Origin of the sequence: Stenotrophomonas chelatiphaga, assembly GCF_032054965.1 — a bacterium.
GTDB classification, from domain to species: Bacteria; Pseudomonadota; Gammaproteobacteria; order Xanthomonadales; family Xanthomonadaceae; genus Stenotrophomonas; species Stenotrophomonas chelatiphaga.
In genome coordinates, this window is the sequence record NZ_DAMBRS010000006.1 from 1 (window position 1) to 198,772 (window position 198,772).

Below are 198,772 nucleotides of genomic sequence, written 5' to 3' on the forward strand. Positions count from 1 at the left end.
CTTTTTCAGTCCGTCAACACCTTCGTTCGAATAAATCGTTCGGCGGTGGTGGCGTGCTGTTTCCGCTGATTTCCGTAGAAATCGTTGCGTTGCAGCGAGGGAGCGAATTGTAGAGATCCTGCAGGATTCGTCAACACCTTTTTTCACTTTGATGACAGCGCGTGTGCTGCACATGCTTTTACCTGCATCGCGCATGCAGCGCTGCAAGGGGGTCGGCTTCGGCGCTGCGCTGCCGTGCGCGCGTTGCGCACACGGCAGCGCAGCAGGTATCAATGCACGGTACCCGTCCGGAGCAACACGACAATGGAAGTAGTCCCCGCACGCGCATGGTGGCGCGACCTCTCCCTGCCCGCCGTGGTCGCCGGCTTCATTACCGTGCTGGTGGGTTTCGCCAGTTCCGCCGTCATCGTGTTCCAGGCCGCGCAGGCCGTCGATGCGGACCAGCAGGAGATCGCCTCGTGGATGTGGGCATTGGGACTGGGCATGGGCGTGACCTGCATCGGTCTGTCGCTGCGTTACCGGATCCCGGTCGTGACCGCATGGTCGACCCCGGGTGCGGCGATGCTGGTGGTGGGTGCGGGCGGGGTCAGCCTGCCCGAGGCGATCGGTGCCTTCCTGCTGGCGGCCGTGCTGGGTGCGGTGCTCGGGTTCTCCGGGGTGTTCGCCAGGCTGATGCAGCGTGTCCCGATGGCATTGGCCGCCGGCATGCTGGCGGGCGTGCTGCTGCGCTTCGGCCTGGAGGTCTTCGTGTCCATGCAGACACAGCTGCTGATGGCACTGGCGATGTTCGGCAGCTGGTTGCTGGCACGGCGCCTGCTGCCGCGCTATGCGGTGATCGCCACCCTGTTGGTGGGCATCGCGGTGGCGCTTGGCAGCGGACAGCTGCACCTGCAGGGCATCGAGCTGCAGCTGGCCCTGCCCGTGTGGACCACGCCACGGCTGAGCTGGGCGGCGGTGGCCAGCGTTGCCCTGCCCTTGTTCGTAGTGACGATGGCCTCGCAGAACATTCCCGGGGTGGCGGTGATCCGCGCATCTGGTTACCAGGCACCGGTGTCGCCGTTGATCGGCTGGATCGGGGTGGTCAACACGGTACTGGCGCCGTTCGGTGCCTTCGCGCTGAACCTCGCGGCGATCACCGCCGCCATCTGCATGGGCCGCGAGGCACACGAGGATCCGGCCCGCCGCTACACCGCCGCCATGGCCGCGGGCGCGTTCTACATCGTGGTCGGGGTGTTCGGCGCCACGGTCGCGGCGCTGTTCGCTGCGTTCCCCAGGGAGCTGATCGCCTGCGTGGCCGGCATCGCGTTGTTCGGCACCATCGGCAACAGCCTGGCCACGGCGCTGGCGGTGGAGCGTGACCGCGAGGCCGCGCTGGTGACTTTCCTGGTTACGGCGTCCGGCATGTCGCTGTGGGGTATCGGTTCGGCGTTCTGGGGACTGGTGGCCGGCGGGGTGACCTTGCTGGTGCTGCGGCCGCGGGCAGTGGCATAGGCCGGGCTGCCAACCATGACGGCGGTAGCGGGACGGCGCTGCGCGGATGACCGCGCAGGCCTGTTACAGCGGCTGCACCGACAGGGTCTGCTGCAATACGTGGCGGCCGCCGGCCGGGATGGTCACCACGTCCGGCCCCGCGTTGGCCGCCTCCAGGCAGACGTAGTCGCGCCAGCCATCGCCGACGTCGGCCATTTTCGCTGCTGCCTCGGCGCCCGGGTTCCAGGCCACCAGTGAACGGCTGCCCTGGGTTTCCAGGGTGATGCGGCGCTTCAACACCGGGTCGTGCAGCACATAGCGGCCCCCGGCCTGCGTATAGATGCGGTCACTGCGGCCGGGATCGCGCGGATCGCGCAGGTTCCATGGCCCCTGCTGGCGGCGCGCCTGGGCGTAGTTCTCGTACTTGTCCAGGTAGTCCAGCCCATCCACCCCCTCCACGGCCACGCGGCCGGCATCACCGACGTGGAAATAGTTGTGCAGCGCCTGGCTGATCGTCGCCGGCGCGGTGCCGGCGTTGTCGGTGATGAGCCGCTGGGTCAGGGTCGCCCCGACCACCACCACCATCTGCAGCCGCAGCGACAGGTTGTCCAGCACCGGCGGCGCCAGGGTGAGCTCGATGCTGCCGTCGGCCAGCGCGCGCGCCTGCTTCAACTCCCACGGCAGGGTGCGAACGAAGCCGTGCGCGGGCACGTCATTGGACTGCCCTTGGCGGCCGAAGTACGGCCAGCACACCGGGCTGCCACCCCGGATCGGTGTCGGCAGCTCGGCGCGCCGGGGCGACAACCACATCACGTCCTTGCCGCCCTTGGGCACGAAGGACAGCAGCTGGCCGCCGAACACACTGATCGCAGCGCTGCCCTGCGGGGTCTGGATGAGCCACGCATCGAGCCCCTGGAACTGGCCACTGGTCACGCCCTGGATCTGTTGCACCTTGGAAGCACTCCGCACCGCTGGCGACTGCACCAGCGTGTTGTAGTTGTAAGGAAGGGTGAAGCGGCTGGCGGCCGGCGCTGCAGCCGTGGGGGGTTCGGCCTGCAGCGCCTGCAGGATGCGGCGACCGGCGCGCCCGTCCAGCGGCGTCCAGCCCAGCCGCTGCTGCTCGGCCTGGATGGCGCGGCGGCTGGCGGTGCCGATCATGCCGTCGACCTGGCCGATGTCATGCCCGCGCGCGGCCAGCAGCGCCTGCAGCTGGCGGCGCTCGCGGCGACCCAGGCCCGGATCATCGGTGGGCCATGCCATTGCCAGCCCGGCACCGCCGCGCAGCCGGTCGGCCAGCGTGGCGATGGCCAGCGCGTAGCTTTCTGCCGCGTTGTAGCTGTAGATCGCGTCGTAGTTGCGGAACACCAGCAACGCCGGCCCGGTGTTCCCGGCCGGCAGCAGCAGCGCCGCGCGCGCATCGGCAGGCAACCCGGGCACGGCGATCGCGTCGCCCTGCAGGGAGGTCACGCCCAGCGCTCTCCAGTCCGCCAGCGCGCGGCGCTGGGTGCGCCCGGCCTGTGCGGCGGCGAAGCCGGCGGGGACACGGACTTCCATGCCCCACGGCTCGCCGCTGCGCCAGCCGGCACGCTTGAGGTAGTTGGCGGTGGACGCCAGCGCGTCCGGGATGCTGCCCACCAGGTCGCGGCGGCCGTCGCCATCGCCATCCACGGCAATGCGTGCATAGGTGCTCGGCATGAACTGGGTATGCCCGAACGCACCGGCCCAGGACCCCACCAGCCCCTCGCCGCGCAGGTCGCCCTGGTCCACCAGCTTCAACAGGGACAGCAGTTCACCGCGGAAGAACGACTGCCGGCGGCCCGCGCAGGACAGCGTGGACAGCGACTGCAGCAGCGGGCGCTTGCCGAACACGCGCCCATAATCACTTTCAACGCCCCACACCGCCACGATGGTGGCCGGGTCCACGCCGTATTCGGCGGACACCTGCTGCAGCAGGGCGCGGTGCTGGGCCAGCATGGCGCGACCATCGTCCACGCGCTGTTCGTCGACCAGCGCGGCCAGGTAATCCCAGATCGGCGTGCTGAACTCCGGCTGGGCATCCAGCAGCTCCAGCACGGACGGGTCAGGCTGCGCGCCGGCCATCAGGGCGCTGAAGCGCTCGGCCGGGATTCCCTGCCTGGCCGCACTGGCCTGCAGCGTCGACAGGCAGGACGCGAAGGCCGGATCGACCTGCTGCGCGGACGCCAGCGGGCTGGCCATCAGGGTGGCCAGCAACATCAGGGAGCGCGTGGTCATGGTCATCCTCCGTGCCGCCATGGCCCCTGCATCATAGCGGCAGCGGGGCGATCAACGGCGGCGCAGCAGGCGCAGGCCGAAGCCGGGTTGCGGCGCGGCCGTGTCCCAGCGCCCGATGATCTGCAGCCCCGAGGCATCCAGCAGCTGCTGGAAGCTGGCTTCGGTGTACTTGTGGCTGTACTCCACCTGGATCGCATCGCCTGCGGCGAAGTGGAAGCGATGGCCGCCGACGGTGACGTCCTGGTCGCGGTCACTGACCAGCTGGGTTTCGATGCGCAGGCGCGGCACGCTGTAGCGCGCACGATGGTGGAAGGCCTGCAGGTCGAAATCGCTGCCGACCTGCTGGTTGAGGCGCTTGAGCAGGTTGAGGGTGAACGCGGCGGTGACTCCGGCGGCATCGTTGTAGGCCGCTTCCAGCGTCGCGGTGTCCTTGTGCAGGTCCACGCCGATCAGCGCCAGTCCGTCTTCGCCCATGGTCTGGCGCATCGCACGCAGCAGCGCTACCGCCTCGTCATGTTCGAAATTGCCCAAGGTGGAGCCGGGGAAGAACAGAAGACGACGTGCAGCCTGTTCCTCCGGCTCAGGCACCTGCACCGGCTGGGTGAAGTCGGCGCAGACCGGCAGCATTTCAATGTCCGGCTGGGCCGGCGCCAGATGGTCGATGCTCGACAGCAGGGCCGCGCGCGAGATCTCGATCGGGGTATAGGCCACCGGCGCATCGAGCGCCTCCAGCAGCAGCGCGGTCTTGCGCCCGCTGCCGCTACCCAGTTCGACCACGTGCACGCGCGGCCCGACGCGTTCGGCGATATCCGGCAGCGACTGTTCCAGCAGGGCCAGCTCGGTCCGGGTCGGGTAGTACTCGGGGGTGCGGGTGATCTGCTCGAACAGGGCCGACCCGGCGGCGTCGTAGAAATATTTGGAAGGCAGCCGCGGCGGCGTGGCGGACAAGCCGGCGATGGCGTCGGACAGCACCCGTTCGCGGCTGGGGGTCAGGTCGGTCAGCGCCTGCCGCGCCGCGTGTACGGTACTCATGGGACGATGCTCATCGGAACGCCTTTGCCAGGCGCACGCCGGAGAACTGCCAGCGTGCGGAGGGGTCGAAGAAATTGCGGTAGCTGGCACGCGCGTGGCCGCGCGGAGTGGCGCAGCTGCCGCCGCGCAGGATCCACTGGCCACACATGAACTTGCCGTTGTATTCGCCGAGACTGCCCGGGAAGGTGCTGAAGCCGGGATAGGGGCCGTAGGCGCTGCTGGTCCATTCCCAGACATCGCCGTGCAGCTGCTGCAGGCCATCCGCTGCGCGCGGCGCGGACGGGTGCAGGCGATCATCGTCGACGAAATGGCCGTCAGCGGCGTGCTGGCTGGCGGCCGCTTCCCACTCGAATTCGGTCGGCAGGCGTGCACCGGCCCAGCGGGCGTAGGCGTCGGCTTCGTAATAACTGATATGGCAGACCGGCGCGTGCGGATCCAGCGCACGCCAGCCGCCGAGGGTGTATTCGCGCTCCAGCGCGTCATCCCAGTACAACGGATGCCGCCACTGCTGGGCCTGGTTCAATGACCAGCCCTCGCTCATCCACAGCTGCACCTGCTGGTAGCCGCCATCGGCGATGAAGGCGGCGAACTCGGCATTGCTGGCCGGACGGCTGGCCAGTGCGTGGGCGGGCACCAGCACGCGATGGCGCGGGGATTCGTTGTCGTAGGCGAACTCGGCATCGGCAGGCCACGCCGGGGCACCGATCCACGCGATGCGCTCCGGGCTGTCGATCCACTGCAGCGGCGTGGCGGCGCCGGCCTGCGTGGCCAGGTCATCGCGGTAGGCTGGCTGCAGCGGGTTGCTCCACAGCGCATGCTTGATGTCGGTCAGCAGCAGTTCCTGGTGCTGTTGTTCGTGCTGCAGGCCGAGTTGCAGGTGGTCCAGCGTTTCATCGGTCAGCGCGCGGTCCTGCAACAGGCGCAGCACCTGCCCGTCGATACGTTCGCGGTAGTCGTACACCTGTTCCAGGCTGGGCCGGGACAGCAGGCCACGCTGCGGCCGCGCGTGCGCCGGGCCGATGGTTTCGTAGTAGCTGTTGAACAGGAAATTCCAGTCCGGCTGCAGTGGCTGGTGACCCGGCTGCGCGCCCAGCACGAAGCGTTCGAAGAACCACGTGGTGTGCGCCAGGTGCCACTTGGCGGGGCTGGCGTCGGCCATGCTCTGCACCATGGCGTCTTCGGCGCTGAGCGGGGCGGCAAGCGCCACGCTGCGTTGGCGCACGTGGACATAGAAGTCGGCCAGGGCAGCGTGGCGAGACGGGATCAGGGGAGCGGAGGCGAGCAGGCTGTTCACGACAGGAAGCTTGGGTCAGCTGCGGTGAGGACCACGTCATCGGCCCGCCATGGTGCCGTGTTCGCCGGCCCCCGCCCGGCTACAGCGCGTCGAGGTAGAACCAGTTCCCGCCGATGCGCTGGAAGCGGCTGTGCTCGGTCATCCTGACCGCACTGCCGCCGCCGATGCGATAACGCGCGGTGAAGCGCACCTGCGCGCGGTCGCCGTCCTGCTGGTGCTCCTGCACGGTCAGGCCCAGCCATTGGGTGCGCTGGCCGGGGGCATCGTCCAGGGACAGCTCCGCTGGGCGGGTATCGGGGTGCCAGCTGGACAGCAGGTAGTCGGCACGCTGCAGCACATAGGCGCTGTAGCGCGAGCGCATCAGCTGTGCGGCATCGGCCGCCGGTTCGCCGGCATGGCAGCGGCCGCAGCAATCGGCGTAGGGCTTGCCGAGGTCGCAGGGGCAGGTATCGGGGACGGTCTGGCTCATGCCCGCTATTTTTGCATGGCCGGCGCGCCGCGCAACGGCGGGTCGCGGCGGCGTGGGCGTATCCTGTCGGCCCCCCATTGCAGGCCTGATCCGTGCTGGACATGATCCCCCCCGAACTCTGGTGGCTGGTGGCCATCGCCTTCATTGCCGGCCTGGTCGATGCGGCGGTCGGCGGCGGCGGACTGGTACAGCTGCCGGGCCTGTTCACGGTGCTGCCGCAGCACTCCCCTGCCCTGCTGTTCGGCACCAACAAGTTCAGTTCGGCCTTCGGGACCGGGGCGGCGGCCTGGCGTTATGCGCGCAACGTGCGCTTCCCGTGGCGACCGGTGCTGTTCGCGGCCGCCACCGCGTTCGTGTTTTCATTCCTGGGCGCGACCGCGGTCAGCCTGCTGCCCAAGGATGCAGTGCGTCCGCTGGTGCTGGTGCTGCTGGTGGCGATGCTGGGCTACACGCTGTGGAAGAAGGACTTCGGCGCGCTGCACCGGCCGCGCGAGGTGGGCCGCCGCGAGCTGCTGATCGCGCTGGCGATCGGTGCGGCGATCGGCTTCTACGACGGCTTCTTCGGGCCGGGCACGGGCAGCTTCCTGATCTTCCTGTTCGTGCGCTTTTTCGGGCTGGATTTCCTGCGCGCCTCGGCGGCGTCGAAGGTGGTCAACCTGTCGACCAATTTCGCTGCGCTGTCGTTTTTCGTGCCGACCGGCAACGTGCTGCTGCTGTTCGCCGTGCCGATGGCGGTGGCCAACATCGTGGGCTCGGTGGTCGGCACGCGGCTGGCGTTGCGCGGCGGCACGCCGTTGATCCGCAAGCTGTTCGTGGGCCTGGTGGTGGTGCTGATCGCGCGGATGGGCTGGGATACCTTCGCCTGATGCTTCGCGCATGGCGCGATGTTGTCTGCTGTCATGCGGGGCGGGCGGTGCCCTGCACAGCGCCCCACCCGCCGCGCCCCCCGGTACCGCGCGCACGCATCCCGGGGAGAGCGGGGGCCGCCCCGGCCATCAGGCGTCCGCGGGCTCGGGTTCGTTGGCCTGCTGGCGGCTGCGTTCGGGCAGCTTGAGACGCTTGCCTTCCTCGTCGTATTCGATCAGCAGGACGCCGGAATCGTGGCGGCCGCTGATTTCCACGAAGCAGGCGCCGCCGATGAACGGCTCCAGCGTCATCACCGATTTCAACGGGGTGGCGACCACCATCTGGAAACCGAAGTTGTCGAAGATGTTCATCGCCAGCGCGGTGAACTCGTTGTCGGCCTTGTCGAAGGCTTCGTCGAGGACCACCGCGGCGTAGCTGGGCAGCTGGCCATCGGCGCCACCGAGCTGGTAACGCAGGGCGGCGGCCAGGCAGGTGGTGGCCAGCTTCTGCCGCTGGCCACCGGACTTGCCGGCACCGCTGCGGTAGATCTCCACCTGCTGGCGGGTGGCGGCATCCAGTTCCACGCCGATGAACTCCACGTGCATGCGCACGTCCAGCACCAGCTCACGCCAGCGCTTGTCCTCGCCTTCGGACGAGCCCAGCCGGGTGACCAGCTGGCGCAGCACGGCGAACTGCGCTTCGGCCAGTTCGCGCTGTTCGGTCTGCTGCTGGGACAGCACGTCGCGCAGGTGCTGGTGGAACTCCAGCACTTCCGGCAGGCGGCGGTCGCTGAGCTCGATGGTCAGCAGGGTGCCGCGGTTGAACGGCACCTGTTCCAGGCTGGCGTTGACTTCGTCCAGGCGCTGGCCGATCGACTTGCGCGCTTCGGCGCTGTGCCGCTGCAGGGCCAGCAGGTTGTTCTTGCTCTGGTTCTGCAGCAGGTCGAAGAAGCGCTCTTCATGCTGCGGCAGGCCGTCGCGTTCCAGGCGTTCCAGCCGGGCCAGGAAATCATCGGCCGAGGCCACCGATACGGTGAAGTCGCCGGACTCTTCCGGCCAGCCCTGCACGAAGCGGCGGAAGCAGCCCAGCAGCTGGTTCTCGACCCGGTTGACGTCCTGCTGCGAGGACGACAGGGATTCGTTCAGCGCGTTGCTGACCTGGCGCATGTGCGCTTCCAGGGTTTCCAGGCTGAGCGCGCCGAACGCTTCCAGGCGTTCCTGCAGGCCGGCCTCCTGGGTGCTGCCCAGGGTCGGCAGCACCAGCGCACGGCTCTGCTGGCGGGCACGGTCCAGGCGGTCACGTTCCTTGACCAGCTGGCCACGCTCCACGCGGGTGTCTTCGTAGGTGCGTCGTGCCTGCTCGATGTCCGAGCGCGCCGCGTCGATCTGGCGGGCCAGTTTTTCCAGGTCCGCATTGCCTTCGCGCAGGTCGAGCAGGGTCGCTTCGATGTCGGCCAGGCGCTGCTGCGGGGTGGCGATGTCGATCTCGTCCCAGCTGATGCCGGCCAACTGGTGGCACGCCAGCCGGCGCTCGTTGTCGAGGTCGCGCTGGGCACGCAGGCGCGCGACGTCTTCGTCGCAGCCGGCGATCCGCTTCGCCAGCTCCTGCGCTTCTTTCTCGTACACGGCCAGCTTGTCGCGGTTGTTGAAGCCCAGCAGCCAGCGGCGGCGGTCGGTCACCGCGCTGCGGTCATCCTTCTCGAAGCGGTCGCCGGGATGCTTGACCTGGCCTTCGCGGGTGATGCCACGGTCGACGTTGCGCAGCTGGCGCGCGTCCACGCACTCGTAGTCGAAGCGCTTGCCCAGCTCGCGCCGCAGCCAGCCTTCGAACACGTGGTCGCGCAGTTCCAGCTTGTGCAGCAGCGAACGCGGCGACGGGTCACGCGCGAACGCTTCGTCGTTGCGACGCACGCGATAGTAGGTGAAGCGCATGCCGAGGTGGGTGCGGTTCACCCAGTCAGCGACCTCGTTGTAGTGCTTGTCGTCGACCAGCAGCGATTGCGCGAAACCTAACAGCACGCGTTCGATCGCGCCCTGCCACGGCAGGTCATCCTCGCGTACCTGGATCAGCTCGCCGACGAACGGCAGCGCCGCTTCGGGCAGGCCGGTTTCTTCCACCAGCCGCGCGCGCAGCTTCTGCAACGGCGCGGGGATGCTGGAGGTGTTGCGCTGCATGGCGTCCAGCTCGGCACGCACGTCGCCGAAGCGGCGCTCGTCATCGCGCCGGCCACCCAGCCGCTCGCTGATCGCATCATCCAGCGCCGACGAAGCGCGCTTGCGGTCCAGCAGTTCAGTCGACGCCTGTTCCACCAGTGCGGCGAAGCCGTGTGCATCCTCGGGCAGCGCCAGCTGCAGCTGTGCGGCGGCATCGCGGGCCTGCGCCTGCTTGGCCTGGCGACGGTCGCGCTCGGCTTCGGCGCGGCCCTGTTCGCGTTCCAGTTCCTCGATCCGCTCACCGCCCTGCTGGCGCCGCTGCAGCTCCAGTTCGCCCAGCTTGGCGGTGTGGTTGTCGAGCGCGGCGCGGCGCTGGGATTCCTCGCCCAGCAGGCCACGGTCGCGGGTGTCGAGTTCGCGCAGGCGCGCATCGATCAACTGCTGGCGGCGCGACTCGCGGAAACTGTCGATGCCCAGTTTCAGCACTTCATCGTCGCTGCGACGGCGCTTGATCTGCTTCAGTTCGGTGTAGTGCTCGCGCGCCGGTAGCAGGGTTTCCACCTGGCGGCGTGCGGTGACCACCGCCTGGTGCGCACCATCCAGTTCGGCGAAGTCGTTGACCAGCCGCTCGGCGGCATCGAAGGTCTTCGGCGTATCCAGCATGAAGTCGCGCAGGAAGACATTCAGGTCGCCCAGGTTCTTGGCCGACTGGGTCTTGTGCAGCAGGCGCAGCGCCATCTCGTTGTCGATGCCGAGCAGGTGGCGGAAGCGCTCGGCGTAGCCGGCGAAGCTGTCGAAGTGGTGCACGTCGGCCAGCTTCTGCTTCAGCTTGCGCAGGTCCAGGTCGAAGCCGCCGAGGTCCCGGGCGATGTCGAACGGGCGTTCGGCCACCATGTAATGCTTGCGCACGTCACCGGCAGTGGCGCCGTTGCCGGCGATCCAGAACAGCCGCACCAGGCTGACCACGCGGCCATCGCCGGCGCGGTATTCCAGCACCAGCGCGGTCCAGGTGGCGCCCTTGCGCAGGTACTGGGTGGCGATCTCGCCGGTGCCGCGATCTTGCTGGTCGGCCCAGGCACCGCGCACGTAGGACACCAGGTTGCGGTCGCGGCCACTGCGCTCGGCTTCGCGCGCAGCGGCGTTGAAGTCGACGATGGCCGGCGGCACCAGCAGCGCGGACATCGCATCGAGCAGGGTCGACTTGCCCGAACCGGAGCGGCCCACGAACAGGAAGCCGCGCTCGGCGATCGGCACTTCGGTCAGGCCGTTGAAGGTGCCCCAGTTGTGTACCTGCAGGCGGCGCATGCGGAACTGCTGCGTGCGCGGGTCGGGCAGGCCTTCGGTGAACAGGGCGGGAGTGTGCTTGGAAATGGCCATGGCGTGCTCGCTGGGATCAGGCTTCGGCAGCCGGGGTTTCGCGCAGCTGGCGGTACACCGCCGACAGCGCGGAGACATCTTCGGCAGAGAACAGCAGCTTCAATGCGGGAGAGACTTCGTGGCGGTCTTCCTGGCCCGCCAGGCGGGTCAGGATGTGGTTGTCCTTCATCTTCTGCACGGCACTGGCCACGCGGCGGTTGAAGCCGGCACGGTCGGTGGACAGGTTCTTCTCGTACACCGCCAGCGCTTCGGCCATCTCGGCATCGGCGACCACCGCGCGGTTGCCGCGCGCATCGGCTTCGCCCAGCTGCTGGCGCAGGTACAGCAGCAGCACCGAGTCGATGAAGGTCAGCGGCGAGGTCCGCAGCAGCACCGGCGAATCCAGGTCTTCGGTATCGGCCTGGCGGGTGAAGGCCACGCCGCTCTCGCGGTCCAGCACCAGTTCCAGGAACAGGTCGGACAGGGAGGTGCGGATGGCGGCTTCGTTGCGCAGCAGCGCCGGCCACAGCTTGGCGTGGCGCTGCTGGTCGATGCTCGGCCCGATCAGCAGCTGGCACAGCGCGCGGCGCGCGTCCTGCGGCAGCCGGCCGGTATCGCCCAGGTACAGCACGTCGTTGTTGCGGCGGGGCAACGGGGTGACCACCACCGGCTCGGCGTCGAAGGCATCCTCGCCCTCGCCCAGGCGGGAGGATTCGATCGGATCTTCATTCCAGCTCATGGCGTTTCTCCTGGGTGAACCAAACCAGCGGGATGCGGGCGCGCCGCCATTGGCCATCGCCACCGCGCCAGTGGGCCAGCTCCTGCTCGCCCTCCACCACGGTGCCGAAGCGCGTGCCCAGCGACAGGTAGCCGATCACGCTGCCCAGGCCCTGCGGCGCTTCGCGCTGCGACAAGGCCTGGGAAATGCTCAGCTTCGGCTGCATGCCGAGCAGGTCATGCAGATCGCGGCGCAGGGTACGGAAATCGATTTCGGACGATGCCACCAGGTCGCCGACGCTTTCCAGGCTGATCGCGGCGGCATCGTTGCGCTGCACGCTGCCATCGACCTGCGCGCTGCGCGGATCGTGCAGCTTCCACTGCGACCACGAGCGCAGCCGGCTGGTGGTCAGCTGCAGGTCGCGTCCGATCGAACGCTGGGCCGGGAAGTCGTCGCGCAGGGCCAGTGCCTCGCCCTGCGCCTGCTTCAGCAGCTGGTTGAGGCGGCGTTGTTCCAGGTAGCCGCGGCTCTGCACGAAACCGCGCAGGCTGCGGGCGAAGTGCTGCAGCACATCGTGGACCTGGCCGCCGCGTTCCAGCATGGTGCCGGTGAAGCCGCGCAGGAATGCCCGTTCGTTGCGGTCCAGGCGCCGCGCGAAGCCACGCGCCAGCACCGATTCCAGCGCGGCGTCCAGCTGCGCACTCTGTTCGGCGTCGTTGAGCAGCCGCCAGAACGCCTGGAAGCTGCGGCCGGCGTCGCTCTCGCCGATCACGTCCACGCCTTCGAACAACTTGGACAGCACGTCGCCGCGCTCACCTTCATCGTCGATGATGCGTTCGCGGAATTCGCGGTTCAGGCGTTCGAAGTCGTCGCGCACGCGGCGGAAATCTTCGGTCAGTTCGTCGGCCAGGCCGATGATCTGGCGGGCGCGTTCCAGCGCGCGCTTGCCATCCAGCGCGGCCACGCGGCCTTCGCCGACGCGGGCGATTTCCGCATCGATGCGGTCACGCTCGTCGCGCAGCGCGGACAGCCGCGCATCCGGGTCCGCTTCGGTCTGCGCCGCCAGCTGGGACAGCTGGTTGATGACCAGCGCCAGGCGGCTTTCGGTGGCGGCGACGCGGCTCTGTTCCAGGCTGTCGGCAAAGCGGATCGCCTGCAATGCCTGGGTGGACAGTTCGTATTGTTCCTGGTCGGCGCCTTCGGGCAGGCGTCGTTCCAGCCAGCCCTGGGCCAGCCAATGCGCCACGTAGGCCTGCGCGGTGCGCGGCAGCTCACGCGACAGCTCTTCGCCGTTGAGCTGGTCCAGCGCGCGCTGCAGGCGCTCGTGCAGCACCGGCGCGGCCAGCGTGCGTTCGCCGTCCATCAGCAGGCCCTGCAGCAGGCCGATGATCTCCGGCGCATGGTCGGCGGCGAGCAGCTTCCATTGCGGTTGTTCCCGCAGATGGCGGTAACGGATGATGCGTTCGCGATGCTTCATGCAGCGAGGGAATCCGGATAGGCGGGCAGCGGCGGACGGGCGCGCAGCGGGAACGGCACCGGCCACGCAGGCCGGCGCCGCACAGGCAACGCGATCAGCGCTTGCCGCCGACTTCGATGAAACGCAGGAATTCGGCGCGGGTGCGGGCATCTTCGCGGAAGCTGCCCAGCATCTTCGAGGTGACCATGCTGACGCCGCGCTTGTGGATGCCGCGGGTGGTCATGCATTCGTGGGCACCTTCGACCACCACGCCCACGCCGATCGGCTGCAGCACGTCCTGGATGCACTGGGCGATCTGCGCGGTCATCTTTTCCTGCACCTGGAAGCGGCGCGCATAGGCTTCCACCACGCGGGCCAGCTTGCTGATGCCCACCACCTTGCCAGCCGGCAGGTAGCCGACGTGCACGCGGCCGATGATCGGCGCCATGTGGTGTTCGCAGTGGCTTTCGTATTCGATGTCGCGCAGCACGATCAGCTCGTCATAGCCGGCGACCTCTTCGAAGGTGCGCTCCATGTAGGCGCGCGGGTCATCGCGGTAGCCGCTGAACCAGTCGCCATAGGCCTCGGCGACCCGGCGCGGGGTATCCAGCAGGCCTTCGCGGGTCGGGTCTTCACCGGCCCAGCGCAGCAGGGTGCGCACGGCCTCTTCGGCCTGCGTCTGGGAAACATCGCCCTGCGGCGCCTTGGAATTGTTGTCGTTGCTCATTGCGAACTGCATCCCGGAGGGGTCGAGCATGGTAGCCGACCAAGGGGGGAGTCGTCCCCTGCCCGTGCCCGGGTTCGCCGGCCGCCTGCTGGCGCCGGATGAGACGGGTTCCTGGGTTGGCGTCGCCCCTGACAGCTCCTGGTGGCCGCCCGTCCGGCAGGAAACTCACCAGGGTCGGACGCTGAACCATGCGGCGCGAGGGGTATTGATAGGAATGAAATTAGTAGTATCCTATCTATCTGCCATGAACACTTCCCTAGACGAACGTACCCGGCTGCAGATGCAGCTCAGCTCCGGCCTGCTCCATTCAGGGCGGCAGTGGCAGCGCCTGGCCGATAGCGCGCTGGGCAGCTATGGCATTTCCACTGCCTGCACCATGCCGCTGCTGATGATCGGCCGCTCCGGCGGGGGCATCCGCCAGGTCACCCTGGCCCAGCAGCTGGGGCTGGAAGGCCCTTCGCTGGTGCGCCTGCTGGACAAGCTGTCAGCCAGCGGGCTGGTGCGCCGCGAATGCGATGCCAGCGACCGCCGCGCCAACCTGTTGTGGCTGACCGATGAAGGCCAGGCACTGGTCAGCGAGCTGGAACAGCAGCTGATCGGCCTGCGCGAAGAAGTCTTCGGCGAGCTGTCCATGGACGAGCTGCGCGCGGTGCTGAAGGTGTGGCAGCTGCTGTCCGCCGCGGTCGATCGCATTACCTGAGCGTTGTTGTCCCGGGGGATACCGCTGCCGTGCAGACGCCAGCGGCGTTCGCCCGTTGCTGTTGCTGTTGCGGTTCCCTCCCCCGTTCCGAAGCCAGATCCCTGCCGATGCCCGGTGAATTCAGTCTCCATGGTGTGTTCGTCCCGACCCTGCTCGGGCTGATGCTGCTCGCCTATGTGCTCAACAGCGGCCTGCGCGTGCTGCTGCAGCGCAGTGGCGCCTATCGGCTGGTCTGGCACCCCGCCCTCTTCAACCTGGCCCTGTACGGCATCGTGCTCGGTGGGTTGTTCCACCTCCTGCGTTGGATGCAATCGTGAAAAAGATCGTCAACAAAGCCCTTCCGCCGGTGCTGACCGTGCTGGCGGTGATCGTCGCCCTGCTGGTGCTGCGCCAGCTGTGGGTCTATTACATGGACGAGCCCTGGACCCGCGATGCGCACATCGGCGCCGACGTGGTGCAGGTCGCGCCCGATGTTTCCGGACTGGTCGAGGCGGTGGACGTGGGCGACAACCAGGCGGTGAAGAAGGGCGCGCTGCTGTTCGTGGTCGACCGCGCGCGCTACCGGATCGCGCTGGAGCTGGCACGCGCGTCGTTGGCCGAACGGCAGGCGACGGTGGCCCAGCTGCGCCGTGAGATCGCCCGCGATCGCAGCCTGCAGGACCTGGTGGCCGGCGAGGATGCGGAAGTGCGGCGGGCCAAGCTGCAGGCCGCGCAGGCAGCCCAGGCCACCGCGCAGGCGGCGGTCGACCTGGCGGTACTGAACCTGGCACGGACCGAGGTGCGCGCCCCGGCCGATGGGCAGATCAACGACCGCACCGTCCGCGTGGGTGACTACGTGACCGCCGGCAAGCCGGTGCTGGCCCTGCTGGATACCACCTCGTTCCGCGTGGACGGCTACTTCGAGGAAACCCGCCTGCGCGGCGTGGCTCCCGGGCAGCCGGTGGACATCCGCCTGATGGGCGAGGACGTGGCGCTGCAGGGCCACGTGGAAAGCATCGCCGCCGGCATCGAAGACCGTTACCGCACCGATGGCAGCAGCCTGCTGCCCAACGTCACCCCGGCCTTCGACTGGGTGCGGCTGGCGCAGCGGATCCCGGTGCGCATCCGCATCGACCAGGTACCCGCTGGCGTGCAGCTGATCTCCGGCCGTACCGCCACGGTGACCGTGGACATCCACGGCACCGCCGCGCACAAGGCCGGTGTCACGCCGGCACGGGCGGGCCTGTGAACCTGCGCACGCCCCTGCACGGCCTGCCCAGGCTGGCGCTGGTGGTCACCCTGGCCGGGCTGGCCGCCTGCCGCACCGTCGGCCCGGACTACGCCGTGCCGGAAGGGTCCGCGTTCAATCGCCCTGCGGCGAACAGTGCCTTCATCGACACCGGCAACGCGCAGGTCGCGGCCAGTGCCGAACTGCCCGCCCGCTGGTGGTCGCTGTACCAGGATCCGGTGCTGGATGGCCTGGTTGAACACGCGCTGCGCGACAACCTGGAATTGAAGGCAGCCGATGCCCACCTGCGCCGCGCCGCGGCCATGTACGAACAGGCGCTGGACGCCGGTGGCTTCGACTACGAGGCCGAGGCCGGGGTCAGCCGGGCGCAGCTTTCGGCCGAATCGTTCCTGCTGGAGCACGAACTGCCGCCGATCAACTTGGCCGACGGCAAGTTCGCGGTGAGTTATCAGTTCGACCTGTTCGGCAAGCTCAAGCGGGGCGCCGAAGCGGCGCATGCCGATGAGCAGTCGGTGGCCGCAGCGCGCGATATCGCGCGCATCAGCGTCGTTGCCGAGGTGGCCGACAACTATCTGGAAATCTGCCACGCCAACCACGAGCTGCACGTCGCCAGCCATTCGCTGCAGCTGCAGCAGCGTGGCCGCGAGGTGACCCAGCGGTTGATCGCCGCCGGTCGCGGCACCGCGCCGGAACTGGCGCGCGCCAACGCCCAGGTGGCGATGCTGGAAGCCGCGCTGCCGCCGCTGCAGGCCAAGCGCCAGGCCGCTGCCTATTCGCTCGCCGCGCTGCTCGGGCAGACCCCCGGCCAGCTGCCGATCGGCGATGGCCGCGCGCTGCTGGCGCGTAGACCGGACGTGCGCCAGGCCGAACGCAGGCTGGCTGCGGCCACCGCACGCATCGGCGTGGCCACCGCGGAACTGTATCCGGACATCCGGCTGGGGGCCTCGGTCGGGGCGGCCGGCCTGCTGGCCGACTTCGGTGAGCCGTTGACCCAGCAGTGGTCGTTCGGCCCGCTGATCTCCTGGACGCTGCCCTCGTCGGGCACCCGTTCGCGCATCCGCGCCACCGAAGCCGGTGCCGATGCAGCACTGGCCGAATTCGACCAGACCGTGCTGCAGGCGCTGCGCGAGACCCAGACCGCGCTGGACCGGTATGCGCAGGACCTGCGCCGCCTGCAGTCGCTGCAGGTGTCCCAGCAGCAGGCCACGCTGGCGGCCGAACAGAACCGCCGCCTGTACCAGGGCGGCCGCACGCCGTACCTGTCCAGCCTGGATGCCGACCGCAGCCTGGCCACCGCCGACGCCACCCTGGCCGATGCGCAGGCGCAGGTGTCGCGTGACCAGATCCATCTGTTCCTGGCGCTGGGGGGTGGCTGGGATGCTCCGGCCGCTGCCGCTGCCGTTCCCGCGGCGGCGAGGTAAGCGCGATGCACGTGCTGCTGGACCGGCAAGGCTGGATGTTCTCGATCAAGACCTATCTGGCCTCGATCACCGCGCTGTACATCGGCCTGGCCGGGAATCTGTCGCGGCCGTACTGGGCGATGGCCACGGTCTACATCGTCAGCCAGCCACTGCTCGGCCCGACCCGGGCCAAGGGCGTGTACCGCATCCTCGGCACGTTGCTGGCCGGTGCGGCTACCCTGCTGATGCTGCCGCACCTGGTGGAAACGCCGCTGCTGCTCAGCGCGGCGATGTCGCTGTGGCTGGCCGGCTGCCTGTTCATGGCCCTGCTCAACCGCGGCCCGCGGGGCTATGCGTTCCTGCTGGCCGGCTACACCACCGCCTTCATCGGCTTCCCGGCGGTGACCTCGCCGGAGCTGATCTTCGATACTGTGGTGGCCCGCAGCGAGGAGATCATCCTCGGCACGGTGGTGGCGGTGCTGTTCGCCGCGCTGGTGTTCCCGGCATCGGTGCGGCCGATGCTGACCGGCCGCATCGGCAACTGGATGGATGATGCGGCGCACTGGTGCCGGCAGATCCTGGAAGGCGGCCGCGCGCATGCACCGCGCAACCGGCTGGCCGCCGACCTGGTGCAGTTCGAGGCGCTGATCGAGTTCCTGCGTCGCGACGATCCGCGCCATGCCGGCGCGGCGGTGTCGATGCAGCAGCTGCGCGAACGCATGCTGTTGCTGCTGCCGGTACTGTCCTCCATCGCCGACCGCCTGGGCGCGCTGCGCCGCCACGGCGACGGCCTGCCCGACGGCCTGGAATCCCTGGTGGAGGACATCCGCCACTGGCTGGAAGCCCCCACCGAAAGCCCCTCGCATGACCGGCTGCGCGCCCGCATCAGCGCGTTGAAGCCGCAGGTGGACGGTGACCTGCAGCACCTGCAGCTGGCCTCGCTGCTGCTGCGGCTGGAAGAACTGGTGGACCTGTGGGCGGACTGCCGCGCGCTGCACCAGGCCATCGAGCAGGGCAGCGCACCGCAGGACGCCAGCCACTACCGCATCAGCACCGGCAGCGTTGCCGAAAGCCGCCACGTGGATTACGGCATGGCGCTGTTCTCCGCGCTCAGCGCAGGCATCGCCCTGATGAGCTACTGCGTGCTGTGGATCGGGCTGGGCTGGGAAGGCGGCGGCAACGGCGCGATGATGGCCGCGGTCGCAGCGGCGTTCTTCGCCGCGCAGGACGATCCGGCCCCGAGCATGATGTCGTTCCTGGTGTGGGCGGTGGTGGCCAGCGTGGTCGCCGGCATCTACCTGTTCGGCATTTTCCCGGCCGTGCATGACTTCGGCCTGCTGGTGCTGCTGCTGGCAGTGGTGTTCCTGCCGCTGGGCGTGCTGCTGCACCACCCGAAGACGATGCTGTTCGCGCTGCCGTTGACGGTGAACCTGGTGGCGCTGCTGAGCGTGCAGAACACCTACAGCGCCAACATCCAGAGCTTCGTCAATTCAGCGGTGGCGATGTTCATCGGCATTGGTTTTGCCGTGGTGATGACCCGCCTGTTCCGTTCGGTGGGGGCCGAATGGACCGCGCGGCGACTGGTGCGGCAGGGCTGGACCACGCTGGCCGAAGCGGCCGAAGGGCGTGGCCAGCAGGATCGCGAGCGCTTCGCCGCGCGCATGCTGGACCTGCTGGGACTGCTGGCGCCGCGCCTGGCGGCGACCCCGGAGGGCAGCGACATCGCGTCGGTGGACATGCTGACCGAAGCCCGCGTGGGACTGAACATCCTGCAGCTGCGGCGCGCCCGGCTGGAACTGCCCGAACGCAGCCGCGAAGCGGTGGAACGGATCCTGGCCGAGATCGCCGCGCATTACCGCCGCCAGGTGGCCGCGCGACGCCCCCTGCCCGGTGACGGGGCGCTGCGCGGGCGTCTGGATGCCTCGCTGTCGCGGGTGGGGGGCGTTGCCGCCTGCAAGGCGCGCGACGAGGCGCTGATGGGCCTGGTGGGCCTGCGCTTCGCGCTGTTCCCGGACGCGGAAGGCTGACATTCGCTGCTGTTGGCCGTTTCCGCGTCCAATGACCGGCCGTTTCCCCACCCGATGTCCGCCCGCCGCCCGGCCAGTCATCCCGCCGCAAGCGGCGGCGCGCTACCCTGCGCGTCCGCGCTTGCTGCGCACCTTCAACAGGAACATCCCGATGAGCTACGACATGATGGTCTTCGATGCCAGCGTGGCGCCGCGCGAAGCGACCGCCTTCATTGCCTGGTACGAGAAGCAGACCGACTGGAACGAGGATCATGACCATGATGATCCGAAGGTCGCCGCGCCGGCCCTGCAGGCCTGGTTCGCCGAGATCGCCGAACACTTCCCGCCGATGAACGGCCCGCTGTCCGACGATGAAGACGACCGCGACGAAGTGACCGACTACAGCATCGCCGCCCATGTCATCTACGGTTCGTTCGCCGATGACGTGGCCGAGCGTGCGCATGAGATGGTGCAGGTGCTGGCCTTCCAGCATGGCCTGGGCTTCTTCGATGCCAGCAGCGATGAAGCCGCCATCGTGTACCCGGACGGCACCGTGCTGGTGCTGGAATAAGCGATGCCTGATGTAGCGCCGGGCCATGCCCGGCATGCATCAGGGCGTTACAGCAACAGTTCGCCCTGCACTGCCTCGGCGCCCAGCCGCCATGCCAGCCCGGACAACCGGCTGGCGTGGCGCTGCAGGGCCTTCTCCAGCACCTCCGCCGACCCCGCCAGGTGCAACCGCGTCCGCGCCCGGGTCAGCCCGGTGTATACCAGTTCGCGCGACAACACCCGGCTGTCATGACGCGGCAACTGCAGCCACACTTCGTCGAATTCCGACCCCTGGGCCTTGTGCACGGTCATCGCGAACGCGCTTTCGTGGGCCGGCAGGGCCGCCGGATGGAACGCACGGGGATGGGCCATGTCATCACCCGGGAACCACGCCGCGATGCCGCCGCCGGCATCGCGCAGGCAGATGCCCACGTCGCCGTTGAACAGGCGGTGGCGATAGCTGTTTTCGGTCACCAGCAGCAGCCTGCCGTGGAAGTAACCGGCGTTTGCACCGGCCAACAGGGTTTCGATGCGATGGTTCAGCCCGCGCGCGCCCTGCGGCCCTTCGCGCAGCGCGGTCAGCACCCGCAGGCGGCCAGCCTGGGCCAGCGCGGTGGCCGGATCGCCACTGTCGGCAAGCGCGCGCCACTGCGCCAGCAGGTGCTCACGCTGCTCCTGCAGCGGATCCAGCAGGCCTTCGTGGAAGCTGACGCCGGCCAGCGTGCCTTGCCGCAGCAGCGTCAGCGCCGCAGCACTGTCACCCTGGCGTACGGCCGTGGCCAAGGGGGCGAGGTCCAGCGCATCGCTTTGTCGATAGCCGCGCTGCAACTGCACCCGGCGGCCGGCAAACGGGCTGGGCGGTGCTTCCGGCCGCAGCGTGGCCGCGGCCAGCAACGGCTGCAGCGCGCGTGCATCGTCATGGCGGGTGCCCTCGCCATCGCCGCTGGCGCGCAGGATGGCGCTGAGCACATCGCCTGCCTCCACCGACGGCAACTGGTCCGGATCGCCCAGCAGGATCAGCCGGGTGCCGGAGGCGATGGCCTCCACCAGCTTGGCCATCAGCGGCAGGTCGATCATCGACGCTTCGTCGACCACCACCACATCGAACGGCAGCGGGTTCTCGGCATGGTGGCGGAAGCGCGGGGAATCCGGGATCACGCCGAGCAGCCGGTGCAGGGTGGTGCCACTGCTGGGCAGGGCCGCGCACAGCTCAGGCGCCAGGCCTTCGGCCTGCAGTCGCTGCAGCGCCAGGCGCAGGCTTTCGGCCATGCGTTCGGCGGCGCGCCCGGTCGGTGCGGCCAGCGCCACGCGCGGCGCCGGTTGGCCCGCCTGCACGGCCTGCGCGACCAGCAGCAGCAACAGCCGCGCGATGGTGGTGGTCTTGCCGGTACCCGGTCCGCCGGTCACCAGGGCCAACGGGTGGCGCAGGCTCACCGCCGCGGCGCGCGCCTGGTGGTCGACACGCCCGGCCGCCTGCGGGAACAGGTCCGCGAACAGCGGCGCGATCGCCTCCAGCGCCACGCTCGGCAACGGGTGCCGGCCGATGCGCTGCAACCCTTCGGCCAGCTGCCGTTCGTATTCGCGGTAGCGGCGCAGATAGACCAGACCGTTTTCCAGCACCAGCGGCGCATCAACGCTGACCGCATCGGCCTGCTCCGGGCGTGCCACCCACGGCGAGTCGTGCAGTTGCTGCAGCCACTGGCCCGGGCTCGGCCAGCTGAAGCTGCCTTCCACCAGCCGCTGCGGCTGCCCCGGATCGAAGCCGGCGTGCCCCTGCGACACCGCCAGCGAGGCCAGTGCGGCAGCGACCAGGATCGAAGGCGGGGTTTCCGGCCGCAGCCGCCCGAGGCTGAGCGCCAGCGCATGGTCCAGCGTGCGCAGCTGGCCGGCGGCTTTCAGTTCCACCAGCAGGCTCATGCCACGCCCCCCACCACGCGGGCGACCAGCGCCGCCTGGGCAGCGTCACCGCCGGCGAACAGGGCGTCCAGCGCATCCACCAGTGCGGGCTCGAAACGCGCTGCATGCACGCCTTCGCCGTCCACGCCCAGCCCGCGGCAGAACAGGTAACGGATGCCGCCCATGTCGCGCGCGTAGTCGTAGCGGCTGCCCAGCCGGAAACGAAGCCAACGGTGCAGGGCGACGGTGTAGATCAAGGCCTGCAGGTCGTATTCGCTGTGGCGCATGGCCGCGCGCAGCAGGTCCGCGGTGTAGCCTGGCAAGCGGTTGGATTTGTAATCGAGCACGTACCAGCGGCCCTCGCGCACGTAGGTCAGGTCGATCTTGCCGGTCATCAGCCCTTCCAGCTGGCGGCGAAGGCCGAAGCCGCGGCGCGCCGGCACGATGCCGAAACGATGCAGCAGCTGCAGCAGCGCCGGCACCGCGGTGGGCTGCATGGCGAAGTGGAACTCGATTTCCGCGCGGCGCTGGGCCGCGGGCAGCTCGTGCAGGGCCCCGCCCTCCGGCAGCGGCACGGTCAGCGTGTGGCCGACCAACGGCACCAGGACCTCGACGCCTTCGTCCAGGTCGGCATCGGCGTAGCCTTCCTCGCGCAGCGCCTTGCGCAGCACCGCGGCCTGGCCTTCCGGTGCCTGCTCGCCCGGTTGCCAGTCGCCCCAGGCGGCGAAGTCGGTGTTCTCCAGCGCGTCGTGCAGCACGTTGCCGAAGCGACTGCCCATGAAGCGCGGATCCACCGCGACGCTGTCCGCTTCACTGCCGGCCGGCAGCGCCGGTTCCAGCGGCAGGTCGGCACCGGCGGGTTCGTCGGCGGCGGGCGCGGGCACTTCGGTGGCGGCGGCATCGATGTCCTGGCCGGCATCGGCGTTGGCCAGCTGGGTGAAGCTGTACACCCACCAGTCGTGTGGCACCCGCCGTTCGATCAACCGCACCGGCGGCAGCTCGCCTTCGTCTTCCAGCGCCAGCTGCGCAGGGCGTGGCGCCAGCGGGCGCGCATCGACGCGGATATCGGCATGCGCCGCCAACGCCGTCAGCTCGCCCAGCATCGGCGCCAGCCGGGTCTTCGCCAGTCCGGCGAGGTCGCCGACGGCGATCCACAGCGCGTGCTCGGCGCGGGTCAGGCCCACGTACAGCAGGCGCGCATCTTCGGCGCGCTGCTCCTGGTCGCGCAGTGCGGTGGCCGCGTCCCAGGCTGCGTCCTTGTCCAGCTTCCAGTGCAGTTCGCGGCGATCCTGCGCATGCACGGTGCAGTTGCTGGCGGTGTTCGGCGCACCGCCGTCGATACCGACGAACGGCAGGTAGACCAGCGGGTATTCCAGGCCCTTGCTCTTGTGCAGGGTGATGATCTGTACCCGGCGCGCGTCCGATTCCAGCCGCAGCAGCTGCTGTTCGTCGTTCTGGTCGGCATGCGCCATCTGGCCCTGCAGCCAGTCAAGCAGGCCGTGCATGCCCAGCGCCTGGGCCGAAGCCTCCTGCAGCAGCTCGCCCAACTGCAGGTAGTTGGTCAACCGGCGTTCGCCGTCCAGCAGCGCCAGCAGGCGTTCAGCCTGGCCGGCGCAGGCATCGGCGATCACCGCGAACGGCCCGCCGCGGGTCCAGCGTTCGCGCCACTGCAGCAGCTGCGCCTGGTAGCCGCGCTGCACATCGCCGTCGCGTTCCATGCCGGCGATCGCCGCTGCGTCCTGACCCAGCAGCACCGTCGCCAGTGCCGCGCGCAGGCGTCCTTCATCGGCCGGTTGCAGCAGGGCCATCAGCAGCGCGCGCAGGTCCTGCGCTTCGCTGGTGGCGAACAGGCTCTGCTTGCCCGCGGCAACGGCGGGAATACCCGCTGCGGCCAGCCCGCGCTGCACCAGCGTGGCTTCGCGGTGCGAACGCACCAGCACCGCGATGTCGCCCGGCTGTACCGGGCGACCGCGCAGTTCGGCACGGCCGGCACGTGCGTCCACCAGCACCTGGTGGATGTCGGCCACGCAGGCGGCGCAGGCCACCTCGCGCGAGGGATCGGCGTTGAACGGACGCCCGCCTTCATTGCGCAGTACGCGCAGGGTCAGGCCTGGCGCCGGCTGGCCATCGCGCAGGTAGTCCGCGTCGCCGCGCACGCCACCGGCGGCCACCGGTTCGAAGGGAATGCCCTCGTCCAGGAAGGCGGTGGGACCGGCGTTGTCGTACAGCGACTGCAACGCACGCAGCACGCCCGGGCGCGAGCGGAAATTGCGGTCCAGCGCCGGTGCGACCTGCGCCCCGCGCTTGGCCTTGAGGTAGGTATGGATGTCACCACCGCGGAACCCGTAGATCGCCTGCTTCGGATCGCCGATCAGGAACAGCGCCGGCGCCAGCCCGGCCTCGCGCGTTGCTTCGCTGTCGCCGAACACCGTATGGAAGATCCCCCACTGGCGATCATCGGTGTCCTGGAATTCGTCGACCAGCGCGATGCGGTACTGGCTGCGCAGCTGCCGCACCAGGGTGTCGCGGTGCGGACCGGCGAGCGCGTTGGCCACCCCGTCGATCAGGTCGTCATAGGTCTGCACGCGACGCACGCGCTTGAGCGCATCCAGCCGCTGGCGGGCTTCGGCACGCAGGTCGTGCAGGAAATTGACCGCTCGGCCACGCAGCCAGTCCAGCCGCGCCTGCCGGGCCTGCAGGTAGTCCTGCAGTGCCGGCTGCAGCGGCGACCCCGGCGTGCGGCCGGCATGCGCCTTGTTGGTCTTGCCTTCCAGAGCGGCTGGCAGCAGCGCAGGCAGGCGCTCGCTGTCGAGCACCGTGGCCGGCCCGTCATGCAGCGCCCAATCGCGCAGCTGCGAACACAGCGGCTGCAGCCAGCCCAGTTTGTAGGAGGCGCCGTTGAGCCACTTGGCGTCCACCGCTTCACACAGTGCGCCGAAGAAGGCATCACCGTGATCGCGGATGGCCTGGCCCAGCGCATCGGCGGCGTGTTGCAGCCGCAGTGTCGGATCCTCACCGACCACGCCTGCCGGGGGCAGCAACGGCAACGGCTTCAACAGGTCAGGCAGGTCACCGGCCAGGGCCTCGGGGGTCTTCCACAGCCAGGTCAGCGCATCGATCGCGGTCGCATCACTGGCATGCACGCGCCACAGGTCGGCGGCCAGTTCTTCCAGCAGCGCACGGTCACTGGCCAGCAGCTCCGGCGGATCGAAGGTATGTCCGCTTTCCAGCGCATGTTCGCGCAGCACGCGGGTGCAGAAGCCGTGGATGGTGAAGATCGCGGCGAGGTCGATCTCATCGGCGGCGACCTGCAGCCGGCGCTGCAGCGCAGCGGCGCTTTCCGTGCCGGTCTGCAGGTGCCGCTGCAGCACCCACCGGGTCAGCAGCACGTCGGGGGTATCGCCATCGGCCGGCGCGCGATCCACCAGCTGCGCAGCCAGCGCCAGGCGCTCGCGGATGCGCTTGCGCAGCTCCTGGGTAGCCGCGTCGGTGAAGGTCACCGCCAGCACCTGGCCGATGCGCAGGCCCTGCTCCACCACCAGCCGGGTGAACAGCGTGGCCAGGGTGAACGTCTTGCCGGTGCCGGCGCTGGCTTCGATCAGCTGCACCCCGTGCAACGGCAGCGCCAGGTACGGATCAGCCTGCAGCGTGTCCCTGTCGTTGCTCATTGCCCGCCCTCCTCGCGCAGCGCGCGGCCTTCGCGCACCGCGCTGAACACCACGCGGCTGATGTGCAGCAGGTCGGCGAAGCTGGCGTCGTCCTTGAACGGATCCTGCCCGCGCAGCGCAAGCTGGATCGCCTCGCCCTGCGCTTCGCCCCAGCTGCGGTCAGAACCGTGCCAGCGCTTGGCGGCTTCATTGAACTGCTTTTCCGCAGGCGTCGTATGCAGGGTCCAGCCGGTATAGGGACCGAACGGCAGCGGCTCACGCAGGCCGCGCGCGCGCAGCTGCAGCAGGCTGCGCAGGGCATCGCGGGCCTGCGTGGGTGGCAACGCGGGCAGCAGGTGCGGACCCACGCCGTTCTCGCCTTCATCGTGGAACTGCACCAGCGGCAGTGCATCGCCGGCGGCATTGGCCAGCAGCCAGTCCAGCCCATGCCGGATCGCCGCATTACCGTTCAGGCTGCCGGTGCGCAGGCGCACCAGGCCCGCCGGGTGGCGGTCAGCGACCCGGCCATGCAGGCGCACGCCGTCGATGTCCACTTCATAGCGGCGGCTTTCCAGCGGTGTATCGCCCAACCACTCGCGCAGGGCCAGCGCATACGGACGCGACTGTGCCTGCAGCGCATCGAAACCGCGTTCGCCCAGGGCACCGGACGGCAGCAGCGCGCGTGCGCGCAGCCGCGGGTACAACGGCGCGTCATCCTCGCGCAGCGTGGCCTGCACCACGGCCAGCTGCACGCTGCGCGCCTCAGCGCTGCGTTCGGACAACACCAGCGGCTCCACGTCGTCGGTTTCCTGCATCTCCCCGGGCAGGCGCAGGCCCAGCGACAGCGACAGGAACTGGCCCGCAGGATCGACCAGGAAGCGGCGCAGTTCATCCAGCGACAGCCGCGATTCCACCGCTTCGGGGTCCGCAGTCGGCGCGGGCAGCGGCGCGCTGATCCAGGCCGGCAGCTGGCCACGGGCACCGCCCACGGTGGCTGCGGCGGGATGCCATTGGCGGCGATAGCTGAAACGCCGTGGGTCGCCGCCACCGAATGCCGCCGGCGAGAACGGCTGCAAGGCATGCCGCACCACGAACTGCTTGGCCGCTTCACGTGGATCGACGTGGTACTGCATCGCCGCGTCGATCAGTTCGCTGACCAGCACCGAGGGCTCGCGCACGCTGCCATCGCGTGGGTCCGCGCCGAGGTAGCTCAGGTAGAACGCATCCTGCGCGGCGGCGAACAGCTGCAGGAACAGGAAGCGATCATCCTCGCGCAGCGAACGGTCACCCGGGCGACGGCGCGCGCTGTCCAGTTCGGCGGTGAGCTGGTTGAGCCCGGCCGCCGGGTCACGGCGTGGGAAGTCGCCATCGTTGAGGCCCAGCACGCAGATCACCCGGAACGGCAGCAGGCGCATCGGCACCATGCGACCGAAGCTGATGCCACCGGTCAGCAGGGGCGCGCGCGTATCGGCCTCGGCCAGCGCGCCGGCGAAATGCGCGCGGATCACCTCGGCCGGGACACGGCCGTCGAATCCGGCCTTGTCCGCGTCTTCGGCGAACTGGTTGATCAGCCGCCGCAGGCGCTCCAGCGCGCGCTGGCTGTTCGGTGACGACGGCGGAGTCGGCAGCAGCGCGTCGAGCAGTGCCAGCAGGCGTTGCCGCCATTGTGCCGGGGTCAACGTTTCACCCAGCCGCTGCTGGTACACCGCCAGCACCCGCAACAGGCGCAGCAGGCGGTCCAACGCATCCAGCGCACTGCCTTCCAGTTCCGGCCACGGGGCCACGCCGGCGATGTCACCCTCGCTGCCACTGGCATGGCCGAGCAGCAGCCGGTCCAGCGCGAACTGCCAGGTGAAGGCATCGTCGGCCGGCGCCTGGTGCTGGCGACGGTGGTCGGCGCTGAGCCCCCAGCGCGCGCCCGCCGCCTGCAGCCAGTCGTGCAGGCGATCAAAGGCGGCCGCATCCAGTCCGGCGGCTTCGGCCAGCGGCGCACTGGCCAGCAGGTCCAGCACTTCATTCAAGCCGAAGCGCGACACCGGCAGGCCCAGCAGGTGCACGAACACATCGGCCAGCGGCTCGCCGGCCAGCGGGCTGGTATCGGCCAGCGCGTAGGGAATGTGGTCCTCGCCGCCGCTGCGCCCGCCGAACACCGCCTCCAGGTACGGCACGTAGGGATCGATGTCCGGTGCCAGCACGGCGATGTCGCGCGCCTGCAGCGGCGGGTCGAAGCGCGGATCCTGCAGCAGGCCGCGCAGCTGGTCGTGCAGCACCTGCAGTTCGCGCAGGCGGGTATGGCAGGCATGTACCTGCAGGCTGGGATCGTCCAGCCGCAGCGCCGGCAACGGCGGGCCCGACGGCAGGCCGCGGCGGTGGAACAGGTCGCGCTGCAGCCGGTGCAGCAGGCTGTCGGACAGGCCGCCCTGCTCCATCGGCGGGCGCACGTCGTCCTCGGGATCGTCGTAGGCGCCGATCTCGCCGGACGGATGCACCACTTCGTAGCTGCCCAGCACCGCCATGAAATCACGGCCGGCCGCGCCCCAGGCCTCCAGCAGGCGGTTCTCGCCGGCCGCTTCGCCGAACGGATCCGGCGCGCCACTGCGCAGCTTCTCGCCCAGCGTCTGCAGGTCGCCCCAGTACGCCTGCACCGGCGTGGGCAGGTAGAAATGCAGTTCGCCCACGCGCGCCTGGGTGGCCATCACCCGCAGCACGTCGGGCGAGATGTTCAGCGTGGCGAAGGCGGACAGGCGCAGTGGCAGGCCCTGCGGCAACGGTTTGCCGGCGCCTTCGAACTGTTCCAGATAGGCCTGGATGCGGCGCGCGCGGTAGCCGCGTCCCTGCGCGATGGCGCGCCACAGGATCGCCTGCGGATCCTGCGGATCGGCCCCGGCGTCCCAGCGCAGCAGCCAGTCGCGGCGCCAGGCCTGGTATTTCTCGAACACGCTGGCCAGCTCGCCGGCCAGCGCCCAGGGCTTCAGCGGGTCGCCGCCGGACAGGTAGCTGTGCAGCGCGCGCATCGGCGGCTGCGCCATCAACTGCTCGTCGCCCAGTGCGGCATACAGGCGCCAATGCAGGGCCGCTGCGTCCAGGTCCTCGGCTTCGCCGGGGACGTTGGCGTTCAACGCACGCGCCACGAACTCACCCGGGGTCAGGAACTCCAGGTTGGCCGCGACGCCGTATTCGGCCGCCAGGGTGGACTGCAGCCAGCGCCGCATCGCTACCTGCGGGATCAGCACCACTTCCGGGTCCAGCAGCGGCTGGCCGGGCAGCGGCGCGCGCACGTGCCGGGCCAGCAACGCGGCCAGCACGTCCAGCGAGTTGGAATGGTAAAGACGGAAATCGCTGGAGGGGTCGCTCATTGCGTACAGTTTGCCGCAGCGGCGTGGTAAATGAATGCTGGACGCATGTGGCCTGCCGATCACTGCCCGTGGATTGTTCCGCCAGGCCGCTTCGACTGTCCCGGAGCGGCTACGCGCGTGCCACAACCACGCATGCGACAATACTGGACGGTCCAGTACGCTTATGTTCAGCGCCGCGCCCTGATCCTTCAACGTTGGAAAATTGTTAAATGGTGCCCATGCAGGCTTCCACGACTCCTCTGGTGCAGTTGACCAACGTCCGCATCGAGCGCGGCGGACGCACGATCCTGCGCGATGTGTCGCTGCAGGTACCGCAGGGCAGCATCACCGCCGTGCTCGGTCCGTCCGGCAGCGGCAAGTCGACCCTGCTGGCCGCGCTGACCGGTGAACTGCGTCCGGTGCAGGGCGAAGTGACCCTGTTCGGCAAGCCGATCCCGACCGGCAACCGCGAGCTGCTGGAAATGCGCAAGAGCGTCGGCGTGCTGCTGCAGGGCAATGGCCTGTTGACCGACCTCACCGTCGGCGAGAACGTGGCGTTGCCGCTGCGCGCGCATACCCGGCTGCCGGTGGCCGTGCGCGAGCGCCTGGTGCAGATGAAGCTGCACGCGGTGGGCCTGCTGTCGGCCGGTGATGCCTGGCCGCGTGAACTGTCCGGCGGCATGGCACGCCGCGTCGCGCTGGCCCGCGCGCTGGCACTGGATCCGCCGCTGATGATCTACGACGAGCCGCTGACCGGACTGGACCCGATCGCCTCCGGGGTCATCATGAGCCTGATCCAGCGCCTCAACCACAGCCTGGGCCTGACCAGCATCATCGTCAGCCACCACGTGCACGAGACCCTGCCGATCTGCGACCAGGTGATTGCCATCGCCAACGGTGGCGTGGTGTTCCAGGGCAGCCCCGCCGCGCTGGAAGCCAGCCAGGATCCGTTGCTGCAGCAGTTCCTGCACGGCCGCCCGGATGGCCCGATCCCGTTCGACGCCGCGCCCCGTGCGAGGACTGCCTGATGCCCTTCGTTGCCGCCACCCGCTCACTGGGACGCGCCGGTCTGTTTTCGCTGACCGTGCTGCGCGGTTCGCTGCCGACCGCTGATTTCCTGGCCGAGCTGACCCGCGAGATCTACAAGATCGGCGCGCGTTCGCTGCCGATCATCGCCGTCGGCGGGGCTTTCGTCGGCCTGGTGCTGACCCTGCAGGGCTACCGCACGCTGACCACCTTCGGCGCCGCCGATGCGCTGTCCACGTTGCTGGGCCTGTCGCTGTACCGCGAGCTGGCGCCGGTGCTGACCGCACTGCTGTTCATCGGTCGCGCCGGCAGTTCGATCGCCGCCGAACTGGGCCTGATGCGCGCCACCGACCAGATCAAGGCGCTGGAGCTGATGGCCATCGACCCGATCGCCAAGGCGGTGGCCCCGCGCTTCTGGGCGGCGGTGCTGACCGTGCCGCTGCTCACCGGGGTGTTCTGCTCGCTGGCGATCTCGGCCAGTTATTTCGAAGCGGTGCACCTGCTGGGCCTGGACAACGGCGTGTTCTGGTCGGCGCTGCGCAACAGCGTGGACTTCTGGAACGACTTCGGCGTGGCGATGCTGAAATCGGCCATCTTCGGCGGCACCGCGGCGCTGGTGGCCTCCTACGTGGGCTTCCACGCCGAGCCGACCATCGAAGGCACCTCCGTCGCCACCACCCGCGCGGTGGTCAATGCGTCGCTGCTGGTGCTGATGTTCAACTTCGTGCTGTCGGCCATGCTGTTCCAGTAACTGTATTCCTTCCTGGTTCCGGCGCCTGGCAGCGCGGGAACGACCTGAACCTCCCGCCCTGTCTATGCCGGGGCACCTGTCAAAAATGGTGAAATGAACATGGCCATCCGCGGTCCCAGACTGGAATTTTCCGTCGGCGCCTTCCTGCTGCTGGCACTGGCCTCGCTGTTGGTACTGGCGGTCGCTTCGACCAACCAGCGCTGGGGCCTGGGCGGTGGCGGCTACGAGCTGAAAGCCCGTTTCTCGCAGATCGGCCAGCTGCGCAAGCAGGCACCGGTGAAGATCGGCGGGGTCAACGTCGGCCAGGTGGCGGCCATCGACCTGGATCCGGTCAAGTTCGACTCCATCGTCACCATCAAGATGGACGGCAAGTTCAAGGACCTGCCGGCCGACACCTCCGCCGGCATCTTCACCAGCGGTTTGCTCGGCGAGAGCTATATCGGCCTGCAACCGGGCGGCGATCCGGACGTGCTGAAGGCCGGTGATGAAATCGTGTTCACCCAGCCAGCGGTAGACCTTATCCAGCTGGTCGGCAAATACATGTTCAGTGGTGGCGGCGCCGGTGGCGACGCAGCACCGTCCAACGAATCCCACGACGGCGCGCCCGCGCCCGCTACGGAAACCCAACCATGAAAATGAAACTGCTCCCGCTCTTCCTCGCTTCGGCCCTGCTGGCCACCACCCCGCTGCTGGCAACGGCGCAGGCACCTGCCGCCACCGCCGCCACCCAGGGCCAGGCCGGCAAGACCGTGATTGATGCCAGCACGCGCATCATGACCACCCTGCAGCAGCGCAAGGCCGAGTTCAGCAAGGACCCGACCGCGCTGCGCAACTTCATCAACAGCGAGCTCAACCGCACCTTCGACCGCGATTACGCGGCACGCCTGGTGCTGGGCGCGCATTCGCGCGGTGCGTCCGATGCCGACATCAAGCTGTTCGCCGATGCAATGGCCGACAACCTGATGCAGCGCTACGGTTCGGCCCTGCTGAACATCCAGGGCAGGCCGAGCTTCCGCCTGAAGGGCGAGAGCGCGCTGCCGGGCAACCGCGGCGTGCGCGTGGCCACCGAACTGGTGCGCTCGGGCGACCAGCCGACCCCGGTCGAGTACCTGATGCGCAACACCGACGGCCAGTGGAAGATCTTCGACGTCAACATCGAAGGCATCTCCTACGTGCAGACCTTCCGCAACCAGTTCGACGCCCCGTTGCGCCAGAAGGGCATCAAGCAGGTCGCCACCGAGCTGCGCAGTGGCAGCATGCAGGCCGGAACCCCGGGCAATGGCAAGTAACAGCGCCCAGGCCCGGCTGGACCAGGGCACCCTGCACCTGTCCGGCGTGCTGGACCGCAGCGCGGTGATCGCGCTGTGGCCGCAGCTGCAGGCGCTGGGCAACGGCGCGCAGGCGCTGGACCTGAGCGGGGTGCCGCGCGTGGACAGCGCCGGCGTCGCCCTGCTGGCCGAACTGGCCGCGCGTGCGCGGCAGCAGGGACGGACGCTGGCCATCACTGGCACGCCGGACGGCCTGACCGAACTGGAGGCCGCCTACCGGCTGTCTGCAGACCTTGATTTCAATGCCCCTTCTGCCGCGAGCTGACATGAACGTCGTACGCATACTCCCCCTGTTCGTCCTGGCCGCCACGCTCAGCGCGTGTGCTGCCAAACCGGCCCGTGACAGCGCGCCCAGCGCCGGCACCGTGGTGCCTGCAACGGAAGCACCGGTCGCCGACGCGCCGCTGGCCGCCACCGCGGCGGACGATGCGGTCGTCACCTCCGACGCCGCTCCGGTGGCCGCGCCGGCAACGCCAACGCCCGCAGCGCCGGCCGCCGTGGATGCCGATGGTGATGGCACGCCCGATGCCACCGAGGACGACTTCGCCGCGCTGTACGGCAGCGATGGGGTCAGCGGCGGATCCACGGCCGTCTACGATCCGTGGGAACCGCTCAACCGCCGCGTGCATCGCTTCAACGTGGTGGTGGACAACGCCGTCGCGCGTCCGCTGGCCACGGCCTACACCAACGTGGTGCCGCGCTTTGCCCGCACCGGCGTGAGCAATTTCTTCAGCAACATCCGCTCGCCGGTCACCATCGTCAACCAGTTCCTGCAGGGCCGTCCGGACGATGCCTGGGACACCATGGGCCGCTTCCTGATGAACAGCACGCTGGGTATCGGCGGCCTGTTCGATCCGGCCAGCAAGGCGATGATCGCCAACCGCAAGGAAGACTTCGGCCAGACGCTTGGTGCGTGGGGCTGGCGTCCGTCGCGCTACGTCGAACTGCCGTTCTTCGGCCCGCGTACGGTGCGCGATGTGTTTGGCCTGGCCGGTGACATCCCGCTGTCGCCGATCCGCCAGATCGAAGAAGACAAGGTGCGCATCGGCCTGCAGGGCCTGCAGCTGGTGGACGCCCGTTCGCAGCTGCTGGCCGCCGATGACATCCGTTCCAGCGCGGTGGACGAATACGCCCTGGTGCGTGATGCGTGGCTGCAGCGCCGCAACTACCAGATCGAGAACGACCTGCGTGGCAAGCATGCGCGCGGCAAGGACGACCTGGATTCGCCGATTCCGGTGGATGCGATGCCGATGCCGCAGTGGGGCAACTGATTACAGCGAACGGCTGAGCCCCTCGTGGTGGGGGGATCGGTTGTACGGGTGTTGGGCCGGACGATGGGGCTGGTCGGGGGACGGCAGAAGCTGCGTCCTGCGGGCCTCGTGTCGCGCCATCCATGGCGCTCCACGCCCCCGCCCAACCCCACCGCCCGGCTCTGTGACATAGCGCGCGCGCCGCCACGTAAAAAATAAAATAAAAGCGGAATGTTTCCGGAACGGGGTCAGAGTCCTTTCGCTGCGCGAAAGGACTCTGACCCCTTCTTTTTTTCTCTCTTCTACGTGGCGGGACGCGCGCGCGGTCTGTCAGGGCCGGGCGGGAGGGGTTGGTGGGGGCGTGGAGCGCCATGGATGGCGCGACACGAGGCCCGCATGGATGCAGTTTTTGCCGTCCCCCACCAGCCCCTCCCGCCCGGCCCACCCCAGTGACCCGGCTGTAGTGCGACCCACCACGAGGGGCTCCGCCGTTCGCCGGATCAGGCCGCCAGTGCGGCGTCCACGGCTTCGCGCACGCGGGCGTCGTCCGCTGCTACGTCCGGGGCGAAACGGGCGATGACCTGGCCGTCGCGGCCGATCAGGAACTTCTCGAAATTCCACAGGATGCCCGGTGCCGGCTGCGCCAGGTCCTTGGCCGCCAGGCGCTCGCGCATCGGGCCTTCGCCGATGGCCTGCGGCTGCGCGGCGATCAGTTGCTGGTACAGCGGATGCACCTCATCGCCGGCCACGCTGATCTTGGCGAACATCGGGAAGCTGACGTCGTAGGTCAGCTGGCAGAACTGCTGGATGTCCGCTTCGCTGCCCGGCTCCTGGCCGAGGAAGTTGTTGGCCGGGAAGCCGAGGACCTCCAGGCCCTGCGCCTGCTTTTCCACGTACAGCTTCTGCAGGCCTTCGTACTGCGGGGTCAGCCCGCACTTGGAAGCGACGTTGACCACCAGCAGCACCTTGCCGCGGTAATCGGCCAGCGAGGCCGGCTGGCCTTCGATGGTGGTGACGGGAATTTCCTGGATCGACTGGGTCACGGCGGACTCCTGGTTACAAGGGTGAAAGGGAGGCATCCCGCAGGGGACGCGCAGCAGCGCGCGTTCAATCCACGCAGAGCGTGCCTTGGGCAACACCGCCATCGATGCGCTGGCGGCAACCGAAGTTTTCGCTGGCATCGCGCTGGCACACACCGGAGGCCGGCGAACCGGCAACCACTTCGCCGATCGCCAGGCACTGGCCACTGCAGTCGGCCTTGGCACTGCAGGTCTTGCCGGCGTCGGCATACGGCACCACGCACTGCACGCGCTGCAGGCGGCCCAGCGGGCGCAGCTCACCGCCCTTGGCAGTGCAGGCGGCGGCATCCAGCGCGGCCACGGCCGGCACCGTGTCGGCAGCCGACGAGGCGGTGTCCGGGCGACTACCGCCGAAGGCACAGCCGGCAAGGGAGGTCACCAGCAACAGGCTGGTCAGCAGGGAAAGGCGCATCGGCGGTATCCATCAGGGTGCGGGTCGGTCACCGAGGATACCGAAGCGATGTGTCTACTCTTCGTCAGGCCCTGCCAGTTGCTGCACGGTATCGGGCTGCAGTTCAGGCGGCAGCGCTTTCTTGGCCTTGCTGCCCAGCTCGGCCAACCTTCGCGCGCGGCTGATCGCCGAGTTTCGCGAATCCTGCAGCCGGTTGCGGGCATTGGAGAACGCGGTTGTGGCGTCTTCGAGCTTCTTGCCGACGTTGTTGAAATCGGTCAGGAAGGCCATCAGCGCGTCCAGCACCAGGCCACCGGCATCGCTGATCTGCAACGCCTGCTTCTGCACCTTGTCGCGCGTCCACAACCGTTCGGCCACGCGCAGCAGCGCCATCAGCGTATTGGGCGAAGCGAACACCACCTTGTTGTCGAAGGCATAGGTCTGCAGCGAAGGATCGGCCGACAGCGCGGCCGACAACGCGCCTTCGATCGGCACGAAGGCGATGGTCACATCCAGCGTCTGCTCTTCGCCCATCGCCTTGGGATAGTTGCGCACGCCAAGGTCGCGCACGTGTGCGCGCAGCGCGGTGGCATGCCGCAGCAGGGCCTCGCCGCTGGCGTCGGGGGTCACCGCGTTCATGGCTTCCTGCCACGCCACCAGGTTGACCTTGCTGTCGACCACGATGCTGCGCTGGTCCGGGAAGTTCACCACCACGTCCGGGCGCAGGCGTTCGCCTTCGTCATCCACCACGTGCTGCTGGCGCTTGTAGTGCACGCCTTCTTCCAGCCCGGAGCCGCGCAGCACGGTTTCCAGCATCAGCTCGCCCCAGTCGCCGCGCACCTTCGCATTGCCCTTCAGGGCATTGGTGAGTGCCGCCGCCTGCGAGGCCATGTCCTGGTTGAGCGTCTTCAGCTCACCCACCGCGCCGAGCAGGCTGGCCCGTTCGCGGGCTTCTTCGGCATACAGCACGTCGACCCGGCCGCGGAACTCCTGCAGGCGTTCGGTGAAGGGTTTCAGCAGGTTCTCGATGTCCTGCCGCGATTGCCCGGTGGCATGGCGCACGTTCTTCTCGAACTGCTGGCCGCGTTCTTCGAAGACCTTGCCGGCCAGTTCAGCGAAGGCGCCGCTCAGCTTCTCCTTGGCACTGTCCAGGTAGGCGCGCAGTTCGTCGCTGGCCTGCTGGGAGTGCTGCAGGTTGGCCTGCATGCGGGTGTGCTCGCCATGCAGCTGCTGGTAGGTCTCGCGCTGGGCGTGCAGCTGCTGCTGCGCATCGGCCAGCTGCGCCTGCAACTGCTGCAGTGCGTTGCCGCGTTCGACCAGGCGGGTGTGACGCTCGCTGGCCAGTGCGGCGTCGCGTTCGATGCGTGCCTGTGCTGCGCTGAGCGCCTGCTGCGCTTCCAGTCCACGCCGGCGTTCGCCTTCGATGTCTTCCTGCAGCGACTGCAGGCGTCCACGCAGCTGGCCGGCGTCGACCTGCGCGGCCAGGCTGCGGTCGCGTTCGTCGGCCAGCGCCTGGCGCAGTGCGTCCAGCTCGTGGGTGTCGGTGCCGCCACCGGAGCGGCGCAGCACCACCACCAGCAGGACAAGGATGACGGCCAGCAACAGCACGGCCAGTAGAGCAAGCGTCTGGGTTTCCATGCCGCTAGTTTAGGCGGCTGCCGTCTCATGCGCTGCGCCGGGGGTGGTTGGTCGAGCGGGTGGAACCCCCTCGCGGCTGTCAGGCTTCCAGCAGGGCTGGGTGTCGGGTGGGGCGGGGAGGTTATGCGGGGCACGCGCAAGTACGTCCATGTAGCTCTTCGCGGCTCCTGCCGCTCAAGGCCCCGCATAACCTCCCCGCCCCACCCGCTGACCGTTTTTCGCGTGCTGTCAGCCGCGTTGAAAGAAATGAGAGAGGGGTCAGCGTCCTTTTGCGCGCAAAAGGACGCTGACCCCGGTGCCCGTGACCCCGGTTGCGACCCCGATGCCTGGGAGGCTTACCAGCCTTCCAGCACGATTTTGCCCTTGGCTTTCTGGCTTTCGATCAGTGCGTGCGCGCGGCGCAGGTTGGCGGCGTTGATGCGGCCCAGGTTTTCGCCCAGCGTGGTGCGCAGTACGCCGGCGTCGATCAGGCCGGCGACGCGGTTGAGCAGGACGTGCTGCTGTTGCATGTCGGCGGTCTGGTGCAGCGGCCGGGCGAACATGAACTCCCAGTGCAGCGAGGCGGATTTGCGCTTCAGCGCCATCACGTCCAACTGGCCCGGGTCGTCGATCAGGCCGAGCTGGCCCTGCGGTGCCAGTACTTCGATGATCTGTGCGTAATGCTGGTCGGTGTGGGTCAGGCTGGCGACGTGTTCGACATGCGCGATGCCAAGCCGTGCCAGGCCTTCGGACAGCGGCTGGCTGTGGTCGATGACATGGTGCGCGCCCAGTGCGTACACCCAGTCCTGGGTTTCCGGGCGCGAGGCGGTGCCGACCACGGTCAGCTTGGTCAGCTGGCGGGCCAGCTGCACCAGGATCGAACCGACGCCACCGGCCGCGCCGATCACCAGCAGGGTCTGCCCTTCGCCCTTGCCCTCGGCGATGCGCAGGCGATCGAACAACAGTTCCCATGCGGTGATCGCGGTCAGCGGCAGTGCCGCGGCACTGGCGTCGTCCAGGCTGGACGGCTTGCGGCCGACAATGCGTTCGTCCACCAGCTGGTACTCGGCATTGCTGCCGGCACGGTCGATGGCGCCCGCGTAGTAGACCTCGTCGCCGGGCTGGAACAGGGTGACCTCGCTGCCCACCGCATCCACCACGCCCACCGCATCGAAGCCGAGCACGCGCGGGGTTTCAGTGGCAGCGTTGCGGCGCACCTTGGCGTCGACCGGGTTCACCGCCACGGCCTTGACCGCCACGCGCAGGTCGCGCGGGCCCGGGGTGGGGATGTCCAGATCGATATCGACCAGGGAGGTGGCGTCGTCCGGCGACAGGCCGGCATGGGTATAGGCAACAGCGCGCATGGGGTGACTCCGCAGCGGGGGGATGCGCTCAGGATGGACGCTGCAGGTGACGCTGAAAAGGCGCAGAATCGTTCATCACTTTCTCTTCTGTGGTGAAAATGGTCCGGTTCGATGACCTGCAGCTGTTCGTGCGTACCGCGGCGCTGGGCAGTTTCAGCCGTGCAGCGCGCGAGGTGGACCTGCTGCCCGGGCAGGTGGCCGCGGCGATCGCACGGCTGGAGCGCGAGCTCGACCTGCGCCTGTTCGTGCGCACCACCCGCAGCCTGCGCCTGACGGCCGAAGGCGCGCAGTACCTGCCTTATGCACAGGAAGGCCTGGCAACGCTGCGCGAGGGTCAAGCGCGGGTGCAGGGCGAGGCCGCCGAACTGGCCGGCACCCTGCAGGTGGCGGCGCCGTCCGATCTCGGCCGCAACGTGCTGCTGCCCTGGCTGACCGCGTTCCGGCGTGCGCATCCGCGGCTGCAGCTGCACCTGCAGCTGTCCGACCAGGTGGCCGATGTGTTCCGCGATCCGGTCGATATCGCCTTCCGTCTGGGCCGTTTCGACAACGCCAGCTATGTCGCCCTGCCGCTGCTGGCGGGCAACCGCCGCGTGCTGGTGGCGTCTCCCGCCTACCTGCAGGCGCACCCGGCACCGGACAGCCTGGATGCGCTGAAAGACCATGCCTGCCTGCTGTACCAGCTGGGTGGCCGCACCCACGACCGCTGGAGTTTCGAACAGGACGGCCGCCGCAGCGTGGTGGCGGTGCGTGGTGCGCTGCTGTGCGACGACGCCGACGTGGTGCGGCGCTGGGCGGTAGCTGGCGAGGGCATCGCCTACAAATCGTGGCTGGATGTCGGTGATGACGTGCGCGCCGGGCGCCTGCAGGTGCTGCTCGACGGCCAGGGCGAGAGCCTGCCGTTGAACCTGGTCTGCCCGCACCGCAAGCAGTTTTCGCCGGCGGTGCGGCAGCTGCATGGGTTCCTGGGCGAGCGGCTGACGCCGTTGCTGCAGGGCTTGCCCAGCGCCCGGTAGTGACGGCCGCTGGCCGTCACTACAATGAAGCCCCCTGCGTTGAACGAGTAAGCCGCCATGCCGTGGATGGGCATCCAGGACCTGTGGACCTTCCTGGTCGCCGTGCTGGTGTTCCTGGCCCTGCCGGGTCCGGGCACCTTCACCCTGCTCACCGCCACCGGCCGCGGTGGCGTGCGCGGTGGCTACACGGCGCTGGCCGGCCTGCTGGTGGGCGACCAGATCCTGATGTGGCTGGCGCTGGCCGGCGTGGCCGCGCTGCTGAAAGCCAACCCGACCGTGTTCCATGCCGTGCAGTACGTGGGCGCGGCCTACCTGGTGTGGGTGGGCATCAGCCTGCTGCGTACGCCGAAGGCCGACGGCGGCGACCTGCCGGGCAGCGTGCGGCTGGCGCCGGGCCACTACTTCCGCCAGGCGATCCTGGTCAGCCTGCTCAACCCCAAGGCGATCCTGTTCTACATGGCGTTCCTGCCGCTGTTCATCGACCCGCGCCAGCACCAGGGCGTGGCCACCTTCGTCGCGCTGGCCGGGATCATCTTCGTGGTCAGCGTGGCGTACTGCTCGCTGCTGATCGGCGCGGGCAACCTGGCCCGTCGGCGGCTGATCCAGCATCCACGCGTCAGTGACCTGCTGCGGCGCGTGGCCGGCGTATTCCTGCTGGGCTTCGGCATCCGGCTCGGGTTGAATGGCTGAGCCGTTGTGCCGATTCCGGCAGGATATGCCTGATGCAACGCATGGCGGTTTGTCAATGAGCGTCCGTCAGTAGTAATGCGGCGCCGCGTTCGGTCACACTCGGGCACTTGTCGTTCCCAGTCACCACGAGGCCCGCATGTCATTGCTCCGGCGCAAATCCCTGGATACCGTCACCGTCCATGAAGCCGGAAGGCAGCTGGTCCGTACGCTGAGTTGGCCGCACCTGATCGCGCTGGGCATCGGCGCCATCGTCGGTACCGGCATCTACACGCTGATCGGCGTGGGTGCCAACCTGGCCGGTCCGGCGGTGCTGATCTCCTTCGCCATCGCCGGTGCGGTCTGCGCCTGCGCCGCGCTGTCGTATGCCGAACTGGCGACGATGATGCCGGCCTCCGGCAGTGCCTATACCTACAGTTACACCGCGCTCGGCGAGATCTTCGCCTGGGTGGTCGGCTGGAGCCTGATCCTGGAGTACTCGCTGGTGGTGAGTACCGTGGCCGTCGGCTGGTCGGGCTACTTCGTCGGCTTCCTGGAATGGGTGAACAGCCAGATGGGCATCGACATCCGCCTGCCGCTGGCGCTGTCGGCCGGCCCGCACGTGGAAGGCGGTGTGTTCAATCTGCCGGCCGTGCTGATCACCTGGCTGGTGGCCGGTGGCCTGATGCTGGGCACCAAGGAAAGCGCCACGCTGAATGCCGTACTGGTGGTGCTCAAGCTGATCGCGCTGGGGGTGTTCATCGCCGTGGCCCTGCCGGCGTTCGACAGCACCAACCTGCAGCCGTTCATGCCGTATGGCTTCGCCAAATCGCTGGGCCCGGACGGGTTGGAGCGCGGCGTCATGGCGGCTGCGGCGATCATCTTCTTCGCCTTCTACGGCTTCGATGCGATCGCCACCGCCGCCGAAGAAACCAAGAACCCGGGCCGCGACCTGTCGATCGGCATCATCGGTTCGATGGTCGGCTGCACCATCGTCTACATGCTGGTCGCGCTGGCTGCGGTCGGTGCGATGAGCTATGCGGTGTTCGGCAGCAGCGCCGAGCCGCTGGCGCTGATCATGCGCCAGCTGGGCCACCCGACCGCCGCGCTGATCATCGGCGTCGTGGCCATCGTGGCGCTGCCCACCGTGCTGCTGGCTTTCATGTTCGGCCAGAGCCGGGTGTTCTTCGTCATGGGCCGCGACGGCATGCTGCCGCGCCGCCTGTCCAATGTCAGCAAGCGCACCGGCACGCCGGTGGCGACCACGCTGTTCAGTGCGCTGCTGGTGTCGGCGCTGGCCGGCGTGGCGCGGCTGGATGAAATCGCTGCACTGGCCAATGCCGGTACGCTGGCCGCCTTCACCGCGGTGGGCGTGTGCCTGGTGGTGATGCGCCGCCGTGAACCGGATCGCGCGCGCACCTTCCGCACGCCGCTGGCCTGGATCGTCGGTCCGGCCGCCGCGCTGGGCTGTGTGTATCTGTTCTTCAGCCTGCCGCACAGCACCCAGCTGTATTTCCTGATCTGGAACGTGATCGGGCTGGCGGTGTACTTCCTGTACAGCCGCCGCAATGCGGTGCTGGGCCGGTAGGTGGTGACGGCCGCTGGCCGTCGAACGCGGTGATATCGGGCTGACGGCCAGCGGCCGTCACTACCGGCCGGTCAGGGTCGGGCGTGGTCCTGCGCCTGCTGCATCACCCGCAGCAGGTTGCCGCCCCAGATGCCGGCGATCTGCTTTTCGTCGTAGCCGCGCCGCAGCAGCCAGGCGGTGATCTTCGGCAGCTGGCTGACATCGCGCAGGTCGGTCAGCCCGCCGCCGCCATCCCAGTCCAGGCCGATGCCCACGTGCTCCGGGCCGACCACATCAAGGATGTGGCCCATGTGCGCGAAGAAGTCATCCAGGCTGGCGTGGCGCACCGGGTATTGCCGGTCCAGCGCGTCTTCCGCGCGCTGCAGTTCCTCGCCCTGCGCGATGCTCATGCTGTCCCAGCCGCCCAGCCGCTTGCTCAGCGCGTCTTCGGCTTCCTTGCGCGCAGGGCTCTTGCCGGGGTCCACCAGGTAGCCGCCGTAGGCATTCACCTGGATCACCCCGCCGGCCTTGGCCAGCTGGCGCAGGCGCGCATCGTCGAGATTGCGCGGGTGGTCATGGATCGCCTTGGCCGAACTGTGCGACAGCACGAACGGGACCGGCATCATGGCGATGAGCTGGTCGAACACCGCATCGGAGGCATGCGACTGGTCGATGACGATGCCCCGTTTCACCGCCTCGTTGACCAGCGCGCGGCCGGCCGGGCTCAGCCCGTTCCACTCCGGCCCCTTCGGGTTGGTGGCCGAATCGGCGAACTCGTTGGTGGCGAAGTGCACGGTGCTCAGCATGCGCAGCCCGGCCTGGTGATAAAAGCCCAGCAGGCTGGGGTCGGCCACCAGCGGACTGGCGTTTTCCATGCTGATGAACACCACGCGCTTGCCGTCGGCCTTGATCCGCAGCGCGTCGGCCGGGGTCAGCGCCAGCGCGAAGCGATCGCTGTTGGCGGCCAGCATGGTGCGGATGTCGAGCAGCCGCTGCAGGCCGGCATCACGTTCGCGCAGATGGGCGGCGGCACTGCGGTCACCCTGGCCGGTGTAGATCGCCCAGAAGCCACCGTCCAGCGCCCCTTCCACCATGCGCGGGTAATCCACCTGGGACAGCGCGTTGTGGTCATGGCGGTTGCCGATGTCGAAGCCATCGCGGGCGAAGTTGGCCGGCGTATCCAGATGGCTGTCCAGGGTCAGCAGGCGCTGCTGAAGGGACGTGGCGCGCTGCAGTTCGGCGGCGCTGAAATCGATGGCATGGACGGACAGCGGCGTGCTGAGCGCCAGGGCGAGCAGCAGCGGCAGGCGACGCAGGATCATGCAGGTCTCACCGGGAACGGGGAGACCTGACCATAGCCTGCGCGCCTTGGCGGGTCCATGTGGCGACCCACGGTCGCCACCCACCGGGTTGCGGTTACAGCACGCGGCAGAACACGGCCTTGAGGTAACGCGATTCCTGCACGTGGGCCATGAACGGGTGGTCGGGACCGGCGCCGGACACCTTCAGGATCTGGATGGTGCGGCCGGAATAGAACGCCGCACGCCGCAGCATGTCCAGGAACTGGTCTTCGGCCACCAGGCCGGTGCACGAGAAGGTGGCGAACAGGCCACCCGGCTTGACCACGCCGAGCGCCAGCTTGTTCATGTCCAGGTACTTCTTCAGCGCGCTGATGACCTGGTCGCGGTCGCGGGTCATCTTCGCCGGGTCCAGGATCACCACGTCGTACTGCTCGCCGCGGTTGGCGGCATCGCGCAGCCACGGGAAGATGTCGGACTGCACGAACTTCGGCCGCACGTTGTTGAGCTTGGCGTTGCCCTTGGCGATCTGGATCACGTCCTCGTCGATGTCGATGCCGATGACTTCACTGGCACCGCGCGCGGCGGCGTACACCGCGAAACCGCCAGTGTTGCAGCACAGGTCGAGCACGGTCTTGCCTTCTACCTGCTGGCTCAACCATTCGCGGTTGTCGCGCTGGTCGGCGAAGAAGCCGGTCTTGTGCGCGCCGGCCGGGTCGGCGCGGAACTTCACGCCGTACTCGGTGATCACCGAGGCTTCGGTGGTGGTGTTGCCATGGAAGTCGAAGCTTTCCTGCTTCTGCACGTGTTCATCGGCGAAGCTGTGGAAACGGCAGCCCGGGAACTGTTCGCTCAGGGCTTCGTAGATCCACTCGCGGTGGCGGAACATGCCGGCGGCAAAGAACTCCACCACCACCAGGTCGCCGTAGCGGTCCACCACCAGCCCGGACAGGCCGTCGCCTTCGCTGTGCACCACGCGCCAGGCATCACTGACCGCATCCAGCTTCAGCGTGTCGCGACGCAGCTCCACCGCCTGGGCGATCTTGCGCGAGAACCAGCCGGCGTCGACCGGCACGCGCTCGTCGGTTTCCAGGATGCGCACGGCAATGCGCGAATGCCCGTTGTAGAAGCCACGCCCGATGAAGTCCCCTTCCACGCCGAAGACATCGACGATGGTGCCGGGCTTGGGCCGGACGGCCGGTTTTTCGACCAGTTTCTGGAAGATCCACGGGTGGCTGGAACGCCAGGCATTCTTGAGACGGACTGAGGGGGCAGAGGTATTCATCGGCCTATTGTAATCGCTGCGGTAGGGAGGGCCGCAGTCCGCGGTGGTAACGGCGCTGGCCCCTGTAGTGACGGCCGTTGGCCGTCAATCGCGCGATTCCTTCTTGACGGCCAGCGGCCGTCACTATCGGCTGAAGCGGCCGTCACGAGCCGGCGATTGACGCGGCGCCGGGATGCCCGCAGAATCGGCGCCAGAAGGGGAGTAGCTCCCAACGTTGTCGCCGTCAATTCGAGCCCGCAGGCTCCGGTGCAACGGCAGTCCCACTACATCGGGGCTGCGAGCGAGACCTTCGCCGTACCGGCGAAGCTCTGTCCCTGGATCCCCCTCCCGATCCTCCGTTGCAGATCCTCGCCGTCCGGCTTGCGGCTTTTTTCTCTTTCCCAACGGACAAACCCATGCAGACGATCGGTAATTTGTGGTTATGGCTCGGCTTCGGCGCGGTGGTGATCATCGCGCTGCTGGTCGACTTGGTATTGATGCGCCACGGCGGCCCGCACAAGGTCACCTTCAAGGAGGCCCTGTGGTGGTCGATCGGCTGGGTGCTGCTCGCCCTGGCCTTCAATGGTGGCCTCTGGTACTACCTGAACGAGACTGCCGGGCAGGTGGTGGCGAACAAGGTCGGCCTGGAGTTCCTGACCGGCTATCTGGTCGAAAAGGCCCTGGCCGTCGACAACATCTTCGTCTTCCTGATGATCATGGGCTACTTCGCGGTACCCGAAGAACAGCGGCAGAAGGTGCTGATCATCGGCATCCTCGGCGCGATCGTGCTGCGTACGATCATGATCTTCGCCGGCAGCGTGCTGATCACCAAGTTCCACTGGCTGCTGTACGTGTTCGGCGCCTTCCTGCTGTTCACCGGCTGGAAGATGTGGTTCTCGGCCGGCCAGGAGCCGGACCTTGAAACCAACCCGGCGCTGCGCTGGATGCGCAAGCACCTGCGCCTGCTGCCGGAGTACGCCGGTAATGCGATGAGCGTCATGCGCGACGGCAAGCGCTGGTACACCCCGCTGTTCGCCGTGCTGATCCTGATCGCGGTGACCGACGTGATCTTCGCGGTGGACAGCATCCCGGCCATCTTCGCCATCACCACCGACCCGTTCATCGTGCTGACCTCGAACGTGTTCGCGGTGCTGGGCCTGCGCGCGATGTTCTTCCTGCTGGCCGGCATGGCCGATCGCTTTCACCTGCTGCCCTACGGTCTGGCGCTGGTGCTGGGCTTCATCGGCATCAAGATGATGATCATCGACCTGTTCAAGATCCCGACCCCGATCTCGCTGGGCGTGGTCGCGCTGATCATCGCCGTCACCGTGATGCTGAGCCTGAAGATCCCGCCCAAGCACGACAAGGCCTGATCGATCGCGTTACCGGTCCTGCTGGGCCGGCAGCGCGCGCTGCAACGACGGGCCGGCCGGGATTATCCCGCCGGCCCGTTTTACTTTCCCACCCCGCCGGGGTTGGTTTCGCCCCGGCCACCGCCATTGCTTGGATATGAACGCCAACGCACCCGTGCCCGCCGGCGACAACCCGGCCCCGCCTACCGATCGCCTGCGCATCCTGCGCGCCTTCAACCTGAGCCTTGGCGCCGTGGTGCTGCTGGTGGCCGTGTTCGCGCTGCAGGACTACGTGGACTGGCGGCCGTGGGCGGTGGCGCCGTTGGAGATGGCTGGCCTGCTGGGCCTGCTCGGTGCGCCGCTGCTGCACGGGTCGGTGGAACACATCGCCGCCAACAGCGTGGCCCTGCTGATCCTCGGCACGCTGGCCGGCAGCGTCTATCCAAAGGCCACCCTGCGCGCGCTGCCGCTGCTGTGGATCGGCTCCGGCATCGGCGCCTGGCTGCTGGGGGATCCGGGCAGCCGGCACCTGGGTGCCAGTGGCGTCACCCATGGCCTGATGTTCCTGCTGGCCAGCCTGGGCCTGCTGCGCCGCGACCGCGCCGCCATCGCCACCGGGCTGATCGGCATGCTGTTCTATGGCGGCATGTTGATGACCGTGCTGCCGCATACGCCGGGCGTGTCCTGGCAGTCGCACATGGGTGGGGCGTTCGCGGGCATCATCGCCGCGCTGCTGTTCCGCAACAGCGACCCGATGGCCGCCCGCCCACGCTACAGCTGGGAAGACGAAGAGGATTCCATCGAAGCCCTGCCCGACGACGAGCTGGAGCCGCCCTCCCCGCGCCAGGTGCCGGTGCTGTGGCAGCCACGCGAAGGGCAGGACTACGTGGTGCTGCCGTTCCGCCGCCCGGGCCAGGACGACGCACCACGCTGATCGCCCGCCGGTTGGGTCTGGAGGGCGACGATCGTTCTGGAGGGCGACGATCGTTCTGGAGGGCGACGATCGTTCTGGAGGGCGACGATCGTTCTGGTGGGTGACGATCGTTCTGGTGGGTGACGACCGGTGGTCGTCACGCGCTCTCGTCTTTCAAATTTCCGTCATAGACGCGGCTCGGCCGCCTTGTCCAAGATGTACCGGCTGGAGCCCACAGGCCCAGCCGGGTGTGGCGTCCCGTTTGACCCGCTGCAAGGAAAAACCGCATGGGAGTCTTCCCGTCCCCTGGCGCATCGATCGACAACATGGTGCTGTATCTGGTGATCGGCGGCCTGCTGCTGGTCGTAAGCCTGCTGGTGTTGCATATCGCGTCGCGCGATCCCGTGGCCCGTCGCTGCTGCCGATGTGGCGATCCGCGTCGCTGTCCTTTGCGCCGCGGCCGCGGCTCGAGCCTGTCTGCCGGCAAGTAGCGGCTCAGCGACCGTCGACGGCCTTGCGCCCCAGTGCCGGGTCATCGGTGAAGAAGGCATCGATGCCCGTGTCGAGGTAGGCGCGCATTTCGGCGATGGAGCCCTCCGGGTTGCGGGCATTGGCGTCACCGCGGCGCAGGTTCGCGGCGATGAAAAGATTCTCCGGACGGAAGGTGTACGGAACCACCATCAATCCCGCCGCATGCGCATCGCGCACCAGCGAAGTCGGCGTACCCAGCGCGCCATTGGCGTCCAGCGGAATGATCGAACGCAGCTCCGGTCCGATGCCGTCAGCGTAGGTCGCCATCTCCTTGAGCCCAGCAGGCGTCAGCATCTGCGCATAGGTCAGCGCACCGCCCGCCTTGGCCACGTCGGCCGGCTTGGCGTCGCCCTTCCAGGTCAACTGCAGCAGGCGGATGTTGCTGCCGCGGCCGATCTTGCCGCGCAGGTAGCGCAGGTTGGCAGTCTCGAACGACTGCAGTGTCACCGGACCGACCTTGGTATACGGGTTGGCCTGCAGCGCAGCGAGCACCTTGTCTTCCATCGGCAGGCCGATGGACTGGAAGTAGCTGGGATGCTTGATCTCCGGTACCAGCCCGATGCCGCGGTTGGCGCGTCCGGCCTGCTGCACCAGGAAAGCCAGGATTTCATCGAAGCTGGCAATGCGGAACTGGCCGTCGAAGGCGGTGCTGCGCTGCTGTGGCAGGCGCTCGCGGGCGTACAGCGTCTTCAGCTCGGCCAGGGTGAAGTCTTCGGTGAACCAGCCCTCGACCTTTTCACCGTCGATGGTCTTGGTGGTGCGGCGGTCGGCGAATTCTTCGCGCGATGCGACGTCGGTGGTCCCGCTGATCTCGTTCTCGTGGCGGGCCACCAGCGCGCCGTCCTTGGTCATCACCAGATCCGGTTCGATGTAGTCGGCGCCGTCGGTGATGGCCTGTGCATAGGCGGCCAGGGTGTGTTCGGGCAGCAGGGCGCTGGCCCCGCGGTGGGCATAGACCGAGGCCTTGCCCGGTGCGGCTGATGAAGATTCGGCGCTCATGGCCAACGATGGTGCCACGGCCAGCGACAACAGCAATGCACAACCCCACGACTTCACGGACTATCCCCTTGGATGACGAATGCGGCGAGTATGCGTCTGCAATATGACAGGGGGAGGTAGGCAGGTCACCCGGCCAGGGTCGGGCCGTCTGGTAGAACAGTAGATCGATGAAGAATTCTTCCCCCGCCACTTCGATGAGCACCTGCCTGCCTGCGAATGCGAAACCGGCACCCGGCTCAAGGAGAAAATCAGTGCCTGCCGCACCAGGCCGTCTTCCAGTTCGCACTCGCTGGCCTCGCGTCCTACCGCAAGAAAGTCGAATCGATAGGGATCTTTGAGTGTTTCGCGGGCGAGGACAGAATGTGCCTTGGGCAGCCGCAACTCGACGTTGGTGACGGCGCTACCGGCGCGCTCCAGCAGCATGAGTTGGTGGCCCCACGGTAATTGTGCAAGCACCTCTTGCACAAACGCCGGGTCCGGCCAGGCGTCGGCAAAGGCACGCATGTACGTGAGGTTTCGCGGTGGAAGGCCGCAGGCCGAGGTCGGCGCTACCAAGCGGACCCAGCGCTACTTGCCGATGCAGAAGCTGGAGAAGATCCTGCCGAGCAGGTCATCGGCGCTCATCGCGCCGGTGATTTCGCCCAGCGCCTCGTGCGCCAGCCGCAGTTCTTCAGCAGCCAGTTCCAGATGCTCGTGTGCCAGCTCGCCATCGGCCTGCAGTGCATGGTCCTGCGCGCGCTCGATGGCGTCGACATGGCGGGTGCGCGCGGAGAACTCGCCGTCCACCTGTTCGCCGGCACCGGCGCTGGCGATCATGCGCAGCCGCGCATGCAGGTCGTCCAGCCCGGCGCCGGTGGCGGCCGACACGAACACCCGGTCCGGGTCGTCGCCGCCCTGCCCCGTGCCCGCCGGCAGCAGGTCGGATTTGTTGTGGATGTAGACCTTGTGCGGCACGTCCAGCAGCGATGCGCCGATCGCCGCTTCACCCGCGCCGGGATCGCGCGCGTCCAGCACGATCAACGCAAGATCGGTGCGTTCGATCTCCGCCCGCGCACGACGCATGCCTTCGCGTTCGATCGCATCGCCGCCATCGCGCAGGCCGGCGGTATCCACCAGGGTCAGCTCCAGGCCGTCCAGCCGGATGGTCTCGCGCAGGGTGTCGCGGGTGGTGCCGGCGATGTCGGTGACGATCGCCCGTTCGCTGCCGGCCAGCGCGTTGAGCAACGAACTCTTGCCGGCATTGGGCGGGCCGATCAGCACGGCATGCAGGCCATCGCGCAGGCGGCGGCCTCGTTCGGCATCGCGGCGCAGCAGCGCCAGCGTTTCACGTGCCTGCAGCAGGCCGCGCCGCACCTGCTCCCCCCCCAACGTATCCAGCGGTTCGTCGGCGAAATCGATGGCCGCTTCGACGTGGATGCGCAACCTGACCAGCTGTTCGGCCACCTCGTCCACGCGGCGCGAGAACACCCCGTCCAGTGAACGGCGTGCCGCGCGTGCGGCGCGGTGGTCACCGGCCGCGATCAGGTCGGCGATGGCCTCGGCCTGGGCCAGATCCAGCTTTCCATTGAGGAATGCGCGTTCACTGAACTCACCCGGCCGCGCCTGGCGCGCACCGAGTGCGATGCAGCGGGCGACGAGCTGCTGCAGCACGACCGGGCTGCCGTGGCCCTGCAGTTCCACCACTTCTTCGCCGGTGAAGCTGTTCGGGGCCGGGAACCACAGCACGATGCCATCGTCGATCACCTCATTGTCGGCATCGCGCAGCCTGGCGTAGTGCGCGTGGCGTGGGCGCAGCACGGGTGCCCCAAGCAGGTGGGCGATGGTCGCCGCGCGCGGTCCGGAAAGGCGCAGCATGCCCACCCCGCCGGCGCCGGCGGCAGTGGCGATGGCAACGATGGTGTCGGTAGCGGTGGTATCCATGACGATCATTGTGCGGCGTTGGTCTGCAGACGGCCAGAAGCAGGAAACCCGCCTTGCGGCGGGTTCCTGTGTGGCTTACTTCTTGGTGGCGATGGCCGGGACCGGATCGCCGCCATGGCGCTTGGTCATCCACCACTGCTGCAGCAGGCCCAGGCCGCCGTTGACCACCCAGTACAGGACCAGGCCGGACGGCATGAAGGCCATCATGACGCCGAACACGATCGGCATCATCTGCATCATCTTCTGCTGCATCGGGTCCATGCCCGGTGCCGGGGTCAGCTTCTGCGTGGCCCACATCACCGCCACGTTGATCACCGGCAGGATGAAGTACGGATCACGCGCGGTCAGGTCCTGGATCCAGCCCAGCCACGGCGCCTGGCGCAGTTCGACCGACTCCACCAGCACCCAGTACAGGGCGAAGAAGATCGGCATCTGGATGAGGATCGGCAGGCAGCCGCCCATCGGATTGATCTTTTCCTTCTTGTACAGCTCCATCATCGCAGTCTGGAACTTCTGGCGGTCATCGCCGTAGCGTTCCTTCAGCTGCGCGATGCGCGGCTGGAAGCGGCGCATCTTCGCACCGCTCTTGTACTGCACCGCCGACAGCGGATACAGCACCAGCTTCAGCAGCACCACCAGGCCGACGATCGCCCAGCCCCAGTTGTTGACCAGCTTGTGCACCTGGTTCAACACCCAGAACAGACCCTGGCCGATCACCGCCATCAGCGAGAAGCGGCTGTAGTCGACCACGCGGTCAAGGCCCTTCACGTCTTCCTTGGCGATCTGGTTGACCAGCTTCGGGCCGACCCACAGGCGGGCTTCGCTGCTGACCTGCTGGCCCGGGGCGACGTTGAACGCCGGTCCGCGCGCTTCGATCTGGTCACGGCCGTTGTTCTGCGACAGCACGTAGTGCGCGACCTGGTCGGACTGCGGGATCCACGCGGTGAAGAAGTGATGCTGCAGCATCGCCAGCCAACCGCCGGTGATGTTCTTGTTCAGTGCGCCGTCGTCCAGGTAATCAGCAAAGGCACGGCGCTCGTAGCCGCCTTCGGTGCTGAACCAGGTGGCGCCGTTGAAGCTGAAGGAATCCGGGTTGGTCATGCTGCGCGACAGGATGGTCGGGCTGCGGTCCAGCGTGCGGTAGACGAAGCCGTTCCACGGGGCCGTGCCCTGGTTGCGGACCACGTCCTTGACCTTGATCGCGTACTCGTTGCGCGACAGGGTCAGGGTGCGGTCGATCACCACGCCGTTCAGACCGTTCCACACGAACGGGATCTGCAGTTCCTTCTGGCCGTCGGCCAGCACGAACTCACGCTGGTCACCGACCAGCTTGAAGCCATCGGCGCCCGGAACCGGCACGCTCTTGTCTTCGCTGGCCCAGCCGCTGATCGCGCTGTACGGATGCGCGGCGTCTTCGGTCAGCAGGCGCACCGGCGGGCTGTTGTCGGCCTTGGTCTGCGGGAACTGCAGCAGCTCGGCGTCCAGCACGCGGCCACCATCGAGCACCAGGCGCAGCACGTCGGTGGTGACGGTCACCCGCTGGGTGGCCGGCGTGGCCGTTGCCTGTGCGGTGGTCGCCGCAGCATCGGCACCGGGAACCTGCGCACCGGGCACGCCGCCGGGCGTGGCGCCGGGGACGGTCTGGTTGGCAGCGGCGACGGCGGTGGTGGTCTGCGTGACCGGCGGTGCGGCCTTTTCGCGGCCCCACTCCATCCACAACAGCACGGCCACCATCAGCCAGGCAAAGATAAGGAAAATACGGGTCTGGTTCATCAGCGGACAGGCTCTGCGGTGCCGGGGCGTGGTGCCGGCTCGTTCGAAGAAGGCGATGCGACGCCGTCGGAAGGCGGCATTGTGCCGTCCACGACCGGGGCGGGCAATGCACCAAGGCGTCGCAACAGGCGCAGGAAGGCCTGGCGGATCTCATCGTTGCTGGCGGCACGCGCAGCACTACGTGCCACGACGACGATGTCGCCCGGCAGCAGGTCAGCGCGGCAATGTCGCAAGGCGTCGCGCAGGACGCGCTTGATCCGGTTACGCCCTACGGCGTGCGGATCCACCTTGCGTGAAACGGCCAGACCCATCCTGGCCGGCCGGTCTTCTGGCAGCCAGTGAAGGGTCATCAGCGGTTCGGACACCCGGCGGGCGCCGTTGAAGACCGTAGAATATTCGGCACGCGTGCGAACCCGCGCAGAGCGAGGGAATCGCTTGCGCGGGTCAGCAGTACTCACTGTCGGAAGGATTGCGTCTGCCGCGGACAGCGGCATGGCAATCAGGCGCTCAGGACTTTGCGGCCCTTGGCGCGGCGACGCGACAGGATCTTGCGGCCGTCAGCGGTCTTCATACGGGCACGGAAACCGTGGTCGCGCTTACGCTTGAGGTTGCTGGGCTGGAAAGTGCGCTTGGTGGCCATGTTGGGCCTCTCGTATGAAATGGACGGAAAGAACCGGAAATTCTAGAGGTACTTACCCCCTCGCGTCAAGCCCTTGTGACTACGCGATTTCATGGGGCTGTGCAATAGCTGTGGATGATTTTGTGAATAACTGTGGGACAAGCATTCCAGAGGCCGCCCGGCGATGGTAGTCTGAGTCATCCTTTTCCCCCTTTCCGGCCTGTCGGGACGGTGCTTTCAAGCGCCTGACCACCGGCCCAAGATGATTATTGCCGATGGATGCCTGGTCCCGTTGTCTGGAACGCCTTGAAGCGGAGTTCCCGCCTGAAGACGTTCACACCTGGCTGAAGCCGCTGCAGGCTGATCTGCGCGCTGACGCCTTGATCCTCTTCGCCCCCAATGCCTTCATCGTCGACCAGGTGCGCTCGCTGTACCTGCCGAGGATCCGCGAACTGCTGACCCACTTCGCTGGTTTTGGCGACGTTTTTCTTGAAATCGGCTCGCGTCCCCGCCCCATGGAGACGCAGATCGCGCCGAATCCGGGCCTGTTCACCGGGGGGGCCTCGCCGGCGCTGCCGCCTGCAGCCAGTGCGCCGGTGGTGCCGTTCGCCGGCAACATGGATTCGCATTACACCTTCGCCAACTTCGTCGAAGGCCGCAGCAACCAGCTGGGTCTGGCGGCGGCGTTCCAGGCGGCGCAGCGTCCGGGTGACCGCGCGCACAATCCGCTGCTGCTGTACGGCGGCACCGGGCTGGGCAAGACCCACCTGATGTTCGCGGCGGGCAACGCGATGCGCGAAGCCAACCCGCACGCCAAGGTGCTCTACCTGCGTTCGGAACAGTTCTTCAGCGCGATGATCCGGGCCCTGCAGGAAAAGACCATGGATCAGTTCAAGCGCCAGTTCCAGCAGGTGGACGCGCTGCTGATCGATGACATCCAGTTCTTCGCCGGCAAGGACCGCACCCAGGAAGAATTCTTCCACACCTTCAACGCGCTGTTCGACGGCAAGCAGCAGATCATCCTGACCTGCGACCGGTATCCGCGCGAAGTCGAAGGCCTGGAAGCGCGCCTGAAGTCGCGACTTGCCTGGGGCCTGTCGGTGGCCATCGAGCCACCGGACTTCGAGACCCGCGCCGCCATCGTGCTGGCCAAGGCTCGCGAACGTGGCGCTGAGATTCCCGACGATGTGGCGTTCCTGATAGCCAAGAAGATGCGCTCCAACGTGCGCGACCTCGAGGGCGCGCTGAATACCCTGACCGCGCGGGCCAATTTCACTGGCCGTGCGATCACCACGGAGTTCGCCCAGGAAACCCTGCGCGATCTGCTTCGGGCCCAGCAGCAGGCCATCAGCATTCCCAACATCCAGAAAACCGTCGCCGACTACTACGGCCTGCAGATCAAGGATCTGCTGTCCAAGCGTCGGACCCGGTCGCTGGCCCGTCCGCGCCAGGTCGCGATGGCCCTGACCAAGGAACTCACCGAGCACAGCCTGCCCGAGATCGGCGACGCCTTCGCAGGGCGGGACCACACCACGGTGCTGCACGGCTGCCGCCAGATCCGGACGTTGATGGAAACCGACGGCAAGCTGCGGGAAGACTGGGACAAGCTCATCCGCAAGCTGAGCGAATGATGCACGTACGCCGGTAAGGCGTCATCGCACAAAACGGTGCAGAATCCGGGGGCAAGCACGGGGCATGTTGTGGATAAAAAAGGCGTTCCAGATCCAGGGAATTCCATCCACAGCTTTCCCCCCCCTTTGAAGGGCGGTATTCCATAGGGTTTCGATGCACTAAAACCCTTTGTATTCAGATACTTGAGTGTGTTTTCCCTGAATTCTGGCTCTACCATCACCACCAAGCTTTTGATTTATTCCATATTTTTTAAAGCATAGGGGCACGGAACCACATGCGTTTCACACTGCAGCGCGAAGCCTTTCTCAAGCCGTTGGCGCAAGTCGTCAATGTGGTCGAACGCCGCCAGACCTTGCCGGTTCTGGCCAACTTCCTCGTACAGGTGCAGGACGGGCAGCTTTCGCTGACCGGTACTGACCTGGAAGTGGAAATGGTGTCGCGGATCGCAGTTGAAGACGCCGAGAACGGCGAAACCACCATTCCCGCCCGCAAGCTCTTCGAGATCATCCGCGCCCTGCCCGATGGCAGCCGGATCACCGTCTCGCAGACCGGTGACAAGATCACCGTGCAGGCCGGGCGTAGCCGTTTCACCCTGGCAACCCTGCCGGCCAACGACTTCCCGTCGGTGGACGAAGTGGAAGCCACCGAGCGCGTCGCCATTGGCGAAGCCACCCTGAAGGAGCTGATCGAACGCACCGCGTTCGCGATGGCCCAGCAGGACGTGCGCTACTACCTCAACGGCCTGCTGTTCGACCTGCGCGGCGATACGTTGCGTACCGTTGCCACCGACGGGCACCGCCTGGCGCTGTGCGAAACGGACCTGGCCAAGCCCAGCGGTTCCAAGCGCCAGATCATCGTGCCGCGCAAGGGCGTAACCGAGCTGCAGCGTCTGCTGGAGAGCGGCGACCGTGAGATCGAGCTGGAAGTCGGTCGAAGCCACGTGCGGGTCAAGCGCGACGATGTGACCTTTACCTCGAAGTTGATCGACGGTCGTTTCCCCGACTACGAGGCGGTGATTCCGATCGGTGCGGATCGCGAGGTCAAGGTTGATCGTGAAGCACTGCGTGCCTCGCTGCAGCGTGCCGCGATCCTGTCGAACGAGAAGTACCGCGGCATTCGCGTGGAAGTCTCGCCGGGCAACCTGAAGATCAGCGCGCACAACCCGGAGCAGGAAGAAGCCCAGGAAGAGATCGAGGCCGAGACCACGGTCAGCGATCTCGCGATCGGCTTCAACGTGAACTACGTGCTGGATGCCCTGTCCGCGCTGCGCGATGAGTACGTCATCGTGCAGCTGCGTGATTCGAACTCCTCTGCGCTGGTTCGTGAAGCGAGCAGCGAGAAGTCGCGTCATGTGGTGATGCCGCTGCGTCTCTGACGTTCGGTTCCACGTGGAACAGGAAACGCCCGACTGGTTCGGGCGTTTTTTTTTGTTCCACGTGGAGCATTGCCACTGTGGGACGTACGGACCTTCGGATGATGGGCTTTGCCGTCCCCTAGTTCGACGAGAGTGTCCACCGAGTGCTGATCTGCAATCGGGAAGTCAATCTAGTTTGCAAGTGAATCAGCTGCGTCATTGCCCGTTGCTCTGCCCTGCCGCGCAGACGGCTATCCACACCCCTGCCGCGTGCTGATCGGAGGGTCTGCCAAGCTTTAAATCTGGGTATAAATCTAAAGCATGGTGGTGATGGTAGGGCCAGATTTCATGTATAACTAGCTTATGTATATGATTTAAAAGGCTTTGTCGGCCTCGAAACCCCCCTTCTAAGTGGGGGTCGGGCTGGGGGAATACCTGTGGATAGATTTTGAAGGCTCGTGAACTCGACTTTTTATCCACAGATTGCCCAGTGCTTGTGTATAAGTCATCCAGAGGTTTTCCCGATCGGTTTCGAAGATGCCGTGAATTCTTTGAAATCTGATGCGGCCCGTGGGCTGGGGCCCAGCAGAATTCAAGGATTTCGCTGGGATCACGTTGAACCCTTGCCAGTGACGGGCATGGAGTTCTTGAAATCTGGTGCGTGGAACGGACTCAGACCCGTAGAACGCAGGTTATTTCGGCCGCGGTAGGGTGCGCATCGGCCGCACTCCGCAGCCGACAGGCGCACTTGACCGATGCAGTAAGCTGGTAGATCGCTCAACTTCCCGCACCGCCGGTGCCGACCGTCCCCCTCCATGCAGATCCGCCGTCTTTCCCTCCACCAGCTCCGTCGATTCGACGCGGCAGAACTGTTGCCGCAGCCCGGCATCAACCTGCTGACGGGCGACAATGGCGCCGGCAAGACCAGCGTCCTGGAAGCCCTGCACCTGATGGCCTATGGGCGGAGCTTCCGTGGCCGCGTCCGCGACGGCTTGATCCGTCAGGGACAGGAATCCTTGGAGATTTTCGTGGAATGGGACGAATCGAACGCCGAAGGCAGCGAAATCCGCCGGCGCGCGGGTCTTCGCCACTCGGGACAGGACTGGAAGGGCCGTCTGGACGGCGAGGATGTAGCGCAACTGGGAAACCTGTGCGCTGCGTTGGCCGTGGTGACCTTCGAACCGGGCAGCCATGCGCTGGTCAGCGGTGGCGGCGAGCCCCGTCGCCGTTTCCTGGATTGGGGCTTGTTCCACGTGGAACCCGACTTCCTCTCCTTGTGGCGCCGCTACTCGCGCGCCCTCAAGCAGCGCAACGCCCTGTTGAAGCAGGGCGGATCGCCGCGGATGCTGGATACCTGGGATCATGAACTTGCCGAGGCCGGTGAGCCGCTTACCAGCCGCCGTCTTCATTACCTGGAACGCCTACAGGGCCGGGCCGTGGAACTCGCCGCGAATCTGGCGCCGCAGCTGGACCTGCAGTCGCTGACGCTCAGCCCGGGTTGGCGCCGGCACGAAATTTCACTGGCCGATGCGCTGCTGCTGGCACGTGAGCGTGATCGCCAGGCCGGCTATACCTCGGTCGGACCGCACCGCGCTGACTGGAGCGTCGGCTTTGGCAGCATTCCGGGCCGTGATGCCTTGTCCCGCGGGCAGGCGAAGCTGACTGCCCTCACCTGCCTGTTGGCGCAGGCGGAAGACTATGCGGTGGAGCGCGGGCACTGGCCGGTGATTGCGCTGGATGACCTGGGTTCGGAACTGGATCGTAACCATCAGGGCCGGGTATTGGACCGCCTGCTGGCCGGCCCGGCGCAGATATTCATCACCGCAACCGAGACCCCTGCACCGCTGCAGGATCGCACCGACATCGCCCGGTTCCACGTGGAACATGGCCACGTCACGGGTGTGCCATAGTGGCCCACGGGGTAGACCTGCCCGGCTGGTATAATTCAGGTTGCACCACCCCCTCTTTCTCGGCGCGCCATTCGTTGGCGCCCGACCTGCGGAGCCTACGGCGAGCGCAATGACTGACGAACAGAACACCCCTGCAAACACTGGCACCTACGACGCCAACAGCATCACGGCGCTGGAAGGCCTGGAGGCCGTCCGCAAGCGCCCCGGCATGTACATCGGCGATGTCCATGACGGCACCGGCCTGCACCACATGGTGTTCGAAGTCGTCGACAACTCGATCGATGAAGCGCTCGCGGGCCACGCCGACCACGTGTCGGTGACGATCCATTCCGATGGTTCCGTAGGCGTATCGGACAACGGACGCGGCATCCCGACCGGCAAGCATGAGCAGATGAGCAGGAAGCTGGATCGCGAGGTCTCGGCGGCCGAGGTCGTCATGACGGTCCTGCATGCCGGCGGCAAGTTCGACGACAACAGCTACAAAGTGTCCGGCGGCCTGCACGGCGTGGGCGTCAGCGTGGTCAATGCGCTGTCGCAGAAGCTGACCCTGGACATCTACCAGGGCGGTTTCCACTACCACCAGGAATATGCCGACGGCGCCGCGGTGATGCCGCTGCAGCAGGTTGAAGCCAGCACCAAGCGCGGTACGACCCTGCGCTTCTGGCCGTCGACCACGGCATTCCACGACAACGTCGAATTCCACTACGACATCCTGGCCCGCCGTCTGCGCGAACTGTCGTTCCTCAACTCCGGCGTCAAGATCGTGCTGATCGACCAGCGCGGAGAAGGTCGTCGCGATGATTTCCACTACGAAGGCGGCATCGCCAGCTTCGTGGAGCATCTTGCCCAGCTGAAGACCCCGCTGCATCCGAACGTGATCTCGGTGGTGGGCGAGCACAGCGGCATTACCGTGGAAGTGGCGCTGCAGTGGACCGATTCCTACCAGGAAACGATGTACTGCTTCACCAACAATATTCCGCAGAAGGACGGCGGCACCCATCTGGCCGGTTTCCGCGGCGCGCTGACGCGCGTGCTCAACAACTACATCGAACAGAACGGCATCGCCAAGCAGGCCAAGATCAACCTGACCGGCGATGACATGCGCGAAGGCATGATCGCGGTGCTGTCGGTGAAGGTGCCCGATCCCAGCTTCTCCAGCCAGACCAAGGAAAAGCTGGTGAGCTCGGATGTCCGTCCGGCGGTGGAAAACGCGTTCGGCCAGCGCCTGGAATCCTTCCTGCAGGAAAACCCGAACGAAGCCAAGGCCATCGCCGGCAAGATCGTCGATGCCGCGCGTGCGCGCGAAGCGGCCCGCAAAGCCCGCGACCTGACCCGCCGCAAGGGCGCGTTGGATATCGCCGGCCTGCCGGGCAAGCTGGCCGACTGCCAGGAAAAGGATCCGGCACTGTCCGAACTGTTCATCGTCGAGGGTGACTCGGCAGGTGGTTCGGCCAAGCAGGGCCGCAACCGCAAAAACCAGGCCGTGCTGCCGCTGCGCGGCAAGATCCTCAACGTGGAACGCGCACGTTTCGACCGCATGCTGGCGTCCGACCAGGTCGGCACGCTGATCACCGCGCTGGGCACCGGCATCGGCCGGGACGAGTACAATCCGGACAAGCTGCGTTACCACAAGATCATCATCATGACCGACGCCGACGTCGACGGTGCGCACATCCGTACGCTGCTGTTGACGTTCTTCTACCGTCAGATGCCTGAGCTGATCGAGCGCGGCTATGTCTATATCGGCCTGCCGCCGCTGTACAAGATCAAACAGGGCAAGACCGAGCTGTACCTGAAAGACGATCCGGCACTGGACAGTTACCTGGCCAGCAGCGCGGTGGAAAATGCGGCGCTGGTACCCGCGGCCGGCGAACCGCCGATCGACGGCGTCAACCTGGAAAAACTGCTGCTGAGCTATGCCGGCGCACTCGAAGCGATTGCGCGCAATGCGCACCGCTACGATCGCCAGCTGCTGGAATCGCTTGTCGATTTCATTCCGATGGACCTGGAGCACCTGCGCAATGCACCGGCCGGTGAAGGCCTGGATGCACTGGCTGCCCGCCTCAACCAGGGCAGCCTGGGCTCGGCGCGCTTCAGCCTGGAACTGCAGGAACCGAACGACCAGCGTCCGGCTGCCGTGCTGGTGACCCGTCGCCACATGGGCGAAGAGCATATCCAGGTGCTGCCGCTTGCGGCCTTCGACGGCGGCGAACTGCGTGCGCTCTATCAGGCCGCCAACCTGCTGCACGGCCTGGTCCGCGAAGGCGCCACCATCAATCGCGGTGCCAAATCCATCGAAGTGACCAGCTTTGCCCAGGCCCAGGCGTGGTTGCTCGAAGAGGCCAAGCGCGGTCGCCAGATCCAGCGATTCAAGGGTCTGGGCGAAATGAATCCGGAGCAGCTGTGGGACACCACGGTCAACCCGGATACCCGTCGCCTGCTGCAGGTGCGCATCGAAGACGCGGTCGCTGCGGACCAGATCTTCAGCACCCTGATGGGGGACGTGGTTGAACCGCGTCGTGACTTCATCGAAGACAACGCGCTGAAAGTCGCCAATCTGGATATCTGACACAATCGAAGGTTGCCGGCGCCCGGATCAATCCGGCGCCGGCGTTTCTCCTTCTGCTGCAGGATGCGCATGTCAACAACCACCCCGGTTCCACCGCCGCCGCTTCCCGGCGCCTCTGCGCCTAAACCGCGTGCTGCCGGCTCACCGGTGGCCGGTTTCCTGATCGACCTGGGACTGGCCGCGCTCATCCTGTTCGGGCTGAGCCTGCTGGCCGGACTGTTGTGGGGCGCGGTGCAGGGCATGCGGGTCGGTGCAGAACTGGTCGCCAACGGTGCGCCAGCGCCGAGTCCGGATTCGATCGCCACCCAGCTTGGCCAGCCCGGCGCGCTGGCACAGATCCTGATGGCCCTGTTCGCCACCGGCGGCGCAGCGCTGATCCTGTATTTCTGGCGTCGCCGCGCCACGCCCGCCGAACGTGAAACCTCCATGCGCGCCCTGGGCCGGCCGGCCACCTGGGGCTGGACCCTGTGGGTGGGCACGCTGGTCATCATCGGCAGCAACGGCATCGGCTTTCTCGCCAAGCGGGCCGGTATCGAGCCGGTACCGACCAACCTTGAGCTGATGAGCAGCGCTGCCGCGCAATTCCCCGTTTTCCTGGCGCTGTTCGCCGTGGTGCTGGCGCCAGCCTACGAGGAACTGTTGTTCCGCCGGGTGCTGTTCGGGCGTCTATGGAATGCCGGAAAACCGTGGCTCGGCGTGCTGTTGAGCAGCCTTGCATTCGCACTGGTTCATGAGATTCCGGGCACCAGCGGCAACGGGCCGGCGGAAATCGCCCAACTGTGGCTGATCTACGGTGGCATGGGCGCCGCGTTCTGCTGGCTGTACCAACGCACGGGCACGCTATGGGCACCGATAGGTGCGCATGCGTTGAACAACGCGGTCGCGATGACGTTGTTGATGGTGTTTGGCGCGACTTGAAAACGTGCCGCAATCCGCAGCGCATGCGTGACATGGGTTGACTGGATTGACGAAAAATTAAGCCGCCGAAGTGGACACTCGTTGCATGAACACGGGGATCCGATCCATGAAACGACTGCTGCTGGCTTTTACGATTACCGCGTTGTTGAGCGCGTGCGCCACCACCACCTCCCCCACCGGGCGCAGGCAGGTCGTTGGCGGTGTTTCGCAGGCGCAGTTGGACCAGCTGGGCGCACAGGCGTTTGCTGAAACCAAGCAGAAGGAAAAGATCAGCACTGACGCCAGGCAGATCGCCTACGTGCAGTGCGTGGTCAATGCGTTGGTGGCCCAGCTGCCGTCGCAGTACCGGGGCGTGCGCTGGGAAACGGCGGTCTTCGCCGACAGCGAACCCAACGCCTTCGCCCTGCCCGGTGGCAAGGTCGGGGTGAACTCCGGCATCTTCACCGTGGCCAAGAACCAGGACCAGCTGGCGGCGGTGATCGGGCATGAGATCGGCCATGTCATCGCGCGCCACCACGAGGAACGCATCACCCGCCAGATGGGCGCGCAGACCGGGTTGTCGGTGGTCGGTGCACTGGCCGGCGCAGCCTATGGCGAAACCGCCGCCAGCGCGGTGAACCAGTTCGGCGGCATGGGCGCGCAGACCCTGTTCCTGCTGCCCGGTTCACGCACCCAGGAGAGCGAAGCCGACGTGGTCGGACAGAAGCTGATGGCGGAGGCAGGTTTCGACCCGGCGCAGGCGGTGAACCTGTGGCAGAACATGATGGCCGCCAGCGGTGGCCGCAGTCCGCAGTGGCTGTCGACCCATCCCGATCCGGCCAATCGCATCCGCGAACTGCAGCGCGATGCACCCGCCCTGCAAGGCGTGTTCCAACAGGCACAGGCGGCGGGACGCAAACCACGCTGTAGCTGAATATGCGTGAATTTGCTGTGATGCAGCACAGGAAACGATTTCTCACGTCGCTTAATTCTGATACGTTTGGCGGCTCAGATTTTTCTGACGTCCGTCATTGCTGCCGCTACGCGGTCCGAACGAGGTGAAAGATGATGCTCCGTAACCACAAGCAAGCCCTGCTGACCATGCTGATCGCGACTGCTGTCAGTGGCGCCGTGATCACCGATGTCGCCGCGCAGACACGTTCGGCCGATCGCTCCGACCAGCGTGAGCGTCGTGGCAGCAGCAAGGCCGCTGCGGCCGAAGTGCTGTACCCGAACGCGACCCGCAAAGAGCCGGGCATGAAGTCCTCGGCCAAGCTGGGCAAGCAGCTGCAGAAGCTGGTAGACAGCTACAACGAGCAGAAGTTCCCGGAGACGCTGACCGAAGCCACCGCGATCCTGGGTAACAGCGCCGCCAACGAATACGACAAGGCGCTTGCCGCCCAGCTCGCTTCGCAGGCCGCCTACCAGCAGGACGACGTTGCCGGTGCGAAGCGTTACCTGCAGCAGGTGCTCGACGCCAACGCGCTGGACAACAACAGCCACTTCCAGTCGATGCTGATGCTGGCCCAGCTGCAGCTGCAGGATGACGACAAGGCGGTGCAGGCGCAGGGCCTGACCCTGATCGACAAGTACTTCGCTGAAAGCGGTTCGAAGAAGGCCGAGGAACTGGTTTCCAAGGGCCAGGCGCTGTACCAGCTGGAGCGCTACCAGGAAGCGATCCCGGTGCTGAAGGAAGCGATCGCTGCCTCGCCCGAGCCGAAGGACCAGTGGAACCAGCTGCTGATGGCCGCCTACGCCGAAGCCGGCCAGACCGGTGAGGCCGTGAGTGCCGCCGAGGCCGTCGCCGCCAAGAACCCGAACGACAAGAAGGCGCAGCTCAACCTGGCCAACATGTACATGCAGGCCGACCAGATGGACAAGGCCGCCGGTGTCATGGACAAGCTGCGTGCGTCGGGCCAGTTGACCGACGAGCGCGAATACAAGCAGTTGTATTCGATCTACGCCAATACCGAGAACAAGGAAAAGGAAGTAATCTCGGTGATCAACGAAGGTCTCGAGAAGGGCATACTGAAGCCGGACCATCAGGTTTACCTGGCACTGGCCCAGTCCTACTACTACTCAGAACCGCAGCAGGTGGACAAGGCGATCGAGGCGTGGCAGAAGGCCGCTCCGCTGTCGCCCACCGGCGAAACCTACCTGAATCTGGCACGTGTCCTGCACAGTGAGGGCAAGATTCCCCAGGCCAAGGAAGCAGCGCGTCAGGCCAAGGCCAAGGGTGGCCTGAAGAACGCCGCGGATGCGGACAAAATCATCAACCTGAAGTAAGTAGGAATAACGCCTGAATGCCTGCGCGAAGCGTGCGCAGGCACTCAGGATTGGTATAAGCTTGGAGGTTCCTGCGGTGTCATGCACCGCTGATCAGGGATCCCGCCCCCCGGGTATCCCGGCCCCACAATCGAGCTCTTGGCGCATGACGGAACAACTAGTCTTTCACCGCTACGAAGAAACTGAAGAGAAGGGCCTGAGCTGGCCCCGCATCTTCGGCATCGCGTTTGTTATCGCACTGCATCTGGCTGCCTTCATGATGCTCCTCATTCCTGCCGTCGCCCCCAAGGCGGCTGCAGAGAAGGAGCGCAACGTGATGGTGACCATCGTCGATGCACCGCCGCCGCCGCCTCCGCCGCCGCCGCCGCCGCCGCCGGATGAGACGCCGCCGCCGCCGGTGAAGAACCTGTCGCCGCCGAAGCCGTCGCCGGTTCCGCCGCCGCCGCAGGCGCCGATCGTCGACGTGCCGGAACCGCGCCCGAACGATATCGTCACCCCGCCGTCGCCGCCCGCGCCGCCGGCACCGCCGACCTCCATCGAGGCCAGCGTCGATATCTCGTCCAAGAACATGAATCCCCCGCGTTACCCGCCGGCTGCATTCCGCGCTGGTATCCAGGGTGAAGTGATCCTGATCATCGATGTCGATGCCCAAGGCAACGTCACCAATGTCACGGTCGAGAAATCCAGCCGTAACCGCGACCTGGATCGCGCTGCAATGGAAGCTGCACGCAAGTGGCGCTTCAACGCAGCCGAGTCGGGCGGCAAGAAAGCCGCGGGCCGCGTACGCGTACCGGTCAATTTTGCTCTGAGCTGATGCATCGGGTGGCCGCAGGGCCACCCCGCTGATGGCTCTTATGATTAGCTACACCCTTCAACACCACACACAACAAAGGTAAGCGTCATGCTGCAGGAAATTTTCATCGCCGCTGCTGCCGGGGGCAACTCCAACGCCCTGTCGCAGATGGGCTTCGAGCACCTCATCCATGAAATGACCAGCCAGCCGGGCGACTTCGCAGTCTCCTGGGTGGTTCTGATCACCCTGATCGTGATGTCGGCCATGTCCTGGTACTGGACCGTCATCAACATCTTCCGCGCTACCCGCCTGAAGGCTGCTGCCGACAAGGTCACCAGCCTGTTCTGGGATACCCCGAACGCGCAGGACGCCATCCGTGCGATGGAAGAACAGCCGGCTTCGGAGCCCTTCTCGAAGATCGCCCTGGACGCCGCACAGGCTGCCGCCCACCACCAGCGTGCCGAAGGTGGCGCAACCGGTGGCCTGGGTGAAACCCTGAGCCGTTCGGAGTTCGTCGACCGCGCCCTGCGCCAGGCCGTGACCCGCGAAAGCAACAAGCTGCAGTCGGGCATGACCCTGCTGGCCACCGTCGGTGCAACCGCTCCGTTCGTCGGTCTGCTGGGTACCGTGTGGGGCATCTACGGCGCGCTGATCAAGATCGGTGCAACCGGTTCGGCCTCCATCGACGCCGTTGCCGGCCCGGTGGGTGAAGCGCTGATCATGACCGCGATCGGCCTGTTCGTGGCTATCCCGGCCGTGTTCGCGTTCAACTTCTTCAGCAAGATCAACAGCGCGACCATCAGCCGTTTCGATACCTTCGCGCACGACCTGCACGACTTCTTCGCTACCGGTTCGCGCGTCCGCTAAGGACGCGCTGTACCCGGCACGAAGGTAGTTCACACCGATCTAGACGGAGCCCGTTATGGCTTTCAGTAGTGGTAACAGCGGCGGCCCCATGGCCGACATCAACGTTACGCCCCTCGTGGACGTGATGCTGGTGCTGCTGATCATCTTCATCATCACGGCGCCTCTGATGTCCCACAAGGTCAAGGTCGAGCTGCCCGAAGCCAACCTGATCCAGAACCCGGACGATGCCAATGATCGTAAGGGTCCGATCACGCTGGCGGTCAAGGAAGACGGTTCGGTTTACTGGAACGACGAGGAAATCGATCGTGGGACGCTTGAGTCCCGCCTTTCCACCGCCGCCCAGCAGACGCCGCAGCCGCCGTTGAACCTGCGTGGTGACCGCACGACCAAGATGCGCGTCATCAATGAGCTGACCAAGGTCGCGCAGGAACAGGGCATGCTGGACGTCGGCTTCGTTGCGACCAAAGAGAAGGGGCAGTAAGCCATGGCATTCAGTTCTGGTGGTGGCAAAGGCCCCATGGCGGACATCAACGTCACGCCCCTCGTGGACGTGATGCTGGTGCTGCTGATCATCTTCATCGTGACCGCACCGATCATGACCTACCCCATCGCCGTGGATCTGCCGCAGCGCGTGCTCAACCCGCCCCCGGTGACGGTTGAACCGCCGCCGCCGGTCGAGTTGCGCGTCGATGCGAGCAACCAGGTGTTCTGGAACAACAGCCCGGTCGCCGTGGGCGAACTGCAGCAGCGGATGGAACAGGAGGTCCAGCGTGACCCGACGAACCAGCCGGAACTGCGGATCGACGCGAGCCCGGACTCGGAGTACGACGTGATGGCCAAGATCCTGGCCGCCTCGAAGAACGCCCAGATGAAGAAGATCGGTTTCGTACAGCAGTAAACGCTACACGCAGTCCGCACTCATGACGCGACTGGAAAACGCCCTCGGAAACGGGGGCGTTTTTTTATGTCCGCTGCCGAAGGGGTCAGACTCCTTTTCCGCAGGAAAAGGACTCTGACCCCGTCCGGCCCAGCCCGCGCCCGCGTATCATCCGGCGATGATTGCCTTCTTCGATGCGCTGCGACACTGGCTTGATGCCATTCCCCACCTCGGCACGTCGCTGGCGATTGCCTATGTGCTGTACCTGCTCGGGCTGATCGGCTGGATCATGCTGCAGAAACGCGAGCCGGTCGCCACGCTCAGCTGGATTCTTTCGCTGGCCGCGCTGCCGTACATCGGCCTCTTCATTTACTACCTGCTGGGTCCGCAGAAAGTAAAACGGCAACGCCTGCGCCGCGGCCGTTCGCGTACCGGCATGGAGCACTACAGCAGTGTCTGCCCGCCCGATGCGGACTGCACCGAACTGGCCGCCATCGGCCAGGCCACCACCGGCCTGGCACCCAGCAGCGCCACCGAAGTGGAATGGCTGGTGGATGGCGCGGCGACCTACGCCGCGCTGCTGGAGGCGATCGCCGAAGCGCGCGATCACGTGAACCTGGAGTACTACATCTTCGAACCGGACCACACCGGCACCGCCGTGCGCGATGCGCTGGTGGCCGCCGCGCAGCGTGGCGTACAGGTCCGGCTGCTGCTGGATGCCGTGGGCGCCGGCAACATCCGCGCGGCGTTCCTGAAGCCGCTGCTGGAGGCCGGCGGCGAAGCGGTGTGGTTCCATCCGCGGCAGCTGCTCAAGCCGTTCAAGCGGCCGTGGTTGAACCTGCGCACCCACCGCAAGCTGGTGGTCATCGATGGCCTGCAGGCCTTCACCGGTGGCATCAACATCACCGACGAAGAGAACGAGCAGCGCGACCCGAACGCCTACCGCGACCTGCACATGCGCCTGCGCGGGCATGTGGTGCGCAGCCTGCAGCTGGTCTTCATGGAAGACTGGCTGTACGCCAGCGGGCAGGAGGCCCAGCAGTTCGACCAGGCACGGCTGTGGCCACGTGAAACGCCGAGCCGCGACGACGGCAGCATCAACGCGCAGGTGCTGGTGTCCGGCCCGGATTCGGGCTGGGAGACCATCCATCGCCTGCACGTGGCCGCCATACACGAAGCCAAACACCGCGTGTGGCTGGTGACGCCCTACTTCGTGCCGGGCGAAGCGGCACGCATGGCGCTGACGTCGGCCGCGCTGGGCGGGCTGGAAGTGCGGCTGCTGGTGCCGAAGATGAGCGACTCCTGGTTCGTCACCCAGGCCGCGCGGTCCTACTTCGACGAGCTGCTGCAGGCGGGGGTGAAGATCTACGAATACGGCCCGCGCATGCTGCACACCAAGGCCTTCATCGCCGACGACGAGGTCTGCATCGTCGGCACGGCGAACTTCGACCATCGCAGTTTCCGGCTCAACTTCGAACTGTCCATGCTGCTGCGGGACAAAGACCGCGTGGCCGAGCTGGCCGGCATCCTGGACCATGAGTTCGACAGCGCCACCCGCGTCCACAACGAACGCAACCGCGGCCTGTGGCGGCACCGCCTGCCTGAAGCCTTCGCCCGGCTGGCCTCGCCGCTGTTGTGACAGCGGCGCTACACTGCGCGCTTCTGTCACCGTCCTGCCTGCCGTCATGACCCGCCTCAGCGTCAACGTCAACAAGATCGCCGTGCTGCGCAACTCGCGCGGTGGCCACGACCCCGATGTGCTGCGCGCCGCGCAGGCCTGCCTGGACGCCGGTGCACACGGCATCACCGTGCACCCGCGCCCGGACCGCCGCCACATCACCGCCGAAGACGTGCACGCGCTGTCCGCGCTGACCACGGCGCGCGGGGTCGAGTTCAACATCGAAGGCAACCCGTTCGCCCCGCCGCGCGAGGGCTACCCGGGCCTGCTGCCGCTGTGCGAAGCCACGCGTCCCGCACAGGCCACGCTGGTGCCCGATGGCGACGGCCAGCTGACGTCCGACCATGGCTTCGACTTCGCAGCCGACAGCGAGCGCCTGCGTCCGCTGGTGGCCGCGCTGAAGGCGATGGGCTGCCGCGTCAGCCTGTTCGTGGACGCCGGCAACCCGCTGCTGGAACGCGCGGCCGAGGTCGGTGCCGACCGCGTCGAGCTGTACACCGGCCCGTTTGCGGAAGCCCACGCCGCCGGCGACGCCACGGCGATGCTGGCGCTGTTCGCCACCGCCGCGCGCCGCGCACAGTCGGTTGGCCTGGGAGTCAATGCCGGCCATGACCTGTCGCAGGCCAACCTGCGTGACTTCCTGAGCCACGTACCTGACGTGCTGGAAGTCTCGATCGGCCACGCCCTGATCAGCGAAGCCCTGTACGACGGCCTGGACGCCACGGTAAAGGCCTACCTGGCCCGCCTCTAAGCCGGTAGTGACGGCCGCTGGCCGTCAACCCACCCCGGTAGTGGCGGCCGCTGGCCGTCAACCCCCTCCGGTGGGTGACGACCGCTGGCCGTCATGATCCCCACCGTCGCACCCCCTGAGACCCCCATCCCCTACCCTCCGCTGCGCATCGCGTGGCGTGTAATGTCCTGCGCGCTGTCCCGACATGACCCTATGTCCTGTGGATAACCATGGGGGCAAGCCAAACCCCCATCCCCCTCCACGCCTACAGCCATCTGAATTCCAGCACATTGCATACGCTGTGGTTAGCAATAATACTAATCACACTTCCAGCAGAAGATTCCCATGGGTCGCCCCGATTCCATTCCCCACGTCGCCATCAAAGGTCGCGGCAGCACCACCCACCTCCCCGGCCGTTTCGAAAGCACGGTCAGCGAAGCGGTGGACGATGGCTGGGAAGCCGAAGAAAGCGAAGAATTCCTGGCGCCGCGCCTGCGCACCGAAGTGCGCGCCGAAACCGCCCGCAGCATCATCAGCCGCAACAACTCGCCGGACGTTGGCTTCAGCCAATCGGTGAACCCGTATCGCGGCTGCGAACATGGCTGCTCGTACTGCTTCGCCCGGCCCTCGCACGCCTACCTGAACCTGTCGCCCGGGCTGGACTTCGAGACCAAGCTGTTTGCCAAGACCAATGCCGCGCAGCTGCTGCGCAAGGAACTTTCAAAACCCGGCTACGTGCCACAACCCATAGCGCTGGGCATCAACACCGATTCCTACCAGCCGATCGAACGCAAGTTCAAACTGACCCGCCAGCTGATCGAAGTGATGCTGGAAACCCGCCACCCGTTCTCGCTGATCACCAAGAACGCGCTGGTCGAGCGCGACATCGACCTGCTGGCGCCGCTGGCCGAACAGAACCTGGTCAGCGTGCACTTCTCGGTGACCTCGTTGGACCCGCACCTGTCTTCGAAACTCGAACCCCGCGCCGCCGCACCGCATGCACGCCTGCGCGCGATGCGCCGGCTGCACGATGCCGGCATCCCGGTCGGGGTGATGGTGGCGCCGGTGATTCCGTGGATCAACGATGCCGAACTGGAGGCCGTACTGGAAGCCGCGCGCGACGCCGGCGCATCGAGTGCCGGCTATGTGCTGCTGCGCCTGCCACTGGAAGTGGCGCCGCTGTTCCGCGACTGGTTGGACACACATTACCCGGACCGCGCCACGCACGTGATGAGCACCATCAACCAGCTGCGCGGCGGCAAGGACTACGACAGCCAGTTCGGCACCCGCATGCGCGGCCAGGGTGTTTATGCGGACCTGTTGGCGAACCGCTTCAAGCTGGCGCGCAGGCGGCTGGGATTCGATGCGCAGAACAGCCACTGGCCGAAGCTGGATTGCACGAAGTTCGAGCGGCCGGCGCCGCCGAAGGCGGACTCGCCGCAGGGGTCGTTGTTTTAGCAAACCGGTGGTGGTCACGGCGCACTCAGTTCGCAACTTTTCTCATGGACGCAGGTGCACACGGCTGTGCACGATGACCGTGCTGGTGCCGAACGTGCCAGCCGGGATTGGCGTCCCGACACTACGCATCACTCATTGCCTCTGTTGTAGCCCTCGGGCACGGCGGAGAATGCACTGCACTGCCGGTCATACGGCGGGCGGTGCGCGGGGATCCCGATCCGCCGGTTAATGAGTGTCGCGTAGTCCGGTACGCCAACCCGCATCGCCCGCCACCTTGCGCCCTGGCGCAGGTGGCCCATGCCATGCGAGGTCTTTCGATGTCCATGCAGCCCATGCACGTGTCCTTCTTCGCGACCTCCAGGTCGTTCCGATGAAGGCCGGTCGCGCCACGCTGTCCTATGCGGAGATGGAAGCAGCAGGTCACTTCGACCGGCCATCCACGCCGCAGGCGGTGATTGAGTATTTGAACGCGTGCATTGCCGAAAGCGAAGGTGATGCGGCGATCTTCGGCGAGGCCCTCGCCTATGTTGCTGGCGATGCAGGACTGCGTGCCATCGCCTGCGAATGCAGGCTGCCTGTCGAGGTGGTGCGTCGCCAGTTGTACGGCAGACGCACGTTGACCCTGCGCACGATGATGGGCGCGCTGCGCGCGTTGGGATTGGCGCTGCGGGTGGACGCTGTCGACGGCATGCAGCCGGCGGACTGAACCTGCAGCGGGCGGAACCTCGGGTCGCGTGTGAAGTTCCGTCGCGATTACACTTTGCGATTCCTCCTTTGGAGTGCAGGGATGCGCTTGCTGCCCCTTGTCGTGCTGTTGCTGGTCGCCAACGTCGCGTCGGCCTATGACCCGCCGAGCGTCGTGCACTACACGATTCACGGCACTACCGACCGCGAGCTGGGCAGCGCGATGCGCTCGCTGGGGCCGGCCGATCCCACGGGAAGGCGTTATCCGGGGCGTGCCGACTGGAACGTGTCGTGGACGTATCGGTGGCAGTCGCAGGGCAACCGTTGCTCGCTCACTACGCCGTCTGTTCAATTGAAGGGCACGATCACCCTGCCCCGCTGGGAAGATCGCGACCGTGCGGATCCTGAGCTGCAGCAGCGATGGGACCGCTTCCTGGCCGCGTTGACCGTGCACGAGCAGGGCCATTTCCAGTTTGGCGTGGCCGCTGCCGATGAACTCCGCCGGCAGTTCGTCAGCCTGAAATCGAACAAGGGCTGTGCGCCGCTGGAGGCGGAGGTGGACAGGCTGGGACGTTCGATTGTCGAGGAGTATCAGCAGCGCGACCGGCAGTACGATGTGGAAACCTCGCATGGTCTGACCCAGGATGCGTTCCTCTGAGGGTCACCCACCGAGACGGGCGGTGAGGAGGGTAGCGCCGAGCCACGCTCGGCGAGCGCAGCGGTCTGGCCGTCAGGGGAGGTCGGCATGGGGTCAGAGCCCTTTCGCTGCGCGAAAGGGATCCGACCCCTGGCACGGGCCCCGGCGGTGAGGTGAGCGATTTCTGAAAGGCAGTTCGCGTCGTGTCGCGGAAGATAGGCGCCGTGCAGAGGCAACGCCAATCAATATCGACTCCATCAATCGAATTGGGGACGCACCGCCGCACGGAAGACCCGCCCATGAGCAGGATGCTCGCTGCCAGCATCCTCATCTCCCCGGGCGTCGCTGCACATGTCGGCCAAGGGAAAGGTGGACACGTGTGCGTTCAGCGCCCGGGGAAATGGGGACCTTAGCCGCCGTAGAGCTTCTGCGCGGACTGGAACAGGATCCAGCTGGTGGCGATGACCTTGTCCCCGCCCTGCGGACGATTGCCGCGATGGGTATGGGTGAAGGCGGTCGGCGCGATCAGCAGGCTGCCGGTGCGCGGCGCGACCTTGCGCTGCTGGAAATGAAACTCGGTCTCACCCTCTTCGAATTCATCGTTGAGGTACAGCGTCCACAGCAGGTGGCGATGCAGGGTTTCCGCCTTCTCGTCCTTCGGATACAGCTCGCAATGCCAGTAGGGGTAGCCGCCCTCGCCTGCTGCGTACCATTGCAGGTTGATCGCGCCCGGACGCAGGCACGTGCGCGCAAGATCCGACAGCGCGGCCGGGCTCATGTCGGGGAAATCTTCTGCCACGAGGCGCTTGGGCTGGCCGTTGCTGTCTTGGATCTGCAACATCAGCGGCGCGATCAGAGCCTGTGGATAACGGCGTAGATAACTCAGCAGCCCGTTGAAAACGGCCTGTTGCAGGACGTTTTCAACATCAGCCCAATCAGAAAGCCCGCTGATCCGCAGATCCTTGCTGCGCTTGAGTTCCGGGAACACACCACTGCCTACCGCACCCGGTTGCAGGCGGTCACTTGCGCGCAATCGCGCCACGATCGCCGCACACACATCGGCGGGCACGGCGTTGTGGATCACTTCAATGAAATCAACCGGGTCCTGCGTGTGCATGCCTGCATCCTTCGCCAGCGGGCCCTTGATGGTGCCCACTGGCGCGGGGGTTGTCACGCCACCGACATGTGCGGCGGCGTGCCCGACGGCCAGGCGATCACGCCCGCCTGCTGCTCAGTCTGCGGAGGCGTCGTGCTGCTGGTGGTACTTCACCGCGGCGGCCACTTCATCGCGCGAACCGAGGAACACCGGCACGCGCTGGTGCAGCTGGTCCGGCTGGATATCCAGGATCCGCGCGCGGCCGGTCGACGCGGCGCCGCCGGCCTGTTCCACCAGCAGGCCCATCGGGTTGGCTTCGTACATCAGGCGCAGCTTGCCGGCCTTGGACGGGTCCTTCTTGTCCCACGGGTAGATGAAGATGCCACCGCGGGTCAGGATGCGATGCACGTCGGCCACCATGCTGGCGATCCAGCGCATGTTGAAGTCCTTGCCGCGCGTGCCTTCCTTGCCTTCCAGCAGATCGGCCACGTAGGCCTGCATCGGGGCTTCCCAATGCCGCTGGTTGGACATGTTGATCGCGAACTCCTGGGTGGCCGTCGGGATCTGCATGTCCTGGGTGGTCAGCACGAATTCGCCGGTTTCACGGTCCAGGGTGAACGCATGGGTGCCATGGCCGACGGTCAGCACCATCTGCGTGCTGGGACCGTAGATGCAGTAACCGGCGGCGATCTGCGCCGTACCGGGCTGCAGGAAGCTGTCATCGCCGGGCAACTCGACGCCCTTCGGGCAGCGCAGCACGGAGAAGATGGTGCCCACCGACACGTTCACGTCGATGTTGGAACTGCCATCGAGGGGATCAAACAGCAGCAGGAAATCACCGCGCGGGTAGATGTCCGGCACCGGCTGCGAGTGGTCCATTTCTTCCGATGCGCAGGCGGCCAGGTGGCCACCCCAGGCGTTGGCTTCCAGCAGGATCTCGTTGCTGATCACATCCAGCTTCTTCTGCGCCTCGCCCTGCACGTTGCCGGTACCGGCTTCGCCCAGCACGCCGCCGAGGGCGCCCTTGCTGACGGCGATGGAGATGTTGGTGCAGGCACGCCCGACCACGGCGATCAGCTGGCGCAGGTCGGCATTGATGCGGCCGGCATGCTGTTCCTGGATGAGATACCGGGTCAACGACGTACGGGACATGGACAGGGCTCGAGCGACGGAAAGATGCGCCTATTGTCGCCGCCCGGATGCAAAAAGGGGACGGAGGGGATTATTAATCCCCTCCGTCCCCTTTTTGGTGTTGCATCAGGCCTTGGCGACGTTGGCCACGGCCTGGGCGACGTAGTCCAGGTTGCTCTGGCTCAGCGCGGCCACGCAGATGCGGCCGGTGCCGACGGCATAGATGCCGTAGTCATCGCGCAGCTTTTCCACCTGCACCCGGCTCAGGCCGGAGTAGGAGAACATGCCGGCCTGGTCGTTGATGAAGGCGAATTCCGGCGCGCCCAGGGCGGCCAGACGGTCCACCAGCCCATGACGCAGGGCGTGGATGCGCTCGCGCATCTCGGTCAGTTCGGCTTCCCACAGCGTGCGCAGTTCCGGGCTGTTCAACACGCCGGCCACCAGCGCGGCACCGTGGTTGGACGGGCTGGAGTAGATCGTGCGGATGATCCGCTTGATCTGCGACTGCACGGCCTTGGCTTCGGTGGCGTTGGGGGCGACGATCGACAGCGCACCCACGCGTTCGCCATACAGCGAGAACGACTTGGAGTACGAGTTGGCGACCACGAAGCTGTCGATGCCGGCTTCGGCGATGATGCGCACGGCGGCGCCATCCTGCTCGATGCCCTTGTCGAAGCCCTGGTAGGCCATGTCGATGAACGGGAACAGCTGCTGTTCCTTCAGGACCTCAGCCACCTGCTTCCACTGGTCCACGGTCAGGTCGGCACCGGTGGGGTTGTGGCAGCACGCGTGCAGCAGCACCACGGTGCCCGGCTGCAGCTTCTGCAGGTCGGCCAGCATCGCGGGGAAGTCCACGCCGTGGGTCTGTGCGTCGAAGTAGCTGTATTCCACCACGTCGAAGCCGGCCGCACCGAACACGGCGCGGTGGTTTTCCCAGCTCGGGTTGCTGATGGCGATGGTGGCGTGCGGCAGCAGCTTGTTCAGCAGTTCGGCGCCGACGCGCAGCGCACCGCTGCCGCCCACGGTCTGGGTGGTGGCCACGCGGCCAGCGGCCAGCAGCGGCGAATCCTTGCCGAACACCAGCTCACGGGTGGCCTGGGTGTAGGCCGGCAGTCCATCGATGGGCAGGTAGCCGCGCGGTTTGGCTTCGGTGGCGAGCTGCTGCTCGATCTGCTTGACGGCGCGAAGCAGCGGAATGCGGCCGCTTTCGTCGTAGTAGATGCCCACACCCAGGTTGACCTTGGTCGGACGGCTGTCGGCGTTGTACGCCTCGGTCAGGCCCAGGATCGGGTCACCGGGGACCAGTTCCACGTTTGCAAAGAAGGACACGGCGGTACTCATTCGATAAGGGGGAGGAAGAAAGCACGCAGCAGCGCCACCACCGTGGGGCAGTGACGACGTCATCGTAACAAAGCGTGCCGGTGGCGCGGCATTCCTCATCACCTCCTGGCCGGTACCATGGGCCGTTCATGCTTGTGGCTGAACCTGAATGATGAACCTGCTCCCGGCGCGTTGCCGCCTGTCCGTTGCCTGTGCCCTGCTGCTGCCCACCCTCGCCTTCGCCCAGGACCCGCCGGCGCGTACCCTGCCGGCAGTGGACGTGGAGGCCGCCCGGGTGCCCGGGGTGGATCCGTTCGCACTGCCGGCCAGTCTGGACACGGTCTGGATAGACGACGACCGCAGTGGTCCGCAGGCGCAGCTGTCCGAGGCACTGGGCGGGATTCCCGGCGTGCTGGCCCGTGACCGGCAGAACCTGGCGCAGGACACCCAGCTGTCGATCCGTGGCTTCGGTGCGCGCTCCACCTTCGGCGTGCGCGGCGTGCGCGTGCTGGTGGACGGGGTACCGGCGACCATGCCCGATGGCCAGGGCCAGCTTTCGCACCCCAGCCTGCTCGGCGCGGAGCGCATCGACGTGCTGCGTGGGCCGTTCTCGGCGCTGTACGGCAACTCCTCCGGTGGGGTGCTGCAGGTGCATACCGCGCAGGGCCGCGAAGGCGATCCGTGGCGGCTGCGACTCAATGCCGGTGCCGACAACACGCTGAGCGTGGGCGCCCACCTGCGCGGCGTGCAGGGCCCGGTGGACTACAACATCGCCGCCAACCACTTCCGTACCGATGGCTGGCGCGACCACAGCGCGGCCCGCCGGGAATCGCTGAATGCACGGCTGGGCACGGCCGTGGGCGAGGACCGGCTGGAGCTGCTGGTGAACTACCTGGATGCGCCGGACGCGCAGGATCCGCTCGGCCTGACCCGCGCCCAGGTGGCCGCCGATCCGCGCCAAGCCACCGCGGTGGCGCATCAGTACAACACCCGTAAATCGGTCCGGCAGTCGCAGGCCGGGCTGGTCTACAGCGGCCAGCGCGACGATCACCGCTTCCGCCTGACCGGCTACGCCGGCCAACGCGAGGTGACCCAGTTCCTGGCCATCCCGCCGGGCCCGCAGGCCAATCCGCTGCATGCCGGCGGGGTGATCGGACTGGATGGCGATTTCGGCGGGCTGGACGCGCGCTGGGGCTGGAACGGTGAGCTGGCCGGGCGCGCGCTGGACGTTACCGCCGGGGTCAATGCCGACCGCCAGCGCCAGCACCGCACCGGCCACGAGAACTTCGTCGGCGACCAGCTGGGCGTGCGCGGCCGGCTGCGCCGTGACCAGCGCGACACGGTGTCCAACGTCGACCAGTTCGTGCAGGCCTGGTGGCAGTGGAGCCCGCGCTGGTCGTTGCTGGCCGGCGCGCGCCACAGCAGCGTGCGCTTCCGGTCGGAAGACCACTACATCGTCGGCCGCAACCCCGACGACAGCGGCAGCCGCCGCTACCAGGCCACCACGCCGGTGGCCGGGGTCAGTTTCGAGGTGAACCCGCAATGGCGGCTGCACGCCGCGGTCGGCCGTGGCTTTGAAACCCCCACCTTCAACGAACTCGGCTACCGCGCCGATGGCCAGGCCGGGCTGGCGCTGGACCTGTCCGCCGCCCGCAGCCGCAATGTGGAAATCGGCAGCAAATGGCAGGCGCAGGACGGTCGCCGGCTGGACGTAAGCCTGTTCCGCGCCAATACCGACGATGAGCTGGCCGTGGCCAGCAATACCAATGGCCGCAGTACCTACCGCAACATCGGCCGGACCCGTCGCCAGGGCGCCGAGCTGTCATGGCACCAGCCGCTGGCGCAGGACCTGGAATTGCAGGTGGCCTGGACCTGGCTGCAGGCCGAAGTGCGCAGCGCCTACCTGGCCTGCGCCGGCAGCGGCTGCGCGGTGCCGGATACGCCGGTTGCCGCCGGCAGCCGCTTGCCCGGCGTCCCGCGCCAGCAGGCCTTCGCACGGCTGGAATGGCAGCCGCGCGACTGGCAGTGGGCGGCTGAAGTGACCGGCAGCAGCGACACGGTGGTCAACGACCTGGCCACCGAACGCGCCCCGGGCTATGCCGTGATGAACGTGGAAGCTGCCCGTCGCTGGACCCTGCGCGGCGGCGACCTGCGCGTGTTCGCCCGTGTGGACAACCTGCTGGACCAGGATTACATCGGCTCGGTGATCGTCAACGACGGCAACGGCCGCTACTACGAACCCGGCCCGGACCGCCGCGGCAGCCTGGGCGTGCAGTGGTCCTGGCGCTGACGACAACCGGACGGTAGTGACGGCCGCTGGCCGTCAGCCACCACAGCCCGGTAGTGACGGCCGCTGGCCGTCAGCCACCACAGCCCGGTAGTGACGGCCGCTGGCCGTCACCCCACCCCCTCAATCCGGCGCCTTCGCCGGCACGAACGGTGACGTCGGATCACTCGCCGGGAAGGTCTCCTCCAGCGCCTGATCCTGGTTGTCACTGGCGTGCTGCTTGCGCTCGCGGCGCTTGAGCGGGCTTTCCTGGCCACCGCGGTGACGGTCGCCGCAGTCCTTGCGGTCCTGCGCGGCCTGGTCGCTGACATGCCGCACCGGCAGGTGCTCGTCCGCGGTGGCTGCCGTGTCCGCGTCGACGAACGGCGCGCCGGTGCCGCGGTCTTCGGCATCCATGTTGTCGTGCTTGCCGTGCTGCTCGCCGGGCACGGGGGGCGTGGCTTGGCGCAGTGGATCGCGCGAGGTGTCTCTATTCATGGCGGCTCTCCTCGATGAGGCCCTACTAGAGTCCTTCAGAGGTAAAGCCACTGCGAATCCCGCGTCATGAACACATCGATCACGACTGGATAACGGCGCCGTGGTTACATCTGGCCGCCCGCCCTGCAAGCAGGAGCCGCGCCATGAACCGCCCGGAACGTCCCGCGCCTTCGGTCTTCAATGCCCGGCGCGACCCGCTGGCCGGCAGCCCGGCCCAACGCCGCGCCCGCCGCCACCAGCGCGAAGACCCGCAGGCCGTCGCGCAGGATTACCTGCAGTACATGCTGAACGACTACGACGACCGGCGTCGGCAGGCCCACCGCAGCTGGCGCGACCTGTGCCCGGCGTATGCCTTCGCCCTGACCACCCATGCAGCGAACTGGCCACGCGGCGGCGGCGAAGACACCGAAGGCGAACTGGCCGCGCAGTGGGAGCTGATGCGCGGCGAGTCGCGGCTGCGCTGGCCCAAGGCCCGCGAAGTCGTCGAAGACGCCTGGCTGGCGCTGGACCACATGCCTGCCTCGGCCGTGCGCCCGCTGCTGCAGTGAGCTGTGAAAGGGGTCAGAGTCCGGGGTCAGAGTCCTTTTCCGGGAAAACGACTCTGACCCCAGACTCTGACCCCTTCTTGAGTTGGAGGACACGGGCGTTTCACGCGCGCGCGCTGAAGCTGGGGTTTCCTTGACACCGTACGGTGCGTCCCATGGCCCGTCCCATCTGGACCGGTACCCTTTCCTTCGGCCTGCTCAACGTGCCGGTCTCGCTGATGTCCGGCGAGCGCAGGACCGACCTGCAGTTCCGCATGCTCGATTCGCGCGACAAGAAACCGATCCGCTTCGAACGGGTCAATGCCGATACCGGCGAAGAAGTGCCGTGGAAGGACATCGTCAAAGCCTTCGAGTACGACAAGGGCAGCTATGTCGTGCTGGAAGAAGGTGACATCAAATCCGCGGCGCCGGAAAGCCATGAAACCGTCGAGGTGGAAAGCTTCGTCGACGCCGCGCAGATCGATCCGCGCTACTTCGAAAAACCCTACCTGCTGATCCCCGGCAAGAAGGCCGAAAAAGGCTACGTGCTGCTGCGCGAGACCCTGCGCAGCACCGGCAAGGTCGGCATCGCCAAGGTGGTGGTGCGCACCCGCGAGTACCTGTGTGCGGTGATGCCCAACGACGATGCGCTGGTGCTGATGATCCTGCGCTACCCGCAGGAACTGGTCGACCCGGCCGACTACAAGCTGCCTTCCGGAAAGGTGTCCGACTACCGCATCAGCAGCAAGGAAACGGCGATGGCCGAGCAGCTGATCGAATCGATGGCCGGCGACTGGGATCCAACCCAGTACCACGATGAATTCCGCGAGCGGCTGCAGGGCGTGCTGACCAAGCGCATCAAGGAAGACGGCGGCACCACCACGGTGGAAGACGAGCCCGCCCCGCGCGAAGACGCCAGCACCAACGTGGTGGACTTCATGTCGCTGCTGCAGAAGAGCCTGGATGCCAACAAACGCACGCCGGCCAAGAAGACCGCCACCAAGGCGGTGGTCAAGAAGGCGGCGACGAAAAAGGCCAGCAAGGCGCCGGCCAAAGCGGCCGCAAAGAAGACCCCTGCCAAGGCGACCAGCAAGCCGGCGAAGAAGGCCGCGCCACGCCGCAAGGCGGGCTGATCCATGTCCCTGCACCAGTACCGCCGCAAGCGCCGGCTGGGCGCCGCCGAAGGCAGCACGCCCGAGCCGGATGACCAGGCCGGGCGCGGCCGGCCGGCGCGCCGGCCGATCTTCGTCGTGCAACTGCACCACGCCAGCAGCCGCCATTACGATTTCCGGCTGGAAATGGATGGCGTGCTGAAGAGCTGGGCGGTGCCGAAGGGGCCGTCGCTGCGGGTTGGCGAGAAGCGCCTGGCGGTGGAGGTGGAAGACCATCCGTTGTCTTATGCGACCTTCGAGGGCGACATTCCAAAGGGGCACTACGGGGCTGGCCACGTGGATGTCTATGACCACGGAAACTGGGCCATCGACGGCGATCCGCTGGAAGCGCTGGCGGCGGGGAAGCTCGACTTCGTGCTGCACGGGCAGCGCCTGCGCGGTGGCTGGAAGCTGGTACGCACCAACCTGAAAGGACGCCAGGTGCAATGGCTGCTGATCAAGCGCGACGATGCCCATGCCACGGACGCAGAGGCCGACGACCTGCTGGAGACCCCGCCTGCGACGTCGACCACCGCCACCCGATCACGCAAGGCCTCGCCGTCGACGAAAGCGCCGTCGAAGGCCTCGCCGTCGAAGAACACGCTGTCTAAGAGCACGCCTGCGGCGGCACCGCGCGGGCGCAAGGCCGACGCGCGCTGGCACAAGCGCGCGCTGGCGCTGCCCGATGCCCGCGATACGCCGTATCCACACACCTACGCGCCGCAGCTCACCGATCACCGCGAGAGCGCCCCCGACGGCGAGCGCTGGCTGCATGAGATCAAATGGGACGGCTACCGGCTGCTCGCCGACCTGCACGATGGCGCGGTGACGCTGCGTTCGCGCAACGGACTGGACTGGAGCGGTGATTTCCCCGAAGTGAGCGCCGCCATCGCCGCGCTGCCGGTCAAGGATGCACGGCTGGATGGCGAACTGGTGGTGCTCGATGCTGACGGCCGCAGTGATTTCGCCGCGCTGCAACGGGTGATCGATGGCAGTTCGAAACAACCCTTGCGCTACGTGGTGTTCGATCTGCCGGGCGTGGCCGGCGTGGACATCAGCCGCGCGCCACTGCTGGAGCGCAAGACGCTGCTGAAGGCGTTGATCGGAAATGTACCGGGCACGCTGGCCTACAGTGACCACGTGGTCGACCACGGCCCGGAGGTGTTCACTGCCAGCGGCAAGGCCGGCTTCGAGGGCATCATCAGCAAGCAGGTGGATGCGCCTTATGCGAACGGCCGCGCGCGCAGCTGGGTGAAGATCAAGCACGAAGAAACCGACGAGTTCCTCGTGGTCGGTTACACCGCACCGAAGGGCTCACGGCAGGGCTTCGGTTCGCTGCTGATGGCCACGCCGGATAAGGGCGGCCTGCGCTACGTCGGTCGCGTGGGCACCGGCTTCGATGATGCGAAGCTGCGCGCGATGAGCGACTCGCTGGGCAAGCTGGCTACCGCGAAGGCGGCGGTCGAGCTGCCGGCGCACGTGCCGTTCCGCGCCGCCAGCGTGCACTGGGTGAAGCCTACGCTGGTGGCCGAAGTGGCCTTCCGCGGCTGGGGCAAGGAGGGACTGCTGCGCCAGGCCAGTTTCAAACGGCTGCGCACCGACAAGACCGCGCCCGACCTGCAGCCCGACCGCGCGCAGCCCGCTGCTGCGGTGAAAGGCAAGGAGCCGGACCTGCGCATCACCCATCCCGAGCGCGTGGTCTACCCGCAGAAGAAGATCCGCAAGGGCGAGGTGGCCGAGTACTACCGCGAAATGGCGGCGTGGATCCTGCCGGAAATCAGCGGCCGGCCACTGTCGCTGCTGCGTTGCCCGCAGGGCGTAGGCAAGCCCTGTTTCTTCCAGAAGCACCATGGACAGGGCCTGGGCGATGCCGTGCGCGCGGTGCCGTTGGAACAGAAGAGCGGCACCGAAGACTACGTCTACATCGACGATGTGGACGGGCTGCTGCAGCTGGTGCAGATGAACACCCTGGAGCTGCATCCCTGGGGCGCGACGGTGGCCGACCCGGAGCACCCGGACCGGCTGGTGTTCGACCTGGATCCCGGCGACGGCGTGACCTGGACACAGATCAAGGCGGCCGCGCGTGACATCCGCGCGCGGCTGCAGGAAACCGGGCTGGAAAGCTTCGTGCGGCTGTCCGGCGGCAAGGGCCTGCACGTGGTGGTGCCGTTGCAGCCGAAGGCCGACTGGGAGCAGGCCAAGGCGTTCTGCGAAGCTTTCGCGCAGGCGCTGGCGCAGCACGCGCCGGACCGCTACGTGGCCACCATGAGCAAGGCCAAGCGCAACGGAGTGATCTTCATCGACTGGCTGCGCAATGCACGCGGCGCCACCAGCGTGTGTTCGTGGTCGTTGCGGGCGCGGGAAAGTGCAGGCGTGGCGGTGCCGCTGCGCTGGGAAGAACTCGGCCGCGTTGCGGCGGCCGATGCGTTTCCGCTGGACAAGGCACTGGCACGGGCCAAGCGCCTGAAGGGTGATCCCTGGGAGGGGATCACCACGTTGAAGCAGGTGTTGCCGACGCTGTAACGGTGACGACCAACGGTCGTCACCCACCGACAGCAGTCACCCACCGACAGCAGTCACCCACCGACAGCAGTCACTCACCGACGGCCGATCAGAAATCGGCGCGGATGCCGAGGCTGACGCGGCGACCGGAGAACTCGTACTGGGTCGGGAAGGACTTATCGATCGTGTAGCCGGAGGTCTCTTCGTCGAACAGGTTGATCGCATCCAGGCTCAGCTTCCAGGTGTCGTTCAGACGGAAGCCGATCGACGCATCAGTCTGGCCGTAGGCATCGCGGTACACCGGGTACAGGTTGAGGTGGATGTACTCCACGTACTTGTCCTTGTAGTTGTAGGACACGCGCGCGTCGAAGCGATCGTTCTCGTAGTACAGGGTGAAGTTGTACGCCTTCTCGGCCAAGCCTTCCGGCGGGGTCGGGATATCCAGGTCCGATGCGCCGGTCAGTGAGTTGTCCAGCTGCGTGTAGTTGGCATTGATGCCCCAGCCTTCCAGCGCCGGATGCAGCATCGACAGCGGCAGCTGCGCGACCAGTTCCACGCCGGTGACCTTGTAGGAACCATCAGCGTTGACCGGTTGGTAGACCTCGAAGTCGTAGTAGCCGTCCAGCGAGCCGTTGGCGTTGAGCTTCTCCACGTTCGGCACGATGCCGGTCAGCGACTGCCGCACCACGCCGTCGATCTTCTTGGAGAAGTAGGAGGCCGACAGCAGGCCGCCGTTCTCCAGGTACTGCTCCAGGCCGATTTCCCACTGTTTGGCGGTGGTCGGCTTCAGCGCCGGGTTGCCGTCCATGAAGCGGAAGCTGGACCAGCTGACGGTGCGGCGGTAGGCGATGTCGGTCAGCGACGGACGCATCAACGTTTCCGATGCGGCCGCGCGCAGCACCAGGCCATCGGCGATTTCGGCGGTCATGTTGAAGCTGGGCAGCAGGTCGCTGTAGTCACCGCTGCTGGAAATCGGCGTGGGCGTGTAACCGCTGCTGCCATCGGCGTTCTGCACCGGGTGGAAGCCGGCCGAATCGACCTTTGTGTCGATCGAACGCACGCCCAGGTTGGCGTACACCGGTACCGTGCCGATATCGAAGTAGAAATCGGTCATGGCATACAGCGCCAGGGTCTTTTCATCGACCTGGTAGAACTGGCCGTTGTCCAGCGGGGTAGTGAAACCCGCATAGCGGAACGTGTTGCGCGCGTAGCTGTTGGACACCTGCTGCCAGTCCAGATTGCTCGGCTGGTAGCCGCCACCGGGCACGATGTCGCTGATCCAGCCGGGATTGCTGTCTGCCAGCGTGCGGGTGTTCACCCATGCCGCGCTGCCGGCCGTCGGGCCCTGGATCTTGGTGTTGCCGAACGCGCGGTCCTTGGATTTGTCGGTGTAGCGCGCACCGAACTTGACGCTGGTCAGCGCCGGGAAGAACGCCAGTTCCATCGACCGGCGGAAGTCCAGCTGCGCGGCGTACTTGTCGTCCTTCACGTGCTCCACTTCGGTCTCGTAGGCTTCGAACAGGTACTTCTCCGGCGAGTTGTACATGTCAAACCCGTTGGACGCCGCACTGGCCAGGGTCTCGCCGCCGTTGGCGGTCCAGCGCGTGCGCGACGGGGCGTAGGCCACGTGCTTGAGGTTGGCGTAGTCCGAATCGCGGCGTGCGCCGGAGTAGCCGACCAGCGCATCGATGTCCCAGCCGCCCACGGTCCAGTCCAGCTTGGTGCTGAACTGCCGGTAGTCGGTGTTGGCGAAGCGTTCCTTGCTCAGGATTTCATGCTGGGTGGCGGTGTAGGACACATCGCGCAGGACCACCATGCCATAGCGCGACAACGTGTCGGCGTCGTAGTCGTGGATGGTGTCCAGGGTGCTGCGGCTGGATGCCGAATAGGCCGCCGCATCGTATTCGTCCTCGTGGGTGTCGTAGCCACCGAACATCGCATCGAAGCTCAGCGAGAACGCGTCGCTCGGCTTGAACTGCAGCGATGCGGTCGCGCCCCACTGGTCCTGCTCGTTGAGGTAGATGCGGTCGCCGACCTTGTCCTGGAAGATGATCCGGTTGGTCTCGTCCTTGTCCATGCGGTTGCCGACGACGATGCCGGCATCGCGCGCCAGCACCGCAGCCGCCTGTGCACCGCGGCTGCCGGACGCTTCCAGGAAGCGGCCCATCGGACGGAAGTTGATGCCGGAATTAGAATCGGTGCGGTTGGTCCGCTTGGCCTTGGAGAACGACACCAGCCCGCCCCAGTCGCCCCAGGTATCGCTGGCCAGGAAGGAGATCTTCGGATCGTTCTTGCCGTTGATCGAATTGTTGGCCACTTCGGCCGAGGCGCTGAACTTGGGTTCGGCATAGTCGAACGGCTTGGCGGTTTCGATGTAGACCGAACCGGCGATGCCGCCTTCTTCGTCGGCCGCGGTCGGCGACTTCTGCACGGTCACGGTCTGCACCACGTCCGAGGCGAAGATATCGAACTGCACATCGCGTCCGCCACTGCCCGAGGCGGTAGCGAGGTTGTTGATCGAGACGTGGGTGAACTCGGACGGCAGACCACGCACGCTGACCTTGCTGCCCAGTCCCTTGTTGCGTTCGATGGTGACGCCGGGCATGCGCTGCAGCGCTTCGGCCAGGTTCTGTTCCGGGAAATCGGCCACGTCGGTGGCGACGATGGAATCGGAGAAGCCGATGTTGCTGCGCTTGAGATCAACCGCGCGCTCCAGGCTCTTTGCGTAGCCGCCGGTCACCACGACCGTGTCCAGCTGCTGCATCGCCGCTGCACTGCCTGCAACGGGCGCTGCTTCATCTGCCAGCGCCTGCAAAGGCAGGGTGGCGATGCCGCTCACCAGCACGGCGCGCACGGCGCGGGACAAAAGCTTCGCATGGGGGACGCGCGTCGGCGTCTCCCGGAGGGTATTGCGCATCGGATGGTCCCCATTGCCCTGTGAGTTCGTGCCGCGCGCCCATGTGATCGTTCGCACAAGGCCCCTGCGCGGCCGTGCCGGTAACCGGCGGACATAGAGACTAGGGGGGAATTGTTAAGCCTTTGTTGCGGTGCGCAAACGGCGTGAACCCAGCCACAGGCCAGCGCCGAGCTGCAGCGGCAGCGAGACCACCAGCAGCAGCACGAACCAGCGCGGGAAGTCGTTGCCCATGTCCCAGGCCGCCCACAGCGAGGCGACCGCCAGCAGCAACCAGAGGGACACGCCGTGCGACCGCGGCCAACAGGGCGCGTAGTGGCTGGCGAACGCCACTGCGGCAATGCCGCCGAGCACGGTGAAGGCCAGGTCCCAGCCCAGCTGCACGGCGCCGCCCGCATGCACGCCGATCAATGGCGGCAGCCAGCTGGCCACCGTGGTGACCAGCACCAGTGCGAGCAGCGCACCTCCCAGCGCAAGCAGGGAAAACAGGATGGTCTTCAACATCGTCATGTGCGAATTGTAGAGCCGACTGGGTCGGCCGCGCTGGATGCTGCCCTGGTAGCGCCCAGCCATGCTCGGCGAGCGCAGCGGAAGGCGGAAGCATGACGGCGGGCGGCCGTCACTGCCCTTCAATGCCTGACCCTGACAGGCTGGTGACGGCCGCTGGCCGTCATGCTCTCACGCCGCCGGCGCAGGTCAGCTGGCCAGCACCGATGCCTGGCGGGCCAGTTCTTCGATCGCCGCCCAGTCGCGGCTCTGCAGCAGTGCGGCGGTGGTCAACCACGAGCCGCCGACGCACAGCACGTTCGGCAGGTGCAGGAACTGCGGCGCGGTCTGCACGCTGATACCGCCGGTGGGGCAGAAGCGCACATCGGCGAACGGGCCGGCCCAGGCGGCCAGCAACGGCGCTCCGCCGGCCTGCACGGCGGGGAAGAACTTGAACGTATCCAGTCCCTGCTCCAGCCCGCGCATCAGCTCCGACGAGGTCGCCACGCCGGGCAGGAACGGCAGGTCGGTATCGCGTGCGGCCGCGTACAGCCGATCGGTCGCGCCCGGCGATACCGCAAAGCGCCCGCCGGCTTCCTTCACTGCCTGCATCTGCGCGGCGGTCAACACCGTGCCGGCGCCGATCACCGCATCCGGCACGGCTTCGGCCATGGCCTTGATCGCGTCCATCGCGCGCGGCGTGCGCAGGGTGACTTCCACCACCGGCAGGCCACCGCGGAACAGCGCCTGGGCGACCTGCACCGCATCGTCCACGTCATCGGGGGTGAACACCGGGATCACCGGTGCAAGTTTCAGTACCGCGCGAACGCGCGGATCAGCGCCTGACATCAAAACGCTCCTCGCCCACCAGGGCCAATACATCAGCTTCGCTGACGGGGTTGAAATCGCCGGGGATCGAATGCTTGAGGCCACCGGCGGCCAAGCCGAAACGCACGGTGGCGTCGGCATCGAAGCCGCGCATGATGCCATGCAGGATGCCGGCAGCGAACGCATCACCGCCGCCGATCCGGTCGACGATGCCCTGCAGCTGGCGCACCGGCGCCTGGGCCCGCGTGCCGTCGCGGCCGATCAGCAGCGCGCCCAGTGCGTGGTGGTCCACACTCAGCGCCTGGCGCTGCGTGCAGGCCATCCAGTGCAACTGCGGGAAGGCGGCGAACGCCGCGGCAGCTGCCGCTTCCACGCGGGCGACCACGTCTTCCTGCGCGAAGGGCTGGCCGAGCACCACTTCGATATCGCGGTAATCAGCGAACACGATGTCGGCCTGTGCGAACAGTTCGCGCAGGATGGCCTTGGCATCACCGCCCCAGCGCTGCCACAGCTTGGGCCGGAAGTTGCCATCGAAGGAGACCTTGACCCCCTGCGCACGTGCCGCGCGTGCGGCCGCCAGCGTGGCCTGGGCCACATCGGCGCCCAGTGCCGGGCTGACCCCGGACAGGTGCAGCCAGTCCGCACCCTGCAGCAGCGCCGGCCAGTCGTAGTCGGCCGCGGTACTCAGCGCGAACGCGGAATCGGCGCGGTCATACACCACTTCGCTGGCGCGCTGCACCGCACCGGTGGTCAGGAAGTACAGGCCCATGCGGCCATCGGCCTGCAGGCGCACGCCGCGGGTGTCCACGCCGTGCCGGCGCAGCTCGCCCAGCGCATGCGCGCCCAGCGGGTTGTCGGCCACCGTGCTGGCCATCGCCACGTCATGGCCGAAGCGCGCCAGCGATACGCCGACATTGGCTTCGGCGCCGCCTACGTGCACATCCAGGCGCGGCGACTGCAGCAGCAGCTCGTTGCCCGGCGCACCCATCCTCAACAACAGTTCCCCGAAACAGACCACTCGACTCATCAGATGTCCTCGTTGCCCGGACCGCAGCATCGCGTCGCTGCCCGCCGGAGGGAACCACGCACCCCGCGTGGCTCTTGGCTATCGGTGTCATTCTAGTCCTCAGGGCCACCACGTCTACCCGCCCCGATTGTCGAAGTCATTGTCCCGCAAGCCTCTGCGGGACATGCGCAATCTGTTGCGGTGCAAGATGCCCGATCCTGAAGGTGCTGTTAACGTCCGCCCTGACCAGCGGTGTCATATTGCTGACATCGCGTTGTGAACCAGACCTTTGGGAGAGGGAAAGGCCATGATTTCTCGTAGCAACCGCAAAAAGACACCGGTTACCTTGCTGGCCCTGTCCATCGGTCTGGCACTCGCCGCCCCCGCCGTCGCCCAGCAGACCAGCAGCGACGCTGCGACCAACCTGGACGCAGTGACCGTCACCGGCTACCGCGCCAGCGTGGAAAAGGCGCTGGACATCAAGCGCGGCGAAGCCGGCGTGGTCGATGCCATCGTCGCCGAAGACATCGGCAAGTTCCCGGACCTCAACCTGGCCGAATCGCTGCAGCGCATCCCCGGCGTGGTGATCACCCGTGACGGCGGCGAAGGCCGCAGCATCTCGGTGCGTGGCCTCGGCCCGGACTTCACCCGCGTGCGCATCAACGGCATGGAAGCGCTGGCCACCGTCGGCGCCGGCGACCAGAGCGGCGGCACCAACCGCGGCCGTGGCTTCGATTTCAACGTGTTCGCCTCGGACCTGTTCTCGCAACTGATCGTGCGCAAGACCGCTTCGGCCGATGTCGAAGAAGGCTCGCTCGGCGCCACCGTCGACCTGCGCACCGCGCGCCCGTTCGACTATGAAGGCTTCACCTTCGCCGCCAGCGGCCAGGCCAGCTACAACGACATGGCGCAGAAGGCCGACCCGCGCATGGCGGCGCTGATCTCCAACACCTTCGCCGATGGCACCTTCGGTGCGCTGCTGTCGGTGGCCTATTCCGAGCGCCAGGCGCTGGAAGAAGGCTCCAACACCGGCCGCTGGGCCAATGGCCCGAGCAACGGTGGCTTCGCCGCCAGCTCGCCGTTCGCCGCCGCACGCGGTGCCAACGTGTTCCACCCGCGCTTCCCGCGCTACGTGCAGATGGAGCACAAGCAGGAACGCCTGGGCGTCACCGGCTCGCTGCAGTGGAAGCCGACCGATCGCACCGAACTGTCGCTGGACGCGCTGTATTCGAAGATCGACGCCGACCGCGACGAGCACTACATCGAAGCGATCTCCTTCAGCCGCTCCGGCACCGGCAAGCCACAGACCATCGTGCGCGACGGTGAGATCCGCAACAACGCGCTGGTCTACGGCGTGTTCGACAACGTCGACATCCGCAGCGAGAACCGCCACGACGAGTGGAGCACCGATTTCAAGCAGGTCAGCCTGAACCTGGACCATCGTTTCAGCGATGCGTTCTCGATCAGCGGCAAGCTGGGTACCTCGCGCTCGGCGCACGAGAACCCGGTGCAGACCACCATCATCATGGACAAGTTCGATGTTGATGGGTACAGCTACGATTACCGTGGCAACAAGAACATGCCGATCCTCAACTACGGCGTGGATCCGACCAACCCGAATGGCTGGACGCTCGCTGAAATCCGCCTGCGCCCGCAGACGGTGGACAACGACTTCGACACCGCGCAGCTGGACTTCAACTGGAACATCAGCCCCGGCTTCCGCCTGAAGGGTGGCGTGCTGGCCAAGGACTACAGCTTCGACACCGTGGAACTGCGCCGCGCCAGTGAACTGGCGGTGCCGACCTTCCCGGGCAGTGGGCTGATCGTGCCGCCGGCCTACACCCAGCAGGAAGGCCTGCAGGGCATCAGCGGCACGCCGTCGCGCTGGGTGGTACCGAACCTGGATGCGGTCGCCGACCTGTTCGACATCTACAGCAACACCGGCACCTTCGCCGTCGCCCCGCGCCTGAACAACAGCCGCAGCGTGGAAGAAAAGGACCGCGGCGTGTGGCTGATGGGCGAGTTCTCCACCGACCTCGGTTCGATCCCGCTGTCGGGCAACTTCGGCGTGCGCTATGTGGAGACCAAGCAGGAATCCAACGGCTACGCCACCGTCGGCGGCGTGCCGGTGCTGACCACCAGCAACCGCAAGTACGATGACACCCTGCCCTCGTTCAACCTGGTCGCCGAAGTGGCGCCGGACTTCCTGATCCGCCTCGGCGCGGCCAAGGTGATGACCCGTCCGGGCCTGGGCTTCCTGACCCCGGGCGTGACCGTGGCGGTGGCGGGCGGCGCACGCACGGTGGCCGGTGGCAACCCGAACCTGGATCCGATCCGCGCGACCAACGTCGACCTCGGTTTCGAGTGGTACTTCAACGAAGGCGCGATGCTCGGCCTGGGCCTGTTCTACAAGGACATCGAGTCCTTCGTGCAGACCACCCGCGACGTGCGTCCGTACTCCACCAGCGGCCTGCCGGCCAGCCTGCTGGACGGCACCGGTGCCACGGTCAACGACGAGTTCACCTTCAGCATTCCGCTGAACACCCCCGGTGGCGAACTGCATGGCGTGGAAGCCAACTACACCCAGCCGTTCACCTTCCTGCCGGGCAAGTGGTCCAACTTCGGCGTGCAGTTGAACTACACCTGGGTGGAATCGAAGATCCAGTACCTCAACGGCCAGGGCCAGCCGGTGATGAAGAACGACCTGACCGGCCTGTCGCCCACCTCGTGGAACGCCACGCTGTTCTATGAAGGGGAGGTCTGGTCCGGCCGCGTGTCGGCGACCAACCGCGACGACTACCTGACCCAGGCACCGGGCCAGGAAACCGGCTTCAACCTGGACGGCGTGCACGGCATGACCGGTACCACGATGATCGACGCCTCGCTGCGCTACAAGGTCAGCGACCAGCTCGAGCTGACCCTGGAAGGCGTCAACCTGACCAACGAAGCGTCCGACGAATGGGTGCGTTCGCCGCTGACCGGCCAGCTGCCGCTGATGTACACCGAGACCGGCCGCCAGGTCCTGCTCGGCGTCCGCTACAAGTTCTGATCGCTGCATCGCACGCGTCCGCGTGGCGGCCTGCACGGCGCCACGCGCTGCATCACCTCCGCCTGCCATGTGCTGCGTCGCAAGATGCGGCGCACGGCAGCGCGCTGTTAATTTACGCCCCCATGCCGACTGGATGATCGGTGTCACCTCCTCGGGCCGGGCGTACCCCGACGTCACCGCAAGCGTCATCTCCTTGGAGGGAGCCGACATGGATCGCAACCGTCACCGCCACACCCCCTGCACCGCCGCACTGGCCACGGCCATCGCCCTCGCACTGCTGGCCACCCCCGCACTGGCGCAGGAGGCCGGCCCGCCTTCCAGCGTGACCGAGCTCGACGGCGTCAAGGTCACCGGCTACCGCGAGAGCCTGGAAAAGTCGCTGGACGAGAAGCGCTACGCGACCGAACAGGTCGATGCGATCTTCGCCGAAGACATCGGCAAGTTCCCCGACCAGAACCTGGCCGAGTCCCTGCAGCGCATCGCCGGCGTGTCGATCGACCGCGAAGGCGGCGAGGGCCAGCGCATCTCCATCCGCGGCCTGGGTTCGGACTTCACCCGTGTACGCCTCAATGGCCTGGAAGCCCTGGCCACCGGCGGCAACGGCAGTGCCGGCGTCAACCGCAGCCGTGGCTTCGATTTCAACACCTTTGCCTCCGAGCTCTTCAGCCAGGTCAAGGTCAACAAGACCCAGTCCGCGCAGATGGACGAGGGTTCGCTCGGTTCCACCGTGGACCTGCGCGGTTCGCGCCCGTTCGACTTCGACGGCATGCAGGCATCGGCCAGCGCCCAGGTCGGCTATGGCGAGCTGGCCGAACAGTACGATCCGCGCATCTCCGGGTTGATCAGCAACTCATGGGCCGACGGGCGTTTCGGTGCCCTGCTTTCGGCGTCGTACAGCAAGCGCAACGTGTACGAAGAGGGCTACAACCCGGTGCGTTGGGAACACGGCAACCACCGCAATTCCAACCAGTCCAACGCCAGCAACAACGGCACCTACGGCTTCTGCTCGCCGGTCGGCTACAACCCGCAGACCCCGCGCAACCCGGCCGCCAATGAAACCCCGGCCGGGGTCGGCAGCCAGGCCAACCAGGATCGCAGCAACGGCTGGGGCAGCTATGGGATCGATGCCAACAACTGTGGCACGGGATTGCCGCGCCCGGCGGCGACCGCGGAAAACATCCAGGCGTACGAGACCGCGACCAACGCGTGGCTGCCACGCTATCCGCGCTACATCCGCACCGAGCACGAGATCGAGCGGCTGGGCGTGACCGGCGCGCTGCAGTTCCGGTTCAGCGAGGACACCCTGCTCAGCTTCGATGCCATGTATTCGCAGCTGGACAAGGACCAGCGCGAAGACTCGGTGGGCGCCAACCTGCACCGCGCCGCCAACCTCGGTGGCAAGACCCAGATCGTGGTGCGCGAAGCACAGGCCGACGACCAGGGCCGGCTGACCTACGGGGTGTTCGACAACGTCGACTTCCGCACCGAATCGAGCCTGATCGAAGAGTCGACCCGATTCCAGCAGTACAGCCTGAACTTCGAGCACCGCTTCAACGACGCCGTGCGCCTGGACGCGATGGTCGGCCATTCCAGCTCGGATTACGAGCGGCCTACGTTCTCGATGGTCAGCTTCGACAACAGCAACCTCGATGGCTTCGTGCTGGACATGCGCAATGGCGGCATGCCCTCGATGAGCTTCCCGTTCGGCCTCAATGATCCCGATGCCTGGCGCTGGCTCGGCTACGGCGCGGTACCGGTGAACAGCAACGGCACAGCGCGCGGCAGCAACATCAGTGAAGTCAGGCTCAACCCCAGCTACGTCGATAACCGCTTCGACACCGCGAAGGTCGACCTGCAGTTCATCATCAACCCGACCTTCACCCTGCGCACCGGCCTGGCGTACAAAGACTACGACATGGCGACCGAGGAGTACCGCCACATCAGTTACGGCCGGCTGGCCCAGGCGCTGCCGGCCGGGGTGACCGTCGCTGACCTGTCCACCACCCTCGATGGCTTCGGCAGCAGCCTGCCGGGCCAGACCCCGGGCAGCTGGCTGGTGCCCGACTTCAGCCGCGTCGCCGAGCTGCTCGACATCAACTGCAACTGCGATACCGGCATTCCCGGCGGTGACTACCGCTTGGCCGGGATCGGCCACTTCGGATCGTCGAACAACAACTTCGACGTCAACGAACGCAGCATGGCCGCCTACCTGCAGCTCGATTTCAACACCGACCTGCTGGGCCGCGCGTTCCGCGGCAACCTGGGCGTGCGCCTGGTGGATACGCAGATCACCGCCTCCGGCTGGGCGCCCTGCCCGGCCGACAATACCGCCAACTGCGAGACGTTCTTCGGCGTGGCCAGCGCGACCGCCGCCGCCGGTGACCGCCAGGCCATCAGCACCGTGGTCCAGCACAGCTACCAGGACGTGCTGCCTTCGTTGAACCTGGCCTGGGACGTGGCCGACGACGTGGTGCTGCGCTTCGGCGCAGCCAAGACCATGGCGCGGCCGACGCTGGCGTACATGTCACCGAGCGTCAGCGGCGGGCCCACCCAGTACTTCGACGACGGCCGCACCTTCTCGATCAACCTCGGCAACCCGAAGCTGGATCCGTTCCGTTCGACCAACGTCGACCTCAGCGCGGAGTGGTACTTCGCCGAAGGCGCGATGCTGTCCGGCGCGGTGTTCTACAAGGACATCGACAGCTACGTGCAGCGCACCCGCCTGCTGACCACCTGGCAGGACATGGGCTATTCGCTGGACCTGCTGCCCGCCGGCTTCGCCGCCGACACCCTGTTCAACGTGCAGAGTTACTACAACACCGAAGGCGGGCCGCTGAAGGGCTACGAGCTGACCTACCAGCAGCCGTTCACCTTCCTGCCCGGGTTCTGGAGCCGCTTCGGCATCCAGCTCAACTACACCCACGTCGGCTCGAGCATCAAATACCTGTTCAGCAGTGCCGCCGGCAGCAATACGCGCATCGAGACCACGGTGACCGAACAGGACCTGGTCAACCTGTCGCCCGATTCGTACAACGCCACGCTGTACTACGACGACGGTCGCTTCAGTGCGCGCGTGTCGACCAGCTACCGCGACGGCTACATCAGCGAGGTGCTGAGCCAGGAAGGCGTGTGGGACCTGGATGGCAACGCACTGGCCACCCCGGATGTCACCGGCAAGCACAGCGTGCGCAACGTTGATTTCAACATGTCCTACCGGATCACCGACAAGCTGTCGATGACCTTCGAGGCGATCAACCTGCTGGATACCGAGGACAGCCGCTGGGTGGACTCCGCGCTGCGTCTGCAGGACCGCTACACCGTGACCGGACGGCAGTACTACGCCGGCCTGCGGTACCGGTTCTGATGGTGCGCTGGCGCTGATGCGATCGCTCCTGCGCCATGGCGTGCTGCTGCTGGCCCTCGCGGTGACGCCGGCGTTGGCCGGCACCGCCGCGCCGGACCCGGTGGCGGAGAACATGCTGCTGCTGCAGACCGCCTCCGGCGGCTGGTCCAAGCATTACCAGCGCAGGGCGGTCGACTACGCGCACGTGTTCACCGATGCGGAACGACAGGCGCTGCGCTCGCCCGGGCGCAGCGACGACGCCACCATCGACAACCGCGCCACCACGCAGGAAATCCGCTACCTCGCCGATGCCTGGGCACGCACCCGCGATGCGCGCTACCTGGATGCCGCCAGCCGCGGCGTGGAGTACCTGCTGGCCGCGCAATACCCCAACGGGGGCTGGCCGCAGTATTACCCGGACCGTTCGCTGTACCGGCAGCAGGTGACCTTCAACGACGATGCCATGACCCGCGTGCTGGACCTGCTGCAGGACGTGGTGGAAGGCAAGGGAACGCTGGTCGCGCTGACCCCACGGTACGCCGACCAGGCCGGGCAGGCGCTGGCCCGCGGCCTGGACTGCGTGCTGGCGACCCAGGTGCGCCTGCAGGGAACACCGACCATCTGGGCGGCGCAGTACGACAGCGACAGCCTGCAGCCGGCAAAGGCGCGAGCCTATGAACTGCCTTCGCTGGCGGTGGCCGAGTCGGTCGGGGTGATGCGCCTGCTGATGCGCCAGACCGATCCGTCGCCGGCCGTGCTTCGAGCCGTGGAGGATGGCGCGCGCTGGTTGCAGGCGCACCGGCTGCCCGACCTCGCCCGGCGCAAGGTCGCCGCGGTCGACGAAGAGACCGGGCAGGACGTGCTGATCGTGGACGAACCGGGCGCCTCGCTGTGGGCACGCTTCCATGACCTGGAAACGCAGCAGCCGATGTTCGTCGACCGCGCCGGCGAGCAGGTCGCGCGCTTCACCGACATGCCCAACGAACGTCGGGTCGGCTATGCCTGGCACGGCACCTGGCCGCAGGCACTGCTGCAGGACGAGCTGCCGCGCTGGCGTGCGCGGCACGCGGCGGCCTTGCAGGCACTGCAACAGCAGGGGCCGCCGCGCCCCTGGCGGGTTGCCGCCGATGGGTCCGGTGACTTCGCCACGCTGCAGCAGGCATTGGATGCGGTGCCGCAGGGCAATGCGCTGCGCCAGCTCATCGTGCTGGGCCCGGGCCTGTACCGTGGCGTGGTGCGGGTACCCGCCGCCGCGTCGCACGTCACCCTGCGCGGGGCAGGCGCCGGTGCAACGCGGATCAGCTGGGACAACCACGCCAAACGCATTGATCCGGCAACCGGAGCCGCGTTCGGCACCAGTGGTTCGGCAACGCTGTTCGTGCATGGCGATGCCTTCATCGCCGAAGACCTGACCATCGAAAACACCGCAGGGCCCGTCGGCCAGGCGCTGGCGCTGAGCGTGCGGGCACCGCGCGCCGGCTTCCGCAACGTCCGCCTGCTGGGCCATCAGGACACGCTTTATACGCACACCGGCAGCGTCGTGCACTTCAAGGACTGCTACATCGAGGGCAGCGTGGACTACATCTTCGGCGGCGCCACCGCGCTGTTCGACGACTGCACGCTGTTCTCCAAGGGCGGACACGGCTACATCACGGCCGCCTCGACCCCGCAGGACCAGCGTTTCGGCTACGTGTTCCGCCGTGCCCTGGTGCGTGGCGAAGGCGTGGCGACGACCTGGCTGGGCCGTCCCTGGCGCGACCATGCGCGGGTGGTGTTCGTGGACAGCGACCTCGGCGCGAACGTGGTCGCCGCAGGCTGGCACGACTGGAACAAACCGCAGGCACGGGCTACGGCCTTCTATGCCGAGGCGCGCAGCCGCGGACCGGGTGCGGCGGCTGCCGCGCGCGCGGGCTGGAGCCGGCAGCTGGATGACACCGCCGCCGCCGGCTACACCCGGCAGGCGGTGCTTGGCGACTGGAACCCCTTCGATGTCGATTGAAGGTGATGCACCCTGCAGGCTGTTGCTGGCCTGCGCTTCCATGCAAACGTAGGAACGACCGATGACCGATGCAATGCTGCGTACCTTCCTGTTGGCCGGCTCCCTGGGCATGTTGGCGGCCACGCCCGGCGTGCACGCGGCAGCAGGAGCGCGCGGCGATGGCCTGCTGTTCCACGTCTCGGCCGACACCGATTTCACCGCCGACCATGCCGAGGGCGAGGCGGTACCGAACTTCAGGGACAAGGTCCGGCTGGTCGCCGATGGGGCACGCGGCAAGGCGATCGAATGGGACGACGACGGCGTGCTGTCGTGGAACGCGCCCGGCAACATCCACGCCCAGCGCGGCACGCTGTCGTTCTTCTGGCGTTCGCGCTACCCGGTAGGCGAGGCACCCTTCGTGATCTTCCGCGTCGGGTACGCGGACCACAGCAGCTGGGACATGGCGTGGCTGCGGATCGACTGGAACGGGGAGGGCTTCGATGCCTTCGTCACCGACGCCAACCTGGCGCGCACGCGCGTTTCGTTCAAGCTGGACGCCCGGCCGGATCCGGCGCAATGGAAGCACCTTGCCTTTACCTGGGACGAGACCGCCGGCGTGCGCCTGTACGTGGATGGCCGTGAAGCCGCGCGCGTGGACACCACCGCTGATTACGATGCCGCGCTGGACCAGCTGGGACTGGCCGGCCGGGTGATGGCGCCCTACCAGGTGCAGAGCCGCTACAACTTCCTGCGCGGCAGCGATGTCGATGAGATCCGGGTCCACGACCACATGCTGGATGCTGCCGCGGTGGCGGCGCTCGCCGCCGGCAGGTCCCCGCGGTCGGTCGACGGCGCGGAAAGCGTGGCCGGTGATGCGCGCGCGGCATGGCTGCATCGATTCGGCTGGGAAGGGGCGGCACCCCCGGCGTTGGCAGCCGATGGAACGCGCATCCGCAAGGTGGAGTTCGCCGACACCAAGGACCTCAAGCAGTGGATGTGGAAGGCCACCGACGGCATCGCCGAAACCACCTGGCCGGGCGTCTACAACCGCTCGCGCCTGCCCGGCCGCAACGACTATTTCCAGCTGCCGGACTGGAACACCTACGTGGAAGCCGGCCAGCACCTGGACCTGACCGTGCCGACGGATGAAACCGTGAACCGCATCGAGGTGCGTGGCGCGGCGTTCGGCTCGCTCGCCCACGGCCCCGATGCGGCCAGCGCCAGCACCGTGCTGATGCAGCGCCCGCGCGGCGTGGTGCGCAGCGTGGACGACATTCCGGCCCAGCGCGGCGGCGTGCTGCGCTTTTCCAACGTGGAACAGGAAACGCCGATCCAGGAGATCTGGGCGTACCACGTGGAAACAGGCGCCGAACCCGAAGGCAGCGTCAAGCAGACCTACCTGGTGGACAGCCAGGCGCTGCCGGACTACACCAACCTGGACAGCCTTCGCCGCTACATCGATGGCCGCTACCCGGCGGCCGAACGCAGCACGGTGATGGCCCTGCCCAAGGGCGCCGGATCGCGCCGTCGCAGCGCCGACAGCCTGCCTGCGCAGCCGCGGCCGATCGTGCACGTGCTGATTCCTTCCGGCGTGGGCGATGCACCGGCCAACCAGCCGCTGATCCGCAGCTGGGCGCACAGCTGGGAAAACATGTATGACGGCCTGGATGGCGTGGCCATCGACCTGCCTGCGCTGGACCTGCCGGCCACCCACGATGGACTGATTCCGCTCAACATCCGCATCAAGGATCCGATCTGGCCGGCCCGCGACATGATCGATGTGTCGGTCTCGGTGCAGCCAGGCGTCAAGCGCACGCTGTGGCTGGACCTGCGCGACCGCATCCTCACCGCCGACAGCCTGTGGCTGAGCATCGCCTCGGCCGCACCGGGTTTCGATGCGGGTGCACTCGATGGCGCCGAAATCCGCATGGTGTTCAAGCCCCGCCAGGAGGCCGTCGCCGAACATGTCGCGGACCGCTTCAACCAGGTACGCGACAACTGGGGCTTCCTGGTCGAGGAACACACCACGTCCAAGCGCCAGCGCCTGTATGCGCGCGTGTACGCCGACCTGAGCGATCTGCTGCGGGTGGACCCGGACCATGAACTGGGCCGTCTGTACTGGAACTACATCAGCTACAACAGCCAGGGCAAACCGCCGTTCACCGCGCCGGCCGTGCCCAAGGGCGTACCGGCCTGGGCGTTCAACCAGGTGCAGGACCTTGCCCATGTACGCCGCTTCATCGACTGGTGGATCGACAACCGGCAGGTCGCCTACGGCGACTTCGGCGGTGGCATCTCCGACGATTCCGACCTCACCCAGCAGTGGCCCGGGCTGGCCCTGATGGGCGTGCAGCCGGACCGCCTGAATGCCTCGCTGACCGCCCTGTCCGACGCGGTGTACCGCAATGGCATGTTCAGCAACGGCCTGAGCACGATCGAGACCGATGAACTGCATGCCTACGAAGAAGGCATCAACACCAACAGCGCCATGCTGTATCTCAACTGGGGCGATCCGCTGACCGTGGAGCGCCTGATGGAAACGGTGAAGGCCTTCGACGAGAAGATCATCCTGCCCAACCCGCAGGGCCACCTGCTGTTCTCCAGCAACTGGTTCGGTGGCAACAAGGTCTACCGCGAACCGAACTGGCAGTGGCAGAAGCCGTATTCGTTCCCGGTGCTGCATCCGGCGTTCCTGCTCGGCCAGTTCAATGCCGATCCGAACAGCCGGCGGCTGGTCACCGGCCTGGCCGATGGCTACCTGGCGCACGCCTATACCGATGACAAGGGGCGCTGGGCGCTCCCCAACGAGATCAACTGGGCGACCGGGCAGACCCGTGGCGGCGAGCTCAACAACGGCTCCGGCAGCGGCGACATCATGCATGCGTTCTGGGCCGCATGGCGCTGGAGCGGTGATGACAAGTACCTGAAGGCGCTGGACTACCGGGTGGAGCGTGGCGGTCCCGGCGCGCTGTCCAACCTGGGCGAAAACTACGTGGAGGTACTGGGCCGGCAGCAGGACTGGTACCCGAAGCTGACCGCCGATGCGAAGAGCGGCAGGACCGGCTTCGCCAGCCTGATGGCCTGGCAGGCCAGCGGCGATACCGGCTACATCGAAGCCCTGCACGCCGATGGCATCCAGGCCAAGGCGCAGCGCGAGTACATGAACACCGAAGGCCATTGGTGGTCGGACCGGGTGGAAGCACCGAGCGAGTTCCTGCAACGCGCGCGGTTGGGCGGCATCGCGCTGAAGCGCAACCAGAGCTGGCCGGGGCATACGGTGAGCTGGCGCTTCGACCGCGATGAAGCGGCCGAACAGGTGGCACTGCTGGTGCATGCGCCGTCACGCGAGCGCTTCACCGTGACCAGCCATAACCTGGGCAAGCGGGTGATCCATGCCGACATGACCGGCTGGAACGTGGCCAGTGGCACCTGGCGGGTGCGCAGCGGCGTGGATGCCGATGGCGACGGGCGCATCGATGGCACGCCGCGCGAGCGCGAGGTCGTGCTTGAGAGCAGCGCAAGCACGGCGTTGCAGTTCCAGCCGGGCCGCACCGAAGTGTTCGAGTTCGAACGGGTGCGCGCCGGTACCCCGGTGGAGCAGCGGGCCGACCTGGGCGTAGGCCGCGGCGACGTGCGGGTGGATGGCCGCCAGGTGCATGTCACCGTGCACAGCCTGGGCCATGTGGCCACCGGCGTGGGCGTGGCGGTGCTGGAAGATGCGCGCGGCCGCGAGATCGCGCGGATCGAGGTGCCGGCCATGGAGGCGCCGCGGGACCTGCAGCCGAAGACCACCACGGTGAGCCTGCCGCTGCCGTCCGGTGAGCGCAGCGGACTGCGCGTGCGGGTGGGGCTGGCGGACGATGGCGAAGAGGTCACCCGCCTGAACAACACCGTCGCCGTGCCCTGAGGGGGGGTGACGGCCGCTGGCCGTCGCGCCTTCACGCTCAGGCAAGGCTTGCGGTGACGAACTCGATGTCGTCGACGATCAGGTAGCGCTTCCCGTACTGGGAGCGCGACGGGGTGCCGATCGCGAGCACATAGGCGCCCGCCAGGTCTTCGAGATCGTCAACGCGGAAGCGACGCTTGAATTCGGGCCAGATGGAGCCCGGGATTCCAATGCTGATGTCGCCGCGTCCGCCGGAGTTCAGCCAGACGGTGCCATCGCGCTCCCCTGCGTCGGTAACCAGGCCCCAGCAGCCGGCCAGCCGATCAAAGTGGTGGGGCTGCAGGGCAGGAAACTCGACGAAGAAATCGCGCAGGGTCCGGCCTTCGATCCCGCCGATCTCGATGGCCTGGTCCGAGGCGCCGAAGGCTGCCGAGCTGCGCAGGTGCTTGAGCAGCGTGCTGAGCCTGCGGTGCGTGCGGGCCGTGCGTTGACCGTCGCCGTGCAGGTGCCGACCGCCGCGCCGGCCGGGGTCCGCCTGGCCGTCGTCCTGCAGGTGCGGCGCGCCTTGCACGGCACCGAAGTTGAGATCCACCACCAGCACGTCGGTGTTGTGGGTGATCGCCTCGTCCGGTCCGATCCCACTCTCGACGCGCAGATGATCTTCGGCGGCCATGCCGCAGCCGGGGGCGTGGGGGCGCGCACCGAAGCAGGCGGCGCGGCCACTGGCGGCCTTCTTGCGGAAGAACGCCTGCTGCCCGCAGCGCACGCAGGTCAGGTTGCGTCGCTTCGCTTCCAGGTCGGCGGGCGGCAGCTGCTGGAAGCGGACGGCGGTGTAATCGCCCCCGTCCAGTGTGCAATGCGCGATATCCATAACGTTCTCACTCCCTGCGTGTGTCTGTAAAAAATCCTACAGACCGCAAGGAGGTGGGAGGTTGCAGAAATCGATCATCGGCTGGACACCTCAGCCGCCGCCGGAGGCAGGGACACTTGAGGTAGGGACGGCCGCTGGCCGTCCTTGCTGCGCCGGTCAGCTGTCGCGGTCCAGTTCCTGCACGCGCGGCTGGTACCAGCCATCGCCGAGCGGATCGAACACGGTGCTGCGCTCCATCGGACCCTGGTAGACGTGCAGCGATACCGCGATGTCCTGGCTGCTGGCGTTGCGCAGTGTGTGGTATTCGTGCGGAGGAATCAGGCTGCCGGCGCTGCCCGTTTCGCCATACAGCACCGGCTGCGCCGCAAACCGCCAGCGCGGGCCGCGCTGTTCCAGCAGCGCATAGGGGGTAACCTGCAGGTCGCCACGCCAGACCCCTTCCACGCACCACATGGCATCGTGGTCGTGCAGCGGGGTGCCCTGCCCCGGCCCCCAGCACATCGCGATCACGCTGTAGCCCAGCGTCGTGCTGCGGTGCAGTTCGCGGCGTGCATAGCGGCCCTGCAGGGGCTGGTGGACGCAGGACGGCAGTTCGATCTCCGGATCATGGATCGCCTGCCGCAGCGTGTGCTGCAGCGCGTGGGTTATCCCTTCAGCATCGCCCTGCCCGACCGCCGCATCCAGTGCCGTGATCAGGCGGTCTTTCCCGCGGAAGGCCGGTGGGGTGAAGTGCAGATCCATGCCTGCAGTCTAGGCGAGTGATGTCTGCGGAACGTTTGCACGGCGTTAATGGCAGAGCAGAGCACCTGTTTCCGTACGCCTTGGTTGCAATAAAGGGGTGCGCAACCCGAATGGAGGGGCTGAATACGTCACGGCAGCAGCAGGGGACGCAATGCGGGGACGCTGCGTGCAAGCTCTTCGGCCATGATCGTGGCGAACACATCCGCGCCCTTGTCGCCCAGGTGGGTGTAGTCGAAGGCGCGCTTGGCCTGCCCCATCGGTTCCAGCACCGCACGTTGCGCAGCGCTGCCAGCCGCGCTGCCAGGGGCGGCATCGACGGTAGTGCCGGTCAGTGCGGCCGCGACCTGTTCCTGCGATGCAGGCGACTGCGCCAGCTGCATCGCCAGTACCGGGCCCATCGCCTGCACCAGCTGCCGGCTGCGCGCGTGCAGGTCGACCAGCGGGACGTCCAGTTCGCGTGCAACGCTGCGTACCGCGTCCGCCCACGGCCCGAGGTCGTCGATCAGCTTCCCGTCGGCGAACTGGCGCCGGGTCAGCGGCGTGACCAGCACCGGTATCGCACCGGCGGCCCGTGCCTCGGCAACGTAACGGCGCAGGTTGTCGGGGAACTCCCGCTGCAGGTCGGTGGAACGTCCCGGTTTGCCGGGCTGGTCGTTGTGCCCGAACTGGATCAGCACCCAGGTGGCCACATAACCCGGTGTGCGCATCTCCGCGTCCACCACGGCCCATGAGCCTTCGGCGCGATAGTTGTAGGTGCTGCGGCCGCCGCGCGCCAAGTTGATGCACGCCGCGAACGAAACCAGGTGGTCGGCGCAGAACCGCGGCCCCCACCCGCCCTGCACGGCGGTGGTGGAATCGCCCACCAGGATGACCTTGCTGGCGCGGATCGGCGTTGGCGCCGGCCGGTCGGCGGGCGTCTGGGCCAGCGCCGGCAGCGCGATGCAGCAGCCCAAGGCAAGCAACAGGAAACGGTGTCGGGTCATGCGCGGTAGTCCTCGGCGTCAGCGGAAAGGGTTGATCGGGCGGATGGAGCCATCGGGTTCGTGCACCAGTCCGGTGACCTTTGCATTGCGCAGGTGGGTGCGGTTGCTCAGCTGGGTGTCGTGGTAGAACAACTGCCAGTGGCCGTCCACCTGCACGATGGAATGGTGCGTGGTCCAACCCTGCACCGGCAGCAGGATGACCCCGCGCCAGGTGAACGGTCCCCACGGCGAATCGCCCACCGCGTAGCTGATGGTGTGGCTGTCGCCGGTGGAATAGCTGAAGTAGTAGCGTCCTGCATGCTTGTGCACCCACGCCGCTTCGAAGAAGCGTCGCGGCAGGTCGCCGCCGGTGATCTGCGTGCCCTCCGGGGTCAGCAGCTGCACCTCGCGCGGCGCGGCGTCGAACTCCAGCATGTCCGCGCGCAGGCGTGCCACCCGCGGCGCCAGCGCCGGTGCATCGGGTTGGCCCAGGTCGGTGTCCCCCAGGGTGGCGTCGTAGCCCTGTGCAGTCCAACGCTGCAACTGTCCGCCGTGGATCCCGCCGAAGTACAGGTAATGCGCACCGTCATCGTCGGCGAACACGGCCGGATCGATGCTGTAGCTCTGCTGCATCGGCTGCGGCTGGGCGGTGAACGGGCCTTGCGGACGCGTGCCGGTCGCCACGCCGATGCGGAACACGCCCTGTTTGTCCTTCGCCGGGAAATACAGGAAGTAACGTCCTGCCTTGTAGGCCGCATCCGGTGCCCACAGCTGGTGCGCCGCCCACGGTACGTCCTCCAGTGCCAGCGCCAGCGGATGCACGGTGACCGGTGCCCCGATCCGGTCCATCGACAGCACGTGGTAATCACGCATCGCAAAGCCCTTGCCGGGCTGGTCATCGGCCGCTGGTGCCTGGATATCATGTGAGCCGTACACGTAGATGCGGTTGTCGAACACGTGCGCGGACGGGTCGGCGATGAACGGCGAATCGACCAGCGGCGCATCGCGGAAGCGGGCCTGGGCAAGCGCCACCACAGGGGCCATGCCGAGGATCAGCAGCAGCATGCGCAGGGGTGGCACCACGCCATGCGCGGCGTACTGCCGGGGTCGGACATGCATCATCATCAGCTCCTTTCAGCAGGAATCAGAACGTACCGCGTTGCAGGAACGGCGCCTGTCGGTACAGCTCGCGCTCGCCGCCACGCGGATCATCGGCCAGCGTGCTGCGTACATCGAACAGCAGGGTCTGGCGGCGCGGCAGGCCATACGGTTCCCAGTGCGCCAGCCCGGTGTGGTTGGGGTCGCCATGGCGGGCGAACTGCAGCAGTGCGCTGCTCATCGTGGCCGCCAGTCCGCGTGCCTCCGCGCCATCGCCACTGCGTGCACCGGGCCGGGCGGTGTTGTCGAACACCAGCGGAATATCCAGCGTGTGGAACGCGCCCAGCCTGCCGCCGTCCAGCGGCGAGCCCCAGTCAAGCTGGTAGGCCCAGGTGGGCGCCGCACCGGTGTGCTGGCGCGCGCGCGCTTCCAGCTCCTCCACTGCACCGCGCCAAGAGCGGCCGGCGGTGGTGGCGGCGAAGAACACCTGTGACGGCGTGTAGTGCGGGTACATGCGGCGATAGGCCTTGATCACCCGTTCCGGGCGCAGGTCCACGTACTGCTCGCGTTCCAGCTTGGCCGGCAGGCTGTCCCAGGTGAGTTCGTGGTTGGCCGGGTCGTTGCCGAGGAACGCACGGGTTTCATCGCGCGTGTTGCCGATCACCATCGGGATGTGGGCGGACTGCGCGGGCGCTTCGGGGAAGAACGGGTGCACCGGCAGTACCGCATCATCCAGCACCGGCCCCACGTACAGCCCGCTGGTTTCAATCCGCGACGGATCGCGCGCCTTGCCGGCGGCCAGCAGCGCGGCTGGGGAAAGGCGCAGCAGCGCCTCGATATCGCTTGCGCCAGCGGCCTGCATGGCGATCGCGGTACGCTGCGCGGCGGCACGCGGACCGGCCGCGGTGACCTGCTGGCCACTCATCGTCCATGCGCGCTGGAACAGGCCCTTGGCCGCGGGCATGGCCATCAACGTGGCGATCTTCGCCCCGCCGCCGGACTGGCCGAACACGGTGATGTTGTCCGCATCGCCACCGAACACCGCGGCGTGTTCGCGCACCCAGTGCAGGGCCTGCACCAGGTCGAGCTGGCCGACATTGCCCGAGGCGGCCATGCGCGGATCACCGAGTGCCCCCAGGTACAGGTAGCCGAACAGGTTGAGGCGATGGTTGACCGTCACCACCACCACATCGCCGCGTCGGCACAGCGCGCCGCCGTCGTACAGCGGGTCGCTGCCGGAGCCGTTGTTGAAGCCGCCGCCGTGGATGTAGAACAGGATTGGCCGCTTGCCGCCGTCGCCAAGCGCCGGCGTCCAGACATTGAGGAACAGGCAGTCTTCGCTGCCCGGCCCTTCGCCGCCACCCTGTGGCGCGGCCGCGCCGTACTCCAGGGCGTCGGCGATGCCGCGCCACGGCGCTTCGCGGCGCGGTGGCTGGAAGCGGTAGGCGGCCGTGTCGGCGCCATAGCGCAGCCCGCGGAACACGCAGGTGCCGTGTTCGCGCTGGCCGCGCACGCGCCCTCCGCGCACCCGCGCCAGCACCTGCTGGTCGGCGTGCACGCCTGGTTGCGCCACTGCGGTGGGCAGCAGGGATGTGGCGGCGGCAGCGAATGCCCAGCGGGCACTGTCGCGCAGGAAGCGGCGGCGTTGCAGGTCGGCACGGTCATCATTCATGGGCGACCCTCCGGGGTCTGGATCCGGGTAGGGGCGTGCAGCCAGCGCTGCGCGATCTCCGGCCACAGGGCCGTGGTCGAACCCGCGGCGGCGCGCATGCCGAAGCCATGGCCACCGTGGGCGAACACGTGCAGTTCGTGCTCCACGCCCGCCGCGGCCAGCGCCCGCGCCATCAGCAGGCTGTTGTCGACGCTGACGACGCGGTCATCCGCCGCGTGCAGCAGCAGGGTGGGCGGCATGTCCGCGCGCACCTGCTCCTGCATCGAGTAGCGATGCACGCTGGCGGGGTCCGCATCCTGCCCGACCAGGCGCTGGCGGGAGCCGCTGTGCGCCTGCGCGCCCATGTCGATCACCGGGTATACCAGTACCGCACGCGAAGGCCGCGCGCTGAGCCGGTCGGCCGCGTCGGCCGCCGGGTAAGCGGGGCTGTCGAAGCCGGTCGCCAGGCGCGCGGCGACGTGCCCGCCGGCCGAAAAGCCGATCACCGCGATGTCCTCGGCATCCAGTCCGCGGCTCGCTGCTGCGGCACGAACCACGCGCATCGCGCGCTGCGCGTCGGCGAGCGCCGCCTGGCGGTCGCGGCCGGGTTCGGGCAGGCGATAGCGCAGCACGAACAGCGTATAGCCGCTGCGCTCGACCCACTGCGGCACCAGTTCGGTGCCTTCCTTGTCGATCACCACCCGCTGGTAGCCACCGCCGGGAACCACCAGCAGCGCCTTGCCATTCGGCCGTGTCGGGGCGTGCACCAGCAGCCACGGGGCGTCGACCTGATCGACGTAGCGATCAGGCCGCTCCGGGTCGGTGCTGCGCTCCACGACGTGCAGTCCGCGCGCGGGAGTGGACTCGCCGGGCACGTGGCCCCCCGGCCACAACGCGATGCGTTCGCCGGCGGCCTCGGTGGCCCCGGTGGCCCCCGCAACGGGCGTCGGCGGTGCGCGCTGCGCTGCAGCGGCGGCAACCGCCGGGGACGCGGCCAGGGATAACGAACAGAGCAGCGAAAAAAGCGTGGATCTCATGCGGCACAAGGCTCCGGATGGACAGACAGGTGGCCCTCGGCCACTCCCCTCGTGCCTTCTGACGCACTGCACATTGCCAGATGACACCGGTTTACCATATACACGTCATCCGAACGCTGTCGATGCGCAGCGCAACAACGCCAAAGGGAGAGCCTCCTTGAGCAACGAACCCGGCAACATGGACCTGCCAACCGCACCGGCGGCCGCCGCCGATCCTGCCGCCATCGCCAGCGCTTTCACCGGCGCGCGCCGCGCAGGCGCATCACTGGCTGATTTCCCCGGCCAGATCCCCGCCGACCTGGTCAGCGCCTACCACGTGCAGGACCTGGCGATCAGCCAGTGGGAGCATGAGGTAGTGGGTTGGAAAGTCGGCTACATCGCCGAAGAGCGCCGCGACAGCTCCGGCGATGACCGTCTGCTGGGCCCGATATTCAACAATCGGCTGCAGAATGCTACCGGTGGAACAACGCTGGACATCGCCGTCTACGAAGGCGGTTTCGCGGCCGTGGAAGCGGAGTACGTGATCGAACTGCTGGAAGACGCGCCGGCCGACCAGCTGGAGTGGACCCCCGAGCAGGCCGAAGCGCTGCCGGCCCGCCTGTACATCGGCGTGGAAGTGGCCAGCAGCCCGCTGGCCACGATCAACATCCTCGGCCCGCTGGTGGTGGTGTCCGATTTCGGCAACAACAACGGCCTGCTGCTGGGACCGGAAATCACCGACTGGACGACGCGCGACGACAGCGAACTGCGTGCCGAGACGCTGATCGAAGGCGAAGTGGTCGGCACCGGCGGCGCAACCCGCCTGCCCGGTGGCCTGCGCACTGCGATCGCCTTCGCCCTGGCGCGTTCGGCCAAGCGCGGTCGCCCGCTCAAGCGCGGTGAACTGATCGCCACCGGCAACGCGACCGGTATCCATGACATCCGCGTAGGCCAGACGGCAGTGGTGCGGTTTGCGGGTTTCGGAGACATTGCCTGCCGGGCCGTCGCTGCGGGATGACCGCAGCCGCCTGGTGAACACGCGCGGGAGGGCGCAGATGATCACACGTAGAAACTTCCTGGCCACCAGCCTCGGCGCGCTTGCCGCGCCGGCGCTGATCGGCTGCAGCAAGGCGGGCGACAGCGTGGCCGGCGGCCACCTGCTGACCGCCACCGATGTGCATGTGGCGGACTATCCCACCGTGACCGCGGTGAAGTGGATCGGCCAGACGCTGGAACGCGAGACTGGCGGGCGCCTGCGCCTGCGGCAGTACCACTCCGGGCAGCTGGGCCGTGAATCCGAAGCGATCGACATGGCCCGCTTCGGTGCCATCGACATCACCCGGGTGTATTCCGGCGCGCTCAACAACGCCTTCCCGCTGACCCAGGCGCTGTGCCTGCCGTACGTGTTCGATTCGGTGTCGCACATGCGCGCCGCACTGGACGGCGGCGTGGCGGACGCGGTGCTGCGCGGCTTCGAAAGCCGCGACCTGGTCGGCCTGGCGATCTACGATTCCGGCGCGCGCTGCTTCTACAACACCAAGCATCCGATCGTGTCCCCGCAGGACCTGCGCGGCCTGAAGCTGCGCGTGGCCTCGTCGGACATCTTCATCCAGCTGATGCGCCTGTTCGGTGCCAACCCGACCCCGATGTCGCTGGGCGACACGTTCTCCGGCATGGAAACGCACATGATCGACGGTGCGGAAAACAACATGCGCAGCTTCCATTCCAGCCGGCATTTCGAGGCCGCGCACTACTGGTCGCAGAGCGATCATTCGTACGCGCCGGACGTGCTGCTGATGTCACGCGCCAGCTTCGACCAGCTGCGGCCGGACGATCGCCAGCTGCTGCTGGAAACGGCGCGCGCCTCGGTGAAGGTGATGCGCGAGCAGTGGGACGCTTCCGAAGATGCCGCGCGCAAGGCGGTGGTCGACTTCGGCGTCAAGACCAACGAGGTGGACCTGGTGGCCTTCCGCAAGGCCGCTGATCCGCTGCTGCAGGAGTACCTGAAGCAGCCCGAGCTGGCCGCCATGGTCAGCCGCATCCGCGATCTCGCCTGAGGAACTCCGCCATGACCGACATGACGACGGGCACTGCCCCGATCGCCCCCGGCGCAGGACAGCGCCTGCTGGACCGCATCGCCGACTTCGCCATTTATATCGCCGTGGCCGCCCTGCTGGGGCTGGTGGTGGTGCAGGGCTGGCAGGTATTCGCCCGCTACGTGCTCAACGATTCGCCCAGCTGGACCGAACCGGTGACGCTGCTGCTGCTGAGCACGGCGATGAGCCTGGGCGCTGCCTGCGGCGTGCACACCAACCGCCACTTCGGCTTCTTCCTGCTGGCCGCGTACATGGGGCCGCGGCTGCGTCGCGCGGTGGATACCTTCGTGCAGCTGGTGATCGGCGTGCTTGGCGCATACCTCGCCGTGTTCGCGATGGTGCTGCTGATGGATGGCCTGGACATCAAGGCCGCCGGTGCCAACCTGCCGCAGAGCATCAACTACCTGCCGCTGTCGGTGGGCGGGGCGTTGATGGTGCTGTTCGCGCTCAACCGTGCCTGGCGGGTCCATTTCCCGCTCGCGGTGGTCGCCGTCGAAGACGCTGAAGGAGATCGTTGAACATGGGCATTACCCTGCTTTTCCTGGTATTCGCCGGCCTGCTGCTGCTCGGCGTGCCGGTTGCCTACGCGCTGGCGGCGGCCGCGCTGGCTACCCTGCTCTACCTGGACATTCCCAGCATCGTGCTGGTGCAGCAGATCTCCGCCGGTACCGGCTCGGCATCGTTGATCGCGATTCCACTGTTCATCTTCGCCGGTGAGATCATGATGCGCGGTGGCATCTCCGAACGCCTGATCGCGCTGGCCTCCTCGCTGGTGGGACGCATGCGCGGCGGCCTCGGCCAGGTCTCGATCCTGTCCTCGCTGTTCTTCGGTGGCGTGTCCGGTTCAGCCATCGCCGATGTGTCCGCAGTGGGCGGCACGATGATCCCGCAGATGGTCAAGCGCGGTTACGACCGCGACTTCGCCGTCAATGTCAGCATCACCGCCGCGCTGGTGGCGCTGCTGGTGCCGCCGTCGCACAACCTGATCCTGTTTTCGGCTGCGGCCGGTGGTGGCCTGTCCATCGCCGATCTGTTCGCTGCAGGCATCGTGCCGGCGCTGCTGATGACGCTGGCGCTGATGGTCACCGGCTACGTGGTGGCGCGTCGTCGTGGCTATGGCGTGGAAGTCTTCCCCGGCTGGCGTGCGGTGGCCCTGCGCATCTTCTCCGCCCTGCCCGGCCTGGGCCTGGTGGCCCTGATCTTCGTCGGCATCCGCGCCGGCATCTTCACCGCCGTGGAAAGCGCGGCCATCGCCGTGGTGTACGCGTTGCTGGTCACCACCGTGCTGTACCGGCAGCTGCCGTGGCGCGAGTTCTTCGGCACGGTCATCCATGCCGCGCGCAGCACCGGCGTGATCCTGTTCGTGATCGCCACCGCCGCCGTGTTCGGCTGGCTGCTGGCGTTCCTTCAGGTGCCGGTGGCCGCGGTGGACTTCCTGCAGTCCTTCGCGCACAGCCAGTTCATGGTGCTGTTGATGATCGTGGTGATGCTGCTGCTGCTGGGTACCTTCATGGACCTGGCGCCGATGATCCTGATCTGCACGCCGATCTTCCTGCCGGTGGCCAAGGCCTATGGCATCGATCCGATCCACTTCGGCCTGGTGCTGGTGCTGACCGGTGGCCTCGGCCTGGTGACGCCGCCGGTGGGCTCGGTGCTCTTCATCGGTACCGCCATCGGCAAGATCAGCGTCGGCGAAAGCATGCGCAGCATCTGGCCCTTCTGGTTCGCAGCACTGGGCGTGCTGCTGATCGTGACCTTCTTCCCCAGCCTGTCGCTGTGGCTGCCGCATCTGCTGCGTGCGTGATGTGGGGAGAAGGCGTGACGGCCCGGGTCGTCACCTGTCCGAGCAAGCGTGACGACCAACGGTCGTCACCTACATGAGTTTCCTGGGAGGGAAAACGATGCAGTTCAAGCACACGTTGAAGATCCTGCTGGCCGGTGGCCTGCTGCTGGCAACATCGACCGTGGCTGCCGCCGAACCGGTGGCCGCGACGAACTGGAAACGCGGGATCGAGAACCAGCGCCAGGCCGATCTCGGCAACGGTACGTTCCTCAACCCGGTGTTTGCCGGCGACCGTCCGGATCCGTCGGTGCTGAAGGACGGCCAGGACTACTACCTGACCCTGTCCTCGTTCGATGCCTATCCCGGCCTGCCGCTGTGGCACTCGCGCGACCTGGTCAACTGGCAGCCGCTGGGCCATGCCATCACCAAGAATGTCGGCGCGATCTGGGCACCGGACATCATCAAGCATGAAGGTCGCTACTACATCTACTTCCCGGCACGCACCGGCGAGACGCGCAGCAACTTCGTGGTCTGGGCCGATGACATCAAGGGTCCGTGGAGCGAGCCGATCGACATCGGGCTGGAGAAGTACATCGATCCGGGCCACGCCGTTGGCGAGGACGGCAAGCGCTACCTGTTCCTGAGTGGCGGCGATTACGTACAGCTGGCCGACGACGGCCTGAGCGTGGTCGGCACTCCCAAGCACGTCTACGACGGCTGGAAGTACCCGGAAAGCTGGGACGTGGAGGCGTACGCGCAGGAAGGCCCGAAGATCAACTTCCGCGATGGCTGGTACTACATGACCACTGCGGTCGGCGGCACCGCCGGCCCGCCGACCGGGCACATGGTGATCACCGCGCGCTCGCGTTCGATCCACGGACCGTGGGTGAACGCCCCGAACAACCCCATCATGCGCACCCGCTCCGCTGCCGAGCCGTGGTGGTCGCGCGGGCATGCCACGGTCATCGAAGGCACCGACGGCCGCTGGTGGATGATGTACCACGGCTACGAGAACGGCTATTGGACGCTGGGTCGCCAGGCGTTGCTGGAGCCGATCGAATGGACCGCCGATGGCTGGTTCGTGGCCAAGGGCGGCGATCTCGGCCAGCCGCTGCGCAAGCCCTCCGGCGAATCGGTGGGCCAGCACGGCATGGCCCTGTCCGATGCCTTCACCGGCAGCAGGCTCGGTCCGCAGTGGTCGTTCTTCAACCCCGCGCAGGACGAATACAAGCGGCTGGGCTTCAGCGGCAACGGGCTGGTGCTGCAGGGCAAGGGCGAAACCCCGCGCGACAGCTCGCCGCTGACCGCCATCGCCGGTGACAAGGCCTACCAGTTCGAGGTGGAAATGGATGTCGCCCCCGGCGCGGTCGGCGGCGCCCTGCTGTACTACAGCGACCGCCTGTACGTGGGCGTTGGCAGCAATGGCGAGAAGTTCATCATGCACCGCTACGGTGAAGAGCGCCCCACCCGCCTGACCCCCAGCAGCACCGGCGGCAAGCTGTGGCTGCGGGTGACCAACAACCGCCACATCGTCACCATCCACTCCAGCACCGACGGCCGCACCTGGGAGAAGTACCCGGTTCAGATGGAAGTGTCCGGTTACCATCACAATGTGGCGGGCAAGTTCCTGGCCCTGAAGCCGGCGCTGTACGCGGCCGGCGACGGTGCGGTCACCTTCCGCAACTTCCGCTACCGCGCGCTCGACTGAGCGCGCGGCTAGAATCCCCGGACCCCTCGAGTCGAAGACATGTCAGTGCGCAACACGAACGATGCCGCCAAGCCGGCAGGAATGAAAGGCAAGGCGGCAACGATCAACGACATCGCGCGGCTGTCGGGGGTGTCGAAGAAAACGGTTTCAAGGATCATCAACAACTCCCCGCTGGTGCGCAAGGACACGCGCGAGAAGGTGGAAACGCTGATGCGCGAGGTCGGCTACACCCCCGACCCGCTGGCGCGCGGGCTGGCCTTCCGGCGCTCGTTCCTGATCGGGATGGTGTACGACAACCCGACCGCGCAGTACATCGTGGACATGCAGTACGGCGCACTGGACGCGCTGCGCGGGTCCAGCTTCGAACTGGTGGTGCATCCCTGCGACAGCCGCAGCCCCGGCTATATCGAGGGCGTCTGCCGCTTCGTGCAGCAGCAGAAGCTGCATGGGGTGATCCTGGTACCGCGTGCGTCCGAAGACCAGGCGCTGGCCGATGCGCTGGAGGAGATCGGCTGCCGCTTCACCCGCATCGCCTCGCTGCCGCTGGATGAAACCTCGCAGATGGTGGTGACCCATGATCGCGATGGCGCCGCCGAGGCGGCCGATTACCTGCTGTCGCTCGGCCATCGCGATATCGCACTGGTGACCGGCCCGAGTGCCTACCGTTCGGCCCATGAACGCACCTCCGGCTTCATCGAAGCGCTGGCCAAGCGCGGCATCGAGCTGCCCAAGGACCGCATCGTCGAAGCCGGTTACACCTTCGAATCCGGCGTGGCCGCTGCGGAAAAGCTGCTGCTGGGCAAGAAGCGCCCGACCGCCATCTTCACCGGCAACGATGAAATGGCCGCCGGTATCTACAAGGTCGCGCTGCGCGCAGGCATCAACATCCCGCGCGAACTGTCGATCATCGGCTACGACGACAGCCCGCTGGCCTCGCGCCTGTGGCCGTCGCTGACGTCGGTACGGCGGCACACGCGCGATACCGGACGCACCGCTGCGGCGATGCTGATCCAGCCCGATGGCCAGCCGACGATGCAGATCGCCAGCGTGCGCCCGCACCTGATCGTGCGCGATTCCTGCCAGCCGCCGCAGGACGAATAAGCCGAAAACCCCCGTCCCGCAATGCCGGAACGGCACCTTGCGGTGCAAAATGACACCGGTGTCCAAGGCCGCTAGAATGGCCGCCACACCGCGCCGGCGCCGAGTCATCGGCCCGTCCCCTGCTCTGGAGAAGCCATGTACTGCAAGACCCATTACGCCACCCATCCCGATGCCATCAAGGGCGCCAGCAATGACGACCTGCGCGACCTGTACCTGCTCGATGGCCTGTTCAACGCCGATGCGGTGACCCTGAAGTACACCCACTACGAGCGCTTCGTGCTCGGCGGCGCGGCACCGGTCAACGGCCCGGTTTCGCTGCCCAAGCAGACCGAACCGGCCTCGGCCGCCGGCCACGCCTTCCTGGAACGTCGCGAGCTGGGCGTGATCAACGTCGGCAGCGGCAGCGGCACCATCACCGTCGACGGCACCGTCTTCACCCTGGGCCCGAAGGATGGCCTGTACGTGGCCATGGGCAGCGAAGACGTGGTGTTCGCTTCGGACGATGCCGCCAACCCGGCGCAGTTCTACCTGGCCTCGACCCCGGCGCACGCGCGTTTCGAGACCAAGGCGCTGTCGATCAAGGACGCCGTGGCACTGGACCGTGGCGCGCTGGAAACCAGCAACGAACGCACCATCTACCAGTACATCGTGCCGGCCACCTGCCAGTCCTCGCAGCTGCTGCTGGGCCTGACCGTGCTGAAGCCGGGCAGCGTCTGGAACACCATGCCGCCGCACCTGCACGACCGCCGCAGCGAAGTGTATTTCTACTTCGACCTGGGCCAGAACGATCGCGTGTACCACTTCATGGGCGAGCCCGAAGCGCAGCGCCACATCGTGATCCAGAACAACGAAGCGGTGGTGTCGCCGCCGTGGTCGATCCACATGGGCGCCGGCACCAGCAACTACGCTTTCATCTGGGCGATGGGCGGCGAGAATCTGGATTACACCGACATGCACGTGCTGGACATCTGCCAGCTCAAGTAAGGCATCAGCAACGCCGCCGGCCGCCGCGCCGGCGGCGGTCCGTCCCTCGTGCGACCAACGCACGTATCCACAAGGAATGCATCAATGGCTAATCCGTTCAGTCTGGAAGGCAAGGTCGCGCTGGTCACCGGTGGCAACACCGGCCTGGGGCAGGGTATCGCCGTGGCACTGGCTGCCGCAGGCGCCGACGTGGCCGTGGCCGGCATCGCACCGCCCACCGACACCGTGGCGAAGATCACCGCGCTGGGCCGCCGCTGCCTGGCCATCGAAGCCAACCTGGTCAGCATCGAGCCGGTCGAGCGCGTAGTGCGCGAAACCATCGACGGCCTCGGGGGCCTGGACATCCTGGTCAACAACGCCGGGCTGATCCGTCGCGCCGACGCGGTCGACTTCACCGAGCAGGACTGGGACGACGTGATGAACGTCAACATCAAGTCCGCGTTCTTCATTTCGCAGGCGGCCGGCCGGCATTTCATCGCCCAGGGCCACGGCAAGATCATCAACATCGCTTCGATGCTGTCCTTCCAGGGCGGCGTACGCGTGCCGTCCTATACCGCCAGCAAGAGCGGCATCGCCGGCATCACCCGCCTGCTGGCCAACGAATGGGCCGGCAAGGGCATCAACGTCAATGCGATCGCCCCGGGTTACATGGCGACGGACAATACCGCCGCCCTGCGCGCCGATGCAGACCGCAACAAGTCGATCCTGGAGCGCATTCCGGCCGCACGCTGGGGTAACCCGGAAGACCTGGCCGGTGCGGCGGTGTTCCTGGCCTCGTCGGCGTCGGACTACGTCAATGGCGCGGTACTGCCGGTCGATGGGGGCTGGCTGGCGCGGTAACACCATCGCATTCGCGCTGGCGCTCCCCCGGTTCGCGTTGCAAACCGCGGGCCCCGCGTCACCTTGCTTCCAGACCCCCACCGCTTCGCGGTCGCCCCCTGACTCAGGGGGCTCTCCTCCAGATTCATCCCGGTAGTGCCGGCCCTGGCCGGTAACGCATGCCAAGGAGCCAGACCATGCTGCGCCTGATGCTGCTGTTCTCGCTGTTGACCAGCGCTACCGCACACGCGGCGCCGCAGCGGGTGTTCATTGCCGGGGATTCCACGGCGGCCGAATACGGGCCGGAGCGGGCGCCGCAGGCGGGCTGGGGGCAGATGCTGCAGAGCTACCTGGACCCGGCGCGCATCGAGGTGCGCAACCACGCCAAGGGAGGGCGCAGCACGCGCAGTTTCATCGCCGAAGGACGGCTGGACGCCATCGCCGGCGAGCTGCGCAAGGGCGATGTGCTGCTGATCCAGTTCGGCCACAACGATGCGAAGTTCGAAGACCCCACGCGCTACACCGATCCTGCCGGTGACTACGCCACCTTCCTGATGCGCTACGTGCAGCTGGCACGCGACACGGGCGCCACGCCGGTCCTGGTCACTCCGGTGGCACGCCTGCTGTACGACTTCGGCTCGCTGCTGGACACGCACGGGGTCTACACCCTGGCCATGAAGCAGCTGGCCGCGCGCGAGGACATCGCGCTGATCGACCTCAACGACCGTTCCACGCGCTGGATCCGCGCGCTGGGCGAGCAGGGCGCCAAGCCGTACTTCCTGTTCGTGCCGGACCAGCAGAAGGCCGATGGCACTCATTTCAGCACGGCCGGTGCGAATGCGGTCGCCTGCCTGGTGCTGCGCGACTGGGCCGAACTGCAGCCGACAGTGAAGCCGGCACTGGTGCGTGACATCGACTGTGACGTGCGCGGCACGCAGCGGGAGGGGGCGGATTCCATTTTCCGCCGGGCAAAGGAACCTGACCGCTTCGGTTCGCGGGTAGTGCATGAAGATGCCATCGCACGCGCGCAGCCAGGACCCCATGGCGGCGCCGGCCCGACCACCGCGTATCCGTTCTTCGCCGATGCCGAAGGCCTGCCGTTCGTGCTGCGCAAGCGGGTGCTGCACAAGGGCGCCGGCATCGGCCTGCACCCGCAGCACAAGGACGAGATCTACTACATCGTCAGCGGGCAGGGCAGTTACGTGCTGGACGGGAAGCAGCATGACGTACGCGCAGGCCACGCGCTGCTGACCCGCGCAGGCAGCATGCATGCGCTGCAGCAGGTGGGTGATGAGGACCTGGTGCTGCTGCTGGCGTATCCACGCTGACGTCCCCGACCGATGCCCGGTAGCGACGATCCAGGGTTGGCGAGCGTTGCGTAGGCTCTCCAGCGTAACGGGCCTCAGGCTGGCCGCGCGACGTGGGTCACCAGATAGCGCTTGACCCGATGCGAGCCCGGCGACATCAACGCGCGGGCATGCAGTGCGATGGCGCCTTCCTGGCCCAGATTGTTCTGGTGCAGCGACCAGGTGATCAGCGAGCGCTGCGCCATGTCCAGTTCGTCAACCACCTGGAATGAGACCACGCGGCGCTCATCGTGGCTGTAAAGCTTGCCCCACTCACTGAGGGTGTTGTAGCGGGTCACGTGCCCGAGCACCGGCGCATCCAGGTCCTCGACGACAGGCTGAAGCTGGCGGATGGTCTGGTTGTCGAAGCGCGCCAGCACCTGGCCGCGGGGGCGCATCACCGTCAGGGTCATTTCCGGCGCCTGCGCGATCGGGCGATGCGCTTCCAGCAAGGCGGTTTCCAGCGCGGCCGGCAATGCACCCATGGTCGGTTCGATGCGCTTCTGCAGCGCCACTGTCTGTGCCTCGTCGGCGTCGTTGCCGATCGCCTCATTGAAGGCGTACTTGATGAAATCGTAGGCGACGCCGGTGGCGACCAGCTCAGTGAAGCTCATCACCAACTCGTACACGAAGCTGCCACGCTTGGGCGGCGCAAGAAACACCTCGACCCCGCTGGCGGTATCGCCCTGTGTCTTTACTTCGTCGTTGAGCAACGCATGCAGCGTGATGTTGAGCGAGCGTGCGATGCCGGTCAGTGCCCGCGCCGCATCGTAGGCATCCAGCACATGGCTATCAGCCGAGCCATGCTCGAATTGAAATTTGATTCTCAGCGTCGTCATCCTGCTCCGCGGAAAGGCGCCATAAGCGACGCATATGGGTGCGGGACGATTAGATAGACGGTGCCAACATATGGCTTTCAAGAATCGCGCACGCTACGCACGGCGGCGACCCACGGTCGCCACCAGCCCAGCGCACGATCACCCCACTCAGACGTCGCCGCCGGTCGCCCAGCCTGCGCCGGTGCCGCGCTGGAACACGCGGTCGTCCTCCTGCACCTCGCCGGCGGGCAGCTGCGGCTGGTCCGCCAGGCTGGCGTAGATCGGGGTGAAGTCCGGTGCGGTGGCCTGCATCAGCTGCTCGAAGCTGTCGATGACGAAGTAGGTCTTCTGGAAGGTATCGATGCGGTACCGCGTGCGCATGATGCGTTCCAGGTCGAAGCCGATCCGGTTCGGTGCCGGCGACTCCAGCGAGTACAGCGATTCGCCCTTCGACGACACGATGCCGGCGCCGTAGATGCGCAGTCCATCGGCGGTGTTGATCAGGCCGAATTCGACCGTGTACCAGTACAGCCGTGTCAGGTTCTGCAACGCGTCCGGGCCCAGCGCATGGGCTTTCACGCCGCCGCGCCCATAGGCTTCCATGTAGTCGGCGAACACCGGGTTCATCAGCAGCGGCACGTGACCGAACAGGTCATGGAACATGTCCGGTTCGGCGATGTAATCGATCTGGTCGGGCCGGCGGATCCACCACGTCACCGGGAAGCGCCGGTTCGCCAGGTGATCGAAGAAATCCAGTTCCGGGAGCAGCCCTTCGACGCCGACCAGGGTCCAGCCGGTGGCCGCCGCAAGTGCCTCGTTGAGCTGCTCGAAGCGCGGGATCATGTCCGCGCTCATGCCCATGGCGTCCTGCGCATCCAGGAACTCCTGGCAGGCGCGTCCGTTCAGCAGGTCGCGCTGGCGCTTGAACAGGGTGCTCCAGGTCGCGTGGTCGTCGGCGCTGTAGCTGTCCCACGGCTGTTCCACCACGGCGGTGGTATAGACCGGCACATAGCCCTTGTCGGTCTGCTGGTGCTCGACGCGGCGGGGAGTGGTCTGGTCCATGGGACGGCTCCATTCGGGTGTCTGTCGATGCTAGGGCAGGGATCGCGCAACAGGGTTGCAAAGTTGCGTGTTGAGGGCGTCCTGACGCAATATCGTTGCGTCCATCCCGTGTTGCGAGGCAGCAATGGCAGGTGAAGTCCAGTTCGACCGCACGGATCTACGCCTCCTGGCCGAGATCCAGCGTGATGGCCGCGCCACCAATGCCGAACTGGCGACGCGGGTGAACCTGTCTCCTTCGGCCTGCCTGCGCCGCCTGCAGCGGCTCGAAGCCGAAGGCGTGATCGCCGGCTATGGGGCGCGGCTGGAGCCGAAGCACATCGGCTTGGGGCTGCAGGCCTTCGTGCGCGTGCAGCTGGAAAAGCATGACCAGGCGGCCATCGCGCGGTTCGCCGACAGCGTGCTGGAATGGGACGAGGTGGTGGCCTGCCATGCGCTCACCGGCGACATGGACTACCTGCTGCAGATCTACGTTCGCGACCTGGAGCATTTCTCCAGCTTCCTGCTGGACAAGCTGCTCAATGCCTCCGGCGTGGCCGACGTCAACTCCAGCTTCGTGCTGCGCACCGTGAAACCCTTCCGCGCCCTGCCGTTGTCGCAGCTGGGTGGGTGAACCGGTTTGACGGCAGCCATGCGGTAGCCGAGCATCGTCGCCAGCGGTAGCGTCGAACCGGGGCGTTGGCTGCAGCACCTTTTTCGATCATCGACATGCCCGACACCGCGCCCACTATCGACACCACCCATTTCCTGCCACTGCGGCGGCGGACGCTGGCGCAGCACCTGGGCCGTGGCACGCCGCCGGCGACGCCGCTGGAACAGGCCGGCCTGTTCGCCGCGCAGCTGTGCCGCCTGCACGCCTATCCCGGGGCACAGCTGGAACGCCTGCTGCACGATGCGTGCGCGCTGTTCGCCGCTGGAGACGGCAGTGCGGTCATCGCCCAGTTGGCGGGCATAGGCGGCGAAGGGCAGCCGGCGCTGGATGCGTGGCTGGCCGACCTGGCCATGCACGGCGTGCTGTTGGCACCGGACGAAGCGGTGGAGCGCTTCCTCGCCGCTTCGCCCGATGCGTATCCCGGCGCGGACTTCCAGGCCGCCTGCCAGGTCACCCTGGCCGAGCACACGATCCGTTACCCGGCCACCGCCGCGCCCGACGACGAGGACGAAGCGGTCGATCCCGAACCGGACCCGGACCAGGCGGCGCCGCGTGCCACCGGGGCGATCGAGCGCAACGGGCTGTTCACCAGCGAACAGGCGCGCGTGCTGCGTGCCATCGCCGCCAACCCGGATGAACTGATCGATCTGGACGCCTACGCCGGTACAGGGAAAAGCCACCTGGTGCTGGCGTTGATGGAGGCCCGGCCCGGCCGCTATACCTACATCGCGCCGTCGCGTGGCCAGGTCGAAGCCTTCCGCCCGCGGCTGCCCGCGGAGTCCGGCACGCGGCTGCTGACCCAGATCGAACTGGCCAACCTGATGGTGCAGCAGGCCGCCCGCAGCGGCCGCGGCAATGGCTTCGTGCCGACCTACCGGCTGAGCACGGTCCCGGCCTGGGAGATCACCCGCCGGATCGGCCTGCAGGGCATCGGCCAGCGCGTGCCCGAGCAGGTGCTGATGACGGCCCTGGAGGGCATCAATCGGTGGTGTGCGTCGTCATCGCCGACGCTGCAGGCTGCGCATTTCGACCGTTCGCTGCCCTGGGCAATGCTGGACGCGGCGCCCTATGTGGCGGCCGCCGAGCACGTCTGGCGCTGCATGTTCGATGCCGGCGTGCAGAAGGGCGGTTGCCTCAGCCTCAATACCGGCCACCTCGGCAAATGGCTGGAGCTGCAGGGCGTGGCGCCGCCGGTCGGGCTGGGCATGCTGCTGGTCGATGAGGCCCACGAACTGAGTCCGGCGTGGAAGCAGGTGCTGGCACGGCATGCGCCCGGGGTGGTCAGCCTGGGCGATCCGCACCAGCGGCTGGTCGGGCGCGCATCGCGCTGGTCGAGCGCCAAGGTGCTGGAAATGAGCCAATCGGTGCGCCAGGGCAGCCAGGTGGATGGCCTGGTCAACCAGTCATTGGCGCTGGATGACATCGGTGCGTCCAGCGAACGCTTCATGGGCGCCAGCGACCGCGCCACCGGCGTGCGCCGGTATGCCGCGTGGTCGCAGGTGCCGCAGTCCGGTGCACGCCTGTACGGGAGCCTGTGGCGGCTGCTGCAGGAAGCCCACCTGCTGGTCGCGCAGGGGGCGCGGGTGCACGTGCATCCGGCTTCGCTGCGCCTGCTGCAGAAAGAAGCGCAGGCGCCGATCGATGCTTGGCGCAGCGTCGGCCGGGGCGAGTCGAGCCGGCGCTGGGAGGCCTTCGTGGACGCCTGCGAGCAGCGCGGGCAGGACGATATCCCGGCGCTGTTTTCGGGGGGATTCGATGCAACCGCGCTGGAGCAGCTGCTGGCGGCGCTGCTGCCCGCGCAGGATGCAGGCATCACGCTGTGCCTGGCCCAGCATGCCAAGAACCTGCAGTTCGACCGGGTGGCGATGTCGGCGTGCTGTTTCATCACCGGCTACGAGACCCGCCAGGCGCACAGCCCGGTGCGCGCGGCCTACCTGGCGCTGACCCGTGGCAGCCAGCAGCTGTGGCTGCCGGGCGATGCGATGGAACAGCTGCAGCTGAGCGCGCAGCGCCATGCAGAGACGCTGGAAACGCGACGCATGGAAAAGCGCCGCGCCGCCGGGCACATGAAGCGGTGACGATCAGGTCGTACGGGATGTGACACGGTAGCGGCGGGGCCACCGCGTGACGACCAACGGTCGTCACCCACCAGCGCAGGGGCGCAGGGCATGACGGCCAGCGGCCGTCACTACCAACGGCCGTCAGCAGTCGGCCTTGCGGCCCATCAGCCGGCCTACGCGCGACGGCTCCTCGCACTTCGGCTTGGGCGGCGGCGGCGGCAGCAGGGCGGCGGCGCGCGCGCGCTGGATCTGCTCGATCTTCGCGCGGATCTGCGGCATGGCCGCCATCGCGGCCTTTTCGCCTTCCAGGATCGCCTTGCCGCGCTGGCTGAAATCGGATGCGCCGATATCCAGCACGCGGGGCCGGATGATGATGTCCGCGCGTGCCAGTTCCTGTTCGCCCAGGCGCTGGCCCATGATCGCGATGGACTGGTTGACGATGCCCAGCATGCCGGTCGGCGTACGACCGCTGGCCTTGCTGGAGATATCCACGGCGATGACGAACTCGGCGCCCAGCTGGCGCGCCGCGTCCACCGGCACCGGGCTGACCACGCCGCCATCGACGTAATTGTTCTGGCCGATCTTCACCGGTTCGAACACCCCCGGGATGCTGCTGGAGGCACGCACCGCCTGGCCGACGTTGCCGCGCACGAACACCGCGCGCTCGCCGGTTTCCAGGTTGGTGGCCACTGCCGCGAACGGCTTGCGCAGGCGCTCGCCCGGCTTGTTGCCGACCTGCTGGTTGACGTAGTCCTGCAGCTTCTGGCCCTGCACCAGTCCGCCGGAGAACAGGCGCACGTCGCGGATGCTGGCTTCGTCCAGCGCCACCGCCTTGGTCTGCATCTCGAACGCATCCATGCCGCTGGCGTACAGCGCACCGACCACGCTGCCGGCGCTGGTACCGGACACCACCACCGGCTCGAAGCCGTTGGCTTCCAGCATCTTGATCACGCCGATATGGGCGAAGCCCTTGGCCGCGCCGCCGCCGAGGGCGATGCCGATCTTCACCGGCTTGGCGGGCCGCACCACGGTGGGCGCAGGCGGCGGAGTGGGGCGGGCGTTCTCCCCGCCACAACCGGCCAGCAGGCCGAGCAGGGCAACGGACAGCATCACACGGGTGCGGGACAGGCTCATCGGCAGGCAGACGCAGCAGGAAAGGGCGCCAGCATAGCCGGTCGTGGTGGCCGCTGGCGGTCGATCTCCTGCACGCATTCAGCCGGTAGTGACGGCCTGACGGCCTGACGGCCAGCGGCCGTCACTACCGTGCGCCAGCGGGCGCCACCGCCCTCAGAAGCGGTTGTCGCCGTCCAGCATCCTGCCCAGGCCGCCCAGCACCGAGCCTTCGCCGCGGTTCTGGCCACCGCCCTGCGGCGCGGCCATCCACATCCGGCCGGCCAGGCGCGAGAACGGCAGCGACTGCAGCCAGACCTTGCCGGGGCCGGTCAGAGTCGCCAGGAACACGCCTTCGCCGCCGAACACCATGCTCTTGATGCCCGCTACACGGCGCACGTCCATGTCCACGCTGGCGTGGTAGGCGACCACGCAGCCGGTATCCACGTCCAGCCGCTCGCCGGCGGCCAGTTCGCGCTCGACCACGCAGCCACCGGCATGGATGAACACCCAACCGTCGCCTTCCAGCTTCTGCATGATGAAGCCTTCGCCGCCGAACAGGCCGGTCATGATCTTGCGCTGGAACTGCACGCCGATCTGCACCCCGCGCGCGCCGGCCAGGAAGCTGTCCTTCTGGCAGATCAGCCGCCCGCCATGTTCGTCCAGCTTCATCGGCAGGACCGTGCCGGGGTAGGGCGCGGCGAAGGCGACCTTGGCCTTGCCGTGGCCGGTGTGGGTGTACAGGGTGGCGAACAGGCTTTCGCCGGTCAGCACGCGCTTGCCGGCCGACATCAGCTTGTCCATGAAACCGCCGCCCTGGCCACTGTGCGAGCCGTCGCCGAACACGGTATCCATCTGCACCGCCGAATCCTTGAACATCAGCGCGCCGGCTTCGGCGATGGCGCTCTCGCCCGGGTCCAGCTCGATCTCCACGAACTGCATTTCATGGCCGACGATGCGGAAATCGATGTCGTCCGCGCGCTGGCTGCGCGCGCCGTGGCCGGGAACCGGCGGCGGTGCGCTGGACATGCCGGGGGCCTCGCTGCGCAGTTCGGGTACCTCGCCGATCGCCATCCAGCCGCTCATGCCCTGGCACCAGGCCAGCGCGCGCGGATTGCCCTGGGCGAAGTGGCGTGCAGCCTGATCGTCGAAGGGGCCGACGCGGTCGGCCTGGCCGGGGACATGGAAGTACCACTGGTTCATCGCTGCGATTCCAAGGGGTGCGGGAATGCCGAGTCTAGCGGGCGGGGGAGGGCCGCCGCGACGGCCATGAACGCGCGGCATTTGCGGCAAGCGTGTTGTATTGCAACAATTATCTGGTAGCGCCGTTCCACCACCCCTCCCAACACAGCCTACCGCCATGTCCCCGAACCGTTCCGTCCACGACCGCCGACCGGTCGTGCGTCCGCTCGTTCTCGCTCTCTCCGCCCTGCTGCCGCTGTCCGCAGTTGCCCAGCAAGCTCCGGCCAGCAAGGATCCCGTCGCGCTTGATGCGCTGACCGTGACCGCCCAGCGCCGCGTCGAGAACGCCAAGGACGTGCCGGTGGCGATCACCGCGATCCAGGGGGAAAAGCTCGATGTCCTCGGTTCGGCCGGTGACGACATCCGCTTCCTGGCTGGCCGCGTGCCCAGCCTGAACATCGAATCGTCCTACGGTCGTGCCTTCCCGCGCTTCTACATCCGCGGCCTGGGCAACACCGATTTCGACCTCAATGCGTCCCAGCCGGTGTCCCTGGTATACGACGACGTGGTGCAGGAAAGCCCGCTGCTGAAGGGCTTCCCGCTGTTCGACCTGGCCGGCGTGGAAGTGCTGCGCGGCCCGCAGGGCACGCTGTTCGGACGCAATACCCCGGCCGGCGTGGTGAAGTTCGATTCGGCACGTCCGTCGCAGGACGCCGATGGCTACGTCAAGGTGGCCTACGGCAGCTATGACACCTGGAACGTGCAGGGCGCCTACGGCGGTCCGCTGACCAGCCGCTGGTCGGCCCGCGTATCGGCCCTTTACCAGCGCCGCGATGACTGGGTGACCAACACCCGCAGCAACGCACCGGCGCAGGGTTTCGAGGGCTATGACGAAGGCGCCGCACGCGTGCAGTTCCTGTACGAAGGCGATGGTTTCGAAGGCCTGTTCAACCTGCACAAGCGCAAGCTCAACGGCACCGCGCGCCTGTTCCGCGCCAACATCATCCAGCCGGGCAGCAACAAGCTGGTGGAAAACTTCGACCGCGATGAAGTATCCACTGACGGGCAGAACTTCTCCGACCTGGAAACCTGGGGCGGCAGCGCGCGCCTGAAGTGGGACCTGGGCCGGGTCACCCTGCACTCGATCACCGGCTATGAAACCGCCGAGTCGTTGAACCACGGCGACATCGACGGCGGTTACGGCGCGTCGTTCCTGGGCGCCGGCAACTACGGCCCGGGCTTCATCCCGTTCCCGTCCGAATCGGCCGACGGCCTGCCGAGCCACCGCCAGTGGACGCAGGAATTCCGCGTCGAATCCAACGAGTGGGGCCGTTTCGACTGGCAGGCCGGCGTGTTCTACTTCGATGAAGACGTGACCATCGACAGCTTCAACTACGACTCGCTGACCCCGGGCAATCCGCAGAGCGGGCATGCCGTTCAGCAGCAGCGCAACAAGGCGTGGGCGGCGTTCGCTTCCGGCGATTTCGACGTCACCGACCGCTTCAAGCTGCGTGCCGGCGTGCGCTACACCCAGGACAAGAAGGACTTCACCGCCAGCGTGCTGCAGGCCGTCGCCGGTGGCACGCCGGTCAGCGGACCGTACGTGGCCAACAGCGATGTCGACGACGTCAGCTGGGACCTGAGCGGTGTCTACGCGCTGACCGACAACGTCAACGCGTACGCCCGCGTGGCCAAGGGCTTCCGCGCGCCCTCCATCCAGGGCCGACTGGCCTTCGGTGGCGTGACCCAGGCCGATTCGGAGAAGGTGATTTCCTACGAGGCCGGCATCAAGGCCGACCTGTTCGACCGCCGTGCGCGCCTGGGCTTCAGCGTGTTCCGCTACGACGTGGATGGGCAGCAGCTGATCGCCGTCGGTGGCAGCAACAACACCGCCACCCTGCTCAACGCCGACAAGACCATCGGCCAGGGCTTCGAGCTCGACTTGGAGGCCTACCTGACCGACAACGTGCTGCTGACCCTGGGCAGCAGCTACAACGACACCGAGATCAAGGATCCCGACCTGGCGGTGGCGATCTGCGGCGGCGGCTGCACCATCACCGATCCGACCACGGTGATCAACGGCGGTACCTACGCGCTGGTGAACGGTAATTCGCTGCCGCAGGCACCGAAGTGGATCCACAACCTGACCCTGCGTGCCGGCTTCCCGGTCACCGATGCCAGCGAGTTCTACGTCTACACCGACTGGGCGTACAAGAGCGAGGTCAACTTCTTCCTGTACGAATCGCCGGAGTTCCGCAGCCGCAGCTCGCTGGAAGGCGGCCTGCGCCTGGGTTACAACTGGGATTACGGCCAGTACGACGTCGCCGTGTTCGGTCGCAACCTGACCGACCAGGTGCGTGTGGTCGGTGCGATCGACTTCAACAACCTGACCGGGTTCCTCAACGAGCCGCGTACCTTCGGCGTGGAGTTCACCGCGAAGTTCTGATCGACCTGAAAACGGGGTGGCGGCCCACGGTCGCCCCCCCCTTGAGGGTCATCCACGGCGCGGATTCTCCGCGCCGTTTTCATTTCACAGCGCGCTCTGTGGCCGCACCTGCAGCACGGCTTCTTCGGCCGCGCAGTCGCGGCTGGACGATCGACCGGTCGCGCGTGCCGCTGCGATTTCTCGTTCTGCTGCAAGCAGGTCGGCCTGGAACTCCGGGTTGTCGTGCAGCCGCGCGACCAGTGCAGCGCCGAGGAACCGTGCCTGCACGATATCGCTGTGCCAGTGCATGTTGCAGACCAGGCGACTTTCAGCGTAATTGCGCCCCCGCGCGAAGATTGCATCGGCCCGCTCCGGTGCCACCTCGGCGAGGATCAGCGCCCACGCCCATCCGGCGATGCCGTGTCCAGACGGATACGAGCCGGTTTCGCGTTTCTTGTCCTCCTCTTCGGGAGTGCAGGTGGGCGCTGCGTTGACCACGTACGGCCGCTGGCGCAGATGCTGGTTTTTGGCCGGACCTGCGGTAGCACTGGCGTCGCGGCGGCTGCGCTGCAGCAGGCTGAAAATGGCAGGGGTCCGGCTGCTGTCCACGTCCATTCCCAGTGCGCAGCTGAACTGGTTGCCGCCCGGCGGCAGCGGGCCCTTCGGGAAGGAATCGTCGGCATCCAGGCTGGCCTGTGCAAAGCGCTCGGTACCGCGCAGCGCGAGCGCTTCACGGCTGACCTGGACATCCAACGCCGCGCTCACCGTGCCTGCGGCAGGGGGGGCGGGCACCAGCGCGATGCTGTCTGGCACCTGTGTCTGTTCGAGGTAGCCGGTGACCTTGGCAGCCACCGGTGACGTGGCTGCGATCAGCGACAGGGTTGCAAGGAAGAAGGGGCTGATCCGCGCGATGACAGCTGTTCCGGGGTGTGTCATGGAAGGGGTCCGGTTGCGATGGAAGCTCCAGCATTGCACCGCCGTACGCGTGTGTCGGCCGGGTTTTTTCCAATCGCGATGCAGCCGCACGTGAACCGAGCATGCACGGCCCTGCGCGGGCGGGCCGCACCGGTCGGCAGCGGGCGGGAATCCTGTGGCATGCAGCCGATTGCCTGACACCTCGGCGGGAACCGGCGCGACCGATGCGTTGACGCCGACCGTGTTGATGGTGTCATCGCGCGTGGCGGGGCGCGATCAGCGCGATCACCGGGGCGTGCTGGGACGGTGGCTTACAGCGCGCTGGCCGGCCGCACCTGCAGCACCGCTTCCTCGGCTGCGCAGTCGCGGCTGGACTGCTGGCCGGCCCTGCGCGCGGCGTCGATTTCCCTGCGTGCGGCCAGCAGATCGCGCTGGAACATCGGGTTGTCGTGCAGCCGGGCGACGGCAGCGGCGCCCATGAAACGGCCTTCCAGGATGTCGCTTTGCCAGTGCACGTTGCACACCAGGCGGCTTTCCCCGTAGCTGCGTCCGCGCGCGATGATGGCATCGGCCCGGTCCGGGACGATTTCCGACAGCAGCAGCGCCCACGCCCAGCCGATCGACGTATGGCCGGACGGATAGGAGCCATTGCCGCGCAGGCCGGCTTCGTCTTCCGGGGTACAGGTCGGCTCGCCGTTCACCATGAACGGCCGCGGGCGCTGGTGGTGCTTCTTGGCCACGCGGGTGGCGGCACTGGCATCGATGCGGCTGCGTTCCAGCAGGCGGTACAGCGCCGGCGTGCGCCGCGCGTCCACGTCCAGGCCGATGGCGCAGGAGAACTGGTTGGCGCCTTCCGGGAAGCCGAGTTCGGCATCGCGCGTGGCCTGGGCGAAGCGTGGCGTACCGCGCAGCGCACGTGCCTCGCGGCTGACCTGTTCGTCCAGCGCGAAGCCGGCCGAGCCGGCCACCGGCGGCGCCGGTACCAACGCCAGGCTGGCAGGCACCGCGGCCGCCTCCAGGTAGCCCACCGCCTTGGTAGTGACGTTGGCTTCAACGGCGGTCGGCCTGCTGGCGGTGGCCGTGCATCCGGCCAGGGACAGTGCGACGGCAAGCCAGGGCAGGGTGCGGCCAAGGCGGGGGATCAGGGACATGGGCGGGCTCGGGACAGGGGCTCGCCGGCAATGATCGCAGTCCCGCTCGCCCTGTGCAGCGTCCGTCGTGCATACGGCCAGAACCGGCATGGCCCTCTGCATGGGCCGAAACCGCTTCTACGTGTCGGGGATGTCCTTTTCCCGGCGCAGCGCACAGACGTTCACCGGTGATCGCGCCGAGCATCAGGCCACCAACGGCGCGGGATCGGCCGATCACGGAGAAGCGCAATGCACAGCACCGCACGACGAAGTTTCGCACTGGCCCTGCTGGTGGGCTTGCAGCCCGCGCAGGCGGCCGAAGTCCTCGGCGTGGCCTTCGTGCACGGCACCGGCGTGCACACCAACGCCACCCGCGACTACTGGCAGCCGGGCATCATCGACAGCGTGCGCCAGGGCTTGCCGGACCGGCGCAACCATGTGGTCATCAGCTGCGATTTCGATCAGTACATGTGGAAGCCGAACGCCGCCGGTTGCCTCGCCGACCAGCTGACCGGCTTCATCGACCGCCGCGGCATCACCCAGCTGGTCGTCATCACCCATTCCAACGGCGGTAACGTCATGCGCTGGATCCTGTCCAATCCAACCTACGACCGCCGCTATCCGAAGATCATCCGCGCGGTGCGCAAGGTCACCGCGCTGGCGCCGTCTTCGGCCGGCACGCCGCTGGCCGATGCGGTGATCAACGGCAGCACCTTCGAAACGTCGTTGGGCTGGCTGCTGGGTTTCAGGAACGATGCGGTGCGCCAGCAGCAGGTCGGCCACATGGCCACCTACAACGCGCAGAACCTGTATGGCAGCGCCGGTCGTCCGGCACTGCCCACGCCGTTCCGCGCGGTGGTCGGCAGCGATGTCGATTCGTCACCGACGGATACCGACAGTTACTGCGGTGGCTATGCCGCCAACCTCGGCCTGGAGATCACCCGGAACTGGCTGTCGTCGTGTTCGGACGGCTTCCTCGACTGCAGCAGCCAGCAGGCGGCCGGCAGCGTGTGGTTCATCGACACCGCACGCACCCGGGGCGCTGAACCGCTCAGCCACAACCAGAGCCGCCGCGCGTGCTTCGGCCTGGGCACGCTGCTGCGCAACGACCTGACCCAGTGACGGAGACCATCATGAGAATGCATTCGACCCGTTTGGCCCTTGGCGCGCTGGCGATCCTGTCCACCGCGTCCGCAGGGGCTGCACAGCCGCTGCGCGCCGCCGCGGCGGGCGACCAGGTGCCGACCGCACTGATCGCCGCGCCGTTGCCCACCGACGACGAAAGCGAGCCGCTACCGCTGGCCTTCGCCTGGGCGCTGGACCCGGCGCAACCGCTGCAGGCGCCCGCAGCCTACGCTGACATCAGCCGCAGTTACTGGCAGCAGGTCGATGCAGCCGAGCTGCAGCACGGCCTGGCGCTGCCACTGACCGCATCGGACGCGGTGATCCAGCTCAGTCCGGTGCCGGGTGCACGGGCGCTGTCGGCGGATGCATTGCAGCTGCGTGATCCTGCCGGGCGCAGCAGCGTGGTCCGCGGTGTCGATGCGCGCGCGCTGCGCGATGCCGGCATGCCGGTCAGCGACGGCACCCGCATGCTGCGCACCGGCGCAAGCAGCACGGCCGGGGTCTACCGGCTGCAGAGCGCGCAGGCACGGGGCCGCTACGTGGTGCAGGTGCTGGAGCCCAACAGTCCGCTGCGGCTGGAAGTGCAGGCCAGCCAGGCGCAGGTGCTGGCCGGTGGCAACGTGCAGCTGCAGGCCCGGCTGCTGGAAGACGGGGCCAGTGCGGCGCGGTTGCGCACCCGCCACGGCGATCTGGGCGGTGAAGCGCTGCTGGTCGCGCCCGATGGCCGCAGCTGGCCGCAGCGCCTGTTGCGCAGTGCCGATGGCAGCCTGCGCGCGCAGGTGCGCATTCCCGCCGACGTGGGCAACACGCAGGGCCTGTGGGAGCTGCAGGTGTTTGCCGAGGCTGAGGGGGTGCGGCGTGATGGCAAGGTCGCCTTCGCCGTGGCGCTACCGACGGCGCGTTTCAGCAGCCAGGCCACGCCGGATCCCGCCAGCAGGCAGGTCAGCCTGCCGCTGCAGGTGGCCGCCGCCGGCCGTTACGAAGCCCGCGGCACCCTGTACGCCAGCACGACCGATGGTCAGTTGAAACCGGTTGCGCAGGCGCATGCCGCCGCGTGGTTCGGCGGTCCCGGGCAGGGCACGCTGGTGCTGCCGTTCGACCAGGCCGCGCTGCCGGTGGGGTTTGGCGCGCCGTATGAACTGCGTGACCTGCAGCTGCAGGACCAGAGCCGGATGGCACCGCTCGAGTCGCGCGCTGCCGCGCTGCGGTTCTGATCCGGGAAAGGGGGCCGGGGCAGCAGGTCGTGCGGCGCTATCGCGCGTGCGCGCTCAGCCGTCCTTCCTGCTCGCGCACGGTGATCGGGCCGCCGAACAGCGCGGACAGCGGCGCATCGCGCAGCAGCTCGGCCCGCGTGCCGTCGGCCAGCACGCGTCCATCGCGCAGCAGCACCACCCGTTCGATCTCCGGAATGATTTCTTCGACGTGGTGGGTGACCAGCACCAGCGTGATGCCCTGGCGCGCCAGGGACTGCATGGTATCGACCAGCTGCTGCCGGGCCACCAGGTCCAGCCCGGTGGACGGTTCGTCCAGCAGCAGCGCGTGGGGGCGGTTGACCAGTGCCCGGGCGATCAACACGCGACGGGTCTCTCCGGCCGACAGTTCTGCATAGGTGCGACCGTGCAGCGCCAGCGCGCCGCTCATCGCCAGGGTCGCGCGCGCGCGATCGCGCATGTCCTGGCTGATCTCGCGGAAGGCCGGCAGCACGTAGCTGGCGAAGAATCCGGTCAGCACGGCCTGTTCCACGGTCAGGCCGGGCATGTCGGCGAGGTTGTTGCTGAGGTCGCCGGTGACGATGCCCAGCTGCGAGCGCAGCCGGTCCACCTGCCAGCGGTTCTGGCCCAGCACCTTGACCGGCACGTGGCCATCGGCATGGGCCAGCGGATACAGCTCGCGGGTGATCAGTTTGATGAAGGTGGACTTGCCGCAGCCGTTGGGTCCCAGCAACGCGGTGTGCTGGCCCTGCGCGATGCGCAGGCTGAGGCTGTGCAGGACCTTTACCTGGCCGCGCATCACGCTGGCGCGGTCCAGTTCGATCAGCGGCGGGAGGGGGGCGGCATCGGCTGTGGGCGGTGCAACGGCGGCTGGATTCAGGCTGGACAACGCAGGTTCCCGACTGGAAGGAGCGCGGCCGTGGCGGCGCAGGGATGCAGTTTGCCAAGCCAGGGGCCATCATGTCTGCACCGCGGCGACCCCGCGCCGGACCACGGCCTGGAGGCCGCCATGAGCGACGTCACCCTTCCGCTGCCGCGCAGACGCGTGATCACCCTGCGGGTTGCCCTGCTGCTGGGCGCCGCGGGCGGCGTGCAGGCCCAGGTGGCCGACACCGGCACGTATCTGCAGCGCATGGATGCCGATGGCGATGGCCGGGTCAGCGAGGCCGAGTACGTGCAGTGGATGATGTACGCCTTCGAGCGGATGGATGCCGATGGCGACGGCGTGCTGGGTGCCAGCGAGCTGCCGGGTGGCAAGGGGCGGCCGATCACCCGCGAGCAGCAGCGGCAGACGCTGGTGCAGCGGTTCCACAAGCAGGATGCGAACCGCGATGGGTTCCTGGATGCACGCGAACTGGCGGCGCCGCCGCGGTGAGCCTGGCGAACGGCGTTGGCGCTGGAAGTGGGATGGGCGGGAGCGCTGGGCGGGGGACGGCAATAACTGCGTCCTGCGGGCCTCGTTTCGCGGCCCTCCGACAGGTGCCGGAGGCCTTCGGAACGCGGTAGCGCCGACCCATGGTCGGCGGAAACCATCAGACCCCCTTCCCCATGCATTCGCCGACCATGGGTCGGCGCTACCGCGCTGCCACCGTGGCCGGGCGTAGAATCTACGCATGCCTGAGTTGCCTGAAGTTGAAACCACCCGGCGTGGACTGGCGCCGCACCTGCTGGAACGTGCCATCCATGGGGTGATCCTGCGCCGCAGCGAGCTGCGCTGGCCGATCCCGGACGAGGTGGCCGCCCTGTTGCCGGGGCAGCGCATCGTGGATGTGCGCCGGCGTGCCAAGTACCTGCTGCTGGACACCGAAGCCGGTAGTGCGCTGCTGCACCTGGGAATGTCCGGCAGCCTGCGCGTACTGCCGGGCGATACGCCGCTGCGCGCGCATGACCACGTGGATATCAGCCTGGACGACGGCCGCCTGCTGCGCTTCAACGATCCGCGCCGTTTCGGCAGCCTGTTGTGGCAGCCGCCGGGCCAGGTCCACCCGCTGCTGCAGGGGCTGGGCCCGGAGCCGCTGGACGATGCCTTCGATGGTGACTACCTGTTCCAGCGCAGCCGTGGCCGCAAGGCGCCGATCAAGACCTTCCTGATGGACCAGGCGGTGGTGGTGGGCGTAGGCAACATCTATGCGGCCGAAAGCCTGTTCCGGGCCGGCATCAGCCCGCTGCGCGAGGCCGGCAAGGTATCGCGCGAGCGCTACGTGCGGCTGGCGGAGGCGGTCAAGCAGATCCTGCAGCATGCGATCACCCGCGGTGGCACCACCCTGCGCGATTTCATCAGTCCCGACGGGGCGCCCGGCTACTTCGAACAGGAGCTGTGGGTTTACGGGCGCGATGGCCAGCCCTGCCGGGCCTGCGGGCGTCCGCTGAAGCACGCCACCATCGGCCAGCGTGCAAGCGTCTGGTGTGGTTCCTGCCAGCGCTGAGGGCTTTTTCGCCAAGCACGCCGGACAGGGCTATAGTCGCGCCACGACTCCCGTGGGAGCAGGCGCTGCGATGGACGAAGGATCTGACATCACCGTGTGGCTGGACTCCGCGCGCGGCGGCGATCGTGCCGCGCTGGACCGCGTGCTCACCGTGCTCTACCAGGAGCTGCACGGCATGGCCCGGCGGCAGCTGGCCGGCCAGCAGGGGCGCACCCTGGATGCGACCTCGCTGGTGCACGAGTCCTACCTGAAACTGCTCGGCAGCCGCGGCGGCGCGCGCTTCGAGGACCGTGCGCACTTCTTCGCCTACGCAGCTTCGGCGATGCGCAGCGTGGTGGTGGACTACGCGCGCAACCGCCTGGCCCGCAAGCGCGGCGGTGACCTCAAGCGGGTGGACATCCCGGAAAACAGCAGCAGCGGCATCCGCATGGACGAGGACCTGCTGGCGCTGGACGTGGCCCTGGAACGCCTGCAGGCGCTGGACCCGCACCTGGCGCGGGTGGTCGAACTGCGCTACTTCGCCGGCCTGACCGAACAGCAGATCGCCGAACTCAGCCAGCGTTCCGAGCGCAGCATCCGACGGGACTGGCAGAAGGCGCGCCTGTTCCTGCTGACCGAAGTAAGCGGGGACTGAGCGCGAGCACCGGCCATGGATGCCCTGCGCTGGCGCGAACTGTCGTCATGGCTGGACCAGCTGCTGGAACTGGATGAAGACGGCCGCCTGGTGCGGCTGCGGGAGGTGGCAGGACGCGATCCGGCGCTGGCCGCGGAACTGGAAAAAATGCTGGCCCATGCGCGCGACAGCGAGCAGTTCATGGCCCAGCCGGTGTTTTCCGCGCCCGGGTCATCGCGCGAAGGCACCCGCATCGGTCCGTACCGCCTGCTGCGCCTGCTCGGCGAAGGCGGGATGGGGGAAGTCTGGCTGGCCGAGCGCTGCGACGGCATGTACGAGCGCAAGGTGGCGTTGAAGCTGCTGCGCAGCGGGCTGGCCGAACCCGGCCTGCATGCGCGCTTCGCGCGCGAGCGGCAGATCCTGGCCCGGCTGCAGCATCCCCACCTTGCCCAGCTGCACAACGCGGGCATCGACCCGCAGGGGCATCCGTATTTCGCGCTGGACTACGTGCAGGGCGAACCGATAACCGAGTACTGCCAGCGCGGCATGCTGCCGCTGGACGAGCGGCTGCAGCTGATGCTGCAGGTGTGTTCGGTGGTGGCCCATGCGCATGCCAACCTGGTGGTGCACCGTGACCTGAAGCCGTCCAACATCCTGGTCGCCGATGGGGCGGTCAAGCTGCTCGATTTCGGCATCGCCCAGCTGTTGGACCCGGACGGCATCGCGGCGGCGGCGGCCGGCGAGCCTCGCGCGTTCACCCTGCACTACGCCGCGCCGGAGCAGGTGCGGGGCGATCCGCTGAGCACCCGCACCGATGTGTACTCGCTGGGCGTGGTGATCTACGAAGTGGTCACCGGGCACAAGCCGTATCGGCTGCGCCGGCAATCGGACAGTGAGTGGGAACGCTCGATCCTGGATGTCCAGCCATTGCCCGCATCACGCCGGTTGCTCCAGGGCGAAGCCGGGATGCCGGTGCAGCCGGCCGCGCGGCGTCTTGCCCGACGCGTGCGGGGTGACCTGGACCTGCTGCTGGGCAAGGCAATGGCCAAGGATCCCCAGCAGCGCTACGGATCGGTCGATGCGCTGGCCGAGGACCTGCGCCGCTTTCTGGACGGACGGCCGCTGCGCGCCCATCCGCCGGGCACCGGGTATCGCCTGCGCAAGTATCTGCGGCGCCATCGGTGGGGCGTGGCGGGCGCCAGCCTGGCCCTGTCGGCCTTGCTGGCGGTATCGACGATGGCCGTCTGGCAGGCGCGCCAGGCCCGCCAGGAAACGGCACGCGCACAGGCGATGCAGGACTTCAACATCGGCTTGTTCGATCGCGCGGCAAGCGTCCGCCACGGCCACTTCGACGTGCGCCAGCTGCTGGAAACCGGACAGCAGCGTGCGCAGGCGGAACTGGCCGGGCAGCCGCTGGCGCTGGCCGAAATGGAAGGGGTGATCGGACGCCTGTACATCGGACTGGGTGACTACGAGGTGGCCCTGCGCGTCCTGGATCAACAGCGCACGCTGCTGCAGGCACAAGCGGACGTGCCAGGCGCATTGCAGCTGGAAGCGGTGACCCAGCGCGCGCGCGCGCTGCGCATGCTGGGCCGTGACCGCGAGTGCGTCGCCCACCTGCAGTCCGCAGCGCACATCGCCGACCAGCAGCAGGACCTGCTGCCGACCGCCGTGGCGGGCTTCGCCAGTGAACTGGCCCACTGCCAGGCCCAGCTTGGCCAGGTCCGTGCTGCGCGCGCTGCGTTCATCCGCGCCCTGGCGCTGTACCAGCGCGGGGAGGGCAACCCGCGCGGCATCGCCGGTGCGCTGGCGGGGCTGGCCGGGCTGGATGCCGATGCCGGCCTGGATGCGCGTGCACTGGAGGGCTACCAGCAGGCGCTGGCGCTGCTGCAGCGTGCTGCACCGGGCACGCCGGAAGCCATCGGGATGCGCCGTCAGCTGGGGCAGATGCTCGCCCGCAGCGGGCAGGCCAGCGATGCCGCCGCTGCACTGGACCAGGCCTGGCAGTCGGCGGTCCAGGCCTTCGGCCCGGACCATCCGGAAACCCAGGTGGTGCAGCGTGCCCGCGCGCTGCTCGCGCTGCAGCAGGGGCGCCGGGCCTGGGCCGCGCCGGTACTGGGTGAGGTACGCGACAAGCTGGCCTTGGCGCTCGGGCCGGAGCACCGTGAAGTCGGCCTGGCCGAACATGCGCTGGGCGAGCTCGCCCTGGCCGAAGGCGATGCCTCTGGCAGGCTCAGCCATTACCGCAATGCGGTACGGATCTGGCGCCAGCCTGGCCAGGTGGCATTGCTGCCGCAGGGCCTGCTCGACCTGGGCGAGGCCGAACGCGCGGCGGGAAGCCCGGCGCGCGCCGCCGTCGCATGGCGCGAGGCGCGGCAGTTGCTGATCGCCCAGCGCGGCATTCCGTCTGCGGCGGTCCGCCAGCTGGACCTGCGCCTGGCCCGCCTGCCGCAGCCAGCTGAACAAATGTCTCCGGCCACTGCCAACAATTAACGAATCTGTTGGAATAATGGCCGACCCTCCATGCCCCGGCTGCCTTCGAATGCAACGACGCGATTTTATCCGCAACGCTTCCCTGGCCTTGGCTGCCTTCGGCCTGCCTGCATTGAACGTGGGCGCCGCGGCAAGCCGGCAGGTCGGCCTGCGCCGCCTGGGGCAACCGCTGCCGTTCGACTTCGCCCGCCTGAAAGGCGAGGCGCGTGCGCTGGCCGCAGCGCCCTACAAGACCCACAAGCGGACCCTGCCGGGACCGGTGGAAGCGCTGGACTGGGATGAGTACCAGTCCATCCGCTATCGCCAGGACCACGCGTTGTGGGGCAATGAGCCGGGACGGTTCCAGGCCAAATTCTTCCACCTCGGGCTGTACTTCCATTCGCCGGTGCGGATGTTCGACGTGGTCGATGGCAAGGCACAGGAACTGGCCTACGACGGCGCCGCCTTCGATTACGGCAAGAGCGGCATCAAGGGCGGCCAGCTGCCGGCCGACCTGGGCTTTGCCGGCTTCCGGCTCAACACGCGCAAGGATACCGATCGCGATTTCGCCGCCTTCTTGGGCGCCAGCTACTTCCGCGCGGTCGGCAAGGAAGGCCAGTACGGGCAGTCGGCGCGGGGACTGGCGATCGATACCGGGACCGGCGGGCCGGAAGAATTCCCGGACTTCATCGCCTACTACCTCGAACGCCCGGACAACGATTCGGACACCATCGTGGTCTACGCGCTGCTGGATTCGCCGAGCGTGGCCGGCGCCTACCGTTTCGCCATCACCAACGGCGATGTGTTGTTGATGGACATCGACAGCGCGTTGTATCCGCGCAAGGTGATCGAGCGGCTCGGCATCGCCCCGTGCACCAGCATGTTCCAGGTCGGCGAGAACGATCGCCGCATGGCGTGGGACTGGCGCCCGGAGATCCATGACACCGACGGGCTGGCGATGTGGAGCGGTGGCGGCGAGTGGATCTGGCGCCCGCTGGTGAACCCGCGCGAACTGCGCTTCAACATGTTCGTCGACCGCAATCCGCGTGGCTTCGGCCTGCTGCAGCGCGATCGCGAATTCGACCATTACCAGGACGACGGCGTGTTCTACGAGAAGCGCCCGTGCCTGTGGGTCGAACCGAAGGGCGAGTGGGGCGAGGGCTCGGTGCAGCTGGTGGAGATCCCGACCGTGGACGAGACCTTCGACAACATCGTCGCGTTCTGGAATCCGAAGGACAAGCCGCAGGCCGGGCAGGAACTGCTGGTCGGCTATCGCCTGTACTGGGGCGCCGAGCCGCCCGCGCGTTCGCCGCTGGCGCACACCGTGGCCACCCGCACCGGGCTGGGCGGCATCATCGGCAAGAAGCGCGAGCATTTCTCGTGGCGTTTCGCGGTGGACTTCGCCGGGGGGGAGCTGGCCAGCCTGATCGACAAGGGTGAGGTGGAGGCGGTGGTGCAGGCCAGCCGTGGCACGCTGGAAATCGTCTCGGCGCGCCCGCTGCGTGAGATCAACGGCTATCGGGCCATGTTCGACCTGGTGCCCGGCGATGACAGTACCGCGCAGATCGACATCCGGCTGTTCCTGCGCAGTGGCGGCAAGACCCTGACCGAAACCTGGCTGTACCAGTACAGCCCGCCGCCGGCCGGGGCGCCCGAACGCACCCTGTACTGAACCGGGCAAACGCGGGCCGGCGCCAACGCGCTACCCGCGCTGGCGCTTCATCCGCCGGCGAGCAGCGGGTCGATGCGGCCTTCACCGCGGGTGATCTTCTTGAATTCGGCGCGGCTGACCGAGACATAGCGTTCGTTGCCGCCGATCTCCACCTGCGGTCCGTCCTGCACCGCATGGCCGTGCGCGTCCACGCGCACGGTCATGGTCGCCTTCTTGCCGCTGTGGCAGATCGTCTTGATCTCCTGCATCTCATCGGCCCAGGCCAGCAGGTACTGGCTGCCTTCGAACAGCTCGCCGCGGAAGTCGGTGCGCAGGCCGTAGCAGAGCACCGGGATGCGCAGCTGGTCGACCACCTCACTCAACTGCCAGACCTGTGCCCGGCTGAGGAACTGCGCTTCGTCCACCAGCACACAGCCGAGCGGTCCGTGCGCGGCGATATCGGCTTCGACCAGGTGTTGGAGGTCGCTGTCGCGCTCGAAGGCCATGCCATCGGCCTTCAAGCCGATCCGCGAAGCCACCACGCCGCTGCCGGCGCGGTTGTCCAACCGCGGGGTAAGGATTGCCACCCGCATGCCGCGCTCGCGGTAGTTGTGCGCGCTCTGCAGCAGGGTGGTGGTCTTGCCGGCGTTCATCGCCGAATAATAGAAATAGAGCTTGGCCATCGGCAGATTCTAGCCGCAGCGGGCGGCTCAGTCGCCGCGCAGCGGATGTGGAGCACCCACGTCCACAGTGCTCCTGTTGCCCGCCTCCAGCTGCTGGCCCTGCCACTTCCAGTAGGCATCGGGCTGCCACAGCCGCGGAGCGTAGTAGATCTCCGGCACCACGCGCACCATCTGCCCATTGAAGCGGACCTGCATGACCGTCGAACCCAGCGCACCGGTGCGGCTGCCGGTCATCTCGCCCATGTTGCGGCGCATTTCGCGTTCCTGGCGCGGTTTGGCCACCGGATCGCCGTACTCGGCATACAGCGTCTGGCCTTCGCTGACCGCGCGCTTGCGCTCGGCTTCGTCCAATGCCGCCCAGTATTGTTCACGGCGTACCACCAGCCATTCGGTACCGCGCTCGGCGGCCAGGTCCATCCATGCATAGCCCAGCGCGCGGTCGACCGGGCCGCCCTTGCCGTTCCACAACAGCTCGGCCATCAGCGCCTGCGACAGCTTGTCGGCATGCTGGGCGCCCAGGCGGAAGTAGCGGCGTGCATCCTCGGGCTTGTCGCGCTCGACCGCGGCCAGCCCCAGTTGCCGGAAACGCATGTCCGGGTGCGCCTTGAGGTAGGCAGGCGAACTGACCACGGCGTGTTCCTGCAGCGACAGCGGCGCGTCTTCGGCCGCCAGCTGGGCGTGCGCTTCGTGGGCCGGTGACAGCGCGGCGGCGGCGAGCAGGGCCAGGGTGGTGAATCTGTTCAGCTTCATCGGTCACTTCCTGTGAATCGTGGTCTGCCACCACTATCGCAGCTGCGCGCGCCAGCGCAATCTGCCGGAGGTCAGGGTGCCCCCGCTACAATCAGCGGCACATGCACGGACTCAACCCCCCCCAAAGCGCAGCAGTGCTGCATATCGAAGGCCCCTTGCTGGTGCTGGCGGGTGCCGGCAGTGGCAAAACGCGCGTGATCGTGGAGAAAATCGCCCACCTGATCGGCTGCGGCCGCTATCCGGCCCGGCGCATCGCCGCGATCACCTTCACCAACAAATCAGCCAAGGAAATGCGCGAGCGCGTCGCGCGACGCCTGCGTGATCAGGATGCCGAAGACGTCACCATCTGCACCTTCCATGCGCTGGGCCTGAAGTTCCTGCAGATCGAACACGCGGCGGTGGGCCTGAAGCGCGGTTTCTCGATCTTCGATGCCGACGACAGCAACGCACAGGTCAAGGACCTGATGTACGGCGCCAAGCCGGATGACATCGAGGACGTGAAGAACCTGATCTCGCGCGCCAAGAATGCCGGCTTGTCACCGGAGCAGGCGATGCGCGAGGCGCGCAGCAACCGCGAAAAGGAAGCGGCCAGTGTCTACGAGCGCTACCAGCTGCGGCTGACCGCCTTCAATGCGGTGGACTTCGACGACCTGATCCGGCTGCCGGTGCAGGTGCTGGAGGAGAATCCGGAGATCGCCATCGCCTGGCGCGAACGCATCGGTTACCTGCTGGTGGACGAGTGCCAGGATACCAACGATGCCCAGTACCGCCTGCTCAAGCAGCTGGCCGGGGACAAGGGCAACTTCACCTGCGTGGGTGACGATGACCAGTCGATCTACGCCTGGCGCGGTGCCAATCCGGAAAACCTGCAGCAGATGGCGCGCGACTACCCCGCGCTGCAGATCATCAAACTGGAACAGAACTACCGTTGTTCCAACCGGGTGTTGCGCGCGGCCAACGCGCTGATCGCCAACAACCCGCATGAGCACCTGAAGAAGCTGTGGAGCGACCAGGCCGACGGCGAACGCATCCGGGTGTGGGAGTGCCGCAACAGCGAGCACGAAGCCGAAAAAGTGGCGGCCGAAATCGCCTTCATCGCGCAGGCGCGGCAGGTGCCGTGGAGCGATTTCTGCATACTGTTCCGGGGCAATTTCCAGTCCCGCCCGCTGGAAAAAGCGATGCAGCTGGCGCGCGTGCCGTACCACCTGTCCGGCGGCACGGTGTTCCTGGAGCGCCAGGAAGTCAAAGACACGCTGGCCTGGCTGCGATTGCTGGTGAATCCGGACGACGATACGGCGTTCATGCGCGCGGTGCAGGCGCCCAAGCGCGATGTCGGTGCAGGCACCCTGGCCAAGCTGGCGGAACTGGCATCGGAAAAGGACATGCCGATGGCGCAGGCGGCCGAGGCGCTGGGTGCGCTGCAGCAGCTCGCCCCGCGTGCGGCCAACAGCCTGTCGCGCTTCACCGACATCCTGCGCGACCTGCGCGCGCAGACCCGCGAAATCTCTTCCGGCGACATGATCCGCAAGGTGGCCAAGGAATCGGGCCTGCTCAGCGAGCTGCGCCAGCAGGCCAAGGAAGAAGCCAGTTACCAGCGCCGTGCGAACAACATCGAAGAACTGGCGCAATGGTTTGAAGGCGGTCCGCGCGGGGCCACCGCCGCCGACCTCGCCGGCCAGCTGGCATTGCTGTCGCGCAACGACAAGGACGATGGCGGCAACCAGGTACGCATGATGACCCTGCATGCCTCCAAGGGCCTGGAGTTCCCGTACGTGTTCATCGTCGGCTGCGAAGACGGCGTGCTGCCGCACCAGGTCAGCCTGGACGAAGGCACGCTGCAGGAAGAGCGACGACTGCTGTACGTGGGCATCACCCGCGCCAAGGTCCAGCTGTGGATGAGCCACAGCAAGCTGACGCGCAAGTTCGGCGAGCACGTGCGACTCAAGCCCAGCCGCTTCTTCGCTGAACTGCCGGCCGAAGAACTGCAGCGTGACGGTGCCGATCCTGTAGCCGATGCGGCGCGCAAACAGGAACGCGCCACTGCCGGACTGGCGGCCATCCAGGCCTTGTTCGACTGAGCCCTGAGTGCACACAATCGGCCACCACCACGGCGACGGGAACGGCAGTGCGGATTGACAGCGAACGGTTGCGCCTGCGGCCCATCGAGCCGGACCTGGATGCCGGCCACATGCTGGCGCTGCTCAATGATCCGGGTTTCCTGCGCTTCATCGGTGATCGCGACGTACGCAGCGAAGCGCAGGCCCGCGAGTACATCGCGCTGCGCGTGCTGCACAGCTACGCCCTGAACGGCTTCGGCATGTATGCGATCGAGCGCCTGTCCGATGGCGCGTGGCTGGGCAACGCGGGCCTGGTGCGCCGCGACGGCCTGCCGGGGCCGGACGTCGGCTACGCGGTTCTGGGGCAATACGCCGGTAATGGGTATGCCAGCGAAGCGGCGCAGGCGGTATTCGCCCACGCGCGGGACGTCGTGGGCCTGAAGGACCTGTACGGCATCATCAGCCCGGACAACCTGGCCTCCGCTGCGATCCTGCGCCGGCTGGGCATGCAGCAGCGCGGCCCGATCCAGCTGCCCGGCAGCGAAGAATGGGTGACCCTGTTCGCCACGCCGGGCGCGGCCGCCGTCACCGGCTGATCAGCCCCACCCGTCGTGCCGGCCGCTGGCCGGCAGCCGTGGCTCAGCCGCGCAGCGCGTCCAGCTCGGCGCGCAGCTCTGCGACCGCGGTTTCCAGCTGCGCCACGCGCTCGGCCAGTGCCGGATCGTGGCTGGCGGCACCCGCCGACGCCGCCCCCGACGAAGCAAAAGCCGCCGCCAGCGCCGCGCCATCGACGTCGCCGCACAGCAGGTGCATGTAGCGGTCTTCGCGCTGGCCGCTGGCACGCGGCAGCACCACCAGCAGCTCGCGCTGCTGCAGGCGTTCGATCGCATGGCGTGCCTCGTCGGCATCGCCGAAGCGGTGCAGCCGCTCGGCGCGCGTGACCAGCTCGGCCAACGTCTGTGGACCACGGAGCAGCAGCAACGCCAGCACCACGGTCTGCTGGCGGGTCAGGTCCAGCGCGGCCTGCAGGCGATGCTCGTAGCGGTCCGCGCGCGAGGAAAAATGCTGGCGCGCCAAGCCCATCGTTTCCAGCTGGCGCAGCGCATGCTGGACGTTGCCCGCATCCAGGTTCATCAACGGGTCGCGCGCGGTCTTCTGGTTGGCCGCCGACTGCGCCGCGTTCACCGTCAGCGGATAGGTGTCCGGCGTGGTGGCTTCTTTTTCCACCAGGCAGCCCAGCAGGCGTGCCTGGGTGGCATCCAGCAACGGGCGGGCAGGGGTGTCGGGGGTGTCGGTCATGGCGGGCTCCGGTGGGTCGGTGGAACAGCCGTCAAGCATAGCCGCTGCCCCTGTCATCTTTGCCGTTAAAATGGCCGGGTTCTGAACATGGTGAAGCCAATGCGTCGTCGTACCGCCCCCGTCTCCCTGTCCCTGCTCGCCCTTGCGGTGATCGGGCTGTCCGCCTGCAAGCGCGTCGACGCCCCGCCGGCCGCCGCCGCGGACGCAGCTGCAGCCCCGGCCGCTGCGGCCGCGGCAACGGACAGCAGCGCCAACGACAACCTGAACGCGGTGCTGTGGATGCAGCGGGCGCAGGAGTACCGGGCGATCACCGAGCAGACCTACCGGGCCGCGGCCGATCGCCTGGATGCCGCGCTGAAGGAGCCCAACTGGGACGCCCTGGTGCCGGAAGAGCGTGGCAACGACGCCAAGGGCCTGAAGCCGGCGGTGGTGCTGGACCTGGACGAGACCGTGCTGGACAACTCGCCTTACCAGGCGCGCCTGGTGCGCGATGGCAGGGAATACGACGAGCTGAGCTGGGACCAGTGGGTGGCCGAGAAGAAGGCCAAGGCGATTCCCGGCGTCGTCGATTTCGCCCGGGCGGCCAACGAAAAAGGCGTCACCCTGCTGTACATCTCCAACCGCGCCGTGCACCTGAAGGAGGCCACCCTGGCCAACCTGCGCGCCGAAGGCCTGCCGGTGGCCGACGACAGCGTGTTCCTCGGTCTGGGTACCGTGGTGGAAGGCTGCGAGCAGGCCGGCAGCGAGAAGAACTGCCGCCGCCGCCTGGCCGGCGAGCAGTACCGCGTGCTGATGCAGTTCGGTGACCAGCTCGGCGACTTCGCCGAAGTCACCGCCAATACCAACGAAGGGCGCGATGCCCTGCTGCAGCAGTACCACGATTGGTTCGGCGAGCGCTGGTGGATGCTGCCGAACCCGACCTACGGCGGCTTCGAACCGGCGCAGTTCAACAACGATTACAGCCAGTCGCGCCAGGCCCGCCATGACGCCAAGCGCGCCGCACTGGACTATGCGCCGTGAGCCGCGCGCCGCTGCCCCTGCGTGATGACCAGCGCCTGATCTTCGCGCTGGACGTGCCCGATCGCGTGCAGGCGCTGGCGTGGGTGGATCGCCTGGGCGACAGCGTGGGCTTCTACAAGATCGGCATGGAACTGCTGGCCTCCGGTGAGTACTTCCAGGTGCTCGAGGAACTCGCGCGTCGCGACAAGCGGGTATTCGTCGACCTGAAATTCTTCGACATCCCGGCCACCGCTGCGGCCGTGATCAAGCGGCTGTCGCAGTGGCCGGTCAGCTACTGCACCATCCATGGCTGGCACCCGGGGATGATGGAAGCCTGCGCGGCGGTTGCTGGTGGTGACATGCGCCTGCTGGCCGTGACCGTGCTGACGTCGATGGGGCGCGAGGACCTGGCGCAGATGGGCATCGACCGCGAACCGGTGGACGTGGTGGTCGAGCGCGCGCTGGCGGCGAAAGCCGCTGGCATCGATGGCGTCATCGCATCGGGCCAGGAGGCTGCACCGATCCGGGCAGCGACCGGTAGCGGATTCACCATCGTCTGCCCGGGCATCCGTCCGGGCGGCCCGGTCGGCGATGACCAGAAGCGCACTGTCGGGGTTGCAGACGCCTTCAGCGATGGCGCCGATGCGATCGTGGTCGGGCGCCCGATCCGGCTGGCGGCCGATCCCGCGGCGGCCGCGCGCGCCATCCAGCGCGAGATCGTGACCGCGCGGCGGCGCTGATTGGTGCGCGGGCGTCTGGCGCGTCCACTGTTGCATGCCTAGTGACCATCCCATGTGCGGGCGATGAACGCGTCCGCCGAGAGACCAGCCAGCCGGGCGTAGATGCCGGGCTGGCCCGGCTGACCACAGATGAGGCCACCCCGGCTGGTGACTCCCAGCTGATACCACCCAGCGCCGGGCGCCTCGACCAGCAGTGGCCCGCCGGAGTCTCCGAAGCAGGAGTCCCGGTAATTGCCGCCAGCGCACATATCTTGTTCCGCATCGACGCCGCCTGACCCTCCCCAAAGCGCGCTGCACAGGCGCACGTCAACCATCTGCGACTGCACATGCTGCAGGGGTCCCACGTGCCTGGACTTGCCATCGATCTGTTCAACTACCCCCCAGCCTGCCAGCACCACCGGCCTCTCGTTCTGTTCGTACTCCCGGCCTGCCTGCCCCAGCAGGTGGACCGGCTCTATTCCACTGACCGGTGAGACCAGCCGCAGCAGCGCCACGTCCGGCCCACCCTTGAAAAAGTCCGGGTGTGTGTGGATTTCGGCGATACGGTGGAGGATGCCTTCGTCGGCGTCCAGGTTGGTCTGCCCCACGCTGACCACGGCCTGGTCGACGGTCACGCCCATGCAATGCGCTGCCGTGAGCACCCAGGAAGGTGAAATCAGGGTGCCGCCACACCAGTGGCGCGCGCGCGGTGTATCGCCCACTTCAGGGACCTGGATGCTCACCATGAAGGGGTAGGCACCGATCGGAGCATCGCTGCCACCGATGATGGTCGGTCGCATGTCACCTGCCGATGCGATGGCTGGGCCGACGGTGAGGGCTGCGGAGAACAACGCGGGAATCATTCTGTTCATTGTTTTTTTCTGCCAGGTGAAGCAACAGGAAGTTGCCCGCCAACGGCGCGGAGCCGCTCGCGGGCGCTGACTCAGTTTTTCGTCCAGACGGCGTCGATGAACGCGTCGATGCCCGGACCGGCCAGCCGCGCGTAGACCCCCGGGGATTCGGCGCGCGCGCAGCCCAGGCCCCAGCTCACCACGCCCAGCTGGACCCAGCCACCGGCGGGGGCGCGGGTGAACAGCGGACCGCCGGAGTCGCCCTGGCAGGAATCGCGGCCGGCCTCGCTGGCACAGATTTCGCTGGCAGCATCGACGGCGATACCGTCTTCGGCATACAGCGCCTGGCAGGCGGGCGTGCTGATGAAGGGCACCTCGACCTGCTGCATGCGGCTGGGATTGCCCCCGCCTTCGGACAGCGCGCCCCAGCCGGCGACCGTCAGCAGCCGGCCCGCCACCTCGTAGCCGATGCCTTCCTGGCCGAGCAGGTCGATGACCTGGGCGTCCGGCACCGGTGCAGTCAGGCGCAGCAGGGCGACATCGCTCTTGCGGGTGCCGGCATAGTCGGGATGTATGTGGATCGATGCGACTGCGTGATCGGTTCCGGTGCCGGCGGTGAGGTCGGTTTCACCCGTGCGGGCGCGCAGTTGCGCGGACGACCAGCGGGTCACGCAGTGCGCGGCGGTCAACACCCACGACGGGGAAATCAGCGTGCCGCCGCACCAGTGGCGGCGCAACGGCGTGCTGCCACGTGGCAGGGCCTGGATACTGACCAGGAATGGATTGCCGTCGTCCGGAACATCGGTTCCGCCGACGATGGTCGGCGCGACACGATCGGCATGCCGCGGCGACGCCAGTACCAGCGCCGGCAGGCAGAGCAGGCTTGCAAGGATGACAAGAGAACAGGAACGCATGGTGGGCCCCTCGGATCCGGCGGATTGCCGGACACCAGTGGGCGCTGGCTGCCGCCCGGCATTATGCGATGGCGGTCACAGCGAACGGCGACAACGGTAGGCACCTACGCCGCCTTCGGCGCTCCACCGGCAGCGAGCGCGCAGCATCCGACAACCTGCAGCGAGTGTGGTTCAATGTCCTGTCCCCATGGCTGGGGGGAAACAACACCGCCGCCGCTGTCTTGCTGCTGACAGGCAACACCGGTCAAGATGCAGGCCGGTCTGGGGAGTCCGAACCATCATGTCGAAGACAAAACGGCGCGCGCTGCGCCATGCGGGTGGATGGGCTTGCGCGGCCATGCTGCTGCTGGCGATGGCGGCCTGTCAGCGTGACGTGGTCGATCCGGCCGCGCCGCCGGCCGAGCCGGTCGCGGCGGTGCAGGCAATGGCACGCGCGATCGCCGACAACGACCTGGTGGCCTATGCGCGCCTGTCGGTACCACCGGCGCAGTACGCAGCGCTGGAGCAGGCATGGAGCCAGGGCCACAGTCGCTGGCCGCTGACCGAACTGCCGTTGCACGACCAGCTGCTGCCGATGCTGCAGGCCCTGTCAGCCGACGACGGCAGCCAGCGCCTGCAGCGCAGTTTCGACCGGCAACTGGCCGGCCAGACCACCGCCGTGCGCCAGGCCGCGCAGTCGATGGGCCTGTTCGGCGTGCAGTACCTGCGTCATGAGACCAGTTTCACCAGCAGCCAGCAGGCGCACTATGTGCAGGTGGTCGAGACCCTGGCGGCATGGGCGGCGGATGCGCCGATCAGCGACCGCGCGCGCGCGCGCGCCAGCATCGCCGCGCTGACCCGGGCGGCCAGCGCGACCGGTTTTTCCACCGATGACCAACTGCAGCAGGCCGGCATGGCGGCCAGCCTGCAACGGCTGGGTCCCTTCATCGCAACGCTGAAGGCCGTGCTGGCCAGCTATGGACTCGACCTGGACGCGTCGATGCGCGGGATCGTCGGCGACATCCTGTCCCAGCAGGGCGACAATGCACTGGTACGCCTGCAGTACCCGCTCGCTGGCCAGACCATCAGCCTGCAGATTCCGTTGACCCGGCGCGAGGGCCATTGGTACCTGACCCGCACCCTGGCCGATACCGATGCGTTGCTGCGCAACGCCGGCGCGGCCCGCGCGAAGGCGGAAGCTGAATCCGCAGCGCTCATCGCACCTGCGGCTGAGACCGGGGACGATGCAAAGCCGCCGGCTACGCCATAATGATGCCGATGTCGAAACAGAATCCGCTGCCGTTCCCCGGCGAACAACCTGAGCAGACGCCCGCCGATCCGGCGCTGGTGTCCCCGATGACGACCGACGGCCCGGTGCCGCCGCACGTTGCCGCGCGCGCGGCAGCCGGCCGACGTCCCTGGTGGGCGCGGTTGCTGGGTCGCCTGTTCGAACCCTGGCTGTCGCTGGACATCGAGCCGGAAGATCCTGGCCAGTACAACGACGGCCGTCCGGTGGTGTATGTGCTGGAGGACTACGGCCTGTCCAATGCGCTGATCCTGGACAAGGCCTGCCGCCAGGCCGGGTTGCCTTCGCCGCTGGTGCCGCTGCCCGGCGATCCCACCGGCCGCAAGCGCGCCTACGTGGCCCTGTCGCGGCGCAGTTCGAGCAATTCGATCATTCCCGAGCAGCGCGGCGCCAAGACCCACTCCGACTCGCTGGCCAAGGTGCTGCAGGCGCACCGCGCGCGCGGTGAACTGGACGTGCACCTGGTGCCGGTGTCGATCTTCGTCGGCCGTGCGCCGGACAAGCAGAGCGGCTGGTTCGCCGTGCTGTTCTCTGAAAACTGGGCGCTGGTCGGCCGCTTCCGGCGCCTGCTGGCGGTCCTGTTGAACGGCCGCAGCACCATCGTTCGTTTCGCTCCGCCGATCTCGCTGCGGGCCACGGTCGACGAGGGGCTGGATCCCGAGCGCACGGTGCGCAAGCTGCAGCGCGTGCTGCGGACGCATTTCCGCCGCATCCGTGAATCGGTGATCGGTCCTGACCTGTCCACCCGCCGCCTGCTGGTGGACCAGGTGCTGCAGGCCGAGCCGGTGCGCGAAGCGATCGCCGCGCAGGCCCGGCGCGACAACAGCAAGCCGGCGGATGCGTGGAAGAAAGCGCATGCCTACGCCTGGGAAATCGCCGCCGACTACTCCAGTCCGGTCGTGCGTTCGGCCAGCTTCATGCTCAGCCACGTCTGGAACCGCATCTACGCCGGCGTGCTGGTCCACCACCTGGAAAAGTTCAAGGCGGCGGCGCCGGGCCATGAAGTGGTCTACGTGCCCAGCCACCGCAGCCACATGGACTACCTGCTGTTGTCCTACCTGCTGTACGACCGCGGCATCGTGCCGCCGCACATCGTGGCCGGCATCAACCTCAACCTGCCGGTGGTCGGCACGCTGCTGCGCAAGGGCGGCGCGTTCTTCATCCGCCGCTCGATCCGCGGCAACGCGCTGTATTCGGCGGTACTGAGCGAATACGTTGCCCAGCTGGTCGCCGGTGGCTATTCCATCGAGTATTTCGTCGAAGGCGGCCGCTCGCGTACCGGGCGCCTGCTGCAGCCCAAGGGCGGCATGATCTCGATGACGCTCAAGGCGTTCCTGCGCCAGCCGCGCAAGCCGGTGCTGTTCCAGCCGATCTACATCGGCTACGAAAAGCTGATGGAAGGCAGCAGCTACCTCGATGAGCTGACGGGCCGGCCGAAGGAAAAGGAATCGATCTGGTCGCTGCTGTGGGGCATCCCGAAGGTGCTCAAGCAGAACTACGGCCAGGTGGTGGTGAACTTCGGCGAACCGATCGCACTGAACGACGTGCTGGCGGAAAAGGCCCCCGAGTGGGATGGCCGTGCCGTGGCCGAGGATGAAAAGCCGGCCTGGTTGTCCAACACCGTCGATACCCTGGCCGAGCGCATCCAGGTACGCATCAACGGCGCCGCCGACGTCAATCCGATCAACCTGCTGGCGCTGGCGCTGCTGTCCACGCCCAAGCACGCCATGGGCGAGGCCGACCTGATCGCGCAGATCCAGCTGTGCAAGACGCTGCTGGAAGAAATGCCGTACTCGGACCGGGTGACGGTCACCCCGCATTCGCCGGAGCGGATCATCGCCCACGCCGAAGAAATCAACGTGCTGACCCGGGTCAAGCACCCGCTGGGCGATGTGCTCAGCGTGAGCGGCGACACGGCCGTGCTGCTCAGCTATTTCCGCAACAACGTGCTGCACCTGTTCACGGCCTCATCGTGGGTGGCGTGCTGCTTCCAGAACAACCGGCGCATGGGCCGTGCCGGCCTGGTGCGCTTGGGACGCACGGTGTACCCGTTCCTGCAGGCCGAGCTGTTCCTGCCGTGGACCGAGGACGAGTTCGGCAAGCGCATCGAGCAGACCATCGACCTGTTCATCCGCGAGGGCCTGCTGCAGCAGGTCGGTGAGGACGAAGGCGGCGTGCTGTCGCGCAATACCGGGCAGACCGACGAGGTGTTCCGCCTGCGCGCGATCGGCCACTCCCTGCAGCAGGCATTCGAGCGTTACTACATCGCCATTTCGGTGCTGGTGAAGAACGGTCCCGGCACGCTGGGCGCAGCGGAACTGGAGAGCCTGTGCCAGCAGGCGGCGCAGCGCCTGAGCCTGCTGTATGCACCGGCGGCACCGGAGTTCTTCGACAAGACCCTGTTCCGCGGATTCATCCAGAAGCTGCGCGAACTGCGCCTGGTCTGGCCGGACGAGAACAGCCGCCTGCTGTTCGACCAGCGCCTGGATGGCTGGGCCAAGGATGCCAAGTTCATCCTTGGCCGCGAACTGCGTCACACCATCGAGCGGGTGAGCCCGGAAGCGGCGCGGCCGGAAGAGACCGCGCCGCAGGATTGATCCGGCAGGGCGTGGCGACCCACGGTCGCCACCCACCCGCAGGGTTCAGGCCGGCTCGTCGGGGATCTGCAGGCTTTCAAGCCGGGTGATGCAGTCTTTCAGCTGCAGCCGGTGACGCTTGAGCCGCTTGGACTCCAGGTCGTCTTCGCCATTGGCCGCCATGCGCGTGATGCGTTCGTCCAGCGCGCGGTGGTCGGCGCGCAGCGCGAGCAGGCGCTCGGTGATCTCTGCGGGAGTGTAGGTATCCACCCGTCGAGCATACACAGCACGGGTGACCACTGGGAGAACCACCGATCCGGAAGCCTCGGAAGCGCGCATGCCAGCCGGTAGAATGGACGGATGACCGCCGTCCTGTCCCTGCCAGATCCCCTGCCACGCGGCCGCCGCGAGGCCGATGCACAGGGGGACGTGCTGGGCCGCGCGCTGCGTCGGCAGGTCGGCCAGGCCATTGCTGATTACGGCATGATCGGGGCGGGGGACAAAGTGATGGTGTGCCTGTCCGGCGGCAAGGACAGTTACACCCTGCTGGACATGCTGCTGCAGCTCCAGCGCAGGGCGCCGGTTCCGTTCGAACTGGTGGCGGTCAACTTGGACCAGAAGCAGCCAGGGTTTCCCGCTGACGTGCTCCCCGCCTACCTGCAGCGCCTGGGGGTGCCGTACCAGATCATCGAACAGGACACCTATTCGGTGGTCAGCCGGGTGATCCCGGAAGGGCGTACGCAGTGTTCGCTGTGCTCCCGGCTGCGGCGTGGCGCGCTGTACCAGCATGCCGCCACCCATGGCTTCACCCGGATCGCGCTGGGGCACCACCGCGATGACATGGCGGCGACGTTCCTGATGAACCTGTTCCACCACGCCAAGCTGTCCGGCATGCCGCCCAAGCTGCGCAGCGACGACGGCCAGCACGTAGTGATCCGGCCGCTGGCCTATGTGCGCGAGCGGGACATCGCGCAGTACGCGCAGGCACGCCGCTTCCCGATCATCCCGTGCACGCTGTGTGGCAGCCAACCCAACCTGCAGCGTCGCCAGATAGGCCAGCTGCTGGCGCAATGGGATAGTGACCATCCGGGGCGCGTGGACCAGATCGCCCGTGCGCTGGCCAGCGTGGAACCGTCGCAGCTGGCCGACCCGACCCTGTTTGATTTTCATTCCCTGGAGCGTCGCCACCGCGACGCACCTCCTGAGACGCCGCTGGCCGACGATGGCCACGGCGCCCTTCACTCCTGAATCCGGAATTCCATGTTCTTTCGCAACCTGACTTTCTTCCGTTTCCCTACCGCCACCGATTTCTCCAGCGTGGACACCCAGTTGCCGAATGCCCTGCTCAAGCCGGTCGGCCCGCTTGAGATGAATTCGCGTGGCTTCATCTCGCCGTTCGGCCGCGAAGAGAAGGAACAGTTCTCGCACCGCATCGAAGAGCACCTGTGGCTGACCGTCGGTGGTGAAGACAAGATCCTGCCGGGCGCGGTGGTCAACGACCTGCTGGAGCGCAAGCTGGAAGAGATCGAGTCCAACGAAGGGCGGCGTCCCGGCGGCCGCGAGCGCAAGCGCATGAAGGACGACCTGCTGCATGAACTGCTGCCGCGCGCCTTCGTCAAGAACTCGCGCAACGATGCCTTCATCGACCTCAAGCATGGCTACGTCGCGGTGGACTGCTCCAGCCGCAAGACCGCCGAGTACTTCATGTCCGACATCCGTGGACTGCTGGGCAGTTTCCCGGCGATGCCGCTGAACGCCGAAGTGGCGCCGCGTTCGATCCTCACCGGCTGGATCGCCGGCGAAGCGCTGCCGACCGGCCTGTCGCTGGGCGAAGAGTGCGAAATGAAGGATCCGGTGGAGGGCGGTGCCGTGGTCAAGTGCCAGCACCAGGAGCTGCGCTGCGACGAGATCGACAAACACCTGGACGCGGGCAAGCAGGTCACCAAGCTGGCGCTGGTGTTCGAAGACAACCTGTCCTTCGTGATCGGCGATGACCTGATCGTGCGCAAGCTGAAGTTCCTCGATGGCGCATTGGACCAGCTGGAGCATTCCGATGATGACGGACGTCGCGCCGAGCTGGATGCGCGCTTCGCGCTGCAGAGCGCGGAAATCCGCCGCCTGTTCCTGCTGCTGGAAGAGGCCTTCAAGCTGAGCAAGGCCGACTGAACAGGGTGCGGCGGACGTTGCTGACATCGCGCCGCCCGTGGCGGCGTATGCTGGTGGCATGAGTCGCCTGCTCCGCCGCCTGCTGTCCCCCGCGCCCAGTGCCACCGTGCAGCGCGACACCGTGCGGCTGCGGCTGGACGATGCGGAGATCGATGTACTGCGCGTGCGCGATCCGCGTGCGCGTCGCATCAAGCTGAGCGTGGACGAGCGCGGTGCGCGGCTGACGCTGCCGCTGCGTGCCAGCCTGCAGACCGGCGAGCGATTCCTTGAACAGCATCGTGGCTGGCTGTCCGAGCAGCTGCAGCACTACCGCTCCGATCGCATGCCGCCGCCGCTTGTAGCGGGCGAACCGGGACTGCTGCTACTGCGCGGTGAACTGGTTCCGCTGCGCTGGCAGGAAGCACGCTACGCCAAGTTGGAAATAGACGAACAGGGCGCCTGCGTGCACTGGCCGGCGCGCGCCACGCCGACCACGCTCAAGCGCCTGCTGCGCGAGTTCTACGAAGCGCAGACACGCGCCGACGTAGGACGCTGGCTGCCGCGCTACCTGCCCGGCCTGCCGCGCGCGCCGACGCGGATCCGGCTGAAGGTGATGTCCTCGCAATGGGGTTCACTGGCCCCCGACGGCAGCATGGCCCTGGACCTGGCACTGGTACTCGGCAAGCCCGAAGCCTTCGAGTACGTGCTCGTCCACGAACTCTGCCACCTGCTGCAGGCCAACCACTCCCCCGCGTTCTGGCACGAAGTGGAACAGCGCTTCCCCGCCTGGCGGCAACAACGCGACTACTTCCAGCACGAAGGCCGCCGCCTCAAAGCCATGCTACGGCAACTGCTGTAACCCGGCCGCCCACGGAAACGGTCAGCAGCGCCGGGAGGGCAGGCTGTCCGGGACACTGTGAGGCAGGAGCCGAACCGTAGCCTACAGGGATGTACTTGCGGCGTGTCCCGGACAGCCTGTCCTCCCGGTGCGCCTCCCGGAACAATCCGGCGCCTCGAACCTAGCCGGCTCTACCACGCAGTGCCGCTGCAGACGCCCACCGCGCCGCCACCCTTGGCGAGGTGATGCACACCGCCAGATCGGTCACCGTGGTAACCGCGCGCTCCAGCAGCTGGATGTCGGCCTCATGCTGCCGCGCTACATGGGGATCTTCGAAGAACACCGCACGCTGGCAGCGACCCTCCAGCACCTGATCGGCAATCTGCGCATCACCGCCCATCGGCCCACTCTGGTAGCGCGTCACCCACGGCGTATCGGCCGGCCAGCCACGGCTCCAGGCGAGCTCGTTCAAGCGCTGCCCGGTGGTCCCGGTGCCGATCCGCGAAGCAAACCGCGACAGCACGGCGAAGTGCTCATCGGCAAACGCCAACATCGCCGGCTTCATCGCATCGTGCGCGATCAGCGCCAGGGTCTGCCCTTCGAACCGGTGCAGGTCGTCCGCCGCGGCATCGGCGGCGAAACCGGCGTGCAGCCGTTCCACCTCCACCCAGTCTCGCGCACTGGCCACGGTGGAAATGAAGGGTTTGGCATGGATCACGCACTGGCGCTTGAGCGCGATGGCTTCCGGGAAAATCGACGACGGATCAACCGGGTCGATCAGGTAGATGGCTCCGTCCAGGCTGCGCTCGGCCCCCATGCCGACCACCTCGGCCACCAGCTTCATCAGCCCGCCGTCGCGGCCATACGGATACTGCTGGACCAGCGGATCCCCCCGCAGCGGACCGTACTGCTGGATGGCATCGAAGGTGCGGCCGACCGCATGCAGCGAACACTGCAGGTCACGCAGCCCCGCCTCGCTGGCACGCAGGAAGCGGAACAGCGCGGCTTCGCCATCATGGTGGTGCAGCCGGTTGGCAGCCAGTCCGAGTCGCATACAGGGGTTCTCCAGGGGGGCACTGCCGAAGTGTATGCGCTGGATCACGCCAGGCGTCGTCGCTTATGCAGCAATCCTGATGGTGCCCGGCGGTGAGCCTGCTAGCGTCGGTGGCCGATGGATTGCGGAAAGGACATCTTCGTGGCGCCGTGTTTTGTCACCGCCTGCCTTGCACTGGGGTCGCTCACGCTGCCCGGGCCGATGCGGGGCCCTCTCGTGGTTGCCGGCCTGCTGCTGGCACTGGCCGGCATCGCCCTCGTGCAGGCGAACGGCTACTGGCGGCTGCGCAACGAAGTCCGCCACCGCCGCGACGTGCAGCGGTTGTTCGACGAGGTATCCGGCAACCTGCCGGTGGTCGTGTTCCAGGCGCGGCGCGCGCGCGATGGGCGCATCCAGATCGAACTGCTGGCCGGGGACACCCCACAACTGTTCAGCGCATCACCGCGCGAACTGCAGGATGACCCGTCGCGCATCCTGTCCGCGATCCATGCCGGCGACCACAAGCGGGTGCTGTCGGTGCTGCTGCGCGCGGTGCGTCGCATCTGTCCGGTGGCGCTGCGCTTCAGCGCCGATGGCGTACGCGGCCCACGGCACATCGCCATGCAGGCATGGCCCAGCGTGGACGCATCCAGGGAGCAGCGCTGGACCGGTTACTGGATGGATGTTTCCGACGCCGACACCCGTGCCCAGGCGATCCTCCGCGCGCACGCCCAGGCGGCAGCGGACGCGGCCGAGCGCGAGCAGATGGTTACCCGCCTGGGGACCGGGATCGGCGCACCCATGCAGGCCCTGCTGGGGCGGCTGGCGCTGCTGCGCGCGGCGACGCTGGATGGGCACCAGCATGGGGTGATGGACACCCTGGAGGATGCCGCGTCGATGCTGGCGCGCATCCTGGACGACGTCGCCGCCCTGTCCGCCGGACGTGCCGATGGCATGGACCTGCAGGCCGGGCCGGTCGACCTGCGGATGCTGGTGCACAGCGTGGAAACCCTGCTGCGGCCGGTCGCGCAGTCCAAGGGCCTGTACCTGCACCAGCGCGTGGAACCCCGCGTGGCCGCGCAGCTGCTGGCCGATGCCACCCGCCTGCGGCAGGTGCTGTTCAACCTGGTCGGCAACGCGATCAAGTTCACCCGCCACGGCGGCGTCTCGCTGTCCCTGCAGCAGGTCGAAGATACCGATCACGCGCAGCGGGTGCGGCTGGTCGTGTCCGATACCGGGGTCGGCATCGCGTTGGAGCGGCAGGAGGCGGTATTCGAGCCGTTCGCCCAGGCTGAGCGTTCGACCACGCGCCAGCATGGCGGGTCCGGGTTGGGACTGGGCATCTGCCGCCAGCTGGTCACTGCGATGGGGGGCAGCCTGGTCCTGCGCAGCGCGCCCGGGCAGGGCACGGTGGTTGAAATCGAACTGGACCTGCCGCACGCGCCGGGGGGAAGCGCCGATGCGCGGGTGAACCCTGGCAGCGTAGGGGCCGCTGGTCAGCAGGCGCCGTCCTGCAGCGGGTCATCGCCCCGCGTGCTGGTCGCCGAAGACCATCCCACCCAGCAGCTGCTGATGCAGTGGTGGCTGCGTGGCATGGGGCTGGACGTGGAAGTGGCCAGCGATGGCCTGCAGGCGCTGGCATCATGGCGGCGCGACCCGCCACGACTGCTGTTCACCGATGAGCAGATGCCCGGGCTCACCGGTGCCGAACTGGTGCAGCGGATCCGCCGCGAAGAACAGGAACGCGGCCGCCCGCCCGGTCCCATCATCGGCATGACGGCCGACACCGACGGCATGCGCGGGATGGCGCTGGACCATGTGCTTGCCAAGCCGATCAGTCGGCGCACGCTGCACGAGGCCATCGCCAGGGTCGCCCCTGGGCTGCTCGCCGGGGGAGCCGCAGCTGCAGGGTCCTGCCCGGCGGTGGACCCCACCGATGCACCGACCCTGGCGTCGCTGGCGGCGCGGTTCGGCAACGAAGACGCCGCCCGCCAGCTGGTGCATACGCTGCGCGCGAGCCTGGAAGAGGATGCGGTGGTCCTGGAGGAGGCATGGCGGCAAGCGGATCCGCAGGTGGCCTCGCAGCGGTTGCATCGCATGGCCGGCGGCGTGGGCAGCCTGGGGCTGGTCGCGCTGGCCGCACACCTGCGCGAGCTGAACGAGGCGCAGGCGCCGCCCTCCCGCGCCGAGCGCGACCAGTTGCGCAGCCGACTGCAGCGCTGCATCGCGCACCTGCGCCAGCTGGAAGGCTAGCGCAGGGGCATGCGCAGGGTCATGCCAGCAGCAGGCGCACGATGCTCGCCGCCGCATCGCGGCCTTCGGCCACGGCGGTCACCACCAGGTCCGCACCGCGCACCGCATCGCCGCCGGCGAACAGCCGCGGGTGTGCGGTCTGGAACGGCAGGCGGTCCTTGCCACTGACCTGCAGGCGACCGTTGCCGGTGGATTCCACGCCGTGCGCGGACAGCCATTCCGGCGCACTCGGCGAGAAGCCGAAGGCGATGATCACCACGTCCGCTTCCAGCAGCGATTCGCTGCCTTCGATCGGCACCGCGGCCTGGCGGCCATTGGCATCGGGTTCGCCCAGCCGGGTTTCCACCACGGTCACGCCGATCGCCTCGTCATCGGCACCGGCTTCGATGGACAGCGGCTGGCGGTTGAACAGGAAGCGCACGCCCTCTTCGCGGGCGTTGGCGACTTCGCGCGCGGAGCCGGGCATGTTGGCTTCGTCGCGGCGGTAGGCACAGGTGACGCGCGCCGCACCCAAGCGGATGGCGCTGCGCACGCAGTCCATGCCGGTATCGCCGCCGCCCAGCACCACCACGCGCTTGCCGGTGAGGTCGGGCAGGCTGATCTGGTCTTCCCAGCCGGCGATCGGCCGGCCCTGCGGGTTGTCGCCGCTGACGATGCGGGCGTTCTGCACCAGGAACGGCAGCGCAGGGAGCACGCCTTTCAGGTCCTGCCCATCCAGCCCGCCGTCGGTATAGCGGTAGGCACCGGTGCCGAGGAACACCGCATCGTGGCGCTGCAGCAGGTCGTCCACGGTGACATCGCGGCCGATCTCCACGCCCAGGCGGAACTGCACGCCCATGCCTTCCAGCACCTCGCGGCGCTTGCGGATCACGTCCTTGTCCAGCTTGAAGCTGGGGATGCCGAACTGCAGCAGCCCGCCGATCTGTTCGTAGCGGTCGTAGACCACCGCGGTGATGCCGGCACGCGCCAGGCGGTCGGCGCAGGCCAGTCCGGCCGGGCCCGCACCCACCACCGCCACGGTGCGGCCGGTGGGCTCCACCGTGCTCAGGTCCGGTCGCCAGCCGCGGGCGAGCGCGGTATCGACGATGTATTTCTCCACCGCGCCGATGGTCACCGCCCCGAATTCCTCCAGTGTGCAGCTGCCTTCGCACAGGCGGTCCTGCGGGCACACCCGGCCACACACTTCCGGCAGCGGGTTGGTGCTGTGGCACAGCGTGGCGGCTTCTTCGATGCGGTTTTCCTGCACCAGCTGCAGCCACTGCGGGATCGCATTGTGCACCGGGCACTTCCAGCTGCAGTACGGGTTGCCGCAGTCCAGGCAGCGGCCGGCCTGGTACTGCGCGTCCTCCTTGCCGAACTTGCCGTACAGCTCGCCCCAGTCGCCGGAGGTGCGCAGCTCCACCGGGATGCGCTGCGGCATCGTCCGGGGCAGGTCGAGGAACTGGAAAGCGTGCTTGCGACTCATGGCGGGCTCTGCCTCTCGGCTTGGAGGTGCTGCCGGCCAGTGGCCGGCACTACCGATGAAAGGGGCGGGGTCATGCGGCGCGGCGCAGGGTTTCGGTCAGCGATTCGATGCTGGCGGCCTTGGGCTTCACCAGCCAGAACTTGCCGATGTAATCGCGGAACTCGTCCATGATCTGCTGGGCCCAGATGCTGCCGGTCAGCTCGCGATGGCGGCCGATCAGCCGATGCAGGTGCTGGCGGTAGTTCTCGAAGCCTTCGGCGGACACGCGATGGATGTCGATCAGCTCATGGTTGTAGCGGTCGACGAAATCACGGTCCACATCGAGCACGTAGGCCAGCCCGCCGGTGAAGCCGGCGCCGAAGTTCAGGCCGACCTTGCCGAGCACCAGCACCACGCCGTCGGTCATGTATTCGCAGCAGTGGTCACCGGCGCCTTCGATCACCGCCAGCGCGCCGGAGTTGCGCACCGCGAAGCGCTCGCCGGCCCGGCCGGCGGCGAACAGCTCGCCACCGGTGGCGCCGTACAGGCAGGTGTTGCCGATGATCGCGGTGCTGCGGGCCTCGAAGCGCGCGCCGCGTGGCGGACGCACCACCAGCCGGCCGCCGGCCATGCCCTTGCCCACGTAGTCGTTGGCTTCGCCTTCCACTTCCAGGTGCAGGCCACCGACGTTGAAGGCACCGAAGCTCTGCCCGGCGGTGCCGCGGAAGCGCAGTTCCAGCGGCGATTCGGCCATGCCCTGGTTGCCGTGCGCGCGGGCGATGGTGCCCGACAGGCGGGTGCCGATGCTGCGGTCGGTGTTGTGGATCAGGAAGCGATGGTCGCCGCCCCGCTTGTTGGCGATGGCATCGGCCAGCAGGCCGTCCATCTGGGTGGCCAGGCTGTCCGGTGATTCGTACAGGCGCTGGGCGGCGCAGTGGTTGCCTTCGTAGCTGGCATCGGCGAGCAGCCGCGACAGGTCCACGCGCACGCCTTCGCGCGGCGCGGTATCGATCTGCCGCAGCAGTTCGGTGCGGCCGACGATGTCCTGCAGCGAACGCACGCCCAGGTAGGACAGCCAGCCGCGCACTTCTTCGGCCAACAGCTTGAAGAAGTTCTCCACGCGTTCGGGCTGGCCGGTGAAATAGTTCTCGCGCAGGCGCTCGTCCTGGGTGGCCACGCCGGTGGCGCAGTTGTTGAGGTGGCAGATGCGCAGGTACTTGCAGCCCAGCACGATCATCGGACCGGTGCCGAAACCGAAGCTGTCCGCGCCGAGGATGGCCGCCTTGACCACGTCCAGGCCGGTCTTCAGGCCGCCATCGGTCTGCAGGATGGTGCGCGCGCGCAGGTCGTTGCCGACCAGTGCCTGGTGCGCTTCGGCCACGCCCAGTTCCCACGGCACGCCGGCGTAGCGGATCGAGCTGACCGGCGAAGCGCCGGTGCCGCCGTCGTGGCCGGAGATGGTGATCAGGTCGGCGCCGGCTTTCACCACGCCAGCGGCGATCGTGCCCACGCCGGCATGGCTGACCAGCTTCACCGACACCAGCGCGGTCGGGTTGACCTGCTTGAGGTCGTAGATCAGCTGGGCCAGGTCTTCGATGGAATAGATGTCATGGTGCGGCGGCGGCGAGATCAGGCCGATGCCCGGCTTGGCATAACGCAGGCGGGCAATCAGTTCGTTGACCTTGTGGCCGGGCAGCTGGCCGCCTTCGCCGGGCTTGGCACCCTGGGCGACCTTGATCTGCAGCACTTCGGCGTTGACGAGGTATTCGGCGGTGACACCGAAGCGACCGGACGCGACCTGCTTGATCTTGGAACGCTTTTCGGTGCCATAGCGGGCGGGGTCTTCGCCGCCTTCGCCGGAGTTGCTGCGGCCACCCAGCCGGTTCATGGCGATGGCCAGCGCTTCATGCGCTTCCGGCGACAACGCGCCCAGGCTGATCGCCGCGGTATCGAAGCGCGGGAACAGCTCGCTGGCCGGTGCCACCTCGTCCAGCGGGGTGGGCGTGGCGGCGGGTACCAGCTGCAGCAGGTCGCGCAGCGCCGACGGCGGACGTGCATGCACGGCATCGCAGTACGCCTGCCAGTGAGTCGGATCGCCCGAGCGCGAGGCGCGCTGCAGGGTCATGACCACGTCCGGGTTGTACATGTGGTATTCGCCGCCGTGGACGTACTTCAGCAGGCCGCCGACGTCCGGCTGCACCTGGTCGTCCCAGGCCTGCACGGTCAGTTCGCGGGCTTCGGCATCCAGCCGCGCGAAGCTGACGCCGCCGACCCGCGACGGCGTCTCCGGGAAGCACAGCTCGACCACGTCCGGCTCCAGCCCGACGATCTCGAACAGCTGTGCACCGCGGTAGCTGGCCACCGTGCAGATGCCCATCTTGGAGATGATCTTGGACAGGCCCTTGTACACGCCCTTGCGGTAACGACGGCCGATCTGCGACTGCTCGCCGCCCTTGCTGAGCTTGAGGATGCCGCGGCGGCCGAGGTCGAACAGGGTCTGGTAGGCCAGGTACGGATACACCGCGGTGGCACCGAAGCCGAGCAGGCAGGCCATGTGGTGCGGATCGCGCGCGGTGCCGGTTTCCAGGATCAGGTTCACCTCGCAGCGCAGTCCGGTGTTGCACAGGTGGTGGTGCACCGCGCTGGTAGCCAGCAGGGCATGCACCATCGGCCGGTCGGTGACCGGATAGCGGTCGGACAGCAGCAGCATGACGATGCCATCGCGCGCGGCCTGTTCGGCCTCGGCACAGATGCGCTCGATGCCGGCGCGCAGGCCTTCTTCTTCGCTGTAGGACAGGTCGATCAGCCGGTTGGCGTCGGCGTACTGCTCCATCTTCAGCAGCTGGCGCAGCTTGCGCTGGCTCAGCACCGGCGAGTTGAGGATGACGTGGTTAACCGTCTCCGCGCCGGCATGGAAGATGTTGGTCTCCTTGCCGAGCTGGGTGGACAGCGACATCGCGCAGTCTTCGCGCAGCGGATCGATCGGCGGGTTGGTGACCTGCGCGAACGCCTGGCGGAAGTAGTCGTACAGCGGCCGGCTGCGCTGGCTCAGCACCGCCATCGGCGTGTCATCGCCCATTGAACCGGTGGCTTCCTGTTCGGTTTCCGCCAGCGGGCGCAGTACCTGCTCCACTTCCTCGGTGCTGAGCTGGTACAGCTTGTGGTAGCTGCGCAGGGTGCGGGCGTCGAACGGTTCTTCCACCAGCGAAGGATCGATCAGTTCGGTCTGCAGGTAGGTCACGCCCTGCTGCAGCCACTGCTTGTACGGCGCGCGGCCGCGGTTGATGCGGTCCACCGCCTCCGAATCGAGCAGGTCGCCGCGCTTGAGGTCGATGGCGATCATCTCGCCCGGCCCCAGCTTGCCCTTGCGCACCACGCGTTCGGTCGGCACTTCCCAGACGCCGGCTTCGGAGGCGACCAGGAAGTGGCGGTCGGAGGTGAGCATCCAGCGTGCCGGGCGCAGGCCGTTGCGGTCCAGCGTGCATACCGCATAGCGGTCGTCGCAGGCGACGATGCCGGCCGGGCCGTCCCACGGCTCGCTGTTGAGCCCGTGGAATTCGTAGAAGGCGGCGAGGTCGGGATCCTTGAATTCCAGCGACTGGGTGGCCGGCGGAACCAGGATGCGCAGTGCCTGGATCAGCTCCATGCCGGCGCTGACCATCAGTTCCAGCATGTTGTCCAGGCTCTGCGAATCCGAACCGTGCATGGAGATCACCGGATCGAATTCAGCGATGTCGAAGCGCGGGGTCTTCCACACCTTGCTGCGCGCCTGCGCCCAGCGACGGTTGCCTTCGATGGTGTTGATTTCACCGTTGTGGGCGAGCATGCGGAACGGATGCGCCAGCGGCCAGCGCGGCAGCGTATTGGTGGAGAAACGCTGGTGGAACACGATCGCGCTGGAGGCCAGGTCGCTGCGCTGCAGGTCCAGGAAGAAGCGCGACAGCTTGTCCGGCAGCACCATGCCCTTGTAGCTGATCGCGTTCGGGCTGAGCGTAGTGACGTAGTAGTCGGCGTGGTCGCGCAGCGACTGTTCGCTGCGGCGACGGGCCAGGAACAGGGCCAGGGTGAAGGCGGCATTGTCCTGGGCCTGGCCGGCATCGACGAAGACCTGTTCGATGCGCGGCAGCGTGTCGCGTGCCAACTGGCCGCAGACGCTGGGATCGGTCGGCACCACGCGCCAGCCGCGCGGCTGCGTGCCGGCCTTGGACAGCTCGGCTTCCAGCGCGGCGCGGCACTGCGCGGCGGCGGTTTCATCGTGCGGCAGGAACACCACGCCGGCAGCGAAGCGCGCGCCGACGCTGATGCCCGCTTCGGCGGCGATGGCTTTGAGGAACACCTGCGGGCGACGCAGCAGCAGGCCGCAGCCGTCGCCGGTCACGCCGTCGGCGGCGACGCCACCGCGGTGGGTCATCCGCGAAAGCGCGGCGATGGCGGTATCCACGAGCAGCCGGGACGGCTGGTCATCCAGCTGGGCGACCATGCCGAAACCACAGGCATCGCGCTCGTGTCGTGGGTCGTAAAGCCCTTGGCGGTTGCGGGGGGCCATCTTTGCCTCTTGGTCAGGTGAGCGGGGACTCCTGCGCCTGCCCACAGGACGCGCCGTGACCACCGGAATGAGGGTGCCGTGCCGGGATGGCAGGGACAGCGAAGCAGCGTCCTGGCGTTGGTCGATGCGACCGTTCCCCCGGCAGGGCGGATGCCCCGTGCGGTGGCGTGCCTCCCCTGGCGCTCGCCAAGCGCTTTCGCGCTCATTCCAGGAGACAGGACGCGCTGCCTGGAGCGCGCGGGATGCCACCGGATGCTTCGACTAGACCATAGATGGTGCAATGCCGCAACACACGGTTGCACGCGCAACCAAGGCGCTGGCAAGTGCTTGCCAGCGCTGGGGAAATCAGCCGCAGCGAAGGCCGCTGACCACATCCTTCTCGTCCACTTCCACATTCAGGCGCTCGCCCACGAACTCCATCGTGGTCATGTCGCCGGGGCGCAGCACGCGCAGCGATTTCGCACTGGCGTCCTGCTGGGCCTGGCTGCCGAGGGCATCGGTGAAGGGCTGGCCGACCAGGCTCTGCACCTGGGTGGCATCGCAGTTGCCGATCGGCGGGGCTTCGGTCGCCTTGCCGGCTTCGTCGGCGGGGGCGGTGGCATTTTCAGCGGCCTGCTGGGCCTGTGCGGTGACGGCATCCTGTTCGTCCATCGGCGGCGCCGAGCAGGCGGCCAGGAACAGGGTGGCGGGGAGCAGGAGCAGGAAGGGGCGCGCCAGGCGCGGCAACTGCGGGAACGACATGCGGACTCCGGAAACGTTCTGGATGACGAAAGCGTGAGCATAACGGCTGTAGGCCGTCCACGTGTTCGTGTTGCGTTATTGACGCGGCCTGCTCGGCGCGACGGCCACACTGCAGGCATGAGCCAAACCGCCGCAACCCCTGAAAAAGCCGCCGCCCGCGCCGCCGGACTGCGTTACGTGGACGACAGCCAACCGGGCTATCAGCGACGCCGTGCGGGCAAGGGATTCGCCTACCGCGATCCGGCCGGACAGGCCGTTCGCGATGCCGACGTGCTCGCCCGCATCCGCTCCCTGGCCGTGCCGCCGGCGTACACCGATGTCTGGATCTGCCACTGGCCCAACGGCCACCTGCAGGCGACCGGCCGTGATGCGCGGGGCCGCAAGCAGTACCGCTACCATCCCGACTGGGCGCGGGTGCGCGGGGAGGGCAAGTTCGACCGCATCATCGCCTTCGGCGAGGCGCTGCCCACGCTGCGCCGGCATCTGCGCAACGACCTGAAGCGCACCGGATTCCCGCGCGAAAAAGTCCTGGCGATCGTGGTCGCGCTGCTTGCCGACACCCTGGTGCGGGTCGGCAATGAAACCTATGCGCGCGAAAACAAATCCTTCGGCCTGACCACGCTGCGCAACCGGCACCTGGCGCTGGTGGCCGGCGGGCGGGTGCAGATGCGCTTCCGCGGCAAGTCCGGGCAGCAGCATGAGGTAGAGATCGGCGACAAGCAGCTGGCCAGGCAGGTGCGTCGCATCCAGCAGCTCCCCGGGCAGGCGCTGTTCCAGTACCGCGACGACGACGGCACGCTGCAGCCGGTCGATTCCGGCGAGGTCAACGACTACCTGCGCGAGGTGATGGGCGAGGAGTTCACCGCCAAGGATTTCCGCACGTGGGGCGGCACCGTGGAAGCGCTGCGGGCGTTCGCCGCCACCGAGCTGCCCGAGCCGGCCAGCAAGACCGCACTGGCCGCCGCGCAGCGCGAGGTGGTGTGCAAGGTGGCCGACCTGCTGGGCAACACGCCGGCGGTCTGCCGCAAGGCCTATATCGATCCCAGCGTGTTCGGCGGCTGGGAGCGGGGGGAGCTGGTCGCGCTGGCCGGCCTGCGTGGCCAGCGGCAGTGGGAACAGGCGACCCTGCGCTACCTGCGCAGGGCACGCCGGGTGACGGCCAAGGTCAGCCGCAGCACCAAGGTCAGCCGCAATAAATAGCGGTGATGTTGTTGGTGCGACCGGTTTCGATCGTCAGCCGCTCGCCGCCTTCATGCGCGGCACCGGCGGCCGGATCGGCGCTGCCGCTGGCGGTGGGGCCACTGCGCTCGCGAGTGCCGCGCAGTACCTGCACCTGCAGGCTGTCACTGTCCACGCGCGCACGCTCCACGGTCGCCGCCGACGCCGCCAGGCCGACCGCGCCCTGCACCTTGTCCAGGTGGCATTGACCGGAAATCACGCCGTCGATCGGCTGCACCTGGGCCACCGGCGTGCTGCTGCAGGCGGCCAGGGAAACGGCCATCGCGGCCACGCTGAGGTAACGGATCATCGATGCAGCTCCACTGGGTTCGAGGCCTCCAGCCTGACGGGTGCGGCGTGGTGTCGGGATGAACGCGTGCACATGCCGGGCACGTTGCATTCACTGCCACGGCAACGCGCGATGTGGAGACTGGTTGCACGCCCTGGACACACCGCGCTGTCCTGGACAACCCGCTTCAAGAGGAGATCTCATGGCTACCGCCAAGACCGCCCCGGCAAAGAAAGTCCCCGCCCGCCAGAAAGCCACCCCGAAGGTCCGCAAGGGCACCCGCGCCGCCGCTGCGGCGCCGGCCGATGCAGAAGGCACCGCACGCAAACGCGTGGTCAAGACCGCCACCCGCAAGACCGCCGCCACCGACGAACGGGGTGCACGGGTCGCCGCGCGACAGCGTCGCCTGCAGGACCAGGAAAAGGCCAAGGACGCGCGCGCCAGCAAGCAGGCGGCGAAGAAAAAGGTGACCCAGGCAGGCACCCGCAAGCAGCCTGAGAAGATGCCCGCCCAGTCCATCGCCAAGCCCGGCCACGAGCACGCGCTGGACTTGGCGCCCCGTTTCCTTGCCCCGGACTACGCAGGCAGCGGCAAGCTGAAGGGCCTGCGTGCGATCGTCACCGGCGGCGATTCCGGCATCGGTCGCGCGGTCGCCGTGCTGTATGCCCGCGAAGGCGCGGACGTGGCCGTACTGCACCTGGACGAACACGAAGATGCCGATGTCACCCGCCAGCACGTGGAACGCGAAGGCGGACGCTGCATCGTGATCGCCGGTGACGTGCGTGATCCGAGGTTCTGCAATCGCGCGGTGAAGCAGGTGGCCAAGGCCTTCGGCGGCATCGACATCCTGGTCAACAATGCGGCCTTCCAGCTGCATTGCCATCGCCTGGAAGACCTAGATGACGCCCACCTGCATGAGACCCTGCAGACCAACATCGGCGGTTACATCCAGATGGCCCGCGCCGTGCTGCCGTACCTTGGCGAGGGTGCCAGCATCGTCAATTCGGGATCGGAAACCGGCCTGTTCGGCAGCAAGTCGCTGATCGACTACTCGGCCACCAAGGGTGCCATCCATGCCTTCACCAAGGCCCTGGCCAGCCAGCTGCTGCCGCGCGGCATCCGGGTCAACTGCGTTGCGCCGGGCCCGGTGTGGACGCCGTTGAATCCAGCCGACAAGGCCGCGCCGGACGTCGGCGAGTTCGGCCAGGACAGTGACATGGGCCGCGCCGCGCAGCCGGAAGAGCTGTCGCCGGCCTACGTGTTCCTGGCCGCGCCCAGCTGTTCCAGCTACATCAGTGGCGCGATCCTGCCGGTGATGGGCGGCCCGCGCGGCTGACCCCTTGCCGTTCGTCGGTACATGACCTTCGGGGGGTTGACTACACCTGTCGCCACGGGCACTGTGGCGACACGTGTAGTCACCCAAGGAACCGTGCCATGCACCGCAAAACGATCGGGGACCAGGAACTGGCCCTGCTGCAGTACATCGACGAGGCAGGAACGCCCAGCGTGGGCGAAGTGGCGGTCGGATTCGGCGAGCCGCGCGGCCTGGCCCGGTCCACCGTGCTTACCATGATGGAACGCCTGCGCGGCAAGAACTACCTGCGTCGCGAGCAGGCCGACGGCATGTACCGCTACCAGTCCACGGCCGGGCAGGACAGCGTGGTGCAGGGCGCCATCGCGCAGTTCGTCGACCGCACCCTGCAGGGCTCGGTGTCGCCGTTCGTGGCCTATCTGTCCCAGCGCGATACGGTCAGCGACGACGAACTGGCCGAGCTGGAAGCACTGGTCGAACAGCTGCAGTCACGCCGGCAGGAGGGCTGAGCCATGGACGCGAACCTGATCGTGATGCTGGAACGACTGGCCTGGACCAGCCTGCAGACCGCGCTGCTGGTCGCGCTGGTGTGGGGCGTCTGCCGCGCCGTGCCGTCACTGGGCGCCGCCGCGCGCTGCCGGATGTGGTGGCTGGTATCGCTGCAGGCGGTGCTGGGCCTGTTCTGGGCGCAGCCGCTGCAGTTGGCGGTGCTGCCGGCACCGGCGGTGACACCGTCGATGGGCGAGACGGTGTACGTGCAGGCGGCCGTGCTGTCGGCACAGGGGCTGGCGAATGCCGAGCAGGGCATCGCGTCGTCCGCCTTGTCGACCACGCCGTGGTGGGCACTGGCGCTGGCCGCGTTTTGGTTGGCTGGCATGCTGGCCATGGCGTGGCGGACCCATGGCGAATGGCGGCGGAGCCGCGCGCTGCTGGCCCATGCCATCCCGTGCGATGACCAGGCGCTGGTACACGCGCTGCAGCTGGCGGCAGAAGCGCACGGCCTGCGTCGTGCGCCGCGCCTGTGGATGAGCGCCGACATCGATGCGCCGCAGGTGGTCGGGCCGTTGCGGCCGGTGCTGCTGCTGCCGGTGGGTGTGCATGCACTGCAGGGTGATGCGCTGGACCTGGCGCTGACCCATGAACTGCAGCACCTGCAGCGCAACGACCTGCAGTGGGGCCTGCTGCCGGCGCTGGCGCAGCACCTGTTCTTCTTCCATCCGCTGCTGCGGCTGGCGGTCAGCGAATACGCGCAGGCCCGCGAAGAAGCAGTGGATGCGGCGGTGGTCGATGGCCGTGGCGAGCGTCGCCAGGATTACGGCCGGCTGCTGTTGCAGCTGGGCGTGATGCCGCGTCCGCACCTGGGGGTAGCCAGCGCCGCGCCGAGCCGGCACAGCCTCAAGCGCCGCTTGATTTCGCTGCAGCGGCACCAGGCATGCCCGAAGGCGTTGACGGCGCTGCTGACGGTGGCCGTGCTGGCCGTGGCGATCCTGCCGATGCGGCTGGTCGCGGCCGCGCCGCCACCGCCCGCGCCACCTTCGCCGCCAGCAGCGCCGGCCGCACCGGCCGCACCGCCTGCGTTGGCAGCACCGGACGCACCGCCGGCGCCTGCCGCTGCCACCGTTCCTGTGCCTCCGGCACCGCCTGCGCCGCCGCCGGCACCGGCGAGCGCACGCAGCGGACATGCCAGCACCACCACCCATACCGTCAGCCACGACGACGGCCACCGCGTCGCCACGCTGATCACCCACGGGCGGCTGGACCTGGGGGACCGGCCGGCGCGTGCCCACGTGCTGGTCACCGGCAATGAGAGCTATGCCGACGGTGCGCTGGATGACGTGGCCCAGGCACGAAGTGACCTGGGTGCGGGTGCAGCGGGCTTCTGGTTCCGCCAGGGCGACCAGCGTTACGTGGTGCGCGACACCGCACTGCTGCAGCAGATGCAGGCCGCCTATGCCGACGCCGCACGACTGGGCCAGCAACAGGCCGCCCTGGGATTGAAACAGGGTGCGCTGGGCCGCCAGCAGGGTGAGCTGGGCCGGCGTGCCGGTGAGCAGGCGCGGGCGGTCGCGCAGCACGCACGGGACACCGCGCGCAATGCGCTGGGTGGCTCAGCGGACATCAACCGCGATGCCGCCGCGCAGGCCGCGCGTGCGTCGCGCGGTGCGACCCAGGAGGCGACGCACGATGCGTTGTCCCGCCTGGCCAGCCGGCAGGGCGAACTGGGCAGGCAGCAGGCGGTGCTTGGCGAAGAGCAGGCCGAACTGGGCCGGCTTCAGGCGGAGGTGCAGGCACGTGCCTCGCGCGAGGCCGAGAAGGTCATCGCCAAGGCGCTCGCGGACGGGCGCGCCGTGCGGCTCTGAGCATCAACGAGGGAGCGGGTCACTGCCCGCTCCCTCGCGGCAGCTCAGCCGCAGCTGGCTGAAATGATCTTGTTCTGCTCGTCCACGCGGACGGTAACGCGGTCTTCGCGGTAATCCATGGTGACGGCCATGCCCGGCTTGACCACCCGGATGGTCCGCGCCCCGGCATCGCGCACCGCACGGTCGATGACCTCCTGGCTGGCCATCTGGCCGCTCAGCGCGGTCAGCGTATCGGCATGGCAATGGCTGCCGAGTCCAGCCGGTTCCGGTTTCGGCTGGGTGGGCGCTATGTCCGCAGTGGGCGGGGTACTGCTGCAGGCGGCCAATGGCAGCAGACAGCCGAGCAACAACCAACGATTCGAACGCATGACAGGCCTCCCGGGGCGATGGACGAATGCTACGAGCCGCCACTACGCGCCATGTGCCGTCAACGTCGGGTAAACGGTTGCTCACCCCGCCTGCAACGGCAGGCAGTTCACCGGCGGTGGCACATCGGCCTGCGCCTGCTGTTCCACCAGCGCCAGGAACAGCTGTGCCAGCGTCACCACGTCCTGGTGGTTGTGTTCGACCACCCGCCGCAGGTTCACCGCATCGCCGCCGCGCAGGTAGCGCAGCCAGGCGGAAGGGGCTTCCGAACCGGGCAGGTCATCCTCGCGCACCACCTTCAGCAGCTGCCGTTCGATGGTGGCCAGCCGGCAGTTTTCCCAGACCCCGCGATAACGCCGACGGGTCGGGTACAACAGGTCGATGTGGTCCAGCGCGGTGATCGGATCGCCCTGCCGTGCGAGCCGGTAGCGGGTCTTGAGCAGCGGCGCGTCGTAGCTGCGTCCGTTGTAGCTGGAAAATACCGTGGTCGGTGCCAGCCAGCCGGTGAAGGTGCGCAGCATGGCGGTCTCGGCGGCCATCGTGGAGATCATCAGCTGGCGGATGCGCAGGCCCGCCCCCCGTTCCGGATGCAGATGCCAGTCGGCCGCGCCGATCATGAAAGCGCGGGTGCCGGTGCCGCCGGCCAGACCGGTGGTTTCGGTGTCGAAGAACAGCAGGTCCTGCGGCGCCACGTGCTGCTGATCGCGCTTGGCGAACGCCAGTGACAGCGGCGCCGACGGGACATCCCCCGGCAGGAACGATTCGATCAGGTGCAGGCCCGGCGCGATCTCGGTGCCGGGCAGGCTGCGGTCCTGCGCGCGCGCCCGCGGTGCCGGGGTGGCTTCGCTGCCGCGTTCGCGCACGCCCAGCAGCCGTCGCAGTCCTTTGGCATCGGCTACCTGGCGTGGCGCTGCGGCCACCCCGGTGGGTTTGTGGCGGATTTCCTTTTCCACCCAGGCAAACACCGAACGCGCGGGGGCGGGCTGCCTGGCATCGTTGGCCGCGGCGGGCAGTGCCGGCGCCGGCTGCGGCAACGCTTCGGCGGGCGCCATCGGGGCAACCGCCTTGGCATCCCCGGCCTGCCGCCGCAGCAGCCGCAGCTTGTCCAGGCTCAGGCTCACGGTGCCAACAACTCCATCGGATCGGCGATCACCACCGATACGTCCGGTACGTGCTCGCAGGCCTGCGCATCGAACAGGTCGAGCACGCGCAGGGCCAGCGCACGCGGGGTGGTGTCGTCGGCTTCCTGCGCGGCCAGCACCGGGCCGACGCAGGCCGGGCAGCCGGCCTTGCAGTCGCAGCGCTGCACCAGTTCGCGCGCGCGCTGCACCAGCTCCTGCTGGCGCAGCCACAGCGGCTCGCTCAGGCCGACCCCGCCGGGGAAGTTGTCGTACAGGTAGACGGTGGGCACGAACTGCTGCAGCAGCTCCACCGCGCCAGGGTCGCCTTCTTCGCCGCGCAGCTGGCCGCGGCCGCTCTGGTCGGCGATGGCGAACCACGCGCCGTCGCCGTTGCCGACCGCCTTCTGGAGGTCGCGTGCGTCGGCCATCACCGCCACGGTGGCGACGATGTGCAGCGCGTAGGCCGCGCCCAGGAAACCGTCCAGCGCGTCCTGCTTGCTGGCGAACGCGCGCAGCAGCAGCGCCTGCGGCAGCTGCCACCACACCGAGGTGGTATGCAGTTCCTGGTCGGGCAGGTTGACCGGGCCGTAGCCGATGTTTTCATGGGTGTAATAACGGATCTTCTTGTAGCCGGCCACGCGCCGTACCACGTGCACTTCGCCATGGTGCGCATCGCCGCGGCCGGCGACGTTGCCGTCGAAGCGGTCAAGCACCTTGAGCTTGGTGAAGTCGATGCTGTCGGTGTAGTAGTCCACGTGCGTGCGCGTGACGTAGGCCTTGCGGCCTTCCCAGTCCAGCGTCTCCACCTGGTAAGGGGTGGACTGCACCATGTGGATGGCGCCCTCGTACAGGGTCAGCGCCGCGGCCGAGTAATCCACCTCGGCGATGATCTGCTGCTTGCCGCCGCTGCGGTCGACCACCACGAAGTTGCCATCGGCCACCGAACGCAGGCTCACCGCGTTGGCCGGGTAGCTGTCGGCGATCCATTCCCAGCGCTCGCCCTCGCGGTGCACCACCTCGGTTTCCGCCAATGCTTCCAGGAACACTTCCGGGTCGATCGGGCCGAAGCCATCGCCGACCAGGAACGGCAGTTCGAAGGCGGCGCAGCGGATGTGGTCGAACAGGATCAGCGGCTGGTCCGGGGCGATGCGCGCATGCTCCGGCGAGGCATCGCCGAAGAAGTCCGGGTGGCGCACCACGTACTGGTCCAGTGGCTGCGAACTGGCGACCATCACCCCCAGCGCGGGCTGCTGGCGGCGACCGGCGCGGCCGAAGCGTTGCCAGGTGGCGGCGACGCTGCCCGGATAGCCGTTGAGGATGACCACGTCCAGGCTGCCGATGTCCACGCCCAGTTCCAGTGCGGAAGTGCTGACGATGCCGTCGATCTGCCCGGCGCGCATGGCGCGTTCGGTCTCGCGGCGCTCGGTCGGCAGGTAGCCGCCGCGGTAGGCGCGGATGCGGGCGGGCCTGCGCGGGTCGTGGTCGAAGATGTCCTTGAGGTATTTGGTCAGCACTTCCACCATCAGCCGGCTCTGCGCGAACACCAGCGTCTTCAGGCCGGACTTGATCGCGATGCGCGCGATGCGGTTGCTCTGCGAGCGCGCCGAGGCACGCAGGCCCAGGTCCGGATTGACCACCGGCGGGTTCCACAGCAGCACCTGCTTGGGCCCGCTGGGCGCACCGGATTCGGTGATCGCGGTGACCGGCGCTTCGATCAGGGCCTCGGCATGCGCCTGCGGGTTGCCGATGGTGGCCGAGCACAGGATGAACTGCGGTTGCACCCCGTAGAACGCGCAGATGCGCTTGAGCCGGCGCAGCACATTGGTCACGTGGCTGCCGAACACGCCGCGGTAGGTGTGCACCTCGTCGATCACCACGTAGCGCAGGTTCTCGAAGAACTGCGCCCACTTGGTGTGGTGGGGCAGGATGGCCTGGTGCAGCATGTCCGGGTTGGACACCACGATGTCGCCATGCAGGCGGATCGCCTGGCGGGCATCGCCGGGGGTATCGCCATCGAAGGTGAACGCCTTGACCCCGAGGTCGCCGGCGCGGTTGAGCTCCAGCAGTTCGGCCACCTGGTCCTGGGCCAGCGCCTTGGTCGGGAACAGGTACAGCGCCTTGGCCTTGTGCTGCATGGCCGCGCTGACCACCGGCAGGGTGTAGCACAGCGATTTGCCGCTGGCAGTGGGGGTGACGATGGCCACGTGTTCGCCGCGCTGTGCCGCGTCCCACGCGTGTGCCTGGTGGCTGTAGAGCTGGTCGATGCCGCGCGCTTTCAGGGCGGCGGCAAGCGCCGGCGGCACGCTGTCCGGGATCGGCGCGTAGCGGCCTTCGCGGCCGGGGATGGCGAAGCTGCCGGTGATGCGGTCGTGGTAACGGCGCTGCAGGCGCGCGCCGAGCAGGGCGCCGTCACGTGCCGGCAGGCCATCGCGGGTGGCGAGCTGGTGTTCGGCATCGGCGGTGCGCTTGGCGAGTTCGTAAGCCATCAGGAAAACATGCCGCAAAGAACCATATGGGAACACAGCTTTGTCTCAATGCCTGAGACGCGCATGTCCTGACAGGTGAATCATTCACCGCCGACCGAGCACCCCCGCGCTCCGGTAGTGACGGCCGCTGGCCGTCAGTTTCCCCTCGGTGGGTGACGACCGTTGGTCGTCACGCTGCTGCCTTTGCCGCTGCCTTCGGCGCTACCGGTCCGTTGCTGGGGTGCGCCGTTCCAGCCACCACAGCACGCCGGCGACCAGCACGAAGGCGAGCAGCCATGGCCAGCGCGCGCCGGGCACCTGCTGCGTGGCGGCCGACATCTGTCCGTGTCCGCCGGCCACGCGCAGCGCCGTGCTGTCGCGCAGCTGCTGGCGATGCAGCGCGGCGGCGTCGGCGTGGTCGAACACATATATCGCCTGGCGCACCTCGCCCTGCACCAGTTCATGCCAGCCCGCGTGCCGCGGCCACCACGCCGCGCAGCGCTGCGCGCCGCTGGCGGGGTCGACGACCAGGGTTTCCGGTGAGGCTTCGGCACGGCCATGTACTTGCGTGCCCGCCGCTACACCGCACAGCACCACGCGTTCACCGGCCCACGGCGTATCGGTGGTCACCAGCACTGCGGGCGCTGCCGTGACGGGGCGCGCCACGAGGCCGACCACGCTGCTCCACAGCTCGGCGTGGCGGTCGTCGCGCCCGGCAAGCACCGCGCGGTAACTGTCGGTCACCGGCAGCAGGCCGATCCGTCCGCGACCGCTCGCGCGCCAGCCGCCGATGGCCGCGCCGTCCGCATCCTGCAGCAGCGGCTGGGCGCCAGCGACGCGCAGCGCCAGCTGTTCCAGCACCGGCACTTCGGCAAGGTGGGAACGTGCATCGGCCTCGGCCATCCACTGCGTTGCCTGCGCCGCCGGAGCACGCGGACCGCGCCGCGCCGGCAACAGCTCCGCCTGCGCTTCCCCCGCAAGTTTCAATGCGGCGGCCTGGCCATTGCCGGTGACTGCCAGGCCCCAGCCACGCAGCGTCTGGCGCGCGGCGTCCGGCAATGGCCCCGCGCTGCGCACCAACACGCCCAGTCCATCGCGCAGCGCCTGCTGCACCGCGCTGCGCTGCGCGGCGCCCAGCGCGGCCAGGCTGCGTTCGTCCAGCAGCAGCACGTCCGTGGCGGCCAGCCGCGCCGGAGCAAGCGCCACCGGCGCATCGCCCAGCATCACGCCGGCCCCCACGCTGGACTGGAACTGCAGCTCCACCCCGGCGTCGGCGGCCCAGCGCCGCAGGTATTTGGCTTCCGGCCCGGGGGCACCAGCCAGCATCAGCATCCGCACCGGTGTCGGCGCTGCGACCTGCAGCGGGACCGGGATGCTGTCCACCCGATGATCGCTGGCGTCCAGCAGCCGCAGCTGGAACAGGGTGCGACCGACGACCCGCGCAACACCGTCCAGACGGGCGCCGCCGCGCTCGTCCAGCGCGGCGCGGGCGACGACCTGGCCCGCGGGATCGAGCAGCTCGGCACGGCCGTCGGGCACGCCCTGGGCACGTGCGCGCACGCTGAAAACCGCGCCCGGTGTGGTGATCGCCGGCGCTTGCAGGCCTACCCAACCGCGTGGCGCGGGCGACAGCCGCAACTGCACCTGGGCGGGCAACGGCGTATCGCGATCGCGCGCTGCCAACCCGTCACCGACCAGGGTGAGCCGTTCGGTTGCCGGGTGCTGGCGCAGGGCGGTGGCCAGGTCCGCTACGCGCGCGATGCCGGGGCGCGCGTCGGACTCCGGCAGGGCGAACACCGTCGCTGCGTCGTCTGCCAGGGCAGGCGCCTGCGCCGCGCCGGCCGTCAGCAACGTGAGCGCATGGCGGGGCGCACTGTGCTGCGGCGGAACCAACGCCAGCAGCAACAGTCCACCCGCCAGCGCCTGCAGCACCAGCAGTGCGCCCAGCCGCAGTGGCGGCAGGCGTACGCCGCGCCGTTGCTGCAGCAGCAACCGCAACGTGGCCAGCAGCACGATGGCGATGATCGCCATGCTGATCCAGCGACTGTCCGTCATGGTCCGGCTCCCAGTGCATCGCGGTAACGCTGTCCCATCGCGTCGGGTGTGCTGCGCCGTGCCGGTGCCGGTACCGGGCGCAGCAGGGCACGCCACAACTGCGCGCGCAGCGCGTCGCGGCAGCGCACGCAGTCCGGTGCCATGCGCAGTTCTTCAATCGATGCGGCAAGACTGAGCGGATCGGCGAGGCGGCTTTCATTGGCACGCAGCCAGCCGTTCAACGCATCCAGGTCCGGTGCCTGGCCAGCACCGCCCAACTGCTGCCAGACCGCGACGATGGACGGGTCCGGTGCGGTCAGCGCCGTCAGCGGCAGGCGTCGACTGTCGATGCCTTCACGCTTGCCGCCCAGCCGCCGGCTCTCGTCGATCGGCGGCAGTTCCGGACCCACCCGGGCCAGGTAGATCCGCTCGGCCTGCTGCACTTCCTTGATGAAGGCCAGCGCCTTGTAGGCGTGCGGCAAGGCTTCCTTCGGCCGTCCCTGCCGCAGCTCGCCTTCGGAGGACCACATCTGGTCCAGCGCGGCCTTCAACGTGGCGCGCGTCTGCGGATCAAGCAGGGTGGCGGCCTCGGCATGGTCGTGGGTATGGCCGTACTCGGAAAGCACATCGGTGGCGCTGCCGAACACCTGCGGCTCCGCACCGGCCGCGTGATCGTGGCCATGGTCATCGTCGTGGTCGCCGGCATGGCTGTCGTGTCCGTGATCATCGGCCGCCGCCGGGGCATCGTTGCTGGGCACGTCGCTGGTCGGCAGGTCGCCGGTGGGTGGCGCTTTGGGTGCGCCTTCGCTCTCTTCGCCGAGGAACTGGCCGTAGCGCAGGCGCAGGATGCGCTGGTCCACGCCGATCGCATCGGAGCGACCGGTGAACGCGTCCGCCGACAGCCTGCTGCGCTGGGCAAGCAGGGCTTCGGCATCGATGATGATCTGCCGCTGGCTGCGGAAATACGCCGGCAGGGTGCGTTTGACCATGCCTTCCAGTTCGGCTTCCTGCACGTCGGCCTCGCTGGGCAGGCGCAGGATCACGCTGTTGCTCTGCGCCGTCTGTGGCGTGGGTGCGTGGTTGTCACGCACCTGCAGCTGCGCGATCACATCATTGCCGGCGCTGGCGCCCAGCGCGGCCAGCTCCAGCGTGTGCGCGAAGCGCCGCTGCGTCGCCGGCCCGCTGCCGCTGAGCGGGATGACCTGCTCACGGAAGGTGATGTTTTCACCACTGCCCTGGGCCAGGGTCACCTTCAGCTGTGCCGTGGCGGCCACGCCGTGGTCATCGCTGGCTTCGAAGCGCAGCTGCCAGCGGCGCTGGCCGGGCGTGCCGAGCACCAGCGTGGCGTCCGGTTCGATCACCCGCACGCTGGGCGGCTGGTCGGGCACCACGTCCAGGCGATACAGGCGCGTATCGCGCAGCGCCGGCTCGGTCACCACGCGGTACAGGGCCGGGCGCGTGGCCTTCCAGTTGCCGGTCCACTGTCCATCCTGCGGCGTCAGGTCGATGCGCTGGCCATCGTGGAACTGCAGCGCGGCACGGGTGGGTGTGCCGGAAAAACGCAGCGACCACTGCAGTTGGCTGTCCTGTTGCACCTTGCCGTCGAGCGCGCTCTGCGTGCGCACCGGCTGGCCGGTATACGACGGCGCGGTGATGCGCAGGCGCGCGGACTGCAGCGCCGGCGGCGTGGCCGCAGCGCTGCCGGCTGCCACGGTGCCGGGTGCAGCGGCAGCCGGCACGCGGCCGGCGCGGGGCCAGCCGAAGGCGAGGGCGAGCACCAGCACGCTGGCGCACCACGTGGCCAGCAGCGGCGGCCATGGCCAGGCTGCGTGCAGCAGCGGTGGGTCACGGTGCAGGGCCGTATCGATGTGGTCGCGTTGGCGCCGCTGCAGGGGATTGAGCACTGCGGCGTCGGCAAACAGCAGGTCGGCACTGTCGCGCGCCGCGGGCCGCTGGTCCAGCTGGCGTACCAGCCAGCGGCGATCCAGCCGACGCGCGCGCCAGGTCGCCAGTGCGGCCGCACCGAGCAGGCCGGTGGCCAGCACCCACGTTGCCACGTCATAGGTGGCAAGCCGCCATGCGAGCGCGGCCAGCGCGACCACCAGCGGCACTGCCAGGGCCATCGTCTGCGTGGCCTGGCGTCGGCGCGCTGCCTGCCAGGCGCGGTTCACCGCAGTGTTCATGGCGTGCTCCTGCGCCGGGCCGACGTCGCCAGCCAACGCTCCAGTGCGAACAGCAGCACGATCACCAGCAGCAGCCACGGGGCAAGATCGCGCGGCTGCGGCAGCGGCGCGGCCGCGCCGGTCAGCGGCACCTGGTCCGCCGCAACGCCGAGGGCGGGAACCGGAAGCGGGGCCAGCACGTCGCGCAGGCGTCGGGGAATGTCTTCGTCGGCGATGGCGGGGAGCGTGGCAATGGAGAGCGCGGCAGGAAAGCGGAGCAGGCGCCCGCGGCCCACGCTGCGTTGTTCGAGCAGCAGCGCGCCGTCTGCATCGCGCAGTACAGCAAGCCAGGGCCCTGTTGCGGCAGCGTCGGCGCCGACCTGCAGCACGGTGCCACCCTCGGCGACCCAGGCCTGCCAGGCCGGCGGCAGCGGCATGGCGGACAGCCAGACACCGATCCGATCGTCGGCCGGCACGGCTTCGCTGGCAACGGCCAGCGGCGCATCGGTCCACGCGCGCTGCAGCGCTTCAAGCACGCGCAGCGCGGCAGGATCTCCCTCGCCGCCGGGATGCAGGCGCGGCGCTTCTGGTTCGGCGCCTGTGGCGGCCACCAGCAGGCGCTGCGGCCGCCACTGCACGGTGCGCGACAGCCGGATCCGCTCGCCATCCAGGCCGGGCAGCGGATCCGGCAGATGAACCACCAGCGGTGCAGCGGCTGGCAGGGTCTGGTCGAGTTCGCGCAGCAGGCTGGCGAAGGCCGCCGTCGACGCGGCCGGGGCCTGCTGCAACGGCGGGAAGCCGGGAGCCAGCCAGCGCCAGTCGCCGTCGGTGTCCGCGCCGCGCAGTGCTGCGCCGTCCAGCCCCGGCGCAACCACGTGTACCGGCCGCACATCGGCGGTTCCGCCCTGCAGCACCGGTTGCGCCAGCAGCAGGGCCAGCGCGGCCAGCAGCAACAGGCGCAGTGCCAGCAGCAGCCACTCGTCGATGCGCACACGGCTGCGCGGGCGGACGCGCGCCTGCAGCCAGCGCAGCGCGGCGAAGTCCAGCGGCACCTCGTGCTGCCGCCGGGCCAGATGGATCAGCAACGGAACCAGCAGCGAAACCAGCGCAAACAGCCCCAGCGGGAACAACAAGGACAGGCTCATGCGCCGCCCCGCGTGCCGAACAGCTGCTGCAGCGGCGCATCCAGCGGCCCGTCCAGCCAGCCGGTGGCGTGGGCGATGCCGGCAGACTGCAGGCGCGCCTGCAAGGCGTGCCGGGCCTGCGCGAACCGTTGCAGATACCCCGCGCGCAGTGCGCGGCCATCCCCCAGCAGCTCGGTGCCGGTTTCCGGATCGCGGAACCGGTGCCCTTCGGTGAACGGAAAATCACGTTCTTCGGCGGTCAGCAGCTGCACGTTGAAGACATCGCGGCGGGCAGCGGCCAGGCGCTCCAGCAGTTGGATGCCGGTTTCATCGAAGCCATCGCCAAGCGCGACCAGCATGTCGCCCGCGTGCACGCGCTCCCAGACCGGGCGCAGGGTATCGGCCGGCGGCCACGTGCCCGTGGCCCTGAGCTGGCGCAGCTGCAGGTGCACGCGGTCGCGGTGGCGCGGACCGATCCCGGCCGGCACCCGCTGCACGCCGCTGCCGCCGACGGCCAGCAGGCCGAACCGATCGCCCTGCTGCAGCGCGAGTTCAACCAGGCACGCCGCCACCGCACAGGCGTGGTCCAGCCGCGAAACGTCCGGCCGCGCGCGATCACGCTGGCTCGCGGAGGCACTGGTGTCGATCAGGATCCAGAGGGTTACCGGACTCTCGCGCTCGGATTCCCGAACGAAGAAGCGGTCCGAGCGCGCGTAAAGCTTCCAGTCCACCTGGCGCAGCTCGTCACCGGGCTCGTAGGCGCGGTACTGCGCGAACTCAAGCCCGGCACCACGGCTGCGGCTGGCGTGCTGGCCGATCCCGTGCGCGCCGTGCGCGCGGCGTGGCTGCAGGCGCAGGGCCTTCAGGCGGCCGCGGACGTCGGCGGGCAGGGCAATGGGGGCGTTGTGGTCCACGCGAGCGTCGTCGCGGTCAGCCGGGGAACGGCACGGCCTGCAGCAGCGCAGCGACCACGTCGTCGGCGCCCTTGCCTTCGGCCTCGGCGGCGAAGGACAGCAGCAGGCGGTGGCGCATCACCGGCGCGGCCAGCGCCTGCACGTCATCACGGGTCGCGGCAAAGCGCCCCTGAAGCAGCGCACGTGCCTTGGCGGCCAGCACCAGCGACTGGCCGGCACGCGGGCCGGCGCCCCATTTGATCCACTGGTTGACCGCCGCCGGTGCGGCCGCACCCGGGCGGCTGGCGCGCACCAGCCGGGTGATCCAGGCCAGCACATCGTCGCTGACGTGCACCTGGCGCACCGCGTCCTGCAGCGCGATCACCGCCTCGGCATCCATCACTTGCGGCACGCTGCCGCCAGCGCTTCCGGTGGTCTGGCGCAGGATGTCCTGTTCTTCCTGTTCGCTGGGATAATCCACCCGCACGTGCAGCAGGAAGCGATCCAGCTGTGCCTCCGGCAGCGGGTAGGTACCGGCTTGTTCGATCGGGTTCTGGGTGGCCAGCACGAAGAACGGCTGCGGCAGCGTGTAGGTCGTTCCGGCGTAGCTGACGGTGCGTTCCTGCATGGCCTCCAGCAACGCTGCCTGGGTCTTCGGCGGCGTGCGGTTCAGTTCGTCGGCCAGCAGCAGGTTGGTGAAGATGGGGCCTTGCTGGAAACGGAAATGGCGGTGACCGGTGCCATGGTCTTCTTCCAGCAGTTCGGTGCCCAGGATGTCGCTGGGCATCAGGTCCGGGGTGAACTGGACGCGGCGGAACTGCAGTTCCAGCGCCTGCCCCAGCGAACGCACCAGCAGGGTCTTGCCCAGTCCGGGCGCGCCTTCCAGCAGGCAGTGGCCACCGGCCAGCAGGCCGATCAGCAGCTGCTCCACCACCTCGTGCTGGCCGACCACGGCCTGGGCGAGCGCATCGCGCAGCTGTTGCAGGCGCGGCAGCAGGGAATCAAGGTCATGGGCGGTCATGGTCAAGCCTGTCAGGTGGGGGGAACGCCGGGCAGCGCCCGGTCATGCTCAGTGGTTCAATGCGTACATCACGATGTTGACGCCGAAGCGGGTGTTGTCTTCGGCCAGGAAACGCTTGTTGCGCCAGTCGTAATCCCATTCGCAACCGTAATCCTTGTTGCTGTAGAGCACGCCGAGGCGACCGTCCACCTCGATGCCCTTGAGGTAATCGTGCACCAGGTCGTCGCCCCAGCCATTCAACTCGAAACCGGTGGCTGGCGGGCCCTCCGGGAAGCTGAAGAAACTGCGGTACAACGCGTGGTTGTTGGGCAGCTTCTTCAATGCCGAGGCGCCGAACAGCCGCGCCATCTGCGCTTCGAACGACTTGGCGAACAGGCCGTCGATGTCGTGGTTGCAGTCGTCGACGAACACGAAGCCGCCGTTGCGGACGTAGCGCACGAAGTTTTCGCGCTCGGCGGCATTGAATTCCACCAGCTTGTGCCCGGCGAGGTAGCAGAACGGTGCCTGCAGCATGCGCGGGTCGGACAGGTCCAGCACGTGTTCCTTCGGGTCCACGCGCAGGCTGGTGTAATCGATCAGCGAGGTGATCAGGTTGGACGGCATGCGCGCATCCACGTCCCAGTCGCCGGAATCGTACTTCAGCCGGGTGAACCAGAAATCGTAGCGGCTGGCCTGGGCGCGGGCGAAGCCCGGCAGCGCCGCCAGGGCGGCGCCACCGAGCATCGCGCGCAGGAACTGCGCGCGGTTCACGCCGTCCCTGCAGACGGCCAGCGGCCGTCGCTGCCGGTCCGGTGCGGCATCAGACCGCGTCGGACAACGAGGTGAAGGTGAAATCGCGCAGGCGCATCGGCGGGATCATCATCACGAAGCTGGACTCGTCGCCGGCCACGCGCACCGGCTTGCCCAGTTCATCGATGTTGTTGAGCATGATCACCGGCGATTCGTTGAAGCGGAAGTTCTTCACCGGGTGCTTGATCTGCCCGTTCTCGATGTAGAACGTGCCGTCACGGGTCAGGCCGGTCAGCAGCACGGTCTGCGGATCGACCATGCGGATGTACCAGGTACGCGTGACCAGGATGCCCTTCTGGGTCCCGCGCACCAGCTCGGCGGTGCTCTTGTCGCCGCCGCTCATCAGCAGGTTGCCCGGCCGCGCGTTGGCGGTCTTGCCCTGCTTCTGTGCCCAGAACCGCGAGTAGTCGAGGTTGGCGATCTTGCCATTCTCGATGATGGCGACCTTGTCGCGCGGCATGCCGTTGTCATCCCACGGCAGCACCGGCGCTTCGGGATGCCACGGATCGGCGTGCAGGTTGACCCGCGGGTCGTACACCTGCTCGCCCAGCTTGTTGCCACCGCCCTTCTTCGACAGGAAGCTGCGGCCTTCATCGGCCGAGCGCGCGTCGAAGAAGCGCATCATGAAGCTGATCAGTCCGGCGGCTGCGGCCGGTTCCAGGATGACCGTGTACTTGCCCGGCTCCAGCGCCTTGGCTTCGGCCGATTCAGTGGCCTTGCGCATGGCGATGCGAACGTCCTGGTCGGCCTTGAAGTCCGCCGCATCCTTCAGGTTGCGACCGACCCAGCCCGAACCACGGCCGTCTTCGGTGCGCACCGTGCAGGTGTAATCGAAGCTGCTGGTGCGCTGGTAGCCGAAGTTGCCGTTGCTGTTGGCGGTGGCGACGAAGCCGTGGCCGTCTTCCAGGAAGCCGGCCGCGATCACCCCGGCCTGGCGGCACGGCAGGATCGAATCAGCGGCGACCTTGGCGCGGAATGCCGGATCGATGGCACCGGTGGATTCGCTGAAGGTCGGGGTCGGGCGATAGGCCTGCTTGCCGATGGCCGGGATGAACTCCGGGTTCTCCGGCGCAAGCCGCGCCAGGTCTTCGGCACGGCGCACCACGCGCTCCAGCGCGGCATCGTCGAACTCGTTGATCGATGCGGTGCCGACGCGCTTGCCGAATGCCACTTCCACGGCCAGCGAGGCGTCACTGACGATGCCGCTGGTGGAGATGTTGTTCAGCGCGAAACGGATGTTGCCGTTGATGGACCCGGCCAGGGTCGCGGTGCACTCGTCGGCCTTGGACAGGGCGATGACCTTGTCGAGGATGGCCTTGGCCTGCTGTTCGGTGAAGATGCTCATGGGTTTCGGGCTCCAGACCGGTCAGCCGAGGCTGCGTGCGGTGTTGATGACGTTGATGCCATTGAAACGGGCGGTGGACGAACCGTGCGAGACCGCCGAGACCTGGCCCGGCTGGCCCTTGCCATCGAAGAACGAGCCACCCAGGCGGTAGTCGCGCTCGTCGGCGACGGCGCTGCAGGCATTCCAGAATTCCGGCGTGCGGATCTGGTAGGCCACGTCCTCCAGCATGCCGGTGATCTTGCCGTTCTTGATTTCGTAGAACAGCTGGCCACCGAACTGCGCGTTGTAGCGTTGCTGGTCGATCGAGAACGAGCCGTCACCGATGATGTAGATGCCGTTCTCCACGTCCTTGATCAGTTCATCCACGCTGAGCTTCTGCTTGCCCGGTGCCATGGACACGTTGGCCATGCGCTGGAACTGCACGCTGGACCACGAATCGGCGTAGCAGCAGCCATCGGATTCGGTCTTGCCGAGGATGTGGGCCTGGTCGCGGATGGTCTGGTAGTCCACCAGCTTGCCGTCGCTGATCAGGTCCCAGCGCTTGCACTTCACGCCTTCATCGTCGTACGCCACCGCGCCCAGGCTGCCTTCCTGGGTCTTGTCGGCGAAGATGTTGACCAGCTCGCTGCCGTACTGGAAGCGCTGTTCGCGCTTGTCCAGCGTGGCGAAGCTGGTGCCGGCGTAGTTGGCTTCGTAGCCGAGCACGCGGTCCAGTTCCAGCGGATGGCCGACCGACTCGTGGATGGTCAGCCAGGTGTGCGAAGGATCCAGCACCAGGTCGTACTTGCCCGGCTTCACCGACGGCGCCTTGAGCTTCTCGCGTGCCTGTTTGGCCGAGGCGATGGCGTCTTCCTTCATGTCGTAGGACGTGGAGTAGTTGACCACCCCGTTGGGGGTCACCACCTTGCCGGCGGCCGACCCGTCCAGGTATTCGTAGCCCATGCCCATCGGCGCGGACAGGCCTTCGCGGGTACGGAACTTGCCGCTTTCCTTGTCGATGGCGGTGATCGTCATCGGCACCCAGATGCGGTGCACGTCCTGGTCGATGTAGGAGCCATCGGTGGAGGCGAAATACTTCTGTTCGTTGACCAGGAACATCATCGAATTGACGAAGCTGGCGCCGGCATTGATCGCCGCTGCGTTGACGTCCAGCAGCAGGTCGACCTTGTCCTTGATCGGCACTTCCATCGAATTGCGGCGTACCGGCGTACGCCAGCTGACCTCGCCCACGCCGGGGGCAGCCGCCAGCTGCACCGGTGCGGTCTGGATGCCGGCGTTGGCCCGCGCGATGCCGGCCGCCTGCTGGGCGGCCTTGGCGATGTCGGCGCTGGCCAGCTGGTTGGTGGCCGCGAAGCCCCAGGCCCCGTTGACCAGTACGCGGATGCCCACGCCGGTGGACTCGGTGTTCACCACGTTCTGCACTTTGTCTTCGCGGGTGATCACGAACTGCCGCAGGTAGCGGCCGATGCGCACGTCGCAGTAGGTGGCGCCGGCACTGCGCGCAGCCTGCAGGGCGACATCGGCCAGGCGCTTTTTCAGGACCGGGTCGAGCACGCTCTGCAGCTGTTCGGCGGCGATCGCCTTGCCGAAGAAGGAGGGCACCAGCAGCCCGCCCGCGGTAAGCCCGGTGAGGGCGAGGAAGTCACGTCGTTGCAAGGCTGCTCTCCACGTGTGGATGTTGGACAGGACTCATGCGCCCAGACTGCGCGCGGTGTTGATGATGTTGATGCCGTTGAAACGGGTGGTGGACGAACCGTGGGATACCGCTGAAACCTGCGAGGGCTGGCCCTTGCCGTCGAAGAACGAGCCGCCGAGGCGGAAATCGCGTTCATCGCAGATCGCCGAACAGGCGTTCCAGAACTCCGGCGTGCGGATCTGGTAGGCCGCGTCCTCGACCAGGCCGGTGATGCGTCCGTCCTTGATCTGGTAGCAGAGCTGGGCGCCGAACTGCGCGTTGTAGCGCTGCTGGTCGATGGAATACGAGCCGCGGCCGTGGAAGTACAGGCCGTTCTCCACGTCCTTGACCATCTCCGCCACGCTCAGGGGCGCCTTGCCCGGCGCCAGCGAAACATTGGCCATGCGCTGGAACTGCACGCTGGACCAGGAATCGGCATAGCTGCAGCCATGTGATGCGTCGCGGCCGAGGATATGCGCTTCATCGCGGGTGGCCTGGTAGTCGACCAGGATGCCGTCGCGGACCAGGTCCCAGCGCTGGGTCTTGACCCCTTCATCGTCGTAGCCCACCGCGCCCAAGCTGCCCGGCGCGGTCTTGTCGGCAACGAAGTTGACGATGTCGCTGCCCCAGCGGAAGCCGGCATCGCGCTTGTCCAGCGTGGCGAAGCTGGTGCCGGCGTAGTTCGCCTCGTAGCCCAGCACGCGGTCCAGTTCGAGCGGGTGGCCGACGTTCTCGTGGATGGTCAGGAACAGGTTGGAGGGGTCCAGCACCACGTCGAATCTGCCGGGCTTGACCGAAGGCGCCGTGAGCTTTTCACGGGCCTGGCGCGCGGCGGCCAGCGCGTCTTCGCGCGGGTCGTAGGAATGGCCGTAGCCGACCACCCCGCCCGGCAGTTCGAAGCGCCCGCTGCGCTCACCGTCGAGGAACTCGTAGCCCATGCCCATCGGCGCGGACAGGCCGTTGCGGGTGCGGAACCTGCCGCTGGCCTTGTCCACCGCGGTGGCAGTGAAGGGCAGCCAGATGCGGTGCACGTCCTGGTCGATCCACGAACCGTCGCTGGAGGCGAAGTATTTCTGTTCGTTGACCAGGAACAGGGTGGAATTGAAGTAGTCGGCGCCGGCACCGAGCGCGGCGGCGTTGATGTCCAGCAGCAGGCCCACTTTGTCCTGCACCGGCACCGCCATCGCGTTCTTCTTCAGCGGCGTGCGCCAGCTGACCTCGCCGACCCCGGGCGTGGCGGCCAGCTGCACGCGGCGGGTCTGCACCTTCGCGTTGGCACGGGCGATGGCCACTGCCTGCGCCACCGCCTGCACGACCTGTTCGGGCGTGCGCTGGTGGGTGGCGGCGAAACCCCACGCGCCGTCGACGATCACCCGCACGCCGACGCCGGCCGATTCGCTGTTGGTGACGTTCTCCACGTTGCGTTCGCGGGTGATGATGCCCTGGCTCAGGTAGCGGCCGATGCGCACGTCGCAGTAGCTGGCACCGGCGCCGCGGGCGGCCTGCAGCGCGGCATCGGCCAGGCGCTTGCCGAGCGCCGGGTCACCGGGTTCGAGCAGCTGCTCGGCGGCGATCAATCGCCCATGCGGCAGCATCAGGCCGGCCAGGCCCGCGCCGGTGAAGGCCAGAAAATCACGACGTCGCACTGCCACCACCCCACGTGCACTCAGTTGACACCCGACTTTCGCCAGCGCCATGCAATGGCACAAGTGACTGCAGTCATGGTCGTGTCACAGGCACAATGGCGTTCTGCCACTTTCGTCACGAACCATGACCGAAAAGCCGTATTCCCTTGCCTGCGAGCGCAACCGCGATCCCATCGCCGCCGCGCTGGACCCGTTCATGGCCGATCGCCGCCGCGTGCTGGAGATCGGCAGCGGCACCGGCCAGCATGCGGTGTACTTCGCCCAGCGCTGGCCGTGGCTGCAGTGGCAGCCCAGCGACCACCCGGACCACCTGGCAGGGATCCGCGCGTGGCGCGACGATGCCGGGCGGGCCAACCTGCAGCCACCGTTCGCACTGCAGGCCGAGCTGCCGCCGGCGCCGGGGCTGGTCGTGCCGGCCGCTACCCCGCGCTTCGATGCGGTGTTCAGTGCCAATACCCTGCACATCATGGGCTGGGAGCACGTACAGGCGCTGTTCGCCGGCCTGCCTGCGCTGCTGGAAGGCGGCGCTTTGCTGGCGGTGTACGGTCCCTTCAATTACGGGGGCGAGTACACCAGTGACAGCAACGCCCAGTTCGATGGCTGGCTGAAGGCCCGCGACCCACGCAGCGGCATCCGCGATGCTGAAGCGGTGCAGGCGCTGGCGGTGGCGCAGGGGTTCGTCGCAGTGGACGATCTGCCGATGCCGGCCAACAACCGGTTGCTGGTGTGGCGATTGGGGTGATCAGGCGTCGGCGGGCTGGGCGGCTTGAGCTGGGCCATCGGATGTAACCGATGGCCCACACAAGTCCAACAGTAATCAAACGGTTACATTGGGATGAGGTGACTGTTCGATTGCTTTGTTGACGACCAGCGGCCGTCACTACCATCAGCGGCCGTCATTCCCCTTGGCGGCCGTCAGGCGACCTGGACGATGTGCAGCGCGCGCGGGTTGCGCCACTGCGCCAGCAAGGCCGCCTCGCGCGCCTTGGCTTTTTCCAGGTGCGCTTCCTTGACGTGGCCGTAGCCGCGGATGTGTTCGGGAATGCTGGCGATCTCCACCGCCAGCGCCAGCCGGTGGTCATCCAGCCCGTCCAGCAGCAGCTGCACGGTGGCTTCGTAATCGGTGATCAGCTGGCGTTCGCCGACGCGCTCGGCGGTGTGGCCGAACGGGTCCAGGCGGCCGCCGCGCAGGAACTTCAGCTTCGCCAGCACGCCGAAGGCCTTCAGCATCCACGGGCCGTATTCCTTCTTGATCAGGCGGCCCTGCGCATCCTTCTTCGCGAATAACGGCGGGGCCAGATGGAAGCGCAGCTGGTACTCGCCTTCGAACTGCTGCTGCAGGCGGCGCTGGAAGTCGCCGCTGGTATACAGCCGCGCCACTTCGTACTCGTCCTTGTAGGCCATCAGCTTGAACAGGTAACGGGCCACGGTCTCGGTCAGCGCGGTGGAGCCGCCGATCACCTCCCTCTCGGTCACCCGCACGCGGTCGACCAGCGTGAGGTAGCGGTCTGCATAGGCCTGGTCCTGGTAGTCGACCAGGAACGCGGCGCGGCGCATGATCATCTCGTCCAGCGAGCGCGACAGCCGGGCATCGTCCAGCGGCAGGAACGCCACGTCATCGCCGGCATTCCCGGGCAGGCCACGCAGTTCGCGTTCGTCGCTGCTGTTGCGCGGTGCGGCGGTGGCGCCCCATTCGGTGCTTTCCCATTCGCCCGGCGGCAACGCGTGCAGCGGCCCCGGCGTGGTTTCAGCCGAAGTATGGCCGTTGCGGATCAGGCCGGCGGCCTGCTGCACGGCCTGCGGATCGACCGCAGCCAGGCGGCCCCAGGCGAAGGCCTGCTGGTTCATCGCCACGGCCGCGCCGTTGAGTTCAATGGCGCGCATCAGCGCATCGAAGGACAGCGGCACCAGGCCCTGCTGCCACGCGTAGCCCAGGATGAACAGGTTGGAGGCGATCGCATCGCCCAGCAGCGCGGTCGCCAGCTGGGTGGCGTCCAGCAGCAGCGGCGATTCGCCGCCCAGCGCCACGCGGATGCCGGCCACGATGTCGGCGGCGGGGAACTGCATGTCCGGCCGCGTGGTGAAGCTGCCCGGCATTGCTTCATAGGTGTTGAGCACCACCTGGGTGCGACCGGCGCGCACCTTGGACAGCGCCCAGTAATCGTTGACCACCACCATGTCGCAGCCCAGCACCAGGTCGGCTTCACCGGCGGCGATGCGCACGGCATGGATGTCGGCCGGGGTGCGGGCGATGCGGATGTGGGTGGTGACCGCGCCGCCCTTCTGCGCCAGGCCGGTCTGGTCCAGCACCGAGGAGCCCTTGCCTTCCAGGTGCCCGGCCATGCCCAGCAGCGCGCCGATGGTCACCACGCCGGTGCCACCGACACCGGTGATCAGGATGTTCCAGGGCTGCTCCAGCGCGGTCCGCACCGGCGGCGCCGGCAGGTTGTCCAGCAGGGTGGAGGCATCGCGCTTGCTGCCCTTGCGCGGCTTGCCGCCGTGCACGGTGACAAAGCTGGGGCAGAAGCCGGTCGTGCAGGAATAATCCTTGTTGCAGTTGGACTGGTCGATATCGCGCTTGCGCCCGAACTCGGTCTCCTTCGGCAGCACCGACACGCAGAAACTCTTCTTGCCACAGTCGCCGCAGCCTTCGCACACCAGCGAGTTGATGACCACCCGCTTGGCCGGATCTTCCAGCTTGCCGCGCTTGCGCCGGCGGCGTTTTTCAGTCGCGCAGGTCTGTTCGTAGATGAGGATCGAAACACCCTTCACCTCGCGCAGCTGCTTCTGTACTGCATCCAGCGCGCTGCGGTCATGGAAGGCCACGCCGTCCGGGAACTGGTCGCGCTGGCGCGTCCACTTCTCGATGTTGTCCGACAGCACCACGATGGTCTGGATGCCTTCGGCGCGCATCTGCCGGGCGATGTCCGGCACGCTCAGCGGGCCGTCCACCGGCTGGCCACCGGTCATCGCCACCGCGTCGTTGTAGAGGATCTTGTAGGTGATGTTGACCCCGGCGGCGACCGACTGGCGGATCGCCAGCGAGCCACTGTGGAAATAGGTGCCATCGCCCAGGTTCTGGAACACGTGCGGGGTATCGGTGAAGGCGGCCTGGCCGGCCCAGGTCACCCCTTCGCCGCCCATGTGGGTGAAGGTATCGGTGCTGCGGTCCATCCAGGTCACCATGTAATGGCAACCGATGCCGCCCAGCGCGCGCGAGCCTTCCGGCACGGTGGTGGAGGTGTTGTGCGGGCAGCCGGAGCAGTAATGCGGTACGCGCGGGAAGTTGGCGCGCGGCAGCGCCAGCTCGGCTTCCTTCTCCTGCATCCACTGCAGGCGCTGTTCGATGGACTCGTTGTTGAAGAACTTCTGGATGCGCCGGCCGATCACCCCGGCGATGGTGGCCGGGGTCAGCTCGCCGGTGGACGGCAGGATCCACTCGCCTTGCTCGTCGTACTTGCCGACGATGGACGGCCGCGGGCCCCAGCTGGCCGGCCAGTTGAAGAACTGTTCCTTCATCTGGCGCTCGATGAAGGCCCGCTTCTCCTCCACCACGATGATGTCTTCCAGCCCCTGCGCGAAGCGCGCGATGCCCTGCGGTTCCAGTGGCCAGGTCATGCCGACCTTGTACACGCGGATGCCGATGTCGGCGCAGGCCGTCTCGTCCAGGCCCAGGTATTCCAGCGCCTGCAGCACGTCCAGGTAGCTCTTGCCGGTGGTGACGATGCCCAGCCGCGCGCGCGGTGAATCCAGCACGGTGCGGTCGATGCCATTGGCACGCGCGAATGCCTGGGCGGCCTTGACCGCGTAGCGGTGCAGGCGCATTTCCTGGTCCAGCGGCGGGTCCGGCCAGCGGATGTTGAGGCCACCGGCCGGCATCTCGAAGTCGTCGGGCAGCACGATGCGCCGTGCCAGCGGGTCCACGTCCACCGATGCGGACGATTCCACCGTCTCGGCAATGGTCTTGAAGCCGATCCAGCGCCCGGTGTACCGGCTCATCGCCCAGCCCAGCACGCCCATGTCCAGGATGTCCTGCACACCGGCCGGATTCAGCACCGGCATCATCGCGCTGACGAACTCGTCCTCGCTGCCATGCGGCAGGGTGGAACTGCGGCAGGCATGGTCATCGGCCGCCAGCGCCAGCACGCCGCCGAGCCGCGACGTGCCGGCCGCATTGGCGTGCTTGAAGACATCGCCGCAGCGGTCCACGCCCGGGCCCTTGCCGTACCACATGCCGAACACGCCCTGCACGTTGGCACCCGGGAACAGGTTGGTCTGCTGCGTTCCCCACACCATGGTCGCGCCGAGATCTTCGTTCAGGCCGGGGGTGAACTTCACCCTGGCGGCCTCCAGGTGCTGGCGCGCGCGCCACAGCTCCAGGTCGAAACCGCCCAGCGGGCTGCCGCGGTAGCCACTGATGAAGCCGGCGCTGTCGATGCCGGCGGCGGCATCGCGCAACCGCTGCATCAGCGGCAGGCGGACCAGCGCCTGCACGCCGCTCAGGTAGATCCGCCCGGTTTCGCGCGCGTACTTGTGGTCGAGCGTGTAATCGCGGTCGAGCTGGTCGGCGGAATCGGGAGACGTAAGCTGGGCGGTACTGGTCATGGCTGGCCTGGTTCGGATCGGCTGGCGCCGGCTGCGCGTGCGCAGGACCGGAGGCCGCGGATTGTAACAGTGGCCCCGTCGTGGGCCGGTACTCGCTTCTGATGCCGCACTGCGGTTAGGATCAGGAAGTGGGAGGTTGTTGTTTCAACCTGGGGAAAACGAGATGTCACTTGTAAGACAGTTCCTTGCCAGCCTGGTGCTGGTATCGGGGACAGCCGCTGCATGGGCTGCCCCCCTCCTGCCTGCGCCGCAGGAGTTCTATTTCGATCCTGATCCTGCTGCCGTCCCGGTGGTGGTGGTGCAGGCCGAAGGCGATGACCTGGTCAGCCAGCTGCTTCGCCAGCGCGAGCGCGGGCGCAAGTCGCTCGAGGCGACCGTGCAGTTGGCCGGGGTGGCCATCGCGCAGGGCCGCACCGAACTTGGCCAGCAGCTCTACACCGAAGCCCTGCAGGCCACCGCGGCCAATTCGCCGTCGGGCCGGATGGTGCGTTGGAGCCACGGCTGGGACCTGTTCCGCCAGGGCCAGCCTGAGGCGGCGCTGGAGCAGTGGCATGCCGCGGCCAGCGCATTGCGCGGCAATCCGTCGTGGATCCCGCCGACCTACGCACTGGCCCTGTGGGAGCTCGGGCAGAAGGAGGATGCGGTGAAGTGGTATGCCGCCGCCGTGCGCACCGAACCCGGCCAGTGGAGCACGTCGACGAACTACCCGAGCCTGTTGCCGGCATGGCGGGACAGCGAGCGCGCCACCCTGGCGCAGGTCCAGCAGGCGTGGGCCGCGCAGCCGCCGAAGTGGCCCTGACCGGGCGGGCCGCAGCGCAGGCTGCGGCCGGCCGGCAACGGCCCTGCGACGGCTGTTGATGGCCTAGACGATGGCCTTCGATGCCTTCGCGCTGATCCTGGCCATGCTCGGCGTGGGCATGCTGTTCGCGCGGCTGCGGGTGCTGCCGGACAACAGCGCGCAGGTCCTGAACGGCGTCGTGCTGTATGTGTGCCTGCCGGCTGCGGTGCTGACCTACGTCCCGCAGCTGCAGCTGAAGCCCAGCCTTGCCGGGTTGATGGTGACGCCGTGGCTGTTGATGCTGGCGACCTGGGCGCTGGTGTCGCTGGCCACGCGGGTGTTCGGCTTCGCCCGCGACGTGCACGCCGTGCTGCTGATCTGCGTGGCCCTGGCCAACTCCAGCTTCATCGGCTATCCGATGGTGCGCGCGCTGCTGGGGGATGCCGCACTGCCCTACGCGGTGGTGTACGACCAGTTCGGCACCTTCCTGCTGCTGTCCACCTTCGGGCTGGTGGTGCTGGCCCGCTACAGCGGCGACACGCCGCCCGGCGTGCTGCAGGTACTGGCCCGCATCGTCCGGTTTCCGCCGCTGTGGGCGTTGCTGTTCGCGCTGCTGCTGATGCCGGCCAGCCCGCCGGCGTGGGTCGGCGATGGGCTGCGCCAGCTGGCCGATGCGATGCTGCCGCTGGTGATGCTGGCGGTGGGTCTTTCCATACAGCTGCGGCTGTCACGCGCCGAACTGCTGCCGCTGGGGCTCGGGCTGGGCCTGAAGCTGCTGGTGATGCCCGCCCTGGCGCTGCCGCTGTCCTGGTTGCTGGGCCTGCAGGGCGTGATGCTGCAGGTGAATGTGCTGGAGTCGGCGATGCCGACGATGATCACCGCTGCCGCGCTGGCCATCGCCCATCGGCTGGCACCGCGCCTGGCCGCGGCCCTGGTGGGCTACGGCATCCTGCTGTCGCTGGCCACGCTGCCGGCCTGGGTGTGGCTGCTGCGCCACATGGCCTGACCGGGAACGCCGGCGCAGGGTTCAATCGTCGGCGTTGACCGTGCGTGGTGCGGCCCACTCGCGCAGCGCCTGGACCTGTTCGGCCATCAGCACCGACAGCGGGCGGCTGCCGCGGATTTCCGCCATCAGCACGTCGGTATCCAGCGCACGCTGGTCGGCATGCGCGGCGTACAGGCCGGCGACGATGGCCTGTTCGATTTCCGCGCCGGAGAAACCCTCCGCCGCCGCTGCCAGCGCAGGCAGCGCGAAGGCGTCGGCATTCAACTGGCGACGCGCCAGGTGCAGGCGCAGCAGTTCCACGCGTGTATCCGGGCCGGGCAGGTCGACGAAGAAGATCTCGTCGAAGCGGCCCTTGCGCAGCAGTTCGGCGGGCAGTTCGTGCACCTGGTTGGCGGTGGCCACGATGAATACCGGGGCCTTGCGCTCGGCCATCCAGGTCAACAGCGTCCCCAGCACCCGGCGTGAGACGCCGCCGTCCTCGCCGCCGGTCGCCAGGCCCTTCTCGATCTCATCGATCCACAGCACGCACGGCGCCAGCTGCTCGGCCGATGCCAGCGCCTGGCGCAGGTTCGACTCGGTTTCGCCGTGGTACTTGTTGTACAGCGCGCCCACGTCCATGCGCAGCAGGGGAACGCCGAAACCGGCGGCGGTCGCCTTGGCCAGCATCGATTTGCCACAGCCCTGCACGCCCAGCAGCAGCATGCCGCGCGGCGGATCCAGGCCGGCCGGTGCCGCGCCGGCCAGGAAGGCGATCCGGCGCTGGTTGACCCAGCGCTTGAGCCGGTTGGCACCGGCCACGTCGGCAAAACGCGCCGTGTCGTACTCATACATCAAGTGGCCGCTGCGGTTGAGCAGCTCGAACTTCAGCCGCGCCAGCTGCGGCAGGTCATCATCGCCCAGCGCGCCGTCGGCATAGATCAGCTGGCGGGCGATCCGCCGCGCATCGACCAGGCTCAGGCCCTGCAGGTTGCGCAGGATCTTCTTCACCGCCTCGCTGTCCACCTCGACCCGGCGGCCGCCGTGCTCGCGCGCGTAACCGGCCGCTTCCTCGCGCAGCATCTTCAGCAATGCATTGGCGTCGGGCAGGCGCGGATTGAAGCGCGTCGCCAGGGCTTCAAGCTCGGGCGGCAGGGTCACCTTCGCGCCGATCAGCACCAGCACGTGCGGCTGGCTGTGGCGGCGCTGGATCAGATCGCGCAGCGCGCGCTGGTGGCTGGCGTAGCCCAGGTAGGGATGGAAATCGAGCAGCAGGTAGATCCCGCGCTGGTCGGCCTGCTGGATCATCTGCAGCGCCGCGCTGGCATCGGGTGGGCCGACCGCGTCGTCCTCGCGTTCCAGGTCGATGCGGCGCAGGCCTTCGGTGATCGACCAGCGGTGCAGCGCCCGCCATACCTGCAGCAGGGTCTGCCGGAACAGTTCGATGATCCGGCCTTCGTCCTGGGTCTCGATCACGATCAGGGGCGTATTGGCGCGTATCAGCGCGCTGAGGTCCTGCAGTTCGCTCATGCCGGTTCGATCCTTCGGGGGCGCCACGATAACAAAGCCACGGCCGCGGTGGTTCAGCCGCGCGACTATCACCCTCACCTGCTCCGGTGTACGCTCGGGCAACGTTCTCCCGGAAGCGAGGCCTGCATGAAGACCATCCTGGTGGCCGGTTCCAAGGGTGGGGTGGGCAAGACCACCATCGCCACCCACCTGGCCGCACATGCGGCACTGCAGGGCCGGCGTACGGTGATTGCCGACGCCGACCCGCAGGGCTCCAGCACCCGCTGGGCGCAGCGTCGTTCCGAGCTGGAAAGCGCGGTGCTGCCGATCGACGTGCACAAGAAGAAGCAATGGGCGCAGAAGCTCCCCGATGGCACCGACACGGTGATCATCGATGCCCCGGCCGGTGCGTTGGCCGACGATATCCCGCATTTCCTCGACGCCGCCGATGCCGTGGTGGTGCCGGTGCTGCCTTCCGCGCTGGACATCGAAGCCATCGTCGGCTTCCTCAACAGCCTGTCCAAGGTGGCCCGGGTGCACAACCGCAAGCTGCCGGTGGGGCTGGTGCTGAACCGCACCAAGCCGTGGACCCAGACGTCGCAGCAGGCCATCCAGATGCTGTCCGACTGGCCCTACCCGGTGGTGGCGCAGCTGCGCGACAGCCAGAGCTACGTAGTGATGACCGGGCTGGGACGCAGCCTGTTCGATTACCGTTCCGCCCAGGTCCGCGAACACCAGGCCGACTGGGAACCCCTGCTGACATGGCTGGACAAGGCATGAGCCGCTTGTACCCCTCATCCAATGGAAGACTCCGATGCGTGAACTGATCCTGCTTCGCCATGCCCACGCCGAACCGGCCAGCACCGGACAGGCTGACCTTGACCGGCCCCTTTCGGCGGTCGGACTTGCCGAGGCCGAAGCGGCCGGCAAGTGGCTCAAGGACAACAACCTGCAGCCTGATTGCGTGCTCTGTTCACCGGCCCGGCGTACCCGCGAAACCCTGGAAGCGGTGGTCGGCATCACCGGCTTCTTCGAACACAAGCTGGAAGACAAGGTGTACGACGCCACGCCCGGCACCCTGATCGGCCTGGTCGACGATCGAAACGACGTCGAACGCCTGATGATCGTCGGCCATAATCCTGGCCTGGAGCGCCTGGTCGCCTTGTTGAACACCGGCGAGACCAGCGACTACCGCGGCATGCCGCCGGCCGGTATCGCCGTGCTGCAGTTCCCGAAGGAAGCCAGCATCGAACCCGGCGTCGCCAGCCTCAACGCATTCTGGTGGCCGTGATCCGATGAACGCGTGGCAGAGGGGGCTGCTGCTCGGATTGGCGATCGTTCCGGCTGGACTGGCAGCACAGCCGGCGCTGGCACCGCTGCTGGCCCCGCCTGCGGCGCTGCCGGCGGTGCAGGTCGTGCACCGCGCGCCGCTGGTGCTGGACACCCAGCGCTCGCAGCTGGGTTTCGAAGTGCGCAGCCGGCTGGGACAGCGCATCGAAGGCAGCTTTCCGCATTTCGAAGGCCGCATCGAGGTGCTGTCCGACGGGCGCCACCAGGTCCATCTGAAGATGTACACCCGCTCGGTGGAGATCCCCGGCAAGCCACGCTATACCGGCTGGATGCGCGGGGAAGAGTTCTTCGATGCGGCCCGCCATCCGGTCGTGGAATTCGACTCGCTGCCGTACGATCCGGCGCGGGTGGACCAGGGCGGTGACATCCAGGGCCGCCTGATGCTGCGCGGGGTCAGCCATCCCGAAACGCTGCGGGTGGAAAAGGCGGAATGCGCCAGACCCGGCTATGATTGCGATGTCGTCAGCCGTGGGACCGTCCTGCGGGGCCGCTACGGCATGGACAACTGGCAGCTTGCCTTGAGTGATCGAGTGACCTTCGTACTGCGAGCGCGCCTGAGCGAGGCGCCGAAACCGTGAACCTGATGTCGCGCTGGCTGATGCTGGCAGGCCTGCTGCTGCTCGGCGGCTGTGCGTCGTTGTCCAACAGTGAGCGCGAGCGCGCCGCGGGCATCGCGGCGCAGGCCCGTTCCACCGTGGTGGACTGCGACCGCGCCGACCGCTGCGCGCAGGATTCACCGCTGCGCGCGTTGGCCGGCCGGGCGTTCACCGAATCGACCGCCGACCAGCCCCGGCACTACGCGACCATCCTGGATGAAGGCGAGGAAGCGCTGGTGGCACGGCTGAACCTGCTGCGCAGCGCCACCCGCAGCATCGACCTGCAGACCTACATCTTCGACAAGGATGACAGCGCCCGGCTGGTCATCGATGAACTGCTGGCGGCCAGCCGCCGTGGCGTCAAGGTGCGCCTGCTGATCGACCAGCTGTCGGCGATCTCGGACCTGCAGATCCTCGGCGCGCTGTCGTCTGCGCACCAGAATTTCGAGCTGCGCGTATACAACCCGACCTTCGGCAAGGCGCAGCTGAACTACTTCGACTACGCCGGCAGCGTGCTGTGCTGCTTCCGCCGCTTCAACCAGCGCATGCACAACAAGCTGCTGGTGGTCGATGATGCGATCGGCGTGGTCGGCGGCCGCAATTACCAGGACGATTACTACGACTGGGATTCGGAATACAACTTCCGCGACCGCGACGTGCTGGTGGCCGGTCCCGAGGCGCGGGTGATGGCGGCCAACTTCGAGGCGTTCTGGAAGGCGCCGCGCAGCGTGCCGGCCGAACGGTTGAACGACGTCGGGCGGATCCTGCTCGACAGCGGCCCGCCGACGCTGCCACCGGCCGTGTACCGGCGGCCGGAACGGGTGGAACGGGTGCTGGCCGAAGCCATCGACGATGCCTGGATCAGCCGCAGCTTCGTCGACACCGCATTGCCGGTGGCCTCGGTGCGTTACGTGGCCGACCTGCCGCGCAAGCATCGCCGCGAGAGCGCCGAGCAGCCGCGAAACGGGCAGCATGTCACCGAACCGCAGCTGGACCGGCTGATTTCCGAAGCGCAGTCCGAAGTGCTGCTGCAGACGCCGTACCTGGTGCTGTCCAAGCCGGCGCGCCAACTGTTCGCCGACCTGCGCAGGCAGGCGGATCCGCCGCGCGTGCTGGTGTCCACCAACAGCCTGGCGGCCACCGACAATCCGATCGTCTACGCGCTGTCCTACAAGTACAAGCGGCGCAACATGCGCGAGCTGGGCTTCAACATCTTCGAGTTCAAGCCGTTCCCGCTGGATGCGCCGGTGGACTACCGCAACCTGCTGCCGGACCCGATCGCCGGCGACTACCCGGAAGGCCGCCGCGGCGGCATGCTGGGTGGCAGTGCGGCGGGCAGCAACGCGCGCCCTCCCGGCAGCGGCAGCCGTGCCCAGGACAGCGCAGCCCCGGACGTGGCCGTGCGTGGCAATCCGCGCACCGGCAGCGCCTACCAGAATGCACGCGAACGCCGGCGCGCCGCGGGCAGCGAAGTGGAACGCGACCTGCTGCGTACCGAGACCCGGCCTTCGTTCCTGGGCAGCAAGGCGGTCAACCGCCCGCTGCCGGTGACCCGCCAGGGCGCGCGCATGGGCCTGCATGCCAAGTCGCTGGTGGTGGATCGCCGCATCGGCGTGATCGGCACGCACAACTTCGACCCGCGCAGTGAAAACTACAATACCGAAGGCGCGGTGATCATCGACGACCCGGTGTTCGCCCAGCGCCTGGCCGACAGCATCCTGCGCGACATCCATCCGCAGAACTCCTGGACGGTGGCGCCGCGCAGCAAGCCGCCGGTGTTGTCCGGGTTGAACTACAGCATGGGCAAGGCGTCCGAAGCGCTGCCGATCCTGGACTTCTGGCCGTGGCGCTATGCCACCGACTACGAGTTCCAGCCCGGTCCGGCGTGTCCGGAGCCGTTGCCGCGGCAACACCCGGATTTCCATGCCTGTTACACCGCCGTCGGTGACTTCCCCGAAGTCAACGTCGGCCCGAAACTGTTGCTGGTGCGCATGCTGACCGCCTTCGGCGCCGGCCTGGTACCGATCCTCTGACTGGAGCTGTGCCGTGCCTTCCGTATTCCGCCAGGCGATTTCCCTTGATGCCCTCAACGCGCTCAGCGCCAACACGGTGATTTCCCAGCTGGGGATCGTGTTCACCGCAGCAGGCGATGACTGGCTGCAGGCGACCATGCCGGTGGATGCGCGCACCCACCAGCCCTACGGCATCCTGCATGGCGGGGCGTCGGTGGTGCTGGCCGAGACCTTGGGCAGCAGTGCCGGCAACCTGTGCGTGGACAACAGCCAGCAGGTCTGCGTCGGGTTGGAGATCAATGCCAACCACGTGCGCGCCAAGCGCGAAGGCGTGGTGACCGGCACCGCACGCGCGGTGCATGTGGGCCGCAGCACGCAGATCTGGGACATCCGCATCGAAGATGAGCAGGCACGGCTGGTGTGCACTTCGCGCCTGACCCTGGCGGTGGTGGCCGCCGGCCACGGTTGAGCACCCGGCACGTCTACAAGCGCGCGCGGGCCGGCGCGGAACACAGCGTTGCCGGCTGCTGGCCCATCCGCGCAGCCGCTTTGGCCACCCCGCGCTGGCAGGCGCTGCGGTGCTCGGGTATCGTTCCCGCATGAATTCCCCCACTCCGGCCACCCGTGGCGGCGTGGCGCGTGTGTGCCGCTACCTGTACCGCGTACCGCTGCTGCTCATCCACCTGCTTGTCTTCCTGCCGCTGATCCTCATCGGCATGCTGCCGCCGTGGGGCGAACTGCGCGTGGGCGATGAGCCGCTTGGCTACAAGGTGGTCAACTGGTGGTCGGCCGGCCTGATGTGGATCTTCGGCTTCCGCCTGGTGCGCATCGGCAAGCCGCTGCAGGGCGCGGTGCTGTTCGTTGCCAACCATGTCAGCTGGGTCGACATCTGCGTGCTGCACAGCCAGCGCATGATGGGTTTCGTCGCCAAGCGCGAAATCGCCGGCTGGCCGGTGGTCGGCTGGCTGGCCGGGCGTGGCCAGACCATCTTCCACCAGCGTGGCAGCACTGAATCGCTGGACGGGGTGATGCAGCAGATGGTCGTGCGCCTGCGCGAAGGCAAGGGCGTGGGCGTGTTCCCGGAGGGTCGCACCCGGGGCGGCCATGAAGTCGGACCGTTCCATGCCCGCATCTTCCAGGCCGCGGTGGAAACCGGCGTGCCGGTGCAGCCGGTGGCGCTGCGCTACGGCGCAGGTGGCGATGCACAGACCATCGTGGCGTTCGGGCCGCGCGAAAGCTTCTTCGCCAACTTCCTGCGCCTGCTGGGCGAGCCGGCCCGGCGTGCCGAAGTGCACTTCCTGGAGCCGATCGGCGGCCAGGACCTGGAGGGTCGCCGGCGCATCGCCGAAACCTCGCGCACCCGCATCCTCGCGGCAATGGCCGGGACCTGAGCCGACGGTGTCCGTCCCCGCGCCCGCGATGTCCTTCGATTCCGGCCCGCCCGGACTGCTGACAGCGGCCGATTACCAGCCACCGCGCTGGCTGCGCAACGCACACCTGCAGTCGATGCTCAGTTCCAGCCGGCTGCGCCTGCGCCGCGGGCAGGAGCTGCTGGCGGCCACCGGCGCGAGCCACCGCGAGCTGATCCTCGATGGCGGCGAAGGGGTGCGCCTGCAGGCCTGGCACAGCGCCATCGAAGGGCGCGCGCCGCGCGGCATGGCGCTGCTGCTGCATGGCTGGGAAGGCAGCGCCGAATCCAGCTACATGCGCATGACCGCGGCGCGCATGCTGGCCGAAGGCTTCGACGTGGTGCGGCTGAACTTCCGCGACCACGGCAACACCCATCACCTCAATCCCGGCATCTTCCACTCCAACCGCATCGATGAAGTGGTGCATGCCGCCGCTGATATCGCCCGTCGTTGGCCACAGCTGCCGCTGGTCGCGGCCGGCTATTCGCTGGGTGGCAACTTCGTGCTGCGGCTGGCGCTGCGCGCGCCTGCGGCGGGCGTGCCGCTGCAACGGGTGGCGTCGGTGTGCCCGGTGCTGGATCCCGGCTTGACCATGGACAGCATCGAGAACGGCCCGGCGATGTACGACTGGTACTTCCGCCGCAAGTGGGCTGGATCGCTGCGGCGCAAACAGGCGGTCTATCCCGAGCTGAGTGATTGGGATGAGCGCGTGCTGCGGCTGGACATCCGCGCGCTGACCGCCTGGCTGGTCGAGCACCACACCGACTACGGTTCGCTGCAGGCCTATTTCGATGGCTATTCCATCGCCGGCGAGCGGCTGGCGGACCTGCAGGTGCCGGCGGACATCCTGATGGCCAAGGATGACCCCGTCATTCCCTATGTCACCTTCAATGACTGGCAGCTGCCGCTGTCGGCCAGCCTGCAGACCGCCGAATGGGGCGGCCACTGTGGCTTCCTGGAAAACTGGCGGGGTGATGGGTTTTCCGAGCGCTGGGTCGCCCAGCACCTTGGACAGGCGGCCCGGGGCGGCTGAACCCGGCGCCGGCGGCACGCGGGGTCAGGGTCGTTACAATGCGGGTTTGCACTCCAGCCGGACCCGTCATGCAAGAACAGATACTCCAAGCCCTGCGTCGCCATGACGCCGACCAGGCCGTGCAGTTGGCCACCCGCTGGATCGCCGATGAGCCCCAGCTGCCGCAGGCGCATCGCTGGCATGCGCTGGCGCTGCAGCAGCAGGGCCAGCTGCCGGCCGCGGTCGAAAGCCTGCAGCGTGCGCTTGCGCTCGCCCCGGACGATGCCGACCTGCACCTGCAGCACGCCGGCCTGTTGCTGGCGCTGCACCAGTTCGAGGCTGCCGAAGCGGCGCTCGGGCGCACCACCGGCTTCAATCCGAACGAGCTGTCGGCCTACCTGATGCAGGCGCACCTGGCGCTGGCCCGCAATGACGTGGACGAGGCTGAAAAGCAGCTCAAGCTGGCCGCGCGCGTGGATGCGGAGAACCCCGAAGTGGTGGCGCTGTCGGGCATGGTGGCGCTGCGTCGCGGCGCGCTGGACGAGGCCTTGGCCCAGCTGTCCAGCGCCGTGCGCGCGCTGCCGGACGACCCACGCATCGTCTACGCGCTGGGCACGGCGTACCTGGGCAAGGACATGCTGGCCTTCGCCGAACAGGCGTTCCGCCGCGTGCTGGTGCTCAACCCGAAGATGACCGCGCTGCACGGGCTGCTGGTGCAGCTGGCGCTGCGCCAGGACAACCCCGCTGCGGCCGCCGAGCTGATCGAGCAGGCCCTGCAGCAGCCCGGCCAGGACAGCGTGGCGATGCGCCGTTTCGCCGCGCAGCTGGCGTTGCAGTCCGGCCAGCCGCTGCAGGCGCGTGACCACCTGCGCCCGCTGCTGGCCGCCAATGCGGGCGACCCGCAGTTGCTGCAGCTGCTGCTGATGGCGTGGCAGCGCCTGGGCCGCGACGACGAAGCGCGCAGCGAACTGGATGCGGTGCTGGCCGATCACGACCAGCTGCACAACCTGTGGCTGGCGCGGCTGTCGGTGGAAGGCGTGGGCAGCGAAGGCGCCGTGGCAGTGGGCGAACGCTGGCTGGCCGCGATGCCGGCCCACTTGCCGGCGCTGGAAACCCGCATGCGCCTGCACGACATGACCGGCGAGCACGACGCAGCCGAAGCGATGGCCGAACGCATCCTGGCGCTGGAGCCCGGCCGCGTCAGCGGTGCAACGCGGCTGGTGGATGGCCTGGTGCAGCGCGATCCGGCTGCCGCCGCGGCCCGCGTGCAGCAGATGGTGGACGGCGCCGAAGGACGTGCACGGGAAGACCTGCGCACCTGGCTGGGCGAAGTGCATGACCGTGGCGGCCAGCCGCGCGAAGCACTGCGCACCTGGCTTGAGCTGCATGCCGACAACGTGGCCAACCGCCTGCCGCTGCCGCCGCAGGCCAAGGCGCCGGCCAGCTGGCCGGCACTTGGCGAGGTCGATCCGGAGCTGGCATCGCGCCCGATGTTCCTGTGGGGCGCTCCCGGTTCGAACGTCGAAAAAGTGATGAGCGCGCTCAGCGCGGCCAGTCCACTGGTGCGCGTTGACCGCTTCAGTGCCACGCCGCCGGACGACGCCTTCCAGAACTACAACACGTTGCAGGACCTGGCCTCGGGCAAGCTGTCGCCGCAGGGGCTGGTCGATGGCTGGCGCGCGCGCCTGCCGTCGCGCGGCCTGTCCAACGACACCGTGATCGACTGGCTGCTGTTCTGGGACAACGCCTTGTTGTGGGCGCTGCGCCCGGCGCTGCCGCAGGGCCGCCTGCTGGTGGTGCTGCGTGATCCGCGCGACATGCTGCTGGACTGGATCGCCTACGGCTCCGGCGCACAACTGGCGATCACCAGCCTGCAGGAAGCCGCCGAATGGCTGGCCCGCGCGCTGACCCAGGTCGCGGTGCTGAACGAGCAGGATCTGTACCCGAACGTGCTGGTGCGCGTGGATGCGGCCGGCAACGATCCGCAGGCGATGGCGCTGCTGCTCAGCGAGGTGATGGGCGTGCAGCTGCCAGTGGCACCGAACATCGGACCGCCGCGCCTGCCGAGCGGCCATTGGCGCAACTACCGCGAGGTCATGGGGGCGGCGATCGACCTGCTGACCCCCGTCGCGGTGCGCCTCGGGTACCCGGAGGAATGAGCCACATGCAACTGACCAGCACCAGCGTGGCCAACGGCGCGGCGATCGCGCGCGAATTCGCTGCCGGCGATGCCGATGGCTTCGCCCCGGACCGCAATCCGCAGCTGGCGTGGAGCGGGGTGCCCGAGGGCACCCGTTCCTTCGCGCTGATCTGCGTGGACCCGGATGTCCCGACGGTCGCCGACACCGTCGGCCGCACCGACATGACCATCCCGCGCGACCAGCCGCGGTGTGATTTCGTGCACTGGGTGATGGCCGACATCGCCGCCGACGTGCGCGAGCTCGCTGCCGGCAGCTGCAGCGATGGTTTCGTGGCCAAGGGCAAGACCGCGCCGGCCGGTCCGGCGGGCAGCCGCCAGGGACTGAATGATTTCACCGGCTGGTTCGCCGGCAACCCGGACATGGCCGGTGCCTACCTGGGCTACGACGGCCCGTATCCGCCGTTCAACGACGAACGCGTGCATCGCTACTTCTTCCGCGTGTTCGCGCTGGACGTGGCGACGCTGGAGCTGCCAACGCCGTTCACCGCCGGCGACGTGCATCGTGCGATGCAGGGCCACGTGCTGGCCGAAGCATCACTGCATGGCACCTATACGTTGAATCCTTCGCTGTAAAACGCGACGTCAACGTCAACAGCTGCAGGGCTGTTGCGTTGGCGGGGCGGGGTGGGTTGGCGGGGGACGGCAGAAGCCGCTCCTGCGGGCCTCGTTTCGCGCCATCCATGGCGCTCAACGCCCCCGCCAACCCACCCCGCCCCACCTTCGACAGGTCCATGG

The 198,772-nt window shown here is 67.7% G+C and carries 157 protein-coding genes and 1 pseudogene; 89 read left to right on the forward strand and 69 right to left on the reverse strand.

What is annotated here, in order from left to right:
• Positions 1–303: 303 nt before the first annotated feature.
• A complete protein-coding gene (locus tag RTX79_RS09610) occupies positions 304–1,491 on the forward strand; it encodes a benzoate/H(+) symporter BenE family transporter (protein WP_312683428.1) in 1,188 nt (395 codons plus the stop codon).
• A 63-nt stretch (positions 1,492–1,554) separates the two neighbouring features.
• On the opposite strand, the gene RTX79_RS09615 is transcribed toward RTX79_RS09610, so the two are convergent.
• The 4 genes from RTX79_RS09615 to RTX79_RS09630 all read right to left on the reverse strand — a co-directional run bounded on the left by RTX79_RS09615 (position 1,555) and on the right by RTX79_RS09630 (position 6,518).
• Entirely contained in the window at positions 1,555–3,729 is a 2,175-nt protein-coding gene (locus RTX79_RS09615) for a lytic murein transglycosylase (RefSeq protein ID WP_312683429.1), read from the reverse strand.
• 45 nt (positions 3,730–3,774) lie between these two features.
• Positions 3,775–4,755 carry an L-histidine N(alpha)-methyltransferase gene (gene egtD, locus RTX79_RS09620; RefSeq protein WP_057508358.1) on the reverse strand — a complete coding sequence of 327 codons (981 nt, stop codon included), beginning with the start codon at positions 4,753–4,755 and terminating at the stop codon, positions 3,775–3,777.
• 10 nt (positions 4,756–4,765) lie between these two features.
• Positions 4,766–6,049 carry an ergothioneine biosynthesis protein EgtB gene (gene egtB, locus RTX79_RS09625; RefSeq protein WP_428695985.1) on the reverse strand — a complete coding sequence of 428 codons (1,284 nt, stop codon included), beginning with the start codon at positions 6,047–6,049 and terminating at the stop codon, positions 4,766–4,768.
• Between the two features lie 79 nt (positions 6,050–6,128).
• Positions 6,129–6,518 carry a YchJ family metal-binding protein gene (locus RTX79_RS09630; RefSeq protein ID WP_123700009.1) on the reverse strand — a complete coding sequence of 130 codons (390 nt, stop codon included), beginning with the start codon at positions 6,516–6,518 and terminating at the stop codon, positions 6,129–6,131.
• 92 nt (positions 6,519–6,610) lie between these two features.
• On the opposite strand from RTX79_RS09630, the gene RTX79_RS09635 reads away from it, so the two are divergent.
• Positions 6,611–7,384 carry a sulfite exporter TauE/SafE family protein gene (locus RTX79_RS09635; RefSeq protein ID WP_309682103.1) on the forward strand — a complete coding sequence of 258 codons (774 nt, stop codon included), beginning with the start codon at positions 6,611–6,613 and terminating at the stop codon, positions 7,382–7,384.
• A 129-nt stretch (positions 7,385–7,513) separates the two neighbouring features.
• Here RTX79_RS09635 and RTX79_RS09640 read toward each other — a convergent pair whose 3' ends face one another.
• The 4 genes from RTX79_RS09640 to folE all read right to left on the reverse strand — a co-directional run bounded on the left by RTX79_RS09640 (position 7,514) and on the right by folE (position 13,774).
• Positions 7,514–10,894, reverse strand: a complete 3,381-nt coding sequence (locus RTX79_RS09640) for an ATP-binding protein (protein WP_312683431.1) — start codon at positions 10,892–10,894, stop codon at positions 7,514–7,516.
• A 16-nt stretch (positions 10,895–10,910) separates the two neighbouring features.
• A complete protein-coding gene (locus tag RTX79_RS09645) occupies positions 10,911–11,612 on the reverse strand; it encodes a DUF4194 domain-containing protein (RefSeq protein WP_042612174.1) in 702 nt (233 codons plus the stop codon).
• Positions 11,599–13,068: a DUF3375 domain-containing protein gene (locus RTX79_RS09650; RefSeq protein ID WP_309682097.1), complete on the reverse strand. Its 1,470-nt coding sequence runs from the start codon at positions 13,066–13,068 to the stop codon at positions 11,599–11,601. The genes RTX79_RS09645 and RTX79_RS09650 overlap by 14 nt, the downstream gene beginning before the upstream one ends.
• A gap of 94 nt (positions 13,069–13,162) precedes the next feature.
• Positions 13,163–13,774 carry a GTP cyclohydrolase I FolE gene (gene folE / locus RTX79_RS09655; RefSeq protein ID WP_057508377.1) on the reverse strand — a complete coding sequence of 204 codons (612 nt, stop codon included), beginning with the start codon at positions 13,772–13,774 and terminating at the stop codon, positions 13,163–13,165.
• A 244-nt stretch (positions 13,775–14,018) separates the two neighbouring features.
• On the opposite strand from folE, the gene RTX79_RS09660 reads away from it, so the two are divergent.
• The 6 genes from RTX79_RS09660 to RTX79_RS09685 all read left to right on the forward strand — a co-directional run bounded on the left by RTX79_RS09660 (position 14,019) and on the right by RTX79_RS09685 (position 19,679).
• A complete protein-coding gene (locus RTX79_RS09660; RefSeq protein ID WP_123700007.1) occupies positions 14,019–14,474 on the forward strand; it encodes a MarR family winged helix-turn-helix transcriptional regulator in 456 nt (151 codons plus the stop codon).
• 107 nt (positions 14,475–14,581) lie between these two features.
• Positions 14,582–14,791 (forward strand): DUF1656 domain-containing protein, encoded by a 210-nt coding sequence (locus RTX79_RS09665; RefSeq protein ID WP_042612171.1) that lies wholly within the window; start codon positions 14,582–14,584, stop codon positions 14,789–14,791.
• A complete protein-coding gene (locus RTX79_RS09670) occupies positions 14,788–15,702 on the forward strand; it encodes an efflux RND transporter periplasmic adaptor subunit (RefSeq protein WP_312683433.1) in 915 nt (304 codons plus the stop codon). Before RTX79_RS09665 ends, RTX79_RS09670 begins: the two co-directional genes overlap by 4 nt.
• Before the next feature lie 14 nt (positions 15,703–15,716).
• Positions 15,717–17,123 (forward strand): efflux transporter outer membrane subunit, encoded by a 1,407-nt coding sequence (locus RTX79_RS09675; RefSeq protein ID WP_312683590.1) that lies wholly within the window; start codon positions 15,717–15,719, stop codon positions 17,121–17,123.
• Positions 17,124–17,128: 5 nt separating this feature from the next.
• Positions 17,129–19,129 (forward strand): FUSC family protein, encoded by a 2,001-nt coding sequence (locus RTX79_RS09680; protein WP_312683434.1) that lies wholly within the window; start codon positions 17,129–17,131, stop codon positions 19,127–19,129.
• Positions 19,130–19,280: 151 nt separating this feature from the next.
• Entirely contained in the window at positions 19,281–19,679 is a 399-nt protein-coding gene (locus RTX79_RS09685; RefSeq protein ID WP_057508368.1) for a hypothetical protein, read from the forward strand.
• 47 nt (positions 19,680–19,726) lie between these two features.
• Here RTX79_RS09685 and recD read toward each other — a convergent pair whose 3' ends face one another.
• Genes recD through recC form a run of 3 tightly spaced genes read right to left on the reverse strand, consistent with a single transcriptional unit; the run spans position 19,727 to position 28,556 of the window.
• On the reverse strand, positions 19,727–21,574 hold the full coding sequence (recD, locus tag RTX79_RS09690; RefSeq protein WP_312683436.1) for an exodeoxyribonuclease V subunit alpha: 1,848 nt from the start codon (positions 21,572–21,574) through the stop codon (positions 19,727–19,729).
• Positions 21,571–25,221 (reverse strand): exodeoxyribonuclease V subunit beta, encoded by a 3,651-nt coding sequence (locus tag RTX79_RS09695; RefSeq protein WP_312683437.1) that lies wholly within the window; start codon positions 25,219–25,221, stop codon positions 21,571–21,573. The genes recD and RTX79_RS09695 overlap by 4 nt, the downstream gene beginning before the upstream one ends.
• Positions 25,218–28,556 carry an exodeoxyribonuclease V subunit gamma gene (gene recC, locus RTX79_RS09700; protein ID WP_312683439.1) on the reverse strand — a complete coding sequence of 1,113 codons (3,339 nt, stop codon included), beginning with the start codon at positions 28,554–28,556 and terminating at the stop codon, positions 25,218–25,220. Before recC ends, RTX79_RS09695 begins: the two co-directional genes overlap by 4 nt.
• Positions 28,557–28,774: 218 nt before the next feature.
• Between recC and RTX79_RS09705 the strand changes: the two genes are divergently transcribed.
• From RTX79_RS09705 to RTX79_RS09730, 6 genes are all read left to right on the forward strand, one after another.
• The gene (locus tag RTX79_RS09705; RefSeq protein ID WP_057508372.1) at positions 28,775–29,563 is read left to right on the forward strand and encodes an ABC transporter ATP-binding protein; all 789 of its coding nucleotides are present in this window, start codon (positions 28,775–28,777) and stop codon (positions 29,561–29,563) included.
• Positions 29,563–30,312: an MlaE family lipid ABC transporter permease subunit gene (locus RTX79_RS09710; protein ID WP_042612164.1), complete on the forward strand. Its 750-nt coding sequence runs from the start codon at positions 29,563–29,565 to the stop codon at positions 30,310–30,312. The genes RTX79_RS09705 and RTX79_RS09710 overlap by 1 nt, the downstream gene beginning before the upstream one ends.
• A gap of 99 nt (positions 30,313–30,411) precedes the next feature.
• Positions 30,412–30,945 (forward strand): outer membrane lipid asymmetry maintenance protein MlaD, encoded by a 534-nt coding sequence (gene mlaD, locus RTX79_RS09715; RefSeq protein WP_042612192.1) that lies wholly within the window; start codon positions 30,412–30,414, stop codon positions 30,943–30,945.
• Positions 30,942–31,601, forward strand: a complete 660-nt coding sequence (locus RTX79_RS09720; RefSeq protein ID WP_309689460.1) for an MlaC/ttg2D family ABC transporter substrate-binding protein — start codon at positions 30,942–30,944, stop codon at positions 31,599–31,601. The genes mlaD and RTX79_RS09720 overlap by 4 nt, the downstream gene beginning before the upstream one ends.
• Complete coding sequence (locus tag RTX79_RS09725; RefSeq protein ID WP_312683440.1) at positions 31,591–31,905, forward strand: STAS domain-containing protein; 315 nt, start codon at positions 31,591–31,593, stop codon at positions 31,903–31,905. The genes RTX79_RS09720 and RTX79_RS09725 overlap by 11 nt, the downstream gene beginning before the upstream one ends.
• A 1-nt stretch (position 31,906) precedes the next feature.
• Positions 31,907–32,911: an MlaA family lipoprotein gene (locus RTX79_RS09730; protein WP_312683442.1), complete on the forward strand. Its 1,005-nt coding sequence runs from the start codon at positions 31,907–31,909 to the stop codon at positions 32,909–32,911.
• A 479-nt stretch (positions 32,912–33,390) separates the two neighbouring features.
• On the opposite strand, the gene RTX79_RS09735 is transcribed toward RTX79_RS09730, so the two are convergent.
• From RTX79_RS09735 to RTX79_RS09750, 4 genes are all read right to left on the reverse strand, one after another.
• Positions 33,391–33,933, reverse strand: a complete 543-nt coding sequence (locus RTX79_RS09735) for a glutathione peroxidase (protein ID WP_123700001.1) — start codon at positions 33,931–33,933, stop codon at positions 33,391–33,393.
• A gap of 64 nt (positions 33,934–33,997) precedes the next feature.
• A complete protein-coding gene (locus RTX79_RS09740) occupies positions 33,998–34,381 on the reverse strand; it encodes a hypothetical protein (protein ID WP_309689454.1) in 384 nt (127 codons plus the stop codon).
• A gap of 54 nt (positions 34,382–34,435) precedes the next feature.
• A complete protein-coding gene (gene rmuC, locus RTX79_RS09745; protein ID WP_312683443.1) occupies positions 34,436–35,998 on the reverse strand; it encodes a DNA recombination protein RmuC in 1,563 nt (520 codons plus the stop codon).
• 335 nt (positions 35,999–36,333) lie between these two features.
• Positions 36,334–37,341 (reverse strand): zinc-binding alcohol dehydrogenase family protein, encoded by a 1,008-nt coding sequence (locus tag RTX79_RS09750; protein WP_057509038.1) that lies wholly within the window; start codon positions 37,339–37,341, stop codon positions 36,334–36,336.
• A 92-nt stretch (positions 37,342–37,433) separates the two neighbouring features.
• Between RTX79_RS09750 and RTX79_RS09755 the strand changes: the two genes are divergently transcribed.
• The 3 genes from RTX79_RS09755 (at position 37,434) to RTX79_RS09765 (ending at position 40,608) form a co-directional block, all read left to right on the forward strand.
• Complete coding sequence (locus tag RTX79_RS09755) at positions 37,434–38,354, forward strand: LysR family transcriptional regulator (protein WP_312683447.1); 921 nt, start codon at positions 37,434–37,436, stop codon at positions 38,352–38,354.
• Positions 38,355–38,411: 57 nt separating this feature from the next.
• Positions 38,412–39,044, forward strand: a complete 633-nt coding sequence (gene leuE / locus RTX79_RS09760) for a leucine efflux protein LeuE (protein WP_312683449.1) — start codon at positions 38,412–38,414, stop codon at positions 39,042–39,044.
• Positions 39,045–39,180: 136 nt separating this feature from the next.
• Positions 39,181–40,608: an amino acid permease gene (locus RTX79_RS09765; RefSeq protein ID WP_312683450.1), complete on the forward strand. Its 1,428-nt coding sequence runs from the start codon at positions 39,181–39,183 to the stop codon at positions 40,606–40,608.
• 71 nt (positions 40,609–40,679) lie between these two features.
• Here the strand turns inward: RTX79_RS09765 and RTX79_RS09770 are convergent, their stop codons facing one another.
• Both RTX79_RS09770 and RTX79_RS09775 read right to left on the reverse strand, forming a co-directional pair.
• On the reverse strand, positions 40,680–41,909 hold the full coding sequence (locus RTX79_RS09770; RefSeq protein ID WP_312683451.1) for a dipeptidase: 1,230 nt from the start codon (positions 41,907–41,909) through the stop codon (positions 40,680–40,682).
• Positions 41,910–42,003: 94 nt separating this feature from the next.
• Positions 42,004–43,170 carry a class I SAM-dependent rRNA methyltransferase gene (locus RTX79_RS09775; protein WP_312683452.1) on the reverse strand — a complete coding sequence of 389 codons (1,167 nt, stop codon included), beginning with the start codon at positions 43,168–43,170 and terminating at the stop codon, positions 42,004–42,006.
• Between the two features lie 395 nt (positions 43,171–43,565).
• Here RTX79_RS09775 and RTX79_RS09780 point away from each other — a divergent pair, with 395 nt between their 5' ends.
• From RTX79_RS09780 to RTX79_RS09790, 3 genes are all read left to right on the forward strand, one after another.
• Positions 43,566–44,522, forward strand: coding sequence for a TerC family protein (locus RTX79_RS09780; RefSeq protein ID WP_312683454.1), 957 nt, complete (start codon positions 43,566–43,568; stop codon positions 44,520–44,522).
• A 136-nt stretch (positions 44,523–44,658) separates the two neighbouring features.
• Positions 44,659–45,435, forward strand: coding sequence for a rhomboid family intramembrane serine protease (locus tag RTX79_RS09785; RefSeq protein WP_057509032.1), 777 nt, complete (start codon positions 44,659–44,661; stop codon positions 45,433–45,435).
• A 266-nt stretch (positions 45,436–45,701) separates the two neighbouring features.
• A complete protein-coding gene (locus RTX79_RS09790; protein WP_312683455.1) occupies positions 45,702–45,905 on the forward strand; it encodes a hypothetical protein in 204 nt (67 codons plus the stop codon).
• Between the two features lie 4 nt (positions 45,906–45,909).
• Here the strand turns inward: RTX79_RS09790 and RTX79_RS09795 are convergent, their stop codons facing one another.
• The 6 genes and pseudogenes from RTX79_RS09795 to rpmH form a co-directional block, all read right to left on the reverse strand.
• Complete coding sequence (locus RTX79_RS09795) at positions 45,910–47,001, reverse strand: glycerophosphodiester phosphodiesterase (protein ID WP_312683457.1); 1,092 nt, start codon at positions 46,999–47,001, stop codon at positions 45,910–45,912.
• A gap of 139 nt (positions 47,002–47,140) precedes the next feature.
• Positions 47,141–47,230 (reverse strand): annotated as a pseudogene (locus RTX79_RS09800) (hypothetical protein); the annotation flags it as partial.
• 281 nt (positions 47,231–47,511) lie between these two features.
• On the reverse strand, positions 47,512–48,864 hold the full coding sequence (gene mnmE / locus RTX79_RS09805; RefSeq protein WP_312683459.1) for a tRNA uridine-5-carboxymethylaminomethyl(34) synthesis GTPase MnmE: 1,353 nt from the start codon (positions 48,862–48,864) through the stop codon (positions 47,512–47,514).
• A 75-nt stretch (positions 48,865–48,939) separates the two neighbouring features.
• On the reverse strand, positions 48,940–50,637 hold the full coding sequence (gene yidC, locus RTX79_RS09810; RefSeq protein ID WP_312683460.1) for a membrane protein insertase YidC: 1,698 nt from the start codon (positions 50,635–50,637) through the stop codon (positions 48,940–48,942).
• Positions 50,637–51,131, reverse strand: a complete 495-nt coding sequence (gene rnpA / locus RTX79_RS09815; RefSeq protein WP_312683462.1) for a ribonuclease P protein component — start codon at positions 51,129–51,131, stop codon at positions 50,637–50,639. The genes yidC and rnpA overlap by 1 nt, the downstream gene beginning before the upstream one ends.
• A 5-nt stretch (positions 51,132–51,136) precedes the next feature.
• Positions 51,137–51,277, reverse strand: a complete 141-nt coding sequence (gene rpmH / locus RTX79_RS09820) for a 50S ribosomal protein L34 (RefSeq protein WP_006404565.1) — start codon at positions 51,275–51,277, stop codon at positions 51,137–51,139.
• 254 nt (positions 51,278–51,531) lie between these two features.
• Here rpmH and dnaA point away from each other — a divergent pair, with 254 nt between their 5' ends.
• From dnaA to RTX79_RS09900, 16 genes are all read left to right on the forward strand, one after another.
• Positions 51,532–52,887 (forward strand): chromosomal replication initiator protein DnaA, encoded by a 1,356-nt coding sequence (dnaA, locus tag RTX79_RS09825; protein WP_057509026.1) that lies wholly within the window; start codon positions 51,532–51,534, stop codon positions 52,885–52,887.
• A 275-nt stretch (positions 52,888–53,162) separates the two neighbouring features.
• Positions 53,163–54,263: a DNA polymerase III subunit beta gene (gene dnaN / locus RTX79_RS09830; RefSeq protein ID WP_042612143.1), complete on the forward strand. Its 1,101-nt coding sequence runs from the start codon at positions 53,163–53,165 to the stop codon at positions 54,261–54,263.
• 794 nt (positions 54,264–55,057) lie between these two features.
• Positions 55,058–56,152: a DNA replication/repair protein RecF gene (gene recF, locus RTX79_RS09835; RefSeq protein ID WP_312683464.1), complete on the forward strand. Its 1,095-nt coding sequence runs from the start codon at positions 55,058–55,060 to the stop codon at positions 56,150–56,152.
• A gap of 109 nt (positions 56,153–56,261) precedes the next feature.
• Complete coding sequence (gene gyrB / locus RTX79_RS09840; protein WP_057509024.1) at positions 56,262–58,721, forward strand: DNA topoisomerase (ATP-hydrolyzing) subunit B; 2,460 nt, start codon at positions 56,262–56,264, stop codon at positions 58,719–58,721.
• Positions 58,722–58,790: 69 nt separating this feature from the next.
• Positions 58,791–59,639, forward strand: coding sequence for a CPBP family intramembrane glutamic endopeptidase (locus RTX79_RS09845; RefSeq protein ID WP_312683465.1), 849 nt, complete (start codon positions 58,791–58,793; stop codon positions 59,637–59,639).
• A 106-nt stretch (positions 59,640–59,745) separates the two neighbouring features.
• Entirely contained in the window at positions 59,746–60,552 is an 807-nt protein-coding gene (locus RTX79_RS09850) for a M48 family metallopeptidase (RefSeq protein WP_309689418.1), read from the forward strand.
• A gap of 131 nt (positions 60,553–60,683) precedes the next feature.
• Positions 60,684–61,904, forward strand: a complete 1,221-nt coding sequence (locus tag RTX79_RS09855) for a tetratricopeptide repeat protein (protein WP_312683467.1) — start codon at positions 60,684–60,686, stop codon at positions 61,902–61,904.
• Between the two features lie 145 nt (positions 61,905–62,049).
• The gene (locus RTX79_RS09860) at positions 62,050–62,718 is read left to right on the forward strand and encodes an energy transducer TonB (RefSeq protein WP_042612137.1); all 669 of its coding nucleotides are present in this window, start codon (positions 62,050–62,052) and stop codon (positions 62,716–62,718) included.
• Between the two features lie 87 nt (positions 62,719–62,805).
• Entirely contained in the window at positions 62,806–63,564 is a 759-nt protein-coding gene (gene exbB, locus RTX79_RS09865) for a TonB-system energizer ExbB (RefSeq protein ID WP_057509020.1), read from the forward strand.
• Positions 63,565–63,619: 55 nt separating this feature from the next.
• Complete coding sequence (locus tag RTX79_RS09870; protein ID WP_057509019.1) at positions 63,620–64,045, forward strand: ExbD/TolR family protein; 426 nt, start codon at positions 63,620–63,622, stop codon at positions 64,043–64,045.
• Positions 64,046–64,048: 3 nt separating this feature from the next.
• Entirely contained in the window at positions 64,049–64,462 is a 414-nt protein-coding gene (locus RTX79_RS09875; protein WP_057509018.1) for an ExbD/TolR family protein, read from the forward strand.
• 157 nt (positions 64,463–64,619) lie between these two features.
• Complete coding sequence (gene cls, locus RTX79_RS09880; RefSeq protein WP_312683470.1) at positions 64,620–66,080, forward strand: cardiolipin synthase; 1,461 nt, start codon at positions 64,620–64,622, stop codon at positions 66,078–66,080.
• Between the two features lie 46 nt (positions 66,081–66,126).
• The gene (locus RTX79_RS09885; RefSeq protein ID WP_312683473.1) at positions 66,127–66,870 is read left to right on the forward strand and encodes a pyridoxine 5'-phosphate synthase; all 744 of its coding nucleotides are present in this window, start codon (positions 66,127–66,129) and stop codon (positions 66,868–66,870) included.
• 324 nt (positions 66,871–67,194) lie between these two features.
• Positions 67,195–68,307, forward strand: coding sequence for a PA0069 family radical SAM protein (locus tag RTX79_RS09890; protein ID WP_312683474.1), 1,113 nt, complete (start codon positions 67,195–67,197; stop codon positions 68,305–68,307).
• A gap of 370 nt (positions 68,308–68,677) precedes the next feature.
• Positions 68,678–69,013 carry a hypothetical protein gene (locus RTX79_RS09895; RefSeq protein ID WP_312683476.1) on the forward strand — a complete coding sequence of 112 codons (336 nt, stop codon included), beginning with the start codon at positions 68,678–68,680 and terminating at the stop codon, positions 69,011–69,013.
• Between the two features lie 81 nt (positions 69,014–69,094).
• A complete protein-coding gene (locus RTX79_RS09900; RefSeq protein WP_312683478.1) occupies positions 69,095–69,649 on the forward strand; it encodes a DUF922 domain-containing Zn-dependent protease in 555 nt (184 codons plus the stop codon).
• 388 nt (positions 69,650–70,037) lie between these two features.
• Here the strand turns inward: RTX79_RS09900 and RTX79_RS09905 are convergent, their stop codons facing one another.
• The 3 genes from RTX79_RS09905 to RTX79_RS09915 all read right to left on the reverse strand — a co-directional run bounded on the left by RTX79_RS09905 (position 70,038) and on the right by RTX79_RS09915 (position 73,184).
• A complete protein-coding gene (locus RTX79_RS09905) occupies positions 70,038–70,745 on the reverse strand; it encodes a 2OG-Fe(II) oxygenase family protein (RefSeq protein ID WP_312683479.1) in 708 nt (235 codons plus the stop codon).
• Between the two features lie 114 nt (positions 70,746–70,859).
• Positions 70,860–71,876, reverse strand: a complete 1,017-nt coding sequence (locus RTX79_RS09910) for a class 1 fructose-bisphosphatase (protein WP_312683481.1) — start codon at positions 71,874–71,876, stop codon at positions 70,860–70,862.
• 105 nt (positions 71,877–71,981) lie between these two features.
• Positions 71,982–73,184, reverse strand: coding sequence for an aromatic amino acid transaminase (locus RTX79_RS09915; RefSeq protein WP_057509011.1), 1,203 nt, complete (start codon positions 73,182–73,184; stop codon positions 71,982–71,984).
• 163 nt (positions 73,185–73,347) lie between these two features.
• Between RTX79_RS09915 and RTX79_RS09920 the strand changes: the two genes are divergently transcribed.
• Positions 73,348–75,465 (forward strand): TonB-dependent receptor family protein, encoded by a 2,118-nt coding sequence (locus RTX79_RS09920; RefSeq protein WP_312683485.1) that lies wholly within the window; start codon positions 73,348–73,350, stop codon positions 75,463–75,465.
• Positions 75,466–75,585: 120 nt separating this feature from the next.
• Here the strand turns inward: RTX79_RS09920 and RTX79_RS09925 are convergent, their stop codons facing one another.
• Positions 75,586–75,939, reverse strand: a complete 354-nt coding sequence (locus RTX79_RS09925; protein WP_057509010.1) for a hypothetical protein — start codon at positions 75,937–75,939, stop codon at positions 75,586–75,588.
• Between the two features lie 143 nt (positions 75,940–76,082).
• Between RTX79_RS09925 and RTX79_RS09930 the strand changes: the two genes are divergently transcribed.
• The 3 genes from RTX79_RS09930 (at position 76,083) to ligD (ending at position 80,137) form a co-directional block, all read left to right on the forward strand.
• Positions 76,083–76,487, forward strand: a complete 405-nt coding sequence (locus RTX79_RS09930; RefSeq protein ID WP_309689385.1) for a hypothetical protein — start codon at positions 76,083–76,085, stop codon at positions 76,485–76,487.
• Between the two features lie 152 nt (positions 76,488–76,639).
• The gene (locus RTX79_RS09935; RefSeq protein WP_312683488.1) at positions 76,640–77,596 is read left to right on the forward strand and encodes a Ku protein; all 957 of its coding nucleotides are present in this window, start codon (positions 76,640–76,642) and stop codon (positions 77,594–77,596) included.
• A 3-nt stretch (positions 77,597–77,599) separates the two neighbouring features.
• Positions 77,600–80,137, forward strand: coding sequence for a DNA ligase D (gene ligD, locus RTX79_RS09940; RefSeq protein WP_312683490.1), 2,538 nt, complete (start codon positions 77,600–77,602; stop codon positions 80,135–80,137).
• Between the two features lie 88 nt (positions 80,138–80,225).
• On the opposite strand, the gene RTX79_RS09945 is transcribed toward ligD, so the two are convergent.
• The 4 genes from RTX79_RS09945 to RTX79_RS09960 form a co-directional block, all read right to left on the reverse strand.
• Entirely contained in the window at positions 80,226–82,982 is a 2,757-nt protein-coding gene (locus tag RTX79_RS09945; protein WP_312683492.1) for a TonB-dependent receptor, read from the reverse strand.
• Positions 82,983–83,147: 165 nt separating this feature from the next.
• A complete protein-coding gene (locus tag RTX79_RS09950; protein WP_312683493.1) occupies positions 83,148–83,540 on the reverse strand; it encodes a hypothetical protein in 393 nt (130 codons plus the stop codon).
• A 186-nt stretch (positions 83,541–83,726) separates the two neighbouring features.
• Entirely contained in the window at positions 83,727–84,365 is a 639-nt protein-coding gene (eda, locus tag RTX79_RS09955) for a bifunctional 4-hydroxy-2-oxoglutarate aldolase/2-dehydro-3-deoxy-phosphogluconate aldolase (protein ID WP_312683495.1), read from the reverse strand.
• Positions 84,352–85,371, reverse strand: coding sequence for a sugar kinase (locus RTX79_RS09960; protein WP_309689373.1), 1,020 nt, complete (start codon positions 85,369–85,371; stop codon positions 84,352–84,354). The genes eda and RTX79_RS09960 overlap by 14 nt, the downstream gene beginning before the upstream one ends.
• A 286-nt stretch (positions 85,372–85,657) precedes the next feature.
• Here RTX79_RS09960 and RTX79_RS09965 point away from each other — a divergent pair, with 286 nt between their 5' ends.
• The 4 genes from RTX79_RS09965 (at position 85,658) to RTX79_RS09980 (ending at position 97,627) form a co-directional block, all read left to right on the forward strand.
• A complete protein-coding gene (locus RTX79_RS09965) occupies positions 85,658–88,399 on the forward strand; it encodes a TonB-dependent receptor (RefSeq protein ID WP_123699983.1) in 2,742 nt (913 codons plus the stop codon).
• Between the two features lie 208 nt (positions 88,400–88,607).
• A complete protein-coding gene (locus RTX79_RS09970; RefSeq protein WP_312683496.1) occupies positions 88,608–91,763 on the forward strand; it encodes a TonB-dependent receptor in 3,156 nt (1,051 codons plus the stop codon).
• A 16-nt stretch (positions 91,764–91,779) separates the two neighbouring features.
• Positions 91,780–93,741: a pectate lyase gene (gene pelA, locus RTX79_RS09975; RefSeq protein WP_312683498.1), complete on the forward strand. Its 1,962-nt coding sequence runs from the start codon at positions 91,780–91,782 to the stop codon at positions 93,739–93,741.
• 109 nt (positions 93,742–93,850) lie between these two features.
• Positions 93,851–97,627, forward strand: coding sequence for a LamG-like jellyroll fold domain-containing protein (locus RTX79_RS09980; RefSeq protein ID WP_312683593.1), 3,777 nt, complete (start codon positions 93,851–93,853; stop codon positions 97,625–97,627).
• A 37-nt stretch (positions 97,628–97,664) separates the two neighbouring features.
• Here RTX79_RS09980 and RTX79_RS09985 read toward each other — a convergent pair whose 3' ends face one another.
• The 6 genes from RTX79_RS09985 to RTX79_RS10010 all read right to left on the reverse strand — a co-directional run bounded on the left by RTX79_RS09985 (position 97,665) and on the right by RTX79_RS10010 (position 103,966).
• Positions 97,665–98,477: a hypothetical protein gene (locus RTX79_RS09985; RefSeq protein WP_312683500.1), complete on the reverse strand. Its 813-nt coding sequence runs from the start codon at positions 98,475–98,477 to the stop codon at positions 97,665–97,667.
• 156 nt (positions 98,478–98,633) lie between these two features.
• Entirely contained in the window at positions 98,634–99,218 is a 585-nt protein-coding gene (locus tag RTX79_RS09990; protein ID WP_057508999.1) for a cysteine dioxygenase family protein, read from the reverse strand.
• 128 nt (positions 99,219–99,346) lie between these two features.
• On the reverse strand, positions 99,347–100,201 hold the full coding sequence (locus RTX79_RS09995; protein ID WP_312683502.1) for a rhamnogalacturonan acetylesterase: 855 nt from the start codon (positions 100,199–100,201) through the stop codon (positions 99,347–99,349).
• Between the two features lie 18 nt (positions 100,202–100,219).
• Entirely contained in the window at positions 100,220–101,245 is a 1,026-nt protein-coding gene (locus RTX79_RS10000) for a glycoside hydrolase family 43 protein (RefSeq protein ID WP_428695989.1), read from the reverse strand.
• Positions 101,246–101,324: 79 nt separating this feature from the next.
• Positions 101,325–102,950, reverse strand: coding sequence for a carboxylesterase/lipase family protein (locus tag RTX79_RS10005; protein WP_312683503.1), 1,626 nt, complete (start codon positions 102,948–102,950; stop codon positions 101,325–101,327).
• Positions 102,947–103,966, reverse strand: coding sequence for an alpha/beta hydrolase (locus tag RTX79_RS10010; protein WP_312683504.1), 1,020 nt, complete (start codon positions 103,964–103,966; stop codon positions 102,947–102,949). The genes RTX79_RS10005 and RTX79_RS10010 overlap by 4 nt, the downstream gene beginning before the upstream one ends.
• Positions 103,967–104,144: 178 nt before the next feature.
• Between RTX79_RS10010 and RTX79_RS10015 the strand changes: the two genes are divergently transcribed.
• The 9 genes from RTX79_RS10015 to RTX79_RS10055 all read left to right on the forward strand — a co-directional run bounded on the left by RTX79_RS10015 (position 104,145) and on the right by RTX79_RS10055 (position 113,764).
• Complete coding sequence (locus RTX79_RS10015) at positions 104,145–104,963, forward strand: 2-keto-4-pentenoate hydratase (RefSeq protein WP_057508995.1); 819 nt, start codon at positions 104,145–104,147, stop codon at positions 104,961–104,963.
• 37 nt (positions 104,964–105,000) lie between these two features.
• Positions 105,001–106,002, forward strand: a complete 1,002-nt coding sequence (locus tag RTX79_RS10020) for a TRAP transporter substrate-binding protein (RefSeq protein ID WP_312683506.1) — start codon at positions 105,001–105,003, stop codon at positions 106,000–106,002.
• 11 nt (positions 106,003–106,013) lie between these two features.
• Positions 106,014–106,559 (forward strand): TRAP transporter small permease, encoded by a 546-nt coding sequence (locus RTX79_RS10025; RefSeq protein WP_057508994.1) that lies wholly within the window; start codon positions 106,014–106,016, stop codon positions 106,557–106,559.
• 2 nt (positions 106,560–106,561) lie between these two features.
• Positions 106,562–107,845: a TRAP transporter large permease gene (locus tag RTX79_RS10030; RefSeq protein WP_057508993.1), complete on the forward strand. Its 1,284-nt coding sequence runs from the start codon at positions 106,562–106,564 to the stop codon at positions 107,843–107,845.
• A gap of 97 nt (positions 107,846–107,942) precedes the next feature.
• On the forward strand, positions 107,943–109,532 hold the full coding sequence (locus RTX79_RS10035; protein WP_312683510.1) for a family 43 glycosylhydrolase: 1,590 nt from the start codon (positions 107,943–107,945) through the stop codon (positions 109,530–109,532).
• A 39-nt stretch (positions 109,533–109,571) separates the two neighbouring features.
• Complete coding sequence (locus RTX79_RS10040) at positions 109,572–110,633, forward strand: LacI family DNA-binding transcriptional regulator (RefSeq protein WP_057508991.1); 1,062 nt, start codon at positions 109,572–109,574, stop codon at positions 110,631–110,633.
• 135 nt (positions 110,634–110,768) lie between these two features.
• Positions 110,769–111,617 carry a 5-dehydro-4-deoxy-D-glucuronate isomerase gene (gene kduI / locus RTX79_RS10045; protein WP_123699973.1) on the forward strand — a complete coding sequence of 283 codons (849 nt, stop codon included), beginning with the start codon at positions 110,769–110,771 and terminating at the stop codon, positions 111,615–111,617.
• An 84-nt stretch (positions 111,618–111,701) separates the two neighbouring features.
• On the forward strand, positions 111,702–112,457 hold the full coding sequence (gene kduD, locus RTX79_RS10050; protein WP_312683512.1) for a 2-dehydro-3-deoxy-D-gluconate 5-dehydrogenase KduD: 756 nt from the start codon (positions 111,702–111,704) through the stop codon (positions 112,455–112,457).
• A gap of 176 nt (positions 112,458–112,633) precedes the next feature.
• Positions 112,634–113,764 (forward strand): GDSL-type esterase/lipase family protein, encoded by a 1,131-nt coding sequence (locus tag RTX79_RS10055; RefSeq protein WP_428695986.1) that lies wholly within the window; start codon positions 112,634–112,636, stop codon positions 113,762–113,764.
• Between the two features lie 74 nt (positions 113,765–113,838).
• On the opposite strand, the gene RTX79_RS10060 is transcribed toward RTX79_RS10055, so the two are convergent.
• Together RTX79_RS10060 and phhA are read right to left on the reverse strand one after the other, a co-directional pair.
• The gene (locus RTX79_RS10060) at positions 113,839–114,621 is read right to left on the reverse strand and encodes a hypothetical protein (protein WP_309689330.1); all 783 of its coding nucleotides are present in this window, start codon (positions 114,619–114,621) and stop codon (positions 113,839–113,841) included.
• 147 nt (positions 114,622–114,768) lie between these two features.
• The gene (gene phhA / locus RTX79_RS10065) at positions 114,769–115,662 is read right to left on the reverse strand and encodes a phenylalanine 4-monooxygenase (RefSeq protein ID WP_312683514.1); all 894 of its coding nucleotides are present in this window, start codon (positions 115,660–115,662) and stop codon (positions 114,769–114,771) included.
• A gap of 124 nt (positions 115,663–115,786) precedes the next feature.
• Between phhA and RTX79_RS10070 the strand changes: the two genes are divergently transcribed.
• Together RTX79_RS10070 and RTX79_RS10075 are read left to right on the forward strand one after the other, a co-directional pair.
• Entirely contained in the window at positions 115,787–116,272 is a 486-nt protein-coding gene (locus RTX79_RS10070) for an Lrp/AsnC family transcriptional regulator (RefSeq protein WP_312683517.1), read from the forward strand.
• A 95-nt stretch (positions 116,273–116,367) separates the two neighbouring features.
• On the forward strand, positions 116,368–118,389 hold the full coding sequence (locus RTX79_RS10075; protein WP_312683518.1) for a hypothetical protein: 2,022 nt from the start codon (positions 116,368–116,370) through the stop codon (positions 118,387–118,389).
• A gap of 123 nt (positions 118,390–118,512) precedes the next feature.
• Here the strand turns inward: RTX79_RS10075 and RTX79_RS10080 are convergent, their stop codons facing one another.
• Positions 118,513–119,505, reverse strand: a complete 993-nt coding sequence (locus RTX79_RS10080; protein ID WP_312683519.1) for a patatin-like phospholipase family protein — start codon at positions 119,503–119,505, stop codon at positions 118,513–118,515.
• Positions 119,506–119,658: 153 nt separating this feature from the next.
• On the reverse strand, positions 119,659–120,684 hold the full coding sequence (locus tag RTX79_RS10085) for a TIGR00266 family protein (RefSeq protein ID WP_057508983.1): 1,026 nt from the start codon (positions 120,682–120,684) through the stop codon (positions 119,659–119,661).
• A gap of 157 nt (positions 120,685–120,841) precedes the next feature.
• On the opposite strand from RTX79_RS10085, the gene RTX79_RS10090 reads away from it, so the two are divergent.
• Positions 120,842–123,109 (forward strand): TonB-dependent receptor, encoded by a 2,268-nt coding sequence (locus tag RTX79_RS10090; protein ID WP_312683522.1) that lies wholly within the window; start codon positions 120,842–120,844, stop codon positions 123,107–123,109.
• 84 nt (positions 123,110–123,193) lie between these two features.
• Here the strand turns inward: RTX79_RS10090 and RTX79_RS10095 are convergent, their stop codons facing one another.
• Positions 123,194–124,024 (reverse strand): acid phosphatase, encoded by an 831-nt coding sequence (locus RTX79_RS10095; RefSeq protein WP_312683524.1) that lies wholly within the window; start codon positions 124,022–124,024, stop codon positions 123,194–123,196.
• Positions 124,025–124,314: 290 nt separating this feature from the next.
• Entirely contained in the window at positions 124,315–125,154 is an 840-nt protein-coding gene (locus tag RTX79_RS10100) for an acid phosphatase (protein WP_312683526.1), read from the reverse strand.
• Between the two features lie 228 nt (positions 125,155–125,382).
• Between RTX79_RS10100 and RTX79_RS10105 the strand changes: the two genes are divergently transcribed.
• Positions 125,383–126,255 (forward strand): hypothetical protein, encoded by an 873-nt coding sequence (locus tag RTX79_RS10105; protein ID WP_312683529.1) that lies wholly within the window; start codon positions 125,383–125,385, stop codon positions 126,253–126,255.
• Between the two features lie 11 nt (positions 126,256–126,266).
• Entirely contained in the window at positions 126,267–127,472 is a 1,206-nt protein-coding gene (locus RTX79_RS10110) for a DUF4785 domain-containing protein (RefSeq protein ID WP_312683531.1), read from the forward strand.
• A 37-nt stretch (positions 127,473–127,509) separates the two neighbouring features.
• On the opposite strand, the gene RTX79_RS10115 is transcribed toward RTX79_RS10110, so the two are convergent.
• Positions 127,510–128,268 carry an ABC transporter ATP-binding protein gene (locus RTX79_RS10115; protein ID WP_428695990.1) on the reverse strand — a complete coding sequence of 253 codons (759 nt, stop codon included), beginning with the start codon at positions 128,266–128,268 and terminating at the stop codon, positions 127,510–127,512.
• Between the two features lie 210 nt (positions 128,269–128,478).
• Between RTX79_RS10115 and RTX79_RS10120 the strand changes: the two genes are divergently transcribed.
• The 5 genes from RTX79_RS10120 (at position 128,479) to RTX79_RS10140 (ending at position 134,652) form a co-directional block, all read left to right on the forward strand.
• Positions 128,479–128,844, forward strand: coding sequence for a hypothetical protein (locus RTX79_RS10120; protein ID WP_312683532.1), 366 nt, complete (start codon positions 128,479–128,481; stop codon positions 128,842–128,844).
• Positions 128,845–129,082: 238 nt separating this feature from the next.
• A complete protein-coding gene (gene mutM, locus RTX79_RS10125) occupies positions 129,083–129,895 on the forward strand; it encodes a bifunctional DNA-formamidopyrimidine glycosylase/DNA-(apurinic or apyrimidinic site) lyase (protein WP_312683533.1) in 813 nt (270 codons plus the stop codon).
• 70 nt (positions 129,896–129,965) lie between these two features.
• Positions 129,966–130,529 (forward strand): ECF-type sigma factor, encoded by a 564-nt coding sequence (locus RTX79_RS10130; RefSeq protein ID WP_057507727.1) that lies wholly within the window; start codon positions 129,966–129,968, stop codon positions 130,527–130,529.
• Between the two features lie 15 nt (positions 130,530–130,544).
• On the forward strand, positions 130,545–133,001 hold the full coding sequence (locus RTX79_RS10135) for a protein kinase domain-containing protein (RefSeq protein WP_312683534.1): 2,457 nt from the start codon (positions 130,545–130,547) through the stop codon (positions 132,999–133,001).
• A gap of 49 nt (positions 133,002–133,050) precedes the next feature.
• A complete protein-coding gene (locus RTX79_RS10140; protein WP_312683537.1) occupies positions 133,051–134,652 on the forward strand; it encodes a glucan biosynthesis protein in 1,602 nt (533 codons plus the stop codon).
• A 47-nt stretch (positions 134,653–134,699) separates the two neighbouring features.
• Here the strand turns inward: RTX79_RS10140 and RTX79_RS10145 are convergent, their stop codons facing one another.
• On the reverse strand, positions 134,700–135,314 hold the full coding sequence (locus RTX79_RS10145; protein WP_309689305.1) for a thymidine kinase: 615 nt from the start codon (positions 135,312–135,314) through the stop codon (positions 134,700–134,702).
• A gap of 27 nt (positions 135,315–135,341) precedes the next feature.
• Entirely contained in the window at positions 135,342–136,064 is a 723-nt protein-coding gene (locus RTX79_RS10150; RefSeq protein WP_309689303.1) for a hypothetical protein, read from the reverse strand.
• Positions 136,065–136,165: 101 nt separating this feature from the next.
• Between RTX79_RS10150 and RTX79_RS10155 the strand changes: the two genes are divergently transcribed.
• Together RTX79_RS10155 and RTX79_RS10160 are read left to right on the forward strand one after the other, a co-directional pair.
• Positions 136,166–138,142: a UvrD-helicase domain-containing protein gene (locus RTX79_RS10155; protein WP_057507723.1), complete on the forward strand. Its 1,977-nt coding sequence runs from the start codon at positions 136,166–136,168 to the stop codon at positions 138,140–138,142.
• 47 nt (positions 138,143–138,189) lie between these two features.
• Positions 138,190–138,717, forward strand: coding sequence for a GNAT family N-acetyltransferase (locus RTX79_RS10160; RefSeq protein WP_312683541.1), 528 nt, complete (start codon positions 138,190–138,192; stop codon positions 138,715–138,717).
• 43 nt (positions 138,718–138,760) lie between these two features.
• Here RTX79_RS10160 and RTX79_RS10165 read toward each other — a convergent pair whose 3' ends face one another.
• A complete protein-coding gene (locus tag RTX79_RS10165; RefSeq protein ID WP_312683542.1) occupies positions 138,761–139,420 on the reverse strand; it encodes a YceH family protein in 660 nt (219 codons plus the stop codon).
• A gap of 99 nt (positions 139,421–139,519) precedes the next feature.
• On the opposite strand from RTX79_RS10165, the gene RTX79_RS10170 reads away from it, so the two are divergent.
• Together RTX79_RS10170 and pyrF are read left to right on the forward strand one after the other, a co-directional pair.
• Positions 139,520–140,440 (forward strand): 5'-nucleotidase, lipoprotein e(P4) family, encoded by a 921-nt coding sequence (locus RTX79_RS10170; protein WP_312683545.1) that lies wholly within the window; start codon positions 139,520–139,522, stop codon positions 140,438–140,440.
• On the forward strand, positions 140,437–141,159 hold the full coding sequence (gene pyrF / locus RTX79_RS10175) for an orotidine-5'-phosphate decarboxylase (protein ID WP_312683547.1): 723 nt from the start codon (positions 140,437–140,439) through the stop codon (positions 141,157–141,159). The genes RTX79_RS10170 and pyrF overlap by 4 nt, the downstream gene beginning before the upstream one ends.
• Positions 141,160–141,197: 38 nt before the next feature.
• Here the strand turns inward: pyrF and RTX79_RS10180 are convergent, their stop codons facing one another.
• Both RTX79_RS10180 and RTX79_RS10185 read right to left on the reverse strand, forming a co-directional pair.
• Positions 141,198–142,010: a S1 family peptidase gene (locus tag RTX79_RS10180; RefSeq protein WP_312683549.1), complete on the reverse strand. Its 813-nt coding sequence runs from the start codon at positions 142,008–142,010 to the stop codon at positions 141,198–141,200.
• A gap of 71 nt (positions 142,011–142,081) precedes the next feature.
• Positions 142,082–142,903, reverse strand: a complete 822-nt coding sequence (locus RTX79_RS10185; RefSeq protein WP_312683550.1) for a S1 family peptidase — start codon at positions 142,901–142,903, stop codon at positions 142,082–142,084.
• Between the two features lie 280 nt (positions 142,904–143,183).
• On the opposite strand from RTX79_RS10185, the gene RTX79_RS10190 reads away from it, so the two are divergent.
• Both RTX79_RS10190 and plsB read left to right on the forward strand, forming a co-directional pair.
• Positions 143,184–144,152, forward strand: coding sequence for a hypothetical protein (locus RTX79_RS10190; protein WP_312683551.1), 969 nt, complete (start codon positions 143,184–143,186; stop codon positions 144,150–144,152).
• Positions 144,152–146,785, forward strand: a complete 2,634-nt coding sequence (plsB, locus tag RTX79_RS10195; RefSeq protein WP_312683552.1) for a glycerol-3-phosphate 1-O-acyltransferase PlsB — start codon at positions 144,152–144,154, stop codon at positions 146,783–146,785. The genes RTX79_RS10190 and plsB overlap by 1 nt, the downstream gene beginning before the upstream one ends.
• A 45-nt stretch (positions 146,786–146,830) precedes the next feature.
• On the opposite strand, the gene RTX79_RS10200 is transcribed toward plsB, so the two are convergent.
• Positions 146,831–147,034 (reverse strand): YdcH family protein, encoded by a 204-nt coding sequence (locus RTX79_RS10200; RefSeq protein WP_057507715.1) that lies wholly within the window; start codon positions 147,032–147,034, stop codon positions 146,831–146,833.
• A 90-nt stretch (positions 147,035–147,124) separates the two neighbouring features.
• On the opposite strand from RTX79_RS10200, the gene ttcA reads away from it, so the two are divergent.
• The 3 genes from ttcA to RTX79_RS10215 are packed head-to-tail and all read left to right on the forward strand — an operon-like array spanning position 147,125 to position 149,768.
• The gene (gene ttcA / locus RTX79_RS10205; RefSeq protein WP_057507714.1) at positions 147,125–148,012 is read left to right on the forward strand and encodes a tRNA 2-thiocytidine(32) synthetase TtcA; all 888 of its coding nucleotides are present in this window, start codon (positions 147,125–147,127) and stop codon (positions 148,010–148,012) included.
• 12 nt (positions 148,013–148,024) lie between these two features.
• Positions 148,025–148,930, forward strand: coding sequence for a recombination-associated protein RdgC (locus RTX79_RS10210; protein ID WP_057507713.1), 906 nt, complete (start codon positions 148,025–148,027; stop codon positions 148,928–148,930).
• 58 nt (positions 148,931–148,988) lie between these two features.
• Positions 148,989–149,768, forward strand: coding sequence for a M48 family metallopeptidase (locus RTX79_RS10215; protein ID WP_312683554.1), 780 nt, complete (start codon positions 148,989–148,991; stop codon positions 149,766–149,768).
• A gap of 160 nt (positions 149,769–149,928) precedes the next feature.
• Here RTX79_RS10215 and RTX79_RS10220 read toward each other — a convergent pair whose 3' ends face one another.
• A complete protein-coding gene (locus RTX79_RS10220; protein WP_312683555.1) occupies positions 149,929–150,801 on the reverse strand; it encodes a methylglyoxal synthase in 873 nt (290 codons plus the stop codon).
• 201 nt (positions 150,802–151,002) lie between these two features.
• Between RTX79_RS10220 and RTX79_RS10225 the strand changes: the two genes are divergently transcribed.
• Positions 151,003–153,033, forward strand: a complete 2,031-nt coding sequence (locus RTX79_RS10225; protein ID WP_312683557.1) for an ATP-binding protein — start codon at positions 151,003–151,005, stop codon at positions 153,031–153,033.
• A 19-nt stretch (positions 153,034–153,052) separates the two neighbouring features.
• Here RTX79_RS10225 and RTX79_RS10230 read toward each other — a convergent pair whose 3' ends face one another.
• From RTX79_RS10230 to RTX79_RS10240, 3 genes are all read right to left on the reverse strand, one after another.
• On the reverse strand, positions 153,053–154,498 hold the full coding sequence (locus tag RTX79_RS10230) for an FAD-dependent oxidoreductase (RefSeq protein WP_312683559.1): 1,446 nt from the start codon (positions 154,496–154,498) through the stop codon (positions 153,053–153,055).
• Between the two features lie 70 nt (positions 154,499–154,568).
• Entirely contained in the window at positions 154,569–159,023 is a 4,455-nt protein-coding gene (gltB, locus tag RTX79_RS10235; protein ID WP_312683561.1) for a glutamate synthase large subunit, read from the reverse strand.
• A gap of 345 nt (positions 159,024–159,368) precedes the next feature.
• Complete coding sequence (locus RTX79_RS10240) at positions 159,369–159,764, reverse strand: I78 family peptidase inhibitor (protein ID WP_123699951.1); 396 nt, start codon at positions 159,762–159,764, stop codon at positions 159,369–159,371.
• A gap of 117 nt (positions 159,765–159,881) precedes the next feature.
• On the opposite strand from RTX79_RS10240, the gene RTX79_RS10245 reads away from it, so the two are divergent.
• Positions 159,882–160,964 (forward strand): DNA topoisomerase IB, encoded by a 1,083-nt coding sequence (locus tag RTX79_RS10245; protein ID WP_312683562.1) that lies wholly within the window; start codon positions 159,882–159,884, stop codon positions 160,962–160,964.
• Here RTX79_RS10245 and RTX79_RS10250 read toward each other — a convergent pair.
• Entirely contained in the window at positions 160,948–161,292 is a 345-nt protein-coding gene (locus RTX79_RS10250; RefSeq protein WP_309689266.1) for a hypothetical protein, read from the reverse strand. The genes RTX79_RS10245 and RTX79_RS10250 overlap by 17 nt on opposite strands.
• 181 nt (positions 161,293–161,473) lie before the next feature.
• Here RTX79_RS10250 and RTX79_RS10255 point away from each other — a divergent pair, with 181 nt between their 5' ends.
• From RTX79_RS10255 to RTX79_RS10265, 3 genes are all read left to right on the forward strand, one after another.
• Positions 161,474–162,607, forward strand: a complete 1,134-nt coding sequence (locus tag RTX79_RS10255) for an SDR family oxidoreductase (RefSeq protein ID WP_312683564.1) — start codon at positions 161,474–161,476, stop codon at positions 162,605–162,607.
• 98 nt (positions 162,608–162,705) lie between these two features.
• Positions 162,706–163,092 (forward strand): BlaI/MecI/CopY family transcriptional regulator, encoded by a 387-nt coding sequence (locus tag RTX79_RS10260; RefSeq protein WP_057508951.1) that lies wholly within the window; start codon positions 162,706–162,708, stop codon positions 163,090–163,092.
• A 3-nt stretch (positions 163,093–163,095) separates the two neighbouring features.
• Complete coding sequence (locus RTX79_RS10265) at positions 163,096–164,943, forward strand: M56 family metallopeptidase (RefSeq protein WP_312683565.1); 1,848 nt, start codon at positions 163,096–163,098, stop codon at positions 164,941–164,943.
• Between the two features lie 44 nt (positions 164,944–164,987).
• Here the strand turns inward: RTX79_RS10265 and RTX79_RS10270 are convergent, their stop codons facing one another.
• From RTX79_RS10270 to RTX79_RS10325, 12 genes are all read right to left on the reverse strand, one after another.
• Positions 164,988–165,311 carry an I78 family peptidase inhibitor gene (locus tag RTX79_RS10270; RefSeq protein WP_309689254.1) on the reverse strand — a complete coding sequence of 108 codons (324 nt, stop codon included), beginning with the start codon at positions 165,309–165,311 and terminating at the stop codon, positions 164,988–164,990.
• A gap of 81 nt (positions 165,312–165,392) precedes the next feature.
• A complete protein-coding gene (locus RTX79_RS10275) occupies positions 165,393–166,430 on the reverse strand; it encodes a ribonuclease H-like domain-containing protein (RefSeq protein WP_312683567.1) in 1,038 nt (345 codons plus the stop codon).
• Positions 166,427–168,916, reverse strand: a complete 2,490-nt coding sequence (locus tag RTX79_RS10280; protein ID WP_428695987.1) for a DEAD/DEAH box helicase — start codon at positions 168,914–168,916, stop codon at positions 166,427–166,429. The genes RTX79_RS10275 and RTX79_RS10280 overlap by 4 nt, the downstream gene beginning before the upstream one ends.
• 201 nt (positions 168,917–169,117) lie before the next feature.
• A complete protein-coding gene (locus tag RTX79_RS10285) occupies positions 169,118–170,950 on the reverse strand; it encodes a hypothetical protein (protein WP_312683568.1) in 1,833 nt (610 codons plus the stop codon).
• Positions 170,947–173,112 carry a hypothetical protein gene (locus tag RTX79_RS10290; protein ID WP_312683570.1) on the reverse strand — a complete coding sequence of 722 codons (2,166 nt, stop codon included), beginning with the start codon at positions 173,110–173,112 and terminating at the stop codon, positions 170,947–170,949. Before RTX79_RS10290 ends, RTX79_RS10285 begins: the two co-directional genes overlap by 4 nt.
• The gene (locus RTX79_RS10295; RefSeq protein WP_428695988.1) at positions 173,109–174,236 is read right to left on the reverse strand and encodes a BatA domain-containing protein; all 1,128 of its coding nucleotides are present in this window, start codon (positions 174,234–174,236) and stop codon (positions 173,109–173,111) included. The genes RTX79_RS10290 and RTX79_RS10295 overlap by 4 nt, the downstream gene beginning before the upstream one ends.
• Positions 174,233–175,129 carry a DUF58 domain-containing protein gene (locus RTX79_RS10300; RefSeq protein WP_312683571.1) on the reverse strand — a complete coding sequence of 299 codons (897 nt, stop codon included), beginning with the start codon at positions 175,127–175,129 and terminating at the stop codon, positions 174,233–174,235. The genes RTX79_RS10295 and RTX79_RS10300 overlap by 4 nt, the downstream gene beginning before the upstream one ends.
• Before the next feature lie 16 nt (positions 175,130–175,145).
• Positions 175,146–176,129: an AAA family ATPase gene (locus RTX79_RS10305; RefSeq protein ID WP_312683572.1), complete on the reverse strand. Its 984-nt coding sequence runs from the start codon at positions 176,127–176,129 to the stop codon at positions 175,146–175,148.
• Positions 176,130–176,177: 48 nt separating this feature from the next.
• Positions 176,178–176,852, reverse strand: coding sequence for a DUF4159 domain-containing protein (locus RTX79_RS10310; RefSeq protein WP_312683601.1), 675 nt, complete (start codon positions 176,850–176,852; stop codon positions 176,178–176,180).
• Positions 176,853–176,928: 76 nt separating this feature from the next.
• Positions 176,929–178,263 (reverse strand): TldD/PmbA family protein, encoded by a 1,335-nt coding sequence (locus tag RTX79_RS10315; protein WP_312683574.1) that lies wholly within the window; start codon positions 178,261–178,263, stop codon positions 176,929–176,931.
• 21 nt (positions 178,264–178,284) lie between these two features.
• Positions 178,285–179,919 carry a TldD/PmbA family protein gene (locus tag RTX79_RS10320; protein WP_312683576.1) on the reverse strand — a complete coding sequence of 545 codons (1,635 nt, stop codon included), beginning with the start codon at positions 179,917–179,919 and terminating at the stop codon, positions 178,285–178,287.
• A 33-nt stretch (positions 179,920–179,952) separates the two neighbouring features.
• On the reverse strand, positions 179,953–181,584 hold the full coding sequence (locus RTX79_RS10325) for a TldD/PmbA family protein (RefSeq protein WP_312683577.1): 1,632 nt from the start codon (positions 181,582–181,584) through the stop codon (positions 179,953–179,955).
• A 124-nt stretch (positions 181,585–181,708) separates the two neighbouring features.
• Between RTX79_RS10325 and RTX79_RS10330 the strand changes: the two genes are divergently transcribed.
• Entirely contained in the window at positions 181,709–182,326 is a 618-nt protein-coding gene (locus tag RTX79_RS10330; protein WP_312683578.1) for a DUF938 domain-containing protein, read from the forward strand.
• A 173-nt stretch (positions 182,327–182,499) separates the two neighbouring features.
• Here RTX79_RS10330 and RTX79_RS10335 read toward each other — a convergent pair whose 3' ends face one another.
• Positions 182,500–186,189 carry an indolepyruvate ferredoxin oxidoreductase family protein gene (locus RTX79_RS10335; protein ID WP_312683579.1) on the reverse strand — a complete coding sequence of 1,230 codons (3,690 nt, stop codon included), beginning with the start codon at positions 186,187–186,189 and terminating at the stop codon, positions 182,500–182,502.
• Between the two features lie 163 nt (positions 186,190–186,352).
• Here RTX79_RS10335 and RTX79_RS10340 point away from each other — a divergent pair, with 163 nt between their 5' ends.
• Together RTX79_RS10340 and RTX79_RS10345 are read left to right on the forward strand one after the other, a co-directional pair.
• Positions 186,353–186,988, forward strand: coding sequence for a tetratricopeptide repeat protein (locus tag RTX79_RS10340; RefSeq protein ID WP_309689209.1), 636 nt, complete (start codon positions 186,353–186,355; stop codon positions 186,986–186,988).
• A gap of 70 nt (positions 186,989–187,058) precedes the next feature.
• The gene (locus RTX79_RS10345; protein WP_312683580.1) at positions 187,059–187,973 is read left to right on the forward strand and encodes an AEC family transporter; all 915 of its coding nucleotides are present in this window, start codon (positions 187,059–187,061) and stop codon (positions 187,971–187,973) included.
• A 21-nt stretch (positions 187,974–187,994) separates the two neighbouring features.
• Here RTX79_RS10345 and RTX79_RS10350 read toward each other — a convergent pair whose 3' ends face one another.
• Complete coding sequence (locus RTX79_RS10350; RefSeq protein ID WP_309689206.1) at positions 187,995–189,479, reverse strand: AAA family ATPase; 1,485 nt, start codon at positions 189,477–189,479, stop codon at positions 187,995–187,997.
• A gap of 126 nt (positions 189,480–189,605) precedes the next feature.
• On the opposite strand from RTX79_RS10350, the gene RTX79_RS10355 reads away from it, so the two are divergent.
• From RTX79_RS10355 to RTX79_RS10395, 9 genes are all read left to right on the forward strand, one after another.
• Positions 189,606–190,238, forward strand: coding sequence for a ParA family protein (locus RTX79_RS10355; RefSeq protein ID WP_312683582.1), 633 nt, complete (start codon positions 189,606–189,608; stop codon positions 190,236–190,238).
• A gap of 34 nt (positions 190,239–190,272) precedes the next feature.
• Entirely contained in the window at positions 190,273–190,749 is a 477-nt protein-coding gene (locus RTX79_RS10360) for a SixA phosphatase family protein (protein WP_057508968.1), read from the forward strand.
• 4 nt (positions 190,750–190,753) lie between these two features.
• Complete coding sequence (locus RTX79_RS10365; protein ID WP_057508969.1) at positions 190,754–191,386, forward strand: YceI family protein; 633 nt, start codon at positions 190,754–190,756, stop codon at positions 191,384–191,386.
• A 5-nt stretch (positions 191,387–191,391) separates the two neighbouring features.
• Complete coding sequence (locus RTX79_RS10370) at positions 191,392–193,437, forward strand: phospholipase D family protein (RefSeq protein WP_428695991.1); 2,046 nt, start codon at positions 191,392–191,394, stop codon at positions 193,435–193,437.
• A 13-nt stretch (positions 193,438–193,450) separates the two neighbouring features.
• Positions 193,451–193,885 (forward strand): hotdog fold thioesterase, encoded by a 435-nt coding sequence (locus RTX79_RS10375; protein ID WP_057508971.1) that lies wholly within the window; start codon positions 193,451–193,453, stop codon positions 193,883–193,885.
• A gap of 130 nt (positions 193,886–194,015) precedes the next feature.
• The gene (locus tag RTX79_RS10380) at positions 194,016–194,807 is read left to right on the forward strand and encodes a lysophospholipid acyltransferase family protein (protein WP_312683583.1); all 792 of its coding nucleotides are present in this window, start codon (positions 194,016–194,018) and stop codon (positions 194,805–194,807) included.
• 58 nt (positions 194,808–194,865) lie between these two features.
• Complete coding sequence (locus RTX79_RS10385) at positions 194,866–195,858, forward strand: YheT family hydrolase (RefSeq protein ID WP_312683603.1); 993 nt, start codon at positions 194,866–194,868, stop codon at positions 195,856–195,858.
• 68 nt (positions 195,859–195,926) lie between these two features.
• Positions 195,927–197,996, forward strand: coding sequence for a tetratricopeptide repeat protein (locus RTX79_RS10390; RefSeq protein WP_312683584.1), 2,070 nt, complete (start codon positions 195,927–195,929; stop codon positions 197,994–197,996).
• Between the two features lie 5 nt (positions 197,997–198,001).
• Positions 198,002–198,610, forward strand: a complete 609-nt coding sequence (locus RTX79_RS10395) for a YbhB/YbcL family Raf kinase inhibitor-like protein (RefSeq protein ID WP_312683586.1) — start codon at positions 198,002–198,004, stop codon at positions 198,608–198,610.
• Positions 198,611–198,772 lie beyond the last annotated feature (162 nt).

Excerpts from the sequence above, each read along its gene's own strand:
- RTX79_RS10270 (WP_309689254.1), bottom strand. The coding sequence starts at position 165,311 with ATGCGTTCGAATCGTTGGTTGTTGCTCGGCTGTCTGCTGCCATTGGCC.
- RTX79_RS10120 (WP_312683532.1), top strand. The coding sequence starts at position 128,479 with ATGAGCGACGTCACCCTTCCGCTGCCGCGCAGACGCGTGATCACCCTG.
- RTX79_RS09845 (WP_312683465.1), top strand. The coding sequence starts at position 58,791 with ATGTCAACAACCACCCCGGTTCCACCGCCGCCGCTTCCCGGCGCCTCT.
- RTX79_RS10075 (WP_312683518.1), top strand. The coding sequence starts at position 116,368 with ATGCCCGACACCGCGCCCACTATCGACACCACCCATTTCCTGCCACTG.
- RTX79_RS09710 (WP_042612164.1), top strand. The coding sequence starts at position 29,563 with ATGCCCTTCGTTGCCGCCACCCGCTCACTGGGACGCGCCGGTCTGTTT.
- RTX79_RS09640 (WP_312683431.1), bottom strand. The coding sequence starts at position 10,894 with ATGGCCATTTCCAAGCACACTCCCGCCCTGTTCACCGAAGGCCTGCCC.
- RTX79_RS10240 (WP_123699951.1), bottom strand. The coding sequence starts at position 159,764 with ATGTCGTTCCCGCAGTTGCCGCGCCTGGCGCGCCCCTTCCTGCTCCTG.
- RTX79_RS09920 (WP_312683485.1), top strand. The coding sequence starts at position 73,348 with ATGAACCTGCTCCCGGCGCGTTGCCGCCTGTCCGTTGCCTGTGCCCTG.
- RTX79_RS10090 (WP_312683522.1), top strand. The coding sequence starts at position 120,842 with ATGTCCCCGAACCGTTCCGTCCACGACCGCCGACCGGTCGTGCGTCCG.
- RTX79_RS10350 (WP_309689206.1), bottom strand. The coding sequence starts at position 189,479 with ATGAGCGAACTGCAGGACCTCAGCGCGCTGATACGCGCCAATACGCCC.
- phhA (WP_312683514.1), bottom strand. The coding sequence starts at position 115,662 with ATGGACCAGACCACTCCCCGCCGCGTCGAGCACCAGCAGACCGACAAG.
- RTX79_RS10030 (WP_057508993.1), top strand. The coding sequence starts at position 106,562 with ATGGGCATTACCCTGCTTTTCCTGGTATTCGCCGGCCTGCTGCTGCTC.
- gltB (WP_312683561.1), bottom strand. The coding sequence starts at position 159,023 with ATGGCCCCCCGCAACCGCCAAGGGCTTTACGACCCACGACACGAGCGC.
- RTX79_RS10230 (WP_312683559.1), bottom strand. The coding sequence starts at position 154,498 with ATGAGTCGCAAGCACGCTTTCCAGTTCCTCGACCTGCCCCGGACGATG.
- RTX79_RS10335 (WP_312683579.1), bottom strand. The coding sequence starts at position 186,189 with ATGACCAGTACCGCCCAGCTTACGTCTCCCGATTCCGCCGACCAGCTC.
- RTX79_RS09900 (WP_312683478.1), top strand. The coding sequence starts at position 69,095 with ATGCGCTTGCTGCCCCTTGTCGTGCTGTTGCTGGTCGCCAACGTCGCG.
- RTX79_RS10295 (WP_428695988.1), bottom strand. The coding sequence starts at position 174,236 with ATGAGCCTGTCCTTGTTGTTCCCGCTGGGGCTGTTTGCGCTGGTTTCG.
- RTX79_RS09630 (WP_123700009.1), bottom strand. The coding sequence starts at position 6,518 with ATGAGCCAGACCGTCCCCGATACCTGCCCCTGCGACCTCGGCAAGCCC.
- folE (WP_057508377.1), bottom strand. The coding sequence starts at position 13,774 with ATGAGCAACGACAACAATTCCAAGGCGCCGCAGGGCGATGTTTCCCAG.
- RTX79_RS10185 (WP_312683550.1), bottom strand. The coding sequence starts at position 142,903 with ATGCGTTCCTGTTCTCTTGTCATCCTTGCAAGCCTGCTCTGCCTGCCG.
- recF (WP_312683464.1), top strand. The coding sequence starts at position 55,058 with ATGCAGATCCGCCGTCTTTCCCTCCACCAGCTCCGTCGATTCGACGCG.
- RTX79_RS10370 (WP_428695991.1), top strand. The coding sequence starts at position 191,392 with ATGTCGCGCTGGCTGATGCTGGCAGGCCTGCTGCTGCTCGGCGGCTGT.
- RTX79_RS09960 (WP_309689373.1), bottom strand. The coding sequence starts at position 85,371 with ATGAGTCGAGTGGTCTGTTTCGGGGAACTGTTGTTGAGGATGGGTGCG.
- RTX79_RS10360 (WP_057508968.1), top strand. The coding sequence starts at position 190,273 with ATGCGTGAACTGATCCTGCTTCGCCATGCCCACGCCGAACCGGCCAGC.
- RTX79_RS10040 (WP_057508991.1), top strand. The coding sequence starts at position 109,572 with ATGTCAGTGCGCAACACGAACGATGCCGCCAAGCCGGCAGGAATGAAA.
- RTX79_RS10000 (WP_428695989.1), bottom strand. The coding sequence starts at position 101,245 with ATGCTGCTGCTGATCCTCGGCATGGCCCCTGTGGTGGCGCTTGCCCAG.
- RTX79_RS10155 (WP_057507723.1), top strand. The coding sequence starts at position 136,166 with ATGCACGGACTCAACCCCCCCCAAAGCGCAGCAGTGCTGCATATCGAA.
- dnaA (WP_057509026.1), top strand. The coding sequence starts at position 51,532 with ATGGATGCCTGGTCCCGTTGTCTGGAACGCCTTGAAGCGGAGTTCCCG.
- RTX79_RS09850 (WP_309689418.1), top strand. The coding sequence starts at position 59,746 with ATGAAACGACTGCTGCTGGCTTTTACGATTACCGCGTTGTTGAGCGCG.
- RTX79_RS09775 (WP_312683452.1), bottom strand. The coding sequence starts at position 43,170 with ATGAATACCTCTGCCCCCTCAGTCCGTCTCAAGAATGCCTGGCGTTCC.
- cls (WP_312683470.1), top strand. The coding sequence starts at position 64,620 with ATGATTGCCTTCTTCGATGCGCTGCGACACTGGCTTGATGCCATTCCC.
- RTX79_RS09910 (WP_312683481.1), bottom strand. The coding sequence starts at position 71,876 with ATGTCCCGTACGTCGTTGACCCGGTATCTCATCCAGGAACAGCATGCC.
- ttcA (WP_057507714.1), top strand. The coding sequence starts at position 147,125 with ATGACCGCCGTCCTGTCCCTGCCAGATCCCCTGCCACGCGGCCGCCGC.
- rpmH (WP_006404565.1), bottom strand. The coding sequence starts at position 51,277 with ATGGCCACCAAGCGCACTTTCCAGCCCAGCAACCTCAAGCGTAAGCGC.
- RTX79_RS09610 (WP_312683428.1), top strand. The coding sequence starts at position 304 with ATGGAAGTAGTCCCCGCACGCGCATGGTGGCGCGACCTCTCCCTGCCC.
- RTX79_RS09930 (WP_309689385.1), top strand. The coding sequence starts at position 76,083 with ATGAACCGCCCGGAACGTCCCGCGCCTTCGGTCTTCAATGCCCGGCGC.
- RTX79_RS10280 (WP_428695987.1), bottom strand. The coding sequence starts at position 168,916 with ATGGCTTACGAACTCGCCAAGCGCACCGCCGATGCCGAACACCAGCTC.
- RTX79_RS10170 (WP_312683545.1), top strand. The coding sequence starts at position 139,520 with ATGCGTCGTCGTACCGCCCCCGTCTCCCTGTCCCTGCTCGCCCTTGCG.
- RTX79_RS10225 (WP_312683557.1), top strand. The coding sequence starts at position 151,003 with ATGCGGGGCCCTCTCGTGGTTGCCGGCCTGCTGCTGGCACTGGCCGGC.
- plsB (WP_312683552.1), top strand. The coding sequence starts at position 144,152 with ATGATGCCGATGTCGAAACAGAATCCGCTGCCGTTCCCCGGCGAACAA.
- kduI (WP_123699973.1), top strand. The coding sequence starts at position 110,769 with ATGTACTGCAAGACCCATTACGCCACCCATCCCGATGCCATCAAGGGC.
- RTX79_RS09680 (WP_312683434.1), top strand. The coding sequence starts at position 17,129 with ATGCACGTGCTGCTGGACCGGCAAGGCTGGATGTTCTCGATCAAGACC.
- RTX79_RS10210 (WP_057507713.1), top strand. The coding sequence starts at position 148,025 with ATGTTCTTTCGCAACCTGACTTTCTTCCGTTTCCCTACCGCCACCGAT.
- RTX79_RS10265 (WP_312683565.1), top strand. The coding sequence starts at position 163,096 with ATGGACGCGAACCTGATCGTGATGCTGGAACGACTGGCCTGGACCAGC.
- RTX79_RS09685 (WP_057508368.1), top strand. The coding sequence starts at position 19,281 with ATGAGCTACGACATGATGGTCTTCGATGCCAGCGTGGCGCCGCGCGAA.
- RTX79_RS09970 (WP_312683496.1), top strand. The coding sequence starts at position 88,608 with ATGGATCGCAACCGTCACCGCCACACCCCCTGCACCGCCGCACTGGCC.
- RTX79_RS10340 (WP_309689209.1), top strand. The coding sequence starts at position 186,353 with ATGTCACTTGTAAGACAGTTCCTTGCCAGCCTGGTGCTGGTATCGGGG.
- RTX79_RS10110 (WP_312683531.1), top strand. The coding sequence starts at position 126,267 with ATGAGAATGCATTCGACCCGTTTGGCCCTTGGCGCGCTGGCGATCCTG.
- RTX79_RS10310 (WP_312683601.1), bottom strand. The coding sequence starts at position 176,852 with ATGCTCGGTGGCGCCGCCCTGGCGGCGCTGCCGGGCTTCGCCCGCGCC.
- RTX79_RS10055 (WP_428695986.1), top strand. The coding sequence starts at position 112,634 with ATGCTGCGCCTGATGCTGCTGTTCTCGCTGTTGACCAGCGCTACCGCA.
- RTX79_RS10080 (WP_312683519.1), bottom strand. The coding sequence starts at position 119,505 with ATGAGCCTGTCCCGCACCCGTGTGATGCTGTCCGTTGCCCTGCTCGGC.
- RTX79_RS09860 (WP_042612137.1), top strand. The coding sequence starts at position 62,050 with ATGACGGAACAACTAGTCTTTCACCGCTACGAAGAAACTGAAGAGAAG.
- RTX79_RS10330 (WP_312683578.1), top strand. The coding sequence starts at position 181,709 with ATGACCGAAAAGCCGTATTCCCTTGCCTGCGAGCGCAACCGCGATCCC.
- RTX79_RS09750 (WP_057509038.1), bottom strand. The coding sequence starts at position 37,341 with ATGCGCGCTGTTGCCTATACCCATGCCGGCCTGTCGCCGGACGACGCC.
- RTX79_RS10145 (WP_309689305.1), bottom strand. The coding sequence starts at position 135,314 with ATGGCCAAGCTCTATTTCTATTATTCGGCGATGAACGCCGGCAAGACC.
- RTX79_RS10005 (WP_312683503.1), bottom strand. The coding sequence starts at position 102,950 with ATGAATGATGACCGTGCCGACCTGCAACGCCGCCGCTTCCTGCGCGAC.
- mlaD (WP_042612192.1), top strand. The coding sequence starts at position 30,412 with ATGGCCATCCGCGGTCCCAGACTGGAATTTTCCGTCGGCGCCTTCCTG.
- RTX79_RS09730 (WP_312683442.1), top strand. The coding sequence starts at position 31,907 with ATGAACGTCGTACGCATACTCCCCCTGTTCGTCCTGGCCGCCACGCTC.
- RTX79_RS09785 (WP_057509032.1), top strand. The coding sequence starts at position 44,659 with ATGAACGCCAACGCACCCGTGCCCGCCGGCGACAACCCGGCCCCGCCT.
- mutM (WP_312683533.1), top strand. The coding sequence starts at position 129,083 with ATGCCTGAGTTGCCTGAAGTTGAAACCACCCGGCGTGGACTGGCGCCG.
- RTX79_RS09875 (WP_057509018.1), top strand. The coding sequence starts at position 64,049 with ATGGCATTCAGTTCTGGTGGTGGCAAAGGCCCCATGGCGGACATCAAC.
- RTX79_RS10290 (WP_312683570.1), bottom strand. The coding sequence starts at position 173,112 with ATGAACACTGCGGTGAACCGCGCCTGGCAGGCAGCGCGCCGACGCCAG.
- RTX79_RS09660 (WP_123700007.1), top strand. The coding sequence starts at position 14,019 with ATGAACACTTCCCTAGACGAACGTACCCGGCTGCAGATGCAGCTCAGC.
- RTX79_RS10020 (WP_312683506.1), top strand. The coding sequence starts at position 105,001 with ATGATCACACGTAGAAACTTCCTGGCCACCAGCCTCGGCGCGCTTGCC.
- rnpA (WP_312683462.1), bottom strand. The coding sequence starts at position 51,131 with ATGCCGCTGTCCGCGGCAGACGCAATCCTTCCGACAGTGAGTACTGCT.
- RTX79_RS10345 (WP_312683580.1), top strand. The coding sequence starts at position 187,059 with ATGGCCTTCGATGCCTTCGCGCTGATCCTGGCCATGCTCGGCGTGGGC.
- RTX79_RS09740 (WP_309689454.1), bottom strand. The coding sequence starts at position 34,381 with ATGCGCCTTTCCCTGCTGACCAGCCTGTTGCTGGTGACCTCCCTTGCC.
- RTX79_RS09995 (WP_312683502.1), bottom strand. The coding sequence starts at position 100,201 with ATGACCCGACACCGTTTCCTGTTGCTTGCCTTGGGCTGCTGCATCGCG.
- RTX79_RS10285 (WP_312683568.1), bottom strand. The coding sequence starts at position 170,950 with ATGACGGACAGTCGCTGGATCAGCATGGCGATCATCGCCATCGTGCTG.
- dnaN (WP_042612143.1), top strand. The coding sequence starts at position 53,163 with ATGCGTTTCACACTGCAGCGCGAAGCCTTTCTCAAGCCGTTGGCGCAA.
- recC (WP_312683439.1), bottom strand. The coding sequence starts at position 28,556 with ATGAGCGACCCCTCCAGCGATTTCCGTCTTTACCATTCCAACTCGCTG.
- RTX79_RS10015 (WP_057508995.1), top strand. The coding sequence starts at position 104,145 with ATGGACCTGCCAACCGCACCGGCGGCCGCCGCCGATCCTGCCGCCATC.
- RTX79_RS09720 (WP_309689460.1), top strand. The coding sequence starts at position 30,942 with ATGAAAATGAAACTGCTCCCGCTCTTCCTCGCTTCGGCCCTGCTGGCC.
- RTX79_RS09650 (WP_309682097.1), bottom strand. The coding sequence starts at position 13,068 with ATGAAGCATCGCGAACGCATCATCCGTTACCGCCATCTGCGGGAACAA.
- egtD (WP_057508358.1), bottom strand. The coding sequence starts at position 4,755 with ATGAGTACCGTACACGCGGCGCGGCAGGCGCTGACCGACCTGACCCCC.
- RTX79_RS09725 (WP_312683440.1), top strand. The coding sequence starts at position 31,591 with ATGGCAAGTAACAGCGCCCAGGCCCGGCTGGACCAGGGCACCCTGCAC.
- RTX79_RS10355 (WP_312683582.1), top strand. The coding sequence starts at position 189,606 with ATGAAGACCATCCTGGTGGCCGGTTCCAAGGGTGGGGTGGGCAAGACC.
- RTX79_RS09855 (WP_312683467.1), top strand. The coding sequence starts at position 60,684 with ATGATGCTCCGTAACCACAAGCAAGCCCTGCTGACCATGCTGATCGCG.
- RTX79_RS09695 (WP_312683437.1), bottom strand. The coding sequence starts at position 25,221 with ATGAGCAACGACAGGGACACGCTGCAGGCTGATCCGTACCTGGCGCTG.
- recD (WP_312683436.1), bottom strand. The coding sequence starts at position 21,574 with ATGAGCCTGCTGGTGGAACTGAAAGCCGCCGGCCAGCTGCGCACGCTG.
- RTX79_RS10100 (WP_312683526.1), bottom strand. The coding sequence starts at position 125,154 with ATGTCCCTGATCCCCCGCCTTGGCCGCACCCTGCCCTGGCTTGCCGTC.
- leuE (WP_312683449.1), top strand. The coding sequence starts at position 38,412 with ATGCCGTGGATGGGCATCCAGGACCTGTGGACCTTCCTGGTCGCCGTG.
- RTX79_RS10150 (WP_309689303.1), bottom strand. The coding sequence starts at position 136,064 with ATGAAGCTGAACAGATTCACCACCCTGGCCCTGCTCGCCGCCGCCGCG.
- RTX79_RS09990 (WP_057508999.1), bottom strand. The coding sequence starts at position 99,218 with ATGGATCTGCACTTCACCCCACCGGCCTTCCGCGGGAAAGACCGCCTG.
- RTX79_RS10365 (WP_057508969.1), top strand. The coding sequence starts at position 190,754 with ATGAACGCGTGGCAGAGGGGGCTGCTGCTCGGATTGGCGATCGTTCCG.
- RTX79_RS10190 (WP_312683551.1), top strand. The coding sequence starts at position 143,184 with ATGTCGAAGACAAAACGGCGCGCGCTGCGCCATGCGGGTGGATGGGCT.
- RTX79_RS09770 (WP_312683451.1), bottom strand. The coding sequence starts at position 41,909 with ATGATCCTGCGTCGCCTGCCGCTGCTGCTCGCCCTGGCGCTCAGCACG.
- mnmE (WP_312683459.1), bottom strand. The coding sequence starts at position 48,864 with ATGGATACCACCGCTACCGACACCATCGTTGCCATCGCCACTGCCGCC.
- RTX79_RS10395 (WP_312683586.1), top strand. The coding sequence starts at position 198,002 with ATGCAACTGACCAGCACCAGCGTGGCCAACGGCGCGGCGATCGCGCGC.
- RTX79_RS09925 (WP_057509010.1), bottom strand. The coding sequence starts at position 75,939 with ATGAATAGAGACACCTCGCGCGATCCACTGCGCCAAGCCACGCCCCCC.
- RTX79_RS10070 (WP_312683517.1), top strand. The coding sequence starts at position 115,787 with ATGGCAGGTGAAGTCCAGTTCGACCGCACGGATCTACGCCTCCTGGCC.
- exbB (WP_057509020.1), top strand. The coding sequence starts at position 62,806 with ATGCTGCAGGAAATTTTCATCGCCGCTGCTGCCGGGGGCAACTCCAAC.
- RTX79_RS10315 (WP_312683574.1), bottom strand. The coding sequence starts at position 178,263 with ATGAGCATCTTCACCGAACAGCAGGCCAAGGCCATCCTCGACAAGGTC.
- RTX79_RS10260 (WP_057508951.1), top strand. The coding sequence starts at position 162,706 with ATGCACCGCAAAACGATCGGGGACCAGGAACTGGCCCTGCTGCAGTAC.
- RTX79_RS09885 (WP_312683473.1), top strand. The coding sequence starts at position 66,127 with ATGACCCGCCTCAGCGTCAACGTCAACAAGATCGCCGTGCTGCGCAAC.
- RTX79_RS09645 (WP_042612174.1), bottom strand. The coding sequence starts at position 11,612 with ATGAGCTGGAATGAAGATCCGATCGAATCCTCCCGCCTGGGCGAGGGC.
- RTX79_RS09870 (WP_057509019.1), top strand. The coding sequence starts at position 63,620 with ATGGCTTTCAGTAGTGGTAACAGCGGCGGCCCCATGGCCGACATCAAC.
- RTX79_RS09790 (WP_312683455.1), top strand. The coding sequence starts at position 45,702 with ATGGGAGTCTTCCCGTCCCCTGGCGCATCGATCGACAACATGGTGCTG.
- eda (WP_312683495.1), bottom strand. The coding sequence starts at position 84,365 with ATGTCAGGCGCTGATCCGCGCGTTCGCGCGGTACTGAAACTTGCACCG.
- RTX79_RS10305 (WP_312683572.1), bottom strand. The coding sequence starts at position 176,129 with ATGACCGCCCATGACCTTGATTCCCTGCTGCCGCGCCTGCAACAGCTG.
- RTX79_RS09965 (WP_123699983.1), top strand. The coding sequence starts at position 85,658 with ATGATTTCTCGTAGCAACCGCAAAAAGACACCGGTTACCTTGCTGGCC.
- RTX79_RS10035 (WP_312683510.1), top strand. The coding sequence starts at position 107,943 with ATGCAGTTCAAGCACACGTTGAAGATCCTGCTGGCCGGTGGCCTGCTG.
- RTX79_RS09765 (WP_312683450.1), top strand. The coding sequence starts at position 39,181 with ATGTCATTGCTCCGGCGCAAATCCCTGGATACCGTCACCGTCCATGAA.
- pelA (WP_312683498.1), top strand. The coding sequence starts at position 91,780 with ATGCGATCGCTCCTGCGCCATGGCGTGCTGCTGCTGGCCCTCGCGGTG.
- RTX79_RS10390 (WP_312683584.1), top strand. The coding sequence starts at position 195,927 with ATGCAAGAACAGATACTCCAAGCCCTGCGTCGCCATGACGCCGACCAG.
- RTX79_RS09780 (WP_312683454.1), top strand. The coding sequence starts at position 43,566 with ATGCAGACGATCGGTAATTTGTGGTTATGGCTCGGCTTCGGCGCGGTG.
- rmuC (WP_312683443.1), bottom strand. The coding sequence starts at position 35,998 with ATGGAAACCCAGACGCTTGCTCTACTGGCCGTGCTGTTGCTGGCCGTC.
- RTX79_RS10130 (WP_057507727.1), top strand. The coding sequence starts at position 129,966 with ATGGACGAAGGATCTGACATCACCGTGTGGCTGGACTCCGCGCGCGGC.
- RTX79_RS10010 (WP_312683504.1), bottom strand. The coding sequence starts at position 103,966 with ATGAGATCCACGCTTTTTTCGCTGCTCTGTTCGTTATCCCTGGCCGCG.
- RTX79_RS10180 (WP_312683549.1), bottom strand. The coding sequence starts at position 142,010 with ATGAACAGAATGATTCCCGCGTTGTTCTCCGCAGCCCTCACCGTCGGC.
- RTX79_RS10135 (WP_312683534.1), top strand. The coding sequence starts at position 130,545 with ATGGATGCCCTGCGCTGGCGCGAACTGTCGTCATGGCTGGACCAGCTG.
- RTX79_RS10115 (WP_428695990.1), bottom strand. The coding sequence starts at position 128,268 with ATGCGCGGCCAGGTAAAGGTCCTGCACAGCCTCAGCCTGCGCATCGCG.
- RTX79_RS10060 (WP_309689330.1), bottom strand. The coding sequence starts at position 114,621 with ATGACGACGCTGAGAATCAAATTTCAATTCGAGCATGGCTCGGCTGAT.
- RTX79_RS10215 (WP_312683554.1), top strand. The coding sequence starts at position 148,989 with ATGAGTCGCCTGCTCCGCCGCCTGCTGTCCCCCGCGCCCAGTGCCACC.
- RTX79_RS09905 (WP_312683479.1), bottom strand. The coding sequence starts at position 70,745 with ATGCACACGCAGGACCCGGTTGATTTCATTGAAGTGATCCACAACGCC.
- RTX79_RS09985 (WP_312683500.1), bottom strand. The coding sequence starts at position 98,477 with ATGGATATCGCGCATTGCACACTGGACGGGGGCGATTACACCGCCGTC.
- RTX79_RS09950 (WP_312683493.1), bottom strand. The coding sequence starts at position 83,540 with ATGACGATGTTGAAGACCATCCTGTTTTCCCTGCTTGCGCTGGGAGGT.
- yidC (WP_312683460.1), bottom strand. The coding sequence starts at position 50,637 with ATGAACCAGACCCGTATTTTCCTTATCTTTGCCTGGCTGATGGTGGCC.
- RTX79_RS09890 (WP_312683474.1), top strand. The coding sequence starts at position 67,195 with ATGGGTCGCCCCGATTCCATTCCCCACGTCGCCATCAAAGGTCGCGGC.
- RTX79_RS09615 (WP_312683429.1), bottom strand. The coding sequence starts at position 3,729 with ATGACCATGACCACGCGCTCCCTGATGTTGCTGGCCACCCTGATGGCC.
- RTX79_RS10095 (WP_312683524.1), bottom strand. The coding sequence starts at position 124,024 with ATGACACACCCCGGAACAGCTGTCATCGCGCGGATCAGCCCCTTCTTC.
- RTX79_RS10025 (WP_057508994.1), top strand. The coding sequence starts at position 106,014 with ATGACCGACATGACGACGGGCACTGCCCCGATCGCCCCCGGCGCAGGA.
- RTX79_RS09665 (WP_042612171.1), top strand. The coding sequence starts at position 14,582 with ATGCCCGGTGAATTCAGTCTCCATGGTGTGTTCGTCCCGACCCTGCTC.
- RTX79_RS10250 (WP_309689266.1), bottom strand. The coding sequence starts at position 161,292 with ATGATCCGTTACCTCAGCGTGGCCGCGATGGCCGTTTCCCTGGCCGCC.
- RTX79_RS10105 (WP_312683529.1), top strand. The coding sequence starts at position 125,383 with ATGCACAGCACCGCACGACGAAGTTTCGCACTGGCCCTGCTGGTGGGC.
- RTX79_RS09980 (WP_312683593.1), top strand. The coding sequence starts at position 93,851 with ATGTTGGCGGCCACGCCCGGCGTGCACGCGGCAGCAGGAGCGCGCGGC.
- RTX79_RS10255 (WP_312683564.1), top strand. The coding sequence starts at position 161,474 with ATGGCTACCGCCAAGACCGCCCCGGCAAAGAAAGTCCCCGCCCGCCAG.
- RTX79_RS10140 (WP_312683537.1), top strand. The coding sequence starts at position 133,051 with ATGCAACGACGCGATTTTATCCGCAACGCTTCCCTGGCCTTGGCTGCC.
- RTX79_RS09705 (WP_057508372.1), top strand. The coding sequence starts at position 28,775 with ATGCAGGCTTCCACGACTCCTCTGGTGCAGTTGACCAACGTCCGCATC.
- RTX79_RS10245 (WP_312683562.1), top strand. The coding sequence starts at position 159,882 with ATGAGCCAAACCGCCGCAACCCCTGAAAAAGCCGCCGCCCGCGCCGCC.
- gyrB (WP_057509024.1), top strand. The coding sequence starts at position 56,262 with ATGACTGACGAACAGAACACCCCTGCAAACACTGGCACCTACGACGCC.
- RTX79_RS09935 (WP_312683488.1), top strand. The coding sequence starts at position 76,640 with ATGGCCCGTCCCATCTGGACCGGTACCCTTTCCTTCGGCCTGCTCAAC.
- ligD (WP_312683490.1), top strand. The coding sequence starts at position 77,600 with ATGTCCCTGCACCAGTACCGCCGCAAGCGCCGGCTGGGCGCCGCCGAA.
- RTX79_RS10165 (WP_312683542.1), bottom strand. The coding sequence starts at position 139,420 with ATGACCGACACCCCCGACACCCCTGCCCGCCCGTTGCTGGATGCCACC.
- RTX79_RS09895 (WP_312683476.1), top strand. The coding sequence starts at position 68,678 with ATGAAGGCCGGTCGCGCCACGCTGTCCTATGCGGAGATGGAAGCAGCA.
- RTX79_RS10220 (WP_312683555.1), bottom strand. The coding sequence starts at position 150,801 with ATGCGACTCGGACTGGCTGCCAACCGGCTGCACCACCATGATGGCGAA.
- RTX79_RS10085 (WP_057508983.1), bottom strand. The coding sequence starts at position 120,684 with ATGAACCAGTGGTACTTCCATGTCCCCGGCCAGGCCGACCGCGTCGGC.
- kduD (WP_312683512.1), top strand. The coding sequence starts at position 111,702 with ATGGCTAATCCGTTCAGTCTGGAAGGCAAGGTCGCGCTGGTCACCGGT.
- RTX79_RS10380 (WP_312683583.1), top strand. The coding sequence starts at position 194,016 with ATGAATTCCCCCACTCCGGCCACCCGTGGCGGCGTGGCGCGTGTGTGC.